196 protein-coding genes, 3 tRNA genes, 2 pseudogenes and 1 riboswitch (2 of these 202 cut by a window edge) are annotated in these 230,686 nt (G+C 39.7%); of the genes and pseudogenes, 88 read left to right on the top strand and 113 right to left on the bottom strand.

Features of this window, described 5'->3' with window-relative positions; all coding sequences use genetic code 11:
* Positions 1–709 carry the 5' portion of a murein L,D-transpeptidase catalytic domain family protein gene (locus G529_RS0104320; protein ID WP_026914378.1) on the bottom strand. Its footprint begins 23 nt before the window's first position, so 709 of the gene's 732 nt are visible here — the first part of the coding sequence; the start codon lies at positions 707–709; its stop codon lies off the left edge, out of view.
* A gap of 226 nt (positions 710–935) precedes the next feature.
* Here G529_RS0104320 and G529_RS0104310 point away from each other — a divergent pair, with 226 nt between their 5' ends.
* The 7 genes from G529_RS0104310 (at position 936) to G529_RS0104280 (ending at position 6,473) form a co-directional block, all read left to right on the top strand.
* Positions 936–1,706, top strand: coding sequence for a M48 family metalloprotease (locus G529_RS0104310; protein WP_026914377.1), 771 nt, complete (start codon positions 936–938; stop codon positions 1,704–1,706).
* A gap of 80 nt (positions 1,707–1,786) precedes the next feature.
* Positions 1,787–3,304, top strand: coding sequence for a 2,3-bisphosphoglycerate-independent phosphoglycerate mutase (gene gpmI, locus G529_RS0104305; RefSeq protein WP_026914376.1), 1,518 nt, complete (start codon positions 1,787–1,789; stop codon positions 3,302–3,304).
* Between the two features lie 5 nt (positions 3,305–3,309).
* The gene (locus G529_RS0104300; RefSeq protein WP_026914375.1) at positions 3,310–3,879 is read left to right on the top strand and encodes a thioredoxin family protein; all 570 of its coding nucleotides are present in this window, start codon (positions 3,310–3,312) and stop codon (positions 3,877–3,879) included.
* Positions 3,880–3,930: 51 nt separating this feature from the next.
* A complete protein-coding gene (locus G529_RS0104295) occupies positions 3,931–4,329 on the top strand; it encodes a BT0820 family HAD-type phosphatase (RefSeq protein ID WP_026914374.1) in 399 nt (132 codons plus the stop codon).
* Positions 4,330–4,333: 4 nt separating this feature from the next.
* The gene (gene map / locus G529_RS0104290; protein WP_026914373.1) at positions 4,334–5,149 is read left to right on the top strand and encodes a type I methionyl aminopeptidase; all 816 of its coding nucleotides are present in this window, start codon (positions 4,334–4,336) and stop codon (positions 5,147–5,149) included.
* A complete protein-coding gene (locus tag G529_RS0104285) occupies positions 5,142–5,705 on the top strand; it encodes an HNH endonuclease (RefSeq protein WP_026914372.1) in 564 nt (187 codons plus the stop codon). Before map ends, G529_RS0104285 begins: the two co-directional genes overlap by 8 nt.
* Before the next feature lie 3 nt (positions 5,706–5,708).
* Positions 5,709–6,473 carry a class I SAM-dependent methyltransferase gene (locus tag G529_RS0104280; protein WP_026914371.1) on the top strand — a complete coding sequence of 255 codons (765 nt, stop codon included), beginning with the start codon at positions 5,709–5,711 and terminating at the stop codon, positions 6,471–6,473.
* A 5-nt stretch (positions 6,474–6,478) separates the two neighbouring features.
* On the opposite strand, the gene G529_RS0104275 is transcribed toward G529_RS0104280, so the two are convergent.
* Genes G529_RS0104275 through G529_RS0104240 form a run of 8 tightly spaced genes read right to left on the bottom strand, consistent with a single transcriptional unit; the run spans position 6,479 to position 13,880 of the window.
* Positions 6,479–7,492, bottom strand: a complete 1,014-nt coding sequence (locus tag G529_RS0104275) for an FAD:protein FMN transferase (protein WP_026914370.1) — start codon at positions 7,490–7,492, stop codon at positions 6,479–6,481.
* A complete protein-coding gene (locus tag G529_RS0104270; RefSeq protein ID WP_026914369.1) occupies positions 7,493–7,849 on the bottom strand; it encodes a hypothetical protein in 357 nt (118 codons plus the stop codon).
* A 42-nt stretch (positions 7,850–7,891) separates the two neighbouring features.
* Positions 7,892–9,178, bottom strand: a complete 1,287-nt coding sequence (gene nqrF / locus G529_RS0104265) for an NADH:ubiquinone reductase (Na(+)-transporting) subunit F (RefSeq protein WP_026914368.1) — start codon at positions 9,176–9,178, stop codon at positions 7,892–7,894.
* Positions 9,179–9,193: 15 nt separating this feature from the next.
* Positions 9,194–9,808 carry an NADH:ubiquinone reductase (Na(+)-transporting) subunit E gene (nqrE, locus tag G529_RS0104260; RefSeq protein ID WP_026914367.1) on the bottom strand — a complete coding sequence of 205 codons (615 nt, stop codon included), beginning with the start codon at positions 9,806–9,808 and terminating at the stop codon, positions 9,194–9,196.
* Positions 9,809–9,837: 29 nt separating this feature from the next.
* Entirely contained in the window at positions 9,838–10,584 is a 747-nt protein-coding gene (locus G529_RS0104255) for an NADH:ubiquinone reductase (Na(+)-transporting) subunit D (RefSeq protein ID WP_026914366.1), read from the bottom strand.
* A gap of 2 nt (positions 10,585–10,586) precedes the next feature.
* Positions 10,587–11,330 (bottom strand): Na(+)-translocating NADH-quinone reductase subunit C, encoded by a 744-nt coding sequence (locus G529_RS0104250; protein ID WP_026914365.1) that lies wholly within the window; start codon positions 11,328–11,330, stop codon positions 10,587–10,589.
* 2 nt (positions 11,331–11,332) lie between these two features.
* Positions 11,333–12,523, bottom strand: a complete 1,191-nt coding sequence (locus G529_RS0104245) for an NADH:ubiquinone reductase (Na(+)-transporting) subunit B (protein ID WP_026914364.1) — start codon at positions 12,521–12,523, stop codon at positions 11,333–11,335.
* 13 nt (positions 12,524–12,536) lie between these two features.
* Positions 12,537–13,880 (bottom strand): Na(+)-translocating NADH-quinone reductase subunit A, encoded by a 1,344-nt coding sequence (locus tag G529_RS0104240; RefSeq protein WP_026914363.1) that lies wholly within the window; start codon positions 13,878–13,880, stop codon positions 12,537–12,539.
* Between the two features lie 161 nt (positions 13,881–14,041).
* Here G529_RS0104240 and G529_RS0104235 point away from each other — a divergent pair, with 161 nt between their 5' ends.
* Genes G529_RS0104235 through apaG form a run of 3 tightly spaced genes read left to right on the top strand, consistent with a single transcriptional unit; the run spans position 14,042 to position 16,794 of the window.
* Positions 14,042–15,292 (top strand): type IX secretion system plug protein, encoded by a 1,251-nt coding sequence (locus tag G529_RS0104235; RefSeq protein WP_035695446.1) that lies wholly within the window; start codon positions 14,042–14,044, stop codon positions 15,290–15,292.
* 9 nt (positions 15,293–15,301) lie between these two features.
* Entirely contained in the window at positions 15,302–16,402 is a 1,101-nt protein-coding gene (locus tag G529_RS0104230) for a DUF3667 domain-containing protein (RefSeq protein WP_026914361.1), read from the top strand.
* A gap of 5 nt (positions 16,403–16,407) precedes the next feature.
* Positions 16,408–16,794 (top strand): Co2+/Mg2+ efflux protein ApaG, encoded by a 387-nt coding sequence (apaG, locus tag G529_RS0104225; protein ID WP_026914360.1) that lies wholly within the window; start codon positions 16,408–16,410, stop codon positions 16,792–16,794.
* On the opposite strand, the gene G529_RS0104220 is transcribed toward apaG, so the two are convergent.
* Complete coding sequence (locus tag G529_RS0104220; protein ID WP_026914359.1) at positions 16,775–17,497, bottom strand: NRDE family protein; 723 nt, start codon at positions 17,495–17,497, stop codon at positions 16,775–16,777. The genes apaG and G529_RS0104220 overlap by 20 nt on opposite strands.
* Positions 17,498–17,635: 138 nt before the next feature.
* On the opposite strand from G529_RS0104220, the gene pruA reads away from it, so the two are divergent.
* The 3 genes from pruA (at position 17,636) to G529_RS0104205 (ending at position 36,188) form a co-directional block, all read left to right on the top strand.
* Positions 17,636–19,279: an L-glutamate gamma-semialdehyde dehydrogenase gene (gene pruA / locus G529_RS0104215; RefSeq protein WP_026914358.1), complete on the top strand. Its 1,644-nt coding sequence runs from the start codon at positions 17,636–17,638 to the stop codon at positions 19,277–19,279.
* A 278-nt stretch (positions 19,280–19,557) separates the two neighbouring features.
* Positions 19,558–29,601, top strand: coding sequence for an Ig-like domain-containing protein (locus tag G529_RS0104210; protein ID WP_026914357.1), 10,044 nt, complete (start codon positions 19,558–19,560; stop codon positions 29,599–29,601).
* 266 nt (positions 29,602–29,867) lie between these two features.
* Complete coding sequence (locus G529_RS0104205) at positions 29,868–36,188, top strand: LamG-like jellyroll fold domain-containing protein (protein ID WP_169513774.1); 6,321 nt, start codon at positions 29,868–29,870, stop codon at positions 36,186–36,188.
* A gap of 8 nt (positions 36,189–36,196) precedes the next feature.
* Here G529_RS0104205 and rsmG read toward each other — a convergent pair whose 3' ends face one another.
* Complete coding sequence (rsmG, locus tag G529_RS0104200; protein ID WP_026914355.1) at positions 36,197–36,826, bottom strand: 16S rRNA (guanine(527)-N(7))-methyltransferase RsmG; 630 nt, start codon at positions 36,824–36,826, stop codon at positions 36,197–36,199.
* 157 nt (positions 36,827–36,983) lie between these two features.
* On the opposite strand from rsmG, the gene G529_RS0104190 reads away from it, so the two are divergent.
* Positions 36,984–38,171, top strand: a complete 1,188-nt coding sequence (locus G529_RS0104190; protein WP_026914354.1) for a pyridoxal phosphate-dependent aminotransferase — start codon at positions 36,984–36,986, stop codon at positions 38,169–38,171.
* A 67-nt stretch (positions 38,172–38,238) separates the two neighbouring features.
* On the opposite strand, the gene G529_RS0104185 is transcribed toward G529_RS0104190, so the two are convergent.
* Both G529_RS0104185 and trkA read right to left on the bottom strand, forming a co-directional pair.
* Positions 38,239–39,735, bottom strand: a complete 1,497-nt coding sequence (locus tag G529_RS0104185; protein WP_026914353.1) for a TrkH family potassium uptake protein — start codon at positions 39,733–39,735, stop codon at positions 38,239–38,241.
* Positions 39,735–41,084, bottom strand: coding sequence for a Trk system potassium transporter TrkA (gene trkA, locus G529_RS0104180; protein ID WP_026914352.1), 1,350 nt, complete (start codon positions 41,082–41,084; stop codon positions 39,735–39,737). The genes G529_RS0104185 and trkA overlap by 1 nt, the downstream gene beginning before the upstream one ends.
* Before the next feature lie 131 nt (positions 41,085–41,215).
* Here trkA and ubiE point away from each other — a divergent pair, with 131 nt between their 5' ends.
* Complete coding sequence (gene ubiE, locus G529_RS0104175; protein ID WP_026914351.1) at positions 41,216–41,944, top strand: bifunctional demethylmenaquinone methyltransferase/2-methoxy-6-polyprenyl-1,4-benzoquinol methylase UbiE; 729 nt, start codon at positions 41,216–41,218, stop codon at positions 41,942–41,944.
* Positions 41,945–41,948: 4 nt separating this feature from the next.
* Entirely contained in the window at positions 41,949–42,656 is a 708-nt protein-coding gene (gene porT / locus G529_RS0104170; protein WP_026914350.1) for a type IX secretion/gliding motility protein PorT/SprT, read from the top strand.
* Here the strand turns inward: porT and G529_RS0104165 are convergent.
* Positions 42,643–43,383 carry a TrmH family RNA methyltransferase gene (locus G529_RS0104165; protein ID WP_026914349.1) on the bottom strand — a complete coding sequence of 247 codons (741 nt, stop codon included), beginning with the start codon at positions 43,381–43,383 and terminating at the stop codon, positions 42,643–42,645. The genes porT and G529_RS0104165 overlap by 14 nt on opposite strands.
* Before the next feature lie 15 nt (positions 43,384–43,398).
* Between G529_RS0104165 and tamL the strand changes: the two genes are divergently transcribed.
* The 3 genes from tamL to accD all read left to right on the top strand — a co-directional run bounded on the left by tamL (position 43,399) and on the right by accD (position 48,039).
* On the top strand, positions 43,399–45,978 hold the full coding sequence (gene tamL, locus G529_RS0104160; RefSeq protein WP_479690665.1) for a translocation and assembly module lipoprotein TamL: 2,580 nt from the start codon (positions 43,399–43,401) through the stop codon (positions 45,976–45,978).
* Between the two features lie 45 nt (positions 45,979–46,023).
* Positions 46,024–47,091: a class II fructose-bisphosphate aldolase gene (gene fbaA, locus G529_RS0104155; protein ID WP_026914347.1), complete on the top strand. Its 1,068-nt coding sequence runs from the start codon at positions 46,024–46,026 to the stop codon at positions 47,089–47,091.
* Positions 47,092–47,181: 90 nt separating this feature from the next.
* Positions 47,182–48,039, top strand: a complete 858-nt coding sequence (accD, locus tag G529_RS0104150) for an acetyl-CoA carboxylase, carboxyltransferase subunit beta (protein ID WP_026914346.1) — start codon at positions 47,182–47,184, stop codon at positions 48,037–48,039.
* 69 nt (positions 48,040–48,108) lie between these two features.
* On the opposite strand, the gene G529_RS0104145 is transcribed toward accD, so the two are convergent.
* The 3 genes and pseudogenes from G529_RS0104145 to G529_RS0104135 all read right to left on the bottom strand — a co-directional run bounded on the left by G529_RS0104145 (position 48,109) and on the right by G529_RS0104135 (position 51,212).
* Positions 48,109–48,474 (bottom strand): heavy-metal-associated domain-containing protein, encoded by a 366-nt coding sequence (locus G529_RS0104145; RefSeq protein ID WP_026914345.1) that lies wholly within the window; start codon positions 48,472–48,474, stop codon positions 48,109–48,111.
* A gap of 10 nt (positions 48,475–48,484) precedes the next feature.
* Positions 48,485–50,718, bottom strand: a pseudogene (locus tag G529_RS15445) (TonB-dependent receptor).
* 86 nt (positions 50,719–50,804) lie between these two features.
* Positions 50,805–51,212 carry an HYC_CC_PP family protein gene (locus G529_RS0104135; protein WP_157514527.1) on the bottom strand — a complete coding sequence of 136 codons (408 nt, stop codon included), beginning with the start codon at positions 51,210–51,212 and terminating at the stop codon, positions 50,805–50,807.
* A gap of 132 nt (positions 51,213–51,344) precedes the next feature.
* Here G529_RS0104135 and rpsO point away from each other — a divergent pair, with 132 nt between their 5' ends.
* The 7 genes from rpsO to G529_RS0104100 all read left to right on the top strand — a co-directional run bounded on the left by rpsO (position 51,345) and on the right by G529_RS0104100 (position 59,941).
* Positions 51,345–51,614 carry a 30S ribosomal protein S15 gene (gene rpsO, locus G529_RS0104130; protein WP_026914343.1) on the top strand — a complete coding sequence of 90 codons (270 nt, stop codon included), beginning with the start codon at positions 51,345–51,347 and terminating at the stop codon, positions 51,612–51,614.
* Between the two features lie 198 nt (positions 51,615–51,812).
* A complete protein-coding gene (locus G529_RS0104125; RefSeq protein WP_026914342.1) occupies positions 51,813–54,080 on the top strand; it encodes a polyribonucleotide nucleotidyltransferase in 2,268 nt (755 codons plus the stop codon).
* Between the two features lie 303 nt (positions 54,081–54,383).
* A complete protein-coding gene (locus G529_RS0104120) occupies positions 54,384–55,247 on the top strand; it encodes a sigma-70 family RNA polymerase sigma factor (protein WP_011708302.1) in 864 nt (287 codons plus the stop codon).
* Between the two features lie 201 nt (positions 55,248–55,448).
* Complete coding sequence (locus tag G529_RS0104115; protein WP_026914341.1) at positions 55,449–56,300, top strand: NAD(P)H-binding protein; 852 nt, start codon at positions 55,449–55,451, stop codon at positions 56,298–56,300.
* Positions 56,300–57,724, top strand: coding sequence for a phytoene desaturase family protein (locus G529_RS0104110; RefSeq protein ID WP_026914340.1), 1,425 nt, complete (start codon positions 56,300–56,302; stop codon positions 57,722–57,724). The genes G529_RS0104115 and G529_RS0104110 overlap by 1 nt, the downstream gene beginning before the upstream one ends.
* Before the next feature lie 593 nt (positions 57,725–58,317).
* Positions 58,318–58,980 (top strand): ribulose-phosphate 3-epimerase, encoded by a 663-nt coding sequence (rpe, locus tag G529_RS0104105; protein WP_026914339.1) that lies wholly within the window; start codon positions 58,318–58,320, stop codon positions 58,978–58,980.
* Positions 58,967–59,941: a YpdA family putative bacillithiol disulfide reductase gene (locus G529_RS0104100; RefSeq protein ID WP_026914338.1), complete on the top strand. Its 975-nt coding sequence runs from the start codon at positions 58,967–58,969 to the stop codon at positions 59,939–59,941. Before rpe ends, G529_RS0104100 begins: the two co-directional genes overlap by 14 nt.
* 47 nt (positions 59,942–59,988) lie before the next feature.
* Here the strand turns inward: G529_RS0104100 and G529_RS0104095 are convergent, their stop codons facing one another.
* The 3 genes from G529_RS0104095 to G529_RS0104085 all read right to left on the bottom strand — a co-directional run bounded on the left by G529_RS0104095 (position 59,989) and on the right by G529_RS0104085 (position 61,457).
* Positions 59,989–60,354: a hypothetical protein gene (locus G529_RS0104095; protein ID WP_026914337.1), complete on the bottom strand. Its 366-nt coding sequence runs from the start codon at positions 60,352–60,354 to the stop codon at positions 59,989–59,991.
* A 571-nt stretch (positions 60,355–60,925) separates the two neighbouring features.
* A tRNA-Arg gene (locus G529_RS0104090) sits at positions 60,926–60,999 on the bottom strand.
* Positions 61,000–61,004: 5 nt separating this feature from the next.
* Complete coding sequence (locus tag G529_RS0104085; RefSeq protein WP_026914336.1) at positions 61,005–61,457, bottom strand: GatB/YqeY domain-containing protein; 453 nt, start codon at positions 61,455–61,457, stop codon at positions 61,005–61,007.
* Between the two features lie 103 nt (positions 61,458–61,560).
* On the opposite strand from G529_RS0104085, the gene G529_RS0104080 reads away from it, so the two are divergent.
* Positions 61,561–62,466, top strand: a complete 906-nt coding sequence (locus G529_RS0104080; protein ID WP_026914335.1) for an alpha/beta hydrolase fold domain-containing protein — start codon at positions 61,561–61,563, stop codon at positions 62,464–62,466.
* Positions 62,467–62,593: 127 nt separating this feature from the next.
* On the top strand, positions 62,594–65,170 hold the full coding sequence (locus G529_RS0104075; RefSeq protein ID WP_026914334.1) for a glycoside hydrolase family 2: 2,577 nt from the start codon (positions 62,594–62,596) through the stop codon (positions 65,168–65,170).
* Between the two features lie 84 nt (positions 65,171–65,254).
* On the opposite strand, the gene G529_RS0104070 is transcribed toward G529_RS0104075, so the two are convergent.
* The 10 genes from G529_RS0104070 to G529_RS0104025 all read right to left on the bottom strand — a co-directional run bounded on the left by G529_RS0104070 (position 65,255) and on the right by G529_RS0104025 (position 84,385).
* Positions 65,255–67,255 (bottom strand): DUF4886 domain-containing protein, encoded by a 2,001-nt coding sequence (locus G529_RS0104070; protein WP_084509734.1) that lies wholly within the window; start codon positions 67,253–67,255, stop codon positions 65,255–65,257.
* 65 nt (positions 67,256–67,320) lie between these two features.
* Positions 67,321–69,588, bottom strand: a complete 2,268-nt coding sequence (bglX, locus tag G529_RS15440; protein WP_035695442.1) for a beta-glucosidase BglX — start codon at positions 69,586–69,588, stop codon at positions 67,321–67,323.
* A gap of 28 nt (positions 69,589–69,616) precedes the next feature.
* Positions 69,617–71,422, bottom strand: coding sequence for a family 43 glycosylhydrolase (locus G529_RS0104060; RefSeq protein ID WP_026914332.1), 1,806 nt, complete (start codon positions 71,420–71,422; stop codon positions 69,617–69,619).
* A gap of 23 nt (positions 71,423–71,445) precedes the next feature.
* Entirely contained in the window at positions 71,446–72,234 is a 789-nt protein-coding gene (locus tag G529_RS0104055) for a carboxylesterase family protein (protein ID WP_035695440.1), read from the bottom strand.
* Positions 72,235–72,239: 5 nt separating this feature from the next.
* Positions 72,240–73,616: a glucoamylase family protein gene (locus tag G529_RS0104050; RefSeq protein ID WP_026914330.1), complete on the bottom strand. Its 1,377-nt coding sequence runs from the start codon at positions 73,614–73,616 to the stop codon at positions 72,240–72,242.
* A 26-nt stretch (positions 73,617–73,642) separates the two neighbouring features.
* The gene (locus G529_RS0104045) at positions 73,643–74,992 is read right to left on the bottom strand and encodes a glucoamylase family protein (protein WP_026914329.1); all 1,350 of its coding nucleotides are present in this window, start codon (positions 74,990–74,992) and stop codon (positions 73,643–73,645) included.
* Positions 74,993–75,096: 104 nt separating this feature from the next.
* Positions 75,097–76,809 (bottom strand): LamG-like jellyroll fold domain-containing protein, encoded by a 1,713-nt coding sequence (locus tag G529_RS0104040; RefSeq protein WP_026914328.1) that lies wholly within the window; start codon positions 76,807–76,809, stop codon positions 75,097–75,099.
* A 6-nt stretch (positions 76,810–76,815) separates the two neighbouring features.
* On the bottom strand, positions 76,816–78,393 hold the full coding sequence (locus tag G529_RS15435; RefSeq protein WP_051201329.1) for a RagB/SusD family nutrient uptake outer membrane protein: 1,578 nt from the start codon (positions 78,391–78,393) through the stop codon (positions 76,816–76,818).
* An 11-nt stretch (positions 78,394–78,404) separates the two neighbouring features.
* Positions 78,405–81,413 (bottom strand): SusC/RagA family TonB-linked outer membrane protein, encoded by a 3,009-nt coding sequence (locus G529_RS0104030; RefSeq protein WP_026914327.1) that lies wholly within the window; start codon positions 81,411–81,413, stop codon positions 78,405–78,407.
* A 227-nt stretch (positions 81,414–81,640) separates the two neighbouring features.
* Positions 81,641–84,385: a helix-turn-helix and ligand-binding sensor domain-containing protein gene (locus tag G529_RS0104025; RefSeq protein WP_026914326.1), complete on the bottom strand. Its 2,745-nt coding sequence runs from the start codon at positions 84,383–84,385 to the stop codon at positions 81,641–81,643.
* Positions 84,386–84,478: 93 nt separating this feature from the next.
* Between G529_RS0104025 and G529_RS0104020 the strand changes: the two genes are divergently transcribed.
* The 5 genes from G529_RS0104020 to G529_RS0104000 all read left to right on the top strand — a co-directional run bounded on the left by G529_RS0104020 (position 84,479) and on the right by G529_RS0104000 (position 88,883).
* On the top strand, positions 84,479–86,164 hold the full coding sequence (locus G529_RS0104020) for a sulfatase family protein (protein ID WP_026914325.1): 1,686 nt from the start codon (positions 84,479–84,481) through the stop codon (positions 86,162–86,164).
* 78 nt (positions 86,165–86,242) lie between these two features.
* On the top strand, positions 86,243–87,502 hold the full coding sequence (locus G529_RS0104015) for a putative DNA modification/repair radical SAM protein (RefSeq protein WP_026914324.1): 1,260 nt from the start codon (positions 86,243–86,245) through the stop codon (positions 87,500–87,502).
* On the top strand, positions 87,502–88,278 hold the full coding sequence (locus G529_RS0104010) for a TIGR03915 family putative DNA repair protein (RefSeq protein ID WP_026914323.1): 777 nt from the start codon (positions 87,502–87,504) through the stop codon (positions 88,276–88,278). The genes G529_RS0104015 and G529_RS0104010 overlap by 1 nt, the downstream gene beginning before the upstream one ends.
* A gap of 47 nt (positions 88,279–88,325) precedes the next feature.
* Complete coding sequence (locus G529_RS0104005; protein ID WP_026914322.1) at positions 88,326–88,559, top strand: hypothetical protein; 234 nt, start codon at positions 88,326–88,328, stop codon at positions 88,557–88,559.
* Positions 88,560–88,634: 75 nt separating this feature from the next.
* Complete coding sequence (locus G529_RS0104000; RefSeq protein ID WP_026914321.1) at positions 88,635–88,883, top strand: hypothetical protein; 249 nt, start codon at positions 88,635–88,637, stop codon at positions 88,881–88,883.
* Between the two features lie 26 nt (positions 88,884–88,909).
* Here the strand turns inward: G529_RS0104000 and G529_RS0103995 are convergent, their stop codons facing one another.
* The 14 genes from G529_RS0103995 to G529_RS0103930 form a co-directional block, all read right to left on the bottom strand.
* A complete protein-coding gene (locus G529_RS0103995; RefSeq protein WP_026914320.1) occupies positions 88,910–89,887 on the bottom strand; it encodes a polyprenyl synthetase family protein in 978 nt (325 codons plus the stop codon).
* A gap of 46 nt (positions 89,888–89,933) precedes the next feature.
* Positions 89,934–90,977, bottom strand: coding sequence for a dual-specificity RNA methyltransferase RlmN (gene rlmN, locus G529_RS0103990; RefSeq protein ID WP_026914319.1), 1,044 nt, complete (start codon positions 90,975–90,977; stop codon positions 89,934–89,936).
* 114 nt (positions 90,978–91,091) lie between these two features.
* Positions 91,092–92,141 (bottom strand): tRNA preQ1(34) S-adenosylmethionine ribosyltransferase-isomerase QueA, encoded by a 1,050-nt coding sequence (gene queA / locus G529_RS0103985; protein WP_026914318.1) that lies wholly within the window; start codon positions 92,139–92,141, stop codon positions 91,092–91,094.
* An 87-nt stretch (positions 92,142–92,228) separates the two neighbouring features.
* Complete coding sequence (aroA, locus tag G529_RS0103980; protein ID WP_026914317.1) at positions 92,229–93,449, bottom strand: 3-phosphoshikimate 1-carboxyvinyltransferase; 1,221 nt, start codon at positions 93,447–93,449, stop codon at positions 92,229–92,231.
* A gap of 27 nt (positions 93,450–93,476) precedes the next feature.
* The gene (locus G529_RS0103975; protein ID WP_026914316.1) at positions 93,477–93,731 is read right to left on the bottom strand and encodes a hypothetical protein; all 255 of its coding nucleotides are present in this window, start codon (positions 93,729–93,731) and stop codon (positions 93,477–93,479) included.
* Positions 93,731–94,057, bottom strand: coding sequence for a nucleotide pyrophosphohydrolase (locus G529_RS0103970; protein WP_026914315.1), 327 nt, complete (start codon positions 94,055–94,057; stop codon positions 93,731–93,733). Before G529_RS0103970 ends, G529_RS0103975 begins: the two co-directional genes overlap by 1 nt.
* The gene (locus G529_RS0103965; protein ID WP_026914314.1) at positions 94,023–96,074 is read right to left on the bottom strand and encodes a DUF3857 domain-containing protein; all 2,052 of its coding nucleotides are present in this window, start codon (positions 96,072–96,074) and stop codon (positions 94,023–94,025) included. The genes G529_RS0103970 and G529_RS0103965 overlap by 35 nt, the downstream gene beginning before the upstream one ends.
* Positions 96,075–96,076: 2 nt before the next feature.
* Complete coding sequence (locus G529_RS15430; protein WP_084509733.1) at positions 96,077–97,993, bottom strand: DUF3857 domain-containing protein; 1,917 nt, start codon at positions 97,991–97,993, stop codon at positions 96,077–96,079.
* A 52-nt stretch (positions 97,994–98,045) separates the two neighbouring features.
* A complete protein-coding gene (gene dtd / locus G529_RS0103955; RefSeq protein WP_026914313.1) occupies positions 98,046–98,498 on the bottom strand; it encodes a D-aminoacyl-tRNA deacylase in 453 nt (150 codons plus the stop codon).
* Positions 98,498–99,442 carry a ribosome small subunit-dependent GTPase A gene (rsgA, locus tag G529_RS0103950; RefSeq protein ID WP_026914312.1) on the bottom strand — a complete coding sequence of 315 codons (945 nt, stop codon included), beginning with the start codon at positions 99,440–99,442 and terminating at the stop codon, positions 98,498–98,500. The genes dtd and rsgA overlap by 1 nt, the downstream gene beginning before the upstream one ends.
* Before the next feature lie 84 nt (positions 99,443–99,526).
* Entirely contained in the window at positions 99,527–100,609 is a 1,083-nt protein-coding gene (locus G529_RS0103945) for a bifunctional 3-deoxy-7-phosphoheptulonate synthase/chorismate mutase type II (protein WP_026914311.1), read from the bottom strand.
* Positions 100,599–101,483, bottom strand: coding sequence for a prephenate dehydrogenase (locus tag G529_RS0103940; protein WP_026914310.1), 885 nt, complete (start codon positions 101,481–101,483; stop codon positions 100,599–100,601). Before G529_RS0103940 ends, G529_RS0103945 begins: the two co-directional genes overlap by 11 nt.
* Positions 101,480–102,625: a pyridoxal phosphate-dependent aminotransferase gene (locus tag G529_RS0103935; RefSeq protein WP_026914309.1), complete on the bottom strand. Its 1,146-nt coding sequence runs from the start codon at positions 102,623–102,625 to the stop codon at positions 101,480–101,482. Before G529_RS0103935 ends, G529_RS0103940 begins: the two co-directional genes overlap by 4 nt.
* Complete coding sequence (locus tag G529_RS0103930; RefSeq protein WP_026914308.1) at positions 102,622–103,446, bottom strand: prephenate dehydratase; 825 nt, start codon at positions 103,444–103,446, stop codon at positions 102,622–102,624. The genes G529_RS0103935 and G529_RS0103930 overlap by 4 nt, the downstream gene beginning before the upstream one ends.
* Before the next feature lie 344 nt (positions 103,447–103,790).
* Here G529_RS0103930 and gldA point away from each other — a divergent pair, with 344 nt between their 5' ends.
* A complete protein-coding gene (gldA, locus tag G529_RS0103925) occupies positions 103,791–104,708 on the top strand; it encodes a gliding motility-associated ABC transporter ATP-binding subunit GldA (protein WP_026914307.1) in 918 nt (305 codons plus the stop codon).
* A gap of 966 nt (positions 104,709–105,674) precedes the next feature.
* On the opposite strand, the gene G529_RS0103920 is transcribed toward gldA, so the two are convergent.
* The 20 genes from G529_RS0103920 to G529_RS0103825 form a co-directional block, all read right to left on the bottom strand.
* Positions 105,675–106,424, bottom strand: a complete 750-nt coding sequence (locus G529_RS0103920; protein ID WP_026914306.1) for a head GIN domain-containing protein — start codon at positions 106,422–106,424, stop codon at positions 105,675–105,677.
* Positions 106,421–107,524 carry an acyloxyacyl hydrolase gene (locus tag G529_RS0103915; RefSeq protein ID WP_026914305.1) on the bottom strand — a complete coding sequence of 368 codons (1,104 nt, stop codon included), beginning with the start codon at positions 107,522–107,524 and terminating at the stop codon, positions 106,421–106,423. Before G529_RS0103915 ends, G529_RS0103920 begins: the two co-directional genes overlap by 4 nt.
* Positions 107,525–107,575: 51 nt before the next feature.
* Complete coding sequence (gene metF / locus G529_RS0103910) at positions 107,576–108,532, bottom strand: methylenetetrahydrofolate reductase [NAD(P)H] (RefSeq protein ID WP_026914304.1); 957 nt, start codon at positions 108,530–108,532, stop codon at positions 107,576–107,578.
* A 226-nt stretch (positions 108,533–108,758) separates the two neighbouring features.
* The gene (gene metH, locus G529_RS0103905) at positions 108,759–111,500 is read right to left on the bottom strand and encodes a methionine synthase (RefSeq protein WP_084509745.1); all 2,742 of its coding nucleotides are present in this window, start codon (positions 111,498–111,500) and stop codon (positions 108,759–108,761) included.
* Between the two features lie 50 nt (positions 111,501–111,550).
* Positions 111,551–112,579: a homocysteine S-methyltransferase family protein gene (locus G529_RS0103900; protein WP_026914302.1), complete on the bottom strand. Its 1,029-nt coding sequence runs from the start codon at positions 112,577–112,579 to the stop codon at positions 111,551–111,553.
* Between the two features lie 51 nt (positions 112,580–112,630).
* A riboswitch (SAM riboswitch) is annotated at positions 112,631–112,734 on the bottom strand.
* Between the two features lie 86 nt (positions 112,735–112,820).
* On the bottom strand, positions 112,821–113,327 hold the full coding sequence (locus G529_RS0103895; RefSeq protein WP_026914301.1) for a hypothetical protein: 507 nt from the start codon (positions 113,325–113,327) through the stop codon (positions 112,821–112,823).
* The gene (locus G529_RS0103890) at positions 113,327–113,749 is read right to left on the bottom strand and encodes an OsmC family protein (protein ID WP_026914300.1); all 423 of its coding nucleotides are present in this window, start codon (positions 113,747–113,749) and stop codon (positions 113,327–113,329) included. The genes G529_RS0103895 and G529_RS0103890 overlap by 1 nt, the downstream gene beginning before the upstream one ends.
* A gap of 67 nt (positions 113,750–113,816) precedes the next feature.
* Complete coding sequence (locus G529_RS0103885; protein ID WP_026914299.1) at positions 113,817–114,881, bottom strand: NAD(P)/FAD-dependent oxidoreductase; 1,065 nt, start codon at positions 114,879–114,881, stop codon at positions 113,817–113,819.
* A complete protein-coding gene (locus tag G529_RS0103880; protein ID WP_026914298.1) occupies positions 114,874–115,467 on the bottom strand; it encodes a precorrin-2 dehydrogenase/sirohydrochlorin ferrochelatase family protein in 594 nt (197 codons plus the stop codon). Before G529_RS0103880 ends, G529_RS0103885 begins: the two co-directional genes overlap by 8 nt.
* Positions 115,468–115,473: 6 nt before the next feature.
* Positions 115,474–116,265, bottom strand: a complete 792-nt coding sequence (gene cobA, locus G529_RS0103875) for a uroporphyrinogen-III C-methyltransferase (protein ID WP_035695436.1) — start codon at positions 116,263–116,265, stop codon at positions 115,474–115,476.
* Entirely contained in the window at positions 116,258–118,351 is a 2,094-nt protein-coding gene (locus G529_RS0103870; protein ID WP_026914296.1) for a HEPN domain-containing protein, read from the bottom strand. Before G529_RS0103870 ends, cobA begins: the two co-directional genes overlap by 8 nt.
* A gap of 159 nt (positions 118,352–118,510) precedes the next feature.
* Positions 118,511–119,755 (bottom strand): sulfate adenylyltransferase subunit 1, encoded by a 1,245-nt coding sequence (locus tag G529_RS0103865; RefSeq protein WP_026914295.1) that lies wholly within the window; start codon positions 119,753–119,755, stop codon positions 118,511–118,513.
* A 13-nt stretch (positions 119,756–119,768) separates the two neighbouring features.
* Positions 119,769–120,668 (bottom strand): sulfate adenylyltransferase subunit CysD, encoded by a 900-nt coding sequence (gene cysD / locus G529_RS0103860; RefSeq protein ID WP_026914294.1) that lies wholly within the window; start codon positions 120,666–120,668, stop codon positions 119,769–119,771.
* Between the two features lie 10 nt (positions 120,669–120,678).
* Positions 120,679–121,308, bottom strand: a complete 630-nt coding sequence (locus tag G529_RS0103855; protein WP_026914293.1) for a phosphoadenosine phosphosulfate reductase domain-containing protein — start codon at positions 121,306–121,308, stop codon at positions 120,679–120,681.
* A gap of 81 nt (positions 121,309–121,389) precedes the next feature.
* Positions 121,390–121,647, bottom strand: a complete 258-nt coding sequence (locus G529_RS0103850) for a DUF2061 domain-containing protein (protein WP_026914292.1) — start codon at positions 121,645–121,647, stop codon at positions 121,390–121,392.
* A gap of 117 nt (positions 121,648–121,764) precedes the next feature.
* The gene (locus G529_RS0103845; RefSeq protein WP_026914291.1) at positions 121,765–122,178 is read right to left on the bottom strand and encodes an RrF2 family transcriptional regulator; all 414 of its coding nucleotides are present in this window, start codon (positions 122,176–122,178) and stop codon (positions 121,765–121,767) included.
* Positions 122,179–122,211: 33 nt separating this feature from the next.
* Complete coding sequence (locus tag G529_RS0103840; RefSeq protein ID WP_026914290.1) at positions 122,212–123,375, bottom strand: trans-sulfuration enzyme family protein; 1,164 nt, start codon at positions 123,373–123,375, stop codon at positions 122,212–122,214.
* Between the two features lie 4 nt (positions 123,376–123,379).
* Positions 123,380–124,453 carry a homoserine dehydrogenase family protein gene (locus tag G529_RS0103835; protein ID WP_026914289.1) on the bottom strand — a complete coding sequence of 358 codons (1,074 nt, stop codon included), beginning with the start codon at positions 124,451–124,453 and terminating at the stop codon, positions 123,380–123,382.
* A complete protein-coding gene (locus tag G529_RS0103830) occupies positions 124,416–125,429 on the bottom strand; it encodes an alpha/beta fold hydrolase (protein ID WP_026914288.1) in 1,014 nt (337 codons plus the stop codon). The genes G529_RS0103835 and G529_RS0103830 overlap by 38 nt, the downstream gene beginning before the upstream one ends.
* 65 nt (positions 125,430–125,494) lie before the next feature.
* On the bottom strand, positions 125,495–126,787 hold the full coding sequence (locus tag G529_RS0103825; RefSeq protein WP_026914287.1) for an O-acetylhomoserine aminocarboxypropyltransferase/cysteine synthase family protein: 1,293 nt from the start codon (positions 126,785–126,787) through the stop codon (positions 125,495–125,497).
* A gap of 845 nt (positions 126,788–127,632) precedes the next feature.
* Between G529_RS0103825 and metK the strand changes: the two genes are divergently transcribed.
* Positions 127,633–128,892, top strand: a complete 1,260-nt coding sequence (metK, locus tag G529_RS0103820) for a methionine adenosyltransferase (RefSeq protein ID WP_026914286.1) — start codon at positions 127,633–127,635, stop codon at positions 128,890–128,892.
* Between the two features lie 56 nt (positions 128,893–128,948).
* On the opposite strand, the gene G529_RS0103815 is transcribed toward metK, so the two are convergent.
* Positions 128,949–129,818 (bottom strand): SDR family oxidoreductase, encoded by an 870-nt coding sequence (locus tag G529_RS0103815; RefSeq protein WP_026914285.1) that lies wholly within the window; start codon positions 129,816–129,818, stop codon positions 128,949–128,951.
* Positions 129,819–130,004: 186 nt separating this feature from the next.
* Between G529_RS0103815 and G529_RS0103810 the strand changes: the two genes are divergently transcribed.
* The 4 genes from G529_RS0103810 to G529_RS0103795 are packed head-to-tail and all read left to right on the top strand — an operon-like array spanning position 130,005 to position 133,768.
* Positions 130,005–131,369 (top strand): acyl-CoA dehydrogenase family protein, encoded by a 1,365-nt coding sequence (locus G529_RS0103810; protein ID WP_026914284.1) that lies wholly within the window; start codon positions 130,005–130,007, stop codon positions 131,367–131,369.
* Between the two features lie 17 nt (positions 131,370–131,386).
* Complete coding sequence (locus G529_RS0103805) at positions 131,387–132,316, top strand: 2-hydroxyacid dehydrogenase (protein ID WP_026914283.1); 930 nt, start codon at positions 131,387–131,389, stop codon at positions 132,314–132,316.
* Between the two features lie 11 nt (positions 132,317–132,327).
* Positions 132,328–132,774, top strand: coding sequence for a universal stress protein (locus G529_RS0103800; protein ID WP_026914282.1), 447 nt, complete (start codon positions 132,328–132,330; stop codon positions 132,772–132,774).
* Between the two features lie 52 nt (positions 132,775–132,826).
* Positions 132,827–133,768, top strand: a complete 942-nt coding sequence (locus G529_RS0103795; RefSeq protein ID WP_035695435.1) for a threonine ammonia-lyase — start codon at positions 132,827–132,829, stop codon at positions 133,766–133,768.
* Here G529_RS0103795 and G529_RS0103790 read toward each other — a convergent pair.
* Positions 133,765–134,274: a DinB family protein gene (locus tag G529_RS0103790; protein WP_026914280.1), complete on the bottom strand. Its 510-nt coding sequence runs from the start codon at positions 134,272–134,274 to the stop codon at positions 133,765–133,767. The two genes, G529_RS0103795 and G529_RS0103790, sit on opposite strands and share 4 nt — an antisense overlap.
* 96 nt (positions 134,275–134,370) lie before the next feature.
* Between G529_RS0103790 and G529_RS0103785 the strand changes: the two genes are divergently transcribed.
* The 5 genes from G529_RS0103785 (at position 134,371) to G529_RS0103765 (ending at position 138,506) form a co-directional block, all read left to right on the top strand.
* Positions 134,371–136,170 (top strand): SLC13 family permease, encoded by a 1,800-nt coding sequence (locus G529_RS0103785; protein ID WP_026914279.1) that lies wholly within the window; start codon positions 134,371–134,373, stop codon positions 136,168–136,170.
* Positions 136,167–136,493, top strand: coding sequence for a DUF202 domain-containing protein (locus tag G529_RS0103780; protein ID WP_026914278.1), 327 nt, complete (start codon positions 136,167–136,169; stop codon positions 136,491–136,493). Before G529_RS0103785 ends, G529_RS0103780 begins: the two co-directional genes overlap by 4 nt.
* Positions 136,493–136,852: a DUF6122 family protein gene (locus G529_RS0103775; RefSeq protein ID WP_026914277.1), complete on the top strand. Its 360-nt coding sequence runs from the start codon at positions 136,493–136,495 to the stop codon at positions 136,850–136,852. The genes G529_RS0103780 and G529_RS0103775 overlap by 1 nt, the downstream gene beginning before the upstream one ends.
* A gap of 357 nt (positions 136,853–137,209) precedes the next feature.
* Entirely contained in the window at positions 137,210–137,824 is a 615-nt protein-coding gene (locus G529_RS0103770; protein WP_026914276.1) for a deoxynucleoside kinase, read from the top strand.
* Positions 137,825–137,837: 13 nt separating this feature from the next.
* A complete protein-coding gene (locus G529_RS0103765; RefSeq protein ID WP_035695430.1) occupies positions 137,838–138,506 on the top strand; it encodes a sterol desaturase family protein in 669 nt (222 codons plus the stop codon).
* 73 nt (positions 138,507–138,579) lie between these two features.
* Here the strand turns inward: G529_RS0103765 and G529_RS0103760 are convergent, their stop codons facing one another.
* The 8 genes from G529_RS0103760 to G529_RS0103725 all read right to left on the bottom strand — a co-directional run bounded on the left by G529_RS0103760 (position 138,580) and on the right by G529_RS0103725 (position 149,975).
* Positions 138,580–139,617 carry an App1 family protein gene (locus G529_RS0103760; RefSeq protein WP_026914274.1) on the bottom strand — a complete coding sequence of 346 codons (1,038 nt, stop codon included), beginning with the start codon at positions 139,615–139,617 and terminating at the stop codon, positions 138,580–138,582.
* 76 nt (positions 139,618–139,693) lie between these two features.
* Entirely contained in the window at positions 139,694–142,090 is a 2,397-nt protein-coding gene (gene ligD, locus G529_RS0103755) for a DNA ligase D (protein WP_026914273.1), read from the bottom strand.
* A 3-nt stretch (positions 142,091–142,093) separates the two neighbouring features.
* Positions 142,094–142,867: a non-homologous end joining protein Ku gene (gene ku, locus G529_RS0103750; RefSeq protein WP_026914272.1), complete on the bottom strand. Its 774-nt coding sequence runs from the start codon at positions 142,865–142,867 to the stop codon at positions 142,094–142,096.
* A 1-nt stretch (position 142,868) separates the two neighbouring features.
* Positions 142,869–143,117, bottom strand: a complete 249-nt coding sequence (locus G529_RS0103745; protein WP_026914271.1) for a DUF7218 family protein — start codon at positions 143,115–143,117, stop codon at positions 142,869–142,871.
* Between the two features lie 208 nt (positions 143,118–143,325).
* Entirely contained in the window at positions 143,326–145,734 is a 2,409-nt protein-coding gene (locus G529_RS0103740; RefSeq protein ID WP_026914270.1) for a sodium-translocating pyrophosphatase, read from the bottom strand.
* Between the two features lie 129 nt (positions 145,735–145,863).
* Positions 145,864–146,376: an inorganic diphosphatase gene (locus G529_RS0103735; RefSeq protein ID WP_026914269.1), complete on the bottom strand. Its 513-nt coding sequence runs from the start codon at positions 146,374–146,376 to the stop codon at positions 145,864–145,866.
* 69 nt (positions 146,377–146,445) lie between these two features.
* On the bottom strand, positions 146,446–148,938 hold the full coding sequence (locus G529_RS0103730) for a DUF5686 and carboxypeptidase-like regulatory domain-containing protein (protein ID WP_035695509.1): 2,493 nt from the start codon (positions 148,936–148,938) through the stop codon (positions 146,446–146,448).
* A gap of 59 nt (positions 148,939–148,997) precedes the next feature.
* Positions 148,998–149,975: a pyruvate dehydrogenase complex E1 component subunit beta gene (locus G529_RS0103725; protein WP_026914267.1), complete on the bottom strand. Its 978-nt coding sequence runs from the start codon at positions 149,973–149,975 to the stop codon at positions 148,998–149,000.
* A 307-nt stretch (positions 149,976–150,282) separates the two neighbouring features.
* Between G529_RS0103725 and G529_RS0103720 the strand changes: the two genes are divergently transcribed.
* The 10 genes from G529_RS0103720 to G529_RS0103675 all read left to right on the top strand — a co-directional run bounded on the left by G529_RS0103720 (position 150,283) and on the right by G529_RS0103675 (position 159,454).
* A complete protein-coding gene (locus G529_RS0103720; protein WP_026914266.1) occupies positions 150,283–151,029 on the top strand; it encodes an electron transfer flavoprotein subunit beta/FixA family protein in 747 nt (248 codons plus the stop codon).
* A gap of 46 nt (positions 151,030–151,075) precedes the next feature.
* Entirely contained in the window at positions 151,076–152,044 is a 969-nt protein-coding gene (locus tag G529_RS0103715) for an electron transfer flavoprotein subunit alpha/FixB family protein (protein WP_026914265.1), read from the top strand.
* Between the two features lie 85 nt (positions 152,045–152,129).
* Positions 152,130–152,756, top strand: a complete 627-nt coding sequence (locus tag G529_RS0103710) for a bifunctional nuclease family protein (RefSeq protein ID WP_026914264.1) — start codon at positions 152,130–152,132, stop codon at positions 152,754–152,756.
* Positions 152,757–152,762: 6 nt separating this feature from the next.
* Entirely contained in the window at positions 152,763–154,466 is a 1,704-nt protein-coding gene (locus G529_RS0103705; protein ID WP_026914263.1) for a NupC/NupG family nucleoside CNT transporter, read from the top strand.
* An 86-nt stretch (positions 154,467–154,552) separates the two neighbouring features.
* A complete protein-coding gene (locus tag G529_RS0103700; protein WP_026914262.1) occupies positions 154,553–155,536 on the top strand; it encodes a YihY/virulence factor BrkB family protein in 984 nt (327 codons plus the stop codon).
* A gap of 91 nt (positions 155,537–155,627) precedes the next feature.
* Positions 155,628–156,452, top strand: a complete 825-nt coding sequence (locus tag G529_RS0103695; protein WP_026914261.1) for a thymidylate synthase — start codon at positions 155,628–155,630, stop codon at positions 156,450–156,452.
* A gap of 66 nt (positions 156,453–156,518) precedes the next feature.
* Entirely contained in the window at positions 156,519–156,929 is a 411-nt protein-coding gene (locus G529_RS0103690) for an energy transducer TonB (protein ID WP_026914260.1), read from the top strand.
* 92 nt (positions 156,930–157,021) lie between these two features.
* A complete protein-coding gene (egtB, locus tag G529_RS0103685; protein WP_026914259.1) occupies positions 157,022–158,185 on the top strand; it encodes an ergothioneine biosynthesis protein EgtB in 1,164 nt (387 codons plus the stop codon).
* A gap of 6 nt (positions 158,186–158,191) precedes the next feature.
* A complete protein-coding gene (locus G529_RS0103680; RefSeq protein ID WP_026914258.1) occupies positions 158,192–159,160 on the top strand; it encodes an L-histidine N(alpha)-methyltransferase in 969 nt (322 codons plus the stop codon).
* A 12-nt stretch (positions 159,161–159,172) separates the two neighbouring features.
* On the top strand, positions 159,173–159,454 hold the full coding sequence (locus G529_RS0103675) for a DUF427 domain-containing protein (protein WP_026914257.1): 282 nt from the start codon (positions 159,173–159,175) through the stop codon (positions 159,452–159,454).
* A gap of 3 nt (positions 159,455–159,457) precedes the next feature.
* Here the strand turns inward: G529_RS0103675 and G529_RS0103670 are convergent, their stop codons facing one another.
* Entirely contained in the window at positions 159,458–159,748 is a 291-nt protein-coding gene (locus G529_RS0103670) for an isoamylase early set domain-containing protein (RefSeq protein WP_026914256.1), read from the bottom strand.
* 176 nt (positions 159,749–159,924) lie between these two features.
* Complete coding sequence (locus G529_RS0103665; RefSeq protein ID WP_026914255.1) at positions 159,925–161,001, bottom strand: aminotransferase class V-fold PLP-dependent enzyme; 1,077 nt, start codon at positions 160,999–161,001, stop codon at positions 159,925–159,927.
* A 63-nt stretch (positions 161,002–161,064) separates the two neighbouring features.
* Between G529_RS0103665 and G529_RS0103660 the strand changes: the two genes are divergently transcribed.
* From G529_RS0103660 to G529_RS0103635, 6 genes are all read left to right on the top strand, one after another.
* Positions 161,065–161,529 (top strand): 2TM domain-containing protein, encoded by a 465-nt coding sequence (locus G529_RS0103660; protein WP_026914254.1) that lies wholly within the window; start codon positions 161,065–161,067, stop codon positions 161,527–161,529.
* 2 nt (positions 161,530–161,531) lie between these two features.
* Positions 161,532–162,029 carry a dihydrofolate reductase gene (locus G529_RS0103655; protein ID WP_026914253.1) on the top strand — a complete coding sequence of 166 codons (498 nt, stop codon included), beginning with the start codon at positions 161,532–161,534 and terminating at the stop codon, positions 162,027–162,029.
* Entirely contained in the window at positions 162,001–162,858 is an 858-nt protein-coding gene (locus G529_RS0103650; RefSeq protein WP_035695429.1) for a fructosamine kinase family protein, read from the top strand. The genes G529_RS0103655 and G529_RS0103650 overlap by 29 nt, the downstream gene beginning before the upstream one ends.
* Before the next feature lie 95 nt (positions 162,859–162,953).
* Positions 162,954–163,454: a pyridoxamine 5'-phosphate oxidase family protein gene (locus G529_RS0103645; RefSeq protein WP_026914251.1), complete on the top strand. Its 501-nt coding sequence runs from the start codon at positions 162,954–162,956 to the stop codon at positions 163,452–163,454.
* A gap of 91 nt (positions 163,455–163,545) precedes the next feature.
* Positions 163,546–164,427 (top strand): ACP S-malonyltransferase, encoded by an 882-nt coding sequence (fabD, locus tag G529_RS0103640; RefSeq protein ID WP_026914250.1) that lies wholly within the window; start codon positions 163,546–163,548, stop codon positions 164,425–164,427.
* Positions 164,428–164,602: 175 nt separating this feature from the next.
* Positions 164,603–166,984, top strand: a complete 2,382-nt coding sequence (locus G529_RS0103635; protein WP_157514524.1) for a hypothetical protein — start codon at positions 164,603–164,605, stop codon at positions 166,982–166,984.
* A gap of 46 nt (positions 166,985–167,030) precedes the next feature.
* Here G529_RS0103635 and G529_RS0103630 read toward each other — a convergent pair whose 3' ends face one another.
* Positions 167,031–168,314 carry a metal-dependent hydrolase family protein gene (locus tag G529_RS0103630; protein ID WP_026914248.1) on the bottom strand — a complete coding sequence of 428 codons (1,284 nt, stop codon included), beginning with the start codon at positions 168,312–168,314 and terminating at the stop codon, positions 167,031–167,033.
* Positions 168,315–168,318: 4 nt separating this feature from the next.
* Entirely contained in the window at positions 168,319–169,449 is a 1,131-nt protein-coding gene (locus G529_RS0103625) for a DegT/DnrJ/EryC1/StrS family aminotransferase (RefSeq protein WP_026914247.1), read from the bottom strand.
* A gap of 97 nt (positions 169,450–169,546) precedes the next feature.
* Here G529_RS0103625 and G529_RS0103620 point away from each other — a divergent pair, with 97 nt between their 5' ends.
* From G529_RS0103620 to G529_RS0103610, 3 genes are all read left to right on the top strand, one after another.
* Positions 169,547–170,785: a 3-deoxy-D-manno-octulosonic acid transferase gene (locus tag G529_RS0103620; RefSeq protein WP_026914246.1), complete on the top strand. Its 1,239-nt coding sequence runs from the start codon at positions 169,547–169,549 to the stop codon at positions 170,783–170,785.
* A 94-nt stretch (positions 170,786–170,879) separates the two neighbouring features.
* Complete coding sequence (locus G529_RS0103615; RefSeq protein ID WP_026914245.1) at positions 170,880–171,119, top strand: hypothetical protein; 240 nt, start codon at positions 170,880–170,882, stop codon at positions 171,117–171,119.
* A gap of 82 nt (positions 171,120–171,201) precedes the next feature.
* The gene (locus tag G529_RS0103610; RefSeq protein ID WP_340139871.1) at positions 171,202–171,471 is read left to right on the top strand and encodes a hypothetical protein; all 270 of its coding nucleotides are present in this window, start codon (positions 171,202–171,204) and stop codon (positions 171,469–171,471) included.
* 50 nt (positions 171,472–171,521) lie between these two features.
* Here G529_RS0103610 and G529_RS0103605 read toward each other — a convergent pair whose 3' ends face one another.
* The 4 genes from G529_RS0103605 to G529_RS0103590 all read right to left on the bottom strand — a co-directional run bounded on the left by G529_RS0103605 (position 171,522) and on the right by G529_RS0103590 (position 175,162).
* Complete coding sequence (locus G529_RS0103605) at positions 171,522–172,289, bottom strand: LexA family transcriptional regulator (RefSeq protein ID WP_026914243.1); 768 nt, start codon at positions 172,287–172,289, stop codon at positions 171,522–171,524.
* A gap of 88 nt (positions 172,290–172,377) precedes the next feature.
* Positions 172,378–174,354: a heavy metal translocating P-type ATPase gene (locus G529_RS0103600; RefSeq protein WP_026914242.1), complete on the bottom strand. Its 1,977-nt coding sequence runs from the start codon at positions 174,352–174,354 to the stop codon at positions 172,378–172,380.
* A 193-nt stretch (positions 174,355–174,547) separates the two neighbouring features.
* The gene (locus tag G529_RS15425; RefSeq protein WP_035695426.1) at positions 174,548–174,742 is read right to left on the bottom strand and encodes a hypothetical protein; all 195 of its coding nucleotides are present in this window, start codon (positions 174,740–174,742) and stop codon (positions 174,548–174,550) included.
* A 78-nt stretch (positions 174,743–174,820) separates the two neighbouring features.
* Positions 174,821–175,162 (bottom strand): hypothetical protein, encoded by a 342-nt coding sequence (locus G529_RS0103590; protein ID WP_026914241.1) that lies wholly within the window; start codon positions 175,160–175,162, stop codon positions 174,821–174,823.
* 627 nt (positions 175,163–175,789) lie between these two features.
* On the opposite strand from G529_RS0103590, the gene G529_RS0103585 reads away from it, so the two are divergent.
* Complete coding sequence (locus G529_RS0103585) at positions 175,790–176,278, top strand: YqiA/YcfP family alpha/beta fold hydrolase (protein ID WP_026914240.1); 489 nt, start codon at positions 175,790–175,792, stop codon at positions 176,276–176,278.
* Positions 176,279–176,288: 10 nt separating this feature from the next.
* Positions 176,289–177,188 carry a helix-turn-helix transcriptional regulator gene (locus G529_RS0103580; RefSeq protein ID WP_026914239.1) on the top strand — a complete coding sequence of 300 codons (900 nt, stop codon included), beginning with the start codon at positions 176,289–176,291 and terminating at the stop codon, positions 177,186–177,188.
* Between the two features lie 8 nt (positions 177,189–177,196).
* On the opposite strand, the gene G529_RS0103575 is transcribed toward G529_RS0103580, so the two are convergent.
* The gene (locus tag G529_RS0103575) at positions 177,197–177,556 is read right to left on the bottom strand and encodes a cyclic-phosphate processing receiver domain-containing protein (protein ID WP_245566885.1); all 360 of its coding nucleotides are present in this window, start codon (positions 177,554–177,556) and stop codon (positions 177,197–177,199) included.
* A 588-nt stretch (positions 177,557–178,144) separates the two neighbouring features.
* Here G529_RS0103575 and G529_RS0103570 point away from each other — a divergent pair.
* The 5 genes from G529_RS0103570 to G529_RS0103550 all read left to right on the top strand — a co-directional run bounded on the left by G529_RS0103570 (position 178,145) and on the right by G529_RS0103550 (position 181,320).
* Positions 178,145–178,465, top strand: coding sequence for an NINE protein (locus G529_RS0103570; protein WP_026914237.1), 321 nt, complete (start codon positions 178,145–178,147; stop codon positions 178,463–178,465).
* 181 nt (positions 178,466–178,646) lie between these two features.
* Positions 178,647–179,426 carry an EcsC family protein gene (locus G529_RS0103565; RefSeq protein ID WP_026914236.1) on the top strand — a complete coding sequence of 260 codons (780 nt, stop codon included), beginning with the start codon at positions 178,647–178,649 and terminating at the stop codon, positions 179,424–179,426.
* Positions 179,427–179,446: 20 nt separating this feature from the next.
* Entirely contained in the window at positions 179,447–180,088 is a 642-nt protein-coding gene (locus G529_RS0103560; RefSeq protein ID WP_035695424.1) for an EcsC family protein, read from the top strand.
* A gap of 40 nt (positions 180,089–180,128) precedes the next feature.
* Positions 180,129–180,578 (top strand): hypothetical protein, encoded by a 450-nt coding sequence (locus tag G529_RS0103555; RefSeq protein ID WP_035695423.1) that lies wholly within the window; start codon positions 180,129–180,131, stop codon positions 180,576–180,578.
* Entirely contained in the window at positions 180,535–181,320 is a 786-nt protein-coding gene (locus G529_RS0103550) for a hypothetical protein (RefSeq protein ID WP_026914233.1), read from the top strand. Before G529_RS0103555 ends, G529_RS0103550 begins: the two co-directional genes overlap by 44 nt.
* 235 nt (positions 181,321–181,555) lie before the next feature.
* Here the strand turns inward: G529_RS0103550 and G529_RS0103545 are convergent, their stop codons facing one another.
* The 14 genes and pseudogenes from G529_RS0103545 to G529_RS16085 all read right to left on the bottom strand — a co-directional run bounded on the left by G529_RS0103545 (position 181,556) and on the right by G529_RS16085 (position 196,392).
* The gene (locus G529_RS0103545) at positions 181,556–181,834 is read right to left on the bottom strand and encodes a hypothetical protein (protein ID WP_026914232.1); all 279 of its coding nucleotides are present in this window, start codon (positions 181,832–181,834) and stop codon (positions 181,556–181,558) included.
* 34 nt (positions 181,835–181,868) lie between these two features.
* Positions 181,869–182,654 carry a response regulator transcription factor gene (locus G529_RS16095; RefSeq protein ID WP_051201327.1) on the bottom strand — a complete coding sequence of 262 codons (786 nt, stop codon included), beginning with the start codon at positions 182,652–182,654 and terminating at the stop codon, positions 181,869–181,871.
* A 9-nt stretch (positions 182,655–182,663) separates the two neighbouring features.
* The gene (locus G529_RS0103535) at positions 182,664–185,720 is read right to left on the bottom strand and encodes a type I restriction endonuclease subunit R (protein WP_026914231.1); all 3,057 of its coding nucleotides are present in this window, start codon (positions 185,718–185,720) and stop codon (positions 182,664–182,666) included.
* Between the two features lie 10 nt (positions 185,721–185,730).
* Positions 185,731–187,572 (bottom strand): DUF262 domain-containing protein, encoded by a 1,842-nt coding sequence (locus tag G529_RS0103530; RefSeq protein WP_026914230.1) that lies wholly within the window; start codon positions 187,570–187,572, stop codon positions 185,731–185,733.
* Between the two features lie 33 nt (positions 187,573–187,605).
* Positions 187,606–188,619: a hypothetical protein gene (locus tag G529_RS0103525; RefSeq protein WP_026914229.1), complete on the bottom strand. Its 1,014-nt coding sequence runs from the start codon at positions 188,617–188,619 to the stop codon at positions 187,606–187,608.
* A gap of 12 nt (positions 188,620–188,631) precedes the next feature.
* A complete protein-coding gene (locus G529_RS0103520) occupies positions 188,632–189,216 on the bottom strand; it encodes a hypothetical protein (protein WP_026914228.1) in 585 nt (194 codons plus the stop codon).
* A 9-nt stretch (positions 189,217–189,225) separates the two neighbouring features.
* Positions 189,226–189,387 (bottom strand): hypothetical protein, encoded by a 162-nt coding sequence (locus G529_RS16835; RefSeq protein WP_422678721.1) that lies wholly within the window; start codon positions 189,385–189,387, stop codon positions 189,226–189,228.
* Positions 189,388–189,437: 50 nt separating this feature from the next.
* A pseudogene (locus G529_RS16830) lies at positions 189,438–189,989 on the bottom strand (protein NO VEIN domain-containing protein); the annotation flags it as partial.
* A gap of 450 nt (positions 189,990–190,439) precedes the next feature.
* Entirely contained in the window at positions 190,440–191,555 is a 1,116-nt protein-coding gene (locus tag G529_RS16325) for a restriction endonuclease subunit S (RefSeq protein WP_169513773.1), read from the bottom strand.
* Between the two features lie 204 nt (positions 191,556–191,759).
* A complete protein-coding gene (locus G529_RS0103505; RefSeq protein WP_026914225.1) occupies positions 191,760–194,129 on the bottom strand; it encodes a type I restriction-modification system subunit M in 2,370 nt (789 codons plus the stop codon).
* A gap of 159 nt (positions 194,130–194,288) precedes the next feature.
* Positions 194,289–194,714, bottom strand: coding sequence for a hypothetical protein (locus G529_RS0103500; protein ID WP_026914224.1), 426 nt, complete (start codon positions 194,712–194,714; stop codon positions 194,289–194,291).
* Positions 194,715–194,725: 11 nt separating this feature from the next.
* The gene (locus G529_RS0103495; protein ID WP_026914223.1) at positions 194,726–195,232 is read right to left on the bottom strand and encodes a hypothetical protein; all 507 of its coding nucleotides are present in this window, start codon (positions 195,230–195,232) and stop codon (positions 194,726–194,728) included.
* Positions 195,233–195,297: 65 nt separating this feature from the next.
* On the bottom strand, positions 195,298–195,510 hold the full coding sequence (locus G529_RS0103490; protein WP_026914222.1) for a hypothetical protein: 213 nt from the start codon (positions 195,508–195,510) through the stop codon (positions 195,298–195,300).
* Positions 195,511–195,666: 156 nt separating this feature from the next.
* Entirely contained in the window at positions 195,667–196,392 is a 726-nt protein-coding gene (locus G529_RS16085) for a hypothetical protein (protein ID WP_026914221.1), read from the bottom strand.
* Between the two features lie 705 nt (positions 196,393–197,097).
* On the opposite strand from G529_RS16085, the gene G529_RS0103480 reads away from it, so the two are divergent.
* The 5 genes from G529_RS0103480 (at position 197,098) to G529_RS0103460 (ending at position 201,659) form a co-directional block, all read left to right on the top strand.
* Positions 197,098–198,411, top strand: coding sequence for a tyrosine-type recombinase/integrase (locus tag G529_RS0103480; protein WP_026914220.1), 1,314 nt, complete (start codon positions 197,098–197,100; stop codon positions 198,409–198,411).
* Between the two features lie 241 nt (positions 198,412–198,652).
* On the top strand, positions 198,653–199,441 hold the full coding sequence (locus tag G529_RS0103475) for an RteC domain-containing protein (RefSeq protein ID WP_157514520.1): 789 nt from the start codon (positions 198,653–198,655) through the stop codon (positions 199,439–199,441).
* A 105-nt stretch (positions 199,442–199,546) separates the two neighbouring features.
* Positions 199,547–199,819 carry a helix-turn-helix domain-containing protein gene (locus tag G529_RS0103470; RefSeq protein ID WP_026914218.1) on the top strand — a complete coding sequence of 91 codons (273 nt, stop codon included), beginning with the start codon at positions 199,547–199,549 and terminating at the stop codon, positions 199,817–199,819.
* A 7-nt stretch (positions 199,820–199,826) separates the two neighbouring features.
* Positions 199,827–200,234 (top strand): hypothetical protein, encoded by a 408-nt coding sequence (locus G529_RS0103465; protein WP_026914217.1) that lies wholly within the window; start codon positions 199,827–199,829, stop codon positions 200,232–200,234.
* A gap of 90 nt (positions 200,235–200,324) precedes the next feature.
* A complete protein-coding gene (locus tag G529_RS0103460; protein WP_157514519.1) occupies positions 200,325–201,659 on the top strand; it encodes a hypothetical protein in 1,335 nt (444 codons plus the stop codon).
* A 31-nt stretch (positions 201,660–201,690) separates the two neighbouring features.
* Here G529_RS0103460 and G529_RS0103455 read toward each other — a convergent pair whose 3' ends face one another.
* A complete protein-coding gene (locus G529_RS0103455; RefSeq protein ID WP_026914215.1) occupies positions 201,691–202,101 on the bottom strand; it encodes a HipA N-terminal domain-containing protein in 411 nt (136 codons plus the stop codon).
* A gap of 2 nt (positions 202,102–202,103) precedes the next feature.
* Positions 202,104–203,102, bottom strand: coding sequence for a HipA domain-containing protein (locus tag G529_RS0103450; RefSeq protein ID WP_026914214.1), 999 nt, complete (start codon positions 203,100–203,102; stop codon positions 202,104–202,106).
* 628 nt (positions 203,103–203,730) lie between these two features.
* Between G529_RS0103450 and G529_RS0103445 the strand changes: the two genes are divergently transcribed.
* From G529_RS0103445 to G529_RS0103435, 3 genes are all read left to right on the top strand, one after another.
* Positions 203,731–204,156 carry a hypothetical protein gene (locus G529_RS0103445; protein ID WP_026914213.1) on the top strand — a complete coding sequence of 142 codons (426 nt, stop codon included), beginning with the start codon at positions 203,731–203,733 and terminating at the stop codon, positions 204,154–204,156.
* Positions 204,153–204,575: a hypothetical protein gene (locus G529_RS0103440; RefSeq protein ID WP_026914212.1), complete on the top strand. Its 423-nt coding sequence runs from the start codon at positions 204,153–204,155 to the stop codon at positions 204,573–204,575. Before G529_RS0103445 ends, G529_RS0103440 begins: the two co-directional genes overlap by 4 nt.
* A 367-nt stretch (positions 204,576–204,942) precedes the next feature.
* Positions 204,943–205,443 (top strand): hypothetical protein, encoded by a 501-nt coding sequence (locus tag G529_RS0103435; protein WP_026914211.1) that lies wholly within the window; start codon positions 204,943–204,945, stop codon positions 205,441–205,443.
* A gap of 138 nt (positions 205,444–205,581) precedes the next feature.
* Here the strand turns inward: G529_RS0103435 and G529_RS0103430 are convergent.
* From G529_RS0103430 to G529_RS0103410, 5 genes are all read right to left on the bottom strand, one after another.
* Positions 205,582–205,665: transfer RNA gene (locus G529_RS0103430), tRNA-Leu, on the bottom strand.
* A gap of 15 nt (positions 205,666–205,680) precedes the next feature.
* Positions 205,681–205,753: transfer RNA gene (locus G529_RS0103425), tRNA-Gly, on the bottom strand.
* A gap of 230 nt (positions 205,754–205,983) precedes the next feature.
* On the bottom strand, positions 205,984–208,554 hold the full coding sequence (mutS, locus tag G529_RS0103420; RefSeq protein ID WP_084509744.1) for a DNA mismatch repair protein MutS: 2,571 nt from the start codon (positions 208,552–208,554) through the stop codon (positions 205,984–205,986).
* Between the two features lie 91 nt (positions 208,555–208,645).
* Complete coding sequence (locus G529_RS0103415) at positions 208,646–209,062, bottom strand: hypothetical protein (RefSeq protein ID WP_026914209.1); 417 nt, start codon at positions 209,060–209,062, stop codon at positions 208,646–208,648.
* Positions 209,063–209,080: 18 nt separating this feature from the next.
* On the bottom strand, positions 209,081–210,919 hold the full coding sequence (locus tag G529_RS0103410; RefSeq protein WP_026914208.1) for an ABC transporter ATP-binding protein: 1,839 nt from the start codon (positions 210,917–210,919) through the stop codon (positions 209,081–209,083).
* A gap of 149 nt (positions 210,920–211,068) precedes the next feature.
* Between G529_RS0103410 and G529_RS0103405 the strand changes: the two genes are divergently transcribed.
* Entirely contained in the window at positions 211,069–211,605 is a 537-nt protein-coding gene (locus tag G529_RS0103405; RefSeq protein WP_026914207.1) for an RNA methyltransferase, read from the top strand.
* Between the two features lies 1 nt (position 211,606).
* Here G529_RS0103405 and folK read toward each other — a convergent pair whose 3' ends face one another.
* Positions 211,607–212,743, bottom strand: coding sequence for a 2-amino-4-hydroxy-6-hydroxymethyldihydropteridine diphosphokinase (gene folK / locus G529_RS0103400; protein WP_026914206.1), 1,137 nt, complete (start codon positions 212,741–212,743; stop codon positions 211,607–211,609).
* 154 nt (positions 212,744–212,897) lie between these two features.
* Here folK and G529_RS0103395 point away from each other — a divergent pair, with 154 nt between their 5' ends.
* Positions 212,898–213,548: a queuosine precursor transporter gene (locus tag G529_RS0103395; RefSeq protein ID WP_051201351.1), complete on the top strand. Its 651-nt coding sequence runs from the start codon at positions 212,898–212,900 to the stop codon at positions 213,546–213,548.
* A 40-nt stretch (positions 213,549–213,588) separates the two neighbouring features.
* The gene (locus tag G529_RS0103390; RefSeq protein ID WP_026914204.1) at positions 213,589–216,291 is read left to right on the top strand and encodes an AsmA-like C-terminal region-containing protein; all 2,703 of its coding nucleotides are present in this window, start codon (positions 213,589–213,591) and stop codon (positions 216,289–216,291) included.
* A gap of 46 nt (positions 216,292–216,337) precedes the next feature.
* On the opposite strand, the gene G529_RS0103385 is transcribed toward G529_RS0103390, so the two are convergent.
* The gene (locus G529_RS0103385; RefSeq protein ID WP_026914203.1) at positions 216,338–217,135 is read right to left on the bottom strand and encodes a DUF2797 domain-containing protein; all 798 of its coding nucleotides are present in this window, start codon (positions 217,133–217,135) and stop codon (positions 216,338–216,340) included.
* Between the two features lie 110 nt (positions 217,136–217,245).
* Between G529_RS0103385 and G529_RS0103380 the strand changes: the two genes are divergently transcribed.
* Genes G529_RS0103380 through G529_RS16645 form a run of 3 tightly spaced genes read left to right on the top strand, consistent with a single transcriptional unit; the run spans position 217,246 to position 219,358 of the window.
* On the top strand, positions 217,246–218,760 hold the full coding sequence (locus tag G529_RS0103380; protein ID WP_026914202.1) for a GH3 auxin-responsive promoter family protein: 1,515 nt from the start codon (positions 217,246–217,248) through the stop codon (positions 218,758–218,760).
* A 3-nt stretch (positions 218,761–218,763) separates the two neighbouring features.
* Positions 218,764–219,069, top strand: a complete 306-nt coding sequence (locus tag G529_RS16650) for a maltose acetyltransferase domain-containing protein (protein ID WP_026914201.1) — start codon at positions 218,764–218,766, stop codon at positions 219,067–219,069.
* 58 nt (positions 219,070–219,127) lie between these two features.
* A complete protein-coding gene (locus G529_RS16645) occupies positions 219,128–219,358 on the top strand; it encodes a DapH/DapD/GlmU-related protein (protein WP_279324114.1) in 231 nt (76 codons plus the stop codon).
* Positions 219,359–219,396: 38 nt separating this feature from the next.
* Here G529_RS16645 and hemL read toward each other — a convergent pair whose 3' ends face one another.
* From hemL to G529_RS0103350, 4 genes are all read right to left on the bottom strand, one after another.
* Positions 219,397–220,686 carry a glutamate-1-semialdehyde 2,1-aminomutase gene (gene hemL, locus G529_RS0103365; protein ID WP_026914199.1) on the bottom strand — a complete coding sequence of 430 codons (1,290 nt, stop codon included), beginning with the start codon at positions 220,684–220,686 and terminating at the stop codon, positions 219,397–219,399.
* Between the two features lie 12 nt (positions 220,687–220,698).
* Positions 220,699–221,508 carry a glucosaminidase domain-containing protein gene (locus G529_RS0103360; RefSeq protein ID WP_026914198.1) on the bottom strand — a complete coding sequence of 270 codons (810 nt, stop codon included), beginning with the start codon at positions 221,506–221,508 and terminating at the stop codon, positions 220,699–220,701.
* Complete coding sequence (locus G529_RS0103355) at positions 221,505–222,440, bottom strand: 1-aminocyclopropane-1-carboxylate deaminase/D-cysteine desulfhydrase (RefSeq protein ID WP_026914197.1); 936 nt, start codon at positions 222,438–222,440, stop codon at positions 221,505–221,507. Before G529_RS0103355 ends, G529_RS0103360 begins: the two co-directional genes overlap by 4 nt.
* Before the next feature lie 61 nt (positions 222,441–222,501).
* Positions 222,502–222,828 (bottom strand): hypothetical protein, encoded by a 327-nt coding sequence (locus tag G529_RS0103350; protein WP_026914196.1) that lies wholly within the window; start codon positions 222,826–222,828, stop codon positions 222,502–222,504.
* 32 nt (positions 222,829–222,860) lie between these two features.
* Here G529_RS0103350 and G529_RS16590 point away from each other — a divergent pair, with 32 nt between their 5' ends.
* The 3 genes from G529_RS16590 (at position 222,861) to G529_RS0103340 (ending at position 225,613) form a co-directional block, all read left to right on the top strand.
* Positions 222,861–223,031, top strand: a complete 171-nt coding sequence (locus G529_RS16590; protein WP_169513772.1) for a C1orf53 family protein — start codon at positions 222,861–222,863, stop codon at positions 223,029–223,031.
* 167 nt (positions 223,032–223,198) lie between these two features.
* The gene (locus tag G529_RS0103345) at positions 223,199–223,741 is read left to right on the top strand and encodes a DUF4136 domain-containing protein (RefSeq protein ID WP_026914195.1); all 543 of its coding nucleotides are present in this window, start codon (positions 223,199–223,201) and stop codon (positions 223,739–223,741) included.
* Between the two features lie 114 nt (positions 223,742–223,855).
* On the top strand, positions 223,856–225,613 hold the full coding sequence (locus G529_RS0103340; protein WP_026914194.1) for an aromatic amino acid hydroxylase: 1,758 nt from the start codon (positions 223,856–223,858) through the stop codon (positions 225,611–225,613).
* Here G529_RS0103340 and G529_RS0103335 read toward each other — a convergent pair.
* The 3 genes from G529_RS0103335 to alaS all read right to left on the bottom strand — a co-directional run bounded on the left by G529_RS0103335 (position 225,610) and on the right by alaS (position 230,154).
* Positions 225,610–226,224: a DUF4230 domain-containing protein gene (locus tag G529_RS0103335; RefSeq protein WP_026914193.1), complete on the bottom strand. Its 615-nt coding sequence runs from the start codon at positions 226,222–226,224 to the stop codon at positions 225,610–225,612. The two genes, G529_RS0103340 and G529_RS0103335, sit on opposite strands and share 4 nt — an antisense overlap.
* 318 nt (positions 226,225–226,542) lie before the next feature.
* Positions 226,543–227,493 (bottom strand): GSCFA domain-containing protein, encoded by a 951-nt coding sequence (locus G529_RS0103330; RefSeq protein ID WP_026914192.1) that lies wholly within the window; start codon positions 227,491–227,493, stop codon positions 226,543–226,545.
* Positions 227,494–227,535: 42 nt separating this feature from the next.
* Positions 227,536–230,154 (bottom strand): alanine--tRNA ligase, encoded by a 2,619-nt coding sequence (gene alaS, locus G529_RS0103325; protein WP_026914191.1) that lies wholly within the window; start codon positions 230,152–230,154, stop codon positions 227,536–227,538.
* Positions 230,155–230,286: 132 nt separating this feature from the next.
* On the opposite strand from alaS, the gene G529_RS0103320 reads away from it, so the two are divergent.
* A protein-coding gene (locus G529_RS0103320) for a M23 family metallopeptidase (protein WP_026914190.1) crosses the window boundary here: on the top strand, positions 230,287–230,686 show its 5' portion. It continues 578 nt past the right edge of the window; the window shows 400 of its 978 coding nt (coding positions 1–400); the start codon lies at positions 230,287–230,289; its stop codon lies beyond the right edge, outside the window.

Here is a 230,686-nt window from a genome sequence, read left to right as displayed (position 1 = left end):
ATTGTAAATAATTTTGATTTGATCTGTGGATAAAGACTACAGATTTGCCTTTAATTTTATGAATTAGATCCTTGGCAATTGTATTTGGGACAGCAGGACAACCATAACTTCTTCCCAGCCTTCCCAGTCTATCAATGAATTCTGGCTCTGCATAATCTGCCCCATGAATAACCACATATCTTTTTCTAGCATTGGAATTAAAATTCTTCTCCATGCCATCAATAAATAATGAAAGACCATTTTTTCCGAAGTATGTCTCACCAGTGACATAGAAACCGAGCGAGCTCTGAAGTGAATTCACAGTGTTCGAGAATTTGTTAGCAAATTCAGCGCCTGTATTTTTTCCGTGTGCTACGTAAGTATTGTATTCCACCTCTTCTGTATCCATATTAAGGATCCACATCCTTTTCTTGGTTGAAGAAAGATCAAAATCTACAATAGTAAGTAAAGAATTACTGATTTTTCCAGCTTCATCCAGCTTCTGATAACCTTTGATCGCCTTTTCAAAAACTGATAACTGTGGCATTGTATTGTTTTTCATTGAAAAACTTTCATACAGAGCAACTGTTCTTTCTTTATCAGTTAATTCTACCTCCTCTACTAATGCAGGCTTTACGTCAACTTCAGTTGTATTATCAATTTCAGGTGCATTACTGAAGGCAAATGAGAAAATTAGTGCCCCGATTACCGTCATAATTCTATACTTCATATAATTCTCTTTTTTAGGTTATTTGTTAAATAAATCCAAAAGTCTTGCCAACATACTAAAATTCAATTTTAATTTCAAATATTGCCTCCATTTAACATTTGAAGATTCTGACTGTACGGTAAACCCATGGTTTTATAAGCTTTTGGTACATTTTGAAAACGGTGAATCTGCTTAAGAATTGTTTCGAATACCATCGAGAAGTGTTAAATTTTAAAACGATAATTACATGAGATTAGGTAAAACTCTGTTAAGGTTGATCATAGGCTTGATCATCGTTCTATTCGGCACCTTCAAATTCTGTTCATCTTCAGAAGAGAATCCCGTTACCGGAGAAAAACAATATGTAGGTCTTTCTGCAGAGGAGGAAATTTCTTTGGGACGACAATCAACACCAAAGATGATCGAACAATATCAGGGCCTGCATCCAGATTCTGACGATCAAAGATTGGTGCAGGAAGTTGGTAAAAAAATATCCACGAATAGCATGGCTTCTTCATCTCCTTATGAATTTAAATTCTACTTGCTTGCAGATGAAGAAACCGTCAACGCCTTTGCGTTGCCTGGCGGCCCCATATTTATCACGTATGCTCTCTTTAAAAAACTAGAGGATGAAGATCAACTGGCAGGTGTCCTAGGACATGAAATTGGTCATGTGATATCAAGACATTCAGCAGAAAGAATGGCAAAACAAGGATTTACCAATAGCATATTAACCGGTGTGGCAGTTGGTTCTGAAAGCGGTGGCGCAACTCAGACGGCCGCGGTCGCCGCCAATCTCGTTAATATGAAATACGGTCGAGGAGACGAATTAGAGAGTGATCATATCGGGGTCAAAATAATGCTGGAAGCAGGCTATGATCCGGAAGCTTTAATTGGAGTGATGAAAATACTGGAAAGTTCATCTGGTTCATCCCGATTACCAGAGTTTCAAAGCACACACCCAAATCCCAAAAACCGTATTGAAAAAATTAAGGAAGCTATTGAAATGTACCAATAGTTTTAATAAAACATTATAGTAAGGCCTTCAGCCAATCCCTGTAATTGTTTTTATCTTTATCGCCTAAACTACGACTATCAATGAATAAAAAAGTTCTCCTAATGATTCTGGATGGCTGGGGTATTTCTGATAACGATGAAATATCTGCGGTTGCTAAAGCCAACACTCCATTTATGGATTCGCTGCCTGAAAGATTTCCACATGCTACTTTAAGAACAGATGGCCTAAATGTTGGTCTTCCGGAAGGTCAGATGGGTAATAGTGAGGTAGGACATATGAATCTTGGAGCCGGAAGAGTGGTATACCAGGATCTGGTAAAAATCAACATGGCGGTAGAAAAGAATACCTTAAAAGATGAACCTGTTCTGGAATCGGCATTTAGTTACGCAATAAAAAACGACAAACCCATTCACTTTATGGGATTACTAAGTGATGGTGGTGTGCATTCTCATATCGATCATTTAAAAGGTTTATTATCTGCTGCTGAGGAAGCAGGAGTTCAGAAAAAATTTGTGCATGCTTTTACAGATGGCCGTGACGTAGATCCACATTCTGGTAAAGGTTTTGTGGAAAATTTGCTCCCGCATCTCAAATCCACCAACACAGAACTAGCATCTGTTATAGGTAGATATTATGCCATGGATAGAGACAACCGTTGGGAAAGAGTCGAAAAAGCTTATGACCTGATTGTAAAAGGGGAAGGTAAAAGCACACAGGATATCATCTCCACAATTCAGGAAAGCTATGACGATGATATTTCCGATGAATTTATTGAACCAATAGTGCTTACAGATCATGATGGCAATCCTGTTGCCAGGCTAGGAGAAAAAGACGTCGTTATATATTTCAACTTCAGAACAGATCGCGGAAGACAATTAACTCAGGCCCTGTCGCAGGATGATTTTCCAGAGTACGAGATGCAGAAAATGACACTGTATTACGTAACAATGACTAAATATGATGACAGGTTTGAGAATGTAAATATCATTTTTCAGAAGTCAAATATCAAAGCAACCTTGGGTGAGGTCCTGGAATATGAGGGCAGGAAACAGATTAGAATTGCTGAAACTGAAAAATATCCCCATGTAACCTTTTTCTTTTCAGGAGGCCGAGAAAAGCCTTTTGCAGGAGAGCGAAGATTGATGTGTGATTCTCCGAAAGTTGCGACTTACGATCTTCAGCCAGAAATGAGCGCTTATGACATTACTGATAAGATCGTTCCAGAGTTGGAGGAAAAGTCGGCAGATTTTATATGTCTGAATTTTGCGAATCCTGATATGGTAGGTCATACCGGAGATTTTGATGCAGCTGTAAAAGCATGTGAGACCGTAGATATTTGTGCAAAGAAAGTGGCAGAAACTGCTTTTGATAATGAATATTCTGTAATCATTATCGCAGACCATGGGAACAGTGAAACCATGATTAATCCGGATGGCAGTGCGAATACAGCTCATACCACCAATCCCGTACCTTTAATTTTAATGGATAAAGACATAAAGTCGATAAAAAATGGTAAGCTTGGGAATATTGCTCCGACTATTCTAAAATTGATGGGGATTACCCAACCAGATCTAATGACCGAAGACTCTTTAATTTAAATTTTATGAAAAAACTATTGGTAATTCTTGCTGCATTTGCAGTAAGCTGTGGTAATAAAATCGAAAATTCCAACCAGGATCTTGCTATGGAAGAAGTGGAAGACACTTCAACAGCGCAGCAGACAACTCAAAAGAGTATGCTTTTAGGCGACTTTACCAAAGAGGAGCTTCAGCAGGCACCATTTAAGAGCTGGTTCGACTCAAGATACGAAAGCTTCGAGCCAGATACCGAAGAAATGGCAACGATCAACGAAAATATCAATGACTATGAAATCAAGGTCCTTATGGGAACATGGTGTGGAGATAGTAAACGTGAGCTACCTAAATTCTTGAGAATTCTTGATGAGGCTGATTATGATTACGATAATCTTCAACTCGTTGCCGTAGATCGTGATAAGGCAACACCGTCTGGTATCGAGCAGGAACTGGAAGTTACTAGAGTTCCTACGATCATTTTTTACAAGGATGGAAAAGAAGTGAATCGCTTTGTTGAATACTCTCAGGGAGAAAGTATAGAAGAAGATATCGCCAGAATCGTAAGTGGTAAAGAGTACAAAAATTCTTACGCAGAGTAGCTACAAACTACTGAAAACTCTGGAATTGAAAAATTATAACTAATTTTGTCTATGCCTAATTCTCTAACCATCGCAGTTGATTTCGACGGTACGATTGTTGAGAACCGATTTCCAGAAATTGGAAAACCTCTATTATTTGCCTTTGAATCACTTCGGAAATTACAGGAAGAGGGTCACAGACTGATCCTTTGGACCTACCGTAGTGGTGAGAAACTGGAAGATGCTGTTTTGTTTTGTGAAAAAAATGGTCTCAAGTTTTACGCCATCAATAGCAGTTATCCTGAAGAAGAATTTGATCAAAGCATTAGCCGAAAAATTCTGGCTGACATTTTTATAGATGATCGTAATTACGGCGGAATGAAAGGTTGGGGAGAGATTTACCAATCACTTACATTGAATAAACCAGGAACCGGTAAAAGAAAGAGATCAGGTCTCTTTAGAAGATTTTAAAAGTATGATTATACCAAAATCCAGCGAGGAAATAGAACTACTAAGAGAAAGTGCGCTTATTGTAAGTAAAACTCTTGGAATGCTGGCGCCTGAAATTAAACCAGGTGTAACGCCCCTACAATTAGATAAACTTGCAGAAGAATTTATCCGTGATCATGGGGCTGTTCCAGGATTTCTGGGACTATACGATTTTCCAAATTCATTATGCATGAGTCCCAATGCGCAGGTTGTTCACGGGATACCAAATGACACGCCACTACAGGAAGGTGACATCATAAGTATTGACTGTGGAGCTTTAAAAAACGGCTTCTATGGAGATCACGCCTATACCTTTGCGGTGGGAACCATCGCCCCTGAGGTGGAGGAACTTTTAAAGGTTACCAAAGAATCACTCTATGAAGGTATTAGAGAATTCAAAGCTGGTAATCGCGTTGGAGATGTGGGATATGCTATTCAAAAATATACTGAAGACCGTGGATATGGTGTGGTACGAGAACTTGTAGGTCATGGGCTAGGTAAAACCATGCATGAAGATCCTGAAATGCCCAACTATGGTAAACGTGGGAGAGGTAAAAAGTTCGTAGAAGGGATGGTTGTTGCGATAGAACCCATGATCAACCTAGGAACTAAAAGAATTAAACAGTTGCCCGATGGCTGGACAATACTAACCGCCGATAATAAACCCAGTGCTCATTTCGAGCACGATGTCGCACTGATAGACGGCAAACCAGAATTACTATCAACATTTAAATACATTTATGAATCATTAAAAATTAATTCAACAGAAGAAGACGAATTTAGAGCAAAAGTTTATGATTAAAAGTTACAGACAGGAAATCTGGAAAACCCTACACAAAGATTCCTGGGAAGACCGCTTTATCTACAAAGTCTCAAATTTCGGAAGGATGATCAGTTATCTGAAAAACCCTGAAGGAGACCTAATGAATGGCGGAAAAGTAGGTGGATATTTAAACTTCGCGGTAAAATTGAAGAATGGTAAGCATAAAACTTACTACATTCATCGCATTATTGCTGAAATGTTTTTAGAGAAAAAAGAAGGTGATCAATACGTAATCCACAAGAATTTTGTGAAGAACGATAATCGCGTTTCTAACTTGGCATGGGCCACCAAGGATGAATGGGTCCAACATCAATATAATAGCCCTAAGGTTAAGGAGAATAAGGAAAACAGGCGATTACGAAAAGTAACATCCTATTCGAAATTAACGTACGCACAGGCTGTTATTCTTAAGAAAAAGCTATTAGATCCAGAAAGGAAAACCCGTATTCGCGTACTGGCAAAGCAATTTGGAGTATCCGAAATGCAGCTATACCGAATTAAATCGGGTGAGAACTGGGGTGATATCGAAGTATAAGCCATGAGCAATCTTTTTAAACTGGCCTTAAACAGTATACCGAGGCCCGTACTTATTAGAGCCAGTTACTTGATAAGGCCGTTTTTAAAGATCTATCTCAAAGGTAACCGATATACAGACCCTATTGATGGAAGCAACTTCCGGAAATTTCTTCCCTATGGATATGAAGATCAGAGAGAGAATGTTCTCTCCCCTTCCACACTATCGCTGGAAAGACACCGATTGCTTTGGATCTACCTTGAGCAACATACCGACTTTTTTACAAAAAAGCGAAGAGTATTGCATTTTGCACCGGAACAGGCTTTTTACAAGCGGTTTCGAAAAATGGAGAATTTAGAGTACACCACAACAGATCTCAATTCGCCTCTGGCCGATGTGAAGGCTGATATTTGCCATCTGCCATTCGCAAACTCCAGCTTTGATTTCATTTTATGTAATCATGTTCTTGAACACATTCCCGATGACGCAAAAGCAATGAACGAACTGTACAGGGTGTTGAAACCGGGAGGAACAGCCATTCTGCAAATCCCCCAGGATTTGGAAAGGGAGAAAACCTTTCAGGATGATTCTATCACTGATGCTAAACAGAGAGCCAAACTTTTTGGACAATATGACCACGTACGTGTGTACGGAAGAGATTATTTCAAAAAGCTAAGAAAAGTTGGATTTCAAGTCGAGGAAGTAGACTTGACCAGTAAAATGTCCAAGACAGAAGTAGATAGATACAGGCTTGCGGTAGGCGAAATTTTACCTGTTTGTAGCAAATAAATTTTCTATTCCACCAGATTGGTGCTGAAACCCGGCGTAACAAACGTTCTCATCTCACCATTTTCGTCTGAGTAGATGAGATAGACTTCAACAGACTTTAATTCTTTGAGCATAGTTATTGATCTGTCAAGTCCCATCGCCATAAGAGCAGTAGCATAACCATCTGCGAACATACAATTTTCAGCAATTACTGAAGCGCTCAATAAATTACTTTTTTCCGCAAAACCGGTTATAGGATTGACCGTATGTACAAATCGTTGTCCAGTAATGGAGTCAATACGGTATTTTCTATAATTGCCAGATGTAGCCATAGCGACATTCTGAAGCTTCACCTTTGCCTTAAATTGCCTTTGAGGACCTTGTTGCAATGGATGATCGATTCCTACGAGCCATTCCTTACCGGTACTACTGTTAACACCTCTAGCTTTCAATTCTCCACCTAACTCAATCAGGTAACCTGAAACACCATGGCTTTCCAGAAAATCACCAACCAAGTCAATGGTATAACCTTTGGCAATCGCATTAAAATCTATAAAAATTTCAGGATGCTCTTTGCTTACCGTACTATTTTCCCTGATCTTAACCTTATTAAGTCCAACCAATTGATTTAATGAATCCAGACGCTCTGCATATAGATCTGTTATCGATTTACCGGGACCAAAGCCGTAAGCGTTCACGAGAACACCCACCGTTGGATCAAAAAATCCATTGCTTTGTGTATAAATTTTTTGCGATGCATTGAACACATTTACAAAATGCTCATCAACAACGACACTGGAATCACCTCGATTAATCCTGGAAATATCTGAATTCTCCAGATATGTACTCATGGACAGATTGACCAGATTCACGATACTGTCCATAGCGCGGGTGAACTCGATATTTTCTTCTGAAAAGTACTGAACAGAATAGGTAGTCCCCAGCGCTTCACCCTGGAAATTAGTGATTTCTGAATTGCTGTTGGAATCGCAGGATACCATGAACAGCACTAATATGATATAAAATGAAATTCGATACATCTAAAACTCTTTCCAGCCAGAATAATTCACTACATAATCCTCTTCATTAGAGACCGGCTTCTCATAATCTGAAGAATTTGCAAGCCCAACACCCGCATAAAAGGTTTTGGCGTTAAACTTTTCTGCATGCTCTTTAATGTCTTTCATAAAAGCCGGATCGAAGGCCTGAGGATCATCTGGATACTCAATAGCCCTTACGATCACAAAATGCAGCTTGGTGTCTTTAAGGGCTACAAATTGAGGATTGCGCTTAAGCTTGCTATTAACTCCCAAAAATTCATAGCCATTATCCTCAAGATCTTTCCCTACAATATTCATTGCAAGATTATGCAATTCCTGTTCATCTAATTTTGGCATATGCAAAGATAAAAAAATCCCGCCGAAGCGGGATTGTTAATATTATCCTCCAAAGTCATCAAATCTAATGTTCTCAGGGGGCATTCCGAAGTCTTCACCCATTTTCTGAACGGCTTTGTTCATTAATGGTGGACCACAGAAGTATAGTTCAATTTCTTCTGGTTCTTCATGATGTGAAAGGTAATTATCGATCACTACCTGGTGAATAAATCCTACGAACCCATCACCTTCATCATCAAGATTGGATTTAACTTTCCAATTATCCTCTTCCATTGGTTCTGAAAGTGCCAGGTAAAATTTAAAGTTCGGAAAGTCTCTTTCCAATGCTCTAAAATGTTCGGTATAAAAAAGTTCTCTCTTAGAACGACCACCGTACCAGTAGGTCACTTTTCTACCTGTCTTTAAAGTTCTGAAGAGGTGATACAAGTGTGATCTCATTGGAGCCATTCCAGCTCCACCACCTACGTAAAGCATCTCAGCTTCACTTTCATTGATGAAGAATTCACCATAAGGTCCTGAAATAACAACTTTATCTCCCTTTTTCAGATTAAAGATATAGGATGAAGCAACTCCAGGGTTCACATCCATCCATCCATCTTTTGCTCGATCCCATGGCGGAGTAGCAATACGCACATTAAGCATAATTTCGCGTCCTTCCGCAGGATAAGAAGCCATTGAGTAAGCTCTCTCCACGGTTTCAGGATTTTTCATGACAAGTGGCCAGAGATTGAATTTATCCCATTCTGCTTTAAACTTGTTTGGAGTTTCGTGCTCTTCTGGGTGTGCTGTGATATCCATATCTTCAAATCTCACTTCCGTCTTCGGAATTTCGATCTGAATGTAACCTCCGGCTTTATAGTCCATAGGTTCTGGAATTTCCACTACAAATTCTTTGATAAATGAAGCCACGTTGTAATTTCTTACTACTGTGGCATCCCACTTCTTGATGCCAAAAACTTCTTCAGGAATGGTAATTTTCATATCCTGCTTTACTTTCACCTGGCATCCAAGTCTCCAACCGTCTGCAATCTCTTTTCTGGTAAAATGAGGTTCTTCCGTAGGTAGGATTGCTCCTCCTCCATCTTCAACGATACATTTACACTGGATACAGGTTCCACCACCACCACAGGCAGAAGGTAGAAACAATTTGTTATCCCCTAAGGTTGAAAGCAAGGTCCCACCTGAACCTACTTCAATATCTTTTTCGTTGTTGACGTTGATCGTCACTGGTCCTGATGGTGATAATTTGGCCTTCGCTCCAAGGAGCATTGAAACCAGTAACAAAATCAAGACTAAGAATACTACTACACTAGCTATTATAACTGTCATAATCTTCTTTTACGATTATAATTTAATTCCCATAAAACTCATGAATCCAAGCGCCATCAAGCCGGTAATGATAAAGGTAATTCCAAGACCTTTTAATGGAGCAGGTACGTTCGAGTATGCTATTTTCTCTCTTATGGCTGCAATGGCAAGAATAGCAAGGAACCAACCAATACCACTTCCCAGACCATAGGTGATAGCCTCAGAAATTCCTCCGAAGTCTTTTTGCTGCATAAACAGGGAACCACCAAGGATCGCACAGTTTACCGCAATAAGAGGCAGGAAAATCCCAAGTGCACCATACAATGCCGGAGCAAATTTCTCAACGATCATTTCAACAAGCTGAACCATGGAAGCGATTACCGCAATGAACATGATAAAACTCAGGAAGCTAAGATCCACATCTGCATACTCCGCTCCCAGCCAGGATAAAGCTCCGGGCTTTAGTAAGTAATTATCCAGCAGGAAGTTTATAGGCACAGTGATCGCAAGTACGAAGATCACGGCGGCACCCAAACCAACAGCTGTCTTTACAGTCTTTGATACCGCCAGGTAGGAACACATTCCCAGGAAATAGGCGAATATCATATTTTCAATGAAAATACTTCTTACAAATAGATTAACTAATTCCATTCTTTATATACTTTTTTGCTGTACAGCTATTAGTTTTGTTCGATTAGTTTACGATTTCTGGCACGTTGTACCCAGATGATGAGTCCAACGACGATAAGTGCCATTGGAGAAAGCAACATCAAACCGTTATTCTCGTAACCAAAAGCATACAAACCGGTAGAATCAGCCAATGTTGCACCTTTGTGTCCAAGAACTTCAAATCCAAAAAGTTTTCCAGATCCCAGTAGCTCTCTAAAGAATGCCACAATTACAAGAATAAGTCCGTAACCTGCAGCGTTACCAATACCGTCCAGGAAAGACTTATAGATTCCATTACCAAGCGCGAATGCTTCCAGGCGACCCATTACAATACAGTTGGTAATAATAAGACCAACGAAAACCGATAACTGTTTACTTACGTCAAAAGCATACGCTTTTAGTATTTCACTTACCAGGATTACCAATGAAGCGACCACAACCAATTGAACGATTATCCTGATCCTGCTTGGAATAAGGTTTCTAAGCATGGAAACGATCATGTTACTAAAGGCCATTACCACCATTACAGCGATTGCCATAACAACGGCCGGTTCCAGCTGCACCGTAATGGCAAGTGCAGAACAAATTCCCAATACCTGAACTGTAATCGGGTTATTATCATCTAATGGATCGGAAAGTAGTTTTCTGTTTCCTTTCGAAAGAAAATGCTCTTTTTCTTCAGAATTTGAAAGGAAAAGGATCATTTCCTGCTTCTTTTCTTCCTCTTTAGCAGAGTTGAATTTTTTCTCTTCAGCCATATCTATCTAGTTGCTACTTTAAATCCTTTTTGCTTCTCAAAGTAAGGCAAATAACGTTTTAATCTTTCTGAGATCATATCTGAAACCCCATCACCTGTGATCGTAGCTCCTGAAATTGCATCTACCTGATTATCGTCCTTATCTGAAACATCAATATTTCCTTTGACTACAGAAACACCTACAAGATCACCATTGGAATCGAAGATCTTTTCATCAGAAAATTTCTCTTTAAACCACTGTTTTGTGATTTCTGCACCAAGTCCAGGAGTTTCTCCCAAGTGGTCAAATGTGGCACCTTTTACAGTGTTGATATCATCTTTTAATGATATGTAACCAAAGATCGCATTCCAAAGTCCGTTTCCTCTAAGAGGAACGATGTAATATCTGGAACCTTCAACTTCCGCCACATATAATGGAAATACCTGTTCTCCAACATCTTTTTTAATCTCTTTTGCAAGATCAACCTTAAAGGCATCTACAGATTCATCTACAGTTCCATCTTCAGTGATCGCTACTTCTTCTACAATATATTTATCGTAAAGTTCTTTCGCTCCATCCCTGTCGGTTGTGATTCCAACAGTAGAAAGGATGTTTTGCATTTTTTCCTTACGCACATTCTCCATTTGTGTTGGCTGGAGAGATATCGCGGCAAAGGCAAGCACAGCGGCAACTACAACCACCATGATCACAGAGAACATGAAAGTATAGCCGTTGCTATTTGTTTTATTTACTGATTTTTCTTCCATAACTAAACTGCTGTTTCTACTTGAGGGTTCGCATTTTTAAGTCTTTTCTTTCTTCTTTTTACGTTGGCTTCAACCACATAATGATCTATTGTTGGTGCGAAAACATTCATAAGAAGAATACCTAACATCACACCTTCCGGGTAAGCCGGGTTGAATACTCGAATCATTACTGAAATAAATCCAACCAGGAATCCATAGATCCATTTTCCTTTCATTGTTTGCGCTGCTGAAACCGGGTCTGTCGCCATAAATACGATACCGAAAGCAAGCCCACCAACAATAAGATGTAAATACCAGGGAAAGTTCGTTAGATTATTACCTTCAATACCTAAAGAAGGTAGTGCATTAAAGATCAAGCCCATTACTGCTGCTCCTATAAAAGCACTTAGTATAATTCTCCAGCTACCTACTTTACTCAATACGAGTAAAAGAGCACCTGCCAGAATACAGATCGCTGAAGTTTCAGCAATAGATCCAGGGATCATTCCTGAGAACATATCCAGTGGCGTGTAACCTGCTTCATTTCCTGCTGCAAGATTTCCCAGTATTGTTTCACCGGTTACGGCATCAACTTCATAAGCATTACTCACCCATACGGTGTTTCCAGACATATAAGTTGGGTAAGCGAAGAAAGCAAATGCACGAGCAGTTAAGGCCGGGTTAAGAATATTCATTCCTGTCCCACCAAAAGCCTCTTTTCCGATAAGAACCGCAAACACTACTGAAAGTGCCACCATCCAAAGCGGAATATCTATCGGCATGATCATAGGAATCAGCAAACCAGTTACCAGGTAACCTTCGTTTACTTCGTGTCCTCTGAAGATCGCAAATGCAAATTCAATTCCCAGACCCACAGCATAAGAAACCGCGATCATTGGTAAGATCTTACCTGCACCATGCAGGAAAGCATCTATAAAAGGTACACCGTTCGCATATTCTGGCAATTGGTGAAGGTATTGGTATCCACCATTCCAGAATCCAAACAAAAGAGCCGGGATCAAAGCGATCACTACGGTGATCATCGTTCTCTTTAGATCCACCGCATCACGAATATGCGCTCCTTTCTGTGTGGTATGATTTGGAGTAAATAAGAAAGTATCCAGTGCATTTACTGCAGGAGCATATTTCTCATACTTCTCGCCTTTGTTAAAAGGCTGTTTCATTTTATCTAATCTCTGTCTAATCCATTCCATATTCTTCAGCTTTTTAACCTACTTCGGTAATCATTAAATCAAGACCTAATCTAATTACTTCCTGGATCTCTATCTTGGAAGTATTTACGTATTCTACGGTTGCAAAATCTTCCGGAGCCACCTCGTAGATCCCAAGATTTTCCATTTTCTCTATATCACCAGCCATACAAGCCTTTATAAGTTGCATCGGGTAAATATCCATAGGTAAAACCTCTTCCATCTCACCGGTAACCACCAGAGCACGCTCCTCACCATTTAAATTCGTAGTAGGCGCGTATTTTCTATTTGGGAACAACCAGGACAAAGATGTTCTGGAATGTGAATGAATATTATTGTATGTAAATGGTAACCATCCAAACATCCGGTAATTATCTCCTTCAGGAATAAGACTTAGCTCATTTTCGAAAAAGCCCAGATACTGGTTATTACTTAGCTGAGTTCCGGTAAAAACATCTCCGGAAATGATACGAGTTCCATCAGCTGCCTGCCCAATCAGATCAGCAATGTTCGCACCTATGTTCACCTGGTAATATTTCCTGTTTTCAGCTTCGCTTCCAACTACTGCCACGGTGCGTTCAGCTCGATATTCACCGGTCAAGAACACATTTCCGATAATGGCAACATCCTCTACTCCTACTGTCCACACACGCTCACCTCTGTTTACAGGATCAATTTTATGGATCTGAACACCTACATTACCTGCAGGGTGAGCTCCTTTAACATGATGAAGTTCCACGCCCTGAATACCTTTAAGATATTCTGCTGAAGAATCATCTACAGAAACATGAACTTTTCCAGGAGTAAGCTTTCTCAAAGCATTGATCCCTGCCTGAAACGCAGCGATTTTATCTTTAATGATAAAACCTTTATCTGCCGCCAAGGGTGCCGTAGTTACTGCCGAAATAAAGATCGCCTTTGGAGTATCCTTTGGATCTGCTACAATGTCGTAAGGCCTTTGGTTGATAAAAGCGCCACAACCACTCTCAAGCAGAAGTTCACGAATATCTTTTGCATCTGCTTTCGCGGGATCCAGTTTTTTAAATTCACGATACGTGTTTTCAGGATCTGCCTCAATGATCACCTCGAGGATCTTTCGCTTATCACCTCTTTTGATTTCTTTAAGAACACCACTTACAGGTGTAGTGAAGCGAACTTCCTCAGTATATTTCGAATAGAAAATCTCATCACCTGCAAGAAGCTTCGCTCCTTCTTTAACTACCATTTTTGGCACAACAGTGTGAAAATCAGGCGGTTTGATCGCATAAGTTTTGGATCTGGGAGCCTTTACCAGCTCTTTTTCCGCCGCCCCTTCTAATCGCAGAGATAATCCTCTTTTAATTCGAATGTCTTTTGACATAGGATGGAGTGTATGTTAAATTTTTAGTTTAAAGTCGGGCAAATTTAAGAATTTTCACTCCATTTATCCCAAGAAATGTCAGAATTTTACTTTGGTCAACTGTTAAATTAAATGAATGCAAAATGCTTATTTCTATTAACTTTGCTATTCACCTAAATTTTATGAAAGGCTTATTTGTGTTCATTTATATTTGCCTGTTTCAGCCTGCTGTACAGAGTCAAATTACTCAGGAAACCCTGCCACCTCCCTATATAAGAACCATCGTTTTCGAGGGCGATTCCGTAGAGAACAAAGGGAACCCAATTGTTAGAACAGGTGCCAGGCTTCAATTAAGTTTTGATGATATTATTGGTGATGAGGCAGATTACTATTATACCATTGAACATTTCAATTTCGACTGGACGGCTTCGCAACTCGCTAAAAACGAATATCTTCAAGGCTTCGATGATGTTAGAATTATGGATTACCAGAATTCGCTGAACACGCTACAACCCTATACCCATTACGAACTTAGTATACCCAATAAAAATGTACGCGGACTCAAGGTTTCGGGCAATTATATGCTTAGCGTGTATAATGCACAAAGAGAAAAAGTTTTCTCGCGAAAATTCATGGTATATGAACCTGTGACTCAGATTACTGCGGAAGTTAAACGTGCAAGAAACCTTCAGTTTATAGATGAAAAGCAGATCGTGAATTTCAGTATTAATTCTCCGGATTTACTTCTGAAGAATCCAGACAGCAATGTCAAGGTGAGCCTTATTCAGAATTTCAATCTGAAAACCGCCATTACAGATCTTAAACCTCAGTATACCATAGCCAACGAGCTTATCTACCGTTACGACACAGAGTCATCCTTCTGGGGTGGAAACGAATTTCTTCAGTTTGACAATAAGGAGATACGAGTGACGAATGCTGATATTGCGAGGGTGGATGTGCAACAACTTTATATTCATCACCTATTTATGGATATCAGCAGGAGTGGGCAACCTTACACCTACAATCCGGATATCAATGGTGGCTTCGTGGTAAGAAATGTACTGGCAGAAAATTCAGATCTGGAAGCAGATTATGTATGGATGAAATTTAGCTTGCGTAATTATGATGCTCTGGCTGGCACAGAAATACATCTTTATGGAGGCTTCAACAATTTCGAACTTGATGACAGCACCAGGCTGAAATATAATAAGGAAAGCGGATATTATGAAGTATCCAGATTATTTAAGCAAGGTTTTTATAATTACAAATATGTGCTGAAAACTGCCAACGGTATCGAAGAAGGAGCGATTAGCGGTAATTATGACGAAACCGAAAATAATTACACCATCCTCGCCTATTATAGAAGCCCTGGAGCACGTTATGACAGGCTGATTGGTGCCGGTGGTGTGAATTCAAGAAACATTCGTAATTAATCTTCTCCTATGGCGAATCCTGAAAATAAGGTCGTAAGGTATAATTATAATTACAGAGGTGAATATTGCTTAAACTGTGAACTGCCTCTGGACAAGAACGATCGTTACTGTCCTAATTGCGGACAATTGAATACCACGAAAAAACTAAGTTTTTCAGATCTTTTTAATGAGTTCTTTTCAGGAGTATTCGCCTACGATTCCAGGTTTCAAAGAACTTTACGCGTATTACTTTTTAAGCCTGGGAAGATCTCCAAAGATTATGTGGAAGGAAAAAGAACGAGATATGCGAATCCTTTCCGTTTCTACCTGAGTGTTTCCATTATTTTTTTCTTAATATTCAGTCTTAGCTTGGATCCAGAGAAAAGTTTTGGAAAGCAGGACCGGGATGAAAACTTGCTTTCCAAACTGGAGCGTAAGGAATTGAGCGAGGCTTCCATGGATTCCATAAACAAAGTATTGACCAGCGAAGATATTGGCCTGGACAGCATCCAGAATAATGTCCTTACTGAAACTTATACTGAAAAAATGGTTAGCCAGCCAGAACTGGATAGCATGAACTTCTTTAACGCTTTTACCCGGAAGGCAGATCTCTATTATGCCTTTCAGGATGAAACGGGAATCTTCACCGCATCACGCGCCCTGGATAGTTTGCAGCACAACCCTTCCAATTACAATCTCTGGTTATACAAAAAAGCGGTGGACGCCGGTACATTTTCAAAAGATCCCGAATTGTTCATCAACTACTTTATAGGAAAACTACCGTTTATCATCTTTATCTTTTTGCCAATTTTCGCCCTGTTTATATGGCTTCTATATTTGAGAAGAGACTTTAATTATATGGAGCACCTCATCTTTGCCTTTCACGTGCAAACCGTTTTTTTCGTGCTATACAGTTTCGCTCTGATACTGGAAATAGTTTTCAAATGGGAACTACTAACCACGCTGGCAAACTTTATATTTCTGTTTTATTTGTACAAGGCGATGCGATTTTTCTACGCACAGGGACGTGTTAAAACGATTTTAAAGTTTCTTTCCCTAAACCTAATATTCTTTACATTAGCCACATTCGCTGCAATTATTTCGTTGCTTGCTTCTTTTTCAATTTATTGAAACACATGATCCAACAGGTTACAAAAGGTATTAAGATTTCTGTAGAAACCAGGTTTGAAGGAAAATTCTATAAGGATTTTCAACTAAAGTATGCCTTTGCTTACCAGATCACGATAGAAAATCAAAGTAACGATTCCGTTCAGTTAAAATCAAGATTCTGGGAGATCAAAGATGCTTTGAGTGAAATAGAATATGTTTCCGGAGAAGGCGTCATTGGGAAAAAGCCTGTATTGAAACCAGGAGAAAGTCATACCTATCAAAGCGGATGTTTGCTAACTGCACCCATAGGTTCAATGTCTGGTTACTATAACATGATCAATTTTACCACCACCAATGAATTCCAGGTTCGAATCCCACCATTTAGACTTGCAGCTACCTTTGCTTTAAACTAGACAGGTATTCTTCAGAAAAATCCTTATTGATCAAATTCTGGTAAGAGAAATGAATCCCATCTCGATTATTGATTACCTGCGATATACTTTGGGTTTTTAGAAAGCCCCTATCTACAATGAGACCATATTCCTTGTTTCCCTTTCCCGCAGTTTTATGAAACTTCAATAGGCTTTCTGCAGTATAACCCTCGCTGCTAACTTGCTCAAACCATTGTTCCCGCTTTTTTTTCATCCCTTCGGAATAAAGCGGAGATGATGACCAGATATGCTGAGTAATTGGAAGATACTCATGCTTAATATTCTTACCATCCCATATCAATTGCTGAAAACATAAACCATCATGCCACTCTACGATGATCATCGTAAAAGGCTCAATACCTTCAAAGTTATACTTATTCAGAAATGATCGTAATCTACTTGCTGCAAGAAACTCTTTTACTACCACTCCCCGGCTTTTGCGGTATTCAGCCTTACGTTCATGTGGTTTTTCGGCTCCGTTCATTAAGCAAATACACCTGGAGTTCTCGCTAACTCCAAGCCAGGTGCCGCCAGCCTGTTTATCCTTTGGGAAGTATTGTCGCACTCCGTCAAAACGTTCCCATGCAGGAGGAAGAGTTTCGCGACCAACCGATTCATCCCGGTTTGAAGTTAATACGAAGCCAGACATAGACTCAGGACGGGGAACTAAAGTAACTGTGCACATGCTTAGAAATCAAAATTTTAAGGAAATGTACAAAAAAAGTTAAGCTTAGCTAAAGGCTGGCCAGATGTTATTGTGTGCAACTTAATTTTTTTACCTTTATGCGAATTAGAAATAAACGAAAAAACAAAATTTATATTTATGGGAAAAGGATTTTTTCACGTACCTGTGGCAGTCAACGAAGAAGTAAAAAGTTACGCTCCGGGTAGCCCAGAAAGAGAGGAAGTACTACTAACCTACAAGGATCTCTGGAATGCAAATACAGAGGTACCTCTTTATATCGGAGCTGAAGAAGTAAAAACCGGAAATACCAGAACCATCAACCCTCCTCATGACCATGCACATGTAGCTGGAACATATCATATCGCTGAGAAAAAGCATGTGGAAAGAGCTATTTCTGAAGCTTTGGAAGCAAGAAAAAAATGGTCTAAACTGGAATGGGAGCAAAGAGCTGCCATCTTTTTAAAAGCTGCTGATCTAATTTCAGGACCTTACAGACAAAAGATGAATGCAGCGACGATGATCGGGCAATCAAAGAATATTTACCAGGCAGAGATAGACGCTGCCGCAGAGATCTGTGATTTCCTGCGTTTTAACGTGGAATACATGGCTGAGTTATATAATGAACAGCCAATTTCTTCAGATGGAGTCTGGAACCGTGTAGAATACAGACCGCTGGAAGGTTTTGTATACGCAATTACACCTTTTAATTTTACAGCTATTGCAGGAAACCTTCCCTCCAGTGCTGCACTTATGGGTAATGTTGCTGTTTGGAAACCTAGCGATAGCCAGATGTTATCGGCTCAGATACTTATGGAAGTATTTAAAGAAGCAGGATTACCAGCTGGTGTTATAAATATGGTTAACGGAGATCCGGAAATGGTAACCGATACTGTTCTGGCAAGCCCAGATTTCGCTGGAATCCATTTCACCGGAAGCACCAATGTTTTTAAAGGTATCTGGGGAAAAATTGGAAACAATATTCAGAATTACAAAACATATCCTAGAATAGTTGGAGAAACAGGAGGAAAAGATTTTATCCTGGCCCATCCAACTGCAAAAGCGAAACACGTAGCGACAGCAATTTCCAGAGGTGCCTTTGAATATCAGGGTCAGAAATGTAGTGCTGCTTCAAGAGTTTATCTACCAAAAAGTCTTTGGCCAGAAATCAAGGATCTTGTAATCGAGGATGTACAATCCTTTAAAATGGGATCTCCTGAAGATATGTCTAACTTCATTAATGCAGTTATTCATGAATCCAGTTTTGATAAGCTTGCAAGCTATATCGAGAAGGCTAAAAGCGATAAAAATGCTGAAATCGTCGTTGGTGGAAATTATGATAAGTCTAAAGGTTACTTTATTGAACCTACAGTAATCTTAACATCCGATCCCCACTACACTACGATGGAAACCGAGCTATTTGGTCCAGTAGTGACAGTATATGTTTATGATGATAACAACTTTGACGAATCAAAGTGGGCAGATATTTGTGAAACTGTAGATAATACGAGTATATATGCATTAACAGGAGCTATTATCTCTGGTGATCGTTATGCTGCTGCTCAGGCAACAGATCTTTTACAGAATGCCGCCGGGAATTTCTATATAAATGACAAACCAACGGGAGCTGTAGTAGGTCAGCAACCATTTGGGGGAGCAAGATCCAGTGGTACTAATGATAAAGCAGGTTCAAAAATGAACCTTATGAGATGGATCTCCGTAAGATTGATCAAAGAAACTTTCGTACCGGCTACAGATTACAGATATCCGTTTTTGGGAGAGTAATTTTTCCTCATAAACTTAGATTTAAAAACCGCCTATAAGGCGGTTTTTTTGTTTATAGCCGTAAAAGGCTTGCATTTACTATGTTGATAATCAATTGGTGGCTACCTCAATAGTTTAGTAGATTTTTAAGATCAATAAGCTACAATTCAAAATTTTAACTTAAATTTACTTTCCCCAAAAACTTGTACCCCAGCAAGTTATACGCATGAAAACTTGCGAAACACCCTACCGTCGCTACTTTACGTGATATTAATTATTGTAATTAAACCACCAGCTATATGGTTAGAAAATTACATTGGAAGACATTTATCATCCTGTTAATTGCTCCGGTACTAACCTGGGGCCAGGTTTGTCCTACCTCCGTTTCACTTCAAACAGATACTGGAAATAGTGTTTGCGCGGGAACGGATGTGTTGTTTACAGCAACTACCACCGGTGGAGTTGGTATTGAAACATATCAATGGAAAATAAACGGTAATAATGCAGGCTCCACTACCACTAGCAACACCTTTTCAAGCAATACTCTTAATGACGGTGATTATATAACGGTTACTGTGACCGATATTGCCGGGGTAGTATGCAATCTAACTAGTAGCCGGTACACGATGACAGTGAATCCTTTAAAGACTCCCACTGTCAATTTCTTAGTTCCCCCTGGAAATAAATGTATTGGTCAAAATATAACCCTAGAAGGCTCTAATACCAACGGTGGTTCAAGCCCAAATTACGAATGGTTTGTAGATGGCATTTCTGTACAATCATCCACCAACAGGCGATTAATACAAACCTTTTCTGCAGCAAAGACATACAACATTAGACTTCTGCTTACCAGCAACATAGATTGTTTTACATCGCAAACTGCGGAAGTCAGTAAAACGCTGACAATACAGCCAGATGCCAGTATTAGTATTTCTGAAAGTAATATAAATGATGCCTGCACCAATACAGCAATACCAGATCTTAATTTTTCTCTCTCGGGAGCTGTTAGCGGAGCCAGCGCTTCAGGACTACCACCAGGTGTGACCGGAAGTTACAGCACTGGAAATTTCAGGATCTCCGGAACTCCCACCACTGCTGGTACTTATAATTATACTGTAACCGCTACAGGTGCCTGTGCGAGTGCCTCTCAATCTGGAACTATTACAGTTCTGGAAGATGCAGGCATAGAATTAACGAGTGGCAATGAATTGCAGGAAGTATGTCAGGGTGAATCGATTGGAAATATTATTTATACTATTGGACAAACTGCAGATGCTGTAAGCATTTCAGGTCTACCAACTGGAATCACAGGTACTCTCTCAGGACAAACTTTTACTATAAGTGGATCATCCAGTCTGGTAGGGACCCATAACTACAGTATTTTTAGCACCGGTGATTGTGCAAATTCTGAAGTTCTTGAAGGCTCTATTACAGTGAATGAAAACCTTACTCCAGGAGTAAGTATCACTTCTTCTGAAGACGATAACGAAATATGCGCAGGAACGGTTGTGACTTTTACAGCATCGACAACTAATGAAGGTGGAACTCCAGATTACCAGTGGAAAATTAACAATATCAATGCTACTGATGCAGGCAATACGAACGTTTTCACTACAAGTTCTCTTAACGACGGAGATATAGTAAGTGTAGAACTTACGAGTTCTGAAACATGTACCACTTCCAATCCTGTATTGAGTAACGAAATTCAGACGACGGTTTTAGAAAATCTGGTACCTTCAGTCACGATAACTGCAAGTGATACCGACATCTGTCCCGGTGATGAGGTTAATTTCAGTATAGAATCTATCACCAATGCTGGTACCAATCCCAGTTATCAATGGAAACTGGACGGAGTAAATGTTGGAACCAATAGCAACTCCTATACTACTTCAAACCTTACCAACGGCCAGAACATTTCTCTGGAGATCCTATCCAGTGAAACCTGTTTGGCCTCAGAAGCAGCATTTAGTAATGAGATCACTATCGAAGTATTTGCTCCAGTTCCAGATACACCTGGGCAAATTGCTGGAGATACTGAAGTTTGTGCTACCGCTACCGGATTGATTTATAAGGTCCCACCAGTTGATAACGCCACCAATTACACCTGGAATTTTCCGGCAGGCTGGTCTATTACATCTGGAGCTGGCACCAACAGTGTAACAGTAAATGCTGGTACCGGGTCTGGTGAGATAAGTGTTGTAGCCTCCAATAGTTGTGGTGATAGTGCAAATTCCACTTTTAGCGTTAACTCAGTAAACGGGGTTCCTTCAAATCCAGGAGTTATCACTTCAGATCTTAATGGAAATAATAACATTTGTCCACCCTATACCATCAATTTTAGTGTTGGCAGTACCGGACCTCATACCTGGACAGTTCCAGCCGGATGGGATATTATTAGCGGTGCTGGTACCAATTCTATTCAGGTTAATGTGACCAATGCCGCGACTAGTGGAACCCGTGAAGTCTCAGTTGTAGCCGAAAATATCTGTGGTGAAAGTACGCCAGCCACTTATACCGGAATAGAGATCAATGACCATATTATTGCAGATTTTGGTGAGGATCAAACAATCTGTAAATCGCAGAACAGTATTCAGCTATCTGGAACAAGAAGCTTTGGTGGTGCAACACTACCTATAGATTTTACTACATCTGGAACTGGTACTTTTACCAACAAGCCTGGTAACTCAAATAAAACTGGTGATTTCACAGTCGTTTATAATCCAAGCACCCAGGACAGAGCGAATGGGGAAATCTTGCTTACCATGACCGTTCCGGAACCAAAAAAAGATAACGATGGGAATATATGCAATGAGTCATCAGATTCCATTACTCTGTACATTATTCAGGATGCTGTAGTCAGCTCTCCTGCAGAGAAAGATCAAATCGTTTGTATCAATAATGCAATAAGTAGCATTGACTTTGAAATTTCTGAAGCAGGTACAGGTGCCACAGTTTCCGGGTTGCCACCTGGTCTTACCGGCTCCTTCACTGATGGTATTTTCAGCATAAGCGGTACTCCTACTGTAGACGGCGATTTTGATTATACTGTGACCAGCACTGGAGAATGCTCCAGCCAGCAAACTTCCATTACTGGTAATATTACGGTTACGCCAGATCACGAGATCGTTGATGCAGCAAATAAGGATCAAACCGTATGTATTGACTCTGCCATGGAAAATATCAGTTTTGGCATCAATACTTCAGTAGAATCTGTTGCTACGGAAGGTTTACCAGCTGGAGTTTCGGGGATTATTGATGGAAATAATTTTGTGTTATCGGGAACGCCCCTGGACTCAGGAACATTCGTTTATACACTAACCACTGCTGGCAACTGTGAATCAACCACAACCACCGGTACCCTTACTGTTCTTCCAGATGTAACGATAAGCGAACCAGATAACAAAGATCAAACAATATGCATTAATGCTGCTGCTGAAGCTATGGAGTTCACTATCACTGAGCCAGGTTCCGGAGCCGTTGTCACAGGATTGCCAAATGGTATGACTGGCACTTTTACCAATGGCATCTTTACAATATCCGGAAACCCTACTGAGGCGGGAGTGTTTAATTATGAGATAACCACCAGCGGAACCTGCGATCAGGCTACCGAATCGGGATCGATAGAAGTTACTCCAGATCCAACGGCAGAGATCGCTTATTCCGGTGAATTTTGTACTTCACAGGGGGGCAGTTATCCTGTAGCTCTTGTAGGAACCGGCACCTTCGAAGGCGGTACTTTCTCGGCTACTCCAAGCGGACTTATCATTGATGAGACCACTGGTGATATCACTCCGTCCTTAAGTATTCCAAATACTTATACCGTTCGCTATGAGGGACCTGATATTTGTAACAGGGCAATTGCGACCACTGAGATTATTATCAACGAAGAGCCTTCAGTAGAGATTGCATATGCTTCAGCATATTGCACTTCCATTTCAGAACTTCAAAATCCTGTTTTTCAAAATGGAACAGGTAATTACGAAGCAGGAATATTTACCGCAGAACCTGGAGGACTAAGTATCGATGCCACGACCGGCGCTATCAACCCGCAGGCAAGTTCTGCCGGAACATACAATGTTTACTACACTATTCCTGCTGCAAATTCCTGCGATGAGGTAGTCATCACTACACAGGTTACCATTACCAGGCTGCCCGCAGTTACCATTAGTTACCCTGAAATCATCTGTAATTCAGAAGAATCTATTGCAGTGACCTATTCGAATGAAGATGGTATTTATCAAAACGGAACATTTCGCGGTAGTACGGGACTGGCGATCGATGAAGACGGACAGATAGATCCTTCGGGTAGTGTACCGGGAGACCATATAGTCACTTATACCATAGAGTCTACAGAAGCGTGTGAAAAGATTGTTTCCACGGCGAATTTCACGATCAAAGAAGAGCCAGTTATCACTACAAATCCATCAAATAATGGAGTATGTTCCAATGGGCCTGCGAGCTTTGAGGTCTTTGCTTCTGGTGACGATCTTACTTACGAGTGGTTCAGAATAGTTGAAGGTGTTAATGAATTGATTCCCGGACAGAATGGATCTGTTCTTAACTTTTCCAATGTTACGGCTCAAGATGCCCTGGAATATTTCGTGGTTGTATCTGGAGCGGATTCCTGTAGTCCTGCTACCTCAACCATTTTTACACTCAATGTTGATGAAGACATCACCATTACAGAACCTTCCGAGGATATTACCATCTGCGAAGAATCACAGGATGACATCACGTTCACGTTTAAAGGTCATGCCAATGGTGCCATTCTTGACTTTAAATGGATCAAAGATGGGGAAACGGTGATCGAACAGGAAGGCAAAATAGACATTGAAGTTGAAGGACCCGTTGGGACCAATGGAGAATATACAGGAACCCTTACGATAACCAATCCTACTGCAGGAGAAGATGGAGATTCTGGTGAATACTGGGTTGTGGTAGACGGACCTGATTACTTCACCTGTTCTGAAGCAACTTCAAATAAATTTACTTTCAGGGTGGAATCCAGACCACCAAAACCGGAAACAGTAGATCTCACCTTATGCTTAAATGAAGAGGCTGGAAATCTTACCGCCACGGTTGAAGACGGTAATGAAACGAGGTGGTATACATTTAATGATGCTACTTCAGAATATGAATTTATAGGCAATAATGTATCCATAGATTCCAGTGAACCGAGAACTTATCAGTATTTCGCCACTCAAACCAGGCCAAATGCATGCGAAAGTGATTATGAGCCCATAACGGTGACCATTCTTGATACGCCAGACCCAATATCGACTGAACCTTTAGTATTCGAATTTTGTTTTGAGGAGGAAATTTCTGAAGCCATTTCCATTACTCCAGCAGACAATGCGACGATCAACTGGTATGCTTCTATGGATGCTTCGGAATCGATTGCCGCACCAGTTCCGAACACAGGTATTTCAGAAAATGTAACCTATTATGTGAGTCAGACCTTCGCCTCTACCGGATGTGAAAGTGATCGCACGCCTGTAGAAATTAGGATTAAGGATCTTCCAAATGTACTTGTAGAAATTGATGGTGATAACAGCAATATATGTCTAGGCAGTAGCATTACTCTGAACGCTTCCGGAGCAGAAAGTTACGAATGGTATATAGATGAAACTACGGTAGCAACCGGAGCGACTTATTCCCCAACTCCAACTGAAGCTGGAGAAATCACCTATACTGTTGTAGGAACATCCAACGGATGTATTAACAGTTACAATATCACGATTAATGTTGACGACGTTAGTGTTGCCGGAACTTTGAGTGCTCCAGAAAGAATCTGTGTACAGGATGGGGTTGCTAGTCTTAGTCTAACCGGAACTACCGGTGAAATTATTAGATGGGAATATAAATCTGAGGAAACCAGCGATGCCTGGATAAATTTCGAGGATGGGAATTTAAGTGCTGAACGAACTTTTACACTTACAGAAACTACCAGTTATCGAGTAACTGTTCAGAATGGCGTATGTTCAGAAGATAGCGCAGAAGCAACTATCTATGTAGACCCACTTCCGGAGGGAGGCAAACTACTCTGGGATTCAAATCAAGACAGATTATTTCTAACCTGTGAAAACCCTTCCAATGGCTTTGCCAGTAGATTAAGTCTTTCCGGCTATACTGGTGAAGTCGCATACTGGGAATATCGTAATGCACCTTCGAATACCTGGCAGAGAATAGAAACTGAAGAAACTTTTTTATCTGGTAACCAGATAGAAAATGTAATCAATAATCTTTCAACAACCTTTAGAGCAGTTTTGACCAATGGTAGCTGTACTGGCGCTGTTTATTCTGAAACTGCCATAACCAGTGTCATTGTAGCCGATATTAAGCCGACTCCTGTCGAAGTCGACAAACCTGTTATTTGTATTGGAGATGAGATAAGCCTTAGTTCGGAAACCGGGTACAGTACTACCGGTGAAAAATTTGAAGGCGGACAATTTACCGAGGCCGGAATCAAAAATAAAGGATGGGACTTTACTCAACCTGATGGAACAGTAAATGATTATGATGCCGCAGCCAATAATGGAAGAGCAGATCACTGGTTAAAAATGAACGCCAGTGGTGGTGAAGATGGTAAGGTATATACTGGAACATTACCTAGCGGAGATACTGGAACGACAATAAGATGGACATCTGAATTAAATGTGAATGAGAAATTTGCTTTGGTAACCGGACCAAATGATTCTTATATGGAAACACCTATATTTTCATTGAGCGGGATGGATGAAGCCATTTTTACCTGGGATCAGGGTTACAATCTTACTGCCGGAGCAACGATTACCGTCGAGATTTCCACCAACGGGGGCAGCAGTTATGAAACCGTACTTTATACTCATACCGGAGATGGTACTGTTGCCGGAGGATCCAGTGGTAATTATATTGATTTTGGAGGAGGGACACCTTCTACCAGACCTAAGAACAAGATGGTTGTGGACCTTGGCGATTATCTAGGTCAATCGAATCTGCGTATTCGTTTTAATTATGATGGTAGAAAAGATGGAGATGTTTGGGCGGTAGATAATATTAAAGTTCCTGAAGGACCTCAGGATATATTATTGCAGTGGTACTATGATGATGATCTTAGCGATGACGGAAACGCACTGGAAGAAATTGGCGAAGTGAACCAGAGTACCGTTCTCTTCACTCCAAGGAAAATTGGCTGGAATGATTTTGAAGTACAAACAAGGATCATTTTAGACAGTAATGGAAATGCCTGCCAGAGTATAGACAATTTCGAAACCATTCGTGTATGGGCATTTGATCAATATAATACCAATGTTTCTGCCACCGTAGGAGCTTGTGGTAGTTTATCCATTTTACTGAATGCTACCGTCACCGCAACCCAACAGGCCATGGAAATTACAGAGTATCCTACTCTGGATGGTTATGTAGGTAGCTGGAAAGTTTTTGATTCCAATGATATCGAAATTACCACGGGATTTAGTTTCGAGAATCAGGATAGCAATAGCAATCTTCAGCCCGTTAATGACCCGGATGCCATTTTTACTGCAGAAAATCTAGGTGACTACCAGATAAGATGGGTTCTTACTCCAACAGCTACAGATGAAAATGGAGTCTTGATCGAAAATGAAGGTTGTCCACCAATAGATAATACAGAAACAATTAGCCTGGTAGATTGCGTAACCCTGGATTTCGATGGTGATGATGATTATGTGGATCTTGGAAATAATTATACCGGCAGTTTCTTTTTAGAAGCATGGATAATGCCATTCGATAGACCACTTCCAGAGGGCGGAATGACAGATGCTTCAAAAGGAACCATTTTCAGCGCTCCGGGATTTGAATTAAGCATGGAGAACCTTCCATCGTTCGTAGAACCAAATAACAGATGGTATCACATAGCAGTATCTAGCGATGGATCGATCTTATATATAGATGGAATAAAGGCTGATGGTATTAGTGTGAATACTTCCGGAACCAATACCGCCGCTATTGGTGCAAGATATAGCGCCTCTTCAAAAACTGCTACCAATCACTTCTCAGGATGGATAGAGGAAGTCAGGATCTGGAACAATGCTCCTTCAGAAAAAGAAATCAGGTTTATGATGAACCAGCGACTTAAACTTAATTCTTCCAATCAGGTTGTTAGTCCAATTGAAGGCGAAGTCGTACCGAACAAAACCGTTGATGGAAGTTATTACACTAGTGGTGGTTTCAATTTAGATAAAGATGGTGTGAGTTTCTATGACCAAACCGCAGCTGATCTTGCAGGTTATTATCGATTGTATTCCAATGACCCAGACCCTGACAATAAATTGCCAGGTTACTTCCTGGATGCTCTAAAACCATTAAACGGACTAACACCCAACCATGCAAATGCAGCAAATCCTGGTAGAATGGTCAATATTGAAACAGACCAGGAGAATACATCACCTACTCCGTATTTCTCCTATGCTGATGGATCTACCTGGACAGACATTAATACCTGGGCCAGACCAGAGGTTTGGGATGCACCTAATAGCCTTGGACATGGTAACAGCCCAATTGACTGGAACATAGCAAGAATCAATCATACTTTTGCAGCAAATAGAGCTATTACGATGCTCGGTCTGCTTTCTGAGACCTCTGGAAAGGAATTAACTATCAATGCCAGTAATCCAATAAAAATTTCACATTATTTATATCTGGACGGTAGTATTGATTTGCAGGGAGAATCTCAGTTATTACAGGATCATGGAAGTATTCTGGCGAATGAAAGCGCCGGATTTATAGAAATAGATCAGCAAGGCAGAATGAGTAGTTTTAATTATAATTACTGGACCAGCCCTGTAAGTACACAGGGAACTGCAAATAATTCAGGGTATCGACTTGTAGATGTACTCTTGGATGGAACCAATGCCGAAAATCCCACTGGAATAAACTGGAAAACCGGATATTTTGATGCAGACGGTGCCAGAACATCACCTATCACGATTACCGATGCCTGGATCTGGGATTTCAGAGGAGGCGACGCAGATATCTACGGAGACTGGCTGTTTATGGGGAGTGATTTTATGCAAATTGCAGGTGCGGGATATTCCATGAAAGGTACCGATGGTACTGTTGCCCCAAACCAAATGACCCAGAACTACGTCTTTAAAGGAAAACCAAACAATGGCGATATTCCTACTTCAGAATTAAGCCTGAATTCAGATCAAAACTTCCTGGTTGGTAATCCATTCCCGTCTGCTTTAGATGCAGACGAATTCCTCAGGGATAATCTAAAAAGTGTAGGAACTGGAACTGGGAACAATTCTCAAAATGTTTTTAACGGGACGCTTTACTATTGGGATCATTTCGCAGGAAGCACACATATTCTGGAAGAATATGTTGGAGGGTATGCAACCTATACCCTGGCCGGCTCCGCTCCTGCAATTTTGAATGACTGGCGTATTAGCCAGGTAGGTGGAAATGGAACTAAACAGGCTAAACAGTACATACCAGTGGCACAGGGGTTCTTTCTGAATAGTGCAGCTGTTAATGGAAATACATTTGGTGGACAGATTCAGTTTAATAACACTCAAAGAATCTATAAAATAGAAAGTACAGATCCCTCCATATTCTTACAACAAGAAGACGATCCAAAATCTTCAAAAAACAAGACGGGAAAAAACTCAGAGGATGATCGAGCAAAAATTAGACTGAAATTTGAATCTCCGGCTGGTTATCACAGACAGATTCTGGTTACCAGGGACGCAAACACTACGAACGGTTTTGATATTGGTTATGACGCACCGCTTATTGAAAATAACAAGGAAGATATGTACTGGTGGTTTGCAGATAACAGGTTTGTAATACAGGGAGTTCCTGATTTCGAGAAGGAACAAGTACTGCCTTTAGCTATAAAAACTTTTTCGGAAGGGTCATTTACTATAAAAATAGATAGTACCGAAAACTGGCCTGCAAGTAAAGAACTATACCTGAAGGATAAACAAAATGACAGTATCCACGACCTGCTTGCCGGTTCATTTAAAGGCTCGACGACAGAAGGTGAAATTAGTGATCGCTTCGAAATAGTGTTCTTCAACGAAATGGCACAGGAACCTGATCCAGTTATCATTCCAGAAGAACCTGAATTACCAGTTGTCGATGGGTTAGTAGGAATATCTTACAGCACCTTCAGTAGAAATGTGAAAATCAGTAATGAGGATTTACTAAAAGTTGAAAAGGTTTTGATTTATGACATGGGTGGTAAACTCATCCAGGAGTTTGATGGTCTTCCATCAGAAAAAGAGATTTATCTTGGCCTGAGACCTGTTAGATCTGGAATTTATATCGTCAAGGTTTTCTGTGAGAATGCGATCTGTAATAAAAAGATTATCGTGAAATAATGGAAAGTAGTTTCTTACACGATCGAAATGACTGTCCGCATATTCGTTTAGATTACTGAATTAAAGACTTTTATCATTTAATTTTTACCATACACTTAACACATTTAATCGAATTTATATTACTTTTACCGATGAAAATCTAGATCGGTAACCTTATGAAGAAGTTTTATTTTGAACGCCAATTTATTGGTTTCAAGGCTTTCTATATATCATTTGTATTAATGCTACTTTTAGGCAGCCTAAATTCTAGTGCTCAAACTGTCATTTTGGAGTTAGATTCGAACGGTCAGGTTAGTCTTTCCAGTTCAGATATTGGGAACTCTATCACTAGTGGATTAGGCCTTGGGACTCTCCAATCCATCGTCTTCAGCCAGACAAACTTCGATTGTTCAGATATCGGTACCAACACAGTTAGTACTACTTTGCAAGGTGTTACTTCATCTACAACCATTAATATCACGGTTGAAGTAAAAGACAACCTACCTCCTCAGGCTAGTGTAAAAGACTTTACCTTGTATTTAGATTCCAATGGTCTAGGAAGTTTATCACCTTCAGACATCGATAACGGTTCCACCGATAATTGCACTATTGAACAATACAACGTTAGTAAATCAACTTTTGATTATTCAGATTTAGGTAATAATACTGTAGAACTAAGAATTATTGATGCAAATTCGAACACTAGCACAGCTTCTGCTACAGTAACAGTTGTGGATAATGAGCCACCAACAGTATTTACCAAGAATATTAGTGTTGAACTGGACATCGACGGAAAGGTAACAATACAACCTTCAGAAATAGACAATGGATCGACAGACAATGGCGAAATTAGCTCATACACTTTGGACCAAACTGCATTTACATGTGACGACGTTGGTTCTAATACAGTCACCCTTACGGTAATTGATGCAAGCGGTAATTCAGCCAGTGAAAATGCTACCGTAACTGTCCAGGATAATACCGCTCCCCATGCAATTGCTCAAAATATTACAGTTCAGCTGGATGCGTCAGGAAACGCTTCAATAACCGCTGCTGAAGTTGATAATGGTTCTACCGATAATTGTGGCATTCAAAACTTAAGTGTCAATAAAACAGATTTCGATTGCACCAATACCGGCGCAAACAGCGTGGTATTGACGGTAACCGATGAGAATAATAATTCCAGTACGGCCACTGCTACGGTCACCGTCGTAGATGATATCGCTCCCAACGCAATAACTCAGAATATTACAGTTCAGCTGGATGCGTCAGGAAATGTCTCAATAACTGTTAATGAAGTTGATAATGGTTCATATGATAACTGTGGCATCAAAAATTTAAGTTTAGATAAAACGAATTTTGACTGTTCCAATGTTGGTGACAACACGGTAGTTTTAACAGTTACTGATGACAGCGATAATACCAGCACTTCCAATGCTACGGTAACCGTTCAGGATAATATTATACCAGTTATAAATGCAGTATCCACTATTACTTCCGATAGTTCAATGGATAATTGTTTTGTAAGACTTACAATACCTAATCCAGGTGCAATTGATAATTGCCAGGTATCTGCCCCCATTGGAACTAGGAATGATGGTCAAAGCCTTGATGATCCATTTCCAATTGGCACTACTACAATCACCTGGAATGTTACCGATGAGCATGGACAGGTTGCAGAACCTGTATCGCAAGAAATTATTGTTGAGGATAAAACCTTGCCGGTTATTGATCATAACGGTGACAAGGATGTTTTCAATGAACCCAATACATGTGGAGCCACAGTTAATGTTGTAGCCACAGCTGAAGACAATTGTGAGGTGGGTCCTCCTGTTGGTGTTCGAGATGATGGGCTCGAACTCACAGATCCATTTCCTGTAGGTTCAACTAATATTTTCTGGAATACAACAGATGAAAATGGTAATGCCGCCATAGAAAAAGTTCAGGTTGTTACAGTCCAGGACAATGAAAACCCTTTAGTTCCAGTTCTTGAAGACATTACTGCGCAATGTTCCATAACCTTAACTCCACCCACGACGACAGATAATTGTGATGAAGAAGTTGTTGGTACTACTGGAGTCGATCTTACTATTGAAGAATCAACCACAGTTTTTTGGATCTTCACAGATTCCGCAGGAAACAGCACTACTTCCGTACCTCAGAATATCGTGATTGCTGATACGGAAGCACCTGTGCCTAACATTACCAATTTACCCAGAAAATCAATTACTGGATGTCAGATCTCAAGTATTGATGAACTGGATATTCCTACTGCTACAGATGCTTGTGATGGAACTATTACGGGGACTCTTGGGAGTGACTTCGAGTTCCCATATTCCTTTTACGGAATTAATACTATTTTCTGGGAATTTGAAGATGAATCTGGAAATATCTTCATTCAAGAACAGGAAATTCAGCTAAATCCAACTGCCATTGATGGTGGTACTTTATCAGGTAATTTTGAAGGCACAGCCTTTCCTGAACAGATCGATATCTCCTCTTGTGGAACTCAAATTTCTGTTGATCTAAGTTTAAGTGGTAAAACTGGAAATATCATTCAATGGGAAAAATTTGCTGTCAATGAAGGTTATTGGGAAATAATCAATACTACTGCAACAAATTATACTGCAAACTTTTCTGCAGGTGCATTTGAATCTACTTATTTTAGAGTACTGGTAAAAAACGGGACATGCTCTGAATATTCCAATAGCTATTTCGTACGAGCTCTTCCTGCCGGTGACGCGCCTACTGTGACTAATCTTGATGACCCACAAAAATATTGCCTGGGAGATCCAGTGAGCCTAATCGCTGAAAGTAATTATTTGGCAACCCAGCCAGCAATTCCTGCTGAGTCACCAGGAGATTTTAATCAGGGGCAATTAAACACACAGGATCCCGATGGATGGTTGACAGATGGAGCACCAGGTGGTTTCACTGCCGGCGGGAATTCAAAAAAAGTTAGAAACTGGTCTGGTACAAATGATCATAAGTTTGGAGATATCACTTATGATGGTGGTGATAAAAAATTTGCAATTGCACAGGGCGATTTTTACGAGACCGATAAAAAAGGAAATCCTGTCTACGACGGTAATAATCCCACAACTTTGGAAACTCCAATTCTTGATCTCAGTAATGCCGCTTCTGCAAGTTTGGATTTTGATCAGGCTTTTTATTTTGCCAATAATGATGTTGCTGTGATTGAAATCTCTACAGATGGTGGTAATACCTATTCTAACTTGAGAGTAATGCACGCTGCCGGGTCAGGCGTTTTGCAGTGGCTTACTGCTGGAACAGCCGAATCTACAGATGGTTCCAATGCCACAAATTATAATTTTAGTACAGATAATACCTCTATATCGCTAGACGATTATATTGGTGAAAGCCGAGTAAGAATTCGCTGGTCTTTCACCGGTACCAGTGATAAAAGTGTTTGGGCGATGGATAACATTTTTGTTAATAATGAAGTCCCTGTAGATACTGAACTGGAATGGACTGTTGGTATTGGTAACCCGGATGAGTCTCCCATAGAACAGGGACAAACCAGTATCGCTATTAATTTTACTCCTCAATCTCCAGGTGTTCACGAATATGGTGCTACTGCCTTAATAAATGGTTGTAGAACTTATGATGAAGAAGGTACAGATTTAGTCACTATTCCCGTAACGTATTCCTACGCGGGAGAGGATATAATATATACAGACGAGCAATGTGGCCAGAACATAGTGCAATTGAATGCTTATGACAACAGTCTTTCGGCTAACCAAAACTTTCAAAAACAAGCATACCCTACAAAACCAGAAAATTGCCTGACCTGTGATGCACCAGGAACCCAGGAGATTGGCACCTGGTCCTGGAGTGGAAATTCACCTGGTTGTCAAGCCCCAGAATTTTCAGACGTTAACGACCCTAATGCAACTTTTAGCGCTGGACCTGGTACTTATACCTTAACCTGGACCGTTGATGGTTGTAGCGACGAAATGATTGTCACTATTAGCAATTGTGAAACTGTTAATTTTGATGGTGAAAATGATCATGTCGATTTTGGGAATAATTATAATCTTGGTGGAAACTTTAGCCTTGAAGTTTGGGTAAAGCCAGAAACTCTTTCAGGAAAGCATACTATTTTTTCTAAACGAGATGGTGATTATTCAGGTTCTGCTCATGGATATGACTTAAGGATCACCAACAAAATTGTCTCATTTAATTGGGATAAAAATGGGTCTATTTCTTCTCCTCATAGAATCACCGACAATAGCAGGTGGTACCATATTGCACTCACACATACAAGTACTGGCGAATATCGTCTATACATAGATGGCTTGCTTATGAAGAACACTGGTGGGCCTGCTCCAAATGCAAACAATTATCGAGCGATATTAGGAGCTACGGATGTGGAAAACTCATTAGAAACCAGAGATTTTTACCACGGCTGGATGGAAGAGTTGAGAATTTGGAATGTTGCTTTAACACAAGACCAGATTAAATTAATGATGAACCAGCACATCACAAAAGGCACGAATGCCGAACTTATTGGTGAAGTCATTCCAGTTGCTACTGGATTGAACTGGACTAACCTTGAGGCGTACTACCGAATGGATAATATAAGCTGTGGAAACCTTGACGCCTATACCCTTGATGGCTCTACGTTTAAAGGTCATTCTGGAAAACTATTAAACATCACAACACCGCAGCAAACTACTGCCCCGCTACCTTACGAATCAAACAATAACGGTAACTGGGACAATATGAACACATGGCTTTATCCAGATGTATGGGATGCGCCAAACTCAAAAGGTATCAATGATCAATTGATCAACTGGAATATCGTTGTTGCCAGACATGACATTACAAATTCCACGAGAAATATCAACTTACTTGGTTTAGTATCTCAAAGTGGTACCATTGAATTTGAGGGTACAACGAACACGAATAGTGGTAAAGGTACTGGGAATGGACTATTGGTGTCCCGTTATCTAAGACTGGATGGTGTGATAGACCTTAACGGAGAATCACAATTAATACAGCCAGAGGGTAGTATTATCGCTCCGGAAAGTTCTGGAAACCTACAAATTGATCAGCAGGGAAAGGCAAATAGCTTTAATTACAATTACTGGACTTCTCCTGTATCTAACATCGACACCCCAAATTTAAACGGTGGTTTTAGTTTAAATTCTGTATTATATAATGGAGCGAACCCATTTATTTTTCGGGCCAGTTTTGATGCCGGAGACTGGAGTGATACGGTTTTGAGCTCATACTGGTTATACACATTTAGCGGAGATGCTGATGACTATTTTACCTGGTTGCAATTCGATGAAACCTTTAAACTGGAACCTGGAATTGGTTATAGTATGAAAGGAACCTCAGGTGCTGCAGCTTTAGATGTTCACCAGAACTATACCTTCCGTGGGATGCCAAATAATGGAGATATTTCTGTAACGGTTGGTGAGGATCAAAATTTGCTAACTGGAAATCCTTATCCTTCAGCAATAGATTCTGAACAATTTATTGAAGAAAACGCAATTCAACAACAAAACTTCAATGGAACGCTATATTTCTGGGATCATTTTGGTAAGATCGACAGTCATTATCTGGAAGAATATGTAGGTGGTTATGCAGTATTAAATAAATCTGGTTCGGTATCCTCAGCCAGTTCCATTGATTCAAGAATTCAAACGGAGACAGACCTGCGAGGTTCAAAAAAACCAGGAAGATATATTCCTGTTGGTCAGGGCTTTTTTATAAATACTCAGGGAGCATCAAATCCTCAACAAATTACCTTTAAGAACAAATACCGTGTATTTGTCCCTGAAAGTTCAGGAGACTCACAATTCCATTCTCAGGAAGACGATCCTAAAAAATCGGATGAAAATAATTATGAAAAAGATACCAGGCATAAAATCAGACTAAAACTGGAATCTCCAAAGGGCTATCATCGCCAGATCCTGGCCACCGCAGATGTGAATACCACCGATGGTTTTGATCTTGGTTACGACGCGCCGCTTATCGAGAACAATGTAGAAGATCTGTACTGGATGATCGATGATTCTGAATTCGTTATTCAGGGTGTTCCAGACTTCAATAAAGCACGCGTATTACCAATAGGATTTAAGATTGCTGAAGCAGGTGAGTTTACCATCAAGATCGACGAACTCGAAAATATTCAGAATGATATCGATATCTTTCTTTATGATACGGAACTCGAAGAATATCATGACCTAATGAAGTCTGATTACAAGGTGACTACCGATAGCGTAGGTATTTTTAATGAAAAATACCAGATCGTTTTTCAGAAGATAGCAGAGGAAACTTCAGAAGAAGTTGTTGAGGAGAAACCTGAAGTAATCGAGGAAGAAGGGCCGGAGTTTCTGGATATGAGATATCTGCGCCAGACCGATGAGATCGCGTTGTACAATCCAGACCTTCAGAATATAGATTTCGTTGAGCTTTACAGTGTTTCTGGACAAAAGATCATGACCTTCAGGGAAATTCCTACTGAAGAGTCCATCAGTCTTCGAATTCAGCAAAAATTGAGTTCTGCAGTCTATATTGTTAAGATCTATGTTGGTGATAAGAGCTATTCCAAAAAGGTGATCATTACTAAGTAAACTGGCGCTTAGCCTTTATACTTCATTGGTAAATAGACCACTTTTTTAGTATCGTAGAATTCTTCTTCAAAATAATCGGATAGCTCAAAGATCTGGGCTGTCCGGTAATCCTGTAGTTCTTCTGAAAGATCACCACCTTTTAGATATAAAATTCCGTTCCTGAAATCGTGCCTGCTCTCCTTCGCGATCTTCCCTTTTACCCAGCGAACGAACGTAGGCATCACTGCCACTGCTCTGCTCACGATAAAATCATACTGCCCTTGCAGTTCCTCGACCCGTTGATTATAAGTAGTGACGTTCTCAAGCCCCAAACCTTCTGAAACTTCGTCCACTACCTTAATTTTTTTACCAATGGAGTCCACAAGGTCAAATTTAGATTCCGGATGGAGGATCGCTAAAGGAATTCCTGGAAAACCACCACCGGTTCCAACATCAAGAATCCTGGAACCTGGAAGAAATGATTGAACCTTTGATATTCCCAAAGAATGCAGCACGTGACGCATGTATAATTCGTCGATATCTTTCCTGGAAACCACATTGATCTTAAGGTTCCAGTCTTTATATAATTCTTCTAATTTGTCAAACTTCTGAAGTTGATCATCAGTTAGATTTGGGAAATATTTCTTTATTAGTTCCAAAGCATTCAATTTTCAGCAAAAATAGGCATTTTTTTATGTCCATTTTTTCTGAATAAACAGTAGCTGAAATTTATAATATTATAACTTTGAATTGTTTCCGAAGCAAATGCCATATCATTAAAAAGAAGCATTTTCAGAATCAATAAAATTTAAAGACATGCAGGAAAAACTATCGAACCGAATAAATGCGATGGCAACATCACAAACGCTTGCAATGGCCGCGAAAGCCAGAGAATTAAAAGCTGAAGGTAAGGATATCATTGGATTAAGCCTGGGAGAGCCAGATTTTAATACTCCAGATTTTATAAAGGAAGCGGCAATACAGGCTATCAATGATAATTACAATTCCTATACGCCGGTTGATGGGTATGTTGAACTAAAAGATGCGATCATTACAAAATTTAAAAGAGATAATGATCTCACTTATGATCGCTCCCAAATTGTGGTTTCTACTGGTGCCAAACAATCCCTGGCCAATGTAGCCATGGTGGTATTAAATCCTGGAGACGAGGTGCTTCTGCCCTGCCCTTACTGGGTGAGTTATGCTGAAATTGTGAAACTTGCAGAAGGTGTTCCTGTTGAAGTTCCCACCAGCGTGGAAACCGACTTTAAGATCACTCCAGAGCAACTGGAAGCTTCTATTACTCCAAAGACCAAAATGATCTGGTATAGTTCTCCCTGTAATCCAAGTGGAATGGTCTATAGCAAGGAAGAGTTGAGAGCGCTTGCAGATGTACTTAAAAAATATCCCGATATCGTGGTGGTAAGTGACGAGATCTACGAACATATTAATTTTGTAGGTGATCACGCTTCCATGGCTCAGTTTGAAGACATGTATGATCGTACCGTCACAGTAAATGGTGTTTCAAAAGCATTTGCTATGACGGGTTGGAGAATTGGATATATTGGAGCTCCGGCATACATCGCGAGAGCCTGCAATAAAATGCAGGGACAAATTACCAGCGGTGCGAATTGTATTGCACAACGTGCTGTGATCACTGCCCTGGAAGCTCCGGTAAGCAAGATTAGTCACATGATCGATACATTTAAATCCAGAAGAAAACTGATCATAGATCACCTGAATGAGATCGACGGATTTGTTACTACCGAACCTCAAGGAGCGTTTTATGTGTTTCCTAATATCTCTGCCTTCTTCGGAAAGACGATTCATGGCACTAAAATTGAAAATGCCAGCGACTTTTCCATGTTATTACTGGAAAAAGCGAATGTTGCCACTGTAACTGGTGAAGCTTTTGGAAATCCTGACTGTATTCGAATTTCATACGCGGCGAGTGAAAGTCAGATCGAAGAAGCTATTAAAAGAATAAAAGAAGTTCTGTCATAAGTGCTGAACTTCTAGTTAACAAAAAAACCGGCCTCGGCCGGTTTTTTTGTTTTGTTTATCCTTCAGATTATCGATTACGCCAGAAGAAAGGCGTTAATATAATTAGCACTGTAAATAATTCCAGTCTGCCTATCAGCATCAAGAAAGCAGACCACCATTTTCCGAAGTTTGAAAGTATATCAAAATTGTTAACGGGACTTAAGCCTCCAAAGGCAGGACCTATATTTCCAAGTGATGATGCTGCACCCCCAATGGCTGTTTGAAAATCCAGCCCCATTCCTGCGAAAACTACTGCTCCAATGATAAAGGAGAGCATATACAATATAAAAAAGCCCAAAATATTAAAAACGATCTCTTTGCTGATCGACTTTCCATTGAATCGTACCGGAAGAATCGCATTGGGATGCAAGGTTCTTTTAAATTCTATAATTCCATTCTTGATCATGATGATATGACGCATCACCTTGACTCCACCCGCGGTACTCCCTGCGGAACCACCTAAAAAGAACAATCCAAAATAGAGAATCGTTAGAAATGGTGTCCACATGGTATAGTCTGCAGAAACAAACCCCGTAGTGGTAATTACAGTGAGGACCTGAAAAAGAGAATGTCTGAAAGCGCTTTCTGTCTCACCCCATACCATAGGATGCTCAATACTGGATATCGCAACATCTGCCTGGAAATAGACAACCAATGCTGAAATAGCTGTAAATCCAAAGATGAAATACATGTACCACTTGAACTCATCATCATGTAATATTTTTTGCACCTGCCCTTTAAAAGCGAAATAACTCAATACAAAGTTGCTACCTGCCAGTAACATAAAAAGGATAATAATATATTGTATAACCGGATTATCGTTCCAGTAAGCCAGACTGGCGTTTTTTGTAGAAAACCCTCCTGTAGATAAGGTACTAAAAGCGTGATTAATGGCGTCAAAAAATGTCATTCCAGCTACCCACAATAGAATAGTTTCGGCTACTGTATAGGAAACATAGATAAGCCAGAGTCGTTTGGCGGTATCAGTAATTCGAGGTTTTAATTTATCGGCACTCGGGCCGGGAGATTCCGCAGAAAATAGCTGCATCCCACCAATTCCTAGCAAAGGGAGAATTGCGATTGCTAATACAATAATTCCCATCCCACCAATCCAGTGCGTTAGGCTTCTCCAGAATAGAATGCCTTTTGGAATCGCTTCAATATCGTTAAGTATAGATGCACCAGTCGTAGTATACCCCGACATAGTTTCAAAGAATGCATTTGTAAAGTCTGGTATGGACTCACTGATGAGGTAAGGCAGACTGCCACTCAGTGCCATAAAGATCCACCCAAAAGTAACAATGATATATCCCTCTCTTTTTTTCACTTCTTTGCTATGCCCCCGAGTAGTGAACATGAGCAAGGTCCCAACAAACAATGTTACGAGCGCAGCGGTTGAAATCTCAAGGGTAACCCCGTCATCATAAACATAACTTACCAGGGTTGCAAGAAGCATAAAGCCGCCATTACACAGCAGCAATAATCCCATTACATGAAGAATTATCTGGTAATTCAATCTGGGCATTATAGGAAAAGTTTTTCTACTTTGTTAATAGATCTTGGTAAACAGCAAACTACAATTCTATCACCAGGTTTAATTAAAAAATCGCCTAACGCGATCAAACCTTTACCATCCCGAATAATACCTCCAATAATCGCCGAACGTGGGAAATCCAGGTCTTTGATCTTCTTGTTGGAAACCTGGGAATTCGGTTTAACGATAAACTCCAGGAGTTCAGCATTCATATTATTCAGTTTGGTCATGGCCACAACCTCACCTTTTCTTACGTAACGGAAAATATTATTTGCCGCCAGTAGTTTTTTATTTATCAGCGTATCGATACCGATGGAATGACTTAGCTGAAAATAATCCATATTTTCAACCAAAGAGATGGTTTTTTTGACACTCTTCGATTTAGCCACAAGGCAGGACATGATATTTGTTTCCGAATTTCCGGTTACAGCGATAAATGCGTCCATATCATGTATATTCTCTTCTTCGAGCAATTCAACATTTCTACCGTCACCATTGATGATCAACACATCAGGAAGCTCATCTGCCAGTTCGTATGCCTTATCCCTGTCTTTTTCGACCAGCTTGACATTGAAATTGTTGCGACATAGATCCTGAGCAGTTTTTCTTCCGATCTTGCTGCCACCAAGGACCATGACATTCTTAATGTCCTGTCGAACTTTACCCGTAAGCTTGTATAATTCTTCCACTCCGTTTTTCAGAGTGATAAAATATACCTGGTCACCATCCTTAAACTGTGTATCTCCTCTGGGAATTAAGGTATACTGAGTTCCAAATCTCTGAATGGCGATTGGAACAAAGTTCAATTCTGGAAATATCTTCGCTGCTTCTTTTACAGTTTTTCCCACGAAGGTTGCAGTTCTTGACAAGCTCACACCAATCATGGTCAATGCTCCTTCTTCAAATTCGTAACTATCGTTGAAAGCAGATTGATTCAGCAGCAATTCAATTTCACGGGATGCAAGAGCTTCCGGAGAAATGAGTTCGTCTATTCCAAAACGGGTAAACCCAAGTTCCCCCTGATTCTCGAGATATTCTGTATTCGAAATTCTAGCAATTGTTCTTTTAGCTCCAAGCTGCTTTGCCAAAACACATACGGTAATATTGGTCGCCTCGCTCGAGGTTACACTAATAACCATATCTGTGTGTTTTACCTGAGCATCTTTTAATACTCTGATAGAACCAGCATCGCCTTTAATAGTCCTTATATCCAGGTGAGTGTCTGCGTAGGCCAGATTATCTCTATTGGGGTCAATTAGCGTAATATCCTGAGATTCAAAGGAGAGTAATTTAGCTAAATGAAATCCTACTTCACCTGCACCGGCGATAATTATTTTCATATAACAGCTTCAAATTGTGAAAGCAAAGTTAAGTTATTTTGCATAAAGGAAAAATCTCTTTTGAAAGATAAATAATCGGCGAATATCCTTTATTTTCCACATATCAGTTATCTTTGAAGCAAATTTCACCTATGAGTAAGAAAGTTACTCCATACAAAGACTCGCAGCTTACAAAGAAAAAGCAGGTTGAACAGATGTTTGATAATATATCTGGCAACTATGACGGGCTGAACCGAGTTATTTCAATGGGAACCGATGTGAGCTGGCGAAAAAAGGTGGTAGCTGCAGTAGCAGCAACCAATCCAGAGAGTATTCTTGATATTGCAACTGGTACAGGAGATCTTGCTATTCAGATGGCAAATACCGGAGCGAGCCGGATAGTTGGCCTGGATCTGTCTGAAGGAATGCTAAGCGTTGGCAGAAAAAAGATCGCCGCCAAAAATCTGAGTATTGATATTGAAATGGTTCAGGGCGATTCTGAAAATTTACCTTTTGAAGACAGAAGCTTTGATGCAATCACTGTGGCGTTTGGTGTTCGAAATTTTGAAAACCTGGATCTCGGACTCTCGGAAATATTTCGAGTCCTGAAGCCCGGTGGAATTTTTGTGGTGCTGGAAACTTCAGTTCCTACTAGATTTCCGTTTAAACAAGGCTATAAGATCTATTCATCCATGATCTTACCGGCTATAGGAAAGTTGTTTTCAAAGGATAAGGATGCCTACTCTTATCTGAGCGAAAGTGCGGCCAGTTTTCCCTACGGTAAAAAGTTCAACAATATTTTATCGAAAACCGGGTTTACTAATGTGAGGGACCTACCTCAAACTATGGGAGTCTCAACTATATATATTGCTTCAAAGTAGATACATGAAGAAACTTTTTGCCTTTGCCCTTTTTCTACTCATCTCAAATGCCTCTTTCGCCCAGTTATTCTCGGGTGAGAGCATAGAAAATCAACCTAATGTTGATACCAAACGCTGGTCGTGGGGTTATTTTCTGGGCTTCAACAGTTATGATTTCGACTTCGATTATATCGATTACAATCCAAGTACTGTCACAGGCAAAGACTACCTGGTTGAAACGCGTACGGGCTTTAATGTTGGACTTATTGGTAATTTAAAACTGAATGATCACTTTGATCTTAGGTTTGAACCTGGAGTTAATTTTAACACTAGAGGATTTCAATTATATAGTGCAGATATCAATACATTCAGGGAAATCAATTCCACGTATGTCCATCTACCCTTACTTCTCAAATTTAATGCAAAGAGACTGAACAATTTTAGGCCTTTCGTTGTTGGCGGATTAAGCACTTCAATTAATTTAAGCAGCAATGAGGGTAATCCAGATGATATTACCGCAGGCCAATTTAGAATGACGACGAACTCTTTTTATTACGAATTTGGCTTCGGGATAGATATGTACCTTTACTATTTTAAATTCACCCCTTCTATTCGAGGAGTTTTTGCCATCAATGATGAATTAATTCGAGATGAAGATCCCAACAGTTTATATACGGGTAATGTAGATTCCATGTCATCGAGGGCAATATTCATTAACTTCACTTTCCAATAAACTCCTGCCTTCTGAATTCGGCAAGTGTAATAGCCGTTGCCGTTGCCACATTAAGACTTTCAGTATTCTTCTCTTTCCCGTATTGAGGAATACTAATTTTATGGTTTATAACTTTTTGAACTTCAGAAGAAATTCCATTTGCCTCGTTTCCGAAGATAATAAATCCTTCAGATTCCAGCTTAGTTCGATAGATATCAGATCCCTCAAGAAGCGTCCCATACACTGGAACTGATTGACTTTCAGAAATAAATTTGAGCAGATCTACATACACCATGTTGATGCGAGATAAGGAACCCATACTTGCCTGTACCACCTTGTTATTGTAACAATCCACTGTATCTCTGGAACAAATAAGATCTGAAATCCCAAACCAGTCACAAAGCCTGATGATCGTTCCTAAATTACCGGGATCCCTCACACCATCCAGAACCACTTTTAACCCGTTTTCTGAAATTGGTACTTCATCTGGCATTCTAAAAACTGCCAGGTATTCTGGAGCAGTAGTCAGGGAACTCATTTTCGACAGTTCGGCTGAGCTTGCTTCATAAAAATTTCGATGATCCACCAGCGCTAAAATTTCAGGACCAAATAAAGCATACAGTTGAAAATCAGAACTTAAAAATTCTTTTACGCCTTTGATTCCTTCAACAATAAATAGCCTTTCCCGTAGCCTGTGCTTTTTTTGAGAAAGACTTTTTATTAACTTAATCTGGCTTTTGCTTACCATCCAAAAAATGTATTTTTGAGCCCTAATCGATTATACTTGACAAGGCTTTTCGCAAAAATATTATTATTTTTTTTAACGACTATTCTAATACTTAGCTGTAATGCGGTAAAAAGATTGGAAGCCGATGAAAATTTACTGGTGAAGAATGAAATCTTTGCGAACAACGAATTAATAAAGGATTCACGGATTAAAAATCAGCTTTATCAAAAGCCGAATACTAGACTACTAGGTTTTCCTTTAAGACTTCATTTTTATAATCTGGCACGTCCCGAAATTGACAGCATTCTTACTGAAAAATTCCTGGAGAATGAAAGCAGACGAAAACGTCTGACTGCCATTTTATCGAAAAAGCAATTCGACCAGTATATTTATTCCAAAAAAGAATTTAATCAATGGATCAAAAGAACTGGGGAAGCGCCTGTTGTCTTGAGTAAGGAACAGGCCGATAAATCTATAAACCGACTAAAATCATGGTACTGGAACAATGGCTGGTTCAATGTAGAAGCAGATTACAAGGTGTTGCCTCTAGAAAATAAAGATAAGCGGGCCAAAGTAGAGTACTATGTCAAACCTGGACAGCCTTATACCCTGGACTCACTAACTACCGAAATTGCCTCGCCAGCTCTGGACAGTCTCTATCAATCTAATAAGACTGAAAGTGAAATTGTTGCCGGCTCACAGTACAACACCCTGGATTTTAATGAAGAAAGAGATAGATTATCAGACCTCTTCAGAAACAATGGGGTTTATAATTTTGACCAGGAATATATTAGTTTTGATGCAGATACGGTAGATACCAACCACAAGCTAAACACTACTCTCATCATCAAAAATGAGCGAAACAATATTGGAGATAGTATTACCAGAACGCCTTTTAAGATCCATAAAATTAGCAAAGTAAAGATCTTCACAGATTATAGTTTTGCCAATCGAAATATGCCCATTGTAGACAGTGCAACCTATCGACGTTATGAGCTGTTTAGTTTTGATGAAATGCGCTATAAACCCGAAGCGGTCACCGATGCTGTTTTCATAAGACCCGGCATGATCTATCGTGATCTGGACAGGACGAGAACTTACAACCGGCTTAATTCTTTACGTGTTTTCAAGTATCCTAATATTCAATATACTCCAGATCCTTCAGACAGCACCAACACCAAATTGATCTCTAATATTTTTCTTAGTCCGCTTCCAAAGTATTCACTGGGTTTTGACTTCGATGTTTCCCAAAGTAATATTCAGAAATTCGGAATTGGTTTTGGAGGTTCGTTTCTCATCAGGAACATTTTTGGCGGACTGGAAAACCTGGAATTATCTGGACGAGGAAGTATAGCGTCATCAACAGATGCAGCTGCTAGCGCTGATAAAGACCGGTTTTTTGATATTACCGAAGTAGGTGCAGATTTGAAACTGACTCTTCCAAGGATATTTCTGCCCATTGATACTGAAAGACTTATTAAGAAATATATGGCCCCGTTTACCAGTATGAGCCTCGGATTTAGTTCTCAGAGAAATATTGGTCTAGATAAACAGACTTTCTCAGGGATTTTGAACTACAACTGGAACCCGTCCAAACAGCTCACCAATAGCCTGGATCTGCTCAATATACAGTACGTTCGAAATTTGAATACTGAAAACTATTTCAATGTCTACCGCAATTCATTTGAAGAATTGAATTCCATTGCACAGCGAAGTAATTTCGATTTCATTTCACCCGGAAGTGACCTGCAAATCCCAGATGAGGCCGATGGGTTTATAGACTATGTCATCAACGAAGACAGAACCAACACGGGACTTGAAAATGAGGACTATTTGAATACGCTGGATATATACGAGCGTAAGCTGAGACTCACTCAAAATAACCTTATTTTTGCTTCCAGCTACACCTATCTCTGGAATACCCGGGAGAACCTTTATGACAGGGAATTTTCCCGATTCAGGTTCAAACTGGAAACTGCAGGGAATGTTTTATCTGCCCTTTCCAATGTTTTTAACTATCCTGTAAACGACCAGGGTAATGAGAAAGTTCTTGGGGTGGCTTATTCACAGTATGTAAAAACCGAACTGGATTTTATAAAACACTGGGATCTCGGGAATGACCAGATCTTTGCTGTGAGAGCATTTGGAGGGATTGCTATTCCATATGGGAATGCGAATGATATTCCAATTACTAAGACTTTTTTCGCCGGAGGCCCCAACGACAATCGTGCATGGCAAGCCTATGATCTTGGACCTGGTAGCAGCGGTAGCATTCTGGAATTTAATGAAGCTAATCTTAAACTGGCCTTCAATGGCGAATATCGCTTCGGAATCTTTGACCAGTTCAAAGGCGCGTTGTTTGTGGATGTTGGAAATATCTGGAACGTTCTTGACTCCAGAACTTCAGAAGATGTGGTTTTTGAACAATTTTCAGACCTGGAAGAATTAGCTGTTGGAAGTGGTTTTGGTCTTCGGTATGACTTTAACTTTTTTGTCCTTAGATTCGATATCGGCTTTAAAACTCACGATCCAGGACAACCGGTAGAAAGCAGATGGTTTCAGGAGTATAATTTTAACCATGCTGTTTATAACGTAGGAATCAATTATCCTTTCTAAGCCAGTTTATTTTCTTATTTTTGTGAACATAATCAACTAATAGTTATGAGTCACAATATCAAACCGGGCGTTGCCACTGGAAAAGAAGTTCAGGAGATTTTTAATTACGCGAAAGAGAAAGGCTTTGCTCTTCCTGCTGTTAACGTAATTGGATCAAGTAGTGTGAACGCTGTTCTGGAAACTGCTGCTGAATTAAATTCCCCTGTTATTATTCAATTTTCTAATGGAGGCGCACAATTCAATGCTGGGAAAGGATTGTCGAATGAGGGAGAGCAGGCTGCCATAGCCGGAGGAGTTGCTGGAGCCAAGCACGTACATGAAATGGCGAAGCTTTATGGCGTACCAGTGATCATGCATACAGATCACTGTGCTAAGAAACTACTTCCGTGGATCGACGGACTTTTAGATGCCAGTGAAAAGCACTACGAACAGTTTGGTAAACCTCTATACAGTTCTCATATGATAGATCTTTCCGAAGAACCTTTGGAAGAGAATATGGAGATTTGTAAAAGATATCTGGAGAGAATGTCCAAAATGGGTATGACCCTGGAGATAGAACTTGGAATTACAGGCGGTGAGGAAGACGGTGTGGACAATTCTGATGTTGATGCTTCCAAACTTTACACTCAGCCAGAAGAAGTTGCTTATGCATACGAAGAATTAAGCAAAGTAAGTGATCAATTCACAATCGCAGCTGCTTTTGGAAATGTGCATGGAGTTTACAAACCTGGAAATGTGAAACTGACTCCAAAGATCCTTAAGAATTCGCAGGAATACATTACCAAAAAATATAACGTAGAAGAAAATCATATCGATTTCGTTTTCCATGGAGGTAGCGGTTCCACGGTGGAAGAAATTCGTGAAGCTATTGGATATGGTGTAATCAAGATGAATATTGATACAGATTTACAATACGCCTATATGGAAGGAATTCGTGACTATATGGGATCTAAAAAAGATTACCTGGCTGCGCAAATTGGAAATCCTGACGGTGAAGATGTTCCTAACAAGAAATATTACGATCCTCGTAAATGGGTGAGAGAAGGTGAGTTGACTTTCAAAACACGTTTGAAGAAAGCTTTTGAAGACCTGAATAACGTAAATACATTATAAATAATTTTTTAAAACAGTCTTTTTCTTCGGAATCAGACTGTTTTTTATTGCCATAAATTTGACAACCCTGACGATTAAAATTTGAAAGAAATGGCTTGGTTTAAAAGAACACAAAAAGGGATTCAAACTCCTACTGAAGATAAGAAAGATGTCCCAAAAGGCTTATGGTACAAGTCTCCTACCGGGAAGATTGTAGATGCTGAACAATTGGAAAGCAATTTTTACGTGAGTCCGGAAGATGGATACCACGTTAGAATTGGAAGTAACGAATACTTCAAAATCCTTTTTGATGATAACAATTTTAAGGAACTGGATAAAAATGTGACCTCGAAGGATCCTCTTACATTTGAGGATACTAAGAAATATACAGACAGACTTAAAGCAGCCCAGGAAAAAACCGGTTTAAAAGACGCTGTGAGAACGGCAGTTGGAAAATCCAAGGGAAAAGAGCTGGTAATTGCCTGTATGGATTTTAAATTTATTGGGGGCTCCATGGGTTCTGTGGTAGGTGAAAAAATTGCCCGAGCTGCAGACTATGCGCTTCAGCACAGGATTCCTTTTATGATCATTTCCAAATCTGGAGGTGCCAGAATGCAGGAAGCCGCACTTTCATTGATGCAACTTGCCAAAACTTCTGTGAAGTTAGCGCAACTGGCGAATGCAAAAATCCCATATATATCTCTGGCTACAGATCCTACAACTGGAGGTACTACGGCGAGTTTCGCTATGTTAGGAGATATTAATATTTCTGAACCAGGTGCCTTAATAGGATTTGCCGGACCAAGAGTTGTAAAAGATACGACTGGTAAAGATCTTCCAAAAGATTTCCAGACTTCAGAATTCCTGAAAGAAAAAGGCTTTTTAGACTTTATTACACATAGGTCTGAATTGAAGAACAAAGTAAATTTATACCTTGATCTAATTCAGAATCAACCAGTAAGAAGATAGAATTTTCAAAATAGAACGCATAAAAAAAGACCTGATATCAGGTCTTTTTTTATTCAGTATACTTTACGACTAATCGATCTTACCGGAAACATGATCTGCCCTTATTTCCGGATCACGATACTTGCAGCAGGCATCCAGCCGTGCATAGGCTTCATCCGAAGCTTTCAAGCTGTCCAGATCATGTCCTGCTTGCAGGATATTGGTTTGAATCGTTTTCAAATCTGTTTTCGTCTCGTTGAAAATCAATTGTAATTCCTGGGTTTCCAGATTCCAGTTGGCAAACTTGACACCTTTGGAGGTAATACCTGCTTTCTCGATTCTATCCTTGCACATCATACAAACACCATCCACGTGAAATGATGCCTTTGCGTTTCTATCCTGAGCAAACATGCTGGTAGAACCTATCATAAAAATTAATAATACTATGTATTTCATATTTTTCTGTTTAATTCAATTTAAATCTAAAACCTGCGTAGTATAAATTACCAAAAACGGGACCATAAACTAGGGTTGAGTCAAAATATTCTCCAAAGGGATCTTCCGCAGCAAGAATTGGTCGATCCTGCCTAACATTCGTCATGTTTTCTCCACCCACATAAATCTCAAAGCGATTAGAAAACACTCTGGTAATTTGTGCGTTTAATGTACTTAAAGACGGTGAATATTCTCCTAGCTGGAACTCTTCCGGATTTGTGGCGGTAGAAGGAAAACGTTGCTCTCCAAGCCAGTTATAGGTCGCATCAAATTTCCACTGACTGTTATTTTTAATTTCGGTCTCATAAGAAAGATTTGCAAAGACTCTATGTTCTGGGATAAGAGGTTTGATCTTAGTTCCGGTTTGATATTTTGTTTGAACATCATAAAACTTATAAGCCATTCTTAGATCGAGGCGTTCTGCTGGATTATAACTGAATTCAGTTTGAAAACTATTCGCAAAGCTATCCCCATCAAGGTTATAGAAACTGATCTCTTGTGGATTTTCCCAATCTACTACCACCTGATTTTGAAAATCTGTACGGTAGTAATCAAATATCAGCTCTGCTTTTCTACTGAATATATTGAAACCCTGCATAAAGGAAACTCCGTAATTCCACGCGATCTCGGGATCCAGACCATAAATATCTCCGCTGGCACTTCGCTGAATATTAATTTCCCGGGAAGACGCGAACAGGTTCTGATTTTCAGCAAAAATATTCGCAGCACGTTTGCCACGACCAAAAGACACTCTTAATGCCGACTTTGCCCATGGCCTGTATCTGGCATGAACCCTGGGAGTTAGAAAAAACCCAAGCCGATTGTGATAATCTGCGCGCACTCCGGCAGTAAGATTAAACTTATCAAGATCGTCAAAATTATACTCGAAAAAACCACCTACAGAATTATCTTTATGAACGTAATCTGTATCTTCTACCAGCTCATTATAAGAATCCTGTGTGAAGTCAAGACCAGTTTTGATTTTGTGTCTGGAGTCACCAATGATACTATTGTAAATGATGTTGGAATAAATACTATTGTGCTCGATGTCATAAACCCTTAAACCAAAATAGGAATCCTGCTGATGATTGCTTACGGCTAATTGCATTCCAACACTCTGCCATGGAAGTTCTGGATTTACATATCCTAGTTTTCCTGAAAACTCGTAACGCTGCGTATTGATCTCACTTCCCCAGGCATTTGTGGTTAAGTTATCTGTATCAGGATCGAAATCGAGCTCTCCGGTTTGCTTTTCATCATTGAGATAGCGTAAATTCATAAATGCCACGATCCCGTTTTCGTTATCGATATATTGCCAGCGATTCATTAAATTGATCTGATTATACAATGGCATGTCCAGGAAGTTGTCGTTATTGACATCGTGCTCTTCCTGTTGCGAGTTTCCGTGTACAAAAATTCCTGTACTCCACTTCTTATTCAGCTGAGTATTATATTGAGTGTTGATTTCCAGGCGCTTACTGCTGGCGCCATAAAGGTTCACAAATAGTTTATCAGAATTTGCGGGCTTCTGAAGTTCAGCATTGATCTGGCCTGCAATACTTTCATACCCATTGACCACACTACCCGCTCCTTTAGTGATCTGGATGCTCTCCACCCATGTTCCAGGCGTAAATGAAAGTCCGTAAGCCTGTGCAGCTCCTCTAACTGAAGGAATATTTTCAGTAGCGATCAATATATAAGGACTGTTAATCCAAGCATCTTAATTTGCCGGGTTCCTGAAATGGCATCGGCAAAATTCACATCTATGGAAGGATTGGTTTCAAAACTTTCAGACAGATTACAGCAGGCAGCCTTTAAAAGCTCATCACTACTAATATTCATGACATTCGTAGATTCCAGATAGGATCGTGAGGTTGCTTTTTTCCTAGAAACCAGGTCCACTTCATCGAGGTTTGCTGAAGGACTTAGCTTGTGAATCAACTCACTCTGATTGTTTTTAATGGACAGAGTATCCGAGGTATAACCCATAAAGCTTATAACCAGCTTTTTGTAATCTTTTTTATACGGAATTGAAAATTCTCCATTGAAGTCGGTAATGGTTCCAACTTCAGTATTTAGCCAATAGACATTCGCGCCAGGCACGGGCATTTCTGTACCCATTTCCTGAACTTTACCATTGAAGGTTTCCTGTGAGAACATTACCACAGGAATAAGTAATAATATGAGATAGTGTATGATTTTCATCAATTGAATTTTGATTTTTGATAATAATTAAAGTACCCTCCGTCTTTATTTCTACGGAAAGTGATAACTCTATTAAAAATCTAAATTCAGATTAAATATACCTGGTAGTTTGACTGAAGGTCAAAGGTGATGCTGGGTGGATCGTAATGAAGTAAATTATCTAGTCTTCTCGATACTGGCTGAAAAAGCGAAAAGAAAGTATGACCAAAAGCAATGAGAAAGACCTGTTGATCCTGCTCCAGATCGTCCATTTTCTTAACAGTAGTAATATCCTGCCCTTCCAGTACATCAACAACATCCTTACAACAATCAGGTTCAGAAGGAGCTTCTTCAGCACCCAGACAACCCGGACATTTTTCAAGTTCGGCAAAAACAGAGGTATCAACCAGTTGGTCACCACAGAAATGCTTTTCGATAGCGAATGAATTGGTCGTTACCAGCACCAGAAGTGCAAGTAAGGAAACCAGAAATTTATGTGGCAATGAAATTTTCACTTTGCAAAAATATGAATTTTTGAAGAGTTTATAAATTTAAAAGCTTATACATACGGAATAAAAAATAAATGATATCTTTGCCGCCTGACAGAAAAGCTGTCAATACATAAAAATCATTTAAATAATATTGGAATGTATCTAGCAAAAGAGAAAAAAGAAGAGATCTTCGAAAAACACGGGAAATCGAAAACCGATACCGGTTCAGCAGAAGGACAAATCGCATTATTTACTTACAGAATTGCTCACCTTTCTGAGCACCTGAAGAAAAACCGTAAGGATTTTAACTCAGAGCGTTCACTGGTAAAGCTTGTTGGTAAAAGAAGAAGCTTACTTGATTACTTAATGAAGAAGGATATCATGAGATATCGTGCGATCATCAAGGAACTTGGACTAAGAAAATAATTTTCAGGGGGCTTTATGCCCCCTTTTTTTATATCTTGAAACAACCTTTCACAGGTTTTTAAAATTGTCGCCCAGGGGGGTAGTTTTTCATTGGTCACAACAACTACACACAACACAACCCGGCCGTCCGGATGGCGGAGACCTTTGTTTAACTAAAATGATCTGGTTGAAGTTATTCAGATCGAATTTGAAATTATTATGATTCCACAAACATTTAAGGAGGTTATCGATTTAGGAGATGGCAGGACTATTTCTCTCGAAACCGGAAAATTAGCGAAACAGGCTCACGGCTCTGTTGTAGTTCAAATGGGTAAGGCTATGTTACTATGTACTGTAGTATCTTCTTACAAGCCTACTACCATGGACTTCTTTCCATTAACACTGGATTACCGTGAAAAATTTGCCGCTGCAGGTCTTTTCCCTGGAGGTTACTTCAAAAGAGAAGCAAGACCAAGTAGTGAAGAGATTTTAGTAATGCGTTTAGTAGATCGCGTACTGCGTCCTCTATTCCCAAAAGATTACAAATTTGAAACCCAGGTAATGATCCAGCTCATGTCTCATGACGATGAGGTGATGCCAGACGCTCTGGCTGGATTGGCAGCTTCAGCAGCTATTCAATTATCTGATATTCCTTTTGAAACTCCTATTTCTGAAGCTCGAGTAGCCAGAATTAACGGGGAGTTCGTTCTAAACCCAAGCAGGGAAAAACTTGCTGAAGCAGACATGGATATCATGGTTGGTGCTTCCGCAGATTCTGTGATGATGGTTGAAGGACAATTTGATGAGTGCTCTGAAGAAGAAATGGCTGATGCAATTAAATTTGCGCACGAAGCTATTAAGGTACAGTGTGAAGCACAGATAAAACTTGCTGAAGCATTTGGAAAGAAAGAAACTCGTGAATATGAAGTAGCTGAAACCGATGAGGCTCTTGAGAAGAAAATTCTTGAGGCTACTTACCAGAAATCATACGATATCGCTAAAAGCGGTACTAGTAAAAAAGAAAGAACAGAAGCTTTTTCTGAATTGAAAGAAGAAGTGAAAGCTATGTTCTCTGAAGAAGAACTGGAAGAGAAAGGCAAAATGATCTCTGGATACTTTGCAGACGCTCAGAAAAAAGCAGTTCGTGATCTTACACTAAAAGAAGGTGTTAGATTAGACGGTAGAAAAACCGATGAGATCAGGCCAATCTGGTGTGAGGTGGACTATTTACCATCTACACATGGGTCTGCCATCTTTACTCGTGGAGAAACTCAGGCCCTGGCTACAGTGACCTTAGGAACTTCCAGAGAAGCAAACCAGGTAGATCTTCCAACCCAACAGGGAGAAGAAACTTTCTACCTGCACTATAACTTCCCACCGTTCTCGACAGGAGAAGCATACCCAATTAGAGGTACTTCAAGACGTGAGATTGGTCATGGTAACCTTGCTCAAAGAGCACTTAAGGGAATGATCCCTGCCGATTGTCCTTATACTGTACGTGTAGTTTCTGAAGTGCTGGAATCCAATGGTTCTTCATCTATGGCAACTGTTTGTGCAGGAACTCTTTCACTTATGGATGCCGGAGTTCAATTGAAGAAGCCAGTTTCTGGTATCGCCATGGGTCTTATTACTGAAGGGGACGACTATGCAGTCTTATCTGATATTCTGGGTGATGAAGATCACCTTGGTGATATGGACTTTAAAGTTACCGGTACTGCAGATGGAATCACTGCCTGCCAGATGGATATCAAGGTAAAAGGTCTTTCTTATGAAATTCTTGTAGCTGCATTAAAACAGGCCAGGGATGGCAGACTTCATATCCTGGAGAAACTTACTGAAACTTTACCAACAGCAAACACTGAAGTTAAAGCTCATTCTCCTAAAATCATTACGAGAAGAATTCCTAATGAATATATTGGCGCTTTAATTGGTCCTGGTGGAAAAGTGATACAGGAACTTCAAAAAGAAACCGACACGACCATCGTTATAAACGAAGACCCGGTAACCGAAGAAGGTATCGTGGAAATTCTTGGAACGAAGCAGGAAGGGATCGATAAAGTGATCGCGAAGATCGAATCTATTACCTTTAAACCTGAAAAAGGAAGTGTTTACGAAGTAAAAGTAATCAAGATTCTTGATTTTGGAGCTGTAGTAGAATATGTTGACGCACCAGGAAACGAGGTGTTGCTGCATATTTCTGAGCTAGCCTGGGAACGTACGAACGATGTGAACGATGTCGTGAAAATGGGAGATGTTCTTGATGTAAAATACTTTGGATTAGATCCTAAAACAAGAAAAGACAAAGTATCAAGAAAAGCGCTTATGCCTAAACCAGAAGGTTACAAGGAAAGAGCCCCAAGAGATGACAAACGTGACAATCGTGGATCCAGAGATAGAGATAATCGTGGTTCTCGTGATAACCGAGGCCGTGATAATCGCAGAGACGATCGTCGTGACGATAGAAAACCAAGAGAAGACAAAGAATAGTTTTTCTCAGATGAATAAAAAAAGCCCGGAACTTCCGGGCTTTTTTGTTTCCAAAATGTAAGGCTTTCAACTTCTTGCAGACCTACCCAAAGGTTACTCAGAAATTATTTACTGTAAGAATTTGCGTTAGGGATTGTAGCGAATAGCTCACAGCGACTGCAGGGAGCGCGGACTAGCAGCGTAAAGCCCGGCACGAAGTGCAACGCCCGGAAAAGATTTTTAAAACTTTTTGTAACATTTATTGGAGTTCTTACGTATAAATACACAGAGACCCTATGCACAATTAAATCCAAGAGAAGATAGATGAGACAACTGAAGATTACGAAGCAGGTTACCAATCGTGAAACCGCTTCGTTAGACAAGTATTTGCAAGAAATTGGAAAAGTGGACCTGATCACGGCTGATGAAGAAGTGGAGCTGGCACAAAGAATTAAAGCGGGTGATGACCGTGCGCTGGAGAAATTAACTAAAGCGAACCTTCGTTTTGTGGTTTCTGTAGCTAAACAATATCAAAACCAGGGATTAACCTTACCTGACCTTATCAACGAAGGGAATTTAGGACTTATAAAGGCTGCGAAACGTTTTGATGAAACTCGCGGTTTCAAATTTATATCCTATGCCGTATGGTGGATTCGTCAATCTATCCTGCAGGCATTAGCCGAGCAATCCCGTATTGTTCGTCTTCCATTGAATAAAATTGGATCTATCAACAAGATCAATAAAACTTTTGCTTTTCTGGAGCAGTCACATGAGCGTCCGCCAAGTGCCGAAGAGATCGCGAAAGAACTGGACATGACAATTAACGACGTGAAGGAATCCATGAAGAATTCCGGTCGTCACGTATCCATGGATGCTCCGCTTGTTGAAGGTGAAGATTCCAACCTATATGATGTATTACGTTCGGGTGAATCTCCAAATCCAGACAAGGAACTTCTTCACGAATCTCTCAGAACCGAGATCGAGCGTGCTTTAGAGACTCTTACTCCGCGTGAAGCTGATGTGATCAGACTTTATTTTGGACTTGGTGATCAACATCCTATGACTTTGGAAGAAATTGGAGAGACTTTTGACCTTACCAGGGAGAGAGTACGCCAAATTAAGGAAAAAGCGATAAGAAGATTAAAGCATACTTCCAGAAGTAAGATTTTAAAAACTTATCTTGGTTAAAATATTTAAGATGACAACAGTTTAGTGACGGGAGTGATGACCCGTTATGAGAATAACTGTTCGTTTTTTGATTGATGAATGACCCCGGAGTGATGACCGGGGTTTTTTCTTTTCACGCATCAACTAAAGTTTTGTTAATCCCCTTCAGGTAGCATCTTATCCATTATTTTGTTCTTAAATTCTATTGATAAAATTTGGCATATGAAGAAGGTGTTAATTGTTGGAGCTTCCGGAGTAGTGGGTCTCGAGATCTGCAAATTGTTGAGCGACCAAAACATTGAACTAAGGTTACAAACCAGTTCCAGGGAAGGTGCTGAACGGCTTAAAAAGTATTGTGATGATATTTTTATCGCAGGTGACGATGATGATTTCACCGGGATCACCAGAAATATAGATATCGTGATCTCAGCCCTTGGAAACAGTGTAAGTTTATTTACCAGCAATGATACCTCGTTTTATAAAACCGACCTCTATACCAATAAAAAGATACTTGAAGATGCGAAAATAAACCAGGTGAAAAGGTTTATTTATATTTCCATTCTGGGAGCAGAGGAAAATGAGAAAATGAGCATTCCCGGTTCTAAACGATTATTAGAGAGATCACTGGAAAATTCTGGAATAGACTACTCTATTGTTCGCCCGGTAGGCCTGTTTAGCGGGTTACACGATCTGGGCATTATGGCGAAGAGGAAACTGGTGCCAGTCATTGGCGACGGGAAGGCAAAAACCAATTCGATGCATCAGGCAGACCTCGCACTGTTTATTTCTGAAATTTTAGAAACTGGTGAGCAACTTATCGAAATAGGTGGCCCAGAAACCCATACCCGATTGGAAATGGCTGAAATGATTGCTGAACGCTTTGACGCCAAAACCTTAAAAGTCCCCGAAAGTATTGCTGAAGCAGGGGTTATATTATCCTCATTTTCTAAAGACATCAAGCACAAGCTCGAGAATTTTAAATACATCACCACTCATGACATGATTGGAAAAGCCTACGGACAAAGAACTTTCAAAGAGTATTTATACACTATAGACAAAAACGATCTCCCCTGATGAAGGAAGAATATGACGTCATTATTATTGGAAGTGGTCCAAACGGACTGGCAGCAGCTACCTATCTTCAAAAGCAGGGATACAGGACTGCCATATTCGAGCAGGCAGATAAACCCGGTGGAGCGGCGAGAACAGAGGAAACCACTTTACCTGGTTTTAAGCACGATCTTGGATCTGCTGTGCATCCGCTGGGCTTTGCCTCTCCTTATTTCAAAACCTTACCTCTGGAAGATTACGGACTTAAATGGATACATCCCGAAATTCCTTTTGCACATCCTTTTGAAGACGGTAGTGCTTTTGGATGTTATAAGGATATCCATAAAACCGCCGCGCAGTTAGGGGAGGATAAGCAGAATTACCTAGATCTGCTATTAAAATTTGTTGAGGAATGGCTAGAACTGGAAGAAGATTTACTTGCTCCTTTGCGAATACCACAAAACTTGGAAATGATGTTCCGCTTTGGTTTAAAAGCACTGCCTTCGGCAAAATTTATTGCAGAGCGTTCCTTTAAGGAAGAAAGGAGTAAGATCTTCTTTTATGGTGCCGCTGCTCATTCAACATTGCCTCTCTCTAAACTGGTCTCCTCATCTTTCGGTTTAGTATTAACTATTCTGGCGCATAGACATGGCTGGCCTTTTCCTCAAGGCGGGGCAGTTAAGATTGTTGATGCTCTTCTGGCATATTACACAGAACATGGTGGTAAATTATTCCTGAACCAGCCCGTAACTGATCTCGAGAAATTACCCCAAAGCAGGTCTTTCATTCTGGACCTCACCCCAAAGCAGATCCTGGAGCTCAAGAACACCAATCTTAGCGAGACGTATAGAAACAGATTGAAAAAATATGATTACGGGGCCGGGATCTTTAAAATGGACTGGGCTCTCAACAATCCTATCCCCTTCACGAACGAACTATGCAGAAAAGCCGGAACCGTACATCTTGGATACAGTAAGCAATCCATAGAAGATTCAGAAGCGGCAGCACATGAAAACAGAATCTGTGAGGAGCCCTATGTTTTACTTGCCCAACCAACAGTTTTTGATAGCAGCAGGGCTCCTGAAGGAAAACATGTTGCCTGGGCCTATTGTCACGTGCCTAATGGAAATACTGAAGATGTTTCTCCATACATCGAAGAACAGATTGAAAGAGCTGCACCGGGTTTCAAAAAGAGTATAATAGCCAGAAGTACCATGAGAACAGATGAATTACAGGCTTTAAATCCAAATTTGATTGGAGGGGATATTAATGGCGGAAAACAGGATATCACTCAGCTATTTACCAGACCAATTGCCAGTTTGGATCCCTATGCAACATCCAACCCAAAAATTTTTATAGGCTCCTCCTCTACTCCTCCTGGCGGTGGTGTACATGGAATGTGTGGTTATCATGCGGCAAAATCTGCAGAAAGATTTCTGAAGAAGTAGTAGGAATTTGGATAGCCATCTCGGATTGGCTTGTTGCAACAATTAATCTGCAGATAATTTGGATCGATTTCTGCCAGACTGAGCTTGTCGAAGGCTGGAGTACACAGCTACAAATTTAAATAAGCGCACTTCGACAGGCTCAGTGCTGCAACTATATCAATTAAACGTGGAACGCATCGACAGCCTTAGTCAAAATACAATCTATATTATAATTCAGTTACGGAAATGCCAGACTGAGCTTGCTGAAGGCTCAAGTACACAGCTACAAATGCAAATAGGCGCACTTCGACAGGCTCAGTGCTAAAACTATTTCCCAAGTGAATGTCGGGTATTTAGACAACCTTAGTCCGACTACTATTCTATATTAAAATTCAGTTACCGAAATGCCAGACTGAGCTTGTCGAAGGCTGGAGTACACAGCTACAAATTTAAATAAGCGCACTTCGCAATTAAATGTGGGGGTAATTCGACAGGCGCAACTCAATTGATACTTGAGATAACTACAACCAACAATATTATTCAAGCATTTATCGTGTAATGCTCTAAAAGCCTTGAATTCTTCTTATTTTTGCAGCTCACACAACTAAATTTTAATGAGCACAACACTAATTGCCCCTTCCGTTCTGGCTTCAGATTTCGGAAACCTACAAAGAGATGTGGAAATGATCAATCAGAGTGAAGCAGACTGGTTCCATATTGATATCATGGACGGTGTTTTTGTACCGAATATCTCTTTTGGAATGCCTGTTTTGAAAGCTATTTCTCAACATGCGACTAAAACTATCGACGTCCACCTTATGATCGTTGATCCAGACAGGTATATTAAGGAGTTTGCCGCATTAGGCGCCAATATCCTCACGGTTCATTACGAAGCCTGTACTCATTTGCACCGTACCCTGCAGGCTATTAAAGCTGAAGGCATGAAAGCAGGTGTCGCGATTAACCCACATACCAATGTGGATCTGTTGAAGGACGTAATTCAGGATATAGACCTGGTTTGCATAATGAGCGTAAATCCAGGGTTTGGCGGACAGAGTTTTATTGAAAATACTTTTAAGAAAGTAAAGAAATTGAAGGAGATCATTGTAACAAATAATGCGACTACCCTTATCGAAATTGATGGTGGTGTAACCGATAAGAATGCGGCTGAATTGAGCAATGCCGGTGCAGATGTACTGGTAGCTGGAAGTTTCGTATTTAAGTCTGATGATCAGCCTGGAACCATTAAAAATTTGAGATCTATTGCAAACTCCTAACGAGAATTATGAACTGGTAATCATTGGAGGCGGTCCAATCGGGATCGCCTGTGCGCTGGAGGCAGAAAAAAAAGGCATTTCCTATGTCATCATAGAAAAAGGTTGCCTGGTAAATTCGCTATACCACTACCCTACGAATATGACCTTCTTTTCCACCTCTGAAAAGCTGGAACTGGACAATATTCCTTTCATTAGTAATAATCCTAAACCTGGTAAAAGAGAAGCTTTAGAATACTATCGAAGGATTACGGTCGCCAATAAGATTAACATTCATCTTTTCGAGAAAGTTACGGGTGTAGAAGCAGGCAAAAAGTTTGGTCATGTCGTGAAAACTACAAAATCTATCTATCATACTTCCAAAGTGATTGTGGCAACTGGTTTTTATGACATTCCAAATTATCTTGGAATTCCTGGTGAAGATCTACCTAAGGTTTCACATTATTATAACGATCCACACTATTATGCCACCCAGAAAACAATAGTCGTAGGAGCAAGTAATTCTGCCGTGGATGCTGCTCTGGAAATTTACAGGAAAGGTGGCGATGTGACGATGATCATACGGAAACCAGAAATTGGTGAAAGAGTGAAATATTGGGTGCGTCCAGATATTGTAAATAGAATTGAAGAAGGAAGTATCAAGGCCTATTTCAATGCCAGTTTGAAAGAAATCAAAAGCAAGGAAGTTGTCATCGAGACCGATAAGGGCGACGTGACTATTGAAAATGATTTTGCGTTATTGCTCACTGGTTACCGACCAAACTTTGGATTTTTACAAAGTATTGGTATTGATCTATCTGATGATGGAAGAAAAATTCCGGAATATGATCCTGAAACAATGGAAACCAACATTCCAGGGATCTATCTTGCTGGAGTAATTTGTGGTGGAACTGAAACTCATAAGTGGTTTATCGAAAACTCCAGGGTTCATGCCAAATTAATTATAGATGATATTGGAAAATAAAAAAAGTCGATTCTTTCGAATCGACTTTTTTTATTTTGAAGTTCCGGTTAGTCCATTAAGACTACCGAATTTGAGCCAAGCCCTTTCTTTCTTCCAATTAGTTTACCATAGAACTCTAAATCTTCCTGGTTATGTTTGAAAGAATGATCAATCTTTTTGCCTATTTCCTGTATAGGAAATGCATAGACTTCAATCTCAGGATATCCTGAAAAATCTTCCTCATTCTGATTGATCCCAATTTCAACAGATTTGGTCTGCTTATTATATACAGCAAACTCAGCCTGGAAATTGTGTTTCAGTAAATCCATACAATCCTGCGAAAGCTCATTACATTCTTCACAATCGCTCATGTAGATCTTTACCAGTTCCTTCATCGTAAGTCTTAACTGGTTGGTATTAAAATATGCTGCCATAATAGTTACTTTTTTATCTCAGGGCTAAAATATTTGATAACTAAGCCTTCGGAAACTATTTATACAATGTTTAACGCCCATCTCTAAATAAATCAAAAATTTTGCATGGTTATACTATGAACTTAGGAAAAGATTTAGGTTCACAGAGCTTTCATTTAGATCTTAGAAATCAAATCGTATAATAAAGATGCTGATCAGGATTGAAAATTCCTGATATTGTATATTTTCGTATGCGCGTAAATTAATGCAAATGTTTTTGAAATTTTACAGTTCGATTATGGATTTCCGTAATCTGAATATTAAAACTTTAATACATTGCTGTCTAAATTCGATGGAAGGATTTAAATTCTTCTGATTATTACAAAATGCCAGATCATATGGATTTGTTAACTGAGTAGGGTCGGTTTGCAATATCCGATCTGGCTTTTTTATTGCCAGCCAATAGTCTTGCTTCGGAATATTTTATAGCATACGAACTTCCACAGCGGTTCAATTTAAAGTACTTCGCTGAAGTTTAAGCAGTATTTAAAATAAAAAATCCGTAGAACAAAATTTCTACGGATTCTCTATGTGACCCCGGCAGGATTCAAACCTGCAACCCTCAGAGCCGAAATCTGATGCGCTATTCAGTTGCGCCACGGGGCCTAATATTATTTATTCAGTCTTTTTCTTACGATTGCTGAGATAGTTTTTCCATCTGCTCTGCCAGCCAATCTTGCGGTTGAAGCACCCATTACTTTTCCCATATCCTGCATTCCGGTTGCACCGGTTTCGGCGATCACCTGGTCCACTTCCTTCTCAATATCAGCTTCGCTTAACTGTTCAGGAAGAAATTCTTCGATGACAGCTGCCTGAGCTAATTCAGGTTCAGCAAGATCTTCACGTCCCTGTTGCTTGTAAATTTCAGCGCTATCCTTACGTTGTTTCACAAGTTTCTGTAACAACTTCATCTCTTCATCTTCAGTAAGACCTTCTTTAGAAGAGGATGCAGTGCTGGCCAGGAGTATCTCACTCTTAACCGCGCGTAAAGCTTCTAACTTTACACTATCCTTTGCTCGCATGGCCGCCTTCATTTCGACCATTACCTTTTCCTGTAAACTCATGACTCCAAAATTATGCAGCGAAGATAAAATTTTCTGCATGATTTCACCAGTTATTTATCCTTCTAAATAATGTATATTGTTGAGTTTAATATTTTAATCCTACATGAAACATATTTTTCTTTTTCTCATCATTCTTTTGTCCTCTCAACTAGCTGAAGCTCAACAAAAATTCACTGACAGTCTTTTCAAAGTTCAAAAACCCATTACACGCAATTATGCGGACAAAGAGAATGAAAAACTTATTGTAGACCTTTATCAACCCGAAAATTCACAAAAAGATAGACCCCTAATCATCTTTATGCATGGTGGAGGATTCGCAGGGGGAAGTCCTAGAAATCCTCAGGAAGTGAAATTCGCAAATATAGCGGCTGCAAAAGAATATACTGTGGGCCTGATTTCATATAGTTTGAAAAGACAAGGAATAAAAACCGGATTTAGCTGTAATTACGCTGCTTCCGAAAAACCGGAAACCTTCAAAATGGCGGCTGAAGACTTTAAGGATGCCGTAAAATTTATCAAAACTAATGCTGACAAATTCCAAATAGATGCTGAAAAGATCATCGTTGGTGGTAGTAGCGCAGGAGCCGAAGCGGTTTTAAATGCCGTTTACAATCCTGATCTCATGTTCCCGAATTCCAGTAAATATGCCGATATCAAATTTTCCGAGGTAATATCTCTCACCGGTGCATTGGTAGATTCGCGGTACCTGGGTGAAGACGAACTTGTTCCCGGTATATTCTTTCATGGAACCAAAGACAACCTGGTTCCCTTTACCAATTCACCTCATCACTTTTGTGATAGTAATAAACCAGGATACCTCATGCTGGATGGCTCAAAAACTATCGTTGACAGGCTAAAAGAACTGGATGCTTCTTATTTATTCTACTCGTTTGACGGTGCCGGATATGAAATCTCAGGGATGCCGTTCAAATACTTACCGCATGAACTTAATTTCCTTAGCGAGGTGGTCTTTGAAAACACCAAAATTCAGAGTCATATCTATAAATAAATTATTAGGATCGTAAATCCTTATTTCTCTAGGCTCATAAAAAGATAGCGTACAAAAAATATCATAATAAGAGAATTATTTTTAAGGATGTTAAAAGCGCCATCAAACCTATATCGATTAATATACTATGAAACTTTTCAAATATCTACCCATTTTATTCATCCTGACGAATATTTCAGTATCCGGGCAACGTCTTGTAAAGACTATCAATTCAGGATGGGAATTTCAGCTGGAGGACCGTTCAGATTCTGCTATAGTAAATCTCCCGCATACCTGGAATTCCGAAGACGCTTTCAAGGATAATATAAAATACTTCCGCGGAAAAGGAATATACAGGAAACAATTGAATGCGCCCGAATCCTGGAAAAAGAAGGCTGTTTTTCTGAAATTCGAAGCCGCAAACCAGGAAACAAAGGTATATGTGAACAATCAATTGGTCAAAACACATATTGGAGGTTACACGGCCTTTATAGTAAAATTATCTAAATTCCTGAAATTTGAGGCTCCCAATGAACTAAGAATTGAAGTAGATAATTCCCATAATAAAAATATTCCTCCGCTGGAAGCCGATTTTAATTTCTACGGCGGAATTTACCGTGATCTCCAACTGATCGTAACCGGAAAGTCTCACTTTCAGCTGGAGGGCGAAGCGGCAGGCAACCTTATTATCAAAACCCCTGAAATTAGTAATGAAAAGGCAAAAGTGAATTTTTCGGGTAATTTTATAAATAATGAGAATAATGCTGTAAAGCTATCCGTAGCCATTTTAGATCCTTCCGGAAATAGAATTTCAGAATACGAATCACAACTCGAAGGAAAAGATTTCGATATAGATTTCCTTATTGATGAGCCTCTGCTCTGGTCTCCTGATCAGCCAGATCTATACCAATTACAAGCTAGGATTACAGAAATCTCTTCCGGAGAGATCATGGACACATACTCTTCAAAATTTGGTTGCAGATGGTTTGAAGCAGACCCGGAGAAAGGCTTTTTCCTGAATGGCAAACCTATAAAGCTTATAGGTGCTAACCGTCACCAGGATTTTGAGAACCTGGGAAATGCGCTACCTAATTCCATTCATCGTAAGGATTATAAGATGATCAAGGACATGGGGGCAAATTTTATACGTACGGCTCATTATCCGCAGGATCCGGAGGTATATGATCTATGCGATGAGCTTGGCCTGCTGGTGTGGACTGAAATTCCCGTGATAAATGATGTAACCGATACAGAAGCCTACCACAGAAACGCAGTTGAAATGCAGCGAAAACATATCTTGCAGCTTTACAATCATCCTTCCATCGTTTTCTGGGGATACATGAACGAAATATTTATTAGGATGGTATTTACAGGAAATATGACCGAGGAAGATAGAAAGGCTAAGATCAAAGCCAGCGTTGAACTCGCCCATAAACTGGAAGCAGAAACAAAAAAACTGGATACTTCGAGACTTAGTGTTATGGCACTTCATGAAAATGAGGTCTATAATACCTCTGGAATTGCAGATATTCCTGATGTTATAGGATGGAACCTGTATTTTGGATGGTACACACAGGGACTGGAAAACCTAGGTAAATTTCTTGATGAGCAGCATGAAAAGTATCCAAACCGACCCTTGCTTATCTCAGAGTACGGCCCGGGAAGTGATACTAGAATTCAAACTAATTCTCCGAAACCATGGGATTTTAGTGAAGCTTATCAGTTGAAATCTCATGTGAGCTATCTTAACCAGGTAATAGAACGCGACTATATGCTGGGAATGGCGGCTTGGAATTTTGCCGATTTTGGTTCCGGAGGAAGACAAGATAGCCGACCTTTTATTAACCAGAAAGGTCTTGTAAATTTCAATCGTGAGCCAAAAGATGTTTACTATTATTATAAAGCCCGGTTAAGCGATGAAAATTTTGTGTATATCGCCGGTGAACATTTTGAAAATCGCTTTATACATAAGAATGAGCAGGTGCCTATTAAGGTCTTTTCAACTGCAGAGAACGTAGATCTTCATATCGATGGTTGGGAAGAAAAGTCGGCTAAAGTCGTTGATAATATTGCTTCTTTTAGTTTGAACTTATCCGAAGGAAAACATATTATCAACGTGAAAGCAGGAAATGCTCAGCACTCCAGGGAAATCGCTATTCACTACCGCGAAAACCTTCTTCAGAATATAGAAACACAACCTCTGCTTATTAATGTTGGGAGTCACAGCGATTTTATAGATGAAGAAACCGGTGAGATCTGGATAAGTGACCAGGATTATAATAATAAGACTTTCGGTTTTGTGGGTGGTGAGGTTTTCCAGCATTCGAAGACAAAATTCCAGGGAACCGATGCTAATATTAAAAACACCATCAGCGAACCGCTATTTCAAACTATGCGGGAGGGAATTGAATCATATCGTTTTGAAGTACCTAAGGGCACCTACAGGATTTCTTTATTAATGTCGGAACCGAACAGATCTGCATCTGTTAGTAATATCTATAATCTCGGTTCAGATGAAAATAAATCTACAGAAAAGCACCGGGTGTTTGATATTCTTATCAATGATACACTGGTAGAAGAAAATATGAATCCTGCTTCAGAATTTGGTATTCTAACCGCTATAGAACTTAGTTATGAAGTGGAAACGAAAGAAGATATCGTTATTAAATTCCGCAGTAAATCAGGGAAGCCTATTGTATCAGGAATTCGTTTAGAAAAGCTATAAAAAAGCCCCGGGAGTAAAAACCAAAACCCGGGGCCAACAAACTAAAACTTACGATTTAAATTATCTGGAAATCAACTCGCTTTCCTATTCTTCCGGAGCAATACGCATGGCATTGATATAAAAGAATCCATTAGAATTATCATTATTTGCTCCCGAAGTCACTTCAATGAAGATCTCCCCATTCTCATCTGCTTGTATACCCTGAACACATGCAATCTCATCTGTATTACTCGCGGCATTTAAGACTGCTGAACCGGTATTACTTCCTATCACAGTATAAAGCGTTTCTCGATTATCGCTGGCCGTTCTCGAGCCAAAGAAACAGAACTCATAAGTGCTATCACTTTCAAAACCACTTAGCTTCAGAACACCTTTTTCAACAAGTATTCCAGCCCATTCTCCTTTTGAGTTTCCGTAGAAAGAATTTCCAGAAACTTCTGCTGGCATATTTAAATCTGTTGTGGTGACAGTCTCTCCTGCAGTATTCTGACCGTTAAACCTGCTTGTAACTGTCAGCTCAATTCCAGTAAACTCATTGTCTTCATACTTTAGATTTGGTATGGTAGCATCCTCAAGAAAACTGGTTAAACCATTCCATCCTGCAGAATTTGAAGCTGTTGCAAAATCAATCAGTACATTCTTGGTTATAACACCAGATCCTCCTGCAGTTTGATAGTCGGTAAGCTCGGTGATTAGCATTGGATTCTGAACAGCTTCGTGGGCAGCATGCTGAGCAATTTCAGCATCCAGAGGCACAAAACCATCTGGCACATAACTGTTCCCCACAACACTCTGTTCAAAAAGGATCTCGAACCATGTACTTGCGGCAGTATATTTTCCTATTTCATTTAAATGATAACCATCTCTATTGAAGTTATCACCAATGTAACTCGTTCTGGCATTCTGAATAGCCGTTCCAGCCGGAACAACGCTATATGTTGGAATTAGATCGCTGGCCTGATCATACGCATCAACTATCGCTTCGTACATTTTGATCTGGTCATTATCGTAATTCACAAATCCTGAATGAGTCGAATTTTCAGAATATGCCCATGTTTGATGAAGCAAATATTTAGTATCCGTATTATCCACATTTGAAACCACATAGTCGTATAGCTCGGTTAATGGTGTTATAAATGTTTCATATTGTCCAGATTTCTGACTCACCTGCTGGAAGCTGATGTAGTCCCAGTTCTCATCATCCAGGGCAGTAGAGATCGCAACATCTGCCGTAGCGCTTTTATTTCCCTGTGCATCGATCTTTCGATAACTATAGCTCGCGTTATTCTCTGTGGCGTTTTGAGCATGCAAATCCAGTTCGGCTCCACCAATATAAAGGTTCCCTATCACGATTTCTTCACCGGCAGCATCGGCCAGCCCATATAAATATGATTCCAAAGCATCTTCAGAAAAACTATTACCAATGGCAAGAACCTTTAGAATTCCGTCGTTTTCATCTTCTACGGTTACTCTGGTAGTCCCGACAACCTGACCATCATCAGAAGTTATACTAAGTTCTGCAGTACCTTCCTGTAATCCCTGGATCTCGATTTCGTAAGTTTCCGGGTCTGTTTCAAATGAGATGATTCCTTCCGGAGTTGCGGTCCAGGTATAGTCTCTTACCGGTCGATCCACCAGGTTAAAATCTGGAATGATGTTGACCGTGGACTGAGTGTATGCGGTAATTGTCGCCGGCAACCTCACTTCAGATTCCATGATCAGATTGGTTTCTATGGTTGTGCTAGCCTGCTCTGCTCCATCCATCGTGCTTATGGATGCGGTCGCCGTGCCTTCCCCAATCGCTCTTACGGTCGCTGCATAATTACTGGCTACAGAAACGATTTCAATTACGGTCGAATCTGAAACGGCCCATTGATACTCTTTGGAAGCAGTTTTAAAGTTTCTAATGACCGGAGTAAGCGTTAGCTCGTTCCCTACGACCATGTGCGCGTAGTCAAGATCTAACGCGACCGCGCTCAATGGCTCTTCAATATCATCGTCTTCACAGGCGGTAAACGCCAGTAGCATGGCTGCAAAGATGAGGAAGACATAACTAAACCTGTAAAATTGCCTGGGATCTCTCATAATGTTTGTTTTTATTGGTTGATACTAACTGGTTATGTATAAATTATCAATTTTTCATTGGTCGATTATCTTTTAAAACTAAAGCTACCCGCTGCTTCTATAGCTGATGAACCTCCAATAAAAAATTCAAACTCTCCTGGTTCAGCAACAAAATCCAACTGGGCGTTGTAAAATTTCAGATCCTCTTCAGTAATCTTAAATGTGACAGTTTTTGACTCTCCCTTTTTTAAAGCAATCTTCTGAAAACCTTTCAGTTCTTTAACCGGCGGAGTCACACTCCTAACTTTGTCATGCAGGTAAAGTTGTACCACTTCCTCTCCATCAAAATCTCCGGTATTCGTGATCGTGGCACTAAGTTCTATAGAAGCGTTTGCAACCAGTTCGGTCCTACTGGCTTTGATATGATCATACTTGAAAGTTGTATAACTAAGCCCATGACCAAATGGGATCAATGCTGAATTTTTAGTGTCGAGGTAATTCGTTTTAAATTTGGCGAAATCTTCTGAAGGTGCCGGTCTACCTGTGGTTTTTACTGAATAATATACCGGGATCTGTCCTACATTTCTAGGCCAGGAAGCGGTGATCTTGCCGGAAGGATTATAATCTCCAAAAACAACATCGGCAATAGCGTTTCCAGCTTCCACTCCTGGATGCCATACCTGCAAAATACTTACCGGCAATTCCATTTCTTCAGAAATATCCAAAGGTCTACCGCTCATAAGCACTAAAACCATCGGTTTACCGACTTTAGCTAATTCACGGATCATTTTTTTCTGACTTTCGGGAATCTGGATATCTGTTCTGCTGGCAGCTTCTCCACTCATTTCAGTAGCTTCCCCTACGGCAGCCACGATTACATCCGCATTTTTTGCAACCTCCAGAGCTTCGCTCAGCATAGCTTCCGAAGACCTTTCTGAGATCATAATTCGTGGTCCAAAAACGTTTACTTTCTTGGCAAAACTGGTATCATTCGAAATATTCGCTGCTTTCGCATACGAAATTGTAGCCTGTGGAGCTACATTTTTGAAACCTTCCAGAATAGAAACCGAGAGAGATGGATCTCCGGTTGGAGCCCAGGTTCCCAGCATATTATTTTTATTGTCTGCGAGTGGTCCCACCAAAGCGATCTTTGCCGATTTCGAAATTGGCAAAATATCCTCATGCTTCTTTAATAAAACAAAAGATCCTTTCGCAGCTTCTCTTGCCAGCGTTCGGTGTTCTTTCGTCAGAATATCGGTAGCGGGCCTGTTGCTGTCCAGGTATTTGTATGGATCTTCAAAAAGTCCCAGTTTATGCTTTGCTTCCAGGATTCTCCTGGCAGCGATAGTAATCTCTTCTTCGGAAACCTTACCTTCTGCAACAGATTTTCCCAGGGTTGTTAGAAATCCTTCTCCAACCATGTCCATATCGAGTCCGGCCTTTAGCGACAATGCTGAAACTGCCTGCAGATCACCTAATCCATGTGCGATCATTTCATTGACTGAAGTATAATCTGAAACTACAAAACCGTCAAATCCCCATTTCTCTCTGAGTAGCTCTGTAAGCAACCACTTGTTCCCCGATGCAGGGATTCCATCCACATCATTGAACGAACTCATAACACTGGCTGCGCCAGCATCTAAAGCCGCTTTATATGGAGGCAGATATTCGTTGAACATTCTGAGTCTGCTCATGTCCACCGTATTATAATCTCTTCCGGCTTCCGCAGCGCCATATAGTGCAAAGTGTTTTACCGTGGAGATCATGGTATTTGGCAGTGCAAGATCTTCTCCCTGGTAACCTTCTACCATTGCTATTGCGATCTGGCTACCCAAATATGGATCTTCACCTGCTCCTTCAGCAATTCTACCCCATCTTGGATCACGGGCTATATCCACCATTGGTGAAAAGTTCCAGTTAATCCCATCTGCCGTCGCTTCTTTCGCGGCTACCTCAGCCGTTCTTTTGATCAATTCCATATCCCAGCTGGAAGCAGTTCCCAACGGAATGGGAAAGGTTGTTTTATATCCATGGATCACATCTGAACCAATTAAAAGTGGAATACCCAATCTTGTATCATTCACAGCAAATTCCTGCGCCATTCTAATCTTATCTGGACCAGAAACTCCAAACAGCCCTCCTACTTTACCTTGTTTTATCTTATCCTCAACATTCTTACTAACCACGGCTCCCGTAGCTACTCCACCACCAGGTGTTACCAGGTTTAACTGACCAATTTTTTCCTCCAGGGTCATTTTCGCCAGAATTTCTTCCACCTCCGGGATCTTATTCTGTGCCTGCATGGATATTCCAAAAATGGCAACACATAAAATGGATAAATAAGTTCTCTTCATTTCTTCTGATTTTCTAATTTGAATTCGGTTAGTCTACAGTTATAATTTGGGTCTTTTCTGAAATTCCATTTGCATTGAAAGACTCAATAGAGAAGAAGTATTTAGTATCTCTATCCAGGTTTCTCATAAAATGTTCTGTTTTGTCATATACCAGCCAGGAATGGTACAGCTTATCTGGAGCTATTCCCCACCTGATATTGTATCCTTGAGCGCCATCTACTTTCTTCCAGTTTAAACTGGCGTCCCGTCTATCATCCTCTCTGTTAACTTTAAAATCCTTTACTTTTTTTGGTGCAGCTCCATAACCCTTTCCAAAAACCCTTATTTCTGAAAGTGCCAGGTTTTTTCCCGGTACCTGAACATTATTATATCTCACGTATTTGGCTCTTACGGGTTGATCTAGACGGATGTAGGCATTCGGAGCATCCTTGTCGCTATTTCTTCGGTCCACGATCATTTTCCAATTCTTTCCATCTTCGGAAGTTTCTATGCTAAACTGATGTTTCAATCCTTCAGTTCTGGTATAAATGCCTGCCTCGTGATCATGAAAGTTTAGCTGAAGCGCATAGATATCACCGGGGGATATCATTTCTAATTCTACCCATTGTTCCGCATCATTATTTTCAGCTACCCAGTAGGATTTTGGACTTTCATCTGTAAGTAATTCCGTAGTAATATTATTATTGGCGTCCCTGCCGGCGGTGATTTCTTCCATATCAAATTCCCCGTCTGTAGACGTACTTTTTCGCACCTGTACTTTTGAGCTGGAAACCATGGTTTTTGCATTATACGAAAGGAGCATCCATCCCGTATGCTCTCCTGGCTTTTCAGGGTGAGAGGGCGCAAAAAGTGGATAATCACCATAACTGGTGTTTGAATGCATCAATCCATCCTCATCAAAGTAAGCAGGAAACATTGCCAGTCTTCTTTCCCAGTGAGAATTGGATGCCAGTGCCATGGTAGAAAAATGCCAGTATTGTCCATTGGTTTGTTTTACCGTGATCCCATGTCCTGCGCCGTTGGTAAAGCCTCCCGGTTTAAAGCTCATGGGATTGTTTTTCATATATTTAAAAGGTCCCAGTGGTGTTTCACCTACATAAGCTCCATCTGCATATACATTGAACTGTGTACCCGGTGCGGCGTATTGCAGGTAATATTTGCCATTATGTTTGGTCATGGAAGCTCCTTCCATATATCCTTCTTTCAAAGTAGGATGAAAGTTATTCTCTCCAAATCGCTCCCATCCATGCTCCTCTTCTACCAGGTTAAAAAGTTCTTTATGATCGCCGGTTTCCAGAAACCGATCGTCCTTATCCAGCATTTTGACTTTCAATGGATGAACGTTCGAAGACCCCCAGTAGAGATAGGTTTTACCATCATCGTCAATGAATAATTCTGAATCCTGAATATTATTAGAAATGGATGCTACCGGTTCCCACTCGCCTTTTTTAGGATCGTCTGTGTAAATTATGCTTCCGTAGCCTGCAGGATCACCCGCGAAATAAACGAGCGAATCTTTATAATTAAAAGCGGTTGGCGCATTAGAACCTTCGAAATACCACTGTTTTGGTTTGATAAATTTCCAGTTTACCAGATCTTTTGAATGCCAGTAACCGAAAGAGCGGGTAACGAACATATAATATTCACCACGAAATTCGATCACTGCGGGATCTGCCCCAGAACGATAGGAAATATTCTTGCTGGAATTATATACCATATAGGTATAATCGATATCCAGTGGATTGCAGTAGGTTTCAGGCACACTATCCTGTGCTGTCAGAACACCTGAAAACAAAAGAATTACAACCAAAAAACACTGTCTGATTCCAATCATGTTATTCATCGATTCAGGGAGAATTATTTTTGTTGGTTCTGACTATGAGAAAATAGCCACTTTAGTAAATAAGGTTCTGCAAAGGCTGAATCCCAGCTGTTATGATTATCCTCTGGATACAATGAAAGCTTGGCATTTCCCCCATGATGATTGATCGCACGTGCCATCGCTTTGCCATATTTTGGTAAAACGATATCGTCCTGCTCCCCATGGAAGATCCAGATATTAAAGTTTTCAGGATAGTCTGCCGCGATCTCGGTATTCGCTCCACCGCAAATGGCAAATGCTGCAGCGAACATTTCAGGTTTTTTGAAGATGATCTCAAAAGTTCCCATGCCGCCCATACTCAATCCACCCACATATAAGCGATCATTATCTACAAATGATTTCTGCTTCATTTCTTCCATTAATTCCATGACCAGTTTTAAGGACGGAGTGCTTTCGGCTTTGTTTTTAAAATCAAATTCAAAAGGTTTAATATTTCTATTCACCTCAACTTTTGCCCAGTAATCATCCTTTGGTGCGTGCGGAAAAATCACAATAGCTGGAAATTGTGTTCTAACCGAATCCTTCAGAAAAAGATCGCCGCCATGAACCAATTGGGATTCATTATCATCTCCACGTTCTCCGGCACCATGAAGCACTAATACCACTGGATATTTTTCAGTTTCACTGAAGTCCTTCGGAAAAAGGATTCGGTAATTTAAAGTGTCGCTTCCTGATACAAAATGCTCTTTTTGATATTCTGAATATTCCTGAGCAAAGCTTATGAAACTGAAAAAGCATGCTAAAACTGTTATTTTAATTCTCATCTCTTCTATTTAGTAAATTGAAAATCAAGCTTTTTTAATCCTTCCTGAACTTCCGGAGCCTGCATAAAAAGGTCCCATATAAGTCCGCTTCGATAATTTTCGATCATGACTACCATTGGACCCTGATCGATCGCTAAATATCTCTGGCTCACCCATGGCTCACCTTCAAGACTAAAAGCATCATAAAAGCCAGCAGGTCCCCACAGCAATTCATTCTGCTCCTCGAAAAAATATCTCATTGCTGCCAAGGATTTTTCAGGAGTGTAAGGAATGGAACTAATCGCTGCCGTAGGTGAAACCACGCCACGATCATTATCTGGTGAATGTGCAGTGTAACCAATGGAGTTATCCTTATTTCGGGTGTAACTTGCAGTTAATCCCCAGGAATTTTCAGCATATGTTTCTGAGCTATCAGCCTTCGAAAGAGCATACTCATAGTTGATGAGCGTATGATTTACATTGAGATCCCAGTAATTCGCATACCTGTCGCTTAGACCTTGAGGCTTCAGCCCCAAATATGAATAGTGAGCCCAGAATAAAGGACCTCCCATATTGCCCCTGGTATTGTGCTTTAATATTAGAGGATAGGAGAAAGCTTCTGCGCCCGTAGTGATTTTACCACTTCTTGCCCAGCCATCGTGATATGCATTGGCTTTGATCGCATGATCGGGACTGGATGCGGCCAGAACATAGGTGATAAGACATTCATTATAACCCTCGATCATAAAGTCCATTTCCCATTCGTATTCGGGTGACCAGTGCCAGTAAATTCCATCTTTGTCATTTGTATACCAATCCCATTCGATCCCTTTCCAGAGATTATCGAATTTGGCAGCTACTGCTTTCTCTTCTGTAGTTCCATTTTTATAATATTCACGAACCACTATAAAGCCCTGTGCTAAAAAGGAAGTTTCTACAATATCCCCTCCGTTGTCTTTCTCCCCAAACGCCTGGATTTCGCCAGTTTCTCCATTAAGCCAGTGCGACCAGGCACCATGAAATCTTGGAGTACTCTCCAGAAAATCTGCGATCCTGTCAAACCTTGCCAATGCCGAATCCTTCGGAATAAATCCACGCTCCACCCCTGCGACCAGGGCCATGAGTCCAAAACCAGTTCCACCAGTTGTCACTACATGCTTATCATTTTTTGGATAATTATCGTCTGGATGAAAGCGCTCCCGGGCCATACCGCTATTGGGTTCTGCATATTCCCAGAAGTATTTCAATGTCTGCTTCTGAACGGTATCCAACAAGGCAGTTTCAGATAATTTCACCGACTTGCTACCAGCTTCATCTATAGTTTCAGTCTTGTTCCCGCCCTCCTTACAAGCGGTGAACACCAACAGGATAAAGCTTAATAAATATATTGATCTGTGTGACATTCGATTAATTTAAAAAGATTCAGGATCTAGTAACTAAAGCCCAGTTTATCCAGTCCTGCAGAAATTTCAGGGTTCGCCATAAAAAGATCCCATAAAAGCTGTGTTCTGTAATTTTCTATCATTGCGACGATTGGCCCCTGGTCTATAGCCAGGTAACCATCGGCATACCAGTTATATTCTTCTGAAAAAGCATCATAAAAGCCCATATTCCCCCAAAGATCATCTCCCAGTTCTTCGTAAAAATACCTAAGGGCATTCATGGATTTTTCAGGAGTGTATGGAAAAGAGGATAATGCCGCAGTGGGAGTGATCACTCCCAAATCATTCGTAGGGCTATGAGCGGCATATCCATCTTTAGAATCCGAGGCTGTAAGGCCCCACGAATTCTCTCCGTAGCCTTCGAAATTTTTAGGATTTCTAACAGCGTACTCGTAATTTATCAGGGAATGTGCAGTGTTTTGCTCCCAGTAACTGGCATATTGATCCTGCAGATTTCTTGGGTCCAGACCAATAAAGGAATAATGACTAAAAAATAGGGGTCCGCCGTAGGAAGGTCCCAGGGGCAGGTCTATGTTATAATGTTCCCGATTATTTACCATGTTGCCATTAGCCGCCCATCCGCTGGTATATACTTCCCTTTCTATAGAATGTGTAGGCGAAGCAGCAGCCAGCACGTATACAATTAATGACTCATTCCAGCCATTGATTTGCAGATCCTTTTGAAATGCGAAATTTGGAGACCAGTGCCAGTAGAGCACATTCTCATTTTTAGTGTACCAGTCCCATTCAACCCCTTCCCATAAAGCGGTAATTCGGGAATTGATTTCATCATTGTCAAAGTATTCTCGGCAAATTAGAAGACCCTGAATTAAGAAAGCAGTTTCAACTAGATCTCCACCATCATCAAATTCACCAAATGTTCTGGTTTGAGCCGTATTTCCCATATACCAGTGAGAAAATGCACCATGATAGGTTGGAACTGTTTCAAGGAAATCCAGAATTTTGATGATACGATCCTGAGCTTCAGTCTTACTAATCCAGCCACGTTCTACTGCCGCAGGAAAAGAGGCTAATCCAAATCCTGTACCACCAGTAGTTACGATATTGGGTGAATCGCCACCATAAGCTTCATCCTGGGAACGCTCTCTGGCCATCCCGCTATTAGGTTCAGCGAAATCCCAGAAATAGGTAAAGGTTTGCTGCTGAACTTTATCGAGAAGTTCTTCATCTGTAATCGAGGGAACTTCGGCCACATCATCATCTGTAGGGTCTGGATTATAGGGTTCCTGGTAACCGGGACCTGAATCATCTGAACAAGCCGAAAAAAGAAGCATATTTAGAAAAAGAAATACTGCAGAATTCTTATTTTTTAGCATAATAGTGCTTTGATCTGGTTCAATATTTTAAATTTTGAATCAGAAATTGAATTATAATTGAATTGAAACAGGCTTCAGAGTATTACTCCAAAGCCTGCAAAAGTTTATTCCTGAGCCATCATGGACTGGATTTCATCTTCAGTAAGTACTTTATTGAAGAAAGTGAGCTCATCCATAAAGCTGGTATCAGCCAGGTGACCCCAGCCGGTAAATCTTGGTGCTCCAGACATGATAGAAAGAAGATCTGCTCCTGTCCAGTTTATTGGAGCTGCCAGTGTACCCGTATTTACAGCTTCTCCATCAAGATAGATCACAGTCTCGGTTTCTGAAATGGTGAAGGCTACATGAACCCACTCTCCAGCGGTTACGTCTATAACTCCGCCATCATTCCAACTTTCGCCTTCTCCGGTTCCAACGTTTAATTTGATACGCTGCTCTTCAGCACTTCCTTCTCGAAATAATCTGAAGCCTTTGGTACGGTTATTCTGAGCGTCAGGATTTGCGGTATCTTCAGCAGCAATCGCTAGAATCCCAGCACGATCGTTCGTCGCATCTGCCTTGTACCAGAAGGTTGCGCTAAACTCCGAAGACGTAAGACCTTCCGTAGAAGCGGTAAGATAAGAGTCTGCAGCTCCGGCATAGGCATTAGATCCTGCAGCTGCCTCACCGGCAAAACCCGGACTTCCCACGATGTTAATAGTACGATTACTCGCTGCATCCTGATAAGAACCATCAAAAGATATTTTTAAAGTTTCTGAAGAAGCATTGATAAGATTGGAGATCTCATCCTGGCTAAGTGCCTTGTCAAAAATCCTCAATTCATCAATGGCACTGCTGTCATATTTATGATCCCAGTAACTGAAGGTTTCGCCACCAGCTCCAATGGTAAGCTGCTCAACTCCTGTCCAGTCGATAGGCGCAGCAAGGTTCCCGGTATTCATAGCAACACCGTTCAGGTAAATGACAGATTGAGATTCGGTCACCGTAAAGGCTACATGCACCCATTCTCCCGCATTCACATCAATAACACCACCATCGTTCCAGCTTTCTCCTGCACCCGTTCCAACATTAAGTTTGATTCGCTGTTCATCAGCACTTCCTTCTCTGAATAATCTGAATCCCTGAGTACGGTTTTCATCTGCTCCAGCCACAAGTATTCCTGCTCTGGATGGATCACCACTCACTTTGTAATAGAAAGCAGCAGTAAACTCTGTACCTACAGATCCATTGAATGGAAATTCCAGCCATGAGTCTGGTGATCCCGTAAAAGCATTGGAACCTGCAAAGGATTCCCCGGCAAAGTTAAGATTACCTGTTACCTCTGAACTTCTAAGGGTTATAAGATCTACATAATCCCCATCAAAAGGCATGTATAAACTCTCATTTTCAAATTTTGGCGTATAAGGTGGTTCTTTACTGAAGTTCACCATTTCAGTTGTTACATTACCTTCAAGGTCTGTGGCTCTAACGGTAACCGTATGTTCTCCATTAGTCACATTATTAAAGGCAACCTGCTTGTTTACAATTCTGTAATCCATAAATTCGCTCATGGTAGCGATCACATTGTTGTTGACCAGGACTTCAATCATGGCCACCTCAATATCATCCACAACTTCGAATTGGATGTTGATACTAGATACCTCATCCAGAACTTTGATTACATTACCATCTGCAGGAGAAGTGATCGTTACTTCCGGAGCGCCCTGATCTGGACCAGGATCTACTTCTGTGATTGGATCGATTCCTTCATACTCACAGGAAGTGACCGTGAAGAAAAGCGATAACAACCCAAAAAAATATATGTTGAATTTTTTCATCTTTAATTAGTTTAGTTGGTTCAAAATCTCATTCATCACTGTATTCCTGTCTACTGCAGTGGCATTTAGAGGCAATGCATCCACCTGAGCCTGAGGATAAGGCAGATATTCATTGGCAGCAGAAAAGCTTCTTCCATCATAGCTGAGTTCATCATACTCATCTAATCTTATAAGATCATAGTACCGTTTGCCCCATTCCATAGCCAGTTCCGCGAATTTTTCATCAAGCACATCCTGAGTGCTGACTGCTGAGATTGATGAAAGTCCGGCACGTTCTCTCACCATATTTACAGCCTGATCTGCTGATACTGCAGATGCAGAAGCTCCATGAGTAACGGCTTCAGCGTACATCAGTAAGATTTCGGCGTATCGTATAACAATGTTATTCTTTCCAGCACCATAATCATTTCTACCATCGGTTAATTGTACAGATGGTAAGTAGTGTTTCCCGCTGGCAAATAGCGCACGCGCATAATCATTGATCACATCGCCAGATTCTGTCGTATTATCGATAAAACCAGGAACGTTCACACCATTAGCTTCCAGGGCAGCGATCCCTCTGTCTGTAAACAATACTGAAGTTTCCAAACGTCGCTCTTCACCTCTGTTGATCATAAATTCGATCCATTTCATGCTAGGCTCGTAGAATCCCCAGCCACTGCTGGCATTCTCTCTGGCCGGCGTCCAGTTGGATGGTCCAAATGGAGCGTATAGATGATACACTTCTCCACCACTTTCCTGACCAAAATCTGAATACTGCATTTCCAGCAGACTTTCATCGCTTAGTTCTCCTGGCTTTTTAAATAGCTGATAGAAATCGTTATATAACGAGAATCCGCCATTATTGATGATCTCGGCTGTAGAAGTTGCCACTCCCTGGTAATCTTCAAGTTCCTGGTAAGCCAATGCCTGTATGGCCAGCGCGGTATATTTTGTTACACCACCAGGAATATCGGTTCGCTGGTTAGGTCTCATATCTGGCAGATTTAGAATTGCAGCATCCATTTGGTCTACGATCCACTGCATAACTTCAGCTTTTGAGGCCGGTCCTGCTTCAACTTCACTTGCCGGTTGGTTCGAGGTGATGATAAACACATCTTCCCAGGTTCTTGCCAGGTTTAAATGAAACCAGGCTCTTAAAACACTAATTTCAGAAATGTACTGGTCTGCCTTCGCAACGTCATTCCCTTCCGCAAATTCTTTAAAAGATTCTACCTGAAGGATGGCGGTATTCATATTCACGATGTCATTGTAATGTACATTCCACAGGGAGTTGTACATCCAGTAATCTTTGTCGTACGTAAATTTATCTGTCGCAGAAAAAGGTTGTTGATCACCTTCTCCACCCGCATTCACATCATCACCTCTTACGCCCAATAGTAAAGGTTCTTCCCAACCCCTGGTTGAAAACTCGTAATATGCTCCAATTACAGGCTGGATCATGTCACTGGTATTTGTATAATCCAGGTCGCCAGTGTTTAATTGTCCTTCCCGCGTATCCAGCTTATCGCTACACGAAATTGCAGTAGCAAGGAAAAGCATAGAAAATACGCCAAGAATTACTGATCTATCAATTCTTTTCATATCGTGTTTTTTTAAATTTTAATGTTTAGTCCAATAGTATATACTGAAGGTATTGGATACGTTTGTCTGTCTACTCCATTTGATACTTCAGGATCAAAACCATTGTAGTCAAAGAAAGTGAAAGGTCTTTCAGCTGTAAAATACAGTCTGGTTTGAGGCAGTGAAGAACTCTCGATCGTATAACCGAACTGGATATTCTGGATTCTGAAGAAATCTCCTTCTTCTACCCAAAAGTCGCTCAATTTCTGGTTCCATACTTTGCGAAGTCCTGCAGATGACGGATAGCTATTACTAGTACCCTCACCATGCCATCTGTTAATGGCAAGATCTGCATCCATATTCGTATCATTGGTAAAGATGATCTCTCCACGCTTACGGTTTAGGATCTCGTTCCCAACCTGTCCATAAAAACTTGTGGAGAAATCCCAGTTCTTATAATTGAATCCTATATTTCCACCAAAGGTGAAGTCTGGAAGAAATGATCCAAGAATTACTCTATCGGCATCATCGATCACGCCATCCCCATTCTGATCTTTAAAGATAAGATCCCCGGGAACCAGATTGTTATTTACAGCGATTGGATCTGCATCGATCTGTGCCTGGTTTTGATACACACCGGTTCTTTCATAACCATAAAAGGCAAATAGAGGTCCACCTTCCTGTGTTCTTTGACGAAATTCTGCTGAACCTGAATCTATATAACCACTCTCATTGGCGATCTCTAAAGCTTCATTGTTTATCGTGGTGAAATTCGCCCCAATTCTATAGCTAAAGTCATCGTTTACAGACTGGTTCCAGTTTACGGCAAGTTCCAGACCTTCATTCCTAATGGTCCCTGAATTCTGATTTACACTTCGGTTAATGATAGGAATGAATACCGGTAGTATGGCATCTTTTGTATCTCTTATATAGTAATCTGCATCAATAGACAGCCTGTTATCTAAAGCTTCTATATTAACACCGAAGTTCTTTTCCTCGATGATTTCCCAGGTATTGTTAGAGAATACGCTGGTAGAAGTTATTCCTGAAACTGGTTGTTCACCCAGTGCTGCTGTTATTACTGAAATGGTATTCGATCCATCACTGGCAGCTACATTATCATTCCCCAGTTTACCCCAGCTCGCTCTAAGCTTAAGAAAATCTACAACTCCATTATCCTGCATAAATTCTTCTTCAGAAATCACCCAACCAGCTCCTACAGAAGGGAAATAACCCCATGGATCTTTGGTGAATTTTGAAGAGCCATCAGCTCTGAAAGTTCCGTAGAGAAGATATTTGTCGTCAAAATTGTAGGCGATCCTTCCGAAGTAAGAAATTCCGTAATACCTTCTTCCAATTTCACTAACGTTGTTATTAAAAGATTCATTATCTGCGAAATCCAGGTACCAGCTTGACTCAAGTTTGATACCAGCGATATCAGTTCCTGTCGCTGCAAAATTATTGCTCGCCTCATCTCGATAAGATGCACCGGCCATTACAGTAAGATCATGCGCACCAAAATCATTTTGATAGGTTAAGATATTATCCCAGTACTGATTGGAAAATGTATTATTTGCTCTTCGAATGCTGGATCTTCTTTCCACATTATTTCCTAAAGTATATGGAAGATCCACATAACGTTCCTCCAATGCCGAATAGTTATGACTATAAGTGGTTTTAAAATCCAGTAATTCTGGAATTATCTCGTATTGAAAGTAAACACTGGCAAGAATCTTTCTAATCTTCAGCCTGTTCTCATTATAAGTAAGGTCTGTAAATGGATTTTGAGTTCCCCTGTATCCAAGGTTTTGAGCATTTGAATAAGGAATTGGTTGTGCCTCTGTATTAGTAGGATCAAGTACCGGCATGATAGGCACCGCAAAATATGATTTGAACCATGCTGCGTTCTCAGGTGCATACTTTGTAGCATTACTGAAAACAGTGTTTAGTCCAGCTTTAAATCTATCTGAAACATCAACATCTATTTTAGATCGAAGGTTAAATCTCTCGTATTCATTCTTCATATCCAGTATCCCCTCCTGGCCAAAGTAGTTGGCACCAACAGAATACGCCACTTTTTCAGCTCCTCCTGAAATCCCAATACTGTGGTTCTGAATGATACCATCTCGAAGAACTTCTTCGTACCAGTCGGTATTTACAGCTGGTACGTTTGGATTAATCCTGCTTCTGCCATAGCGCTCCATGGCATTCAAAACAAATTGTACATCTGGAGCAGAGCCAGATTCGTAAGCCATGGTAGTAAATTGCTCGGCATTAGCCATTTTGAGTACATTCTGAGCTCGTTGAATCCCGGTATAACCATCATATTCGATCTGAGGTTTTTGATTCTTCTTACCAGACTTGGTCTCGATGATCACAACTCCATTGGCCGCTCTTACCCCGTATATTGCTGAAGATGAAGCATCCTTCAGAACATTTATGGATTTAATATCCTTTGTATTTAGAAAATCAATATTATCATATAAAGTTCCATCAACTACATAAAGTACATTGGTTGCATCCTGGTAAGTACCTAGTCCTCTAATTCGCACTGTAGGGGAGTCTCCAGGTGAACCCGCACTAACGATCTGCACACCAGAAACTTTACCCTGTAAAGACTGCATCACATTAGAAGTTGGTGTTTTCTCAATTTCTTCTGAATCTACTGAAACGATCGCCCCGGTAAGATCTCTTTTTTTCTGAGTTCCATATCCTACCACTACCACTTCATCCAATTGGCCTGCATCCTCTTCCAAAGAAATATTATACTCGCTGGCAGAAGTGATCTCGACAATCTGCTGTTTAAATCCTAAGAAAGTAACCCTGAATGTATCTCCTACTGCTACACCTTCGAGACTAAAGTTCCCGTCGAAGTCTGTCACATCAAAAATGTCTTTGTCTGTCACCTTGATTTCAGCACCAGGTAATGGAACACCACCTGTGTCTGTAATGATACCACTAATGGTTTTGGTTTGCTGTGCTTGAGCGAGTAGAGAACTTACTCCAAAAATTACACAGGCTAATAGTAATTTTACCTTCATACTTGTTGGGTGTTTATGCTTATTTGAGGTCACAATATACATCCAAGCTCAGATTTTACGCAATCGTTGTAGTACACATCTACTACTACAAGCCCAGAAAAAACATAAGACACTGTTATAATGAGGTTTACATTAGTTTTGAAGTAATTTAGAAAAGCATAATTTATAAGTTGATGTAGTTTTGTAGTACTAAAATTTGGTAATATTTAGTACTTTTTATTGATAATTTAAAAATTCTTTATCAGGAATTTTGTCAAATTCACATCGCTTTCCAAGGCCATTTTTTTTCTTAAACGGTATCTGTGTACTTCAACACCTCGAACTGAAATACCCATTAAAGGAGCAATTTCTTTCGAGCTCAAATTCATTTTTAGATACGAACATAGTTTGAGATCCTTACTGGAAAGTTTTGGATATTCTGCTAAGATATCCTTAAAGAAATCTTCGTGGACTTCATTAAAATTGGTTTCAAAAACTTTCCATTCATCTTTGCTTTTAACTGCAGCGTTGATCTTATTCATGATATGTTTCATTCTATACTGGTTGGAGAATGAATTCTTGTCTTTGGAAAGCTCACTTTGAATTTCCATGAGCACCTCGTTCTTCTTTGCTGCCATCATGGTGGTGTTGGCGAGTTCCTTTCTTTTCAGATCAATTTCATTTACCAGTCGATCATGTTCAATTCTAGCTAGCCTTTCCTGATGTTCTTCTTCAAATTTTTCCTCCAGTTGTTGCTGATGCTTCTTGAGTTTTCTCCTGTTAATTAAAAAAACCATGACAATGAGAACGATAAAAAGCAATACATAGAAGGCTTTTATCCAGGCAGACAAGTACCATGGCGGAGCAATTCCAAATTCGTATTTGGCAAGAACTTCTTCTGCTTCCCCATCCCGATTGTGAACAATTTCCAGAGCATAATCCCCGTAAGAAAGATTTCTAAGGGTCAACCAGCCATCGCTGCCAACCTCGCCCCTGTATTCTTCTTCACCCTTCAATTTATAAGACAATTGATTCCAATTGATATCTGGGGCACCAATCTGTACCTGAATATTGCCGGATGTCCTGTATTGCAAAGTAGGAGTAGAATTTAGATCATATATACCGTGATTATCTGTAAACTTCTTTATAAATGCGCTAGATCCATTTGCTACTGAATTATCTTTCTGGAAAGAAACGAGGTTCAGTTTGGCGAAACCGTCGTTTAAAGTTATGTAATACACAGAATCATTTACCATAATTACATTTTCATTCGCTTTGACCAGCCTGTTGCCTAAGCGATCACTGGAAAACCTGAGATTTAATTCCTTAAAATCTGTAAATAACAATGCCCCATTTTCTTCATTATTAAAGATCGAAAAATTGCCAGCATCCTGAAGTAATCTTAAACCACGCAGTTCTTCAAATTCCGTAAAGACTTCAAAACTCACCTTAAATGGATTGTATCTGTACCATTTACCATTCACATAGCATATGATCTGTCCGTTGAGATGATATAGTTTTACTCTGTAGTTGTCCTCTTTACCTATAACAGGGAACTTCTCGACTTCAATATTTTGAAAGTTATCATGGGTAATTCTATACAAACCTTCGTAGGGATGGGCTGCCCAGAACACCTGGTCATTTTCGAATACGATTTGCTTAACGGGAAAGTTGATACCTTCCAGTTCGCTTACCTGTTGCGACCTTTCATCATAAGTACTAATTCCTGTATACTCGCCAACCAGATAAAGATTGTCTTTGCCGGGTACTTTTTCAATACAGAAGCTACCTGTTCTTTTTTTCACAGGATTGAAGCTGGCATTCTTCACTTTATAGATGCCCGTATTGTGATTAACAAAAAGTTGATTATTCAGAACTTCCAGATTCCAAACATGATCCTGGCTTCCGTCCAGTAATTTCAGGTTTCCATCTTTGAACGTATGTACCCCTGTATTACTGGCCAGATATATATTATCCTCGAACATTTCAATATCGTAAACAGCGCCCAGCTCCCCAGAATGATCTGTAAAGAATTCCACAGGGGATTCGAGATCCAGCTTATCGATGCCCTTGTCCAATGCCAGCCACAAATTTCCATGATGGTAACTCATTCCTAAAACCGTGTTATTCTGTAGACCTTTTATACGATTAAAGAATTTGAGATTTTTAGAAACAAGATCATATTCTGCTACCCCATTCTTGATGGTACCAATCAGCAATTTATTGTTGGAAACACCCAGAATATGATTAAGTTCAGATTCCTGAAGAAAGTTATTCAGCTCTATATCGTTTAGCTTGCTCAGCTCTCCTTCGGAATAAATGAAAACAGCATTTTTACTTCCTATATATAAGGTATCACCAAACGCAAATAGTTCAATAATGTTCAAGCCTTCCAATGCTGAAAGATCTCCTTCCAGTTCCTCCAGGCTGTCATCACTTTTCAGAAGATAAATTCCTTTACCCCTTTCAGCGATGATTAGCCGACCTTGAAAAGTCTCCATGGCCGTGGAAATATGATTCTGAACTTTGATGATCTCGTTATTTTTGTACTTGAACACTCCTCCAAAAGATCTGAAGTAAATAGTTTCTCCAAGAGCCTCCATGCTCCAAAATTCATCACTCTGTAATTCCAGCTTGTTTAAAAGTTTACCCAGCGAATGATAAATCAATTGACCCTTGGCATCGGTCTTCCAGTAACCAAACTCTCTGTAAGATCCAGTATAAACTCTTTCTCCTACAGGCAACACCGATCTAATGATGGATCCACTTTCTAATTTATGCAGCTCCCAGCTGAGTCCGTCGTATTCTAAAAGACCCTGATTGTTTGCGGCAAAAATTACTCCGCGATCGTCTACGGCAATGTCCCAGTTCTGGCTCGCCGCATCGTAAACAGAAGGCTTAAAGTTTTGTATAGGTGGAAGTAATTCCTGAGAATAGGCATTGACTACCGTTAAAATTATGGTAATCAATAGATTAATTATATTAGTTTTCATTTCGTTGAGGTGATTGTGCATACTGTGAGCAGGTGAAATTTAAACAATTCCTATAAAACTTTTGTATTTTTCAAATGCTCAAAAGATATTTTAATGCTATTTCGAAATCGTCCCTTTCATTTTCTCTTTCTATTTCTTCCAATCGTCTTAAATGCTTGTAAGGAAAAAATCCCAAAAGAACCCAATAATATTCAGAAGCCAAACATCGTGTTTATCATGACAGACGATCATGCGGCTCAGGCCATCAGTGCTTATGGACATCCCGTAAGCCAATTGGCTCCCACTCCTAATATTGACAGGATTGCGCAAAACGGAGCTTTGTTTAAGAATAACTTCTGTACTAATTCTATTTGTGGTCCCAGCAGGGCTGTGATCCTAACCGGAAAATTCAGTCATCTTAATGGCTTTAGAATGAATGGCGATATTTTTGATGGCTCCCAGCCAACTTTGCCTAAATATTTGAAGAACGTTGGATACCAAACTTCTATTATCGGGAAATGGCATTTGCACGGTAAACCAGAGGGTTTCGATCACTGGCGAATTTTAAACGACCAGGGAAATTACTATAATCCCGAATTTATTACAGAAAATGATACCAGCGTGGTAGAAGGTTACGCGACAGACCTTATCACCGGGATGAGTATAGACTGGTTGAAAAACCGTAGTGATGAAGAAAAGAAAAAACCATTCTTCCTCATGGTACACCATAAAGCTCCGCATAGAAACTGGATGCCTCCTATCAGGCACATCAATACATATGACTCCATCCAATTTCCACTTCCAAAAAGTTATTACAGTGAGCACGAAGATCAACTGGCTGCGCAACATCAGTTGCAAACCATTTATAAAGACATGTATGAGGGTCATGATCTAAAAATGACCATTAAAAAAGGCAGTGATTCACTAAGACACAATCCCTGGAAATCAGATTTTGAACGCATGACAGTAAAACAGCGAACCGACTGGAATGACGCCTACCGGACTAAAAATGATGCTTTTCATGAAGCAAATCTTAAAGGTAAAGATCTTGCAGAATGGAAAGGTCAAAGATATATGCGGGATTATATGGGTACAGTACAGGCTGTGGATGAAGGCGTTGGAAAAATCCTCGATTATCTGGACGCAGAAGGCTTAACAGAAAATACGATTATTGTTTATACGACAGACCAGGGATTCTACTTGGGAGAAAAAGGATTTTTTGACAAGCGCTTCATGTACGAAGAGTCATTAGCTATGCCTTTGCTAATTCAATATCCTAAGAATATTTCAAAAGGAACTGTCATCGATGCACTAACTCAAAACTTGGATTTTGCTCCAACTTTTCTGGACTATGCAGGCGCTGAAATTCCTGAAAAAATGCAGGGCAAATCGTTGAAACCCTTACTCTCCAATCCTGAAAATAATAAGAGTTTCAGAAATGCTATTTACTATCATTATTATGATTTCCCCGCCTTTCATATGGTAAAAAGGCACTACGGAATAAGAACAGAACGGTATAAACTCATCCATTTTTATGATGATATTGACGAGTGGGAACTTTATGATCTTAAAACAGATCCAAAAGAGTTGAATAATCTTTATGGCGATTTAAAGTATGCTGAGATTCAGAAGAAATTACTTATAGAGCTAAAAGAACTACAGAAGAACTACGCAGTGACCGAAGAGGAATTCGCCACTACCCCAAAAGCTCAGGTAAAAAAAGCTTATGAAAATTTTGCTCGTCTTGCCGATGAGGAGCCAAATTCTTATGAAGGGTATCAATATTTGAAGAAAAATTAATCTTTTGAGCTAATACTTTATCGTTTAGGAGTCAGCATAATTATGGATTATTTCCTATTTTTGGATAAATTCCTAATTATGGATTTCGATCGAATAAAAGAAAAATTAAACATACTTGCGGATGCTGCTAAATATGATGTTTCATGTTCTAGTAGTGGATCCAAACGAACTAATACCAAGAAAGGTTTGGGTGATTCTTCAGGGATGGGAATTTGTCATTCCTATACTCAAGATGGCCGGTGTGTTTCCTTATTGAAGATACTTCTTACGAATCATTGCATATTTGATTGCGCATACTGCGTCACCCGAAAGTCTAACGATATTAAGAGAGCTGCTTTTAAAGTACAGGAGGTTGTAGATCTTACCATAAGCTTCTATCGCAGGAATTATATTGAAGGTCTTTTTCTAAGTTCCGGGATTTTTAAGAGTCCCGATCATACGATGGAAAGATTGATTCGTGTAGCCAAAAAACTAAGAGAAGAAGAAAATTTTAATGGCTATATACATCTTAAAAGTATCCCCGGGGCTAGTGATGAACTAATGAGAGAAGCTGGTCTATATGCAGATAGATTAAGTGTTAATATTGAAATCCCAACCAAATCTGGTCTCAAACTACTTGCTCCAGAGAAAAAACATGAAGACTTCATGAAACCTATGGAAAAGGTGAAGAATGAAATCATACAGTACAAATCTGAATCGAAACTTATCAAGAGTACCCCTAAGTATGCTCCCGCGGGACAAAGCACCCAAATGATCGTTGGAGCTACGGGTGAGAGCGATCGGGACATCATGTATTCCTCCGCATTCTTTTATAAGAATTATAATATGAAACGGGTTTATTACTCTGGTTATGTACCCATAAGTAATGATCCTCGATTACCAGCTTTAGGAACCCAGGTTCCCATGATGCGTGAAAACCGTTTGTATCAAACAGATTGGCTTATGCGTTTTTATGGATATGATGTTCGAGAGCTTTTAAATAATGACTTTCAGCATCTGGAAATGGACATTGATCCTAAATTGAGTTATGCCCTTAGAAACCGCCATTTATTTCCTGTAGATATTAATAAAGTCGACAAACAACTTCTATTACGCGTTCCTGGAATTGGATTAAAATCGGTCAACAAAATACTTCAGGCTAGAAAATTTCGAAAATTGAACTGGGAGCACCTCAAGAAGATCGGGATTTCTATGAATAGAGCCAAATATTTCATTACCTGCGATGCTCGTGAAAAAGAATTAAAGGATGTGAGCAGTGAAAATCTAAAGCAATTGATTATGCAAAATTCCTTCAGTAAATATAGAAAGGAATTTACCCAGCAACTTAGTTTATTTTAATGAAAAGCGTGGTACTTAAATATGATGGCAGTTTTCCCGGGTTTTTAACCTGCGTGTTTAATGCTTATGAACAAAAACTGGAAATCGCAGAGATTATTCCTGAAGGCGAAGACCAGAAGCAATTATTTAGTGAAACTCTCGAAGTTATTACTGAAGATTTTAAAGTTCAGCGTGTATTGAAATCATTGAAGAAGAAGTTGTCTTCAAATGGATTTACGAGATTATATTATTCGTTCTTAAGTGAAATTCCAGGGATCGAATTGAAGATGTATGATATGATTCGATACGTCTATAGTTCACGGGAAAAGGCAGAACTGGATTATTCACATCCTTCTGTACTGGATATATCTAAAGCTGCAAAGCAGGTAGGTCGTGAAAAGCATCGAATGGAGGCGTTCATACGATTCAGGCTTACAAAGGACGACCTGTATTTCGCGGTAATCGAGCCAGACTTTCATGTCCTGCCAGTGATAACAAAACACTTTAAAAGTCGTTATGCAGACCAGCGCTGGTTGATCTATGACCTGAAGCGGAAACTGGGGGTGCATTATGATCTTCAGAAAGCTGAATATGTATCTATGGAATTACCTGAGGACATTGGTATTTCAGGCGGAAATCCAGACTATTTTGCTGAAGGTGAAATCTACTTTCAGCATTTATGGAAAGAATATTTTGATTCTACAAACATCAAAAGTCGAGTAAATATGCGGCTTCACATCCAACACGTCCCTAAAAGATATTGGAAATATTTAAGTGAAAAGAGTCCTTTTGCATAATAAAATTTTGTTTAAATTTGTGTCTTCAACTAATTAAACATTTTACAATGAAAAAATTCTTATTATTATTTGCAGTTGCATCAATGAGCCTTTCTATCTATTCTTGTAGAGAAACTACTGAAGAAAACATGGAAGCAGACATCGAGCAAGCAGGTGAAGACGTAGAAAACGAAATGGAAGAAGCTGGTCAGGAAGTAGAAGCTGCTGCTGAGGACGCTGAAACCGAAATGGAAGAAGAAGTAGAAGGAACTGACGATATGAACGGTGATGATGATCTATAATCATTTTCTTTCTTAATAAAATTAAAGCCATTCTTTCGAATGGCTTTTTTTAGTTAAACCCTTAAAATTTCAAAGATGAAAAAAACTGTAATGATTCTTGCTGTAGCTGCAATGAGTATTTGCATGTACTCCTGCCGGGAAACTACTCAGCAAAAAACCGAAGAAGCTGCCGAAGCGATTGGGAATGATATCGAAGAAGGTGCCAGAGAAGCTGGTGAAAAGATCGAACGTGGTGCTAAAAAAGTTGGTAAGGAGATCGATGAAGAAATTCACGATACAGACGATGTAAATAATGAAGAAGCGACAGATGATACTGTCCAGTAATTTTGAAAGCGACACCGGGTGTCGCTTTATTTTTTTCGCTCTATCACATAATTGACCATAAGCTCTAAGCTGTCCCGGTATTCAGAATCTGGATAATCCTGTAATAACAGCAGTGCCTCCTTTTGAAATTCCTTCATACGCTTCACCGCGTACTCCAGCCCGCCATTATTTTTCACAAATTCGATCACCTCCTTAACTCTTTTACGGTCTTTATTGTGATTCTTAATAGAATTGATCAGCCATCTCTGATCTTTTTCAGAAACTGTATTTAGCGTGTAGATCAAAGGCAGGGTCATTTTTTGCTCTTTGATATCGATACCCGTTGGCTTGCCTATTTTCTCTGTTCCATAATCGAAAAGATCATCCTTGATCTGGAATGCCATCCCTATTAGTTCTCCAAATCTTCGCATCTTTGCGACATCAGGGCTTTCAGGATTTACTGAAGCTGCACCAAGACTACAACAAGCCGCGATCAAGGTGGCAGTTTTTTGCCTTATGATATCATAATAAACGGCTTCCGTAATATCAAGCCTTCGTGCTTTCTCAATTTGCAGCAGCTCACCTTCGCTCATTTCACGAACGGCCACAGAAATGATCTTCAGCAGATCAAAGTCATTATTATCTATGGAAAGTAGCAGGCCTTTGCTTAACAGATAATCACCTACAAGGACAGCGATTTTGTTTTTCCATAATGCGTTAATACTGAAAAAACCTCTTCTTCTGTTGGAATCATCCACCACATCGTCGTGCACGAGTGTGGCGGTATGTATTAGCTCAATGACAGATGCACCACGATAAGTGCGTTCGTTCACACTTCCTTCAGAAACCATTTTAGCCACCAGGAACACAAACATGGGTCGCATTTGCTTGCCTTTACGGTTCACAATGTAATGAGTGATCCTGTTGAGAAGCGCTACCTTGGAAGACATGGATTCGAAGAACTTTTTTTCGAAAAGTTCCATCTCTTTCTCTACCGGTAGCTTTATTTGAGAAATGACCTTCATGAAGGCTGTAAATATAGTGGTTTTAAAGAAGATCTGTTCCTTCTCATCAGGCCGATTTATTAGCGAGCTGTCCGCAGGCTGCATCAATATCCTTACCTCTCGAACGTCTTACCGTAACCGTAATATTGTTTCTCTCCAGCATTTGCTCATACATATTTGTCGCTTCGCCAGATGCCTGCTGGAAATTCCCGTCATCGATGGGATTGTACTCAATAAGATTTACCTTGCAGGGAACATATTTGCAGAAACGAACCAGCGCCTGGGCATCTTCGCGCGTATCGTTTATTCCCTTCCATACGATATATTCGTAAGTAATCCTGCTTCCGGTTTTAGAATACCAGTATTCCAGAGAAGCTCGAAGGTCTTCCAAGGGAAAAGTTTCATTGAAAGGCATGATCTGGGTGCGCACTTCATTTCTGGCGGAATGCAGGGAAACGGCCAGTTTGATCTTTGCTTCATCATCTGCCAGCTTTCTAATCATTTTTGGAACGCCCGAAGTCGAAATGGTAATTCTCTTCGGTGACATCCCGAGACCCTCCGGGGAAGTAATCTTTTCAATAGACTTCATTACGTTATTGTAATTCATCAAAGGCTCGCCCATTCCCATAAATACGATATTGGATAAAGGGCGGTCAAAGTACAGTCTGCTTTCGTTATCGATCGCAACTACCTGATCGTATATCTCATCAGGATTCAGGTTACGCATACGTTTCAATTTTGCCGTGGCACAAAACTGGCAATCCAGGCTGCAACCAACCTGAGAGGACACACACGCTGTAGTCCTGGTCTTAGTCGGGATCAAAACAGATTCGACGGTAAGGGAATCATGTAATTTCACGGCATTTTTGATGGTGCCATCACTGCTACGCTGCATTCGATCTACACGTATATGATTGATCACAAAATTCTCATCCAGCATTTGCCGGGTAGATTTTGATAAGTTCGTCATATCGCCAAAAGAATGCGCTGCTTTATTCCATAGCCATTCATACACCTGCGTTCCACGAAAAGATTTATCTCCCTGTTCCACAAAGAAATCCTGCAATTGCTGCTTGGTTAATGCACGTATGTCTTTTTTCCTGTCTTTCACGCTGCTAAATTACAAAGTTATTACCGAAGCTTCAGTCTATTACCAGATTTAAGCTTACAAAAAAGGCCATAAACCTTATCAGGATTATGGCCTTAAAATTTTAATTCAGACTCATTAGATGATCAGCATTGCGTCACCGTAAGTGTAGAATCTGTATTTTTCCTTTACTGCTTCCTCATAAGCCTTTTTCATAAAATCATGACCAGCAAATGCAGAAATCATCATCAATAACGTAGATTTTGGAGTATGGAAGTTCGTGATCATACAATTTGCGATATTGAAATCGTATGGAGGGAAGATGAATTTATTGGTCCACCCACCAAATTCGTTCAAAGTCTGATCTGAAGAAACAGCACTTTCCAGCACTCTCATTACAGTCGTTCCCACAGCGCAAACTCTACGCTTGTCACGTTTTGCTTTATTGATCACATCTGTAGCTTTCTTTTCAATAAAAGCTTCTTCACTATCCATTTTGTGCTTGGAAAGGTCTTCAACCTCAACCGGGCTAAAAGTTCCCAGTCCCACATGAAGTGTTACTTCAGCAAAGTCCACTCCTTTTATTTCCAGACGCTTCAACAGGTGTTTGGAAAAATGCAATCCGGCTGTTGGAGCTGCTACAGCACCTTCGTTTTTAGCGTAGATCGTCTGGTATCTTTCTTCATCTTCAGGCTCAACTTCTCTTTTGATGTACTTTGGAAGCGGAGTCTGACCAAGATCCTTTAGTTTCTGTCTGAAATCGCTGTAAGATCCATCATAAAGAAAACGTAGTGTTCTACCCCTTGAAGTTGTATTGTCGATCACTTCAGCTACAAGACTTTCGTCATCTCCGAAGTATAATTTATTACCAATTCTTATTTTTCGTGCAGGATCTACAAGTACATCCCACAATTTAGTTTCAGGATTCAGTTCTCTGAGTAGAAAAACTTCAATTCTGGCTCCGGTTTTCTCTTTATTTCCGAAGAGCCTCGCAGGAAAAACTTTTGTATTATTAAGAACCATCACATCTTCCGGCTCGAAATAATCAATTATATCTTTAAATTTTTTATGTTCAATCGTCTGCTCCTTACGGTTTAGAACCATTAGTCTTGCTTCGTCCCTGTTTTCAGTAGGATATTCAGCCAATAGTTCCTGAGGCAGTTCAAAATTGAAATTCGAAAGTTTCATTCCCATAGTTCCTGTTTTAAAAGCTGCAAATATACAATCTCAACATAGGCGATGTCAAGTAAATGCAGGTTTATTTATAGAATAATTCTATTCTTTACAGGTGTAGCCAAGTTCTTTAAGATCCTGCCAGAAATCTGGATAGGATTTAGAAACCACCTCTGCCTCCATGATACGTAGATCTGTTTTTAGAGCGAGCGGAGCAAAAGCCATCGCCATACGATGATCATTATAAGTCTGGATCTCGACGTCCTTGTTCAACACAGGATTCGGGATTAGATGAAGACTGTCCCCGGTGATTCTCACTTCTGTCCCAAATTTTTCAATTTCATTTTTGAGAGCCTGTAGTCTGTCGGTTTCCTTGATCTTTAAAGTATGTAAACCCGTGAGCATGCACTCTGTATTGGTAGCAAGGCAGGTAACGGCGATCGTTTGAGCAATATCCGGAGAATTTCGAAGATCTTCCCGCAGGCTTCGGGTACGTGTATTCCCTGTTTTCTTCAGTGTGATACTATGGTCGCTGTAGATTGTTTCTACTCCAAACTGCTTATAAATTTCAGCCAGGGATGAATCTCCCTGCCTGCTTTCCTTCCGGTAGTTGCTAAGCTGAATTTCCGCAGTTTCAGAAATAGCGGCAAGACTATAGAAATAAGAAGCCGAACTCCAGTCTGACTCCACAGGAATACCCACCGGTTTTACAGATTTCTGAGGTTCTATAAAGATCCTGTCCTTTACAAATTTGCCCTGAATCCCAGCCTGCCTGATAATTTCCAGCGTCATTAAAATATAAGGAGTGGATGTGACCGGACCTTCAAGTATGATCTCCAGACCTTTTGGTAAGGTTGCACCAATAAGCATCAATGCTGAAATATACTGGCTGCTCACATTGGCTTCCAGCTTTATCGAAGAAGCATGTAGTTTTTTTCCTTTGATGAGTAATGGCGGGTAGCCTGTTTCATTTTTATAAGTGATATCGGCACCCATACGTTGTAGAGCGTCCACGAGCAATCGAACAGGTCGCTCTTTCATTCGCTTGCTACCGGTAAGTTCTACTTCACAACCCTCTTTTACCGCGAAGTAAGCCGTTAAAAAACGCATGGCTGTTCCAGCGTGATGTATGTCGATGATCCCGTTTCCCTTCTCAAGGGCTTTTTTCAATACTTCAGAATCATCACTGTTCGAAAGATTTTCGATCGAAATTTCCGGGTACAAGGCCTGTAGAATGAGCAAACGATTCGATTCACTTTTGGAACCAGTGATTTGAAGTGCTGCTTTCAGGTTCTTTTCTTCGGTATGTAGGGATAGATTCATGAGAGTTCGTAAAGATGAATTACGAAATTACTCTTTCTTTTCTTTACTGCGAAACTGTCCAAACGACAAAATAAACCCATACAGGAATGAAGCGATCAACTGTCCAATGATAAAACGTGCTAATTTCCCGTTTGCCGTACGCTCCTCGAAGAACCTTGTAAATTCAAAACCGCCGTACTCAAATAGCATCGTGATCACATTATACAGAACGAGGAAGGAAAGTCCAAGCCAGAAAACCGACTTCCAGAATGGACGTTCAGAGATCATTTCTTTAAACTTCATTACTGCAGTTTTTGGTTGTTTTTGTGTCTGTCCTTATCACGCTTTGTCTTAAGGTCCAGCTTTTTATCAAATGCGTCCTGCAAATCAATGCCTGTCTGGTTTGCCAGGCAGAGTACTACGAATACCACATCTGCCAGCTCCTCTCCAAGATCTTTATTTTTATCACTTTCTTTCTCACTTTGCTCGCCATAACGACGGGCGATGATACGTGCAACCTCTCCCACTTCTTCTGTTAGCTGGGCCATATTCGTGAGCTCATTGAAGTATCTCACTCCGTGTTCCTGTATCCAGTTATCTACCGCTTTCTGCGCGTTCTTCAAGTCCATTCGCTGAAATTTTCTTCAAAACTATGCTTTCATTTTGTTTTTTGATAATGTTGTCGTAAAACTTTTGAAGGTATTCATAGTCTGTTGAGGCAAAGATCGTTTGCGCCAGATTCACTTCAGATTCTATTCTAATCACATTATTGCTGTGCTTTACCAGGTATTTAAATTCTCCGGCGGCATCCTTTAATTTTACCATGGCACTTTGTGGCAGCGATTCCACTTCGTACCCTTCAGGAATCAACATATTTACCTGGTGATGTTTTTTCATTGGAAAATCAAAATAAACAGGAAGTGTTCTGGTCTCTGCTTTAAAGGGATTTTCAGAAGTCACATCAAAAAGCATTGGCTTGACATAGATCTTATCCCCGATCACATCCTGACCGCTTTCTGTAGTAAATTCATAGCTGTTCTGAATTACTTCCCCCAGTTGCTCGAAGTTCTCGATGCTTACTTCGGAAATGGAATAATTGCTTAGTGCCGATTCCAAATTTGTCGTGGCATCGCTCAAATTACCATGATTTAATCTGAAGTCTCTAGCGTAAAGAGCATGAAGATTATTAAAATATTTCCCTGAAATTCCGTTTTCTTCCAGCTGTACATTCAGCCTCGTCTTATTTTCTGAAAAGTATAAAGGTTGCAGGTTCACCCATTCTGAAGTACCGTCTTCACGAATCATTCTACCCTGCCAGTTTCTTGCTCTTTTAGGTAATTCTCCGGGAATCGCCAATTGATCACTCGCATCCATCAGGATCATTTTATCGCCGATTTTAGCCGCAGCGATCAAATAATTGAATCCATTCTTTGTTGGAAATAAAGGAATTCCATTACTAACAGTGCTTACCAGGACCGGGTTTGCGTCGATATTGGCATACTTTAGCATAGAGACCAGTAAAAGATTGATATCTCCCGTATTTCCAGCGCCTTCCTCGTAAGATTCCCGAAGCCCATTTTCAGCTACGTAACCCACGTAATCATTCCAGGTCATTTTCTGTTTTACGAAATTAAAGATCTTATGCATTTTTTGCTCCTGGTTGGTAAGAGTGCCAAGCAGAGCATCGATCTCATCATCAAAAAATCGCTGATTTCGCAATTCTGTTTTGAATCCGCTATCATTGTAGATAGACTTGGAAACACCTTCCCAGGTTTGCGAGTAATTATCGATAGGAGAATTTGGAAACTTGGTGAACTTTAATTCCCAGTCCAGAAACGCTGCATAATTATCCATATAATCTACATGACTTTCAGCTTTAAGTGCAGGAATATCTTCCTGGTCGATCTCATAGGTATTCTGCGTATAATCAAGCACGCTGTTACTGGTAGAATGACTAACAACCTTTCCGCCGTAGGAAGAATTTCTTTGATTGTTTGAAAAGGATCTTTTATACGGCTTGGTTCCCTGCTTGATCTTCGCATAAAATGCTGCCTTGGGATTGTTATACACTCCGAAATTTAAATATTCCGGAATGGTCACGCTTACACTTAGTTTATCTATAGGAATTGAATACTGCAAGTTGATACGATCCATCGAAGTCGTGATCTGGTCGCTGATCTTTTTATACTCATATTCGATCACCGTTCCTTCCTTTACAGCAGGCATGGTAAACGTGGTTACGACGCGATATTTACTTGCTTCGTTCTCATAAATATCCTTCCGCTCGAGTTTGGTTTCTGTAATTTTTCCATTTTCAAGGTTATAGCTAACTCCCTTTACTCCAGAAACACTTTCCTCATAACCGCCTTTATAGGCATTTATATGATGCGTTGCCCAGTCAAAACCATCTTTATTGTAGATCTTGATTCTTTCGTGATATTCGGTTACCACAAAAAATCCGGTGTTTTGTTTATAATCATAGTAGGTACGCTGATATTTGTATAAAACGGCAGCGTTCGCATCAGGATCTTTATCATGTTGCTGCTGGGCCACTTCATCTTTTGAAACTTTTCCGAATTTATAATTCTGGGCATAGGTCGTGCAACTCAGGATTAAAAAACTGAGGATTAACAGGTATTTGGTCATGGTTAGGATTTTTTGGATTTGGCGATTACCGCTTTTAGGTTATTCAGGGTATTTACTTTATCTATAAACTGGGTGAAATTCTGGAATTGATCACTTGGCCACTCCCCTTCCTGAATAATGAGCACTCTGTCTACTTCTATGCTATTATCTTCTCCGGAAGCGCTTATGTTTATACTGAATTCCCCAAATTCTGAAGCGATCTCGTCACTTCCAGGTAATGCTTCGATTTCGTAACCAGGCGGAATTTTAAAGCTGAAGTGATCTTTGTAGGTTTTTCCACGTTCGAACACAAAAGGCATGGTTCGCTCCTGCGATGTTTTCTTCATGATGTTCCCCTGCTGAATAAAATTGAGCGGAACCAGCAATCTTTCGCCAGCGGGACTTGCCAGCCTGCTACCGCTAAACTTCAGTTCTTCCTGAAACTGGATAGCAACGCGGTCATCATGGAACTCAATATCTTCAAAGTTTAAATTCTGAAGTCTGCCCCATTCATTTCTATAGTACTTTTTCAGGTCATCTTCGTTTTCTCTCTGGAGTCTGTAGTATTCACCATAAGGCACTCCTTCCGAAGTGCGCGTAAAAACAGCCTCAAAATTTCCATTTACATCCAGCTGAATATCGCAGTCTATCGCCTGTACATTATCTGAAGCCATATATTTTTTTGTACGTACTATTTCTCCACCATCTTCGGAAACTCTAAGCGCATAGCGATCATCTGTAAATTCCCCTATATAATTGAAAGGTGTGGTCTGGCTCGTACACTCCAACCATAGATCTGTACCATCTTCCGCAGGAATATTAAGGATCACATGATTCCCCTGCATAATGGTAAAATCTGGCTCTATATGACGTTTTGATTCGCCTGCATGGATTACGGTGTAATAAGACTCGATCCCCTGACTTTTTAGCAAGGCTTTTGTATAATTTGTTAATCCCTTACAGTCGCCATAACCCAGCCTGTCCACATTCATGGCTGTTTCCGGTTCCCAGCCGCCAATGCCATACTGCACAGAAATATAACGGGTATTCTCCTGAACGTATTGATAAATTAGTCTGGCCTTCTCTTCTATACTACTGGCACCAGCGGTCAAATCCTCCATTTTTTTAATGGTGCTCTCTGGCAGGTGATCATGTTCTGCAACAAGATGATCGTACATCCATTTTCCAAAATGTTTCCAGTCTCTGGTTTCCCCAGCAACGCCTTTCAACTCAAATTTATCGAGGCTAAAAAGTAAGTTGGGCGTTGTATTTCGAAAGGAAGGCTCGAAATCTTCGTGTTTTCGGGCTTTAATATTCTTTAACTTGTAGAGATAATGATTCCCAGTCGAATGATTTTCTATGGCTAGATCTTCAAAATTGTTTTCCTGGAATCTTAGAGCATGCCCATCGGGATTTTCAAGTTCATAGACAGATTCTTCAATACTTACATTATAACCTTCTAAAGGGAACCACTGATTGAGAAATACGGTATCTTCATTTTCAAATTCGCTGGTATAGATCACTGTGTAAGGATAGGTTCGGGCGTTATAATCCAGATAACTAACCCTATTGTCTGCAAATAAAGTTCCGGAGCCAAAAGCACTCACATTAGAAAAGTCCTTTTTCCTGAACTTATCAACTTCATATCCCATAGCGTCAAGGATGATGGCCTGTTGTTTTTCTATACCCTGGCCTACATCATGATGCTGGAAGGCATCTATGAAGTATTCACCATTCTCATTGAAAACAGTGACTATCCGCGTAGTATATACTACAACTTTATCTATGTCTTCAACAACGAGTTTTGTATGCATCTTGCGAACGACCGCATCTGCATTTTCCAATAATTCCGGGGAAATTTTTAAAATAGAATATTCTTGCTGGGAATACATGAATGACATGCAGACCAGCAGCAAAAAAGTGATGATTCTTTTGCGCATTAAGCTGAAAATAGGTTAGTTCAGTCCGCAATATATAAAAAATTAACTCTTTTTAACGCTTTTCTTTCGAATCGATGATAATTGTTACAGGACCATCATTGAGCAGGGATACTTTCATATCTCCTCCAAAAACTCCTACCCCAACGCTTTTACCAAATTCCTTTTCGAAGGACTTTACAAAATCCTGGTATAATGGTTCGGCGATATCAGGTTTGGCAGCATTTATAAAACTGGGCCTGTTTCCTTTTTTTGTACTGGCGTGTAGGGTAAACTGACTTACAACAATAGCATCTCCATCCACCGTTTTGAGAGACTCATTCATTTTGCCCTCATCATCCCCAAAAATTCTCATATTGATGATCTTACGGCATAGCCAGTCAATATCTTCCTGGGTATCTTCTCCCTCTACACCAAGAAGGATTAATAAACCTTCACGCATGACAGCGCATACTTTATGATCTACTGTGACCGAGGCTTCTGATACTCGTTGAATTACTGCTCGCATTATTTCTGGTATTGATCTACTCTATAGTTTTCATCTTCACCTTCCATGATCTGCAAATAACTTTTGTACCGCGACCAGGCAATCTCACCTTCTTCCAGGGCATCTTTCACCGCACATTTTGGCTCGTTGAGATGCAAACAATTATGAAACTTGCAATCTTGTTTTAGCTGGAAAAATTCAGGAAAATAATCGCCTATTTCTTCCTTCTCCATATCCACTACCCCAAAACCTTTGATTCCTGGAGTATCGATGATCCTTGCATCGAATTGAAGGTCAAACATTTCAGCGAAAGTCGTGGTATGCTGGCCCTGACTGTGCTGCCTGCTAATTTCTGAAGTTTTAAGATCGAGAGTTGGCTCGATTGCATTGATAAGGGTGGATTTTCCAGTACCGCTATGACCCGAAATCATACTGATTTTTCCAATCATTTTTTCCTTTACCTTATCTACGTTCTTGCCTTCTTTCGCTGAAATCCCAATACATTCATAGCCGGCGCTTCGGTAGAGTTCAGCCAGATATCTCACCTCTGCAAGTTCCTCGATACTATAGGTATCTACTTTATTAAATAATAGAATTGCAGTAATATCGTAGGCTTCCGCAGTTACCAGAAAGCGGTCTATAAATGTGGTTAATGTAGGCGGATTGTTAAGGGTGATCAACAGAAAAACCTGATCCACATTCGAGGCAATAATATGTGTTTGCTTACTAAGATTAACCGACTTCCGGATAATATAGTTTTCCCGCTCAATGATCTTCTTGATCACTCCTGTTTCTTCATCTCCATCTTCCACATCAAAACCTACCACATCACCAACGGCTACCGGGTTCGTACTTTTAATTCCCTGTATCCGGAACTTTCCTTTGATACGGCATTCATAAAATTTGCCGTTTTCGGCTTTTACCTGATACCAGCTCCCGGTAGACTTGTAAACAACACCCTGCATTAAGCTAAACTATTCATATCTAACAATTTCTTTAGGCAAATTTAGGCATTAATTTATGAAGCTACCGGGTAGCGTGATATCATCTTAAGCATCAAGGATTTTTTGCTGGTGGTTGATGGACTCCTGGTGAATGGCTTTGAATAATCTTAAAACGAATTCTTCACTCAGGCCTTTATCTTCACCTTCCAGTACCATTTTCCCAAGGATCTCGTTCCATCTTTTAGTTTGCAGAATGGCTACGTTCTGGTCTTTCTTTACCTGTCCTATTTCTTCGGAAATTTTCATACGCTTGGACAAAATCTCTAGAATCTGACTATCGGTAATATCAATCTTGGAACGCAAAGCCGTTAGTTTATTCTGAAAATCCTGGCTTGCGGAAATCTCTTTTCTCACCTTTAGATCTTCCATCATCTGTATTAAGGCAGCAGGCGTAATTTGCTGAGCCGCATCACTCCATGCTTTGTCTGGAGTATGGTGAGTTTCCACCATGATCCCGTCATAATTAAGATCTAAAGCGGTCTGGCAAAGATCGAAGATGATATCTCTTCTTCCTGCGATATGCGAAGGATCCAGGATCAAAGGAAGATCTGGAAATTTATTCTGTAATTCAATAGGAATCTGCCACTCCGGGTTGTTACGGTATTTTGTCTTTTCGTAAGCAGAGAATCCACGATGTATTACCCCAAGATTGTTAATATCAGCGGTATGTAAACGCTCTACAGCTCCAAGCCATAAAGACAGATCTGGATTCACAGGATTCTTGACCAGCACGATCTTATCTGTTCCTTTTAAAGCATCTGCGATCTCCTGTACGATAAAGGGAGAAACTGTAGTTCGGGCTCCAATCCAGAGAATATCAACATCATGTTTTAATGCAAGGTCCACATGGTTTGGGTTTGCAACTTCAGTCGTTGTTAACATTCCGGTTTCTTCTTTCGCCTTCTGAAGCCACTTCAATCCCAAGGCTCCAACCCCTTCAAAATTTCCTGGGCGCGTTCTTGGTTTCCAGATTCCTGCACGTAAAACAGTGGCGTCACTGTCTTTTAACTGGTGAGCGATCGTTAGTACCTGCTCTTCGGTTTCTGCACTGCACGGGCCGGCAATCACCAATGGGTGAGAAAGGTTGAAATTGTCTAACCAGCCTCTGAGTTCTTTTTTATTTTCCATTCTCCTCTAATTTTAATTCTTCGTTCTTATTTATTCCGTTTAATACTTCTTTAATATGATTGGTTCGATCCATTTCCTGGTATAGTTGATCGAAGTTGTCTTCCTGCATCAATTTTCTGAAATTCTGAAGATTCAGAATATACTCATCCAGCGTTTCCAGGACATTTTTTTTATTCTGGTTAAATATAGGCGTCCACATCGCCGGAGAACTTTTCGCGAGTCGTACCGTAGAAGCGAAACCACTACCGGCAAGATCAAATATATCCCGCTCGTTCTTTTCCTTTTCCAGCACGGTCTTCCCCAGCATAAAAGAGCTGATATGCGATAGGTGAGAAACATACGCTATGTGCCTGTCGTGTGACCGGGCATCCATATAACGTATCCTCATCCCTATCTTCTGAAATACCTCCAGTGCTTTTTCCTGAAGCTTAAAAGCCGTTTTTTCTACTTCACAGATGATATTGGTCTTATTTCTGAACAATCCGTGAATCGCAGCCTGTGGTCCAGAAAACTCAGTTCCGGCAATGGGGTGAGCAGCCAGAAAATTTCTTCTTTTCCTGTGATTCTCCACTACCCTGCAGATATTTTCTTTGGTGGAACCTGCATCTATCACCACGCAATCATCTTTTACGCTGTTTAGAATTTCTGGAAGCACCTGAATGCTCGCATCAACTGGAATAGCAAGATACACCAGGTCGGCTTCATCAATAGCCTCCATGGAAGACATGCTGTCAATAAAACCCAATTCCAGCGCCTGCTTGAGGTGATCCTCATTTCCATCTATTCCGGCAATTTCAATTCCTGGCATGCTCTCTTTCAGATCAAGTGCAAAACTGCCGCCAATCAATCCAACTCCCACTATATATACTTTCATGATCTAATTCTTTTTAAAGCTTCATCGATCATTTCTTCCGTAGCACAAAGAGAAAAACGAACATAATTCCTGCCCTGTTCCCCAAAGATAAAACCAGGTGTCACGAACAGATCTTTTTGATATAATAATTCATCTACCAGGCTTTCTGCACTTTGACCGGCAGGTGCTTTCGCCCAGATAAAAAGTCCTGATTGCCCTGGTGCCGCCTTACAATTCAAGGCTTCTACCAGTTCCATCACCTTCTTTTTTCTGGAGGTGTAAATTTTATTCAAATTTACAAACCATTCCTCTTCGAGCTGAAGCGCCTGTACTGCACCAGCCTGTAAAGGATAGAACATCCCGCTATCCATATTGGATTTTACTTTTAGAACTGCTTCGATATTTTTTGCGCTTCCGGCGAGCATTCCAACTCTCCAGCCAGCCATATTGAAACTCTTGCTGAGCGAATTGAGCTCCATCACATATTCACTCCTTTTATCGGTATTAAGAATACTCAATGGTTCTGCATTCTGAATAAAACTATAGGGATTATCATTGACTACAAGAATTTTGTGTTTTTCAGCAAATGCGGTCAGTTTTTCAAACATACCTATGGTCGCGCTGGTACCGGTAGGCATATGCGGATAATTCACCCACATGATTTTTACATTCTCAAGTCCCTGTTGCTCCAAAGCTTCCAGATCTGGCAACCAGTTTTGCGACTCATCCAGCTCATACTTACGAACTTTGGCCTGTAATAATCCTGAAACTGAAGTATAGGTAGGATAACCTGGATCCGGAACCAGTATTATGTCTCCTTTATTAACAAAGGCCATAGAAATATGCATAATTCCTTCCTTACTTCCCATAAGCGGAAGGATTTCATTTTCAGCATCAAGCTCTACATTAAAAAAACGAGCATAAAAGCCGGTCATGGCATTTCTTAAGGCGGGTATGCCTTTATAGGGCTGGTATTGATGCGCTTTGGAATGATCGAGTCCATTTTGCATCGCATCTACAACCTGCTGTGGTGGCGCAAGGTCCGGACTTCCAATTCCAAGATTAATCACCGGTTGTCCCTGTTCCCGCAAAGCTGCTACTTCCCTTAGTTTTTTGGAAAAATAATATTCCTGTATGCTTTCCAGTCTTTTTGCTGTCTTCATGACAATCTGCTTTTGTAAATTCCTAAAATATTAAGGTCTTCGGTCATTAACTTTAATACGTCCATCGCACGATCAAAATCATCTCTTTTCTCAAAGATCACATCTATAAAAAATGAATATTTCCATGGTTCATCTATAATGGGCAAAGACTGTATTTTCGTTAGATCTAAATAAGAATCCCGTAGAATATTAAGGACTGAAACCAGGCTTCCTCGATCACTCTTCAAATCAAATTTCAGGGATGCTTTATCCAGAATTTCACCATTCGGTTTTGGTTCTTTTGTTCCCAGAACCAGGAATCTCGTGGTGTTGGATTTGATGGTATGAATGCCTGAAGCCATGATTTCGAGACCATACATATTCGCCGCAGCAGCACTTGCTACCGCTGCAACTTTCAGTTTCTCTTCCGAAGCTATTCTTCGGGCTGCCTCGGCCGTATCTGCTTCTTCGATCAACTTAATGTGCGGATGTTTTTTAAAAAATTCCTTACACTGCAATAAGGCCATGGGATGAGAATACACTTTCTTGATATCCTGGATTTTCTGACCCTTTACCGCCATCAGATTCATGTGTACCGGGGTGTAGTGTTCACCAATGACTTTAAGCTTGTATTCGTTGATCAAAGCATAATTGGGAAGAATTGAACCAGCGATACTGTTCTCGATCGCCATCACTGCCTCGGTAGTTTCACCGGAAGCCAGCGCTATAGAAAGATCCTGAAATGACATATGTTGCGCCACAGCAGTTCGCTCTCCAAAATAATCCATCACCACGAGGTGATGAAATGACCCTTTAATACCCTGAATTCCGACTTTTCTCATTTTTTTCCAAAAAAAAAGTCCCGATCTAAGATCGAGACTTTTATATAATTTTAGCTTACTTAATCATATAGCATTCCCGATTCTATTCCTGGTATAGAAATAAAAATAATAGAATGCGTTCCAGTTAATTAAGCTTGTCATTTACAATAATTATGAATTACTAAATTAGTACTAATATTCAAGACTCAAAATTAAACCTGCTTCAAATTGGAACTTTTCCCATATTCTGAAAATTGATGTGAAAAATTTACAGAATACGATTTAATACTAGAAAATTGACTATTAACATTGAAAGATAATCAGTCAGTTCTCTGAAGATTTATTCCTAATTTTGGTCACTATCTATGTCTATATACGTAAAGAACATCTCAAAAAGCTTTGGAAATCAGCAGGCGCTGGATAATATAAGCTTTGAAATTGGCCGCGGGGAGATTGTTGGGTTTCTTGGACCCAATGGTGCAGGAAAATCCACCTTGATGAAAATCCTTACCGGCTATCTTTCTGCAGATCACGGGGAAGCCAGGATCAATGATTTCACACTGGAGAAACAGCTGGCAGATCTACAGCATAGTATTGGATTTCTGCCGGAGCACAATCCTTTGTATACTGAAATGTATGTTCGGGAATATTTGCAGTTCCAGGCATCCATATTTTCTGCAGGGAAAAAAAGGATCGAAGAAGTTATCAAACTTACGGGGCTTACGCCTGAAGCGAATAAAAGAATAGAACAATTATCGAAAGGATACCGGCAACGTGTTGGTCTTGCGGCTGCACTGCTGCATGATCCGGAGGTTTTGATCCTCGATGAACCAACTACGGGACTCGATCCTAATCAATTGATTGAGATAAGATCCCTGATTAGTTCTATTGGTAAAGATGGCCAGGATGGTAAGCAGGGAAAAACGGTATTTCTTTCTACTCATATCATGCGTGAGGTGGAAGCGATCTGTGATAGGGTGATCATCATCAACAAAGGAAAGGTTGTTGCCGATAAATACCTCAAAGATCTTCGGAATGAGAAAGAACAGGTGATCTTTGTGGAATTCGATTACCGCATTGAAGAAGTTGCCCTCCAAAAGATTCCCGGAATGATCTCTGCAAAGAATACGGGCGGTTTTACTTATGAGCTGGTATTCGACTCCAAAAAAGATATGCGTCCGGCTGTATTTGATTTCGCTCATGATAACGGACTCAAAACGTTACAGCTTAATCAAAAGACCAAAAACCTGGAAACTCTTTTTGCTGAACTTACTCAGAAATAAATTGACTGGAGCATAGCTTTTAAAACCATTAATACAGCTTCAACTCTATACCTGTTCAAGAATTCTTCACGTTAGGGACTGCAGCGGCATCCTTTTAACACGAGGCTGAGCCAGCCGAAGCTTTGTGTTAAAAGATACAGCGGAAAGCCCGGCCCGAAGGGAAACGCCCAAAACTGAAAGATTCTCATAAAATTGTCTCTTCTGAAATTATTCGGAAAATGCTCGTTAATATCTAAACTATATTGAATCAGAATTCTTCGCGTTAGGGATTGCAGCGGCATCCTTTTAACATGAAGCTGAGCCTGCCGAAGCTTCGGGTTCAAAGATACAGCGGAAAGCCCGGCCCGAAGGGAAACGCCCAGATCATAACAATTCTCAAAAAATTGTCTCTTCTGAAATTCTTCGGAAAATGCTCGCTAATATCTAAACTATATTGATTTGGAATTCTTCGCGTTACGGATTGCAGCGGCATCCTTTTAACACGAAGCTGAGCCTGCCAAAGTTTGGGGTTAAAAGATACAGCGGAAACCCCGGCCCGAAGGAAAACGCCCAGATCTTAATTCCTGAATCATTCAAAAACTGTCTCTTCTGAAATTATTCGGAAAATGCTCGTTAATATCTAAACTATATTGATTTGGAATTCTTCGCGTTAGGGATTGCAGCGGCATCCTTTTAACACGAGGCTGAGCCTGCCGAACTTTCGGTTTAAAAGATACAGCGGAAAGCCCGGCCCGAAGGGAAACGCCCAGATTTTAAAGATGCCCGAATTATTCAAAAGATTTGGCTTCTGAAATTAACCGGAAAATGCTCGCTAATATCTAAACTATATTGATTTAGAATTCTTCGCGTTAGGGATTGCAGCGGCATCCTTTTAGCACGAGGCTGAGCCTGCCGAAGCTTCGGGTTAAAAGATAGAGCGGAAAGCCCGGCCCGAAGGGAAACGCCCAAATTTTAAAAATTCCTGAATTATTCAAAAATAAGCCTTCCTTCAAAATGCTCGGTCACACTGACCTCTGGCGGCCGATTTACCGAAATGATATCCCCGTAGCTGAACAAATCGGCCTTTAGAGATTGCTGCGGATTGATAATTAACTTATTCGTCCCGCGGTGCAACAGGTCATAATGCTGTACAATAAGATCTCTCGCTTCCAGCCGCGAGTCGCCGGCAGCAAAGAATCCGTCGAAAGTTTCCACCTTTCCGGTAAGAAAGAAATGCGAGTAATTATCGCTGGTGATCCGGAAGTTCTGTACCTCCAGATCCAGTTTGAAATCACCATTGGTATAGACTTCTATATCCTTATCCTGGTTTTCTGAAACCAGCCACAGCTCATCAAGTCGCAGCGTTCCTACGCTCTCGATCATCAAATTTCCGGCATGTCTTATGTAAGTGAGATCGGGTATGGTAACGTAAACCTTTGTAATATTAAAATCGCGAACAAAGTTGCAATCGTTCTCATTTCGTAACACTAACTGACCGTCGATCACCTGGGCTGAAACTTCGTTTCTTAGATTTTCACCGGTTTCCACAACCACTTTTTGCTGTTCCCCCTGTTCAATAAACAATTTGATCTTGTCATAAACCAGGATCTCATCAAAGCTTTCCAGTACTATTTCTTCTGAAGTGATCGCGCCTGCTTTCTGGAAACAGTCATTAGCATCCTCAGAATCACAACTTAAGAGAACTATTCCGAAGAATAAGAATATCAGTTTTTTCATAATCTGTAACCTATTGAAAATTCAACCGCCTCGGCATTCGCGCCGTGGGATCTCACGGTGACCGAAGCAAACCAGTCGTCTGAAAAATCACGCTGTAAACCCATGCGGTTATACACTCGATCCACATAATCATCGTAAGGATAATAGGCATAAAAACCGAGATGCGTGATCAGGGACATCTTATTGAAGGTAAGTTTATGACCTAGAAATAATCCCACTCGTTTCGCATCTTCATCGCCAGACGTTCCTTTCTGCGGAAATGCCACAGACTGGTACCTGATAAATTCTTCCAGGGATCTTGAGAAAAATAACTCTGCTCCTCCCTGTAATGTGCTTTTACGATTCAGCACCTTATCTGCATACGCTGAAAGTGTTAAGAACGGTAATCTGGGTGAGCCAATGACGCCTGAAGTATTTACACCACTTCGCAAGACAAAATTGTAATGAAATGGCTCGGTGTATTTCACTTCTTCACCTCTTGGAATGTAGTTTGGATGTTCCTTATGGTCCAGCAGGTAGTTTACTCCAACATTGAATGTAAAAGTGTTGGTACTATGATTTGGGGAGCCCATGTCTGCATTGGAATAATGAATGATCGTGACTCCTGCATTTAACCCAAGGCCACCCACGATCTTTTCCTTATGAATATTTCCCATAAGATAAGTAGAACTCAAAAATCGGGTTCCGTAAGCGTTGTTCTGGTAATTGGTATCAGCATCGTAAGGATTGGTAGCATAGGCAACTCCCTGGCCTATTCGAAACATGAGTAGTCGCTGCAGGAAATAGAAGCTAAAATGACCATAAAGAGCATAATTTTCTCCCAGGTATTGATTTTTCATATCCTGATAAATAAAGGAATATCCAAAATCCGGATAATTATAGCGACTCTCCCATTTTTCGAGTCCGTAGGTTTTACGGTTCACACTCAGCAAAAAACCTTCCTGGTGCTCATCGATCAAATGTGCAATATCAGGATTATGCTCGAGGATGCTTCCGTAGAAATAACTGGCATCGAATGAGTAATATTTTTCAGGTTTTTCCTCCTGTGCCAGTAAGAACAGGCTGAAAAACATAAGCAGAGCGGGGAGGATTCTTTTCATACGCAGACAAATCTAACATATTTACGAATATAATTCCGCCAGAGTTTGACCTTAGAAAACAGCTTCCGCAATTTGCCTGATATTGGTGCTTTTTCCCATGGAATAATAATGCAAAACCGGTGCGCCACCTTTAATAAGCTCCTTGCTTTGCTGTATACACCACTCTACACCAACCTGTCTTACCTGCTGGTTATTTTCACATTTTTCGACTTCATGAATTAAAGCTTCAGGTAGATCCACATGAAATCTATGCGGTAGCAAACTCAATTGTTTTTTAGTTGCCAAAGGTTTCAATCCCGGGATAATTGGCACATTGATCCCCTGATCCCTGCATTTATCCACGAACTCGAAATAACGCTGGTTATTAAAAAACATCTGGGTTACCACATATGAAGCACCGGCGTCTACTTTTTGTTTTAAGCGCCGAACATCAGAATCTATACTTGGAGCCTCCATATGTTTTTCGGGATAACCGGCAACACCAATACAAAAGTCGGTATTATGACCTTTTTCGATCACCTCATCCAGATATTTACCTTCATTCATATCCCTGATCTGCTCCACCAGTTCACTGGCAAACTGGTGACCGTTCGCTTCAGGCTTAAAATAGGTTTCGCTTTTTACCGCATCCCCTCGAAGTGCCACCACATTTTTGATTCCCAGGAAATCCAGGTCGATCAAAAAGTTCTCGGTGTCTTCTCTGGTAAAACCTCCACAAAGAATATGAGGCACCGCATCCACTCCGTATTTGCTTTGGATCGCAGCACAGATGCCAACCGTCCCTGGACGTTTTCTAACGATCTTTTTTTCCAGGAGTCCGTTTTCACGCTCCGAAAACACGTATTCTTCCCGGTGATACGTCACGTCAATAAACGGTGGATTAAATTCCATCAAAGGATCAATATTCTCATAGATCGAATGAATATTAAATCCTTTTAAAGGCGGCAGGATTTCGAAAGAAAAAACGGTCTCTCCACTGCTCTTTTCCAGATGTTCGGTAATCTTCATGATATTGGTAATTATTTCAATTTGCGCGTTGCCCTACGGGCCGGGCTTTTCGCTGAATCTTTTATCACAAAGCTTCGACAGGCTCAGCTCGGTGCTAAAAGGATACCGCTGCAATCCCTAACGCAGATTTTTCAATTCAAAATTTTAAGTTCCTGGACTATTTCAGTAACCAGGGAAACTATAGTCTTTTTTTATGGTTTATCTCGCAGCATCTCCAGAGTCCTTGTTACTCTGCGATGTTTGGATTCAGCCATTTTTCAGCTTTATGATAATCAATTTCCTTTCTTGTCGCATAATCCTTAACCTGGTCTTCCTTGATCTTACCCAGACCAAAATATCTGGCTTCAGGATTAGCAAAATAATATCCGCTTACGCTTGCGGCGGGCCACATTGCCAGACTTTCGGTAAGCTCGACCCCAATTCTTTCCTTCACCTGAAGGATCTCCCAAATGCTCAATTTTTCCAGGTGATCCGGGCAGGCAGGATATCCAGGCGCTGGCCGGATTCCTTTATACTCTTCTTTGATCAAAGCCTCATTGCTAAGGTTTTCAGCAGCAGCATAACCCCAGTCTTCCGTCCTTACCTTTTGATGAAGGTACTCCGCGAAAGCTTCGGCCAGCCTGTCTGCCAGTGCTTTGATCATGATCGAATTGTAGTCGTCATGTTGCGCTTCGAATTGCTGTGCTAATTCCTGGGTTCCAAATCCCGTAGTCACACAAAAACAACCTATATAATCCTGAACTCCACTTTCTTCCGGCGCTATAAAATCTGCCAATGCGAAATTGGGCTGATTCCCGTGCTTTTTAAGTTGTTGACGAAGTGTTCTGAAAGTCGCAGTTTTCTTTTCCTGATTTTCAGAGAATTTTACTTGAATATCGTCGTCTTCAACCGTATTTGCTTCAAACAAACCAAAAACCGCCCTGGCTTTCAGCAGCTTTTCTTCCAGAATACGTTTCAAAAGGATCTGCGCATCATCGAATAAACTCTGCGCCTGCTCGCCGACTAGTTCATCATTCAGAATATCAGGATAACGGCCATGTAAATCCCAGCTTCTAAAAAACGGGCTCCAATCTATATACTCGACCAACTTTTGCAAATCAAAATCTTCCATGACCTGTATACCCGGTTTCGCTGGTTTGCTGATCTCGGCATTCTGCCAGTCGATCTGAAATTTATTTTTTCGGGCTTCCTCTATACTTAGAAAAGATTTGACCTTACTCCGTTTCTTAAAATTAAGGCGGAATGTATCATAGTCGGTTTTAAGATCGGTTTTGTACTGTTCTTTTGTACTCGCCTTCAGTAATTGTCCAACAACCGTCACCGCCCGGGAAGCGTCATTTACATGCGCCACGGCATTCTTATATTGCGGATCTATTTTGACTGCGGTATGTGCTTTGGAAGTTGTTGCGCCACCTATTAACAAGGGCACAGAAAAATGCTGGCGTTCCATTTCCTTTGCCAGGAACACCATTTCATCCAGCGACGGAGTAATGAGTCCGCTAAGTCCAATCACATCTACCTTCTCTTTTTTAGCAGTTTCGATGATCTTTTCCGGAGGTACCATCACACCAAGATCTATGATCTCGTAATTATTACATCCCAGAACCACCGCCACGATATTTTTCCCAATATCATGTACATCACCTTTTACCGTGGCCATTAAAACCTTTCCAGCCGATTGTCTTTTATTAGATTTATCGGCTTCGATATAAGGAAGCAGATGTGCGACCGCTTTTTTCATTACGCGGGCAGATTTTACTACCTGCGGCAGGAACATTTTACCACTTCCGAAGAGATCACCCACTACGTTCATCCCGATCATTAAAGGACCTTCGATCACATCCAGAGGTTTTTCAGCTTCAATACGGGCTTGCTCAATATCTTCCAAAATATAGGCATCGAGACCTTTTACAAGTGCGTGCGTAATTCTTTCCTGCAGAGGTTTTTCACGCCAGGATAGATCTACTTTATTTTCCTTTTTTCGTCCAACAACATTTTCGGCAAAATCCAGTAAACGCTCGGTAGCATCTTCCCGACGATCTAAAATCACGTCTTCTACATGTTCCAATAGATCTTTCGGGATCTCATCATATACTTCCAGCATGGATGGGTTTACGATGCCAATGTTCATACCCGCTTTGATCGCATGATATAAAAAAACGGAATGCATGGCTTCCCGCACAGGATTATTTCCGCGGAAGGAGAATGAGACATTACTCACTCCACCACTTACGCTACAGAAGGGCAGATTTTCTTTGACCCAGCGAGTACCTTCAATAAAGTCGATCGCATTTCTTTTGTGCTCATCCATTCCTGTCCCCACAGGAAAGATGTTAAGATCAAAGATGATATCTTCGGGTGGGAATTTTACTATATTCACCAGAATATCGTAGGAGCGCCTGGCAATCTCGATTCTGCGCTCAAAATTATCGGCCTGTCCCACTTCATCAAAAGCCATGACGATCACGGCAGCACCATATCGCCTGATCTTTTTTGCATGAGCGATGAACTCTTCCTCACCCTCTTTCAGGCTAATGGAATTCACTACACATTTCCCCTGAACCAGCTGAAGTCCGGCTTCTATAATTTCCCATTTGGAGCTATCAATCATAATAGGAACACGGGAAATATCAGGCTCAGCCACAATGAGATTCAGGAATTTCACCATCGCTTCTTTACCATCGATTAGACCATCATCCATATTTACATCAATGATCTGGGCGCCGTTTTCTACCTGTTCCCGGGCAATCTCAAGAGCCTCCTCGAACTTCTCTTCCTTAATAAGTCGCAGGAATTTCCTGGAACCGGCAACATTGGTACGCTCTCCTACATTTATAAAATTGCTATCTGGTGTGATCACCAAAGGTTCCAAACCGGAAAGTTTTAGGAGTCGGCCCTCTCCCCGCCTTCCCTCTGTGGAGGAGTCTATATTACTTGAAGTTATGCTTCCTGTATTCATATTATCCATTTTCGTCATCCTGAACTTTTTCCAGGGTTTCAGTCATGTTATTTATCCAATTATAGAGTTGCTGAAACACGTTTGGTAAAACGATTCCTATTTAAAGTACGTGGTTTGTATTTTCCAGCGATTTCAGCAATTGCTTTGATATGCTTTGGAGTGGTTCCGCAGCAGCCGCCAAGAATATTAACGAGACCCTTTTCCAGGTATTCTTCAATTTGAGCGGCCATTTCCCGGGCATCCTGATCGTATTCTCCAAAAGCATTCGGCAAGCCGGCATTAGGATAAGCGGAAACACCAGAGTTTGCATAGCGGTTAAGAACTTCCAGGTGCGGAGTCAGTTGTTTTGCACCCAATGCACAGTTAAAACCAACGCTTAACAAAGGAATATGAGACACTGATATTAAAAAAGCTTCTGCAGTCTGTCCGGAAAGGGTTCTTCCGGAGGCATCGGTAATCGTCCCGCTTACCATGATCGGAATATCAAGATTCAGTTCTTCCTTTAATTCTTCGATCGCAAAAAGTGCTGCTTTCGCATTCAAGGTATCAAAAACAGTTTCCACGAGTAAAATATCTGCTCCACCCTCAACTAGGGCTTGTGCCTGCTGTTTGTAAGCTTTCCGAAGTTCATCAAAGGAAATGGCGCGATAACCAGGATCGTTCACATCTGGACTCATACTCGCCGTTTTATTGGTAGGACCAATCGCTCCTGCCACGAATCTTGGTTTTGATGGATCTTCCGCAGTAACCTGCTCTGCTACCCCTTTCGCAATTCTGGCAGATTCGAAATTGAGCTCGTAAACAAGATCCTCCATTTGATAATCTGCCATGGCGATTCTAGTTCCTGAGAAGGTATTGGTTTCTACAATATCTGCTCCGGCATCAAAATATTTACGATGGATGGTAGCAATCGCTTCAGGTTGGGTAAGGGAAAGAAGATCATTATTACCTTTCAGGGAAACAGGCCACTCGGCGAAACGTTTTCCACGGAAATCCTCTTCAGAAAATTGATATTCCTGAAGCATGGTGCCCATAGCACCGTCTAAGATTAATATTTTTTGAGAAAGTAATTCTTCTAATTTCGACATGATTATTCAAATAATACGATATCAAAAAAAGAAGACTGGAAAGAATTCTGATTGTTATCTATCCGGGACTGAACCAGGTAGAATGTAGCACCTTCTCCAAAGGAGGGTTGCTAAGGTTTCACAGGGTCTAATCCCTCAACCTTTCTTGATAACGAATGTTAGTAAACAATGAACTTACGAGACAAATATAGGGTTCAGCCACTAAAAACCAAGGCTTTTAGCAAAAAAAATAATCTGATTATTAAAAGGAAAAATTTCCGCTTTGCTGAACCTTCAGTAAATTATTTGCACTCAATTCCTTCAGAAATGACTTAAATTCTTCCTTCATTTCCTTGTTGAAAAGAATAATTTCAAGATCCCTCTTTTCTCCAGATCGATCTGTAAAGTATAAGTGGTTCTTATTTCCGTAGATCGTGTGTTTCCAAAAACTTGCATATCCTACATAGTCGAAACCAAGATCCTGTAATTCGGAAATATTATAGGTCTTCAACCCATTCTCTTTTTTAATAATAATCTCATCGCGAGTTATCTTTAGATAGCCTAGATGCTTTGGTTTTAGAAAGCTTTGCCCTAGGGCGATAAACATGCAGATAACATACACCACATGTGCGGAATGTAACAGCCAGGGATTTTCCGGTTTCCAAACATAGGCGATCACACCGCTACCCAGCAATAATATGGCTACCAGAATACGGACGTTCCAGGAGGGATCCCAGGTTTTTACAATTTTCGTTTCGAACGAATTCACTAAAGGATTTTTTCAGAATTAAGGCTTACACTATAAGATATCTCCGCAGCTTTTTCCAGCATTTTCGAAACTGAACAATATTTGTCCATCGATAATTTTACTGCCCGCGCCACTTTTGCTGCTGGAATGTCACCCTTTAGAATAAAATCGAGATGGATCTTTTTAAATACATTGGGAATGGCGCCATCTTCACGATAACCATCCACCTCAACCTGAAGATCTTCCAGTTCGTGATTCTGCTTTCTAAGGATCATTACTATATCTATACTGCTACAACCTGCAATTCCTCTAAGCAGAAGATCCATGGGACTTGCTCCTTTTGGTTCCGCATCAGATTTGTTATCGAGTAAAACTATGTTTCCACGCTCATTTACCGTCTCGAACAGGTAATTCTCGTTGATTCTATTTAAGCTGATCTTCATTTTTACAAATTTTCAATAAAGATAGGAATTCTCGCACTTTTAAATGCAGGTCATGATTCGCTGATGGTTAAACGCTAATACTTTTAACCACTTCTCGTTTTGCTTCTTTCTTTGTCCCGTCGAAACCTTCCACCCCGCCAACAGTCGTATACTTCATCACATACTTTTTATCAGGATTAATTCGAGTGTAAGCACTCTGGCACATAATAGCCGCTTCATGAAAGCCAGACAAAATCAATTTTAGTTTCCCTTTATAGGTATTTACATCACCAATTGCATAGACTCCTGGTAAGTTAGTCTGGTAATCATAAGAATTATCTACTTTGATCGCATTCTTCTCGATCTCCAGTCCCCAATTTCCAATTGGTCCTAGTTTAGGCGATAAACCAAATAGTGGAATGAATTCATCCACTTCCCTGAATTCTTCTCCACGCGCTTTATCTTTATGCCGAATGACCACCTGATGAAGTCCAATTTCGCCTTTCAAACCTACCACTTCTGCATTGGTGATCATTTCGATTTTACCAAGTTTAGCCAGTTCTGAAACTCTTTCTACAGAATCAAGCGCACCACGAAATTCCTCTCTTCTGTGTACCAGTGCAACTTCTGAAGCAACATGTGCCAGGTAAATAGCCCAGTCTAAAGCGGAGTCACCGCCACCGGCAATTACTACTTTTCGATCGCGATATACTTCAGGATCCTTGATAAAATAGGAAACTCCCTTATCCTCAAAATCTGCAATATTGGGAATTGGTGGTTTTCGCGGCTCAAAAGAACCGAGTCCGCCCGCAATCACCACAACAGGTGCATGATGCTGAGTTCCTTTGTTCGTGGTGACGATAAAAGTCCCATCATCAAGCTTTTCTAGGGTTTCCGCTCGCTCTCCAAGAGTAAAGCCTGGCTCGAAAGGTTTGATTTGCGCCATTAAATTTTGAACCAGATCACCAGCGAGGATCTCCGGAAAGGCTGGAATATCGTAGATAGGTTTTTTGGGATAGATCTCAGAACACTGTCCGCCAGGTTGGGGCAGCGCATCAATTAAATGCGTTTTCATCTTTAATAATCCCGCTTCGAAGACGGTAAACAATCCTGTGGGTCCTGCTCCAATGATCAGGATATCTGTTTTAATCATTTTTCTCTTTTTTATAAATTAAAGACTCGGTAATACTATTCATTTGGTCCACTTTGGCTTCAAAATCACCTTTAAGGGATTTTCGGTATTCATTCAAATTCTCCACCATTTCATTTACATTTTCCGGAATCACTTCTTCAAAAAACTGTCGTAAACGCTTTGCAGTCGTGGGTGATTTGCCATTTGTTGATATGGCAATTTTCACATGCCCCTTATTTACAATCCCGCCCATATAGAAATCGCAGAGTTCTGGTGTATCTGCGATATTTGCCAGCAAAAATCTCTTTTTAGCGTCTTTATACACTCTTTTATTCAGTTTTGTATCGTTCGTTGCAGCGATTACGAAATGTCTTTTTTTTAGGTACTTTCTTTTATACCTGGCCTTGGTCAACTTAGCACCGTGTTTCTTCGCCAGTTCTTCAGTTTCCGGTAAAAACCATTTTGCGACCACCTCGACCTTCGCATGAGGACTGGATTTGAAAAGAAAGTGAAGCTTTTCATGACCTACATTGCCACCTCCAACAACCAGGATATTTAGCTGATTGACTTTTAAAAAAACCGGGTATAGTTCGTTTCTTTCTTCCATTCTAATCTAAGCAGCTCCAATATTTACGAATTCCTTTTGCTTCGGAAGACTTTTCACATTCTTAAATACATTCTGTAAGGCACTGGCTTCCTTGACCACCTCGCCAATCACGATGATCGCCGGTGCTCCCAGTTTTTTTTCTGAAACTATCTTTTCAATAGTTCTCATAGTCCCAAATCCGGAATTTTCATTTACAGTAGTGCCATTCTGAATAATTCCTACAGGCACATCCTGCTTTCCACAACCGCTGAAGATCTCTACTATCTCCTTCAGTTTCCCCATTCCCATCAGGATTACGACGGTTGCCGTAGATTGTGCGGCCAATTGCACATCATTAGATAAACTCTTTTGAGATGTGGTTCCTGTAATTACCCAGAAACTTTCCGAAGTGCCTCTCTGCGTTAGCGGAATTCCGACATTTGCCGGTACTGCTATGGAAGAGGTAATTCCTGAAACAACCGCAGTTTCCAGTCCATATTTTCTCGCATAATTGATCTCTTCAGAACCCCTCCCAAAAATGAATGGATCTCCTCCTTTTAGTCTTACCACATGACCTTGCTCAGTAGCATATTTCACGATGAGTTCATTGATCTCCTCCTGAGCAAATCTGTGTTTATCCTTCCGTTTCCCTACAAAAACATGTTTTGCCTGCGGGGCATACTTCAGTAGTTCTCTATTGATCAAAGCATCGTACAGAATCACCTTGGCCGATTTTAAAGCTTTTAATGCCTTTAATGTGATTAATTCCGGATCTCCGGGACCTGCGCCTACTAAGGTTAGTTTTGCTGAATTAAACATTTTGCACCTCCTTTGTTCTATAAACATCCACTCTATTCAGAAATAACTGCGCATCCTCCAGATACTTTCTGGCAAAGTTCGCGCTGGGTTCATGCTGGTTTAACTGGTAAGCAAATTCTTTGAAAGTAGTTGCCAGATCGATCTTGCCGGTTTCTATGAAAAGTTCATCAAATTGCGCAATGATCCCGGCCTGGGTATTCGTTTTGATATCTTCAGCCAACAGCAGGGCTTTTGCAGAGTTGACAATTGAAGTATAGGCATGATAAATACTGTCTGCCCAATCCTTCCTTTCCAGGGCAGCTTTTGCATTATCGATCTTCTCTTCACTTTCAAACAACAAAGTGGCAATAAGATCGATGACGACCCCGGCGCATTCCCCTACTCCTACAGCCTTGATATATGGAGTTTCATGACCCCAATCCACAAACTCATTTTCAGAAATATTGGAAGTGTCTGCAAGATCTTTCAGCAAATCATAGAAATAGGTTTTTTCCTGACGATCATAATATGCTACAAATTTTTCCCCGGCTTCAGAATTTGCTTCGTAATCGTTCAAGATCAGTCTCAATGCTTCCGGGCCTCGTTTGCTGGGAACTTTTACAAGTTTGTCTGCAAATCTACCCTGACCATTGCCAAGCGTTCCACCACCAAGTAACACCTGAAGTGCCGGTGCAACCGTTTTTCCGACCTTTATAGACATTCCCTGGAAACCAATTTCAGCCATATTATGCTGTCCACAGGCGTTCATACAACCACTTATTTTGATGGTGATATCCTTACCATTAGTAAATTGCGGGTATTCCTCTTTGAGAACATCTTCCAGCACATCGGCGATTCCGGTGCTACTGGCAATACCAAGATTACAGGTATCGGTCCCCGGGCAGGCAGTAATGTCTACAGTTTTATTGTACCCAACTTCAGCGTACCCAAGTTTTTTAAGTTCAGTATAAAAAAATGGGATGAGTTCCTGCCGGACGTGACGAATCAAAATATCCTGTCTTAAAGTCAATCGCAACTCGTTACCTGCATATTTTTTTACCAGGTCGGCAAGCTGCCTCGTACCACCAGTATAGAAATCACCAAGTGGGACACGAATACCAATAGCAAACAAACCCTCCTGCTTTTGTGCAAAAACGTTGGTATTTCTCCAGTTTTCAAAATGATTTTCATCTTCAATTTCTACGGAAGGAACTTCAACCTGCTGTAATGGTGGAGCTGCTTCGAATCTTTCAATTTCAAATTCAGGAATTTGCTTTGAAAGTGCGGTTTTTTGCTCCTCGACGAGTTCCATAAAAGCTTCTTTTCCTATGTCCTTCAGCAGAAATTTCATCCTGGCTTTAAGACGTTTGGCACGTTCACCATGTCGATCAAATACGCGGAGCACGCCCTCGATAAGTGGAATAATCTCTTCCGCAGGAACAAAATCATAAAGCTCGTCTGCATGCCTCGGCTGGGAACCGAGTCCGCCTCCAAGCATCACTTTAAAACCACGTTTTCCATCCTTCAGTTTAGCGATAAAACCAAGATCATGTATATAACTAAGGGCAGTATCTTCATCTGAAGAAGAAAAGGACATCTTAAACTTCCTACCCATTTCCTGGCAAACAGGATTCCGAAGAAAAAACTGAAATGCAGCATGTGCATAAGGTGAAACATCGAAAGGCTCATTGGGATCTATCCCAGCGGTTGGTGATGCAGTGATGTTTCTTACCGTATTTCCGCAGGCTTCTCTAAGGGTGACATCATCCTTTTCCAGTTGTGCCCAAAGCTCGGGAGTGCGGTCCAGGCTTACGTAGTGAATCTGGATATCCTGCCTGGTGGTGATATGCAATCGGCCCCTGGAATATTCGTCGGAAACATCAGCAATTCGATGCAATTGCTCTGAAGTTACCTTTCCAAATGGCAGTTTTATACGAACCATTTGAACTCCCGACTGTCGCTGTCCATAAACTCCGCGTGCCAGACGCAGGCTGCGAAATTTCTCTTCATCTGCTTTTCCTTCTCGAAAAAGCCTGATCTTTTTTTCTAAATCCAGGATATCTTTTTCGACAACGGGATTTTCGATTTCGGTTCTAAAACTTTGCATGATCTTGATTATTTAAATGAAAAAAGTCCTTGTAAGAATGACACTTAAAAGGACTTTTTATAATTCAGTTTATAAAACGGACTCCTAAGTGTGAGGCGAATGGCACATACACATATTTGATAGATTATTGAAAATGAAGAGGTTCATTTTAAATTGATATTACTGTATAAAACCAACGCCAGCGGTGGTGTTTGTTTGTGTATCTACCAGGATGAATCGCCCATTTGACCGGTTGGAATTATAACTGTCGGCAAAAATGGGTTTACTTAGTTTGATCTTTACACTTCCAATATCATTCAGACTAAGGGAGGTGACATTCTTTTCGGTTCCAAAATTTAAATCAATATGACTTTCTACATTGTCTATTTTGGCCAAAACACCGTTAGTATTATGCTGAAAAACATATTTTTTGCCAGGAACCAAGGGTTGATTGTCCATCCAGCAAACCATGGCATCCACAACTTTTGTTTCTTCAGGAACCTCTTGAGTCTTCACCAGCATGTCGCCTCTCGAGATGTTTATATCATCTGCCAGGCTAATAGTTACAGAACTTCCTGCTGGAGCTTCATCAAAAGTTTCCTCGAAAAAATGAATGTTTTTAATTTTAGAAGTCGTTAATGATGGTAAAACGGTTACTTCATCTCCTACTTTAAAGCTACTCCCATTAATTTTTCCTGCATAACCACGATAATCATGAAATTCTTCGGTTTTAGGCCTTATTACCGTTTGAATAGAAAACCTAGCCTGACTTTCTTCCGCAAAATCATCAGCTTTTAGATCTTCTAGATGTTCCAGAATGGTTTGCCCCTGATACCAGGACATAGCGGTAGACTTTTCAGCAATATTCTCTCCCCATAAAGCGCTCACTGGAATAAAAGTGAGGTTCTGGTCCTGGAAATCACTTTTTCTTTTTAACTCATCAAATTCCTTAATGATATTATTGAATACCTCTTCAGAGTAATTGACTAGATCCATTTTATTTATGGCAACAATAACTTCTTTGACTCTCAACAAATTATTTATAAAAAAGTGCCGGTAAGTTTGCTCGATCACACCTTTTCTTGCATCTATCAGGATAATTGAAGCTTGCGAGGTGGAAGCACCGGTTACCATGTTCCTGGTATATTCTATGTGCCCTGGGGTGTCTGCGATGATATAACTTTTATTTGGCGTGGAGAAGTAGATATGAGCTACATCTATAGTGATTCCCTGCTCTCTTTCAGCTACCAGACCGTCTGTCGCTAGTGAAAAATCAAGGTAATCCAAACCATTTTTCTTGCTTACCCTATCAATTGCTTCCAGCTTATCTACAGTTAAAGATTTGGTATCATAAAGAAGTCTGCCAATAAGTGTACTTTTACCGTCATCCACGCTTCCTGCTGTTGCTATTTTTAATACTTCCATTCTATTCTTTATTTTAGAAATAACCTTGTTGCTTTCTTGTTTCCATGGCGGCCTCAGATCTTTTATCATCGATCCTTGCACCTCTTTCTGAAATAGCCGACTCACTTATTTCCTTGATAATCTTTTCGACGGTATCTGCTTCAGATTCTACTGCAGCCGTACAGGTGATATCGCCTACAGTTCTAAATCGAATAGTTTTTAGTTTTGTTAGCTCATGATCATCTTTGTAAACATGTTCTGAAGCTGTCCAGATCAAACCATCTCTTTCAAAAATCTCTCGCTCGTGCGCAAAATAAATGGAAGGAATTTCAATCTTTTCAGCATCTATATAACTCCAAACATCCAATTCAGTCCAGTTTGAAATGGGAAATACTCTAACATTCTGGCCAATATCGATACGACCATTCAGCATATCGAAAACCTCCGGCCGTTGATTCTTTTCATCCCATTCTCCAAAGTCATTTCTTACTGAAAAAATTCTTTCTTTTGCACGAGCTTTTTCTTCATCCCTTCTTGCTCCACCTATACATGCGTCAAATTTATACTCCTCAATAGCACTTAAAAGAGTATTGGTTTGCAGTGAATTTCTGCTGGAGTATTTACCTGTTTCTTCAATGGAAATGCCTTTATCTATATCATCCTGAACTTTTCGTACGATAAGGTTAAGCCCGAGTTCCTCAACTAATCGATCTCTGAACTCGATAGTTTCAGGAAAATTATGACCGGTATCTATGTGCATTAGTGGAAATGGGATTCTCGCAGGATAAAAAGCCTTTTGAGCCAGACGTACCAATGTAATAGAATCTTTTCCGCCGGAAAATAACAGAACGGGATTTTCGAATTGCGCCACAACTTCTCTGAAGATGTAGATAGCTTCGCTTTCCAACGTATTTTGATGTAGAATTGAATTCATTTATAAACTTTTATGCGTGCAAACCACACTCTCGATTATCTAATACTTTTGTAGGGTCGAAATATTTAAATTCATTAGGCAACTTGTGCTCTCTTAAATATTCATCTAATTTTTCGTCTGACCAGTGGTAGAAAGGACTTACTTTAAGAAGCCCGTCTTTACTATAACTTAGAATATCGATGCTGTCTCTAAAATTTGTTTGTCCTTTTCTAAGATTCGTAAACCATACGTCTGGCTTCTGTTCTGCCATTGCTCGCTGGAATGGCTCTAGCTTCACCTGCCTGCTAAATTCCTCATGATCTGGTGAATCAATACCTGGGATACCACCAAAATAGGCATCTCTGTAGGCCGCAGTTTGTCTCGGTGTATACAGTTCTACTTTTAGATCTAAATGATCTATAAGAAATTGAGCATGTTTATAGGTAGGCAGTGTATTATAACCAGTATCACACCAGATGATCTTCATCGCATTATTTACCCGAGTACATGCATGCAAAATAGCTACCTCATAGGGTCTGAAGTTTGTAGTCAAAACCGGATTGGTACTAGAGGTTAAAACCCATTGAATAATTTCTGAAGGAGCAACTCCGCGTAACTGACTATTAAGCTTTTCTAATTCCTTATCGCTATACTTTTTCATTTGCTTCTAAGTTTTACATTCGTCAATTAAGAGTATAAAACGACTATTAACTCTGCTAATAGTGGTTGGCTTATACTAAGACTATTCCTTTCCATACGGTATCAAGTTCCAGAGTCGCTCGTGCCCGAAATACAGGACCATTTTCGTCACCAGTTCTACAGATCCAATAGCGAGAGCAGTTTCTATATTACCTGTGAGAAACCATGAGATCATTATCGTATCCAGTGTACCTACTATTCTCCAACTTATAGTTTTAAGAATGCTTCGAAGCGGTCGCTCCGTAATCCTGTCCTTTTTGTAGGTACTTTTCTCTTTAGTTCGATTCAGTAACATCAACATACGCTCTTCATTAAAACTATAATCCTATCGGTTTACTAGGTTTTAAGCAAAACTAGACTTCGTTTATTTAAACACCAATTTATTTTTAAAAAAAATTTTATTTTAACACCCTTGTCATTACCTAAAGGCAATGTCTGCAAGGGTATTTTCTCCAAGTACATTCAACGATGCATCCCTCACCTGTATCATCAATTTATGAACAGAACAGGCGTCTTCATCTGGACAGTCATCGCATTTTTCATAGTAATTAAGACTAACGCAGGGAACCATGGCTATGGGTCCTTCCAGCACCCTGATCACTGCGGTCATCTTAATTTCTGAAGGCTTTTTTATTAAATAATAACCTCCACCTTTCCCCTTCTTCGATCCTAGAAAACCAGATTTTCTAAGTTCCAGCATAATACTCTCCAGGAACTTCTGAGAAATATTCTCACTTTCTGAAATTTCAGAAGCCTGAACAGGTAATTTTTCATCTTTTCGCGCTATATACGTTAGCGCTTTGATACCATACTTGGTCTTTTTGGAAAGCATGAAACGAAAATAAAAAATTTCCGACTGCTATTGCTATTCCTGCAAGGCCTTTTTAAGATCATTAATAATATCTTCTACATGTTCCAGACCCACCGAAATTCTCACCAGGCTTTCTGAAATTCCTACCGCTTTCAATTCTTCATTGTTTAATTTACTATGCGTTGTGGAAGCAGGATGAGTCACGATCGTTCTTGTATCTCCAAGATTTGCAGATCTTGAACACAGTTCCAGGCTATCTATGAATTTTCTGCCTGCTTCCAATCCGCCCTTGATCTGAAATGCCACTACATTTCCACCCAGTCTCATTTGTTTTTTTGCCACTTCATATTGAGGATGAGATTTTAAGAACGGATATTTTACGGTTTCAACCGCAGGTATAGACTCTAGAAACCCTGCAACTTTCAGCGCATTTTCACAATGTTTTTCCAACCTTATAGCCAGTGTTTCCAGGCTTTTTGATAAGACCCAGGCATTAAATGGCGATAATGCCGGCCCCGTATTCCTGCTAAACAGATAGATCTCACGTATTAATGCTCTATTCCCAACGGTAATTCCACCTAGAACCCTGCCCTGCCCGTCCATCAATTTTGTAGCCGAATGTATGACCAGGTCTGCCCCATATTTAATCGGATTCTGTATATACGGGGTGGCAAAGCAGTTATCGATGATCAGGATAAGATCATGTTTTCTGGCAATTTTCCCAAGCAACTCCAGGTCCAGAATATCCACTCCGGGATTGGTAGGTGATTCTGCAAACAGGACTTTAGTATTAGGTTTGATCAAACTTTCAATAACTTCCGGCGCATTCACATCAAAATAATCATGTGAAATATTCCATTTTGGAAAATACCTGGTAAATAAACCATGAGTTGATCCAAATATCGAACGGGATGAAACCACATGATCGCCGCTATCCAGCAGGGCTGCCAAAGTCGAAAACACGGCTGCCATACCTGTCGCGAAAGCAAAGCCATCTTCAGCTCCTTCCATCTGCACCACCTTATCTATAAATTCTGAAGTATTGGGGTTTGAATACCGACTGTAAATATTGCGCTCCTTCTCTTCAGCAAAACTCGCACGCATGTCTTCTGAATCCTCAAAGACGTAGCTGGAGGTTAGATACATTGGTGTGGAGTGCTCCTGAAATGATGTTCGTTCCAATTGCGTTCGTACCGCTATGGTTTCAAATTTTGTCATCCCTTTAATTTAATTGTTTGTTTAACTTCAGAATATCACTAAAAACACCTCGCGCGGTAACATCTATTCCTGCTCCCGCTCCCTGGATCACCAGTGGAAAATCCTTATAGGATTCAGAATAGATCTCAAAAATATTATCGGTACCATCGATCTGGCCCAGCGGAGTTGCAGCATTCGCTGAGATCAATCTCGCTTCCAGACTTCCATTTTCCACATTGAGTTCCCCCACATAACGCAATACTTCGCCGCTCTTGTTCTCATCTTTATGCTTCTGAAAAATGTCGTCTAAAATTGAAATCTGCTTCTGAAAATACTGTAAACTGGTTCCACCATTCAGGGACGTAGGAAGTAAAGATTGAATACTTACTTCTTTCAGCTCTTTCTTTAACTGAAGTTCACGTGCAAGAATTAATAATTTTCTGGCTACATCCTTCCCACTTAAATCCACTCTGGCATCTGGCTCGGTATACCCCAATTCTCCGGCCTTCCGTAGTACTTCTGAAAATTGAACATTCTGCCTGGAATAGGTATTAAATATATAGCTGAGGGAACCGGAGAAAACTCCACGGATCCTGGTTACCCGCTCACCAGAATCATACAGACTTTTAATGGTTTCCACCACCGGCAATCCAGCTCCCACATTGGTTTCGTATTGAAAAATTTTATGGTGTTTTTTTAAAGCCGTTCTTAAGTTCTCGTAAAATTGCAGACTTAGCGTGTTTGCTACCTTGTTCGCAGCTACTATATGACTTCCATGTTCTATCAAATCAATATAATTCTCAGGCAAACTTTCGCTTGCTGTTGTATCTATGGAAATTAAATTCCTGAACTCATTCTTTGCGAAATACCTCAGAATATCTTGGAAATGGTAAGAACGTTTCTCCTTATCAAAGCGATCTTTCCATTGTTCATCAAATCCCAGATGATCTGTAATCAAATTACTGGAATTTGCAATCAGGATAATCCTGATCTCCAGTTCTGAATTGTTCAAAAGTTGATCTTTCTCGGCGATGATCTGCTGAATTAATTTGCTTCCAACCTTACCCGGCCCAAACAGAGCGAGATTTATTATTTTCATTTGTGTAGTTTTTTTGTTGAAATATGGGTTCTAAAAATCTGGCTACCTGATCGGTTTCGATCAAGAACGCATCATGTCCATGAATGGATTTGATCTCGTGAATGCTTACATTGTTTTTAAACAGAGACAGCTCCACGTAAGTATTCCAGTTTTCTTCAGCCAGGAAAAAAAGATCGGTGTCTATCGTGATCAAATGTACATGCCCTTTGATTTGCGCAGCCACCTCAATCGCACTTCGGGATTCGTTCGAGATATTGATCGTAGTGAGTAAATGGTTCATTAATTTATAGGAACTAAGATTAAATCGCGATCTTAGTTTACTGCCATGATGCTCCAGCCAGTTTTCCACCTTAAAGCTATTCGTAGTTTCGTCTTTCTCATTTCTGAATTTATAGCTTAGTGATTGTGGTGTACGGTAAAAAGTCATAGCATGCATACGTGCATCTTCCAGTGGATTTTCACTATTATTCAGAATTCTGTCCTGAATTTTACAATTGGCGAGAAGCCAGTCGTTAGATTTAAGATCTGTCGCGATTGGAATCACATGTGCTGCAAGTTCTGGTTTTAAGGCGGCCAGTTGCCAGGCCAGCGCTCCTCCAATAGAAGCTCCAATGATGGCATACAGCTCGGTAATATTTAAATGTTCCAGAACTTTAACCTGGATTCTGGCGATATCATTCAGTGTAAATTCTTTGTAATGATGAAAATTATTTTCTTCATTTTTTAGAATTCCATTCCCAGGAACATTAATGCAGAGAATAGCATATTGCTCTGTATCTATGCTAGCTCCGGGCCCCACAATATCACTCCACCAGCCTCCTGAACCGCAAACCTGGGCATTGCCGGTAAGCGCATGGTTTACCAGGATAACCGGGGCCGTGCCCAGCTTCCTGCCAAATAGCTGGAAACAAACTTCGATAGTTTGTACTCTGCCGGCACTATTCCTGAAATTTGTGATACTAATTTGTTGTAACATAAATTGGGAGATTAAACCGGAGCCATATATAGCATACAGGCTCCGGCGATTAAACCAAACTAGAATTAAACAAGTGTTTTTTGGATTACCTGGGCGAACGCCTGCTTTAAATCTGCTTTCAGATCTTCAACATCTTCCAGTCCTACAGATAGTCTTATAAGATCTGGTGTAACCCCTGTAGATAACTGTTCTTTATCTTTTAATTGCTGGTGAGTGGTACTGGCAGGATGAATAATGAGTGATTTGGTATCACCTATATTGGCTAGCAATGAAAATACTTTGGAGGCATCCACTACATTTTTAGCCACTTCATACCCTCCTTTGATCCCGAAAGTCACCAGACCACTCTGCCCTTTTGGTAAATATTGCTGAGCGATATCGTAGTATTCACTGGATTTAAGTCCTGGATAATTCACCCATTCTACTTCCTCCTGCTCTTCCAGCCAGGTCGCCAATTCCAAAGCATTCTTGCTATGCTCGTTTATTCTGACTTTTAGTGTTTCCAGTCCCTGGATGATCTGGAATGCGTTAAACGGACTAAGTGCTGCACCGTGATCACGAAGGCCTTCAATTCTGACTTTAGCTATAAAAGCTGCTTCCTGCAATGCCTCGTGATAAACCAATCCATGATATCCTGGAGATGGCTCGGTGAATTCAGGAAATTTTCCACTGGACCAGTCGAACTTACCAGCGTCTATGATCACTCCGCCAAGACTGGTACCATTGCCGCCAATATATTTGGTTAAGGAGTGTATTACGATATCTGCTCCGTATTCTATTGGATTCAGCAGGTAAGGTGTGGCTACGGTATTATCCACGATAAATGGTACATTGAATTCCTTTGCCTCTTTGGAAATTGCTTCCAGGTCCAGAACATCCAGTTTTGGGTTCCCCAGGGATTCCACAAAAAATACCCGGGTGTTCTCTTTTGCTGCTTTTTGGAAATTGGCAGGATCACGTGGATCTACAAAGGTGGTTGTAATACCAAATCTTGGCAGTGTGTTTTGTAAGAGGTTGAAAGTCCCTCCATACAGACTGCTGCTGGCAACAATATGATCGCCAGCCTTTAGTAATGTTAGTAACGCAGTATTGATCGCCGCGGTTCCAGATGCCGTCACCACCGCTCCAATTCCGCCTTCTAGGGCTGCCAGCCTTTGCTCCAGCACATCATTGGTGGGATTATTCAAACGGGTGTAAATAAAACCTGGCTTCGCAAGAGAAAACAGATCTGCGGCATGCTGGCTATCGTTGAAAACATAAGAACTGGTCTGGTAAATTGGTACCGCCCTTGTGCCTCCATTTTGAGTGGTATCGTGTCCTGAATGTAAAGCCTGTGTTGAAAATTTTTGAGTACTCATGATATAAATTTTTAAAAATTATGAATGGTTGAAATAAAAAAGTCCCCCTGATATGCTATTACCAGGGGGACTTTTGAAATGATTCCTTTTAAAATCTATATTCTCGAGTTCAGGTAATAGCCATACATGCTGCACATGCACATCATCATGCACATGTTCATCAAATTTTTAGCTGTTACCTGTAATTTCATCACTGTGAGTTTTTTGTTCTAATTTTTAAATCTGGTAATAAAAAAAGCCGCTAAGGTTGGCAGCGGCTTTTTGCAATTTATATTCTTTCAGAATTATGCAATAAGATGCGCTGCGGAAATTCTCCACATCATACACATCATCATATTGTTTGTAATTCTGGTCATTTGCTTAATAACAGTTCACAAATATAACAACACAGTTTTTTAATTTCCAAGCTTTTACAAAACTAATTTTTCTGGCAGCCGTCTGGATTCTCTTAAAACCTCCTGTATTTATCGGACTTCCCTGCCCCATATTTTTTTCTGAATGCGTTAGGGATTGAGCGAGTTGTTTGAGCTCTTTTGGTTCTTTTTCGAACCAAAAAGCGAGTCGCGAAAGCCCGGCGCGAGACCGGAACGGGCGAAGCGCAACGCCCTGATTATTCTGAAAAATGCAACTATAATTTCTCGTCCTATAAAATGGCGTTAAATCGATTTGCCATCCTTTTAAATTTTATACATTTGTACCAACTTATTGAAAGGGATAGATTTGACTGATTGCAACCCTCTACATCGTACAGATGTTTTAAAATGCTAAAGCAGAATGGTTATTACACTCCTTTTTAGCTTCGCACGTCAAATTTTTCCATTCTTATAAACTTAAAAAGTAATTGAATGGCTTATTTATTTACTTCAGAAAGTGTATCTGAAGGACACCCGGATAAAATTGCAGATCAAATTAGTGATACGTTACTGGATAATTTTCTGGCCTTTGATGGCGAATCCAAGGTAGCTTGTGAAACTCTGGTTACCACCGGGCAGGTAGTTCTTGCTGGTGAGGTACGTAGCAATACCTACCTGGATGTACAGAATATCGCTCGTGATGTGATCAATGATATTGGTTATACCAAAGGAGCCTATAAATTTAGTGGTGATAGTTGTGGGGTAATTTCCCTTATTCACGAGCAATCCCAGGATATTTACCAGGGCGTTGATCGTGGAAAGAAAGAGGAACAGGGTGCTGGTGATCAGGGAATGATGTTTGGTTACGCGACCAATGAAACTGAAAATTACATGCCGCTGGCACTGGATATTTCACATCGCATCCTTATTGAACTGGCAAAGCTTAGAAGAGAGGGTAAAGATATTGAATATCTGAGACCAGATTCCAAAAGCCAGGTGACTATTGAATATAGCGATGACAATGTACCTCAACGAATCGTTGCGATCGTGGTTTCCACTCAGCACGACGAATTTGACCAGGATGATGAAAAAATGCTGGCGAAGATCAAAAAAGACATGATCGAAATCCTGATTCCAAGAGTTAAAAAACAGTTGCCAGATTATGTTCAGGAATTGTTTAATGATGACATCGTTTACCATATTAATCCTACCGGTAAGTTCGTAATTGGAGGTCCGCATGGTGACGCAGGACTCACCGGAAGAAAAATTATTGTAGATACCTATGGCGGAAAAGGTGCGCACGGTGGCGGTGCATTCTCTGGAAAAGATCCTTCTAAAGTAGACAGATCTGCCGCGTATGCTTCAAGACATATTGCCAAGAACCTTGTGGCTGCAGGAGTTGCTCCTGAAATTTTAGTACAGGTATCATATGCGATCGGGGTGGTGGAACCAACATCCATTTCGGTTTATACCTACGGAAAAAACAATACAGATCTATCTGATGGTGAAATTGCAGAAAAGGTTCGCAAAATTTTTGACATGAGACCGGCTGCGATCGAGGAACGACTGAAGTTAAGAAATCCAATCTACCGTGAAACCGCGGCTTATGGACATATGGGAAAAACCCCGCGTACAGAAACCAAGGTTTTCGAGAGTCCGTATAACGGTAAAATCACCAAGGAAGTAGAACTTTTTACCTGGGAAAAACTGGATTATGTGGAGAAGATCAAAGAGAGTTTCGATTTGAAATAAAATCATTACTAAATATCTGTAAAAGCCTCTGTAAATTCAGAGGCTTTTTTGATGAATTATATGGTATACTGACCGCCAGTGACCTGTACTGTGGAACCGGTCATGTAACTGGAATCTTCGGAAGCCAGCAATACATAAGCCGCTGCCAATTCTGCTGGTTGTCCCGGTCTTTTCATAGGAGTATCGCTTCCAAAATTCTTCACAACATCATCTGGCATGGTAGCCGGGATAAGTGGAGTCCAGATGGGTCCCGGAGCAACACAATTCACCCGAATCCCTTTGTTTGCCAGCAATTGTCCCATACTTGCTGTGATATTCTGAATGGCTCCTTTGGTAGCTGCATACGCCAGAAGATCTGGACGTGGATTATAGGCATTTACAGAGGTGGTATTTACAATGGTACTGCCTGGTTTCATATGCGGTTCTGCCGCTTTACATAGATAGAACAGGGAGTAAATATTCGTTTTGAAGGTGTAATCCCATTCTTCTGCTGAAATTTCCTGCAAAGATTCTCTCGCCATCTGGTAAGCCGCATTGTTGACCAGGATATCAAGCTGACCAAATTCGGACACAGCCTTTTCCACTATATTTTTGCAATGTTGCTGATCACCAATATCTCCCGGCATCAAAACCGCTTTTTTCCCTGCCTCTTCTATAAGCCTCGCGGTTTCCTTAGCATCTTCATGTTCTTCGAGATAGGAGATCAGGACATTTGCCCCTTCCCTGGCATAAGCGATTGCCACTGCTCTTCCTATTCCGCTATCTGCACCTGTTATGATGGCGTTCCTGCCTTCCAGTTTCCCAGAGCCTTTATAAGATTTTTCACCGTGATCTGTATCAGGGTCGATACTACTTTCTTTTCCTGGTTCATTCTGGTTGAGATTTTGAAAAGGTGGTTTTGCATATTTATCCTGTGGATGTTCCATAATTTTAAAATTTAAAAGATTCCTCTAAAATTATCGAACGCCTTTAAAACCGGGCGAAATGGATGTGATAATATTTCCCTAAATAAGCTGGAAAAAGAATGGCAATATTTATAATTTCTTCGGAAAACCTTAACAATCCAACGCAGTTATAATGCCTAAATTGAAATTCCACCAAGAAGAATTTCTATGTCTTTATTTAAAAAAGTTCGTGATACGGTTAACCTTCTAAAATCGGTTGATCTGGATCAGCTCGCTAAGATCAATCAAAAGATCGATCTCGCTGAAGCGATGAAAACTTTGGGCAAACTTGACGATCGTCAACTCACCGGATTAATGAAAATGTTAAAAACCAAGAAGAAGAAAGGTCAGCACGACCTGCCTCCTATCGATGGTGATTTTTATAATCTGGATTTAAAGCTTACAGATGAGCAACGGGAAATTCAGCTGAAGGTTAGAAATTTCATGGAAGATGAGATCCGGCCGCTGGTAAATGAGTACTGGAAGAAGGATCAGTTTCCATTTGAGGTCATCAAGAAATTCAGGAAACTGAATATCGTTGGTGTTCCTTATGAAGGTTATGGATGTCCTAATATGCCTTTTTTAATGGAAGGTATCATTGCACAGGAAATAGCACGTGTAGACGTGTCCATCTCTACCTTCTTTGGAGTGCACAGTGGCCTTGCCATGGGTTCCATTTATCTCTGCGGAAGTGAAGAACAAAAGCAGGAATGGTTGCCACAAATGGCAAAAATGGAGAAGATCGGAGCCTTCGGGCTTACCGAGCCTAATGTTGGTTCGGGTGTTGCCGGAGGTCTTGAAACCACCTGTAAATTTGATGGAGAAAACTGGATTTTAAACGGACAGAAAAAGTGGATAGGAAACGCCACTTTTGCTGATGTGATCGTGATCTGGGCAAGGGATCTTGACTCTGGCAGAGTTAAAGGTTTCCTGGTTCGTAAAGAGAATCCGGGCTTTTCAGCAGAAAAAATTCAGGATAAGATGGCCTTGAGGATCGTGCAAAATGCGATCATTACACTAAAAGACTGCAAGATTCCTGAAGGGGACAGGCTGCAAAACGCAAATTCTTTCAAGGATACTGCCAATGTCCTAAGAATGACCAGAGCAGGAGTAGCGTGGCAGGCGGTTGGTTGCGCGAGAGGTGCGTATGAAAGTGCTTTGAAATACACTAAAAAGAGAGAGCAGTTCGGGAGACCTATTGCCTCTTTTCAGCTTATCCAGAATCATCTTGTGGAAATGCTTTCCAATCTTACAGCGATGCAGACGCTTTGTTTTAGATTATCAGAAATGCAGGATCAGGACATGCTTACAGATGAACACGCCAGTCTGGCAAAGGTTTATTGCAGTATGAGAATGCGTGATGTGGTTAGCAGAGCCAGAGAGGTTCTTGGTGGAAATGGAATATTATTAGAATATGATGTAGCTCGTTTTGTGGCAGATGCAGAAGCGATCTACAGTTATGAAGGAACTAAAGAAATCAATTCATTGATCGTTGGCCGCGCAATTACCGGTTACAGCGCATTTGTGAGTTAAATGAAAAAGAAAAATTTATGTCAGTATTAATTGTCGCTCCGGGAAGAGATTCCGAAGCATGGGTAAAAGCATTGGAAAATCAACATCCGGGAATGAATATTTATACATATCCCGAAGAACATGATCCAGAAGAGGTTGAATTTGCGCTTACGTGGAATCATCCCAGAGGCTTGTTCAAAAATTATCCAAATTTGAAAGTAATCGCCAGTATGGGCGCCGGTGTTGACCATATTTTAAGTGATGATGCACTTCCAGAAAATGTGAAGATCACCAGGGTTGTAGACGAAACCCTTACCGAAGATATGGGGGATTTCGTACTCAGCCAGGTGATGAACCATATTCGTAATCTTCATGGTTATGTAAAGTCTCAAAATAAAAAGCAATGGGACAGATCTCAATATAAAAGACCACAAAATACCAGGGTTGGAATCATGGGACTGGGTGTTTTAGGTAACGCCGTGGCAGATAAATTGCACAAAAACTTTTTTAAGGTTTCCGGCTGGTCTAGAACAGAAAAGGATTGTGATAACGTAACCAGCTATTATGGGAAAGATCAACTGCAGGAATTTTTAAACAATTCTGAAATTCTGGTTTGTCTTCTTCCTTTAACTGAAGATACCGAAAATATACTGAACGAAGATCTGTTTGATATGCTCCCAGAAGGTGCATACGTGATCAATGTTGCGCGGGGTGAACATTTGGTGGAACACGATCTCATGAAAATGATCGATAATGGTCATTTAACAGGTGCATCTTTGGATGTTTTCAGAGAAGAACCATTGCCCGAAGAACATCCATTCTGGGAACACGATCGCATCAATATCACTCCGCATATTGCCAGTGTAACCAAACCTGAATCTGTAGTTCCACAGATTGCTGAGAATTACGATCGCATGAAAGAGAACCAGGATCTCAAGAATATTGTGGAAATGGATAAAGGTTACTAAATCTAATTAAGATGGATACATTTAAAAATATCATGGTGGCCGTAGACTTTAACGATAGCATTGGAGAATTAATGATCTATGCAGATAGTCTTGCTCAAAAATATCATTCAAAATTATGGGTTTTGCACGTGGCAGATCCAGAACCAGATTTTGTAGGTTATGAACCAGGCCCACAGTATATAAGAGATCTGCAGGCTGAAGAATATCGCGAAGAACATCGTAGTCTTCAGCAGATCTGCGATAGTTTTATTAGCGAAGAAGTGGTGAGCGATGCCCTTTTAATACAGGGGTCTACTGTAAACACCGTTCTTGAAGAGGCGAAAAAACTAGATGTAGATCTTTTGATCGTGGGAACTCATAAGCACAGTTTTCTTTACAATCTGTTGAATGAGAATGTTTCTATGGAACTGGTGAAAAAAGCCGAAATCCCAATGTTAACCATACCAATTAGTGAATAAAAAAACTCCCCGTAATCACGGGGAATTTTTATTTTAGTATAAACTGAAAGATTTGAATAGCAGCAAAGAAGAACTTTTAAAGGTTCTGGAAACCATCGCACCTTTTATCCATAAAACACCTGTTCTAAGCTCAAGGCTGATCAATGAAATGGCCGGATGTGAGATTCAGTTCAAGTGTGAGAATTTTCAGAAAATGGGTGCTTTCAAAATGCGTGGAGCGATGTATGCTATTTCACAACTTTCCGAAGAAAAAAAGAAAAAAGGTGTAGTAACCCATTCCTCAGGCAATTTTGCACAGGCACTGTCCCTGGCAGCAAAAAGCCTGGATGTTCCTGCCTATATAGTTATGCCAGATTCTGCTCCTGAAGTAAAAAAAGCTGCAGTAAGAACTTATGGCGGCGAAATTACAGAATGTCCCTCTACCCTGCAGGATCGTGAGACTACAGCCAAAAAAATCGTGGAAGACAAAGGTGCAAGTTTTATACATCCTTCTAATGACCTGAACGTAATCCTTGGGCAAGGAACTGCCGCAACAGAACTATTGCTGGATCATCCCGAACTGGATATCGTCATTTGCCCGGTAGGCGGCGGTGGGCTAATTGCCGGAACTGCTATCGCTACTCATGTTCTACTTCAAAACTGTTCGTGTATCGGGGCTGAACCTCTAGCGGCCGATGATGCCTGGAGATCACTGCAAAGCGGGAAAATCGAAAGTAATTCTTCCGCACTAACCATTGCAGACGGACTTAAAACAATGTTAGGTGATGTAAATTTTCCTATCATCAGGGATCACGTACAGGAAATCATCAGGGTTTCTGAAGAAGAGATCATCGCAGCCATGCGATTGATTTGGGAACGCATGAAGATCGTGGTTGAAGCGTCCAGCGCTGTCGCCCTGGCTGCAATCCTTCAGCAGAAAAATAAATTCAGTAACAAAAAAGTTGGCCTAATCATTTCTGGTGGAAATGTTGATTTGAACAGTTTACCATTCTAGCAGTTTTTCACTACTGACATCGTCACAAGCATTTGTCCAACATGCCTTTGAGAATGTTCCGCAGCATGGAATAATACGCCAATTAAACTGGATTCTATTTTCTTTCTTCCAACTTCTACCGTATTCGTTAGATCTTCAGGATTTTGTAGTTTTAAAAATTCTACTGCCGCGCTCAATTCATTTTCAGCATGATTTATCAGTTCTTCTAGGCTTAGTGAGGAATCAGCTTTTCCCTCCAGTTTTAAATACTGCAACTGAGCGTCACTCAATTGTTTTCCCTGGGCATAAGTGATCAAACGATTGGTAACACCAGCTATATGTTGAAGATGAAAGCCAACGGAGGCTCGACCGGCTGGCCTTGTCCATAATTGCTCAGCCGGAAAGTCACCAAGATATTTTCGAAGTTCTTCCCTTGTCTGAAGCAGCGCATGTGCAGCCGGCTGTAACAGATCAGGAACTTTGTCCACTTTACCACGCAGCCAGTATTCCAATTTGGATTTTTTCATGTTTGAATTTTACTGAAAAGTAGAAATTAAATAAGGTAATTAAAAGAAGTCTTATCTTTAAGAAGAACATCAGGTTATTATCTTAAAACTCTTCAGATGGAATTGTATCTCACCGTTGCGATCATCATCATTGGTATTATCCTGTTCGTGCGCGATTATTTTTCGATAGACACCACTTCGATCATCATCATGGCACTTTTTATTATTTCGGGTGTGCTGAGTCCCGAAGAAGGTTTTTCGGGATTCAATCATCCCGCAACCATCACACTTGGCTGTATGTTCGTGGTGAGTGCAGCCGTTTTTAAATCGGGTATCATCGATGGCCTTAGTGCCAGGCTAATCAAGATAGCCCGTATCAACTATTTTTTCGCCCTGGTTTCATTATGCCTTACCTCTGCAGTACTTTCGGCTTTTATCAATGATTCTGCAGTGGTTGCTATTTTGATCCCAGTGGCACTGCTGGTTTGCCGTGAAGCCGAAATTAGCCCGGCAAGGCTGTTAATTCCCATCTCCTTTTCCGCATTATTTGGAGGCACCTGTACTCTTATTGGAACTTCTACGAATATTCTGGTAAGTAGTTATGCTGAAAAACTGGGTTCCCAGCCCTTTGGGATGTTCGAATTTTCCATGGCCGCACTATGCCTGCTCTCCATTGGTCTCGCGTATATTTTCCTGCTTGGGCCAGTTCTATTGCCAAAAAGAGGATTACCAGAGAATACCGGCCTGATCAAGCAGACTGAAAAATATATGGCTGAGATCGAACTGCATTATGATCATGACGATATTGACCTTCCGGTTTCTGAATCCAGACTCGTTCGGGATTTTAAGGTTCAGATTCTCAGAATAAAAAGAAAACATTACCGGGTTTATGAAATCGATGGAGAGACTGTTTTAAGGGAAAATGATCTTCTGAGAATTCTGGTGGATCCCGTAAACCTTGCCAGGTTAAAGTCCAGGAAGGGAATATCGGTTCGGGGAGACAAGGAGAGTATTCAGCAAATGGAAGCCAATCAAAATGCTTCTGAAACTTCAGAAGAGAAAAAGATCTTTGAGGTCATGATTCCCTATGGATCTGAACTTGCTGGAAAGTCTATTCGGGAAATGAACTTCAGAAGTACTTATTACGCATCTGTCCTGGCCATAAGACATCGTAAGGAAACCATTACTGAAGATGTTTCCCGGGTAGTTCTTAGAGAAGGTGATATGATGCTTTTATTCGCTTCAGAAAAAGCAATTTCAGTTCTTGCTTCAGAAAAAATGATCGTCACACTTTCAGAATACCAGGGAAGGAATGTGAACTATAAAAAAGCGATCCCGGCATTGCTTATCGTCATTGGTGTAGTAGCCGCGGCAGCATTTAACATCACCTCTATTCTAATAAGCGCCATGATTGGTAGTTTATTAATCGTCACTCTTACTATTTTGAAACCTCAGGAAGCTTATGAAGCGATCGAATGGAAGGTGATATTTATGATCGCCGGGGTACTTTCTATGGGAAAAGCTTTGGAAAAAACCGGTGGATCTGATATTGTTTCCCAATACGTCTTCGAAACTCTGGGCGATATGGATCCTCGCTGGACACTAAGCATGATATTCCTGTTTACCTTTCTTTCAACCAATGTGCTGTCCAGCAAAGCGGCAGCTGCTCTCATGACGCCCATCGTGATTAGTCTGGCCGGGGCCATGCAGGTGAGTGAAAAACCTTTTTTGATTGGGGTTATGTTCGCCTGTTCGCTCACTTTTATGACTCCCGTTAGCTATCCTGTGAATACCATGGTGTATGCGCCGGGAAATTATAGGTTCAGAGATTTCCTAAAGTTCGGAACTCCGCTTAACTTTATCATCTGGATCGCGGCCTCATTTATTATCCCGATGTTTTTCCCTTTTGAACTATGAGAAAAGTAAAATTACATAACCCTTTTAAAGCCAGAATCATTGACGAAAAACTGCTTCGTGAACATCTAGCTCTGGAACGAACAAAACTTGCCAACGAAAGAACTCTATTAAGCTATATTCGGGCATCCATATATCTGCTCATTAGCGGGCTCGCCCTTTTGCAGATCAAGGATTACCAGGGAATTAGTCTTATGTGGGTAGGTTATGTATCTCTTTTCCTTTGTATTCTTTTTATCATTGTTGGATTTTCGAGATACGTGGCTCTGGAACGCAAGCTTAACGGACTCCTTCGAGAACAACCGGAGGAAAAGAATCACCGGTAATGCTACAGGGGCTGGTACACTATTCCATGCATTTCCTGGTGATCGCCGGGATCGCATACTGGTATGATCGCGAAAACTGGCTAAAATACTGGGCGATTCTTGCTGCCACCATGACCGTGGATGCTGATCATCTACTGGCCACCCCTATCTTTGATCCAAATCGTTGTGGAATTGGATTTCACCCGCTGCATTCTGAAATCGCCATCGCTGCCTATTTCTTCGGAATGATCCTAATCAAACATCGTGTCATAAAGCTGATCTGTATAGGACTCCTTTTTCATATGCTCACAGATTTTATAGATTGTCTCTGGACCAATTATAATTGCAATTCCTGTATTTTCCACAATCTCGCCATGTAGCTCAAATACTTCGGAAGCAAAAGCTTAAAAATTTTCCACCCATATCGAAAAATAAATACTTCCGAAGCAATTATAGAAAGGTCTTTCAATCAGTTTTGCTATCAACATCCTATGTTTAGGATTCTATGAAGCATATCGTAATTGCTGAAATAAAATCTCAAATCAAACTTTAAAAATTTCGAACCTGTAAGCTGCAATCCTTTGTAGTTGCAAAATGAGCTGTATTCTATGATTATCTCTTAATTTTCAACAGAGTAGGTTTTGTTGAAAATTTATTGGCTCATGCGACATCAAAACACTCTTTTTAATTCAATTCTTTTATCTTTACGCTCCTTAATTCAGCCTAAGAAATAAATTATGCATGTAGCCATAGCAGGAAATATTGGTGCAGGAAAAACAACTTTAACTCGATTATTAGCAAAGCATTACAACTGGGAACCTCAGTTTGAAGATGTTCTTGAAAATCCTTATCTCGAAGATTTTTATAACAAAATGGAGCGCTGGTCGTTCAATCTGCAGATCTACTTTTTAAATAGCAGATTCAGGCAGATTCTCCAGATAAGGGAAAGTGGTAAGAAGATCATTCAGGATCGTACGATTTATGAAGATGCCTATATCTTTGCTCCAAACCTGCATGCCATGGGTCTTATGACCAACAGGGATTTTGAAAATTATAAATCACTTTTTGATTTGATGGAAAGTGTCGTACAGGGACCAGATTTGCTCATTTATCTTCGCAGCAGTATCCCAAACCTTGTAAAACAGATTCATAGCAGAGGTCGTGATTATGAGAATTCTATCTCTATAGATTATCTGAGCAGGCTGAATGAACGCTACGAAGCATGGGTACACGATTATAATAAAGGAAATTTGCTTATAATTGATGTAGATAATATTAATTTTGTGGATAATCCGGAAGACCTTGGTGATATCATCAACCGCATAGACGGCCAGTTGCACGGACTTTTTTAAATGATAATTGACTATGGAATCTACTAAGCTAAAAAGACCTAAACACAAGGGTTCTCCAAAACTTTTTGACAACCCTATGCTAGAGAAATTAACGCATACCCATATATCACTGCCTTTGATCATTTTTGGTTTGATCTCTGTCGCTTTAGTATATTATGGAGTGATTGAAAAAGGTTTTGAAGCCCCGGCGATGATAGGATTATTCCTGGCGGGCCTTTTCTTCTTTACGTTCATTGAATACGTAATGCACAGGTATCTCTATCACATCCCGGCAACGACGCCAAAAAAACAAAAACTGAGCTACACGATGCATGGTGTACATCATGATTACCCAAAAGACAAATCCAGGCTGGCAATGCCTCCTGTTCTTAGCCTGGTGATCGCAACGGTGTTATTCATTATTTATCGCGCGGTACTGGGAGATTATGTATTTGGATTTCTTGCAGGTTTCCTTATTGGTTACGCTGCCTACCTGGCCGTGCATTATTCGGTTCACGCATTTAAAGTTCCTAACAACTTTCTAAAGATCTTATGGCACCACCATAGTATTCATCACTATCGTGAACCAGATCGCGCATTTGGAGTTTCTTCTCCACTATGGGACCAGATTTTCAGAACCATGCCCAGAAAGTCACCTGTTCAGGAAAGAGCGGCGGTTGGAACCAGCATCGATCCCAGCTAATACTTAATATGAAATACTAAAAAGTCCCTTTATGAAAGGGACTTTTTTATTTCTGAATAATTTACACATATCGTTATTTGATAAAACCATTTTCCCGGGCATGCTCTTCTGCCTCTTCACTGCTCATCACCATCAGTACCGGCACAGTGTCAAAGTTATCAATGATACTCTGTACACGTTGCATTTGCTTTTTGTGCTTTACGCTGCGCAAATAGATCGCTAGAATACGATCTGAATATTGTGCGGCAATATCTGTGTAAATACTGGCATCATGTTCACCACTATCCCCTATCAGGATAAATTTAAGATCTGGATAGGTTTTAAGAATATTTATAATTTCCTTCTGCTTATGCGGTTTTTCGGGTTTTATGGTGCTCTCAAACGGAGTTCGTAGATCACGTAACAACATTGGACCTTTCGGAAAATTGTTATGGTCCAGAAACAATTTGAGGTATTCATACATGTTCCACGGACTGTTACTCAGGTAAAAGACAGGATTTCTGAATTTCCCACTAGTCCCCTCGTGCAGTTTATTATATAGGTTTGGAGCACCTTTCAAAGGTATTCGGTTATAGGCGTTGGTGAGTAATGAATTTTTCAGAAGTCTCCATTTTAGGAACGAAGTAACTCCGGTATGCAATATGGTATCATCAATATCGCTAATAACACCGTACTCAGCATCTACCTGCGGGATCAGGAATTCCCCGCGTTTTGGATTTTCCAGCTCATCTGTTCTAGGCTCGATCTTCTCGCAGTAGCGCACCTCATAATCTATCCATCCTTCATTAGATGCGTATTCAGATAGATTTTCATCAAATGTCTTATCAAACAAAAAATAGCCTTCGTCATTGGTGGTTGTTCTAAGGTTTACTTTACCCGGCACCACCAGCTCCATTTCTGCGTCCGGAATTTCAAAACTATCAAATTGCTTGTATGTGTTTTTGATGGTACGAAAAACGGATTGCTCCTTGACAATATTTAAAGGCTCATTATCCAGAACCCTTCCGAAGACATATAAATGAGAATAAGTACCATAACTTCTATAGGGTACTATATGAATCTGGTCAAGATTTTTATACCTGCCCAGTATCTTTTTAATACGTTTGATCATTAATTTTAAAGCTTTTGGGTCAAGTTATATTTTATTCTGCACCAAGTCTGCCAGATGATCTAGTTTTATAATTATTTTAATATTCCAGCTGGTTGAGAGCATCCAGGCATTCTTCCATATTAATACCCTCATCCAGTACGTTTTTAAAAAGCTGCGGATGCTCTAAAATTCTTGCAGGCATATTTTTAATATTAAAATCTGTAATCCTTAAACCAGTTTTCAATTCCTTCCAGTGTATTGGAGCTGAAACAGGCGCGCCAGGTTTGGGTCGCACACAATACGGAGCTGCTAAAGTCTGCCCCCTTCTATTCTGTAAATAATCAAGATAAATTTTGTCTTTCCGGTTCCTGACGGCCCGATCCATACTGGTAAGACCTTTAGTACGCTCCAGGATATAGTAACAAATAAGCCTGGTAAATTCCCGGGCTTCTTCATAAGTATATTTTGCGCCCAATGGAATGTAAATATGCAATCCAGAGGACCCGGAAGTTTTACAGTAAGCTTCAATAGATGCTGAATCCAGAATTTCCCTGGTCACCTGTGCGACTTCAATCACCTGATTGAAGGTATTGTTTTTAGAAGGATCCAGATCGATGACCACATAATCTGGATGATCAAGAGTACTTTTCCGGCTGTTCCAGGGATTGATCTCGATACAACCCAAATTTGCCATATATATTAAACTGGCCTCGTCCTGGCATAGCAGGTACTGGATGTCTCTTTTTGCAGAGGCAGACCAAATCTTTAAAGTCTCGATCCAGGAATCCAGGAGCCCTTCATTGTCTTTCTGGTAAAAACCTTCCTTCTCGATCCCATTCGGATGCCTGTGTAGATTTTGTGGTCGATCTTTCAAAAATGGAAGCATAAATTCTGAAACCTGTATATAATAATCTATAAGATCATACTTTCTGAAACCTTCTCCAGGCCAGTAGAGTTTGTCAAGATTAGTGACATTCACTGTTCTGCCATTTATTTCCAGAGCATTGGAACTGGATTTTGATGATTTCTGAGGTGCTTGCTTAGTACTATTTTGTACATCATTGATAGATTTATCATCTCTTAGTCCTTTATAAACCGGATGACGCATTCTACCATTCTCTGTCCATTCTGAAAATTTAATCTCACATATAAGTTCAGGTCTTACCCAGTTTGGTGTTCTGCCTTTAAGCTTTATTGTATCACTGAAGGGTGACTTCTCAACTCCAAGATGCTGCATTTTCTGAAGTAATTCCTGCTGTACTGAAGAAGAAAATCCTGTCCCGCAATTCCCAGCGTACTGTAATTCATTATCTCTGTAGATTCCAAGTATCAGCGATCCGAATATGGCTCCCTTAGAGTCCGTATAACCACAGATCAAGACCTCTTCAGACTTCGTCCCTTTGATTTTAAGCCATTTCTCACTGCGGTATCCCGGAGTGTAGACTGAATCTGCTTTCTTTGCGATGACTCCTTCCATACCATCCTTTAATGCTTTTTCATAAAACGCATTTGCCATGCTATCCACATGCTTACAGTAGAATGTTCTGTCCAGTCCTTCTAGGATATCTGGCAGCAGGCTTTTTCGGTCCAGTAAAGGCAGGTCCAGAGTGCTGTGGCCATTTAGATACAGAAGATCAAAAACGTAGAATCTAAGATCTGCTGGCGAACTACTGTCATAATTTTGAAGTTGCTGAAATTGAGGTCTTCCCTGGTCATCCAGGATTACCACTTCTCCATCGAGTATCACGTCATGAGGAATGTTGTGGAGGTCCTGCGCAAGCTTTGAAAACTTATCATTGTAATTGATCCCATTCCTGGAATACAAGTTCACTTTGTCATTACTTATACTTGCAAGTACTCTGTAGCCATCCCATTTAAGTTCATAAATCCAGCCAGGTTTGCTGAAAATCCCATCTGCCGCGGTGGCGAGCATGGGTTTTATGATATCCGTATCGTTTAGGCTTTTTATCAGACCCTGCGGAGGAAAGTCTTCTGCATCATAACTGGAAGTAACAGCATATTCGTCCTTTTTCTTTATAAGCAACCAGTGCTTCTGGCCATCCTGTCTTCTAGTTCTTACCAGGGCAAAAGTTCCCTTTAACTTATCTCCATGAAATTGCACTTTTAGATCACCCTTCTTTAAAGCTTCCTCTGTTTCATAATCTCCTGCAGATTCAAAGGTTCCGGTATCCCATATTCTCATATGTCCCGCTCCGTAATTCCCTTTAGGTATCGATCCTTCAAAATGCAGATATTTCACCGGGTGATCCTCTGTCTGGATGGCCAGTCTCTTATCATCGGGGTTCATGGATGGTCCTTTTGGAATAGCCCAGCTTTTCAAGACGCCATTCACCTCCAGCCTTAAATCATAATGCAACCTGGAAGCCCTGTGACGCTGAATCACGAATCTGGAAAGATTCTCATTGTCTACAGCTCCCCGAGGCTCTGAGGTTTGAGTAAAATCACGTTTTTTATTGTATTCAGTTAAAGACATGGTTTAGCTGGCCTTCGACTTTTTCTTTTCAAGACTGGCCTTTAATTTAGCCATCAAATCATCTGCCTGGGTGGGTTCAGAATCGTATTCTTCCACTTTCGGCTTCTTGCCGGTTGCTTTGGATTCAATGATCTTCATTAACTGATCATTGTAGATATCCTTGTACTTTTCGAAGTCAAATTTAGATGTATATTGCTCGATCAGGGATACTGCCATGTCCACCTCCTTTGCTTTTACCCTGGTTTTTGGTAGTTTGAGATCAGCAGGATTTCTAATTTCATCTTCGAACCTGATCACATGCAACACCAATGCGTCCCTGTAAATTCCTACTAAAGATAAATGCTCTTTCTGACGCATCACAAAAGTGGCAACTCCTAATTTACCAGTCTTCTTTAGTGCTTTCAATAATAGGTTATAAGATTTACCTCCTTCCTTTTGTGGCTCCAGGAAATAAGGCTTTTTAAACAGGACATCAGCTACCTCATCCTCATCGATAAATTCTTCAATATCGATAGTTTTGGTCTTCTTCATGTTCGCCTGTTCGAAATCTTCTTTTTCCAGAACAACGTAACCGTCTTCTTTTTTAAAACCTTTGACGATATCTTTCCATTCCACTTCTTTCCCGGTATCTTCATTCACCCTTTTATACCGAATACGGGCATGATCATTTTTATCAAGCATATCGAGGTCTATTCGACGGTCTTCAGAACCAGAATAAAGTTTCACGGGAATTGAAACCAGACCAAAACTTATTGAACCATTCCAGATTGAGCGCATATTAGTGATTTCTTAAAGCCTTTATCAATTCATCTTTAGACATGTCACTTCGTCCATCAATCCCAATTTTCTTCGCCTGCTCATAGAGTTCCTCTTTGGTTCTCTCTTCGTATTTTTCAGCTTTACCACCTTTTTCTCCGGAATTGGACGTATTGGCGATCCTTGCCGCTTTCTCCTTGCTCATTCCCTCCTTGCGCAATTTCTCGTATTGCTCGTCATTTTTGATACTGGGTCCGTGATCTTTTGACATCTTCTGAATATTTTTTGAATTAAACTTCAATTTACTCAACGTTTGGACAGTCTTATAATTTTAAGGGATTGATTAACCATAGTTTAACTGAAATAGTAGTTTCTACGATCAATTTTAGAAGAAACAGGAGAATAGAATTTACCGCCTGAAATTAAAAAACCTCCACGAGCATGGAGGTTTTTTATATTCTGTTATTCAGAATAGCTGACTATAATGTTTCTATATTCCGCTGCACTTCCAGGCCTGATTCCTGATATTCATTAATATCACTCCTCTCATTTCCGATTAAGGATCTAGTGTTTAATACGTCTGCAGTCATCAAATCGTTCAGATCATTCATTTCCATACTTATTTCTTTCGAATTCACTGAAGCTTCCGAAGAGATCACCTCAACGCGCTCTTCCTGATTTGGTATCGAATCATCTGTATGACCACCCAGGATTGGCGCAATCACCAGGCCGATAAGACAGGTTAATTTAATCAGGATATTCATGGATGGACCAGACGTGTCTTTAAACGGATCGCCTACGGTATCACCAGTTACTGCTGCTTTGTGCGCATCAGATCCCTTATAGGTCATTTCACCATTGATCATGACTCCGGCTTCAAAAGATTTTTTGGCATTATCCCAGGCACCTCCGGCATTATTCTGAAAGATCGCCCAAAGTACACCACTTACTGTCACACCCGCCATATAGCCTCCAAGCATTTCAGCAATGGCAAGACGATCCATTCCAAATACCATGGGTAAAAAGGCAATTACTAAAGGGAAACCTATAGTGAGTAATCCTGGCAGCATCATTTCTTTTAAGCTTGCTTCCGTAGAGATAGCCACACATTTGTCATATTGTGGTTTGGCGGTACCTTCCATAATCCCGGGAATATCCTTGAATTGTCTACGTACTTCCTGCACCATTTCCATCGCTGCTTTCCCCACCGCATTCATCGCCAGCGCTGAGAATACCACGGGAATCATTCCGCCTACAAAGAGCATAGCCAGAACAGGAGCTTTGAAAATATTGATTCCTTCAATTCCCGTAAATGTTACGTAGGCAGCAAAAAGCGCCAGAGATGTCAACGCCGCAGAGGCGATGGCAAATCCCTTTCCGGTAGCTGCCGTTGTATTTCCTACTGAATCCAGGATGTCGGTTCTTTCTCTAACGATGGGTTCCTGCTCACTCATTTCTGCAATACCTCCGGCATTATCTGCAATTGGTCCAAAGGCATCGATCGCCAGCTGCATGGCAGTGGTGGCCATCATTGCTGAAGCGGCCAGAGCAACTCCATAAAATCCTGCAAAGGCATAAGACGCCCATATCGCACCGGCGAACAATATGATAGAAGGAAAAGTAGAGATCATACCGGTCGCCAACCCTGCAATGATATTTGTTCCAGCTCCGGTACTGGACTGCTGAACGATCTTGAGGATTGGTTTTTTACCAAGTCCGGTGTAATATTCGGTTACCGAAGAAATTGCTCCCCCTACAACCAGACCTACCAGTGTAGCGTAAAAAACACGCATGGAACTAATGTTGATCATCTCGAAACCTTCTTCGCCACCAATAAAAAATCCCATGGTCATGGTATTGGATGGAAGCATCCAGTTTACAAGGAAATAGCAGGAAATAGCGACCAGCACTATGGAAACCCAGTTACCTATATTCAGGGCTTTTTGAACCTCAGCTTCTTTGGCTGAATTGGAAGAAATTCTAACCAGCAGGGTACCAATAATAGAAATGATAATTCCTGCTCCGGCTATGGCCATTGGTAATAAGATGGGACCAATCCCGCCAAAACCTTCGCTGGTAATATCGCCACCCATATCTTTAATGATATAGTTTCCAAGCACCATTGCTGCAAGTACTGTAGCGACATAACTTCCAAAAAGATCGGCTCCCATGCCGGCTACATCTCCCACATTATCTCCAACATTATCTGCGATGGTCGCGGGATTTCGAGGATCGTCTTCTGGTATTCCCGCTTCTACTTTACCCACAAGGTCTGCACCTACATCAGCAGCTTTTGTATAGATTCCTCCTCCAACTCTTGCAAACAGCGCGATAGATTCAGCACCCAGAGAAAAACCGGCCAGTGTTTCCAATACAACGGTCATTTGCTGTGTATTCGTCCACTCTCCTCCCATAAAGTAGTGGAAAAAGAAAATAAAGAAGCCGGTAAGTCCAAGTACTGCAAGACCGGCAACTCCAAGTCCCATCACTGTTCCACCTCCAAAAGAAATATTAAGGGCTCCCGGCAGACTTGTTCTGGCTGCCTGAGTAGTTCGCACATTGGTTTGCGTAGCGATTTTCATCCCAATATTTCCTGCAAACGCTGAAAAGATTGCACCGAAAATAAAGGCCAGTATGATAAGGTAATGTGTGGTTGGAACAAAGTAAGCGATGGCAGCTAATGCAATACTGGCTACGACCACGAAAAGAGTCAATAATTTATATTCTGCTTTTAGAAAGGCCAATGCTCCTTCATAGATGTGTGCCGAAATTTCTTTCATTTTTCCGTCGCCGGAGTCCTGTTTCATCACCCAGGATCTTTTAACCCACATAAAAATGAGTCCGATGATTGCCAGCACCGCTGGCAGGTAGATCATTATTGATTCCATAGTAGCTAGTTAATTGTTAATAAAATATTAATGCTAGCTAATGTAGTGAAATTGGCAATAATTAAAAAAGCAATAACTTTTTAAGGTTATTGCTTTGATATTCTTAATAATTTATGGGATATATTATGATTATATACCGAATCTGGATTTATCTCCTTTGTAATTCTCGTAGCGTTCGATACATTGCTGAATGATCTCACGAGCTTCATTTGCATCCCCGAAATCTCCTGTATCTACCTTTTTCTTTTCAAGGTCCTTATATACTTTAAAGAAATGTTCGATCTCTTTGATCATATGACCATTCAACTCTTTAAGATCGTTTAGCCTGTTCCAGATTGGATCTGATACTGGTACACAGATGATCTTCTCATCCGGTCCTTTTTCGTCTGCCATATGGAATACACCAATAGGCTTTACCTCCATTACAATTCCCGGGAAGGTAGGTTCAGACACCAAAACCAAAACATCTAATGGATCTTCGTCCAAAGCAAGGGTGTTAGGAATAAAACCATAATCTGCAGGATACATCATCGAAGAGAAAATCATCCTGTCGTAACGTACTTTTTTAAGCTTGAAATCGTATTCGTATTTATTTCGGCTTCCCTTTGGGATCTCGATCAATACATCAAAAGTATTCGACATTTTTATATTTTTATCTAAATTAAAATTCAGGGCAGCAAATATAGTTATTTCTGATATTTAAACTATTATCTAAAAGTGAAATCCAAAATCTATTGTAAATGCAAGACTCCTTGCGTCAGGGTTATCGAAATAATTTCCGCGGAAATGCACATCAAATCGCATGACTTTTAAAATATTCCCAATACCTACACTATATTCATAAAACGGGTCATTATCTGGAGCGACCAGCGGCAACCCGGAAGCATCCAGGTCTTTGCTATCCTGTGAGATATCCCCATAGATTGCTCTAAAGCCAACCAGTTCCCGTAAATTAAGATCTCTGAGCAATGGAATCCTGGAGAATAACCTTCCGTTAAAATTATGATCAATATGAATGGCTGAATAACTATCTGTCACAAATTCATAGAAATCAAGGGTTGGAAAGGTATTATACATACTAAAATATGTCTGGTTCCCGGGGACCACGCTAAGCAAACCTAAAGGTACCGGATCAAATGTTTTTCCTGCTTCAATACTAACATTGGATCTTCCAAAACCTCCAATTAACAAAGGCTGATTAAAAAAGAACTGTAGTTTTTTATAGTCAAAATCACTATTAAATATCTCTTTGACTCCCAGACTATAGTTTAGGAACAGTGTTGGAAAATCTTCCTCATTCACCACATTTCGCTCCACTCCAAAACCAGAAGTTTTCCTGCCCGGGGTCCATGTAATGATCGTGGATATTTCGGTTTGATTGATCTCACTGTCGGTTACCGTGCGTGAGTCATCCACATAATAATCCAGACTAAAACCTTCAGACGCCGGTTGCAGTATTCTGTAGTTGGCTCCAAATCTTAGAGTAAGATTCTTAACCGGTTCCAACTGCACAGAGAAAACACTCAAATTGATTGAACTCAGTTTGTCTGTATCTCCAACATTCAGAAGTGATGAAGAGGCCAGACTTCTCCCCAGAACATCTGTAGAATTCGTGAGACTGGTTCCCAATTGCTCCACATCTCTCCTGTTACCCCCGCTTAGGATAAGTCGTGTTTTGTAATCAAGCAAGACTTTGGCTGAAACTCCATATTTAAATTTTTGATCCTTGAACCCATAAGCGCCATATGCCTCGATTCTCCATGGATCATTCTGCCCGAAATAGGTTCTTCCTCCAAAACGGGTTCGAACTCCTTCCACGTCATTAAATCCAAATGTGGAATAAATGGGTCCATAATCCCATCCATCAAACTCTACATAACCCGACTGCGCGATCGTTGCTATGTCATACAACCTATTAAAAGCTTTAGTCTTTGTAAGACTATCCAGCATCACATAGATTCCCTGCTCATCATCGTTTAACTGCTCCAGCCTGTTCTCGCTCCAGAATTCCTCACTTCTATTATAAGCCTGGGATTGTGGATTGTAGACTGGCTGATTGTAAAAACTTGATCCCCGTTCTTTATTAAACTCATATTCATCATAAAGCATGGTTCGTTTCGCATAGACACCCTGAGAAGTTTTCTTTTTGTTTATCCCGAAGTCGGCCATAAAGAAATCTTTCTGAATTAAAAATACAGAGTCATTCAAAACTTCAAAATCCTGTTCGATGTAAACCTGCTTGATCCAGTTGATGTTTACATCCTTGGTAGTTTCGAGATTGATGTTCTTCACTGCCCAGGTCGTATCGTTTACCCAGAAATCTCCTTTAAAAGTCAATTCATTCTCGCGACGTGGATAGTACACAATATTATAACACCACTTATTGTCGATATAAGCGCTATCAGACAATACATAATTATAGGTATCGATCCCTGTAGTCGAAATTGGACTTACAAAGGATTTATCGAAGAACTTGATGTAGTTTTTATAAATATCGTAATCATCATAAATATCCTTCACAAAATCGATCAGGTTCCTGTTCTGGTTAAACCCGGAATTCTTGTTTCCAAGTAAAACTTTTTTCTCCTCATTGATCTTGTTATCTCCGTAAACCTGGGTTACCGATTCGTTAATAAACATAGGCAGATAGGTTTTCCCGGTCACAGCATTGGTATCTGTATAGTCGAAAATAAACTCCATGCCGTTGAAAATCCTGCTTTCCACCACCGCACTGTCTATGGTATTCAGGTCGAATTCGAGTTTTTCGTATTCCTTATAGCTGTACTGATCAAATGCATTTACACCATTACTACGGCGGTTTGCCCAAACCTTTTTTAGAATATCGATTGCCGGATTATTCTTTTTCGAAGTTTTTCCGCGATAAATGACCACCTCGTCCAGACTGGACGCTTCCTGCTCCAGCGTCACTTCCATGTTTAAATTGACTCTGGATTTTAAGGCAATCTTTTTGGTTTTATAACCAATAAAAGAAAAAACAAGAGTATCATAATTATCATCAGACTGAAGGTAAAACTCACCAACTTCATTGGTGGTCGTTCCTGAAGTGGAAGTGGCGAAAACCACGTTCGCAAAAGGCACGGTAGCTCCAGTATCATCGGTCACAATTCCTCCTGCTTTTGTTTGAGCGATTAGACTGAGAACTGGAAGGAAAAAAAGTATAAAGAGGTAGGTGTATTTGTTCATTGTAGGATAAAAAAAAACTTCATCGTTAAGATGAAGTTTCAAAGATAGGTTGAAAAGGTTTACTTGTACATGACCTTTTTCACAGCTTTAACAACATCCTCACTATTTGGCAACCATTCTTTTAAAAGAACAGGTGAATAAGGCGCAGGAGTATCGGCCGTGTTAATTTTTATGATAGGAGCATCCAGGTAGTCGAACGCTTTGGATTGCACCTGATACGAAATTTCAGTCGAAATATTTCCGAAAGGCCAGGATTCTTCAAGAATCACCAGTCGGTTTGTTTTCTTTACAGATTCCAGGATAACATCTATATCTAATGGACGAATCGTTCTAAGATCGATGATCTCACAGGAAATATCTTCTTCAGCTAAAGTTTCAGCAGCTTTGTAAGCTTCTTTGATAATTTTTCCGAAGGAAACAACAGTCACATCTGAACCTTCACGCTTGATATCAGCTTTACCAATTTCAATTACATACTCATCTTCAGGAACCTCGCCTTTATCTCCATACATTTGTTCGCTTTCCATAAAGATTACCGGATCATCATCACGAATTGCCGCTTTCAGAAGACCTTTCGCATCATAAGGGTTAGAAGGCACGATAACCTTGAGTCCCGGAGTATTGGCGTACCAGCTTTCAAAAGCCTGTGAGTGCGTAGCTCCCAACTGTCCTGCAGAACCTGTAGGTCCACGAAAAACAATTGGAATATTAAATTGCCCACCACTCATCTGGCGCATTTTCGCGGCGTTATTGATGATTTGATCAATCCCTACCAGCGAGAAGTTAAAGGTCATGAATTCAATAATAGGACGGTTTCCATTCATGGCAGAACCAACGCCTATTCCTGAAAATCCAAGTTCAGCAATGGGAGTATCTATCACTCTATCCGGACCAAATTCGTCAAGCATTCCTTTAGAAGCTTTGTAGGCCCCATTGTATTCAGCTACTTCTTCACCCATTAAATAGATACTGTCGTCGCGACGCATTTCTTCGCTCATCGCCTCAGCAATAGCTTCTCTAAATTGAATTGTCCTCATTATGCAAATTCTTAATTTTAATTCCTGCAGAGCAAAAATAGTAATTCATTAAGGTAAATACCATAATTGTACGCAAAAATTTAGGCTTCGCCCGGCTCTTCGGAAATGGCTAAATGATGAAAAACAGGAATCTCATTTTTTTATTTAGTTTTATGCATAATACGCAGTAAAACCTTCACAAAACCAAAAATCAACTAAAAATTAAAGCATTCTTTTGGTTAAATTTATTATGCATGCATAGCTTTTTTTGATATAAAATACTTACCTTCGCCAACGAAAACGTTTTATTAAAAAAAGAACCTTATATATGAAAATCTTAGTTTGTATTAGTCATGTGCCTGACACTACATCCAAAATCAATTTTACGGAAGGTGACACCAAGTTTGACACCAATGGTGTTCAATTTGTAATCAATCCTAATGACGAATTTGGTCTAACCAGAGCGATGTGGTTCAAAGAAAAACAAGGTGCGAGTGTAGATGTTGTAAATGTTGGTGGCGCTGAAACCGAGCCTACCCTTAGAAAGGCACTGGCCATTGGAGCAGATACTGCAATTAGAGTGAATACACCAGCAACAGATGGCTACCAGGTAGCAAAAGAGCTTGCAAAGGTAGTGAAAGACGGAGGTTATGATCTTGTGATCGCAGGAAGAGAATCTATCGACTATAATGGCGGAATGGTTCCGGGAATGTTAGCCGGTATTCTGGAAGCAAACTTTATAAATAACTGTATCAGTCTCGAGATCGATGGTACGAATGCGAAGGCAGTTCGTGAGATCGACGGTGGAAAAGAAACCCTAAGCACCAGCCTTCCATTGGTAATTGGTGGTCAGAAAGGCCTGGTAGAAGAATCAGATCTTCGTATTCCAAACATGAGAGGGATTATGCAAGCGCGTAAAAAACCTTTAAATGTTGTTGAGCCTGCGGAAACTTCAGTTAAAACCGAAGTTGTGAAATTTGAGAAGCCTGCACCTAAAGGCGATGTAAAACTAATTGATCCTGACAATCTGGATGAATTGATCAATTTGCTTCACAACGAGGCAAAAGCGATCTAATCAAAATTCAGAATAAAATAGATTCAGGAATTAAAAATTTTAGAAAATGTCAGTTTTAGTATATATAGAATCAGAAGAAGGAAAATTTAAGAAAGCCTCATTTGAGGTTGCATCTTATGCAAAGGAAGTTGCAGGTATGCTGGGCACCAGCGTTACCGCGGTAACTTTTAATATAGATGATGTTTCAGAACTTGGAACTTATGGAGTAGACAAAGTTCTGAAAGTGAACAACGATAAGTTAAACAATTTTAATGCTGAAGCGTATGCCGATGCACTCACTCAAGCTGCGACTCAGGAAAGCAGTAAAGTTGTGGTTCTAAGCCAGAGCGCAAACAGCAAATATCTGGCACCGTTACTTGCCGTGCGACTGGAAGCAGGTTATGCGTCTAATGTAGTGGCTCTTCCGGAGAGTGCAGATCCATTTACAGTAAAGAGAACTGCTTTTACCAACAAAGCATTTAATTTTACAAAGATCGATACTGATGTAAAGGTATTGGGATTATCCAAAAACGCATTCGGACTTAAGGAAGCGCAGGGAGCTGCAACTACAGAAGATTTTAACCCTAGCCTTTCTACTGAAGATTTTACGGTGAATGTGGAATCCGTAGATAAAGCAACCAATAAGGTAACCATCGCCGACGCTGAAACAGTAGTATCTGGAGGTAGAGGATTAAAAGGTCCGGAAAACTGGGGAATGATCGAGGAAATGGCGGAAATTCTTGGAGCCGCTACTGCTTGTTCCAAGCCGGTAAGTGATATGGGATGGAGACCTCACAGTGAACACGTGGGACAAACGGGAAAACCTGTGGCATCCAATTTATATATTGCTATTGGCGTGTCTGGAGCTATCCAGCATCTTGCAGGTATCAATGCCGCGAAAACCAAAGTTGTGATCAATAACGATCCTGAAGCTCCTTTTTTCAAAGCTGCAGATTATGGGGTGGTTGGAGACGCTTTTGAGGTCGTACCGAAGCTAAATGAAAAATTGAGGGAATTTAAAGAGAAAAACGCATAATTTTTCTAAATTGCGACCCATAAAAGGGCTGTCTAGATCTGGTTTTTTGTCCTTATTTAGACAGCCTTTTTAATTTTTATGAAGCATGAGTTTAGTTCGTCTGAACATAAAAGGAATATCTTACAGTCAAACACAAAACGGAGCTTACGCCCTGATCCTTAACGAGGTCGATGGGGAACGTAAGTTACCAATTGTTATTGGAGCATTTGAAGCACAATCCATTGCGATCGCTCTGGAAAAGGAGATTAAACCTCCCAGGCCTCTCACCCATGACCTTTTCAAAAACTTTTCAGATCGATTTTCGATCACGGTAAAGCAGGTTATCATTCATAAACTTGTAGATGGTGTATTTTACTCCAGTCTTATTTGTGAACGAGAAGGCGTTGAGGAAGTAGTCGACGCCCGAACCAGTGACGCCATTGCACTAGCGTTAAGATTTGACGCTCCAATTTTCACTTATAAAAACATTCTGGATAAAGCTGGAATTTTCTTAAAGGCAGATGAAAATCAACGTGCCAGGGAGATGAAAGATGAAGAGGAAATTATCGAGGAGGAGCTATTAAGGGAAGACATTGAAATAAAGACAGAAAGCGATTCAGTTTTCAGTAAAATGTCTCTGGAAGAACTCAATGAGTTGCTGGCCCAGGCTGTAAATCAGGAAGATTACGAAAAAGCCGCTCGTCTACGGGACGAGATTTCCAAAAGAAAATAATCTATAATGAATAAACTCTGGTGTTGCCTGTTTCTGGTCTTAATTTCTATTGCATCAGCTTCCTCACAAACCATTTCGAAGTCGTGGACTTTAGACAATTCCGCAGATTTTCAGGAGAACTCTGTTTTCCGGGATGTGGAAGAAGTTCATTTCAATGAAGGCAGTTTCCTGTTTCTGGCTAATGCTGAACAGGACACTATTGCTTCAGGAGATTATCTTTATCAAAAGAAATTACTGGTCCTTTTTTATAACTCACCAAAGGATACGATACAAAATCTTCGGGTTACCGGAATAAGTGATCAAAACTTAAGTATCAAGGGCAGAGATAACACTTTTGAGCTTTCAGCAAAACCAAAATTAGCGGAAGATGTGATCCCGGTAAAGGCGGCGAAAAAAATGATCCCTAGCCAGGGTATTTCAACTTCCAGCCTGATTAGGGGTGTTCTTGGAATGTTCGTTTTGTTACTAATCGCTTTTCTCTTCAGCAGCAACAGGAAGGCAATTAGCTGGAAAACTGTAGGAATAGGTCTGGGAGCACAACTCATTCTGGCGATTGGAGTCTTGAAGATCACGTTCGTCCAGAAAGTATTTGAATTCGTAGGACAGGTATTTGTCTTAATCCTGGATTTTACGGCCGCAGGTAGTGAGTTTTTACTAGGCGGGATGATGGATGTAGACAGTTTTGGATTTATCTTTCTATTCCAGGTACTTCCTACCATCATCTTCTTTTCAGCTTTAACCTCAGTGTTATTCTATCTGGGGGTAATCCAGATCGTAGTAAAGGGAATGGCGTGGGTACTTACCAAACTAATGGGAATTTCAGGTCCTGAAAGTCTAAGTGTTGCAGGGAACATTTTTCTTGGTCAAACCGAAGCACCTTTGATGATCAAGGCATACCTGGAACGTATGACCAGATCTGAAATACTTCTGGTGATGATTGGCGGAATGGCTACTGTGGCTGGCGGTGTACTCGCCGCGTATATTGGATTTCTTGGAGGAGATGATCCTGAACTGAGACTTCAATTTGCAAAACACCTTTTAGCAGCATCAGTAATGGCCGCTCCAGGAGCAATTGTAATTTCGAAAATACTATACCCACAGCAGGAAGCTGTAAATACAGATGTTGAAGTTTCTTCAGACAAAATTGGAAGTAATATTTTAGATGCTATCGCCAATGGAACTACCGAAGGCTTAAAACTGGCCGCGAACGTGGCAGCCATGCTGCTCGTATTCATTGCATTTATTGCCATGATCAATTACATACTTGGATACATTGGAGCACTCACAACATTAAACAGTGTGATGGCTGAATACACTCCATATTCCAAATTTTCTCTTGAATCCATACTTGGTATTATTTTCTCCCCATTGATGTGGGTTATTGGTGTAGCGAAAGAAGATATGATGCTGATGGGCCAATTGCTGGGAATCAAACTCGCAGCAAGCGAATTTGTAGGCTATGTACAGCTGGCAGATCTCAAAAATCCCGCGAATGCTTTAAGTCTTAACTATGAGAAGTCGGTCATCATGGCTACTTACATGTTGTGTGGATTTGCAAATTTCGCATCCATAGGAATTCAGATTGGTGGTATTGGATCCCTGGCTCCCGGGCAGCGTAAGGTATTGTCAGAATTTGGAATGAAAGCTTTGATTGGAGGTACATTAGCCTCATTATTGTCTGCTACCATTGCAGGTATGATCATTGGCTAAAAGGCTAATTTTTAGAAAACTTTGTCATCTTAGATTCTTCAGCATCCTGAAATTGTTCTAATTTGCCATGCTCAGTAAATCTGAAAATGGACGAGAAAAAGGCAAAAAAAGGATATCGAGGACAAAATGCGCAATGGCCTCACCAGATACCATTAAGAGGATGGGTAGACATTGGCAAACGTGTTTATAAGGAAATGTCGGTAGACCACGTTCAGATAGTTTCTGCCGGGGTTGCCTTCTATTTTTTCCTCTCTATTTTTCCAACCATAGTAGTAGCTATTTCTGTGTACAGCCTGGTTTTGGACCCCGCACAGATTCAGGAGCAATTATCCAGACTTACCCTTATTCTTCCGGAACAGGCATACGGGATGATCACAGAGATACTCAACCCGGTGATCGAACAGGATCGTGAGGAGATAGGATGGGGTTTAATAATTAGTATCCTGGTAAGTATCTGGAGTGCGAACAAAGGTACCAGCGCATTGTTCCAGGGAGTGAATATTGCATACGACGAAGTAGACACGCGTGGTATCATTAAGAAAAATGTACTCACCTTGCTGTTCACACTGGCCGGTGTGGTTGTGGGACTGTTAAGTCTGCTTATTGTCATATTTTTTCCACTACTCATAAAAAACTTTGGCCTTACCGCAGGTCTGGAACATATGCTAACCTGGTTGCGCTGGGTTTTGCTGGGAGCGATCCTCATTATCATGCTCAGCATGGTTTATAAATTTGCGCCAAACCGTAGCAATCCAAAGATGCGTTGGGTAAGTTGGGGAGCTATTTTAGGAACAGCGTTCTGGCTGGGCGGCTCGATGGCGTTCTCATGGTATGTGGGCAATTTTGGAAGTTACGATGATCTTTACGGAAGCTTCGCTGCAGTCGCAATTCTTATGTTATGGTTATTCCTTACCGCATTTATCGTTCTTATGGGTGCAGAGATCAATTCTGAAATGGAGCATCAAACAAAAATCGATACAACGATTGGTGCTGAAAGACCCATGGGACAACGCAATGCCTATCATGCAGACCGGTGTGCTGTGGTGGAAGATGGTGAAGAAGAATGTTGATCCTTATATATTCCTCCTGAAACCAGCCTTCATTCTGACCGATTTTCTTATTTTTATTGTTCAACATATCGATCAATAATCTAGCTTTTTTATGAAACAATATCACGACCTTCTCAATCATGTTTTAGAAACAGGTGCACAGAAAGGTGACAGAACGGGCACTGGAACAAAAAGTGTTTTTGGCTACCAGATGCGTTTCGATCTAAGTGAAGGCTTTCCAATGGTCACGACTAAAAAGTTGCATTTGAAATCCATCATCCATGAATTGCTTTGGTTTTTAAAGGGCGATACAAATATTGAATATCTCCAGGAAAATGGTGTTAGGATCTGGAACGAATGGGCAGATGAAAAAGGAGATCTTGGACCTATCTATGGGCACCAATGGAGAAACTGGAATAGCGAGGAGATTGACCAGATCAAAGAGATCGTGGAAACTTTAAAAACAAATCCCAACAGCAGACGAATGCTGGTTTCTGCCTGGAATCCTTCGGTTTTGCCTGATACCAGTGTTTCCTTTTCAGAAAATGTAGCGAATGGAAAAGCAGCTTTACCTCCCTGTCACGCTTTCTTTCAGTTTTATGTGGCTGATGGTAAACTATCCTGCCAGTTATACCAGAGAAGTGCTGATATCTTTCTGGGCGTACCTTTTAATATCGCTTCCTACGCCTTGCTCACGATGATGATGGCTCAGGTTTGTGGCTATGAGGCCGGTGACTTTATCCATACTTTTGGTGATGCTCATATTTACAGTAATCATATGGAACAGGTGAAACTTCAGTTAAGCAGAGAACCCAGAGCACTTCCTCAAATGAAAATTAATCCAGACATCAAGGATATCTTTGCCTTTACTTTTGAAGATTTCAGTTTGGAAAATTATGATCCACATCCTGCAATCAAAGCCAAAGTTGCCGTATAGCACATAAGGCATGATAACAGTCTGGTGAGATTTTTGCAGTTCAGGAACAAACTAAAATATTTACGCATGAAGAAAATTTTAATGATAAGCATGTTATTTATAGGATTGGGTGCTTTTGCTCAAAACGATGTTTCAGTAAAAGGAAACAAGGTTTCTATGAAGGAAACAGCACCGGTATGGCCGGGTTGCGAAGAGAAAGAAGATACAAAGGCCTGTTTCAATTCTATGTTAATGAAACATATTAAGGAAAACTACAAGTACCCTAAAAATGAAAAGGGTGAATACATTAGAGGAAAGGCCACCGTTTCTTTAGTAGTAAACGAAGAGGGAAATGTAGTGGTCAAGGAAGTTAGCGGTAAACATCCGCAAATTAATAAGGAGGCCAAAAGAATGATCGAGGCCATTCCCCAGATGACCCCGGGAAAAATGGCTGGGAAGCCAAGAGCGATTAGCTATAAAATTCCGCTTACCTTCTAAAGCACATTTAACTCGACCTTAACGAGCTGCCTGCAAGCTCATTTTCAAAAAATTGTAAATTTGAGTGATACCAAAAAGTATCGCTCATTTTTATGTTGTCACAATCCCAATTATTACAGCTTTTCAAAGAAACCCGAAAAGACTCAGAAAGCATTTGTTCATATCTGGAAACTGAAGATTACGTGGTACAGCCAATAGTGGATGTTTCGCCTCCTAAATGGCATTTAGGACATACAACCTGGTTCTTTGAAGAATTTGTTTTAAAAAAGTTTGCGAAAAATCATAAATTATTCGATGAGAATACAGCCTTCGTCTTCAACAGTTATTATGAAAGCGTAGGTGAAAAAGTAGTTCGAACAGACAGGGGAAATCTTTCCAGACCAACTGTAGCCTGGATCTATAAATTCAGAGACTACGTCACAAAGGCAATTATCGAGCTGCTGGAAAACGAAACACTTTCTACTGAAGCATTGGAGGTGCTGGAGATTGGCTGCCATCACGAGAAGCAACACCAGGAACTACTTTATACAGATATCAAGTATATTTTGGGAAATAACCCATTGATGCCAGGTTATAACCAGCAGTTCGAGGAAAATCCCATTCAGAATTTTGAGCGTGAATGGATCAATATTTCTGAAGGTGTTTACGAAATTGGTCATACTTCAGACGATTTTAGTTATGATAATGAATTAGGAGCTCACAAGACTTATCTTCAGGAATATACCATATCCAACAAACTGGTCACCAATGCTGAATATTTAGAATTTGTTCAGGCTGGCGGTTACCAGGATGTTCTGCTTTGGCACGCCGAGGCCTGGGATTGGGTAAATACAAATAATATTAGCACACCTTTCTACTGGCATAAAATTGACAATGTCTGGCACCAATACACCTTAAAGGGATTGGTAAAACTGGATCCAGATGCACCCGTTACTCATATTAGTTATTATGAAGCATTCGCCTATGCCCAATGGAAAGGAATGCGACTGCCTACAGAACAGGAATGGGAAATAGCCCAAAAAGATTTTGAATGGGGAAGCCGTTGGGAATGGACCGAAAGCTCTTATGCCCCCTACCCTGATTACCAGAAAGCCGATGGTGCCCTGGGAGAGTACAATGGAAAGTTCATGGTGAACCAAAAGGTTCTTCGTGGAGCTTCAGTTGCCACCTCCAGCAAGCACAGCCGTTACACTTATAGAAATTTCTTCCATCCTCAACTTAGGTGGCAGTTTACGGGTTTCAGACTCGTCAAATAAAAATATATGAAAGATCAATCCGCAACCCTGTTCGAATCTGTATTCGCCGAGGATACTTACAAAGGACTTACCAGTTATCCAAAATATTTGCATTCCAAGTATATCTATGATAAAAAGGGAGATAAAATATTCCAGGAGATCATGGCCATGCCTGAATATTATTTAACCGAATGTGAATTCGATATTTTAAAGCAGAATAAAGTAGATATTGCCAGAATTTTCAGCAGTGATAAAGATTTTGATCTTATAGAACTAGGTGCCGGAGATGGTAAGAAAACAAAGGTTCTTCTGAAAGAACTGGTTGAGAAGGAGTATAAGTTCCATTATCTACCAGTGGATATTAGCCAGAATGTTCTCGATGAACTGGAAGCCGCGCTGAAAGATGAAATTCCCGAAGTAGCTGTCAAAACTCAGCAGGGCACCTATTTCGACACCCTGGAAAAACTCGCAGAGTACAATTCTCGAAAAAAGGTTATCCTGGTGCTGGGAAGTAATATCGGGAATTTATCTCATAGCGAAGCCGTGGATTTTCTTCGGAATATTGCAGTGGCTATGAGTGAAGATGATATGTTGTTTATGGGTTTTGATCAAAAGAAAGATCCAGAGGTCATCATGAATGCCTACAATGATGCAGCCGGAATAACCGAAAGATTCAATAAAAATTTACTGGTAAGGATCAACCAGGAACTGGACGGCGAATTTGATCTCGAAAAATTCAAACATTGGGAAACCTATGATCCCGAAACTGGAACAGCCCGTAGCTTCCTTGTGAGCAAAGAAGCGCAAAGGGTAAGGATCGATAAACTGGATCTGGAGGTAAAATTTGATGCGTGGGAAAGTATACATACAGAAATCTCCCAGAAATACGATGATGCGGTGGTTAGCTGGTTAGCAGATGAAGCCGGGCTGGTCGTGGAACGTGATTTTGCAGATTCTGAAAACTGTTTTAAAAATTATATCTTTAGGAGAAAATAAAATAATTCTAAAATGAAGGCTATTTGGAAAGGTACGGTAATCGCAGAGAGTTCCCACACGAAGATCGTAGAGAACAACCATTACTTTCCACCTGAGGACATCAAAGAGAAATTCTTTAAACCAAGTCAATTTAGCACCCTTTGCCCGTGGAAAGGAGAAGCTTCATATTACCACATTGAGGTAGATGGAGAAACAAATGAAGATGCGGCCTGGTTTTATCCAAGTGCCAGTCACGCGGCAAAGCCAATTGAGAACTATGTAGCTTTCTGGAAAGGTATTCAGGTTTCTGAATAACAATCAAACACTTACCACGCTGTTATCATCCCCAGCAAAGTCATTCCATTTGTAAGCATCTGCCGCTGGATCATTCTGCCATTGTCCATCTACAAGATATCTGAATTCGTATTCCTTATCTACCGGTAGGTTAAGCTGAGTCTTAAAACTTCCATTTTTGTACTTCTTAAGTTTCGCTGGTTTCCAGTCATTGAACTCGCCCGCGAGTTCTACCTGGTCTGCATCTTTCGCAGGAAGATTAAAGGTGATTTTACACTCTGGTCTGGACTTTAAATATTGCTTACTAATTGGCATGGTATTACATTTTAAATACACTTCAAATTAAATTAAAAATCATCTATAAACCAATACGAATCAGCTATTTAAGTAACTTTTACATAATAAACAATTTTACAGATTTTCAGAAATAATCTGATATTCCGAAAACGGTTTTGTGTATCAAAAATTTAATTATTCGGAGAATTTTAAGATTAAATCTCTAAGGCAGCAAACAATTTGTTCAGCTCTTTTTCAGAATTAAAGTAATGCAGGCTGACTCTAATACCATTCCCTCTCATGGAAGTAATAATATCTTTAGACCTTAATTTCTTAAATAGTTGCTCATCACCTTTGATATTGAAGAGAGAAGAGTAAATTTCTCTGTCAGCCACCCAATCTTCCAGCAAGCCGGCAGCTTTGAATCGTTGGTGTGCTTTATGCTTCAGCCTGGAAATTTGCCCTTCAATTGATTCCCATCCAATTTTCTGAATAATATCAACTGCAACTTTAAGACTTCCGAAGTTTAGTGTATCGTAATGACCGGGTTCAAACTTTCCAAGAAAATTACCTTCATGTTGTTTGTATTTTCCCTGTAGCGAACCAAAACCCAGATGTTTAGGATTCAATTTGCCCTTTGTACGCTCACTGAATAACATGAATCCGTTTCCATAACCGGCATTCATCCATTTATAGCAGCTGGAGATCGCAATATCTAGTCCGCTATTTTCAAAATCAAATGCTTCTGTTCCAAAATATTGCGTGCCGTCGCCAATAAGCAGAAGGTCCGGGAATCGAGCTCTAAGATCTTTAAGAAATGCTGAACTTAGCTGTACTCCATTGATGTATTGAACAATGCTGAAAGCAAAGACACTAGGCCTCTCTTTCTCGATAGCTTCGATAATATTATTTTCCAGGTCTTTGTCCAGGCTTGCATAGCATATCTTAAAATCTCTTGATTCCGCGGGCCAGTTGATTGAAGGATAGTCCCCTTTGATCAGTAAGAATTTAGAACCGGCATCTATACCACCAAGAATACTATTGAATCCATAAGAGAAATTAGGTATTAACGCCACGCGATTTGGAGCACAATGAAATAAAGAACCTACACTTTCTCTAACCCCGGTTAGCATCTCGCCCATGCTGTCTTTCAAAACACTGGCTTTTAAGAAAAAATCCATATCATGGTCCTGTCTATATTCCCAGACTTTCTCTGGAAGCAAGCCGCAGGCCGCCGTGTTAAAGTAAGTATATTGCTCAAGTACAGGAAAGCCTTTTCTTAAATTATCCATAAGCTACTGGAAGTTGTTTTTTTAAAAATGTAAATTTGAAATTACACTAAGGTACTTTTAATTATGTTTTCCAAAAAGAAAAACGAATCCAAAATAGATTACGAACAAAGGGAGCTTTATGAAAATGCGAGACAAAGAGCAAGACAGAAAAAAAGACTGTTCCGGCATTTTGTAATATTTTTAATTGGCGCCGTTTTTCTCATTGTTTTAAATGTAGTGGTAGGTTACCAGGAAGATTTTAAGCCCTTAGGTTATAACTGGTTTGTTTGGGCCGTATTACTATGGACTCTCTTATTTCTAATTCATTTTTTCAATGTCTTTATCATTAATAGTTTTATGGGAAAGGAATGGGAAGCAAAGCAGGTAGATCGACTGGTCAAAAAACAGCAGAAAAAAATCGCTGAACTACAAACCAGAGTAGAAAAAGATTATCCACTGCCTGACCATACATCACATAACAAGCGAGCAGATGACAATTTTCAAAATAGAATAAGTCCGGGAAATCCAGACAGACCTATAAACAGTTAGATATGATCACAATGATTGCTGCAGCAGCAGAAAATAATGCACTTGGTAAGGATAATGATCTGGTATGGCACCTGCCGGATGATTTTAAAAGATTCAAAAGATTAACCTCAGGGCATCATATCATCATGGGTCGTAAAACCTTTGAATCTTTTCCAAAGTTACTTCCAGACAGAACTCATGTTATTATTACCCGAAAAGAAGACTATTCTCCAGAAAACACAATTGTAGTACATTCTATGGAGGAAGCCCTGAAGGTTTCAAAACTGGATGAACAGGCTTTTATTATTGGTGGCGGGGAAATCTATAAAATGGGGATGGAATATGCTGACAGAATTGAGCTTACTCGTGTTCATGGAGAGTTTGAGGCAGATACCCATTTCCCAGAGATCAATAGGAATGATTGGGAATTGGTTAAAGATCAATATCACGAGAAAGACGAAAAACATGATTATTCGTTTACCTATCTAACATATGATAGAAAGCAGAAAAAAACTGATTGAAAAGATTGCTGAAAAACACCTCCTCGATCTTAGAGATTTCGAGCCACTTACAGGAGGAGACATTAATGAAGTTTACAAAATAGAGCTTCAGGATCGTGCGCTTGTATTAAAATTAAATTCTGCGACTAAATTTCCAGGGATGTTCGAGGCTGAGAAAAAAGGTCTTGAACTGCTTGCTTCGCCAGCTGCTTTCAAAATACCTGAAGCCCTAGAGACCGGTGCAATCGGCGATGATTCATACCTTCTATTGGAATATGTCCCTAAAGGCCATAAGACCCCTGAATTCTGGAAAATCTTCGGAAGACAGCTGGCAAAATTGCATGCTGAGCAAAGTGAGCAATTTGGTCTAGATCATGATAATTACCTCGGCAGTCTTCTCCAGCTGAACTCTTATCGCAGTGATGCGGTTAGCTTTTATACTGAAATGCGATTGGAACCTCAACTGAAGCTGGCGCAAGATCAGGGTTACAATCTACCAGACACTTCCAGTTTTTTTCAGAATCTAGAATCTATTATTCCGAAGGAAAACGCATCGTTGATTCATGGAGACCTTTGGGGAGGCAATTACCTGGTGAATACAACTGGAGCTCCATGTATTATAGACCCTGCGGTGGCATACGCGCCCAGAGAAATGGATATAGCCATGACCCGACTGTTCGGTGGTTTTGACGAACAAATGCTTTTATCATATGAAGAGTGCTTTCCTATGGAACAAGATTGGGAAGAGCGCATTGAACTCTGGCAATTGTATTATTTGCTCATGCACTTAAATGTTTTTGGTAGCAGTTATCTTCAAAGAGTTACTGAAATCATCAGAAAATATTCCTGATTTTACATTTCTTAACAAGACTTACTTTATTTTTAGCAGTTCCTTAGCTGAGCTTCAATTGTATCTAGAGTATCTTCAACTCAAAATAAATAACTATGAGTACGAAGAATTTATACGACGATAAGGCAAGAGAAAAGATCAAAGAACTGGCTGAAAATGTAGATTTCTGCATGCTGGTTACGAACATGGACGAAAAACCACTTAGCGCGGTACCAATGTCTACCAAAGAAGTTGATGATCATGGTGCAGTTTGGTTCTTAAGCAAAAATGACAGCGATCACAATCGTGATATTGAAAAGGATAAAGATGTGCAGTTGCTATACAGTGGAACTTCCGACATGGAATTTCTAAGTGTTTACGGAGAAGCATTTATCGAAACCAATAGAGAAGTGATTAAGGAATTATATTCAAAGGCAGATAACGCGTGGTTCGATGGAGAGGATGACCCAAGTATTACAGCGATCAAGGTGAATCCAAAAGAAGCATATTACTGGGATAACAAAGACAGTAAAATGGTCACACTCTTTAAATTGGGAATGGCTGCTGTGACCGGCGAAAATCAGGATATTGGTGAAAAAGGAAAATTGAACGTATAGTTCTATACGTTTTTGCAGAAAGACCTCATAACGTAACTTCGTTATGAGGTCTTTCTTTTTATCCCTATTTTTGACAGTATAAACACACTTTATGAAAGCATATGTATTTCCTGGTCAGGGAGCGCAATTCTCCGGAATGGGTCTTGATCTTTATGAAAAATCTCCGGAAGCACAGGCACTGTTTGAAAAAGCAAATGACATTCTGGGATTCTCAATTACCGATATAATGTTCGAAGGCTCTGCGGAAGACCTCAAACAAACGAAAGTAACTCAGCCAGCTGTTTTTATACACTCTGTAATATTAAGTAAAATCCTTGGTGAGAGCTTTAAACCAGACATGGTTGCCGGGCATTCACTGGGAGAATTTTCAGCGTTAGTTGCGAACAAAACTTTGAGCTTTGAGGATGGTTTAGAACTGGTAGCTAAAAGAGCTCAGGCCATGCAGAAGGCCTGTGAACTGGAACCATCGACCATGGCGGCCGTATTAGGCATGGAGGATGAGATGGTAGAGTCAATTTGCGCAGAAACCGAAGGTACCGTGGTAGCTGCCAATTATAATTGCCCAGGGCAGCTGGTGATATCCGGAGCATATGCAGCCGTTGAAAAAGCATGTGAGAATTTAAAAGAAAGAGGAGCTAAACGCGCCTTGATCCTGCCCGTTGGCGGAGCATTTCACTCGCCACTAATGGAGCCTGCACGAAAGGATCTCGCAGAGGCCATAGAAAACACTCATTTTGCTACGCCTATTTGCCCAATATACCAGAATGTAAGCACATTTGCCGTTAGCGATCCTGCTGAGATCAAAAAAAACCTAGTGTTTCAGCTAACTGCACCAGTAAAATGGACTCAATCGGTTCAGAATATGATTAACGATGGTGCTTCAGAATTTACAGAAGTAGGCCCTGGCAAAGTATTGCAGGGACTCGTAAAGAAGATCAACAGAAGTATGGTTACATCTTCTGCTTCCTTATAATTTACAAAATATATTTCAGTTTTAAAATGGCTTCCAATTAGGTAGCCATTTTTTTTTGAGAAAACTTCTGCAAAAATTTAAACTTTTCATCTATCGGCATAAATGTTGTTAATTTTCCTAATAAAATTGTTCTTATCTTAATATATCACCAATATTAATCAGAAAACTAACCATTTTGAAGAAAATAACTATCCTATATCTGTTCGTATTCACAAGTATTGTGTGTATAGCTCAAATAAATCCCAGACTCGAGAAATTCCAGACAGATTACGCTAAAGATTTTTCAGTAAACAGCAAGGCAGTATATCTTCATCTCAATAAAAACATTCTTCTTGAGAATGAAAGTCTGTGGTTTGCAGGTTACGTTTATGATTTACACACTGGCAGACCGGATAGCCAAACGGCTAATTTAAATATCAGCATCTTTAAGGATGATGGCGAATTTCTCCATTCCGAAGTGCTTTACACTTATTTTGGCAAAGCATCAGGATATTTAAAATTGAAAAATAAAAGCTTTCAACCAGGCAACTACATCATTCGTGCTTCTACAAATTATATTGATAGTTTTGAAGATGATCACAGCCATACAAGCACTTTTAAAATTTTAGGTTCAGAAAATTTAGATCAGCCAATTAATCAACAACCCTTTCAATACGATTTGCAACTGCTCCCTGAAGGTGGTCATTTGCTTGCCAATGTTATGAATACAATTGGCGTAAAACTGCTCAATCACCATGGACGGGGTGTCGAATTTGAAAAAGGCTATGTTTTGAATAAGAATAATGACACTCTAGCTGATTTCAATTCAAATAAATTTGGAATGGCCAGCTTTAATCTGAATCCTAAAACTCAGGAAGATTATAAGGTGTTCTTGAAAATGAAAGACGGAGAAAAATTAGAAAGTGTGATTGAAGAACCTGAGACCAAAGGTTTTAGTCTTTCATCAACGATATCTCCTGAATTTATAAGACTTAGTTTCTTGACAAATGAAAAAACCTATCCCGAAATTAAGGATCATACTTTCTTTCTGGGCTTATCTAAAAATGGTAAGATCAAGACCTATGCATTCAAATATCCTAGTGAAAGATTAACTGCTACTTTTGAGATCAATAAAGACTCACTATTTTCCGGAGTAAACACGATTACAATATTCAATGATAACTTTGAACCCTTACTCGAAAGACTTGTTTTCAATGACTTTGACACTAAGAGGGTATCCCTTAAAGCTGAAAGAAGGAAAATTAAAGATGATTCTCTAGAAATACTGCTCTCGGGCATGGAGAATCAAATTTCTAACGTATCTGTATCTGTGCTACCGGGAGATACACAAGCGTATGAAGCTCAAAACAACATCCTTTCCAAATTTCTACTCGAACCTTATTTGAAAGGAGAAATTGAAGATGGAGCATACTATTTTTCCAAGGATATTTCTAAACGTAGAAGAAATTACGATCTGGATTTACTTTTACTAAATCAGGGCTGGAGCAAATATGACTGGAACGACAATCCAAACGATAATGTAAAGCAACCTGCAATAGTCCAGGGTTTCAACATCGACGGGAAGATTTTCGAAAGGACCAGGAACAGAAATCAAATATTTATCAGGAACGAACGGTCTGGAGAGATGGAGATAGTTCAACTGAAAAATGATCAAAGTTTTGCATTTGAAAAAATGTATATAGAAGATAGTACTGAAATTGCTATAGGAATGATAGGTGATCGAAAAGGAAAGATTCAGAAACCCTCTATGTCATTAGATATCACACCAAGAAAAATTAAGAAAAACTACGAAGGAAAGATCCCACTATTTAAAAAGCACCTCTCAAATACCAGAGAAATTCCTAAAAACTTTGTTTCTGATGCCGAAGTTTTGGATACGGTAACTATCCATGGTGAAAGAACAGCAGATAAGAAGAAGGACTTTTTTATCGCACCGACTACAAGTGCGAGCTCAGATTATATTGAAATAGATGAAAATATTGCTCGTTCCAATATGTACATTACAGATCTAATACAGAAAAAGTTTTTCATAGTAAGAAGAACTCCTGCAGGAGTGGAAATCACTGCTAGAATGCCAAGCCGAATAGCAGGAGACGCGTCATTACCTATTCCTCAAATATTCTTGAATGGAACTAGATTACGTGATGATCTAAACATTTTAACAACATTGTTGACTTCTGAAGTGAAATCGATCTATATAAACAGATCTCCAGCCGCAGGCTTTGGAGGTTTTAATCAAGGCGGAGGAGTCATTCGCATTCAGACGAAAACAGGATCAGAAAGATCTGGAGTCACAAGCAATTCAGTCACAAAAATTACTACAAGTAATGGATACCAACCTAGAAAGAAATTTTATGCACCGAAATACCTTTCTTATAAAAACAGAATTTTCAGAAATTATGGTGCTATTGGCTGGTTCCCTTTGGTTAAAACTAGTCAGAATGTTCCGGTAACATTGTCTGTTTTAAATACTTTGGAAGACAGCTTGAAAATTTTTATTCAAGGATTCACAACAGATGGGCAATTAATATCTGAGGAATTAAATTTAAAAAATTAAATTTTAAAGCCCGGTTTTACACCGGGCATTTGAATAATTTAAATGTTTATTCCTGTTTATACACTTTACCTTCTTTCATAACAAAAGTCACTTCCTTTAGTGTAGCAACATTTAGAGTAGGATCTTCATTTACAGCAATAATATCTGCAAAGAAACCACTGGCTATTTGTCCGCTTTCATTTTGCATATTTAATACTTTAGCAGGAGTGATCGTTGCTGAAATAATAGCCTGCATTACCGGCATTCCGGCTTCAGTCATATATTCAAATTCCCGAGCGTTTTCCCCATGTTTAAATACACCCGCATCTGTACCAAATAGTATTGGGACTCCCCTTTTGTAAGCTTTCGCAAATGTATTCTGAATCTTTGGTCCTATTTCCTGAGCCTTCGGTACTACCAGTTCCGGATAATATCCTTCGATCTCAGCATTTTCAGTGACTTCCTTTCCAGCCGTAATGGTTGGTACCAGGTAAGCATTGCGCTCTTTCATTATATCCATGGTACTCTCACTCATTAATGTACCATGCTCAATTGTAGTCACTCCTGCTTTAATTGCTCGTTGCATCCCTTCATCACCGTGCGCATGGGCAGCCACGTGAAATCCATAATCTTTCGCGGTTTTAACGATTTCTTCAATCTCTTCAGTAAAAAATTGCGGATTCGAACTACTCTTCGCGACACTAAGTACCCCGCCGGTAGCGGTGATTTTGATTAGATCTGCACCATTTTTATAGCGCTGCCTCACCGCCTTCCTGGCGTCTTCAATACTATTTACCACACCTTCCTTTGGCCCCGGATTACCCATCAGCTCAGCATTCACACCATTGGTAGGATCTGCGTGTCCTCCGGTGGTGGCAAGACTTTTACCAGCTGTAAAAATTCTTGGACCCGCGATCTTTCCCTTATTGATGGCATTCCGAAGAGAAATATTAATTCCGGAACCTCCAAGATCCCGAACCGTAGTAAAACCGGCCATCAAGGTTTTTTCAGCAAAAGCAACAGAGTTAAAGGCATTATCAGCCGGATTATTTGTGAAGTTTTCCAGGTACTCTCCGGGATTGGATTCACCTTCCATATGAACATGCATATCGGTAAGCCCGGGAAGCACTGTTTTGTCCTTAAGGTCAATAATCCTGACACTATCATTCGCAGGACTCTTAAAACCTTTTTCTACAGAAATAATTCTTGCTCCATCAATAATGATTGTTTGCTCCTCAAGTATTTCAGAATTTTTAGTGTCGATTAGTTTTCCAGCATAGATATAGGTTTGCTGGGCCATTAAGTTCAAACTGAACAAAACAGCAAGTGTTGTGAATAGAAATTGTTTCATGAGATTATTTTAAAAAGTCGATGATGATTCCTGTAAGATAATCAATTTGCTCATCATCAAGTTCGGTATGCATAGGCAGTGAAATAACTTCCTGTACAAGCCTGTTGGTCACAGGGAAATCTGCTTCAACATATCGCTCATCAACATACGCTTTCTGTTTATGGAGAGGGATTGGATAATAAATTCCAAAAGGCAGGCCTTTTTCCTGAAGATGCTTTGCCAGGGCATCTCTCTTACCTCCAAGAATTCTTAAGGTGTATTGATGAAATACGTGTGTATCACAATCACCTTCACGGTAAGGAGTAACGATTTTATCATGATCTTTGAAAGCTTCTGTGTACTTCAAAGCGGCAGCTTTTCTTGCTTCGTTGTAAATGTCCAACTTAGGCAGTTTGGCTTCTAAAACTGCAGCCTGTAAGCTATCCAGCCTTGAATTCACACCAATTACGTCATGATGATAACGCTCATACATCCCATGATTTACAATACCTCTAATTGTATGTGCCAGTTCGTCGTTGTTGGTGAAAATCGCACCTCCATCCCCATAACAGCCAAGATTCTTGCTTGGAAAGAATGAGGTAGCTCCAACATCACCCATGGTTCCCGCCTTAAAGGTTTTGGCTTCTTTGGAATGATAATTAGCACCAATAGCCTGTGCATTGTCTTCAATCACATAAAGATGATGCTCTTTTGCAATTTCCATAACGGCGTCCATATTTGCAACCTGACCAAATAAATGTACAGGTACGATAGCACGGGTTTTTGGGGTGATCGCTTTTCGAATCTTATCTGGATCTATATTATAGGTTTCCGGATCTACATCTACCAGAACGGGCGTTAATTGCAGCAAGGCTATAACTTCAACAGTAGCAGCGAATGTAAAATCTGCAGTGATTACTTCGTCACCAGGTTTTAAGCCCAGTCCCATCATAGCTATTTGCAAAGCATCGGTACCATTCGCACATGGAATCACATGTTTAACACCCAGATATTCCTCAAGATCCTTCTGAAATGCATGCACATGAGGTCCGTTAATAAAAGATGTTTCTTCCATGATTTCCTGGAAAGAAGCATTCACTTCGTTTTTTATACCTTCGAACTGACCTTTAAGATCAACCATTTGAATCTTTTTCATCTGCATTTTTTTTCAGGTCCACGAAAATACAAAATATACCACCTACTGGCAATCACTTTCATGACAAACGGCTATTTTTGAAATTAGAATTTTTCACATGCAATTGCTATACAATTCACTTATAAACATTAGTCGCCCAATCATATCGATAGCTGGAAAATTCAGCCCTAAACTAAAGGACTTTTCAGAAGGAAGAAAAGATTTGTTTCCCCGCCTCGAGCAATTAATTGAACCTGGGTCAACATATATCTGGATTCATGCCGCTTCCCTTGGCGAATTCGAAATGGCCGTACCGGTTCTAAAAATGCTGAAGAATGAACACCCTTCGAAAAAGATCATTGTAAGTTTCTTTTCACCTTCGGGCTTCAAAAATAAAAAAAGGCATGATCTGGTAGATATATTCACCTATCTACCACTGGATACTAACGAAAATGCGCAAAAGTTCATTGAACTTATAAAACCTGAGATGGCTTTTTTCATTAAATATGATTTCTGGCCAAATTTATTACTTCAATTAAAGGTAAAAAAGGTTCCAACATACCTGGTTTCCGGGGTCTTTCGAGAGAACCAAAGCTTTTTTAATTTCTACGGAAAATGGATGATCAAATCCTTAAAGGCTTTCCATCACTTTTTTGTGCAGAATGAAGAATCAGCAGAATTATTACAGAAAATAGGTTTTAAAAATATAACGGTCGCGGGGGATACGAGGTTCGACAGGGTTGCAGCTCAATTAACTCAGGACAACCACATTGATTTTATCGAGAGATTTAAGGCGAATGGAGTATTAACTGTTTTTGGCAGCAGCTGGCCCGAAGACGAGCAGCTTTTTATTGATTACATCAATAAACATCCTGAGCAAAAATTCCTCATAGCTCCTCATGAAATCAAAGCTGAAAAAATTCAGAACTTATGCGACCAAATTGAGCAACCGGTGATGAAGTTTACAGAATTGGATGAGCGCACCCCTGAAGTTTGTAATGTATTTATTCTGGATACCATTGGTTACCTGGGAAGAGCATACAGTTATGCAGACATTGCGTATGTTGGCGGAGCTGCCGGGAATACTGGTTTGCACAACATTCTGGAACCGGCTACCTTCGGCACACCGGTAATTATAGGATCGAATTACACCAAATTTCCGGAAGCAGCGCGATTAAGACAACTGGCCGGACTGTTTTCTGTTAAAAATTCTGAAGAATTTGAAGAGATCATGGATAAATTCATAAGCAATCCAAATTTCAGAAAAAAGAGTGGAATGATCGCAGGCCACTTTATTAACAGCAATACTGGCGCAACCAGAATCCTGGAATCCTATCTTAAAAATCTCGAGAGTTGATGATTAACAAACATTGCTAAAAAAAAGTAAAAATAATTCGTACAATTGTTTATAGTTGTAATTTCGACCCGTATTAACAACTAAACAAATACAAATGAGACGTTTATCAATCCTGGCGATTGCGGTTATGACCACTTCTGTATGTCTTACATCATGTAGACAGGAAGCAGAAAAGGAAACGATCGTTAGGGAAGTTGAAGTTGAAAAGCAGGTAAAATCACCTGAAGAAGCTGATGAGCGAGAAGGTATTCTTGAACGTACAGCTAAAAAAGTGGATAAGGAAGTAAATAAAGAGATCGACGAAGAGATCGAAAAAATTGGAGACGACAATTAGTAATACATCTCTAATTTTAATACATTGAATTACTAAAAACTACTAATAACTAAATAATCAAATTATGAAAAAACCAATTTTAATGCTCGCTTTAGCACTATCAACAAGTGTTTTCTTTACTTCTTGTAGAGAGACTAACGAGAACGAAACTGATGACATGGAGCAAATGGAGTCTGATGATATGGACGACATGGATGATATGGATGACATGGACGACGCGGGTAATGATATCGAAAATGCCGCTAATGATGCTGGAGATGCTATTGAAAACGCAGCTAACGACGCTGGAGATGCAGTAGAGAATGCAGCTCAGGATGTTGAAGACGAAGTAGAAGGAAACGACGACTACTAAATCTTGACAATAAAAGAACTGAAAGCCCTTTCTATCATAGAAGGGGCTTTTTAGTGTTTAAAAGATTTTAGCTCTCTTTTTAATTCGTTCATGGATTGCTGCAATTCCTGGAAAAGTCCATTATTCGTAGGATTGTCCAAATTAAAAGTAAGCTTGGAGTTTACCTGCCAGATCTCCTGAATATCATGAACATTGATCTCTAACGGTAAGTACTCTTCATTTAATGATATGAGTAAGACTTTTGAAGGATCTGGCATTTTCTGTATTTTCTTTACCAGAACAGAATCATACATCACGATCACGTATACTTTATTATTGCTGGCTTCCTCAATACTGGCAACCGCTTTTCCCATCACCCATTCCCCCGGTCGGTAATCTGGCAGCATACTATCACCTTCAATCTGAAAACCCCGATATGTCGCATTTCTAAATTCTGGTAATGGAATATCGAAGGCCGGAAGTTGATTATACCATTCTACATCCTGAACATTATGAGGATACCCTGCCGCCGCTTTTTGATTCACCAGGACAATATTTTCATTATCGGCATTGTCTACAGTAACAACCTTTGGGCTTACATCACCTTTACTAATCTTTAGATACTTTTGCCCACTGTCACCAAATAACCATAAAGGATTGATCGCAAATTGCCGCAAGAGCTCGGCGACCACTTTACCCGAGAGTTTGGTACGACCCCGTTCAATATCTGCTGTAGAATTTTTGATTCCTAATAAAGTGGCAAATTCAGTTTGAGTATAATTGTGCTCTTCACGCACTTCTTTAAAATGCTTTATTTCAATCGATCCAGGTGTACCCATAAATAAATAATATTGGAATTATTCCAAATTTAAAACAATAAATGGAATCTTTCCTCTATTTCGTAAAACTTTTTTGCTTATAAATATCTTAGGGAGATTTGTACGCCAGCAGTCTGAGGGCATTCAGCACCACTACAAGAGTCGAACCTTCGTGGAAAACCACGGCGATCCCAATGTTAGCCCATCCAAAAATTGTTGCTGGAAGCAGCAAGGCTACTACTCCGAGACTAATCCACAAATTCTGTTTGACGATGGTATGCGCTTTCCTGCTTAAACCAATTGCGAAAGGAAGAACCTCTAGCTTATCTGCCATAAGGGCAATATCGGCAGTTTCCAATGCGACATCACTCCCAGCAGCACCCATCGCAATTCCCACTGTGCTATTGGCCATCGCAGGAGCATCGTTGACTCCATCACCAATCATTGCGACTTTTTTATTGACGCTGCTAAATTCTCTAATCTTGCTTACCTTTTCTTCAGGTAGCAGGCTGCCATAGGCTTCAGTAATACCAATATCATTAGCGACTGCATCTGCAACGAATTGATTATCACCTGTGAGCATGAGCATTTCTTTGATTCCCAATTGCTTTAAACGCATCAAAGTAGGTTTAGCAGATTTTCTGGGCACATCCATCAAACCTAGTATCCCAACAAATTGAGTACCTGATTTTACCAGCATTGTTGTTTTACCAGCTTGCTCCAGTCTGCTAATCTGGTGTGCGATTTCGTTATCTGGGCTTTCTCCATCCTGAAAAAGCTCCAGATTTCCTATGGAGATTGATTTACCGTTGATGTCACCAGTAATACCTTTTCCCTGTATCGCTTCAGAAGTAGATAATTGAGGCAACTCGTAATTCTGTGGAAGTTTCATCTCCCCATCGCGGACTATAGCTTTAGCCAGTGGATGATTACTAGAACTCTCCAGAGCGACTACTTCAGAAAGCAATTGCTCTTCCGAAGTGTTATTCAGCAAAACAACATCCGTGAGTTTTGGATTTCCTTCAGTTAGTGTTCCGGTTTTATCAAAAGCTAAGGTTGTTAGCGTTCCAAGATCTTCTAGAGGTTTTCCCCCTTTGAATAAGACTCCTCCTCTGGCGGCGCGTGCGATACCACTTAAAACTGCAGAAGGTGTGGAAATTGCAAGCGCACAGGGACTTGCTGCCACCAGAGCAGCCATAGACCGGTAAAAACTGGCAGACCATGGTTCGTCGAGCACAATAAATGCGAAATTTAGAATCAGAATTAAAATAAGTACCGCCGGCACATAGAACTTTTCAAACTTATCTGTAAGCAATTGAGTTGGAGACTTTTTATCCTGCGCCTGCTGCACCATTTCAATAAGACGGCTAAGAGTAGAGTCTTCAGCTTTTCTGATTACCTTTAATTCGATTGTGGCATCGCCATTGATTGTTCCCGCAAAAGCGCGATATTTATCTGGAATGGAATCGATGGCATAAATATCAATATCCTGGCCTTCTATCGCTAACTTATCTACTGGAATACTCTCCCCTGTTATTGACGCCTGATTGATAGTTGTTCTTCCATGGATTAGAATGCTGTCTGCCGGTACGGTAGAATTAGGGCGTACACGTAAAATATCTCCAACTTCTAAATCATTTAGATCTACTTCCTGAAACTGTCCATCAATCTTTTTTAATGCTTGTTTCGGAGCAAGATTTGTGAGCGCTTCAATGGATTTCTGAGCTTTGTCCATGGCAAGATGTTCAAGTGCATGCCCAAGACTGAATAAGAATAATAACAGTCCGCCTTCTGCCCATTTATCAAGAAAAGCGGCTCCTATCGCCGCCACTAGCATCAGAAAATCGATTTCAAACCTCGCTTTCGAAATTTCATGAATAGCTTCTTTTGCTGTATAATATCCTCCTAAAAAATATGAAAGTAAGAATGGAATTAGAACAAAAAGAAATTTTAATTCTGAAAATTGCTGAAGTAAGAACCCTATCAGAAGAAATACTCCGCTGAGCACTGAAAAAATTAACTCTGTTCGTTTCCCAAAAACACCATCGGTATGAGAATCGCAAGCTCCGTGATTATGTCCCGACATTAATTCTATTGGAATTTCCACTAAAGGTACTAAATACCGGGAAGTTTAAACAAAAGGAGATCCAAAATTGAAAAATGAGGAACACTAAAAACTTTGAAATAAGATCAACATTCGTTGCTTACAAAGATTCTTAATTTATTACGCAGGAAAGAACTAACCCTACAAAATAGTTGGTGAGAATTTATATCAGGATTTATTTACAGCAAAAACAGGTTTCAAGGTTGAGTACCTGGTATTTTGAGAGCGCTGCCTCGGCAGCCAACCTACTATTATCAAAAATACCAAGGTAAACCCTTTCAAGGATAGAAGGCAGTTGCTCACAACTGTCTGCGTGAATAGACACCACGCCATCATCATTAGCCTGTTTACTGAGATAGTAAAATTTCATCCGGCAATTTATCCTACTATTAGAAGATCATGTAATAGAATTCAGTAAAATCTTAATGTTTTTAATCCACTATTCTGACTATATACTTTGAAGCTCCAACACCCAGAATGCGATGATGAGCAGAAGACTTATAATCATCCCAGAGAAAATCATGAGGAGACCTCTATTTTCTACCTGTATAGTTTCCAGCTCTTGCTCAAGTAACTCCTGCTGATCTCTCTCCAGCTTCAAATATCGCTGAAATCCTAACTTATTGGCAATTTTTCCCTTATTTGTAAGATACACTCTTCCCTTGTGATCGAAATATATTAGTTGCTTGTTTCTTAATGTATTAATAAAATTAATGGAAGTACTCTGCCTCAAATCTGTTGCCATTATACCATCCTTTAGCTTATCTAGGGTAAATCCGCTTATATTCATATTAACAAGTTTTTAACTTTTTGGGTATTACTAATTAAGAAAATAGTAACAGAAATTCCTAATGTTATTTAAGATTTAACTATGAAAAGATTTACATCAAGAATTGACGTAGTAAGCAATGAAAAAACAAAAAACCCTCAAAATCATATTGATTAAGAGGGTTTTTAGTACTCGGGACTGGACTAGCTAACGGTGTACAAGCAGTATTTACCAAGGCTGAAAATAAGCCCGCTACCAGGAAAGATATAGAAAACTTGATATTAAAATTTCAAGAAAGGTATCAGCCGGTTAGGAATATGAGGCCTAAATCTGGTGGCACCATGCCTTTCTATGATATGGTCCAGAAGACAGTATTATATTTACCGGTGAGGTAAACCAATCTTGAAATGGAAGCATCGCAAGATTAAAATCTCTAAATTTTTCTCCTTTTTACATCGTTTTCATTACTACTCATAGCTCGCCTGATCAACTGATATCAGAAGTAAATTATCGTTTAGCTTTTTGCCTGGAACTAATGGCTGATCAATGGCTGCGCCTTAAAGTAAGCAAAAGCTTACTTTTCTAACCAAACGACATTATTTGTCGCGTACTGTTGTTTAATTTGTATTGAACATTTAATTTAACCGAATGAATATTTTATATCTCCACGGACTGAAAAGCAAACTCAGTAAGGAAAAAAGAAAGATCTTAGAGCAATATGGTAATGTATACGCACCTGATATTAATTACAACCATCAGCATATTCAACCAGTAGAAATTTTAGAGCATTATCTGGATACCGAATTCAATGTAGTAATTGGTAGTAGCATGGGCGGATTGAATGCCTACATCATTTCCGAAAATATTGGCAGACCAGCTTTGATTTTCAACCCCCCGTTATCCAATTATCGACTTACTAATTTTAAAAGTTTTTATTTAAAAGGGTTAGCTTGTAAACAGATCCTTTTAGGTGGAAATGATGACGTTGTAGATCCATTGGAAACAATGACATTTCTTGGTAAACATCTAACGACTTCTGAATTGAATATAAATACAGATCCAATGTTAGGTCATAGAATACCGGTTTCGGTATTTGAGAAACAATTGGATACCTTCTTTTCTAAAATATGCCATTAAAATTTAACCTATGTCTGTAAACCAAACCATGAAAAGATACACCAAGATCATCTCTTTGTTGAGAAGAAGACCTATGAGCTACCAGGAGTTACAGGATGAGATATCTTTAGACCCAGATGCCATTGAAGATAACCTACTCACTTCTCAAAGGACTCTGCAAAGAGATCTAAAAGGGATCGCGTCTAACTTTGAAATAGAAATTGCTTCAGATAAAAGTTGTAATAAGTATTACATCAAAGAAGATACAGAAGATCTACAAACCCGACGACTGCGCGAAAATTTCGAGATTGTAAATGCAATCAAACTTTCTAGAGGTTTCGCGGACTGCCTTGTTTTTGAAGAGAGAAGACACCTGGGCACAGAACATATGGCCGGCCTGATCCATGCCATTCAGAATAGATTAGTTACCGAATTTAATTACACCAAGTTTTGGGATAGTTCTGAAACACAACGAAAGGTTAAACCAATTGCTCTTAAAGAAGCGCAGAACCGCTGGTATCTCATTGGGCAAGATCAAAGGGATTCCAGGATCAAAAATTTCTCCTTAGATCGTATTAAGGAATTAAACATAAGTCCCATTAAATTTCAACCAGTCCCTTATAATGTTCACAAGGAATTCAAAGAAAGCTTTGGAATCATTAATGGCACCGATGAAAAAGCTACTGAAATCATTCTCTCATTTACTCCCGAACAAGGTAGGTATGTAGAATCCCTTCCCCTGCATCATAGCCAAACCCTGATCAATAAAACTAAGGAAGAGATTACTTTTAGCTACTACATACGCCCTACTTTCGATTTTAAAATGGAAATTCTATCCTATGGCAATAAGGTCAAGATTATCGAACCAGTGAATTTTCAAAGAGATATAATTGAAGATCTTCAATCTACTTTAGCACAATATGATATTTAGTTACTCTCCTAATTCTTTATAAAATTCCTCAGGAGCCTATTGATATTAGCTTTCCCTACAGGATTAGCACTTTGTGAGCTCCACAATGGCAGTGATAATTTGTTATCCAGGCAATAGTTTACCAGCCACTTAGCGCAGTCATATCCAGTCGGAGTATCCTTTCCCAGATCATGATCAAAACAAATACCATCTGGCAATCCATGCACTTGAATCCAGTTTCTAAACTTGTAATGATCCTTTAACCACACAACTTCAACCTCACGCCCAATAGGGCTGTAAGCTAGCCAATCCATCCTGATATCATTTGGATCTCGCATGTCATCGAGCCATAATAATGTTTTCTTATTTTTGATTTTGAATTCCGACAATTGCTTTCTTTTCGATAGTGGTTGTAATTTTAATATTTCCAAACTTTTCCTAAGCAAAGAAGTCCAGAATTCCTTTGAAATCAATTTTAAAAAAATGTTCAATTTTGTAATTAATTTCTACAAGAATAGAAATTGAGATGGACAAAAGGTGACGTTAGCAATAACCATATTTAAAGTATTTCAATTTTTTACAACTCCGGTAGAGGTAACTACAAGTTCACTAAGCTCTCAAATTTTTTGTGGCTTATTCTGCTTAATTCTTAATTTAAGGTGATATTGAAAACGGTTATCAGCGTAACCCCTACGTTTACTAATCGAGGTCTTATTGGTTTAACAAAAGATTTAGTTTTAGCAACTAATCATCTATATGCACTAGATGAATTTGTCTTAATAATAATGATTGCATTAAAGTTCATCTAAAAGCGTCGGCTCTTGTCGCTATGTTGCTGTTGCTTAGTCATACAATAACGAAGATCTTGCTGAGGCTATGTTTAGAAAGGAACCTTCATAAACATTAATTAAACGCATCAATTGAGACGAAGTGATTTATATGCTCCGATTAATACTAACTACTAAATCTATTAACAAATGAAAAACAAAACTACAGCTGCAATTCTAGCATTTCTTTTAGGAGGTATCGGTGTACATCGATTCTATCTTGGACAAGGTGGCTTTGGTATAATGTATCTACTATTCTGTTGGACATTCATTCCTCTTGTAATATCCTTTATCGATTTTATTATTTTTCTCACTATGAATGAAAACGCATTTAATGACAAATACAATAGGGGTAAGATTAATAATTCAGGTATAAATACAGCGGATGAACTAGAAAGATTGCATGGATTAAAGGTCAAGGGAGTTATAACTGATGACGAATTTCAACTAAGAAAAGCAAAGCTTTTATAATAATTCATCACCATAATATAAGAATAGAACTACGTGGATAACTATTCCCTGAATTATCTTTTTATAATATCAGGTATCCATAGTAATTGTACCTGAAAATCTTTACTAAAAATAAAAGAAAGCATTAAAAACATATACTAAGTTTTAATGCTTTCTCAAACTTATTAACTACTCTAAAAATATGAAACTTACAGAACCTGAACTAACAGATTTAAAGAAAGCCAAAGATTTACTTGAGAATCCAGGTTTGGCAGCAAAAATCACAAATTACATTGGAATGCCTTTGGAAAAAGGATTTGAATTGTTACCGAAGAATTGGAATAGTAAAATTGTAGAACTTACTCACAAAGCTATTACTAAATCGACCGATGCAGCATTATTTACAATGAAAAATAAGCCAGGTGAAAAATCCTCAAATATCTGGCATAAAGCAACGGTAGCAATATCTGGGGGTGCAGGTGGATTTTTTGGATTTGCAGGCTTAGCTGTTGAATTACCTGTTTCAACCACAATTATGATGCGATCTATCGCAGACATAGCAAGATCTGAAAACCAAAATCTGGATAATGCAGAAACAAAGCTTGCATGTGTCGAAGTCTTAGCTTTAGGAGGTAAATCTGAAAGTGACGATGGTACCGAAAGTGGCTATTATATAACTAGGGCCCTACTTGCTCAACAACTGACTATGGCTGCGGAGCACATTGCGAAAAATGGATTAACCAAAGAAGGAGCACCGGCCCTAGTTAAGTTTTTTACTACTGTTGCCAGTAGATTTGGAATACAAGTTACAGAAAAGGCTGCTGCACAAGCTGTTCCTGTAATTGGAGCAGCTACAGGTGCAGCTTTAAATCTTCTCTTTATTGATCATTTTCAAGATATGGCCAGAGGTCATTTTATTGTGAAAAGACTCGAAAAGAAATATTCGCCTGAATTCATCGAAAAAGAATACGCATCACTATAATAAACTTCTAATTTAAAATTATGCAACAAAAAACTAAGTCAAAGTTAAACCAAGGAATGATTTTGAAAGCTTTAGACTATTCTTATGAAAAAGCTATTAATGGCATGCCCGGCTTCGATTCTGCTCAAGAAATGGCTGAAAGTTATAAAGGTAATGGAAAAACAAAAGTAGAAAATTGTAATTCCCTCATAAGATGGCAAAACACCAAAGCGACAACAAGTGGATTTGTCACCGGTTTAGGTGGACTATTGACGATGCCAGTTGCTATACCAGCAAATTTAGCAAGCGTTATTTATGTACAAATTAGAATGATTGCCGCAATAGCTCATATGGGAGGGCATGATTTGAGAGATGATAGAGTTAAGTCATTGGTTTATGTCTGTATGGCCGGAAATACAGCAAAGGATATTCTAAAAGATATAGGAATTGTAGTGGGTCAGAAAGTATCTCAAAAAATGATTGCTAATATTTCTGGTAAAACTATTACAAGAATAAATCAAGCAATTGGATTCAGGCTCTTAACTAAGTTTGGGCAAAGAGGCGCAATTAATTTGGGTAAAGCTGTACCACTTATCGGAGGTTTGATAGGTGGAACATTTGATGGGGTAACAACTAACTTAATAGGTAATACTGCTAGAAGAACCTTTATTAATGCTAAATAGTACACTATTTTAATCTGAAGTTTATTCTCTGCTAGAACTAATGAATTCCGATCCAACCCGCCCCTACCACCGACATGAAATAGATTTACTCTTTGCAAAAGTGAAAGCTCAATTACATCAGAAAGCTCTAGAAAGAGGTGGTGATGGGAGAGCACTTTATACCGATTGCTACACCGGGGAAACTCTACGTGGTGGCGACCGCTATGATTATGAACATATTCGTTCTTCAGAATACGTGTTCATGGCATATCGCGATCGATTGACAAATTTTGAGATCGCAGAAGTAGTGAATTGTTCTGAGAATGTAGCAGTTACTTTGCGTAGCATTAATCAGTCAAAAGGAAAAATGAGATTGGAGGATTGGCTATCTAATAGGGTAAATACCACCAAGCACAAAATTGATTTAGAACTTGCGAAAAAGGCCGCTATAGCTGCAGATAAAGGTATTGATCAAAAAGTCCAAGAAATATTATCAAAAAGATTTAAATAGATTTGAATTAACAAATCAAATTAATAAGCATAATCAACCAAATTTTTATTTAATGAAACAATTTTTACTCACATTATTTCTATTGGCATCTCTAAACGTAGTATGTCAAAATCACCTTGAAGCGATCACATTTGAGGAGACCCAGACTTCAGAATTTTTTAGAAATATAAAAAACCGCACAACCGTTTCCACTTACACCGCTGCGGATGGCAGTGAATTGAAAGTGGGTGATACCCTAATGATAGGAACCCCTTCTGGAAGCACAACGAATACAACAGCCGTTGGTGCTGGCAGTACTTTTGGCGCAGCCAAAGCCAAATCAAAAACCGCAAGTTCCTTTTCCAATATCATTATGGGAAAACCAGCAGGCTTTGGAAACGTTATGAATGCTCTAGGAGGAGAAGGCCCTTCAAATGCAGGGCAAAACATGCAAGGTGAAGTAGTTTTAATTTCTGAAATCTCGCTATTCCACAAAGGAAGTAAGAAAAAGCCTCTTGCAGTTCAAATTTTGCTAGGCGAACCGAACGGTCGAGCTTTTGGAATAAACAAATACATGTCTGTAACAGATTATGAAAAAGCAGTCTTGGCTGGTGAGATTAAAAGCACTAATGCACCACTAACCCGTGATGAAGCAATAGCTAAACTGAAAGAATCGAAAGAGTTGCTAGATCTGGGTATTATAGAGGAAGAAGAATATGAAGAATTGAAGTCAGAATTGATGCCCATAATCACCGGACAGTAAACTGCTTATGAAAATGCCCGCTAGAGCGGGCATTTTTAATTTGATTATTTATTACCTCCTCTCACAACCGTCTAGTAGAATACCTCGTCTGTTTGTATCTGGTCTGTAAGAAAGTATCTTCCATTTGATGCTGAGCCTATTCACTTTGGAGTGTGTAATAAAGCTTTTTTGGACATGCTAATACTAATCTAAACCGGGTTTTGATTATTAGTGACCAGTAAAATATTTCCTATTTTCAGTCTAGCATTTCTGTAATCATAAACTCTGGTTCTTTCCATTTAGAAAAACTCCCAACTTTATAAACTTCCCTAAATTTACAAAAATAGCCATCAAACTCATATTCGTAAACGACCACTCCTTTACTTCTAAGAACTCCTCTTTGAGGTTTCTTCTTAACTTTTACTCTCCAGCTTTGTCGAGTGCCGGACAGGTTGAAAAGTAAATACTCAGGATAGATTCCAGTTCTTTCGAATTCACGCATGCCGCCTTGTTGAAGCGTAATGTTTAGGCTCATTCAAATGAGGTTTGTAAAAATGTATAAGAAAATATTATTTAACCTTTAACCCTAACTTTCTTAGTCTAGATTTTATCCCACCATTCTGTCTTTTCATTTTTCGGGCAATTTCTTTTATTGTAAAACCTTGTTCAAACAATTCGGTTAAATGAGTTTCCTCTTCTGATGTCCATGGTTTATATGCATTTTCATGAGATTTTCTAATCTCGTCAACTGAATACACAGGGTTATTCTCAACTTCTGGATCAACCTGAAGAGAATTTAAGGTTTTATCTCTATTAGATCTACTTTGGATATCCTTAACCGGCTTGTTTTTAAATTCATCAACATTATCCTCTATTTCGGTGAAAATTTTCAGTGATTGGCTAATTTTATAGAGATTCGGATCTTCAAGTCTATCAATTAATTTTCCGGTATCTGGATTTCTTCCCTCTATTAAATCATACAAAGTCTTTCTAGCATCTTCAATTGTAATTATGATGGGTTCATCATTCTTCGCTTCTGAACATTCAGCATTTTTCGTTGGAGATCTCGAAGAGTTAATATTGAAATACCATTCTCCGAAAATTTCACCATTAATTCCAGGTACATATGTGCATTGAGGTATAAGCGATTTGAGCATATTAGCCTTATATAACCTTTTCAGAAATCTTCTGAAGAAAAGTCCATTATTTTTATCCTGAACAAAAATGCCTTTTCTCACCAAATACGGAAAAACATCTGTTGATCTAATATTAACCTCTTTAGTCATATCAAGATAATACTGGACAGCATTCTTAATTTTAAGTGCCTTCTTTATTTCATGATTAGAAATTTCCATACTAAAAATTTATATCGGCTTCTGTCTACTTCCGCTAACCACCCTCTTCATTGTATCAAAAAAGGCCTGGTAGAAACCTTCATCTTTGGCGTATAATCTGTAAAGATCCAGTTCGTTTTTACGTTGTTTACGCATTACCTCGTCAATGATCTTTTCTAAGGCCAGATCACTGTTTTGCTTATCGGCATTATCGGCTACTTTCGTTTGAAAATCAGGATGTGCCTGGACATGTTTTCCTAATTGTATAAATTTTGTTCGCTGTTCATCTGGCGTGGCTTCCCATCCCTGGAACCATCTTTCATTGAAGTTCCTTATGATATTTTCAAGGATATCCTCTTCCTTTTCCCCATGTGCCCCACGCGGATTCGGATTTTGTGGATCCAAATCTGTCTCAGATGCATCCAGACCAATGGAGTCATTCAGTTTAGTTCGTTCCAATCCATAGGTGGAAAGATCTACCGACTCCAGCAATTCATCCAGATTATCTGTATCCTTATCTTTTACGATCAGTTTCGGGATAAGAAATTTCAGGAACCAGAATAGTTTTTCCCAGGTGACCATTTCATAAGGCATGATCGCCGCCATTTGCCCATAGATCTTAACGAACTGCTTAGCTTTTATCTTAAAGTCGGCTTTGTCTTCATCTTCCAGTTCCAGTTCAGTATTAAAACGATGAGCAGCCGCGTCAATGATGGGGCTCAATTTTTGAGCATCTTCTTTCATAAAGAATTTCTCACAGAAAAGCTCCACTTCTTCCTGTTCGTAGACACCTGTTTCGTCTAAAGTTTCTTTGATCTCATGCAGTACATTAATATCTGTGGCACCGCTTAAAGAAGTTGCTGTGTAGAAAGGATCAAAGGAATTCTTGATATCATCTGTAGAGTTAAAGAAATCCAGGATAAAAATATCTTCTGTTTTCTTTCCGAGCTTATCTGCAGATCTGTTTAATCTTGATAGCGCCTGTACGGCTAATACTCCCTGTAGCTTTTTGTCCACATAATTGGCAGTAAGTTTAGGCTGATCAAAACCGGTAAGGTATTTATTGGCTACCACGAGGATTCTATACTCATCGGTATCGAAATTATCTTTAGTATCCTTCTCTCCGAATCCGTTCATATCGGCTTCGGTATATTCAATTCCGTCTACAGTTTTAGAACCTGAAAAAGCGATCAGGATTTTGAATGGATTTCCTTTTTGTTCCAAAATCCTGCTTAAAGCCTTGTAATATCGAATGGCAGAAACGATGCTTTGGGTGACCACCATGGCCTTGGCTTTACCCTTCAGCTTTTTCTTATTGACGATATTAGGAATGAAATGATCCAGGATCACCTCAGCTTTGGTGTCTATAGTTTGCTGGTGGCTCTCTACATAAGCCTTTAATTTTTTCTGCGCTTTCTGTGAATCGAATAAAGGGTTTTCCTCTATAGATTTCTCTATCTCATAATAGCTTTTGTAGGTGGTATAATTAGCCAGCACATCCAGGATAAAGCCTTCTTCAATGGCTTGTTTCATGGAATACAAATGAAATGGCCTGAAGGAATCATCCTCTTGTTTTACCCCGAATTTTTCCAAAGTATTATTCTTTGGCGTTGCCGTAAAAGCCAGATAAGAGGCATTTCCGCGCATCTTTCTCGCCTGCATGGCTTTGATGATCTTATCCTGTACATCTTCCTCCTCTTCTTCCTGTGCCTGCTGACCCATGGACTGGTTCATCTTATCGTGAGCAGACCCACTTTGGGAACTGTGGGCTTCATCTATGACCACTGCAAAACGCTTATCACTAAGATCAGAAATTCCCTCAATAATGAATGGAAACTTCTGGATGGTAGTAATGATAATCTTTTTTCCGCTCTCCAGGCTCTCCCTTAATTCCCGGGAAGAATAAGCAGGAGCCACTATATTTTTAACTTCGGAAAAATCTTTAATATTTTCCCTGATCTGCTTGTCCAGTAATCGCCTATCGGTAACGACTATGACAGAATCAAATAAAGGTTTTTCCATTCCTTTACTGCCGTGACCACCTTCTATTTGCGGATAGGTCTCAATAAGTTGAAAGGCCGCCCAGGTAATGGAATTCGATTTCCCGGAACCTGCCGAATGTTGAATGAGATAGGTTTGCCCTACTCCATTTTTCCCTGCATGATCTATAATCTCACGGACTACATCCATCTGATGATATCGCGGAAAGAACAGGGTTCTGGTATTCAAGGGATCCTTAGCTTTTCCATCCAGCCTGACAAAATGCTGTATGAGGTTCGCAAGACTTTTTCTCGTTAAAACCTCCTCCCAGAGATAAGCTGTTTTATGCCCGTCAGGATTTACGGGATTTCCTTTCCCATTATCATTCCCTTTATTGAAAGGTAAAAAGTAGGTATTGCCACCGTTAAGTTTGGTTGTCATATAAACCTCATCGGTATCTACTGCGAAATGCACCAGGCATCTACCGAAATTAAGCAGCGTTTGACGTACATCACGATCGTACTTATACTGCTTCTGCGCGTGTACTTTTGCATTCTGCCCGGTCCAGTGGTTCTTTAGTTCCGCGGTGATAATTGGCAGCCCATTTATAAACAAAACCATGTCGATTTCCTCTCGAAGGTTCTCTACCGAATATCTTAACTGCCGGGTGGCACTGAACTGATTATTCTGAAAAAGTTTTCTAACACGATCGCTGCTGCTAGCTAACGGTAACTGGTAAAATAAGGTAAAATGAGCATCATCGACCGCCAATCCTTTTTTAAGAAGCTGAAGCACGCCATACTTATTGATCATCCTGTCCAGGCGCTCCAGGATCTTTAATTTCCAATCCCCATGCCTTTGAAGTTTTTCCAATTCTTCATTCTGGGTCTCTTCCAGAAAACTCCAGAACCTTCTTTTATCGATAGCATATTTTGCATCAAAATCATCTGGATCACCAATGTAATATCCATTCCCTGAAAGATATTGCTCAGACTCCTCCGCAATATTTGCATTGGGATCCTGCTCTTTGATCTTTTCGATGGTTGTACCGGAAAGCGTTTCCTGGATAGCGGCTTCTAAGGCTTGCTCGTTGGTTTGGCTAGGCATAGGTTAGATTTTAAACATAATATTCCGGAGACCAAATGGTCTCGCACAACTTTTGAACAGTCTCGGCTCTTTCAGCAATATCATCTTTTTTCAGTTCTTCATGAGGTCGAAAAGGTACTTGGGCTAATTTAGAAGAATTAAAGAAGTTTGGATTCTTTTTGTAAAAATCAGGATGTAGAGTTTGCGCATAGGTGTTTTCCTTTAAATAGTGCCCTAACTTATCTTCATATTTGTCGCTGCTAAAAGATTGGTTTGTTCCATTTGGTAGTAGCACTAATGCCCCAACCGAATTTCTCCAATGAACAAAATCATGTTCCTGTTCAAATTCATCCTTATGATCTTCAAATTTATTACTCCACAAATGTTCAATCTCAAATTTCTTTCCCGTAGGTTCATGATACGACACGTAATTCGTAGGTTTTCCCATCTCTTGATCTACAAATGCGGAAATCCTGCTCAAAAGGTGTTTTACAAATCGTTTATTTTGTTGATGCATCGAGAAATTAGGGATCGCTGAAAAAGTCTCATCTAAAGAATTTACTTCCTCTAACAGTATTCCATTCAGATTTTCAAGATCTTGATTTCTAACAGCTTTAATGATATTGAAAAAAGTATACCTAATTGCTGATGCACCAAACTTTCTATAATTTACAGCACGCCTTACTGTATAAGTTTCAATAAATCGTGCTACCCTATTTATTTTCTCGTAGGATTCATCCTCCTGTTCACCCGGATTAATGGTCGCAAGTAAGAGAGCATCCTGTAGAGATGGAGCAATACCCCAACGAGAAATGTAAAAAACGTGAGGACATTTTTCATTTAATTTTATCATTGACTCCCAATTTCTCATGTACCAATTAGCCATGAAAACAAACTCTTTTTTGAAGAAATCGTAGAAATCATCGGAAGATTTAAGATCAAATAATTCCTCATGGTTGTCTTTAAACCAATTATGAAATCTGGTCCCTATTAATTCAAAGTCCTGATTTTCAGCACCAGCCTTTGTGGGACGCATACTCGAAGCATATTTGGCTCTGAACCAAGCCTGGAAAAAAGTCAAATCTGCATTGGCTTCAAATTCATGAAGCTGTTGAATTTTTTCCTTCCATAGTTCATTAATTTCACTGCGTCTTTTCTTGTCCCTGATGCGGGATAATACATAGCCTTTAAGCATTTCTGTAGACGTGAGGTTCATCCCCCTATCATTCATCGTTTCGAATATCGTATAAGCATTTTCATCTGAATAGGCGGTTATTTTTACAATGACCACATTGCCGATAAACCAATCGATGAAAAAAGGCAATGCTTCATCTAATAGAGATTCGGGAAAAACGGCATCAATGTCCTGATATCTCTCTGAAATATTTATAGAGGTTTCATCCTCTACCCCATTTGTATCAAATTCACCCTTCTCGTAGAGCGCTTTCAATACCTCCTGCCTATCTTCATCTGTCATATTAAATGACTTTTCACCATACTTTTCTGAAAAGATAAGATTTGAAATTTGTACCTGACTTTCTCTTTCTTTCTGGAGATTATTCAAATAAATTAAAAATAGGGTGATTGATGTTATTCTTTGTTGTCCATCAATAATTGAATTTTTCCCATCCTCTGAAATACTAAAAACAACAGGTCCAAGATAGTAGCTTTGGTAATTAGCCACCTCAGACCTTTTATGAGCCGGATCATAGGATTTTAGGAATGCGGAAGTCAAATCTTCTACCAGAGTTACCATATGTTTTTCCTCCCATCGGTATTCTCTCTGAAAATAATCTATAAAAAACTTTTTGTCTTTTAAAAGATCATTGATATTCTTGTCAGACGCTTCAATCTTATTTTCGATCTTACTCATGTCTTTATTTTGGTTCTATTAAACTATTCTTAATTAGCTCCAAGTTATATTCTTAAGTAGTTCAGCAATTTCAGCCGTGTCCTTAAATGAATCCTTTTTTAATTCTTTTTCAAGGTTAAAATACTTCTTACCGAAAAGACCATTTTTACTTTTCTTTTTAAAATCAGTTTCGTGAAAATTATCCACGCAAAAGAATTTTTGGTTCTTTCTAATGTTCCACCCCAGATTTTCCTTAGCATCATGGATCATATTAATAATATTCTGTTTCTGCTCAGGGGTTACATCTTTCGTTGATTCCTTTATATTAAGCTCATTTTTATCGTTCAGATCGGCTGTAATTACATTCTCAATCTTACCGACTCCTCTAACCGATTTTTGATTATAGATACCTAAATGACTACAGTATGAATAACCTCTATCTGCAGGATTATAATAAACTTTATTCTTAAAATTATCTTTTAATGTAGCTCCGCAAGCTACTGCCAGCATACGGTGTGATGAATTCCAAATAACTTGTGATGAAATACAGAAATCTTCAAAATCATCGATAATATCCAAAAGTTCATAATCGTAATCATCAATAATATCTCTAAACTTTTTAATAATCTCCTTAAAGGTAATGGCGGCGAAGTTTATATTGGTATCCTGAAGCTTATTGTAATTCTTAATTTTTTCCTCAACAAGTTCTCTATCCTTCTTCTTAGGAAGTTTTGGACCCAATGCTAATAGCACTTGTATGGTTTCATCCTTGAATGTTGAACAATGCTGCTCTAATTGATCTAAATCAAAATTCTGGGTAAGTTTCGTTTCAATCGCAATTTTGAAGCTTTCCTGTTTTATAATTCCATCTGGAATACTATTTTTTGCTTTTAATTGTTGCTCAAAATCTACTCCCACATTAACATCTACATCTTCGGACAAACCATTTAAAAGGACCTTAAATTTAATTGGAGATGCATTGTACAATCTTGAAAACAACAAAAGTGTGTTATTGGTTACTACATTTTCTTTTTGGGAATACCTTTGAAAGTAGTGTACTGAACTCATTATTCAAATTTATTAGTTATTAATTCTACTATTTAAATCCTTCAAAATCTCCCTTCTTCCAATTATCCCGTTATACTGTTCTACTACATCTTCTATTACTCCAAAATCATCTTTATTGATCTTTACAAGATGAGATTCCTGGGCAGGAATAGCTCCGTTATAATGCAGACCTTTTATGCGAGGTTCATAATTCTGAAATATCATTTCGTCCATCTTTTCTGCTAAGGAGAGTAATTCATAGTAAAAATCTGTTCTCTCATTTTCACTTTTTGACTTCATATAAGGATATATAGCTTCTTCCATATAACAATCATACAAATCTTTTGAACCTCTAATCACTGCCAGTTTGAAAAATGGATTTTCAGGATGCTTTATTAATGCCAAGGTAGGTTGTTTACGAATGGCAGCTTCTAAGTAGGTAGCCAGAGCATCAGCTTTGAACGCTGAATACTTCCCCATAAAATACTGGGCAATTATCAGACTGGTTTCTTCTTCACTATATATTTCTAGTAGATTTTCTACCAGTTCTTCAAAACCGGAAACACTGGCACTGTCCAGACATTCATCCATTTCAATTAAAACTTCTTCTTTGGTCATATTGGTTGGTTAATTTTTATTGGTTAAAGTAATTTGATAATTCATCGGCTGTACACATAAACCAGAAAGATCTCCCTTAAAGACCTTTACTTTTCCTTTCTTAGCTTTCTCGTCAAAATCATAAAGTCTATATAGTCTGTATTTCTCAGGATGTTGCTGACTGCAATACAATTCGTTTCTCGTAATAAAGAATGGTGTTTTAAATCTCCCATTGTAGCCTTAACCTCAATGAATATCTCTTTACCATTATCGTCCCTTGAAGTTATATCATAACCAATCCCGTCTCCTTTTATCACCGAAGAATGTTCCAGTTTCTTATTAATCCTTTTTACACCTAAATTTTGGAGCTTTTCTCGCTCACGGTCCAGGATAAAATGTTCTCCGGCTTTTCCTAATCTGCTGTTTGCTTTCTGTTTTTTTTCAAAATCAACAACATTCCCATTTAATTTGGGAATTGAATTACCTACGAGATAATCATTAACCTCAATCTCTTCAATATCATATTCTACCGGAATACTCTTTGTAGGATCTGCCTGATCCAGATGATTCACACAGGCATAAATAAAATCCTGGGTTAGAATCTTATATGAAGGATCCTGGTAATATTGATCGGAATCCAATAACCTTTTATGATGCAAATTCAACAATTCATCATCCTGTAAAAGTTCGGCTTTAATTAGGCTACAAATCGATTGGAACTCAAGAACATTAGTAAAATCTCCTATTTTGGCTTCATAGGGATAATCAATCAGCTCACAGAAATCCTTTAGCATTCTATATTTATATAGATAATATTCCTGCGGATATCTAAGAGCCAGATACACTATGGCAGCCCTGTGATCCTGGTAATGATTGTCTTTATCAGTTTCTATTTGAGAAGCAAGTTTATCGAAACCTGCCTTAAAACTATCATATCTAGTTTCGAGATCCAGCGCTTCATTGAAGAGGTTTCTAAAAAGTCTTCTAACTTCTTCAGGATCTTTTTCGGCGAATGTTTTAACCATTCTTCTGGGATAGTAACTACCGGAACCTAGAAGGTTTTTAGTTTTATCCAGACTTTCCTTGAGCATCCCCGCAAAATCATCTGCCTCTATATCCCAGTGATCCTGAAAATGTTTTACCGCTTTCCATTTGTAAATTTCCATCTGATTGATCTCTGGAAAGCGATTTTTATACTGACTGATGTAATCCTCTATGATTTGGTAATTCATATAACTGTTTGGTTAACTAACCTTTATCTTCCCCGTCACCGCCGCGTCTATTAAACTGCTCTTATATTCCCTTAATTTTTCGATTTGCTTTTGTTGTAATTCAATAGCTTTTTCAACTTTTTCAGAAGTCCCATAGATTAATTCCAAGACTTCCTCTTGTTCAATTATTGGAGGAACAGCGATACGCAGATTAAAAAAGGCTTCCATATCAATACTTTCTACAGTTGCCGCTTGTTGTCTGACTTCCGCTAAAATTTTACTGTTATTCCCTTTTACTAATTGTTTGAAATATTCAGAAAGAATTATTTCCTTTAAAATCAAACATTTTATGTCCTGATTAATTGCCATCTCTCTTCGCAATATCGATATAGGAAATGTGTGCTGAAGAATTCCTGATCTGGTAACGAAAACTACCGCTCCTTCAGGTGCTAACTTTGCAGACGAATTAGAGAGACCTTTAAAAGAAATTTCCCTTGCTGTATTTTCGAGGTATTCCAATTTAACATCAACTGATGAAATCCATGGAATCCCTCCATTCCAAAAATCTAGCCTATCTGTAGATGGCGTACCGCCACTAAACGAATTCTTGACTAAATGTTTAATTTTCTTAACCTTCCAATGCTCCGGAATCTCCCCAATCCATTCCACTCCTGAATCCTTCATTTTAACATCCGGATCCAGGCCTTTGGTAACTGCATTCTGAATGATGATCTGTTTGCGCTCTTTTAAAAGCTCGATCAATTTTTGTTTTTGCTCGATGGCAGCATCGATCTTGCCGCATTTTCCATCAAGGAAACTGGAGATGGCGGTTTGTTCTTTAATTGGAGGCACAAAAGTTTTAAAAGAGAAAAATGAATCTTTTGGAATCGTATTTCGTAAGCCTTTGTAAAGGGGCCTCATTCTCTTTTTGCTATCAAGATTCAAATAGAAATAATAAAGAAATGATTTATTAAAGGTATTTCTTGGCTGCATTACCGTATAAGCCCCGGTTATCATTCCATCGAAAGGAGATAAACCAACAGTTCTGGGTGTTTCTTCAACATCAAATAAGCAAAAGACAAAATCCCCATTTTTAACCTCTTGATATGTATCAAACTCAGCAGGGAATTTACCTTCTGGATTTTCCATATCCCTTTTGATAATTCCTTTTAAGGTAAGAGATAGAAGGTCATATTCAGAAGATCTTTTACCTACCTGATTCTTCTTCAACTCAAAAATGAATTTATTTGACAACGCTTCCCATTGTGCAGGAATTTCGCCTAACCATTCCACTCCCGAATCTTTATAAGCCGGATATTTCTGGAACTCTACTTTTTCTTTTACAACTTCCATCTAAACCAGGTTTAAGATATCCATAATCAAACCTTCATTCTGCTCTTCCAGCTCCAGGATCTCCCTGGCTACGGTATCCAATGAACGTAAAGGCGTATGGCGGTAGAAATATTTATTAAAGCTTATCTCGTAGCCAATTTTGGTCTTGTCAAGGTCTATCCAGGCTTCCGACACGTGCGGTTTTACCTCGTCTAAAAAGTACTGGTGAATTTGCTCTTTTAAAGGCACGTTTTCATAATCCCTAAGGTCGCTTTCGGTTTCATATACCAGATATTCCCCCGGTTTTTCGGATGGGAAATACCCAAAGTCTGCCAGGTCTTCTTGCTTACAGTTCAAATGAGCCAGTAGGTTACTCAGTTTTTCACCGCCCAGCTTTTCTTTTTTCTTGATCACTTTTTCGGCTTCGACATCATACCAGCTTACAGCACTAAAAACTGAATTCTTTTCGGAAGCCCCGGGTTTCAGTTTTAATTCCTTGAGTTTCGCATCTACTTCTTTCTTAAACATATTAAAGTCAGGATACTCTTTTTCCCCGATCGCCTTCTGCAGTTTCTCTGCAAGTTCAAACAAGTCCTTCTGCTTTTTCCAGGTTTTGGAACTCAGCAGTTTTTTACGGTTCTTGCTGCTCAGGTTCAGATCATTTTCCTCACACCAGGCCAGTATCTCTTTTTCGTGTTCCTTCAGCTTAGTATAAACTTCCTCTCCAAACTCATTCCAGGCCCATTGCATAGGCTCCTTCAGTTGTTTATCAAACCGAAGTTCTCCGATCCTTTCCGAAGTGAATTGAGCCTTCAGCCGTTTTGGCCTTTCAATGGTCACTTTGTAGTACCCGAAATCCTCATTATCGAATACCTGTGAAGCCAGACCTTCGATCTCCGCGTTGGTTTCAGGATCTATCTTCCGGCTAACCGGCTGCATTTCGGTATAATTCTTAACGATTTTATTTATATGCTCCGGAGAGAATTCGCAGTTCTTGTTCCCGAGATTTTTCCGAAGTTTTTGATACAACTGTCCGGCATCGATCAGCTGCACTTTTCCTTTCCTGTGATCGGCTTTATTATTGCTCAGCAGCCAGATATAAGTGGTAATACCGGTATTATAAAATAGGTTATTCGGCATCTGGATAATCGCCTCCAGAAGATCATTTTCAATAATATATCGCCTGATGTTGCTCTCCCCGCCACCGGCATCACCGGTAAACAAACTGGAACCATTATGCACCGAAGCGATCCGGGAACCGGAAGGACTTTGCTGTTTCGGCTTCATCTTATTCACCATCTCCATAAGGAACAGCAACTGCCCGTCTGAGGAACGCGGAATGGCATCGGCCTCTTCTTCATTGCCCCAGTAGTCTTTCAGATGGATCTTAAAACGCGGATCTATAACTTCCTTTCCATCCTTGATATATTTCTGCTCACTGCTCCAGGATTTATCATAAGGCGGATTGGAAAGCATAAAATCGAAACTAGTGCCGGCGAATTCATCTGTAGAAAGCGTAGAACCCACACGGATATTTTCGGGGTTGTTCCCCTTGATCATCATATCACTCTTACAGATAGCATAGGTCTCGTCGTTGATCTCTTTCCCGTAGAGATACACATCGCCCAAAGCCTTGATCGCGCCTTCCTCATCCTTGATAAAGTTCTGAGCTTCGGTAAGCATTCCTCCACTCCCGCAGGCAGGATCGTAAATGGTCATTACAGGAGGAAGTTTATCTTTAATAGGTTCGAATACCAGGTGCGTCATCAACTCGATAACCTCACGCGGAGTGAAATGTTCCCCGGCCTCTTCGTTATTCTCTTCATTGAATTTCCTGATGAGCTCTTCAAAAACATAACCCATTCCCAGGTTGGAAAGTGCGGGTAGTTTTCTGCCATCGGGATCTTCCTTTTCAAAAGGCGTCAAATTGATATGCGGAGAAGTAAATTTTTCCAGCACATCCAATAATACATCCTTGTTGGCCATATGCCTTATCTGGCTCTTCAGCTTAAACTTGTCGATGATCTCCTTTACGTTAGGGCTGAAACCATTCAGGTAATCTTCGAAATTCGCCTGCAGGATCTGCTGGGAATTGGTCGCGGTGTCATGTAATTTCTGAAGCGTAAAATCGCTGATGTTATAGAACACATATCCGGAAGCTTCGCGCAGTCCGCCTTCATCCCATTCAGTAAAGCCGGCTTCGTCTCTTTGGAAAGCCAGTTCTTCCATAACGGCATCTTTGGTGGGTTCCAGTAAAGCATCGAGGCGACGTAAAACCACCATTGGCAGGATCACATCACGGTATTTTCCACGCACGTAAACATCGCGCAGGCAATCGTCTGCAATAGACCAGATAAAAGAAACCAGTTTATTGTGTACTTGTTGAGTCATTTATGTAGATAAGTTATGATAGAATTTGAGTGCTGCATGTGAATCCGGGAAGTAGGGTATCTGGATTTATAATGACAGCGCAGTAAATCTAAAGATTTTCTTAAATCTTTAAAAGGTTTTCCCGTATTAGAACCAAGAAATTTAATGCTCTAAAAAGAATCAATAGGGTTTATGACCAAAAAGTAGCCGTAGAAATATCAAAAACAGATTATTATGAGCCACCCCGTCTTTTTTCGCGGTTGAACAAATATCTTCGGCTTTGAGATCTACTTCCCAGGGAAATCCATAAGTACGAGATTCTACCTCCAGTTTCACCACTACTGGAATATATTGATCCATATTCTCCATAGCTTCCCTGATCTCCTTCAGGATAAATTCATTTAGTTCAATTAAAATGAAAATAACATATTTTTCGTTTGACAAGGTTAAACAATATTCTCTATGGTTTACCAATCTAAACCAGCCTTCACTATCGTTATCCAGAATGGTCTTTAGGAACGCCTCTTTAACAAAACTAACCTTCAATAGCTTTTCCAGTCCCTGTATCTGGGTAAGCCCATCAAAATACGCCGTTTCATATCTCATTCTTCATAGGCTTATTTAATAGATAGCTCCAGCTTTAATGCTAAATTTCGATACTGCACATAATGCTGAAAATCGAATTTTATAAAATTTGGCGCTTCTACTTCGGGGATGATGCCATTTAAAGATTCCGGAGAACAATCCTTAGGGTTAGCCAGCCTGGTTCTCCAAATACACCAATATCTCAAATCGTATTTCAGTAAGTTGCCATATAAATAGCCAATTGCTTTTTTAAGGTATAGACGATTTTTATCTTCCACTCCGTCTCCCCACATAAGCCAGACATCAGCAATATTGATATTATTTTCTTCCAGCAGATTGCTAATCAGGATCGAATTATAGTGAACCATATATTCGTAAAATGGATTATTGGAGTTTAGTTTCCTGGCATCTATAAAAGGACAAAGACTCGCCCTGATCCAACCATCGTAGCCCTCATTTTTAGCAATAGCATCCATATTTTGTAATGCTACTCGCGAAAGGAAATCATCATAATCTACGGCATATAGTCCGATGACCAATAAATTTCGTTTCCCTCTCCTGCCCCGAAATTTAAAGTCTCGAAATTTAAAGTTATGTAATTGCTCTATTGAAGTTTCCATTCTACTTCTCCCAGGTCTATGGTATTTAGCATTTTCATTTCAAGCGTAGCCGGAATAACATCCGGGCTAGCTACATGTAAACACAATTCATAACCCCCAAAAGTTTCTTCTTGCAGATTGATCCTGTTACCGTAACGACGTTCTGCTATTATATGCTGGTATTGTTCTTCAGAAAGTTTTATTTCAATTCTTCTCATATTGAATTTTGTTTCAATACAAGGTTAGAGATTGAGAGCGCCAGATGATGTCGTTCAAGGGTATGTATAAAAAACCCCGAAATCATTTTTCCGGGGTCTTATAGTTTTTCTAAATGGGATAGCTTATTTCTAAAACCCCCTCAATAAATAAGCCTTTTATCTATACTGATAAATTACATTATATGATTCTGCGTAACCTTCGTCATCAATAGCTACTACCGTAGTAGTTTCAGGATAATTAAATTCATCATAATTGTAATCCACGGTAATACTACCTATCTCCTGATTTGATTCATCTGTAATTATTGCTCTTACTGGATTATTAACAGGCAATAACTTTTTAGCCATCACAATTTCTTGTGGAGCATAAAACTGCAACCTGACATCATATAAAACGTCTATTATTCCTGCAGCATCAAGAGTATAATAGAATGTAAAAGGTTTATCATCATATGTGATTGTTGCTATACTGATAATTTGATTACCTTCATAATCTTCATCGTATAATTCTAATACTGAAGGATTGCCATTTTTGTCATATTGCAATACATCTCCAATTTCATAGGCCTCTTGTATTTCACCAATAATTTCGTCGGTCATTATGTTATCTCCACCACCTGAAACTTTGCTCAGACTCCCATCGCCATTATCATTATAGGAGAAAAATTTTGTTTCATTGTCTGAAGAAGCCGAAATAACTCTACCCTGGCTGTCATAATTAATTTCTGAAACGGTGGATTCACCTTCACCTGTGGTTATGATTTTTGTTACATATCTTTTTGCAGCATTTTCGTTGGCCTCTTCGAAACCATCATCTTCGCTACTACAGGAGATTGTGAAAAATGAGATAGCCAGCACAAGTAAGGTAATTTGTTTTTTCATATTGGTTAGGTTTTACATTTCAATCCCGAAAATGCGGTTATTTGTTATGAAACGTGAGATTGTAATTAGAAGAACAGAAGCTGAATTGTAATTAACGTTTCACCGGCAAACTTAAATCACCTATTCTCAATCACCTTACGGATTTCCGTACGCAGATCATCTATCTAATAATTCCGCTATAATATTTATTCCAGCTGGATTAATGCCTTCTAGTATAAAGTGATAATACAAAGCATCATGAAATATCATTTACGTAAATGATGGTTGGGAAATGTCTCTTGAGAGTACCTTAGATTTTTTTGAAAAGCCTGGAAGTAAATCTGCTATTGAGGAAAAAATTTAGCCAAAAGGAAACTTTAGATGATATGGGATGATTTATCTAAAAGTTGGCTAAAATTTAAAATGTCGGGAAGATGTGGGGAAAGCAAGGGTCTAAAAACAGAAAAGCCTTGTAAATCAACAGATTAACAAGGCTTTCAGTACTCGGGACGGGAGAAGAAACCCCTAATTTTGGTGATTAATCTCAACCTAAGTAATCCTAAGTTTCGAATCTTATTTTCAACCATATAGCCAGTTTACAGAGTTTTACGATTATTTAAGTAAATCTAAACAGATCGAATAACATAGAGTATATGTTTGGAAGATGTTTGGAAACTGTTTAAGAATAGTCTAATTTAGTACTGTTCAAATGTTCAATTACTTATTATGGCAACGGTTAAATACAGGATTCGCGGTAAATCCAAACAAAACACTTCTATCTACATTTACCTGTCTACAGGACGCGGTAATTTCGTTGAGGTTGCTTCTGGCTTCTCAGTAAACCCAAAAGACTGGAGTACTACAAACAACAAACCAAAACAGAACTCAGAAATAAACCGTCAAACCTTCAGTGATCTCAATAAACTAGAAAAGTTCGTGTATGACGAGGTTAATACCTCAAATGCGAAAGGTGAACTTATAGATGCTCACTGGCTAAGGTCAAAAATTAGTGAATGTTTTAACCGGGTTAAAAAGACAGATCAAACTTTATTAACCAATCATATACAGTTCATAATCGATAATGCCCAAACCCGAAAAATAAAAGGGAGTAATAAAATAGGCTTATCGGATCGAAGGATAGCAGGTTACAAATCCTTTTTGAAACTAACTGAAGAATACGAGAAAGTCATTAAGAAGAAAATTCACTTCTTAGATATTAATAAACGGTTTGTAGATAAGTTCACGAATTGGATGCTCAATGAAAAGAACTACGCAGTTAACTATGCCGGAAAGATCCTGGACAATTTGAAAACGGTTTGCAAGGATGCTCAGGCAATTGATATTGATTGCCACCCGTACACTGATAAAATTGAAGGTTTTAGAGAGCGTGACGAGGATCGATATATAGTAACCTTGTCCTTCTCAGAACTGGAAGAAATAAGGAAGGCTGACATTGAGAAAGAAGCATTGATAAATGCGCGCAAATGGCTTCTATTAGGTTGTGAAATAGGACAAAGAGCAAGTGATTTGCTTAAATTAACTCCAGACGATGTTAGATATACTAAAGGGAGTTATTATATAGATATTCTTCAGCAAAAGACAGGTAAGAATGTAACGGTTGGTATAATTGCACCGCACGTAATTGATATTATAGAAAACGGCTTTCCTTATGCTATATCTACTCAGAAATTGAATAAGCATATTAAAGATTTATGCGACGATGCCGGACTTACTGAAATGATCAAAGGCAAAAAATATGACAAGAAAACTAGACGCAAGAAACTAGACTATTATCGTAAATGCGACCTTATAACGTCTCATAGTTTCAGAAGGTCTTTTGCTACCAATTATTATAAAAAAATTCCCACAGCCATTCTAATCAATATTACAGGGCATTCTAAAGAAAGTCTTTTCCTAGAATATATTAACCGAAGAGAAGATAAAGACGATAATGCGAACTTGTTTATGAAGTTCTATGAAGAAATACACCAGAAGAAAGAACCAGAAATGAAAGTATTTAAAAATGGTACTAATCAATAACAGAGGATCTGATTAAAACGCTTAGAGAAAACCAAACAAGAATTAAAAGTAACGCGCGGAAAATTGAACCGAAACCTCATCAGTCCAAAAGTTCGGATGCGAATTGATTCGGATCTGGAAATAATAAATTAGTAACTTTAGAACCCTTTTAAATCAATTTAAGAGGGTTTTACATTTGGCAACGTATATAAATAAGATGAAAAAAAGCATTGTAGAAAATTTTCCGAAATGTATGCGGATAATGAAACAATTTGAAAGTGAACAACCTACTTTGAAAAGTCATAGTCCTCCTTCTCAGGGTGACCCTTTTGAAGGACTTAAGCATTTCATGTTCGAGTTTACACTCTTTGAGAATAATTCTACTTACTACGAAAATCTACAAGATACTTTTGCTATTGAATATAAATGGCTAGTTTCTGATAATATTTATTTCTATTGCTGTCCTTTAAAGATTTATAAAAAACATTACAATAGTTTAAAAAAGGAGTTTCTCGAAAATTTTATCGATGCAGACGAAATTGATTTTATCCTTAAAGAAATCAATGACCTAAATGGTTATACTAAAATGTTCTTATTTTATCAGTATCTAAATAGTCAGCATAAAAGTAAAATATACTATTCCGTAAAAAAGAATATAATCTTTCTAAAGGAAAAATTACCACAAGACGTTATTGATTCTGAGTTGGCTCATATACAAATTGATAAGTCTCAGGCACAATTAGGTAGAAATTTATATACCCAAACTAGAAAGGAGAGTAATAATGACTCGCATACAACAGGATACAAAGATTTACCATTTCAGATAGACTTGTCTGAAATTGATCTGACTGAAATAATAAAATCTTTAATACAGGCAAAGGTTATTCATTCCTATAAAAGCGAAAAGGAAGTCTTTCAACATTTTAGCAAAGCATTGAATTTGAAAGTAGACAAAAGAGAAAAGTTACAAACTATAAAAGGTAGAACTATAGACAAAACACCATTTCTAAATAGACTTACAATTGCATTAGAAAACTGGATAAATAATTGAATTAGATGTAATCTATAGTTAAATTTAATCAATACTGTACCCGTACTATGAGTACGATACGATACCCAATTCCATTCATTTGTGACGTAATCAATAATACAGATCATGTCACAAGTACAATTTATTCAGACTACGCCTGAACAACTTCAGGAATCAATTTTAAAAGGCGTAAAAAACCAATTAGACGAACTAAAGAAACAATACCAACCCAAAGAACCCGAAGAGTATTTAAGTCGTGCTGAGGTCGCCAAAATGCTTAAAGTAGATATTTCTACTGTGCATAATTGGAGTAAGTCGGGCAGACTGAAACGGTTTGGTATTGGAAATAGAGTTTACTACAAACGTTCTGAAGTGGAACGTGCTATTGTTCAACTTTAAACTACGAATGATGGCAACAGAATATCCAAAACCAATAATTCACACCTATAGGGAAATTAACCCTGGAAAGTATCGTAGTGTAAAACACTATGAAATAAAGAACCTCAACGGTGGTGAAAATCAACTATCGGAGGCACTAAATATTCAAAAAGATAGGCAGTTCGCTAAGTCAATGCCAGAATACTGGCTTAAGAAGCGGATTGATAAAAAATGGAGTAAACCTATAACAGGACTTTTTCAAACTGAAAGAAAAAATATTTATTTCGGTGACAGTAATTATAAGAAACATCTTCTTATTGTTCACTTTTCACATAATCAAGATGAGGTAACTATTTTTTATTATAAAGACTTTTATACCCGCAACCGTAATGCATTGATTCTTGATGCATATCTATTTGCTTTAAAATCGAAGTAAATATTCTTTTACGAACTGCTAAAGGCTAACTAATAAAACAAAAAAGAGGGGCGCATAACCCCTCTAAATGTTGTTCAAATGTTAGGCAACGTGGCAACGCATACCCTACACCCAAATATAAGAAAAATCATGTTAGACTTTCTTAAAATATGGATTTTAAATCCTCAAATAATTGAATCCTTTAAAAACAATGATCTACTAATCTGGATTACCAAAAAGGACTATTTGAAAATCGATAATAGAAATTTCGAAAATTCGGAAGAGATATTAACTAAGGAAATTAAATATTACAAAGGAATTTTATTTTGCTTTTATCCTGACAAGTTGGAAATTCTGTTTAAACCGCATTATTTTTTCAATAATAATTTGCATAATGCTAATGACTTTACGATCGTAGATTGTCTGAAAGTACTCAATGAGTTTATAAATATTTTCCATTTAGATCCAGAGGAATGTAAGATTGTTAATATCGAATTTGGAGTAAACGTTATTATCAAAGAACCAATTGAAGATTTTGTATCATTCCTTTCCTACCATGAAAAGAACGAATTTAGAACTGATCCGGGATTGTTATATAGTAAAAAGGCTTATAAGGCTAGACGGAACGGTAAAATGAATAGTTATAAGATTATTAAAGCGTATGCCAAGGGTTTGCACTTTCCTAACTATACCGATAAGAATACATTTAGATTCGAAGTAAAAAGCAAACAAGGCGCTTACTTTAATCGATTCGGAATTTATAGCCTATCTGATCTTATGAATTTTAAAATCTATAATCGGCTTGCTGAAGAGGTAATTAAAGAATTTAAATCGGTCTTAATCTTGTACCATAATGTAAATTTTGAACTTATTAATGATCAAGATTCTAGTAAAATCATGAAGTATTTAAGTAATCACTTTTGGTTCAAAACTCTTCAAAACAATAATAGAAATAAATACAATCTCGAAAAGAAAAAGTATTACAAACTACTGGATAAAGTAGGTCAAAATATCCATAAGGAAGTACTACAATTGATCCAGGACAAACTTAAACTTTGTCTAAATGGTGCAATTTCGACACCTCAGCAAGATGATAATATTGGTGCAATTTCGACTATATATAAAGAACGAAACTGCACTAATTCAGAAGTTAATATCTGTCCGATAACAGGAATGAATATTTCAATGCAAAAAGAGGATAGTATTTTACTCAGTCATACAGGACTCAAGTACTATTTCAAAACTGATAAGAAGGTATTTGATGAGGTCAAACGTAAGTTCTTATCTTCAGTATGGAAAGATGATGATTACCAAACTCAAATTAAAGAGATTGCGCATAACATTAGAAACAAATCTTCTAATTTGAAACTAAAGCAAGATAAACTGTACCCTACCAATCAATTTAGAATTTTCACTTTACATCAAAAAAATAGTCCTAACGTTTAAGTTAGGACTATCTCATTCTAAATTGTTTATTCTATAAACTCAACAGTTTGTATGGATTGTTTATAGAGGTAATGCCAAAAACCTGTAATAATTTAACCTTATCATTAGAATCCATAGGATGAGATTCAAGATAATTTTGAATTCTAGGCTGTTTTAAGGATGGAATTCGACTTTCAAAAAATGGCCATAACTCCTTAGATGTGTAATTCTTCTCCTTCAATGGAAATTCGAAAAGAGGCTTTAAATCGTTCTGATTTTTAAACCAATCTGAATAATAAAAATTCCATGAAGAATTCTCATAATTTAAATAACCAATTATATTTTCTTGATGTTTTAATTGGAATTTAGGATTACGATTGATCTGCTCATATATACAAGGTAAATCCTTTGTATCTTGAGTCTTTGCTTGTGATTTGATATATTTCTTAAATTGCTTCAACATAATTATAAAATGTTTTTAAGCGTTTGAAACCTTAAATTAAGTACTTTTTTAATTATTTCTCTTCTCTCTGTTGTGAAAAGTTTCCCAAAACTAATATCTAGAATTTGTAGTGTTTTCTCTAGACTGTTCGTACACGTCCATCTATTAATGTGATCCGTATTAATATAACCATTTTGTTTTAAATATGCAATCAATTGGAAATGATTACATTTTTTGTTGTTTGGTATACTTATCTTAGGGACTGAATTGTTTATGTATTTCTCAATCTTCTCATCTTGTCTATCTCCTTTTTCATTTTGCAAAGATAGTATAAATTCTTCACTTCTATTCCAATATAATCCTCTAGCGGTATCGTAGATAGGAGAAAAGTAAGGTTCATGTCTACTACGAATGTGAGTAACAACGCCCCAATTGTAGTAATGGCGGTCATTATTGCCAATTAAACAATCAAAAATAAGCATATCAATAAAAGCATTTAAAATATCTACTTGTGGAAAAACATGCTCTAAAGCAATAAGCACATCCTTAATGTTAATTTCGCCTTTTAAATGTCTTTGTTGATCTAGTTCATCCAGCCATTTAGTATCAGATTCGAGCATGTAGCGTGATAAAATATTAGCGCCATGAATCAAAGATTGTTCAGAATTATGAAAATGCTCACTTAAAAATCTAATGTAATTCTCAGCATAAATAATCTTGGAATTAGCAATATCAATACCAAAAGATTGACCTATACTAGTAAAAAAGTGTTCCGTTATCGACTCATTGGGATACCATTTGTGACCTATTTTTGCTATGTACTTCTTCCATAGATTTTGCTTATCTCTTCTAACTTTGCCCCTTTCATACTCATATAGTTTGATGACATCCTTTGGCGCATCTCCCCCAACAGATTCAGTTAGAATATTGTAGTTTTTTCTTTTTACTGGTTTTACTTGTCCATGCGTTAATTGAATACCTGAATAGTTAATTATTTTTTCCTGGGTTAGTTTTGATAGCATTAGAAACTTAAATTTTTTAAATATAATAATAAGAATGAATAAAGCACGGATATAACATCCTTGGAAAGACCTATGAACAAATTGCTTATCATTAGATAGAAATTCTATGTTCTAGATAAAGAATGATAATGCAGGCTAACCAGAGCATACCATTGTAACCTTCAGAACTTGTCAAAACTTGACATTTAGACCATAACTAAACGGAACCTCTAAAACCTAACAATACCTAACCGTCAAGTTTTAAAACTAACTATCTAATTAAGACTTCTGTACTATCTGTTCGCACGTGTATTAAAACAGAAAAACGTCAAGATTGCGTCATGGGTAAAAGAAGAGTTCTCTTACACTATAAAAAAGGGAACTATGTTTTTAACACGATAAAAAAGAAGCAAGTTTTTCGCACGATAAAAGAATTTTCCGAAACCATAAAAAAGGAGAAAACCTTATTAACATAAAAAGAGTTTTTGGGAATCATAAGAGAGGTTGATAAACTACAAAAAACCATTATCTAGAATCAAAACAATACGCGCGTAAGAAGATTTAAAATCATATATGTCAAAATAATAGAAAATCCAATAATGTTTGATATGGATTTATTCCTAGTTTTGAATTGGAAAATATCCAAGTTATGAGTTTATTAAATACTTACGGTAATACAGTAGAAAAGAACGAACGCCCGAAAATATTAAACCCTTTGCACGGTGTGGAAGTGGATTATTATTTTACTGCAAGTCTATTTGCAGATAGTAAGACTGAAGTTAGTATGATTGTTTGGACTGTAGTAGTTGACTATGAAGGTTTTGTTTACGGTCTTAGAACGAGGCATATTGGAAACTATAAACCCTGGAAAGAATTACTATTATCTAGAATTGAAAGCCATTTGAACAAGTTAAATATTGACAGCCTGCAAGTTAGAAGAATGGTAAGAGATATTGAGATAAAAAAAGAAGGTCATATTATCGCAATAGATACCAGAAGATTAGGTAATAATATCGGGATCGATGGATCTACAGATTTATATATCAGAAAAGACAAATTCAGTTTTCTAAAATGATTCGAAACATAGTTTTACTTTCACTATCAATGCTTTTTACCGGCATAGCATTTTCTCAAGTAAAATATGAATCTAAACTAACAGAATACAATTTAGAGACTGGAAGTAATTCCAAATTTGAATGGATAGATCGAACTATCTATTTAAGTGATGATGAGGTTATAGTTAAGACGTTTGGTAAACAGGCAACAGATATACAAGCCTGGACTGTTTCTAAAATTGACTCTAGTAGAACTAAAGACTTTAATTTAAAATTGTATTACACTTACGCAAAGAACTCAGAACTAGAATTTGAGAATCCTTCAGTATTTGTTTTTTATAGGAATACTGAGGATAAGGTTGAAATAATTGAATGGCAAACACCTATCTTTTTAGATGATACTCAAACACTACAAACCCACCGATTACATATCAATTAACCCTATCCTACTCTATTGATATTCCAACACTAAAAAGAGTTATTTCCAGAAGTAGAGTATATTTTTTAACCTGTATGTAAAGAACCTAAGAGAACCTGAACTTAGTAAAACTTAGTATTTGAATAATCAAACTTTTTCAAAAGGTCGAGTATTATCGAGTATTTCCTTACAATTCACAACAACACTTTCCGACCATTACGTGCGCGAAGGCAGTAAGTACCTATTAATACTGCAAAGGTTTTCCCGAAGTCATTACGCGTACGCGAAACAAACCAAGTTTTTTACAGTCTATACGCGCAGGTAAAGAAAACGGTTGCATTTAAAAAAAAGAATTAAATTGAATGCCTAACCAACTAAAATCAAAGTTATGAACCGTATTCTTTTATTTATTCTACTAATTCCATCTTACCTAATTGCTCAAGACTGTAAGTATGAAACAAACGAAAAAGATCCTTACACGAAAAAGGCTGTAAAAATTACTAAAAAGCAAAATTTAAAAAGTGGTCTTAGTTCTGCAATATTAGTTCAAGGTATTACAGATGGTAATCATATCGCATTTAACTTTCACATAATGAATTCTGGAATCTTCAGTTATTCCAAAGGTGATAATATTATGTTTTTGGATGAAAAAGAGAATGTCTATACTTTCGAAATACAGTCAGAAGGAATTGCTGACGGTTCAAATACATCAATGGGGACTTATTGGACGGCTAATATTCTTACTCGATATATTGGTGAATTTTCAGATTTGCAAAATCTAGTTGTAAAACATGCAAGGATTGAAACTAGAGACTCATTCATAGAATTCGATATAAAGAAAAAACGCGGAGATGCAATCCAAAATGTACTGAACTGTATAAAACCCTGAGAATCTAGATAAGCAATATTTTTATTTAGAATCGATATAAATAAGCCTTAAATCGGGAAAAGTTTGGAAGATGTTTGGAAAAAGACATAAAAAAAACCTGCAACGCCTTGATAACAAGACAAATACAGGTTTTTTCAGTACTCGGGACGGGACTTGAACCCGTACGACCTAATGGTCATTGGATTTTAAGTCCAACGTGTCTACCAATTCCACCACCCGAGCTTAAAATTATAATTGAGCGAAAAACGGGATTCGAACCCGCGACCTCCACCTTGGCAAGGTGGCGCTCTACCAACTGAGCTATTTTCGCGATTTTAAAGAACAAAACGCCACTTTTCTTAGCGTTTATTGCGGAGGCAAATTTAATACAAATCTTATAACAGCAAAGAATTATTTAAGAAAAAAGACAATGTGAATTCAATATTTATCAGCCCTAAAGCTTATTACTTCATTGTCAGTATTTAGGAATTAATCAACCACTTATAATCGCTTGATCCACTAAAAGCAATCTCAACCTATATTTACCTTAAATGAACAATACTATTGTTTACTGAGCATTCTCTTGATCTCATTCAACTTCATTAGCGCTTCCACCGGAGTTAGGGTATCAATATCGATTCCCAGTAGTTCCTGCTTTAAATCTTCCAGTAATGGATCATCCAAATTGAAAAAACTAAGTTGCATTTCCTCTTCCGCAGAACTTTTCATTAAAGCTCCAGAGTCTTCCATCGAGTGAGAAGCTTCCAGTTTCGCAAGAATTTTGTTTGCTCGATGTAACATCATTTGCGGCATTCCTGCCATCTTTGCGACATGTATCCCGAAACTATGTTCACTACCTCCTGGCACCAGCTTCCGTAGAAACAATACGTTGTCTTTGAGTTCCTTGACCGAAACATTAAAATTCTTAATCCTGCTAAATGTTTCACACATCTCATTCAACTCATGGTAATGTGTAGCGAATAGTGTTTTTGGTCGCGCCGGATGTTCGTGCAAATATTCACTGATCGCCCAGGCAATACTTATCCCGTCATAAGTACTGGTTCCTCGACCAATTTCATCAAGCAGCACCAAACTTCTTTCAGAAATATTATTCAGAATACTCGCCGTTTCGTTCATTTCTACCATAAAAGTAGATTCGCCCATAGAAATATTGTCACTAGCTCCTACTCTGGTAAAAATTTTGTCCACCATCCCTATTTCCGCAGCTTTGGCCGGCACAAAACTTCCCATTTGGGCCATAAGAACGATCAATGCAGTTTGTCGCAATATGGCCGACTTACCACTCATATTTGGTCCCGTAATCATTATGATTTGCTGTTCCTCCCGATCCAGTTGAACATTATTGGTTACGTAGACTTCCCCTGTAGGTAATTGTTTTTCGATCACCGGGTGCCTACCTTCTTCGATCGCCAAAGCATGGCTATCGGTAATAGATGGCCGCGAGTAATTTTCCAGTTTCGCCAGCTGTGCAAAAGACGCCAGACAATCCAATCTTGCGATCAACTTTGCATTTCGCTGTACAGGATCAATATATTCAGCCATCCAGGAAATCAATTTTCCGAATAATTCCTGTTCAAGTTGCAGGATCTTCTCCTCTGCTCCCAGAATTTTGGACTCGTATTCCTTGAGTTCTTCAGTAATGTAACGTTCAGCATTCACCAGTGTTTGCTTCCTATTCCAGCTTTCCGGCACCTTATCCTTATGCGTATTCCGAACTTCGATATAGTAACCGTATACGTTATTTTTACCGATCTTTAAAGATGTAATTCCCGTTTCCTGGGTCTCTCGTTTGATCATATTATCGAGATAATCTTTGCCGGAAAAAGCGATATCTCGCAGATTATCTAATTCTGAAGAGAAACCTTTCGCGATCACATTTCCTTTCTGAACATTCACCGGTGCCTCCTCGGTAATACTTTCAGAAATTTTGCTACGTAACAGGTCGCAGCTATTCAACGTATCTCCAATAACCCTGATCGCCTCGTTATCACATTGCAGGGCAAGTTCTTTAATTGGGATAATAGCATTCAGCGAATGCTTTAATTGATTGACTTCACGCGGACTAATCTTCTGAGTGGCGACCTTGGAAATTAGACGTTCCAGATCGCTCATTTCTCTTAATTGCTCCTGAATCCTTTCTAACCTGTCCGGATTCTTCAGCAGAAAATCCACTACTTCCAGTCTCTGTTCAATAAGGTTCGCATCTTTAAGCGGTAAAGCCAGCCAACGTTTTAAAAGTCGGCCACCCATGGGTGAGATCGTTTTGTCGATCACATCCAGCAGCATCACTGCATTGGCGGCATTGGATTGATACAATTCCAGGTTCCTGATCGTAAACCTGTCCATCCAAACATACTGTTCTTCCGCAATTCGGTTTAAAGAAACAATATGTTGAAGCCTGTGATGCCTGGTTTCCCCCAGATAATACAGTACCGCGCCAGAAGCCACAATACCCTCCTCCAGATGATCCACGCCAAATCCCTTCAAAGATTTTGTTCCGAAGTGCGTGTTAAGCGTTTCATGAGCATAATCGCTTTTAAAGATCCAGTCGTCCAGGAAAAAACAGTGGTGCTCCTTTCCGAACGCTGAAGTAAATTCCTTCTTGTATTTTTTCTGAACCAGGATTTCACTGGGAGAAAAATTCTGTAGTAGTTTGTCTATATATTCCTGATTTCCCTCTGCGCACAAAAATTCGCCGGTAGAAATATCCAGAAAGGAAATTCCAAGGCTTTTCTTTCCGAAGTGAACTGCACAAAGAAAATTATTTGATTTACTGCTTAAAATATCGTCATTAAAGGCAACCCCTGGAGTAACCAGCTCGGTCACGCCTCTTTTCACGATCGTCTTCGTCATTTTAGGATCTTCCAGTTGATCGCAAATGGCAACACGCTGTCCCGCCTTTACTAATTTTGGAAGGTACGTATTGAGGGAATGGTGTGGAAAACCTGCCAGCTCGGTGCGCTCACCACCATTATTACGATTAGTTAGGACGATATTTAAAATTCTAGCAGCTTTAACCGCGTCCTCCCCGAAAGTTTCATAAAAATCTCCAACCCTAAAAAGCAGCATTGCATCAGGATACTTCAGCTTGATGCTGTTATACTGTTTCATTAAAGGGGTGACCTTCTGAGGTTTTTTTGCTGCCAATGTTTCGGGATTTTATGGAATGCTAATGTAAAGATTCAGGACTTTGCCCGAAAATTTAATCTAAAATTTCCACAAGAAGTGTCATGATGAACAGTACCGACCATAAGATCGTTCTAGACCAGTTTTTAAGGACAAGGCTCTTGGTGATATGCTCGCAACTTTCAAAAGGTTTGATCGAATTGTGTAAAGGCACAAAAATAAAAAAGGTAAGCAGCCATAAAACTAATATAAAAAGCAGGCTTATAATCTCGTAAATACCCTGATACATGAATACCTGCCAAATCGCCGCGATCAATTGCAGGATCATTAGTGGTCCCACCACCGTGCCTATTCTGCCAGTATATTTTTGATGCCAGTCTGCAAGTTCATTCTGCCCGTAATGGCAAAGCCCGGGATAGATCACCAGTTGCACGATCCAGATAAGGACCATAAGTCCGAAATCCAGTAAAAGTCTGATCGTAATTAAATCCATTCAGCCTCTAGTTTTAGATTATTGATAACCCGCAGCCTGTAAATTGAACAACTCGGCATATAATTTATCATTCATCATCAATTCCTGGTGAGTTCCAATTTCTTCTACCTGTCCGTCTTTTAACACCATAATTCTGTCTGCAATACGCACCGTACTAAACCTATGCGAAATGATCACCGCAGTTTTACCCTGAGTTAATTGAATAAAGCGCTGAAAAGCTTCGGTTTCTGCACGGGCATCAAGAGCCGAGGTTGGTTCATCAAGAATCAGCACCTCTGCATCTTTCATATAAGCTCGTGCGATCGCGATCTTTTGCCACTGGCCGCCAGAAAGATCCTTCCCGTTTTTAAATCTTTTCCCAAGCTGCTGTGCGTATCCCAGTGGTAATTCTGAAACTACTTCCTGGGCCAGACTTTTCTGGGCAGCGCTGTCTATTCGGGATTGATTACCTATTTCTTCAATTTCACCCATGGCGATATTTTCCCGCAGCGTCAATTCAAATTTCACAAAATCCTGAAAGATCACGCCAAAATATTGTTGATATGCTGCCTGGTTATAGCGCTGGATGGGAATATGATCTAGCAAGATCTCCCCTTCCGTAGGTTCGTAAAATTGTAAAAGCAATTTGATCAAGGTTGTTTTTCCCGCCCCGTTTTCTCCTACAAAGGCCAGCTTTTCTCCGGCTCTTAAGTGAAAATTGATATTTCTAACCACCCATTTATCAGACTTCGGATATTTAAAACCAACATTTTTAAACTCGAAACCATACTGGATCTCTTTTGGTAACTCAAGCTTTTCTTCTGAATTTTCACTTTCACTGCTGAAGGACATATCCAGAAATTCAAAATAATCCTGAAGATAGAGCGCACTCTCCGTGATTTGCGTAAAACGTGTGAAAAAGCCCTGCAATTTTGATCGCAGCCTGTTGAAGGATCCAGATAAGAATGTCAGGTCTCCAATGCTGAAGATCCCGGCAACAGTTCTAAAAATGATAAAAACATAAGCGCCATAATAGGCTCCTGTTCCCACCATATTGAAAACTGAACCCCAACCAGCTCGCTGCTTCGCCAGGCTCTTACTTTGTTTGTAATATTTAGCCGATAAATTCTGAAATCTTCCCGCAAGATAATTTGAGAGTCCGAACAACTTTACCTCTTTCGCGGTCACATCACTGGCGCCGGCATAGCGTAAATAATCAAGTTCCCGTCTTTCCTGGGTCCAGCTTCTGGCCAGAGAATAGCTTGTACCACTAAATTTGATCTCATTGATGATGGTTGGGATGATCGAAACAATCAAGAGAATAATGAGCCATGGCTCAAAAGCAACGACCCCGGCAAGTAAGGAGATGATTACGATGACATCCTCTCCCTGCGTTAAAATATTGGACATTAATCCTACTCTACCCGTAGTTTGCTGTCGTGCTCTTTCAAGTTTGTCATAAAACTCAGAGTCTTCAAGCTGGTCAAGATTAAGTTCTGAAGTTTTTTTTATAATTCTCACAGAGGTATCGATGGAATATTGATCGCCCAGCAATGCGTCTGTCAAACTAATTCCTCGACTCAAAAGATCAGAAAGTATAGCGAGGCCAAATTCAGCCGCCACCAGCAACCATAATCTGTCCAGGTCCTTAATTTCACTCCCTATTTGCAGGATCACTTCATCTATGATGAGTTTCCCTAGTAACAGCATGATAACCGGCAAAACGGCGTTAAGAATACGACCAATGATATTGGCATAGAAAAGCATAGGGTTTACCTTCCTGATTTCCTTGAAAAATCTGGGAACGAATTTCAGCGAAGCAAAACTCTCTCTGAAATTGATCTTGTTGGCTTCTAAGGTCTTTTTTCTTCTTGGCAAATTTGAATTTTTGGATACATCGCAATTTAAGCGAAAGCGCTAAAAATTGAGACACTTCGGTCGTAATTACAACTTAATCCTAACATTTGTACAAGCTGCGAAAATTAGCTCTCCCTTTTTGCTTCCGAAGTTTTGTTATTTTTGCCGGCATGGCGAACAGGAAACTTAAAAATGCAGAACTGGACCGCAAAACGGTTTCAGAATTTAAAGAGGCAACCAAGACTCCAATTATCATCATTCTGGACAATATTAGAAGTCTCAACAATATTGGATCGGTGTTCAGGACTGCCGATGCGTTTTTGATCGAAAAGATCTATTTGTGTGGCATCACTGCCAGACCGCCGCATAAGGATATTCAAAAAACCGCTTTGGGTGCCACAGAAACCGTCGCCTGGGAACATGTCGAAGATACTCTTGAGCTGGTCACAAAACTTCAGCAGGAAGGAATTAAAGTGTACGCCATCGAGCAGGCAGAAAATGCTGTAATGCTTGATCAATTTGAACCTTCAAATGACCACACTTCCGCAGTAATATTCGGGAATGAAGTGAAAGGGGTACAACAGGACGTGGTATCTGCAAGTGATGCCGTGATCGAAATACCTCAGCTGGGCAGCAAACACTCTCTCAATGTATCAGTAAGTACCGGGGTTGTAGTTTGGGATCTTTTCTCAAAACTACAGCGATAAACTAGTTTACAGCTGTATCGATTTCGGCCAGAAGTTTTAAGTAATCCTGCCGGTTCGCCACAAAATCCAGGTCTGAAATATCGATGATCTGCACCTTCATATTGCTTTGAGATTTAATAAAATTGAGGTAACTCCTGTTGATCTCGATCAAATATTCTGGCTGAATGTTCTGCTCATAATCTCTGCCTCGTTTTTTGATATTCTGAAGCAGCCTGTCGGTATTTTGATACAAATAGATATAAAGTTCTGGCTTTACCAGCTCTTTATACATTAGATGAAATAGCTTGTGATACAGCGAATATTCATCTTCATGAAGCGTGATCCTGGCAAATATTAATGACTTGAACACATCATAATCTGAAATGATAAAATCCTTGAATAGATCGTACTGCGCAAGATCATCTGAAAGTTGCTGATACCTGTCGGCCAGAAAAGACATTTCTAATGAAAATGCATACCTATCCTTATCCTCGTAGAATTTAGGTAGAAATGGATTATCCTTAAAACGTTCGAGGATTAGTTTAGCATTAAAATCTTCAGAAACCATCGTTGAAAAACTGGTTTTCCCGGCGCCAATATTGCCTTCCACAGCGATATAATTGCAGGAAGGAAAGGTGTAATGATTACCTGGAACCTTTAATTCTTCTGAAATCCTGCTAATTTCTGAATTGTCACTGGTAGCAGTCAAAAGATCCCTGTACGTTTTTTTAAGTACGGGATGCAGTTCCTTTGCTGAAATATCCTGAAGCGGTAGTAAAACAAATTTTCTATCTGGTATTCCGGGATGCGGGATCTGTAAGTTCTCGACCTCAATGATCTCTGTTTCAAAAACCAGCAAATCCAAATCGATCACACGGTTTTGATAAGCTCCAGTATGATTGGTTTCTCTTCCCAGCGCCTTTTCGATTGCCTGCAAAGCTTTCAAGGTTTGCTGAGCATCGAGTCTTGTTTCGATCCTGGCACAGGCATTCAGAAATGAATTTCCGTCAAATCCCCAGGCAGGCGTTTCATAAATACTGGAAACTTCCCGAACCCAACCTATCTCTCTATGAATCTGTTCAAGTGCAAATTGCAGATAACCTCGCCGGTCGCCAAGGTTACTACCTAAGGCTAATAGTACTGTTTTAGGGGAATTCAAAACGGATTAAGAAAATTTTAATAGGTAGCTTCAAATAATTTCACAGCAAATTAAGCAAAACAAATGCACATACTCTTAATTTTGCGACAAGACTTAATAAAAAAATTTGAGTATACTTTCCCGGAAAAAGAAGCACAGGGCTTTACAAATTTATATGATCCTGAGTGCGTTGTTCATTGCCTCTCTGGTAGTCTCTAACCTGATCTTTCAAAAGTTTTTTTACTGGGATTTCTTCGGAATGTACACTTTTGAGATTTCCGTAGGAATTTTGCCTTACCCAGTCACTTTTTTGATCACAGATATCATCAGCGAGATTTATGGAAAAAGAAAAGCTAATCAGGTCGTTACCACCGGGATCTTTGCTTCGTTCTTTTCTTTTTTGATCATTTACGTCGCAGATGCGGTACCTGCTACCAGCTGGTCTCCCATTAACAACGAAATTTTTGGAAGGGTATTTGGTGCTACTGCCATTGCGGTCTTTGCCAGTATGGTAGCTTATTTGCTCGCTCAGTATGTAGACATTCAGCTATTTCATTTCTGGAAGAAACTTACACGAGGGAAACATCTCTGGCTAAGAAATAATTGCTCCACTTTTCTTTCCCAGTTCGTAGATACATTCTCGGTCCTGTTCTTGCTATGTACTTTCAATAAAATTTCCTGGGAACTTTTTGCCGGATTATTATTCAGCGGATTTCTTTTTAAAGTGATAATAGCTGCGGTAGATACGCCGTTTTTGTATGCTGCGGTCTATGGCTTCAGAAAGTATTTTAAACTGAAACCTGCGGAAGAATTACAATTTAATTAATCTACTCTGAAATTTCCTGTTTATTCTAAACTATAGAATTATGAAAAAAGCATTTAAAATCATTGGTTTTACGCTACTTACGATTATCATCTTGTTGGTGATCGCGCCATTTGTATTTGAATCTCAGCTGAAGGATCTCGTGAGAAAAACACTCAATGAGAACCTGAATGCTCAGGTAGATTTTGAGGATATCAACCTTAGCATGTTTAGAAATTTCCCCGATGCCACACTGGTGATCGAGGACCTTAGCATCATTAACAATGAACCTTTTAAGGGTGATACGCTGGTTTTGAGTGAAGAGATCATCCTGGAAATGTCTGTAAAAGAACTTTTTAAAAGCAGCTCTGAGCCCAAAAGAGTCGATCAGGTAAAGATCAATAATGCCTATCTCAACATCAAAGTGGATTCACTGGGACAGGCCAATTATGATATTGCTATTGAAGATACCACGTCAACTGCAGGAGACTCCACCGCTACCGGTTTTAGCCTGGACCTGAAGCACTATGAGATCAATAATACCAGAATCAAATACGTGGATGAGTCGGCGAAAATCGCATTGGATGTGGAAAATCTGAATCATGAAGGAAACGGAGATTTCTCTCTTGCTACATCTGAACTGGAGACCTACTCAGAAGCACTGGTAAGTCTGGATTATGATGGTGTGAATTATCTAAATAAAAATTCGGTTAGCCTGGACGCTGTTCTTGAAATGGATCTGGAGAACATGCGCTACACTTTCATGGAAAACGAAGCTATGGTGAATCAACTTCCATTAACTTTCGACGGTTATGTGCAGGTAAATGAAAATGATACAGAGATGGATCTGAGTTTTAAAACTCCATCTTCAGATTTCAAGAATTTCCTGGGCGTGATTCCACAAACCTATGCGCAGAACATCGAAAATGTAGAGACCAACGGGGATTTTATCGTTGATGGTAGAATCTTCGGAAAAGCAGACGATACCTATATCCCGAAGATGAACGTAAAAATATCTTCCAGCAACGCATCCTTCAAATACCCTGAGCTTCCCAAAAGCGTTCAGGATATTAACCTGGACATGGTGATCTTAAATGATACAGGCATCGCTGAAGATACTTATATCGATATTAATACAGCTACTTTCAGAATAGATGAAGATCAATTTTCTGCTAATGGGAAAGTGAGTAATCTCACAGAAAATATGTTGGTAAGTCTAGCCTTAAAGGGAAGCATCAATCTGGCCAATCTCAACAAAGCTTACCCGCTGGAGCTTGAACAGGATCTCAATGGAAGGCTAACCGCAGATGTGCAGACCAGTTTCGATATGAATTCTATTGAAAAAGAACAGTATCAAAATGTGCAAAGCAAAGGAACGGCATCCATATCTAACTTTAGTTATGCTTCTCCCGAAATCCCTAATAAGATCAATATCTCCAATGCAAACATGAGTTTTAACCAGGGAAATGTAAGTGTTCCTGAATTGAAGCTTACTACTGGAAAGACAGATCTAACCGCGAATGGAACCATCCAGAATTTGATTGGTTTCCTGTTTACAGATCAACAGCTAAAGGGAAACTTCAAAGCCAGATCGAATGTGTTTTCTGTAAATGATTTTATGGTAGCTGAAGTCGAAGAGGTTACCACAACTACTGAAGATGGAGAGCAAAAAAAAGAAAGTAAATCCACCGGCAAGGAAGCCGTAAAAATTCCTTCTTTTCTGGACATTCAGTTACAATTTGATGCGAATACAGTTTTTTACGATAATCTAGAATTAAAGAATGTAACGGGTTTATTGATCATTAAAGATGAAGCTGCCCGTTTACAGAATGTTTCTACCAATATTTTTAACGGGAGTATAGGTGCTAATGGTTTTGTTTCTACAAAAAATACCACACCAACTTTCGAGATGAACCTGGATCTTAATTCTCTGGATATCGCCTCTTCATTTAATGATCTTGAGTTGATGCAGAATCTTGCTCCACTGGCAAAAGCCATGAAAGGAAAAGTACAGTCCAAGGTAAACCTCAAAGGTAATTTGAACGAAGATCTTACCCCGCAGCTTAACAGCCTGGTAGGTGATGCACTGGCGCAGTTGTTAACTGCAGAACTGGATCCACAAAAAGCTGCCTTGCTATCCAAACTTGATAGTCAGCTTGGCTTTATCAATTTCGATAAGATCGATCTCTACAACCTTAAAACCAAACTCTCGTTTAATGATGGCCAGGTAGCGATTGCTCCATTCGATTTTGATATTAAAGGTGTAAAATTTCAGGTTAGCGGTACTCATGGATTCGATATGAATATGAATTATGATCTCAAACTGGACATTCCCGCAAAATATCTTGGGAATGAGGTAGGCGGGACACTTGGGAAACTTAGCGGTGAAGACTTTTCTAATATGATGGTAGCACTACCTGTTGGAATCACAGGAAATTTCCAGAATCCAAAGATCAATTTAAATATGCAGCAGGCAGTGAACAGTCTTACCCAGAAGGTGGTTGAAAAGCAAAAAGGCAAACTGGAAGACAAGGCTGTAGACGCTATTAACGATATCCTTCAGGGGAAACGTGATCCCAAAAAGCCGTTCAGTAAAAACGATACGACAGCTGTAAAACAGGACAGCACTGCTCAAGGCAAAACGACTAAATCTGATAGTATTCAGAAATCACAGAAAGAGCAGGTTCAGAATGCCGCGAAGAATATACTGGGTGGTATTCTAAAGAACAATAAGAAAAAAACTGATACCACTACCAGTAACAATTAGAAACACAAAAGCAGAACTGAAAGTTCTGCTTTTTTTTATTCGAAGTTTACAGTACTATATTTATTTCGACTACGTGACCTTCATGTCCTCTTACATTAAAAGCTGTTCCATCGTCGAAGATGAGGTACTGCCCTTTGATACCGCGCAGTAATCCTTCGTAAAAGGGGGTTTTGCCCAAATTTAAAGTTTTGACCTTTTCAGGATATTTTTCTACTGGGAATTTGATTTCAGTCTCCTTGTTATTGGCTAGATAATAATCGCGTGCTTCATCAGGGATGAATTGCTTCAGCTTATCTCTTTCCACATGAAGATCGAGGTCAAGCACATCGTTGGTAAGCATTTTTCTCCAGTTCGTCTTATCTGCCACATGGCTTTTCAATGCAACTTCAGTAATACCGGCAAGATACCGGTTAGGGACTTCCACGATTTCGATCGCCTCATGCGCACCCTGATCGATCCATCTTGTAGGCACCTGAGTCTTACGGGTTACCCCAACTTTTACATCGCTGGAATTAGCAAGATAAACGATATGTGGCTGCAGTTGCGACCTCTTTTCATATTCAAGATCACGATCTTCCTCGTCCAGATGCGCTTTACTTTTCTCGGGACTAATCACCCATTCCCCGGCCTGTGGTATAGAGCTAAAACAATCATAACACAGGCCCTGCCTGAATATCTTCTTCTGAAGGCTGCAATTCAAACATTCGTATTTCAAAAAATTGATGCTTATTTTCTTGCCAATCAATTGATTCATGTGAAGAAAATCATCCTTCCAGACTAAATAATACTGGACTGTATCACTAAGTTCGGTTCTCATTTTGGTAAGCACACCGCTATAGATCATTGAATTTTGTTTTAAGAATAAACTATTTTTTTGCAGGCTTCGAAGTTTGCGTTATTTTTAACCAGATAACGTTATGCCTGCAAAGCAAGGCTTAAAGATAGAAATAAATAATGCCAATTCCATTAGTCAACTCCATTGCTTCCTGGTTCCTGAAGAAGAGAATTCATCAAATGGAATTGTTCATTAAGTATCCCCACGAGGTGCAGCAGGAGTTGCTTCGAAACCTTATTTCCAAAGCAAAGAATACTGAAGTTGGAAAGCGATACCATTTTTCTGAAATCAATAATTACGAGAAATTCAGAGAACGGGTTCCCATTCAGAAATATGAAGATATTGAAAGTGATATTGAGCGCAGCCGTAAAGGTGAACATAATATATTCTGGCCGGGAGCTATTCGTTGGTTCGCAAAATCAAGTGGAACCACCAATGCAAAAAGCAAATTCATCCCGGTTAGCCAGGATTCGCTGGAAGCCTGTCACTATGCAGCCGGGAAGGATCTTATCTGCATTTACCTGAATAACAATCCCGGTTCACAGATGTTTACCGGTAAAAGTCTGCGCCTGGGAGGAAGTAAGGAACTTTACCAGGAAAACGGAACCAGCTACGGAGATCTTTCTGCCATCCTGATAGACAATATGCCTTTCTGGGCAGAGTTTAGCAGCACTCCCAGTAATGAAGTTTCGTTGATGCACGACTGGGAAACTAAAATGCAGGCAATCGTAAACGAAACCATTAAAGAGCGGGTGACCAGTCTCGCCGGAGTTCCCAGCTGGATGCTTGTTCTGCTGAACAATGTGTTGCAAAGTACCGGCAAGGAGAATATGTTCGAAGTCTGGCCTCACCTGGAAGCTTATTTTCATGGAGGAGTAAGTTTTGAACCTTATGCATCCCAGTACCAGAAGATTTTACCAAAGGAAGATTTCAGATATTATGAGATCTACAATGCCTCTGAAGGGTTTTTCGCCTGCCAGGATCTTAATGATTCCAAAGAAATGCTGCTTATGCTGGATTATGGAATTTTTTATGAGTTCATTCCAATGGACAGCTACGGCTCTGCTCTGGAACATGCAATTCCTCTTGATCAGGTAGTAATTGGGGTCAACTACGCTGTGGTGATCACTACCAACGCTGGTTTATGGAGATACAAGATTGGTGACACCATCAAGTTTACCAATACCAAGCCTTATCGCATTAAAGTAACCGGAAGGACCAAACACCATATCAATGTTTTTGGAGAAGAACTTATCATTGAAAATGCCGAATCTGCACTTAAAAAAGTATGTCTTTTAACCAATTGTGAGATCAAAGACTACACGGTTGCTCCTATTTTTATGGAAGGCCGTGAGAAAGGTGCCCATGAGTGGATGATCGAATTTAAAAATCAGCCCAAGGATTTCGAGAACTTCAAGATACAGCTTGATCTTGCTTTACAGGAAGTGAATAGCGATTACGAGGCAAAGAGATATAATAACATGACCCTCAATGCGCCACTTATACACCAGGCGCGTCCCGATCTTTTTTATGACTGGTTGAAAATGCACGATAAAGTAGGTGGACAGCACAAAGTACCAAGACTTTCAAACAGCAGAACTTATCTCGAGGAATTACTGGAATTAAGTAACTAGCGAATGCCAGGTGAAAAAGAAAAAATGCTGAGTGAGCAGGCCTATAAAGCTTCAGATAAGCAGTTATTCGAAGAACGTCTGCATGCTCAGAAAACTTGTTTTGATTTCAATAATATATCGCCTGAATTAATTACTGAGAGCCTTAATCTTATTCGCGGGATCCTGGGTTCAGTTTCTTCGGGATTTATATACAGCCGCTATTTCAATGTGATTATGGCTATACTATCCATCTTGGAAACCACTTTTACTCGAATTATAATCTCACCATCCTGGATTGCGCTTAAGTCAGGATCGGTGATCATGGGATGATCGCTCTAAACGTAAGTATTTTTACCGCCGGGCATCCTATAAAATGCGCAAAAGAAAAATGAAGAATGCAATATGCATTCCTGTAACAATTGGTAATAATGTCTGGATTGGTGGGAATTCAGTAATAAATCCTGGAGTAAAAATTGGTGATAACACGGTGGTTGGATCTGGAAGTGTGGTCACACGCGACATCCCTTCCAATGTGATCGCCGCAGGAAATCCCTGTAAAGTGATAAGGCAGATCACTAAAACTGCCGAAGACTTCTACTTTAAGGACAGAAGATTTTAAAAAAAATCCGACGGTAATTACCGCCGGATCTGATATTTCTAAAGTGTTTTAGCTACTTTATCTACTACCTCGATCGTACGATCAAGATCTTGGTAACTAAGTGCATCACTTATAAACCATGTTTCATAGGCACTTGGCGCAATATAAATTCCGTTTTCCAGCATTCCGTGGAAGAATTTATTAAATGTCCCCAGGTTCGCCGACTTTGCCGCGGAAGCAAAATCTGTCACAGCGTCCAGTCCAAAATGCACCGAGATCATCGAACCATATCGATTGATCGTAAAATCAATTTTATTCTCTTTTAATACTTTTTCCATACCCTCGTGCAGGTAGGCGGTTTTTTTGTCGATGCTAGCAAAGATTTCCGGATTCGAATCCAATTCTGTAAGCATCGCTAAACCAGCTGCCATCGCCAGAGGATTTCCACTTAAAGTACCGGCCTGGTAAACGGGTCCTATAGGAGCAAGGTGATCCATGATCTCATCTCTTGCTGCGAAAGCACCAACAGGTAATCCTCCTCCAATTACTTTTCCAAAGCAAACAATATCAGCAACAACATTTTCCCGCTGCTGCACCCCTCCTGCTGCCAGTCTGAAACCAGTCATTACCTCATCGAAAACCAGTAAGATTCCGTTTTCATCGCATAATTCTCGTAAGCTTTGCAAAAAGCCTTCAGCTGGTGGGATACAACCCATATTCCCTGCAACCGGCTCCAGGATGATACAGGCGACCTGCTCCTTATTTGCTACCACTAAATCTTTGACATTCTCAAGGTCATTGTAATTTGCAAGCAAGGTATCTTTAGCCGTTCCCTGGGTCACTCCCGGGCTGTTTGGCGAACCAAAGGTCACTGCACCGCTACCCGCCTGAATCAGGAAAGAATCACTATGCCCATGATAACAACCGGCAAATTTGATGATCTTTTCCTTTCCGGTAAAACCTCTGGCCAGTCGCACAGCGCTCATACAGGCTTCAGTCCCGGAATTCACCATTCTAATCTTATCGATATTGGGCACCATCTTTACCGACAGCTCCGCGATCCTGGTTTCAATTTCAGTAGGCGTTCCAAAAGATGTTCCCATCCTGGCCTTTTCAACTACAGCATCTACTACCGGCTTATGTGCGTGTCCCAGAATTAGCGGACCCCAGGAATTAATATAGTCTATCAATTGATTATCATCCTCATCATACAAATAGGCTCCCTCCGCTCTTTTTACAAAAACAGGATCTCCACCCACAGCTTTAAAGGCCCTAACTGGTGAATTCACTCCGCCTGGAATTACTTTTTTGGCATCTGCGAACAAGGCACTACTTCTCTTATAAATCATAACTCTATTCCTCTATTTTACATTCAGGATCTGGCCAATGGAAATGTTATTCCCGTTCAGGCCGTTCCTTCTTTTAATATCTTCTACAGTAGTATCGTATTTTTTGGAGATCGAATACAAGGTATCTCCTTTTTGAACCACATGACTTTCGCTTGTAGTTTTAGGTTGTGCAGCATAGCTACGAGTAGACTTTCCACTAATGTTCTCATCAAATTTATACAACTCGTAACGTTCAATAAGATCGATTAATTTATCTGGATATTTCCTGTCTGTGGCATAACCGGCCTTTCTCAAACCTTTCGCCCAACCTTCATAATCATCTGCATCCAGTTCAAAAAGTTCTGAATATCGTCCTCGACCGGAAAGGAACAGGCTGTGATCCCTGTAAGAATATTTTGCATGTTTGTATTTTCTAAAGCACTCTCCCTTTCTATCATCATCATGGTATACTTTTTCACCATTCCAGTCATGACATTTGATCCCAAAATGATTATTAGCCTGCCTGGTTAATTGTCCATTCCCAGCTCCAGACTCCAGAATTCCCTGTGCAAGCGTGATACTTGCCGGAATTTTATATAATCTCATTTCTTCCTGGGCGATTTCAGCATAATCCCGAATATAATCTTCAATACGATAATGGTAAGAATTACGAGGCATTTCCTCCCGCACATCATCCACGATCTCTGCTGGAGAATCCTTGTTTTCGTCCCGCCTGTCGGTTTTTACAACATCATCTTTTCTGGTGTCTACTTTCTTTCGACTTCCGCAGGAAGCAGCGAGGATACCTACGATAAGCAAAACAAAAACTCTGTTCAATTTCATAGTTCGGTTATAATTTGTGGCTGCGCTTTTTTTCTTAATCTTTCATTCATCCCATCTATTCCCTGCAGGCCCCCGGTATGAATCGCCAGGATCTTTGAATCCTTCGGAAAGAAATTTTTTTGCGCGAGTTCAAAAATACCAAAAAGTAATTTCCCTGTGTAAACAGGATCTAGTTTGATTCTGGTTTTTCTGAAAAAATCATTCATAAAATCAATTAAAGCTGAAGAAGTCCTGGCGTAGCCTCCAAAATGATAATCGCTGTTGATATTCCAGTTTTTCTTGTGGGTCATTCTTTTGATTTCTTCGGAAAGGTGGGCAGATTTAAGTGCTGAAAAACCCAGAATGTTTTGGTGAGCAGAAGAAGCATTGACCAGCCCCGCCATGGTGCCTCCGGTTCCAACTGAAGTGCATATATAATCATAATCCCTGTCTGCTTCAGTCAGAATTTCTTCACAACCTTTGATGGCCAGCTCACTAGTTCCGCCTTCCGGAATGATCATCGCATCGGGAAACTGTGACCTGATCTCATTAAGAAATGACAAAATTCCTTTTTGTCGATATGCTTCTCTGCTTAAAAATTTGAGCTTCATTCCGCAGGAAGCAGCGTAATTCAGGGTTGGACTCCATGCATCTTTCTGAAATTCCAGTTCTTCCCCTCTAATAAAACCAATAGTGGGGATACCTTGCAGTTTTCCAGCTGCTGCCGTGGCTGCGATATGATTGCTATGCGCACCACCAAAAGTAAGCAGGCTGGTCCTATTCAATTCTGAAGCTTGTAATATCGAATACTTCAGTTTTCTGAATTTGTTGCCGGAAACTTCAGCATGCAAAAGATCTTCACGCTTGATATCCAGGATTACTGAATTAGAAAATTCAGCAACAAATTGATTCTGAGACACAAAAACTTCCGAAGTATGAAAAATGGAATTCATACTGCAAAATTAAGGCATCTGCTTCAGAAGAAAGAATTCAGGTGGACATTCTGCACGCTTGTTACATATAATTCATAAATGCCCAGAAAGAACGCTTTTTAAGATAGTTGAGATCGGTTTCGCGGCGATAGGCTTCTTTTTCAAAGCTTATGTTCCTGTAGGCCTGCATCCCATCTTTAAGAGAAGCGTATCTAATGAAAAATTCCAGCGCGTACCATATATAGAAAAAGATCACCAGTAATTCGAGTTGCTGCCTTAGATGAATACGCTCATGGTTAATAAAATATTTATCCTTTTTTAAATGCATATTCTCAAGGATCACGAAAGGCCAGAGGCTAATCCCTTTGAACCTCCCTGATAACAGCCTCTTGTTTACGATCAATATCATAGAATGAATATAAGAAATTGTACTTTAGCGCTATGAATTTTCAGAGAAAAAGAATCCCGCTTGAGGATGGAGACTACTACCTGACCCCGGAAGGATACCGCTGTTTTACTGAACAATATCACCTGAAGCGTGGCTATTGTTGTGAAAGTGGCTGCCGTCACTGTCCTTATGGATACAATAACAAAACAAACCAGCAGGAATAAATCGCAAAACTTCTACAAAGCGTTCTACTTCAACGGCCTTTAAATCAATCCTTCGGCACGATATTTGAGCCTTTTAGAAAACTGAAGAATTCAAAATTTCCCGGTTCTATGTGCTGGCAACTTCAGTTTTAGATTCAGATTTCAACGAACAATTTAAATTCTAACCTATGAGATTTTTAAAAATTACTCCTTTAGTGCTGCTAATGGCTCTCGTACTTAGCTCATGCAGTAGTGTGCGCGTAGCTTCAGATTATGATCGCGAAGCCGATTTCAACCAGTACAAATCCTTCGCTTTCTTTAAACCTGGAATAGATAAGGCTGATATATCTGATCTTGATAAAAAAAGAATTCTAAGAGCCATCGAGAGTGAGATGCAAAAGAATGGCTTCACAAAATCTGAAAATCCAGATCTTCTAGTGAGCATTTTCACTAAAACAAATGAAAACATCAATATCTACCAGAATAACTTTGCTGGATGGGGTTATGGATGGGGCTGGAATCCTTGGTACTGGGGCAGTGGATTCAATACTGTGAATAGAACCAGTGAAGGAACGCTTTATATTGACCTGATCGATTCTGAAAACAAAGAATTGGTATGGCAGGGAATGGGAACTGCCGCACTGGCCAGGGAAGTAAATAAAAAGCAGGAACGCATCAACGAGATCGTTGCCAAGATCATGGAAAAATATCCTCCAGGAATGGAGAAGTAATAGAAAACCAGGCCCCGAATAGGGGCTTTTTTTCTGCCCATTGGCAGCCCTACAGTATAGAATTCTATATCAAATTTCGTACTTTTAACGCAAACGTTTTAGTAAAGGAAGATCATGCTCGATAATATTCAATCTAACGAAATCCTGGACAGGCTACCTGCCCATCTTCAGCAATATATAAAACCTCAAAATTACGAAGATTACACCCCTATTAATCAGGCGGTTTGGCGTTATGTAATGCGTAAGAACGTGGATTACCTGAGCAAGGTTGCACACAAATCCTATCTTGACGGACTCAAAAAAACCGGAATTTCCATAGATAGTATTCCGAATATGTACGGCATGAACAGGATCCTCGAGGAAATAGGCTGGGCGGCAGTTGCGGTAGACGGTTTTATTCCTCCGGCAGCTTTTATGGAATTCCAGGCTTACAATGTATTAGTGATCGCAAGTGATATTCGCCAGCTCGAACATCTTGAATATACGCCTGCGCCAGACATCATCCATGAAGGAGCAGGACATGCACCCATTATCGCAAACCCTGAGTATGCGGAATACCTGAGAAGGTTTGGAGAAATTGGATGTAAAGCGATTTCCAGCTCTCATGACTTCGATGTTTACGAAGCGATTCGTGAATTATCAATCTTAAAGGAAGCTGAAAACACTCCGGAAGAAAAAATTATTGCGGTTGAAAAACGAGTGGAGGAACTTCAAAATAAAAAGGTGAATCCTAGTGAAATGTCGCAAATTAGAAATTTACACTGGTGGACGGTAGAATATGGTTTGATTGGCACTCCTGAAGATCCTAAGATCTATGGAGCAGGCTTGCTTTCCTCTATAGGAGAGAGTAAGTCCTGTATGACCAGTAAGGTTAAAAAAATACCTTATTCCATCGATGCATCGAAACAGGAATTTGATATCACCAAACCCCAGCCACAACTTTATGTCACTCCAGACTTTGCACATTTAAGTCTTGTTCTGGAAGAATTTGCGAATAAAATGGCTCTAAGACGTGGCGGACTTGAAGGCATAAAAAAATTAATTGATTCCAAAAACCTTGGAACTATTGAGTTCACTACCGGCATACAGGTATCGGGGAATTTTAGCCAAGTTCTGGCACATGATGATAAGCCTATTTACGTTCAGACTACCGGTAAAACTGCACTCTCTTATCGTGAAAAAGAACTGGTTGGACATGGAATATCTTCGCACGCAGAAGGTTTTGGATCTCCTATTGGAAAACTTAAAGGCATTAATCTCGCCATTGAGGATATGAGTCCGCGTGACTTAAGAGCTTATGCGATTTACGAGGGTGAAAGAATAAGTCTTGAATTTGAAGGTGGAATCAAAGTAGAGGGTTCTATTATCACTGGAACCAGAAATCTGCAGGGCAAGATCATACTTATAAGCTTTGAGGACTGTACTGTGACACATGGAGATAAGATCTTATTTCAACCAGATTGGGGACGATATGATATGGCAGTAGGAAAAGAAATCATTTCTGCATTTGCCGGACCGGCAGATCATCATTCCTTTGATCTTATCACGCATAACCCATCCAGTACTACGATAAAAAGTGAACTTACTCCAGAACGCAGGGAGCTTGAATCTCTGTACGAAGCGGTTTCTAACATTCGAAATGGAGAGAACACCAAATTTTCTCTGAGCGCTGCCTTTGATATTCTGAAAAAACATCATGAAAATGACTGGTTGCTTGCGGTTGAGATCTATGAACTGGCAATTGAAAATGATCAGACCCTGGCAGATGAGGTGAAAGTCTATCTAAGCGCGTTAAAAGATAGAAGACCTGAGGTTTCCCATCTTATCGAGGATGGTATCGAAATGACCGAAACTAAACTAGTAAGTCCTTAGAGTTTGATTCTCTCAAGGTTCCTGTTGTTTTCGATCACCTGATCCTGGTATTCCAGCGACCATCCCATGGAATTGGTTAAGATATAGATCTTCTGTAATTCACTTATGAGTCGGTTTTTCGCATTCGTCTTAAGCCTGGATTGTTCGATCTTTTCTCTTAATCCTTTTTCTACCCTGGATTTTATCTTATTATAATCTTCAGCTTCGAATTGATTGAGATAATCCTGAGTGACATCATAGTATTTAATATTGGGATTGATCTTGATTTCCTCATCCGGGATACTATGAATAATGACTCGCTTGTATTCTTCATCGATCTCAATATCGAGTTTGGAGAGATCATAGGCTACACTTACATCAGCATTTACGATAATGAGCGCTTTTTTCCTTGCTGAAAGCACATCGAAATAAAAGCTTTTCGAGTTCTTATAGGTGAATACCTGCGAGAATGTTCCTTCAGTGACCACAAGCTTCCCCACATTCCTGATCTGTTCCTGAATGAGTGCAGTGTTTTGCTGAAGACTTTCCTTTTCATCTTTGCGCTCGTCCCAGTATAGATAACCGAATATACACAGGACCACAAACAGGATTACTATAAGAATGTTTTTCATAAGCTAAGATCTATAATAGAGCAAAGTATAAAAAATAGCCTGTTGAAGGTACCTGAAGTGTATTAAAGAAAGTTAAATGTTCTGAAGAAAAAAAACAAAAGGACGGCCCCACCCGTCCTTTTGTAAACTCTAAAATCTACCCCAACAAATTTTAGAAAACAAATCCTTATAATTATCTGATTACCTGAGCGATGCTCAAATAATAACAGACGTAAATCATAACGGACCTGCTCTGTAAATTTACAAATTAATTAGAATAAAACGTTAAAATTCAGTTATCAAACCTTAAAAAATTAGCAAACCCAATAGGAATAGGGTCTAAGAAAAGGCTATTTGAGGGTGATTTTGTTGAATTTCCTCGATTTTAGCTTGTAATTTCGTAAGAAATTTCTTATGATCAGATGAATTTTCTGCTAGTGGTCGGTGAGCAAGCGATTTCTGCACTTTGTCGATCAAACGAATTAATTGTACCGTATTTTCCTCAAAATAAGTTTCAGAAAATCTATTCCAGATATAGTTAATGGCTAGCGCATTTGGATGTAACATATCACCGTCATAGAACCGATAATCTCGCAGCTCGTCCAGTAAAATTTCATAGGAAGGAAAGTAAAATGAGTTTTTATCATTCCTTAAAACCTCCTGAATAGCAGTATGCAAATGAGCTTTGCTCTGCTGGTTTGGCACTACCCCATCTTTCCAGTGCCTCACGGGTGAAAGTGTATACAGAATTTTGATGTCTGGATTTAGTTCCCTGAGGTTATTACCAATACTGTTTAATGCATTTCTTATCTCATCGATGCCAGATAATCTTTTCTGAAATTGCTTTTGCGGAATCTTATGGCAGTTTGCCACTATACCCTTCAGGCTTTCATGTTCATAGCCCCAGGCCGTCCCCAGGCTTATCACCAGGATATCTGCCTTGGCAAGAAAGTCATAAGATGTTTCCAACGCCTGGTTAAGATCTAGCAGACAATCTTCAGCACTATTCCGATTCATCATGGAATGCGTTTCCAGGCTTATATATTGATCATTCTTCAGAAGTAGATCTTTTTCTTCAAATAGGTTCCTGGAAACTATTCGCCGGAAGAGTCTTTCCATCGCAATGGGATGAAAGATGATTCCGAAGGGATTCTGAAGGACCGGAAACTTAGAGTATTGAAACTTGCTGCCAATATTTTCAACAAAGCAGGATCCCATCAACATGAGCCTGCTCTTATGATCTATTTTCCAGCCAGATGGCTCGATGGGTACAATCGTTCTAAACTGCATTTTATAAAAATAAAAAATCCCGACGAGAGGCCGGGATCCTTACTATTTATTTAAGTAGTCTTTTGCATGCTGAAGGGCTTCTTCTATCCCTTCCGGTTTTTTACCTCCGGCGGTGGCAAAGAAAGCCTGGCCTCCTCCACCTCCCTGGATATACTTGCCTAATTCCCGAACAATCTGCCCGGCATTCAGATCAGATTTCTCCAAAAGTCCTTTAGAAATATAACAGGATAAAAGCGCCTTACCATTTTGCTCTGTTCCGAATAGAATATAAAGATCATCAAACTCCTCGCCCAACTGGTATGCCAGATCTTTAATTCCATTTGCGTCCAGATCCAGCTTTTTTGATAAAAAGTTAATGCCATTGATCGTCTCAATCTCAGATCTAAGTTCGGCTTTAATAGCTTTTGCTTTGTCCTTTAAAAGACTTTCCACCTGTTTCTTAAGCTCATTATTTTCCTCCTGGAGATTCTGGATCGCTTTTACAGGATCGTTTGAATTCTTCAAGCCATTTTTTATCTCACCCAGTGTGGATGCCTGCTCCTGGAAATACTGCATGGCAGCCTCGCCGGTAATTGCCTCGATTCTACGAATTCCTGAAGCTACGGCGGCTTCCCCGGTAATTTTAAAATACCAGATTTCTGAAGTATTCCTTACATGCGTTCCGCCACAAAGTTCCATAGAATCACCAAACCTGATGGCTCTAACTGAGTCACCGTATTTCTCTCCGAATAATGCAATAGCTCCCTGCTCTATCGCAGATTCATAACTGGTATTGCGCTGTTCTTCCAACTCCAAGTTTTCACGAATACGAGCATTGACGAAATTTTCAACCTTTTGAATTTCCTCTGAAGTAAGCTTACTGAAGTGTGAAAAATCGAATCTTAAGTAGCTGCCATTCACCATTGATCCCTTCTGTTCTACATGAGTACCAAGAATACTTCGTAGCGCCTGATGCAGTAAATGAGTTGCCGTATGATTTCCGGCAGTATTAGCACGCTCTCTGCTATTCACAATGGCTTTGATCTCTGCTTCAGGGTTGGCAGGCAATTTTTTCGTAAAGTGGATGATCAAATTATTTTCTTTCCTGGTGTCCAGGACCTTGATCGCTTCACCGTCGGCGGTCATCAACACTCCCTTATCTCCAACCTGTCCTCCACCTTCCGGATAGAAAGGGGTTTGATCCAGTACCAGCTGGTACATTTCTCCCTTTTTCTTAGAGTCTACTTTTCTATATTTTGAAATAAATGCGTTTGATTCAAGCTCATCATAACCTATAAAAGCTTGCTCATTTACCGCTTTGATCTCGGTCCAGTCTCCAGCACTTACTTGTGTAGCTGCCCTTGATCTGTCTTTTTGCTTTTTTAATTCGGCTTCAAAACCTTTTTCATCCAGTTCATATCCATTCTCACGCAAAATAAGTCCGGTGAGATCGATAGGAAATCCAAAAGTATCATACAACTCGAATGCCTTTTCTCCGGAAATTGTTTTGGAATCTGAATCCTGCATTAGATTCTCCAGAAGCACCAATCCCTGATCAAGTGTTCTTAGGAACGATTGCTCTTCTTCTCTAATTACATTTTCGATAAGTGATTGCTGAGATGTCATTTCAGGAAAAGTTGCTCCCATCTGTTTACTTAGAACCGGCACCAGTTTATAAATAAATGCTTCTTTGGTGTCCAGAAATGTAAAGCCATAACGAATTGCTCTTCGCAAAATTCTCCTTATCACATAACCTGCTCCGGTATTACTTGGTAATTGCCCGTCTGCGATTGAAAATGATACCGCTCTAACATGATCTGCAATCACACGCATGGCAATATTTTTTTCTTCGGAAGGCCCGTACTTGGAATTTGTGATTTTTTCGATTTCACCTAACAGCGGAGTGAAAACATCGGTATCGTAATTGGATTTTTTATCCTGCAATACCATACACAAGCGTTCGAAGCCCATCCCGGTATCAATATGCCTTGCAGGAAGATTTTCCAGTGATCCATTGGCTTTTCGATTATACTGCATAAAAACCAGGTTCCAGATCTCTACTACTTGAGGATGATCCATGTTCACAAGATCTCTACCCGGTGTTTGAGCCTTCTCTTCATCAGATCTTATATCGATATGAATTTCAGAACAAGGACCACAAGGTCCCTGCTCACCCATTTCCCAGAAATTATCTTTTTTATTTCCGAAGATGATACGCTCCTCTGGAACGATCTTCTTCCACAGCTCTAAAGCTTCGGTATCCAGCCCTAGCTGATCTGCATCCTCACTTCCTTCAAAAACTGAAACATAAAGCATTTCAGGGTCGATCTTATACACTTCTGTAAGTAGTTCCCACGCCCAGTTGATCGCCTCCTTTTTAAAATAATCACCAAAACTCCAGTTACCCAGCATCTCGAACATGGTGTGATGGTAGGTATCATGCCCTACTTCCTCAAGATCGTTATGCTTGCCACTTACCCGAAGACATTTTTGAGTATCGGTAAGCCTGCTGTTCTTTGGTTCTGAATTTCCCAGGAAAAATTCTTTAAACTGGTTCATTCCTGCATTGGTGAACATAAGGGTAGGATCGTCCTTGATCACCATTGGTGCAGAGGGAACTATACTATGAGCTTTTGATTTAAAAAATTCCAGAAATTGCTGGCGTATCTCCTGTGACTTCATTTGGCTAATTTGTTGCAAATTTCAATAAATTATGAAGACGGCAAAACAATTCATATATTTGTTCGTTTACCGTACGATATAACACGGTATTCGAGCCGTTTTCGAATGGCAAAAATAGCATAATTTTAACTCATGTCGAAGGTTAAATATTATTACGATAGCGAGACCCTTTCTTATCAAAAAATTGAAAAGAAAAAAGGGAAAAGACTCGGTATTGCACTTCTAAGTATTACCGGATCCTTTCTGGCCGGTTTTATTTTACTCATCATTTATCTCAATATTCCTCAAATTGAGACTCCAAAGGAAAAAGCCTTAAAGCGTGAATTGCATAACATGCAGTTGCAATATGGTCTGCTGAATAAAAAGATGGACCAGATCCAGGATGTAATGGCTAATATTGAAGATCGGGATAACAATATCTACAGGCTCTACTTTGAAGCAAATCCAATTCCTGAAGAACAGCGTAAAGCCGGTTTTGGCGGTATTAACAGGTATAAAGACCTGGAAGGCTTTGACAATAGCAAGCTTATTA

This window comes from Christiangramia portivictoriae DSM 23547 (genome assembly GCF_000423045.1).
GTDB classification, from domain to species: domain Bacteria; phylum Bacteroidota; class Bacteroidia; order Flavobacteriales; family Flavobacteriaceae; genus Christiangramia; species Christiangramia portivictoriae.
The sequence above is the reverse complement of the archived record's forward strand: the minus strand, read 5'-3'. Positions and strand labels throughout refer to the sequence as shown.

Excerpts from the sequence above, each read along its gene's own strand:
- G529_RS0104310 (WP_026914377.1), top strand. The coding sequence starts at position 936 with ATGAGATTAGGTAAAACTCTGTTAAGGTTGATCATAGGCTTGATCATC.
- gpmI (WP_026914376.1), top strand. The coding sequence starts at position 1,787 with ATGAATAAAAAAGTTCTCCTAATGATTCTGGATGGCTGGGGTATTTCT.
- G529_RS0104300 (WP_026914375.1), top strand. The coding sequence starts at position 3,310 with ATGAAAAAACTATTGGTAATTCTTGCTGCATTTGCAGTAAGCTGTGGT.
- G529_RS0104295 (WP_026914374.1), top strand. The coding sequence starts at position 3,931 with ATGCCTAATTCTCTAACCATCGCAGTTGATTTCGACGGTACGATTGTT.
- map (WP_026914373.1), top strand. The coding sequence starts at position 4,334 with ATGATTATACCAAAATCCAGCGAGGAAATAGAACTACTAAGAGAAAGT.
- G529_RS0104285 (WP_026914372.1), top strand. The coding sequence starts at position 5,142 with ATGATTAAAAGTTACAGACAGGAAATCTGGAAAACCCTACACAAAGAT.
- G529_RS0104280 (WP_026914371.1), top strand. The coding sequence starts at position 5,709 with ATGAGCAATCTTTTTAAACTGGCCTTAAACAGTATACCGAGGCCCGTA.
- G529_RS0104275 (WP_026914370.1), bottom strand. The coding sequence starts at position 7,492 with ATGTATCGAATTTCATTTTATATCATATTAGTGCTGTTCATGGTATCC.
- G529_RS0104270 (WP_026914369.1), bottom strand. The coding sequence starts at position 7,849 with ATGCCAAAATTAGATGAACAGGAATTGCATAATCTTGCAATGAATATT.
- nqrF (WP_026914368.1), bottom strand. The coding sequence starts at position 9,178 with ATGACAGTTATAATAGCTAGTGTAGTAGTATTCTTAGTCTTGATTTTG.
- nqrE (WP_026914367.1), bottom strand. The coding sequence starts at position 9,808 with ATGGAATTAGTTAATCTATTTGTAAGAAGTATTTTCATTGAAAATATG.
- G529_RS0104255 (WP_026914366.1), bottom strand. The coding sequence starts at position 10,584 with ATGGCTGAAGAGAAAAAATTCAACTCTGCTAAAGAGGAAGAAAAGAAG.
- G529_RS0104250 (WP_026914365.1), bottom strand. The coding sequence starts at position 11,330 with ATGGAAGAAAAATCAGTAAATAAAACAAATAGCAACGGCTATACTTTC.
- G529_RS0104245 (WP_026914364.1), bottom strand. The coding sequence starts at position 12,523 with ATGGAATGGATTAGACAGAGATTAGATAAAATGAAACAGCCTTTTAAC.
- G529_RS0104240 (WP_026914363.1), bottom strand. The coding sequence starts at position 13,880 with ATGTCAAAAGACATTCGAATTAAAAGAGGATTATCTCTGCGATTAGAA.
- G529_RS0104235 (WP_035695446.1), top strand. The coding sequence starts at position 14,042 with ATGAAAGGCTTATTTGTGTTCATTTATATTTGCCTGTTTCAGCCTGCT.
- G529_RS0104230 (WP_026914361.1), top strand. The coding sequence starts at position 15,302 with ATGGCGAATCCTGAAAATAAGGTCGTAAGGTATAATTATAATTACAGA.
- apaG (WP_026914360.1), top strand. The coding sequence starts at position 16,408 with ATGATCCAACAGGTTACAAAAGGTATTAAGATTTCTGTAGAAACCAGG.
- G529_RS0104220 (WP_026914359.1), bottom strand. The coding sequence starts at position 17,497 with ATGTGCACAGTTACTTTAGTTCCCCGTCCTGAGTCTATGTCTGGCTTC.
- pruA (WP_026914358.1), top strand. The coding sequence starts at position 17,636 with ATGGGAAAAGGATTTTTTCACGTACCTGTGGCAGTCAACGAAGAAGTA.
- G529_RS0104210 (WP_026914357.1), top strand. The coding sequence starts at position 19,558 with ATGGTTAGAAAATTACATTGGAAGACATTTATCATCCTGTTAATTGCT.
- G529_RS0104190 (WP_026914354.1), top strand. The coding sequence starts at position 36,984 with ATGCAGGAAAAACTATCGAACCGAATAAATGCGATGGCAACATCACAA.
- G529_RS0104185 (WP_026914353.1), bottom strand. The coding sequence starts at position 39,735 with ATGCCCAGATTGAATTACCAGATAATTCTTCATGTAATGGGATTATTG.
- trkA (WP_026914352.1), bottom strand. The coding sequence starts at position 41,084 with ATGAAAATAATTATCGCCGGTGCAGGTGAAGTAGGATTTCATTTAGCT.
- ubiE (WP_026914351.1), top strand. The coding sequence starts at position 41,216 with ATGAGTAAGAAAGTTACTCCATACAAAGACTCGCAGCTTACAAAGAAA.
- porT (WP_026914350.1), top strand. The coding sequence starts at position 41,949 with ATGAAGAAACTTTTTGCCTTTGCCCTTTTTCTACTCATCTCAAATGCC.
- G529_RS0104165 (WP_026914349.1), bottom strand. The coding sequence starts at position 43,383 with ATGGTAAGCAAAAGCCAGATTAAGTTAATAAAAAGTCTTTCTCAAAAA.
- fbaA (WP_026914347.1), top strand. The coding sequence starts at position 46,024 with ATGAGTCACAATATCAAACCGGGCGTTGCCACTGGAAAAGAAGTTCAG.
- accD (WP_026914346.1), top strand. The coding sequence starts at position 47,182 with ATGGCTTGGTTTAAAAGAACACAAAAAGGGATTCAAACTCCTACTGAA.
- G529_RS0104145 (WP_026914345.1), bottom strand. The coding sequence starts at position 48,474 with ATGAAATACATAGTATTATTAATTTTTATGATAGGTTCTACCAGCATG.
- rpsO (WP_026914343.1), top strand. The coding sequence starts at position 51,345 with ATGTATCTAGCAAAAGAGAAAAAAGAAGAGATCTTCGAAAAACACGGG.
- G529_RS0104125 (WP_026914342.1), top strand. The coding sequence starts at position 51,813 with ATGATTCCACAAACATTTAAGGAGGTTATCGATTTAGGAGATGGCAGG.
- G529_RS0104120 (WP_011708302.1), top strand. The coding sequence starts at position 54,384 with ATGAGACAACTGAAGATTACGAAGCAGGTTACCAATCGTGAAACCGCT.
- G529_RS0104115 (WP_026914341.1), top strand. The coding sequence starts at position 55,449 with ATGAAGAAGGTGTTAATTGTTGGAGCTTCCGGAGTAGTGGGTCTCGAG.
- G529_RS0104110 (WP_026914340.1), top strand. The coding sequence starts at position 56,300 with ATGAAGGAAGAATATGACGTCATTATTATTGGAAGTGGTCCAAACGGA.
- rpe (WP_026914339.1), top strand. The coding sequence starts at position 58,318 with ATGAGCACAACACTAATTGCCCCTTCCGTTCTGGCTTCAGATTTCGGA.
- G529_RS0104095 (WP_026914337.1), bottom strand. The coding sequence starts at position 60,354 with ATGGCAGCATATTTTAATACCAACCAGTTAAGACTTACGATGAAGGAA.
- G529_RS0104085 (WP_026914336.1), bottom strand. The coding sequence starts at position 61,457 with ATGAGTTTACAGGAAAAGGTAATGGTCGAAATGAAGGCGGCCATGCGA.
- G529_RS0104080 (WP_026914335.1), top strand. The coding sequence starts at position 61,561 with ATGAAACATATTTTTCTTTTTCTCATCATTCTTTTGTCCTCTCAACTA.
- G529_RS0104075 (WP_026914334.1), top strand. The coding sequence starts at position 62,594 with ATGAAACTTTTCAAATATCTACCCATTTTATTCATCCTGACGAATATT.
- G529_RS0104070 (WP_084509734.1), bottom strand. The coding sequence starts at position 67,255 with ATGAGAGATCCCAGGCAATTTTACAGGTTTAGTTATGTCTTCCTCATC.
- bglX (WP_035695442.1), bottom strand. The coding sequence starts at position 69,588 with ATGAAGAGAACTTATTTATCCATTTTATGTGTTGCCATTTTTGGAATA.
- G529_RS0104060 (WP_026914332.1), bottom strand. The coding sequence starts at position 71,422 with ATGATTGGAATCAGACAGTGTTTTTTGGTTGTAATTCTTTTGTTTTCA.
- G529_RS0104055 (WP_035695440.1), bottom strand. The coding sequence starts at position 72,234 with ATGAGAATTAAAATAACAGTTTTAGCATGCTTTTTCAGTTTCATAAGC.
- G529_RS0104050 (WP_026914330.1), bottom strand. The coding sequence starts at position 73,616 with ATGTCACACAGATCAATATATTTATTAAGCTTTATCCTGTTGGTGTTC.
- G529_RS0104045 (WP_026914329.1), bottom strand. The coding sequence starts at position 74,992 with ATGCTAAAAAATAAGAATTCTGCAGTATTTCTTTTTCTAAATATGCTT.
- G529_RS0104040 (WP_026914328.1), bottom strand. The coding sequence starts at position 76,809 with ATGAAAAAATTCAACATATATTTTTTTGGGTTGTTATCGCTTTTCTTC.
- G529_RS15435 (WP_051201329.1), bottom strand. The coding sequence starts at position 78,393 with ATGAAAAGAATTGATAGATCAGTAATTCTTGGCGTATTTTCTATGCTT.
- G529_RS0104030 (WP_026914327.1), bottom strand. The coding sequence starts at position 81,413 with ATGAAGGTAAAATTACTATTAGCCTGTGTAATTTTTGGAGTAAGTTCT.
- G529_RS0104025 (WP_026914326.1), bottom strand. The coding sequence starts at position 84,385 with ATGAAAACTAATATAATTAATCTATTGATTACCATAATTTTAACGGTA.
- G529_RS0104020 (WP_026914325.1), top strand. The coding sequence starts at position 84,479 with ATGCTATTTCGAAATCGTCCCTTTCATTTTCTCTTTCTATTTCTTCCA.
- G529_RS0104015 (WP_026914324.1), top strand. The coding sequence starts at position 86,243 with ATGGATTTCGATCGAATAAAAGAAAAATTAAACATACTTGCGGATGCT.
- G529_RS0104010 (WP_026914323.1), top strand. The coding sequence starts at position 87,502 with ATGAAAAGCGTGGTACTTAAATATGATGGCAGTTTTCCCGGGTTTTTA.
- G529_RS0104005 (WP_026914322.1), top strand. The coding sequence starts at position 88,326 with ATGAAAAAATTCTTATTATTATTTGCAGTTGCATCAATGAGCCTTTCT.
- G529_RS0104000 (WP_026914321.1), top strand. The coding sequence starts at position 88,635 with ATGAAAAAAACTGTAATGATTCTTGCTGTAGCTGCAATGAGTATTTGC.
- G529_RS0103995 (WP_026914320.1), bottom strand. The coding sequence starts at position 89,887 with ATGAAGGTCATTTCTCAAATAAAGCTACCGGTAGAGAAAGAGATGGAA.
- queA (WP_026914318.1), bottom strand. The coding sequence starts at position 92,141 with ATGAAACTTTCGAATTTCAATTTTGAACTGCCTCAGGAACTATTGGCT.
- aroA (WP_026914317.1), bottom strand. The coding sequence starts at position 93,449 with ATGAATCTATCCCTACATACCGAAGAAAAGAACCTGAAAGCAGCACTT.
- G529_RS0103975 (WP_026914316.1), bottom strand. The coding sequence starts at position 93,731 with ATGAAGTTTAAAGAAATGATCTCTGAACGTCCATTCTGGAAGTCGGTT.
- G529_RS0103970 (WP_026914315.1), bottom strand. The coding sequence starts at position 94,057 with ATGGACTTGAAGAACGCGCAGAAAGCGGTAGATAACTGGATACAGGAA.
- G529_RS0103965 (WP_026914314.1), bottom strand. The coding sequence starts at position 96,074 with ATGACCAAATACCTGTTAATCCTCAGTTTTTTAATCCTGAGTTGCACG.
- G529_RS15430 (WP_084509733.1), bottom strand. The coding sequence starts at position 97,993 with ATGCGCAAAAGAATCATCACTTTTTTGCTGCTGGTCTGCATGTCATTC.
- dtd (WP_026914313.1), bottom strand. The coding sequence starts at position 98,498 with ATGCGAGCAGTAATTCAACGAGTATCAGAAGCCTCGGTCACAGTAGAT.
- rsgA (WP_026914312.1), bottom strand. The coding sequence starts at position 99,442 with ATGCAGGGTGTTGTTTACAAGTCTACCGGGAGCTGGTATCAGGTAAAA.
- G529_RS0103945 (WP_026914311.1), bottom strand. The coding sequence starts at position 100,609 with ATGGAAAATAAAAAAGAACTCAGAGGCTGGTTAGACAATTTCAACCTT.
- G529_RS0103940 (WP_026914310.1), bottom strand. The coding sequence starts at position 101,483 with ATGAAAGTATATATAGTGGGAGTTGGATTGATTGGCGGCAGTTTTGCA.
- G529_RS0103935 (WP_026914309.1), bottom strand. The coding sequence starts at position 102,625 with ATGAAGACAGCAAAAAGACTGGAAAGCATACAGGAATATTATTTTTCC.
- G529_RS0103930 (WP_026914308.1), bottom strand. The coding sequence starts at position 103,446 with ATGAGAAAAGTCGGAATTCAGGGTATTAAAGGGTCATTTCATCACCTC.
- gldA (WP_026914307.1), top strand. The coding sequence starts at position 103,791 with ATGTCTATATACGTAAAGAACATCTCAAAAAGCTTTGGAAATCAGCAG.
- G529_RS0103920 (WP_026914306.1), bottom strand. The coding sequence starts at position 106,424 with ATGAAAAAACTGATATTCTTATTCTTCGGAATAGTTCTCTTAAGTTGT.
- G529_RS0103915 (WP_026914305.1), bottom strand. The coding sequence starts at position 107,524 with ATGAAAAGAATCCTCCCCGCTCTGCTTATGTTTTTCAGCCTGTTCTTA.
- metF (WP_026914304.1), bottom strand. The coding sequence starts at position 108,532 with ATGAAGATTACCGAACATCTGGAAAAGAGCAGTGGAGAGACCGTTTTT.
- metH (WP_084509745.1), bottom strand. The coding sequence starts at position 111,500 with ATGGATAATATGAATACAGGAAGCATAACTTCAAGTAATATAGACTCC.
- G529_RS0103900 (WP_026914302.1), bottom strand. The coding sequence starts at position 112,579 with ATGTCGAAATTAGAAGAATTACTTTCTCAAAAAATATTAATCTTAGAC.
- G529_RS0103890 (WP_026914300.1), bottom strand. The coding sequence starts at position 113,749 with ATGAAGATCAGCTTAAATAGAATCAACGAGAATTACCTGTTCGAGACG.
- G529_RS0103885 (WP_026914299.1), bottom strand. The coding sequence starts at position 114,881 with ATGATTAAAACAGATATCCTGATCATTGGAGCAGGACCCACAGGATTG.
- G529_RS0103880 (WP_026914298.1), bottom strand. The coding sequence starts at position 115,467 with ATGGAAGAAAGAAACGAACTATACCCGGTTTTTTTAAAAGTCAATCAG.
- cobA (WP_035695436.1), bottom strand. The coding sequence starts at position 116,265 with ATGTTTAATTCAGCAAAACTAACCTTAGTAGGCGCAGGTCCCGGAGAT.
- G529_RS0103870 (WP_026914296.1), bottom strand. The coding sequence starts at position 118,351 with ATGCAAAGTTTTAGAACCGAAATCGAAAATCCCGTTGTCGAAAAAGAT.
- G529_RS0103865 (WP_026914295.1), bottom strand. The coding sequence starts at position 119,755 with ATGGAAGTATTAAAAATAGCAACAGCAGGAAGCGTGGATGACGGTAAA.
- cysD (WP_026914294.1), bottom strand. The coding sequence starts at position 120,668 with ATGAATTCAATTCTACATCAAAATACGTTGGAAAGCGAAGCTATCTAC.
- G529_RS0103855 (WP_026914293.1), bottom strand. The coding sequence starts at position 121,308 with ATGAAAAAGTATAGCGATAAGGAATTAGAAAAGCTTAATAGTCAGTTA.
- G529_RS0103850 (WP_026914292.1), bottom strand. The coding sequence starts at position 121,647 with ATGTTGATGTTACTGAATCGAACTAAAGAGAAAAGTACCTACAAAAAG.
- G529_RS0103845 (WP_026914291.1), bottom strand. The coding sequence starts at position 122,178 with ATGCTTTCCAAAAAGACCAAGTATGGTATCAAAGCGCTAACGTATATA.
- G529_RS0103840 (WP_026914290.1), bottom strand. The coding sequence starts at position 123,375 with ATGACAAAATTTGAAACCATAGCGGTACGAACGCAATTGGAACGAACA.
- G529_RS0103835 (WP_026914289.1), bottom strand. The coding sequence starts at position 124,453 with ATGAAAATAATAAATCTCGCTCTGTTTGGGCCGGGTAAGGTTGGAAGC.
- G529_RS0103830 (WP_026914288.1), bottom strand. The coding sequence starts at position 125,429 with ATGTTACAACAAATTAGTATCACAAATTTCAGGAATAGTGCCGGCAGA.
- G529_RS0103825 (WP_026914287.1), bottom strand. The coding sequence starts at position 126,787 with ATGAGTACTCAAAAATTTTCAACACAGGCTTTACATTCAGGACACGAT.
- metK (WP_026914286.1), top strand. The coding sequence starts at position 127,633 with ATGGCTTATTTATTTACTTCAGAAAGTGTATCTGAAGGACACCCGGAT.
- G529_RS0103815 (WP_026914285.1), bottom strand. The coding sequence starts at position 129,818 with ATGGAACATCCACAGGATAAATATGCAAAACCACCTTTTCAAAATCTC.
- G529_RS0103810 (WP_026914284.1), top strand. The coding sequence starts at position 130,005 with ATGTCTTTATTTAAAAAAGTTCGTGATACGGTTAACCTTCTAAAATCG.
- G529_RS0103805 (WP_026914283.1), top strand. The coding sequence starts at position 131,387 with ATGTCAGTATTAATTGTCGCTCCGGGAAGAGATTCCGAAGCATGGGTA.
- G529_RS0103800 (WP_026914282.1), top strand. The coding sequence starts at position 132,328 with ATGGATACATTTAAAAATATCATGGTGGCCGTAGACTTTAACGATAGC.
- G529_RS0103790 (WP_026914280.1), bottom strand. The coding sequence starts at position 134,274 with ATGAAAAAATCCAAATTGGAATACTGGCTGCGTGGTAAAGTGGACAAA.
- G529_RS0103785 (WP_026914279.1), top strand. The coding sequence starts at position 134,371 with ATGGAATTGTATCTCACCGTTGCGATCATCATCATTGGTATTATCCTG.
- G529_RS0103780 (WP_026914278.1), top strand. The coding sequence starts at position 136,167 with ATGAGAAAAGTAAAATTACATAACCCTTTTAAAGCCAGAATCATTGAC.
- G529_RS0103775 (WP_026914277.1), top strand. The coding sequence starts at position 136,493 with ATGCTACAGGGGCTGGTACACTATTCCATGCATTTCCTGGTGATCGCC.
- G529_RS0103770 (WP_026914276.1), top strand. The coding sequence starts at position 137,210 with ATGCATGTAGCCATAGCAGGAAATATTGGTGCAGGAAAAACAACTTTA.
- G529_RS0103765 (WP_035695430.1), top strand. The coding sequence starts at position 137,838 with ATGGAATCTACTAAGCTAAAAAGACCTAAACACAAGGGTTCTCCAAAA.
- G529_RS0103760 (WP_026914274.1), bottom strand. The coding sequence starts at position 139,617 with ATGATCAAACGTATTAAAAAGATACTGGGCAGGTATAAAAATCTTGAC.
- ligD (WP_026914273.1), bottom strand. The coding sequence starts at position 142,090 with ATGTCTTTAACTGAATACAATAAAAAACGTGATTTTACTCAAACCTCA.
- ku (WP_026914272.1), bottom strand. The coding sequence starts at position 142,867 with ATGCGCTCAATCTGGAATGGTTCAATAAGTTTTGGTCTGGTTTCAATT.
- G529_RS0103745 (WP_026914271.1), bottom strand. The coding sequence starts at position 143,117 with ATGTCAAAAGATCACGGACCCAGTATCAAAAATGACGAGCAATACGAG.
- G529_RS0103740 (WP_026914270.1), bottom strand. The coding sequence starts at position 145,734 with ATGGAATCAATAATGATCTACCTGCCAGCGGTGCTGGCAATCATCGGA.
- G529_RS0103735 (WP_026914269.1), bottom strand. The coding sequence starts at position 146,376 with ATGTCGAATACTTTTGATGTATTGATCGAGATCCCAAAGGGAAGCCGA.
- G529_RS0103730 (WP_035695509.1), bottom strand. The coding sequence starts at position 148,938 with ATGAACAAATACACCTACCTCTTTATACTTTTTTTCCTTCCAGTTCTC.
- G529_RS0103725 (WP_026914267.1), bottom strand. The coding sequence starts at position 149,975 with ATGAGGACAATTCAATTTAGAGAAGCTATTGCTGAGGCGATGAGCGAA.
- G529_RS0103720 (WP_026914266.1), top strand. The coding sequence starts at position 150,283 with ATGAAAATCTTAGTTTGTATTAGTCATGTGCCTGACACTACATCCAAA.
- G529_RS0103715 (WP_026914265.1), top strand. The coding sequence starts at position 151,076 with ATGTCAGTTTTAGTATATATAGAATCAGAAGAAGGAAAATTTAAGAAA.
- G529_RS0103710 (WP_026914264.1), top strand. The coding sequence starts at position 152,130 with ATGAGTTTAGTTCGTCTGAACATAAAAGGAATATCTTACAGTCAAACA.
- G529_RS0103705 (WP_026914263.1), top strand. The coding sequence starts at position 152,763 with ATGAATAAACTCTGGTGTTGCCTGTTTCTGGTCTTAATTTCTATTGCA.
- G529_RS0103700 (WP_026914262.1), top strand. The coding sequence starts at position 154,553 with ATGGACGAGAAAAAGGCAAAAAAAGGATATCGAGGACAAAATGCGCAA.
- G529_RS0103695 (WP_026914261.1), top strand. The coding sequence starts at position 155,628 with ATGAAACAATATCACGACCTTCTCAATCATGTTTTAGAAACAGGTGCA.
- G529_RS0103690 (WP_026914260.1), top strand. The coding sequence starts at position 156,519 with ATGAAGAAAATTTTAATGATAAGCATGTTATTTATAGGATTGGGTGCT.
- egtB (WP_026914259.1), top strand. The coding sequence starts at position 157,022 with ATGTTGTCACAATCCCAATTATTACAGCTTTTCAAAGAAACCCGAAAA.
- G529_RS0103680 (WP_026914258.1), top strand. The coding sequence starts at position 158,192 with ATGAAAGATCAATCCGCAACCCTGTTCGAATCTGTATTCGCCGAGGAT.
- G529_RS0103675 (WP_026914257.1), top strand. The coding sequence starts at position 159,173 with ATGAAGGCTATTTGGAAAGGTACGGTAATCGCAGAGAGTTCCCACACG.
- G529_RS0103670 (WP_026914256.1), bottom strand. The coding sequence starts at position 159,748 with ATGCCAATTAGTAAGCAATATTTAAAGTCCAGACCAGAGTGTAAAATC.
- G529_RS0103665 (WP_026914255.1), bottom strand. The coding sequence starts at position 161,001 with ATGGATAATTTAAGAAAAGGCTTTCCTGTACTTGAGCAATATACTTAC.
- G529_RS0103660 (WP_026914254.1), top strand. The coding sequence starts at position 161,065 with ATGTTTTCCAAAAAGAAAAACGAATCCAAAATAGATTACGAACAAAGG.
- G529_RS0103655 (WP_026914253.1), top strand. The coding sequence starts at position 161,532 with ATGATCACAATGATTGCTGCAGCAGCAGAAAATAATGCACTTGGTAAG.
- G529_RS0103650 (WP_035695429.1), top strand. The coding sequence starts at position 162,001 with ATGATAGAAAGCAGAAAAAAACTGATTGAAAAGATTGCTGAAAAACAC.
- G529_RS0103645 (WP_026914251.1), top strand. The coding sequence starts at position 162,954 with ATGAGTACGAAGAATTTATACGACGATAAGGCAAGAGAAAAGATCAAA.
- fabD (WP_026914250.1), top strand. The coding sequence starts at position 163,546 with ATGAAAGCATATGTATTTCCTGGTCAGGGAGCGCAATTCTCCGGAATG.
- G529_RS0103630 (WP_026914248.1), bottom strand. The coding sequence starts at position 168,314 with ATGAAACAATTTCTATTCACAACACTTGCTGTTTTGTTCAGTTTGAAC.
- G529_RS0103625 (WP_026914247.1), bottom strand. The coding sequence starts at position 169,449 with ATGAAAAAGATTCAAATGGTTGATCTTAAAGGTCAGTTCGAAGGTATA.
- G529_RS0103620 (WP_026914246.1), top strand. The coding sequence starts at position 169,547 with ATGCAATTGCTATACAATTCACTTATAAACATTAGTCGCCCAATCATA.
- G529_RS0103615 (WP_026914245.1), top strand. The coding sequence starts at position 170,880 with ATGAGACGTTTATCAATCCTGGCGATTGCGGTTATGACCACTTCTGTA.
- G529_RS0103610 (WP_340139871.1), top strand. The coding sequence starts at position 171,202 with ATGCTCGCTTTAGCACTATCAACAAGTGTTTTCTTTACTTCTTGTAGA.
- G529_RS0103605 (WP_026914243.1), bottom strand. The coding sequence starts at position 172,289 with ATGGGTACACCTGGATCGATTGAAATAAAGCATTTTAAAGAAGTGCGT.
- G529_RS0103600 (WP_026914242.1), bottom strand. The coding sequence starts at position 174,354 with ATGTCGGGACATAATCACGGAGCTTGCGATTCTCATACCGATGGTGTT.
- G529_RS15425 (WP_035695426.1), bottom strand. The coding sequence starts at position 174,742 with ATGAAATTTTACTATCTCAGTAAACAGGCTAATGATGATGGCGTGGTG.
- G529_RS0103590 (WP_026914241.1), bottom strand. The coding sequence starts at position 175,162 with ATGAATATAAGCGGATTTACCCTAGATAAGCTAAAGGATGGTATAATG.
- G529_RS0103585 (WP_026914240.1), top strand. The coding sequence starts at position 175,790 with ATGAATATTTTATATCTCCACGGACTGAAAAGCAAACTCAGTAAGGAA.
- G529_RS0103580 (WP_026914239.1), top strand. The coding sequence starts at position 176,289 with ATGTCTGTAAACCAAACCATGAAAAGATACACCAAGATCATCTCTTTG.
- G529_RS0103570 (WP_026914237.1), top strand. The coding sequence starts at position 178,145 with ATGAAAAACAAAACTACAGCTGCAATTCTAGCATTTCTTTTAGGAGGT.
- G529_RS0103565 (WP_026914236.1), top strand. The coding sequence starts at position 178,647 with ATGAAACTTACAGAACCTGAACTAACAGATTTAAAGAAAGCCAAAGAT.
- G529_RS0103560 (WP_035695424.1), top strand. The coding sequence starts at position 179,447 with ATGCAACAAAAAACTAAGTCAAAGTTAAACCAAGGAATGATTTTGAAA.
- G529_RS0103555 (WP_035695423.1), top strand. The coding sequence starts at position 180,129 with ATGAATTCCGATCCAACCCGCCCCTACCACCGACATGAAATAGATTTA.
- G529_RS0103545 (WP_026914232.1), bottom strand. The coding sequence starts at position 181,834 with ATGAGCCTAAACATTACGCTTCAACAAGGCGGCATGCGTGAATTCGAA.
- G529_RS16095 (WP_051201327.1), bottom strand. The coding sequence starts at position 182,654 with ATGGAAATTTCTAATCATGAAATAAAGAAGGCACTTAAAATTAAGAAT.
- G529_RS0103535 (WP_026914231.1), bottom strand. The coding sequence starts at position 185,720 with ATGCCTAGCCAAACCAACGAGCAAGCCTTAGAAGCCGCTATCCAGGAA.
- G529_RS0103530 (WP_026914230.1), bottom strand. The coding sequence starts at position 187,572 with ATGAGTAAGATCGAAAATAAGATTGAAGCGTCTGACAAGAATATCAAT.
- G529_RS0103525 (WP_026914229.1), bottom strand. The coding sequence starts at position 188,619 with ATGAGTTCAGTACACTACTTTCAAAGGTATTCCCAAAAAGAAAATGTA.
- G529_RS0103520 (WP_026914228.1), bottom strand. The coding sequence starts at position 189,216 with ATGACCAAAGAAGAAGTTTTAATTGAAATGGATGAATGTCTGGACAGT.
- G529_RS16325 (WP_169513773.1), bottom strand. The coding sequence starts at position 191,555 with ATGGAAAATCCAGAAGGTAAATTCCCTGCTGAGTTTGATACATATCAA.
- G529_RS0103505 (WP_026914225.1), bottom strand. The coding sequence starts at position 194,129 with ATGACTCAACAAGTACACAATAAACTGGTTTCTTTTATCTGGTCTATT.
- G529_RS0103500 (WP_026914224.1), bottom strand. The coding sequence starts at position 194,714 with ATGAGATATGAAACGGCGTATTTTGATGGGCTTACCCAGATACAGGGA.
- G529_RS0103490 (WP_026914222.1), bottom strand. The coding sequence starts at position 195,510 with ATGAGAAGAATTGAAATAAAACTTTCTGAAGAACAATACCAGCATATA.
- G529_RS16085 (WP_026914221.1), bottom strand. The coding sequence starts at position 196,392 with ATGAAAAAACAAATTACCTTACTTGTGCTGGCTATCTCATTTTTCACA.
- G529_RS0103480 (WP_026914220.1), top strand. The coding sequence starts at position 197,098 with ATGGCAACGGTTAAATACAGGATTCGCGGTAAATCCAAACAAAACACT.
- G529_RS0103475 (WP_157514520.1), top strand. The coding sequence starts at position 198,653 with ATGAAACAATTTGAAAGTGAACAACCTACTTTGAAAAGTCATAGTCCT.
- G529_RS0103470 (WP_026914218.1), top strand. The coding sequence starts at position 199,547 with ATGTCACAAGTACAATTTATTCAGACTACGCCTGAACAACTTCAGGAA.
- G529_RS0103465 (WP_026914217.1), top strand. The coding sequence starts at position 199,827 with ATGATGGCAACAGAATATCCAAAACCAATAATTCACACCTATAGGGAA.
- G529_RS0103455 (WP_026914215.1), bottom strand. The coding sequence starts at position 202,101 with ATGTTGAAGCAATTTAAGAAATATATCAAATCACAAGCAAAGACTCAA.
- G529_RS0103450 (WP_026914214.1), bottom strand. The coding sequence starts at position 203,102 with ATGCTATCAAAACTAACCCAGGAAAAAATAATTAACTATTCAGGTATT.
- G529_RS0103445 (WP_026914213.1), top strand. The coding sequence starts at position 203,731 with ATGAGTTTATTAAATACTTACGGTAATACAGTAGAAAAGAACGAACGC.
- G529_RS0103440 (WP_026914212.1), top strand. The coding sequence starts at position 204,153 with ATGATTCGAAACATAGTTTTACTTTCACTATCAATGCTTTTTACCGGC.
- G529_RS0103435 (WP_026914211.1), top strand. The coding sequence starts at position 204,943 with ATGAACCGTATTCTTTTATTTATTCTACTAATTCCATCTTACCTAATT.
- mutS (WP_084509744.1), bottom strand. The coding sequence starts at position 208,554 with ATGAAACAGTATAACAGCATCAAGCTGAAGTATCCTGATGCAATGCTG.
- G529_RS0103415 (WP_026914209.1), bottom strand. The coding sequence starts at position 209,062 with ATGGATTTAATTACGATCAGACTTTTACTGGATTTCGGACTTATGGTC.
- G529_RS0103405 (WP_026914207.1), top strand. The coding sequence starts at position 211,069 with ATGGCGAACAGGAAACTTAAAAATGCAGAACTGGACCGCAAAACGGTT.
- G529_RS0103395 (WP_051201351.1), top strand. The coding sequence starts at position 212,898 with ATGATCCTGAGTGCGTTGTTCATTGCCTCTCTGGTAGTCTCTAACCTG.
- G529_RS0103390 (WP_026914204.1), top strand. The coding sequence starts at position 213,589 with ATGAAAAAAGCATTTAAAATCATTGGTTTTACGCTACTTACGATTATC.
- G529_RS0103385 (WP_026914203.1), bottom strand. The coding sequence starts at position 217,135 with ATGATCTATAGCGGTGTGCTTACCAAAATGAGAACCGAACTTAGTGAT.
- G529_RS0103380 (WP_026914202.1), top strand. The coding sequence starts at position 217,246 with ATGCCAATTCCATTAGTCAACTCCATTGCTTCCTGGTTCCTGAAGAAG.
- G529_RS16650 (WP_026914201.1), top strand. The coding sequence starts at position 218,764 with ATGCCAGGTGAAAAAGAAAAAATGCTGAGTGAGCAGGCCTATAAAGCT.
- G529_RS16645 (WP_279324114.1), top strand. The coding sequence starts at position 219,128 with ATGAAGAATGCAATATGCATTCCTGTAACAATTGGTAATAATGTCTGG.
- hemL (WP_026914199.1), bottom strand. The coding sequence starts at position 220,686 with ATGATTTATAAGAGAAGTAGTGCCTTGTTCGCAGATGCCAAAAAAGTA.
- G529_RS0103360 (WP_026914198.1), bottom strand. The coding sequence starts at position 221,508 with ATGAAATTGAACAGAGTTTTTGTTTTGCTTATCGTAGGTATCCTCGCT.
- G529_RS0103355 (WP_026914197.1), bottom strand. The coding sequence starts at position 222,440 with ATGAATTCCATTTTTCATACTTCGGAAGTTTTTGTGTCTCAGAATCAA.
- G529_RS0103350 (WP_026914196.1), bottom strand. The coding sequence starts at position 222,828 with ATGATATTGATCGTAAACAAGAGGCTGTTATCAGGGAGGTTCAAAGGG.
- G529_RS16590 (WP_169513772.1), top strand. The coding sequence starts at position 222,861 with ATGAATTTTCAGAGAAAAAGAATCCCGCTTGAGGATGGAGACTACTAC.
- G529_RS0103345 (WP_026914195.1), top strand. The coding sequence starts at position 223,199 with ATGAGATTTTTAAAAATTACTCCTTTAGTGCTGCTAATGGCTCTCGTA.
- G529_RS0103340 (WP_026914194.1), top strand. The coding sequence starts at position 223,856 with ATGCTCGATAATATTCAATCTAACGAAATCCTGGACAGGCTACCTGCC.
- G529_RS0103335 (WP_026914193.1), bottom strand. The coding sequence starts at position 226,224 with ATGAAAAACATTCTTATAGTAATCCTGTTTGTGGTCCTGTGTATATTC.
- G529_RS0103330 (WP_026914192.1), bottom strand. The coding sequence starts at position 227,493 with ATGCAGTTTAGAACGATTGTACCCATCGAGCCATCTGGCTGGAAAATA.
- alaS (WP_026914191.1), bottom strand. The coding sequence starts at position 230,154 with ATGAAGTCACAGGAGATACGCCAGCAATTTCTGGAATTTTTTAAATCA.